At 45.9% G+C, this 230,686-nt stretch carries 187 protein-coding genes, 5 tRNA genes, 3 rRNA genes and 1 other RNA gene (2 of these 196 running past the window's edge); 73 read left to right on the top strand and 123 right to left on the bottom strand.

What is annotated here, in order from left to right; genetic code table 11:
• Positions 1–114, top strand: the end of a protein-coding gene (locus FIU99_RS03940) for a citrate synthase (protein ID WP_006959582.1). Its footprint begins 1,176 nt before the window's first position; 114 of the gene's 1,290 nt are visible here — the last part of the coding sequence; its start codon lies off the left edge, out of view; it ends in the stop codon at positions 112–114.
• A 181-nt stretch (positions 115–295) separates the two neighbouring features.
• On the opposite strand, the gene FIU99_RS03935 is transcribed toward FIU99_RS03940, so the two are convergent.
• Positions 296–1,054: a Nif3-like dinuclear metal center hexameric protein gene (locus FIU99_RS03935; protein ID WP_006959584.1), complete on the bottom strand. Its 759-nt coding sequence runs from the start codon at positions 1,052–1,054 to the stop codon at positions 296–298.
• A 112-nt stretch (positions 1,055–1,166) separates the two neighbouring features.
• Between FIU99_RS03935 and FIU99_RS03930 the strand changes: the two genes are divergently transcribed.
• Positions 1,167–1,919: a DUF1853 family protein gene (locus tag FIU99_RS03930; protein ID WP_152472041.1), complete on the top strand. Its 753-nt coding sequence runs from the start codon at positions 1,167–1,169 to the stop codon at positions 1,917–1,919.
• Positions 1,920–2,020: 101 nt separating this feature from the next.
• On the opposite strand, the gene pgm is transcribed toward FIU99_RS03930, so the two are convergent.
• Together pgm and seqA are read right to left on the bottom strand one after the other, a co-directional pair.
• A complete protein-coding gene (gene pgm, locus FIU99_RS03925) occupies positions 2,021–3,667 on the bottom strand; it encodes a phosphoglucomutase (alpha-D-glucose-1,6-bisphosphate-dependent) (RefSeq protein WP_006959586.1) in 1,647 nt (548 codons plus the stop codon).
• 90 nt (positions 3,668–3,757) lie between these two features.
• The gene (seqA, locus tag FIU99_RS03920) at positions 3,758–4,300 is read right to left on the bottom strand and encodes a replication initiation negative regulator SeqA (RefSeq protein ID WP_006959587.1); all 543 of its coding nucleotides are present in this window, start codon (positions 4,298–4,300) and stop codon (positions 3,758–3,760) included.
• Positions 4,301–4,441: 141 nt separating this feature from the next.
• Here seqA and FIU99_RS03915 point away from each other — a divergent pair, with 141 nt between their 5' ends.
• From FIU99_RS03915 to fldA, 3 genes are all read left to right on the top strand, one after another.
• Positions 4,442–5,206, top strand: coding sequence for an alpha/beta fold hydrolase (locus tag FIU99_RS03915; protein ID WP_006959588.1), 765 nt, complete (start codon positions 4,442–4,444; stop codon positions 5,204–5,206).
• 94 nt (positions 5,207–5,300) lie between these two features.
• On the top strand, positions 5,301–5,522 hold the full coding sequence (locus FIU99_RS03910; protein WP_006959589.1) for a DUF2788 domain-containing protein: 222 nt from the start codon (positions 5,301–5,303) through the stop codon (positions 5,520–5,522).
• A 47-nt stretch (positions 5,523–5,569) separates the two neighbouring features.
• Positions 5,570–6,103 (top strand): flavodoxin FldA, encoded by a 534-nt coding sequence (fldA, locus tag FIU99_RS03905; RefSeq protein ID WP_006959590.1) that lies wholly within the window; start codon positions 5,570–5,572, stop codon positions 6,101–6,103.
• A gap of 39 nt (positions 6,104–6,142) precedes the next feature.
• Here the strand turns inward: fldA and FIU99_RS03900 are convergent, their stop codons facing one another.
• Positions 6,143–6,649 carry a DUF4442 domain-containing protein gene (locus FIU99_RS03900; protein WP_038156581.1) on the bottom strand — a complete coding sequence of 169 codons (507 nt, stop codon included), beginning with the start codon at positions 6,647–6,649 and terminating at the stop codon, positions 6,143–6,145.
• Between the two features lie 207 nt (positions 6,650–6,856).
• Between FIU99_RS03900 and fcrX the strand changes: the two genes are divergently transcribed.
• Positions 6,857–7,303, top strand: a complete 447-nt coding sequence (gene fcrX / locus FIU99_RS03895; RefSeq protein WP_006959592.1) for a ferric iron uptake transcriptional regulator FcrX — start codon at positions 6,857–6,859, stop codon at positions 7,301–7,303.
• Between the two features lie 188 nt (positions 7,304–7,491).
• Here the strand turns inward: fcrX and glnS are convergent, their stop codons facing one another.
• Together glnS and nagE are read right to left on the bottom strand one after the other, a co-directional pair.
• Complete coding sequence (gene glnS / locus FIU99_RS03890; RefSeq protein WP_006959593.1) at positions 7,492–9,162, bottom strand: glutamine--tRNA ligase; 1,671 nt, start codon at positions 9,160–9,162, stop codon at positions 7,492–7,494.
• 262 nt (positions 9,163–9,424) lie between these two features.
• Positions 9,425–10,999, bottom strand: a complete 1,575-nt coding sequence (nagE, locus tag FIU99_RS03885) for an N-acetylglucosamine-specific PTS transporter subunit IIBC (protein WP_038513134.1) — start codon at positions 10,997–10,999, stop codon at positions 9,425–9,427.
• 479 nt (positions 11,000–11,478) lie between these two features.
• Between nagE and nagA the strand changes: the two genes are divergently transcribed.
• The 5 genes from nagA to FIU99_RS03860 all read left to right on the top strand — a co-directional run bounded on the left by nagA (position 11,479) and on the right by FIU99_RS03860 (position 19,138).
• Positions 11,479–12,615, top strand: coding sequence for an N-acetylglucosamine-6-phosphate deacetylase (gene nagA, locus FIU99_RS03880; protein ID WP_006959595.1), 1,137 nt, complete (start codon positions 11,479–11,481; stop codon positions 12,613–12,615).
• Positions 12,616–12,617: 2 nt separating this feature from the next.
• Positions 12,618–13,832 (top strand): ROK family protein, encoded by a 1,215-nt coding sequence (locus FIU99_RS03875; protein WP_006959596.1) that lies wholly within the window; start codon positions 12,618–12,620, stop codon positions 13,830–13,832.
• 80 nt (positions 13,833–13,912) lie between these two features.
• On the top strand, positions 13,913–15,499 hold the full coding sequence (locus tag FIU99_RS03870) for a cation:proton antiporter family protein (RefSeq protein WP_006959597.1): 1,587 nt from the start codon (positions 13,913–13,915) through the stop codon (positions 15,497–15,499).
• 228 nt (positions 15,500–15,727) lie between these two features.
• A complete protein-coding gene (gene asnB, locus FIU99_RS03865; protein ID WP_006959598.1) occupies positions 15,728–17,392 on the top strand; it encodes an asparagine synthase B in 1,665 nt (554 codons plus the stop codon).
• Positions 17,393–17,746: 354 nt separating this feature from the next.
• Positions 17,747–19,138, top strand: coding sequence for a peptide MFS transporter (locus FIU99_RS03860; protein WP_152472040.1), 1,392 nt, complete (start codon positions 17,747–17,749; stop codon positions 19,136–19,138).
• Between the two features lie 73 nt (positions 19,139–19,211).
• On the opposite strand, the gene FIU99_RS03855 is transcribed toward FIU99_RS03860, so the two are convergent.
• Positions 19,212–21,863, bottom strand: coding sequence for a beta-N-acetylhexosaminidase (locus tag FIU99_RS03855; protein WP_006959600.1), 2,652 nt, complete (start codon positions 21,861–21,863; stop codon positions 19,212–19,214).
• 402 nt (positions 21,864–22,265) lie between these two features.
• Between FIU99_RS03855 and FIU99_RS03850 the strand changes: the two genes are divergently transcribed.
• Positions 22,266–23,135, top strand: coding sequence for a TraB/GumN family protein (locus FIU99_RS03850; protein ID WP_039951726.1), 870 nt, complete (start codon positions 22,266–22,268; stop codon positions 23,133–23,135).
• A 178-nt stretch (positions 23,136–23,313) separates the two neighbouring features.
• Here the strand turns inward: FIU99_RS03850 and FIU99_RS03845 are convergent.
• Positions 23,314–23,390: transfer RNA gene (locus tag FIU99_RS03845), tRNA-Pro, on the bottom strand.
• A 262-nt stretch (positions 23,391–23,652) separates the two neighbouring features.
• Here FIU99_RS03845 and FIU99_RS03840 point away from each other — a divergent pair.
• The 3 genes from FIU99_RS03840 (at position 23,653) to rluF (ending at position 25,694) form a co-directional block, all read left to right on the top strand.
• Entirely contained in the window at positions 23,653–23,793 is a 141-nt protein-coding gene (locus tag FIU99_RS03840; protein ID WP_006959603.1) for a DUF3149 domain-containing protein, read from the top strand.
• 156 nt (positions 23,794–23,949) lie between these two features.
• On the top strand, positions 23,950–24,531 hold the full coding sequence (gene smrA, locus FIU99_RS03835; RefSeq protein ID WP_006959604.1) for a DNA endonuclease SmrA: 582 nt from the start codon (positions 23,950–23,952) through the stop codon (positions 24,529–24,531).
• A gap of 128 nt (positions 24,532–24,659) precedes the next feature.
• Entirely contained in the window at positions 24,660–25,694 is a 1,035-nt protein-coding gene (gene rluF, locus FIU99_RS03830) for a 23S rRNA pseudouridine(2604) synthase RluF (RefSeq protein ID WP_006959605.1), read from the top strand.
• Between the two features lie 70 nt (positions 25,695–25,764).
• On the opposite strand, the gene upp is transcribed toward rluF, so the two are convergent.
• Positions 25,765–26,391 carry a uracil phosphoribosyltransferase gene (gene upp, locus FIU99_RS03825; RefSeq protein ID WP_019275559.1) on the bottom strand — a complete coding sequence of 209 codons (627 nt, stop codon included), beginning with the start codon at positions 26,389–26,391 and terminating at the stop codon, positions 25,765–25,767.
• 178 nt (positions 26,392–26,569) lie between these two features.
• Here upp and purM point away from each other — a divergent pair, with 178 nt between their 5' ends.
• The 5 genes from purM (at position 26,570) to FIU99_RS03800 (ending at position 29,546) form a co-directional block, all read left to right on the top strand.
• On the top strand, positions 26,570–27,610 hold the full coding sequence (purM, locus tag FIU99_RS03820; protein ID WP_006959607.1) for a phosphoribosylformylglycinamidine cyclo-ligase: 1,041 nt from the start codon (positions 26,570–26,572) through the stop codon (positions 27,608–27,610).
• A 3-nt stretch (positions 27,611–27,613) separates the two neighbouring features.
• The gene (gene purN, locus FIU99_RS03815) at positions 27,614–28,255 is read left to right on the top strand and encodes a phosphoribosylglycinamide formyltransferase (protein WP_006959608.1); all 642 of its coding nucleotides are present in this window, start codon (positions 27,614–27,616) and stop codon (positions 28,253–28,255) included.
• A 116-nt stretch (positions 28,256–28,371) separates the two neighbouring features.
• Positions 28,372–29,022 (top strand): tellurite resistance TerB family protein, encoded by a 651-nt coding sequence (locus FIU99_RS03810; protein ID WP_152472039.1) that lies wholly within the window; start codon positions 28,372–28,374, stop codon positions 29,020–29,022.
• A gap of 126 nt (positions 29,023–29,148) precedes the next feature.
• On the top strand, positions 29,149–29,355 hold the full coding sequence (locus FIU99_RS03805) for a YaeP family protein (protein ID WP_006959610.1): 207 nt from the start codon (positions 29,149–29,151) through the stop codon (positions 29,353–29,355).
• Positions 29,355–29,546 carry a DUF4250 domain-containing protein gene (locus tag FIU99_RS03800; RefSeq protein WP_006959611.1) on the top strand — a complete coding sequence of 64 codons (192 nt, stop codon included), beginning with the start codon at positions 29,355–29,357 and terminating at the stop codon, positions 29,544–29,546. Before FIU99_RS03805 ends, FIU99_RS03800 begins: the two co-directional genes overlap by 1 nt.
• Positions 29,547–29,604: 58 nt before the next feature.
• Here the strand turns inward: FIU99_RS03800 and FIU99_RS03795 are convergent, their stop codons facing one another.
• Both FIU99_RS03795 and purL read right to left on the bottom strand, forming a co-directional pair.
• A complete protein-coding gene (locus tag FIU99_RS03795; protein WP_006959612.1) occupies positions 29,605–29,955 on the bottom strand; it encodes a DUF3622 domain-containing protein in 351 nt (116 codons plus the stop codon).
• Between the two features lie 167 nt (positions 29,956–30,122).
• Positions 30,123–34,019 (bottom strand): phosphoribosylformylglycinamidine synthase, encoded by a 3,897-nt coding sequence (gene purL, locus FIU99_RS03790; RefSeq protein WP_006959613.1) that lies wholly within the window; start codon positions 34,017–34,019, stop codon positions 30,123–30,125.
• 314 nt (positions 34,020–34,333) lie between these two features.
• On the opposite strand from purL, the gene mltF reads away from it, so the two are divergent.
• Together mltF and FIU99_RS27680 are read left to right on the top strand one after the other, a co-directional pair.
• Positions 34,334–35,860: a membrane-bound lytic murein transglycosylase MltF gene (gene mltF, locus FIU99_RS03785; RefSeq protein WP_039951728.1), complete on the top strand. Its 1,527-nt coding sequence runs from the start codon at positions 34,334–34,336 to the stop codon at positions 35,858–35,860.
• A gap of 212 nt (positions 35,861–36,072) precedes the next feature.
• On the top strand, positions 36,073–36,207 hold the full coding sequence (locus FIU99_RS27680; protein ID WP_006959616.1) for a hypothetical protein: 135 nt from the start codon (positions 36,073–36,075) through the stop codon (positions 36,205–36,207).
• A gap of 42 nt (positions 36,208–36,249) precedes the next feature.
• On the opposite strand, the gene tadA is transcribed toward FIU99_RS27680, so the two are convergent.
• The 6 genes from tadA to FIU99_RS03755 form a co-directional block, all read right to left on the bottom strand.
• Positions 36,250–36,759: a tRNA adenosine(34) deaminase TadA gene (gene tadA / locus FIU99_RS03780; RefSeq protein WP_006959617.1), complete on the bottom strand. Its 510-nt coding sequence runs from the start codon at positions 36,757–36,759 to the stop codon at positions 36,250–36,252.
• Positions 36,760–36,974: 215 nt separating this feature from the next.
• Positions 36,975–38,534, bottom strand: coding sequence for an AbgT family transporter (locus FIU99_RS03775; protein ID WP_006959618.1), 1,560 nt, complete (start codon positions 38,532–38,534; stop codon positions 36,975–36,977).
• A 276-nt stretch (positions 38,535–38,810) separates the two neighbouring features.
• Positions 38,811–39,242, bottom strand: coding sequence for a typIV pilin (locus FIU99_RS03770; RefSeq protein WP_152472038.1), 432 nt, complete (start codon positions 39,240–39,242; stop codon positions 38,811–38,813).
• Complete coding sequence (locus FIU99_RS03765) at positions 39,232–40,524, bottom strand: hypothetical protein (protein ID WP_152472037.1); 1,293 nt, start codon at positions 40,522–40,524, stop codon at positions 39,232–39,234. Before FIU99_RS03765 ends, FIU99_RS03770 begins: the two co-directional genes overlap by 11 nt.
• A 1-nt stretch (position 40,525) precedes the next feature.
• Positions 40,526–41,161: a PilW family protein gene (locus FIU99_RS03760; RefSeq protein ID WP_152472036.1), complete on the bottom strand. Its 636-nt coding sequence runs from the start codon at positions 41,159–41,161 to the stop codon at positions 40,526–40,528.
• Positions 41,155–41,646 carry a GspH/FimT family pseudopilin gene (locus FIU99_RS03755; RefSeq protein WP_152472035.1) on the bottom strand — a complete coding sequence of 164 codons (492 nt, stop codon included), beginning with the start codon at positions 41,644–41,646 and terminating at the stop codon, positions 41,155–41,157. The genes FIU99_RS03760 and FIU99_RS03755 overlap by 7 nt, the downstream gene beginning before the upstream one ends.
• A 103-nt stretch (positions 41,647–41,749) precedes the next feature.
• On the opposite strand from FIU99_RS03755, the gene FIU99_RS03750 reads away from it, so the two are divergent.
• Positions 41,750–42,187, top strand: a complete 438-nt coding sequence (locus FIU99_RS03750; protein WP_152472034.1) for a type IV pilin protein — start codon at positions 41,750–41,752, stop codon at positions 42,185–42,187.
• A gap of 40 nt (positions 42,188–42,227) precedes the next feature.
• Here FIU99_RS03750 and dnaJ read toward each other — a convergent pair whose 3' ends face one another.
• The 4 genes from dnaJ to grpE all read right to left on the bottom strand — a co-directional run bounded on the left by dnaJ (position 42,228) and on the right by grpE (position 47,992).
• The gene (gene dnaJ / locus FIU99_RS03745; RefSeq protein ID WP_006959623.1) at positions 42,228–43,373 is read right to left on the bottom strand and encodes a molecular chaperone DnaJ; all 1,146 of its coding nucleotides are present in this window, start codon (positions 43,371–43,373) and stop codon (positions 42,228–42,230) included.
• 179 nt (positions 43,374–43,552) lie between these two features.
• Positions 43,553–45,466 carry a molecular chaperone DnaK gene (gene dnaK / locus FIU99_RS03740; protein WP_152472033.1) on the bottom strand — a complete coding sequence of 638 codons (1,914 nt, stop codon included), beginning with the start codon at positions 45,464–45,466 and terminating at the stop codon, positions 43,553–43,555.
• A 357-nt stretch (positions 45,467–45,823) separates the two neighbouring features.
• Positions 45,824–47,101 carry a dicarboxylate/amino acid:cation symporter gene (locus FIU99_RS03735; protein WP_099609651.1) on the bottom strand — a complete coding sequence of 426 codons (1,278 nt, stop codon included), beginning with the start codon at positions 47,099–47,101 and terminating at the stop codon, positions 45,824–45,826.
• Positions 47,102–47,386: 285 nt separating this feature from the next.
• Entirely contained in the window at positions 47,387–47,992 is a 606-nt protein-coding gene (gene grpE, locus FIU99_RS03730) for a nucleotide exchange factor GrpE (RefSeq protein ID WP_019274186.1), read from the bottom strand.
• Between the two features lie 144 nt (positions 47,993–48,136).
• Here grpE and nadK point away from each other — a divergent pair, with 144 nt between their 5' ends.
• From nadK to bamE, 3 genes are all read left to right on the top strand, one after another.
• A complete protein-coding gene (gene nadK, locus FIU99_RS03725; RefSeq protein ID WP_006959627.1) occupies positions 48,137–49,021 on the top strand; it encodes an NAD(+) kinase in 885 nt (294 codons plus the stop codon).
• Positions 49,022–49,227: 206 nt separating this feature from the next.
• Positions 49,228–50,892 (top strand): DNA repair protein RecN, encoded by a 1,665-nt coding sequence (gene recN, locus FIU99_RS03720; protein WP_152472032.1) that lies wholly within the window; start codon positions 49,228–49,230, stop codon positions 50,890–50,892.
• Between the two features lie 189 nt (positions 50,893–51,081).
• On the top strand, positions 51,082–51,441 hold the full coding sequence (bamE, locus tag FIU99_RS03715; RefSeq protein WP_006959629.1) for an outer membrane protein assembly factor BamE: 360 nt from the start codon (positions 51,082–51,084) through the stop codon (positions 51,439–51,441).
• Positions 51,442–51,588: 147 nt separating this feature from the next.
• Here bamE and FIU99_RS03710 read toward each other — a convergent pair whose 3' ends face one another.
• The gene (locus FIU99_RS03710) at positions 51,589–51,942 is read right to left on the bottom strand and encodes an RnfH family protein (protein WP_006959630.1); all 354 of its coding nucleotides are present in this window, start codon (positions 51,940–51,942) and stop codon (positions 51,589–51,591) included.
• Positions 51,932–52,375 (bottom strand): SRPBCC family protein, encoded by a 444-nt coding sequence (locus FIU99_RS03705; protein WP_095561129.1) that lies wholly within the window; start codon positions 52,373–52,375, stop codon positions 51,932–51,934. Before FIU99_RS03705 ends, FIU99_RS03710 begins: the two co-directional genes overlap by 11 nt.
• Positions 52,376–52,493: 118 nt before the next feature.
• Here FIU99_RS03705 and smpB point away from each other — a divergent pair, with 118 nt between their 5' ends.
• Positions 52,494–52,979, top strand: a complete 486-nt coding sequence (smpB, locus tag FIU99_RS03700; RefSeq protein WP_099609645.1) for an SsrA-binding protein SmpB — start codon at positions 52,494–52,496, stop codon at positions 52,977–52,979.
• Between the two features lie 67 nt (positions 52,980–53,046).
• Positions 53,047–53,413, top strand: a transfer-messenger RNA (tmRNA) gene (gene ssrA, locus FIU99_RS03695).
• Between the two features lie 62 nt (positions 53,414–53,475).
• Here ssrA and FIU99_RS03690 read toward each other — a convergent pair.
• A complete protein-coding gene (locus FIU99_RS03690) occupies positions 53,476–54,285 on the bottom strand; it encodes a M15 family metallopeptidase (protein ID WP_152472031.1) in 810 nt (269 codons plus the stop codon).
• Between the two features lie 228 nt (positions 54,286–54,513).
• Positions 54,514–55,824 carry a PAS domain-containing methyl-accepting chemotaxis protein gene (locus FIU99_RS03685; RefSeq protein WP_152472030.1) on the bottom strand — a complete coding sequence of 437 codons (1,311 nt, stop codon included), beginning with the start codon at positions 55,822–55,824 and terminating at the stop codon, positions 54,514–54,516.
• A gap of 222 nt (positions 55,825–56,046) precedes the next feature.
• On the opposite strand from FIU99_RS03685, the gene FIU99_RS03680 reads away from it, so the two are divergent.
• On the top strand, positions 56,047–57,687 hold the full coding sequence (locus FIU99_RS03680) for a mechanosensitive ion channel family protein (protein ID WP_021456546.1): 1,641 nt from the start codon (positions 56,047–56,049) through the stop codon (positions 57,685–57,687).
• Between the two features lie 63 nt (positions 57,688–57,750).
• On the opposite strand, the gene FIU99_RS03675 is transcribed toward FIU99_RS03680, so the two are convergent.
• On the bottom strand, positions 57,751–59,223 hold the full coding sequence (locus tag FIU99_RS03675) for a BCCT family transporter (protein ID WP_152472029.1): 1,473 nt from the start codon (positions 59,221–59,223) through the stop codon (positions 57,751–57,753).
• A gap of 484 nt (positions 59,224–59,707) precedes the next feature.
• Between FIU99_RS03675 and FIU99_RS03670 the strand changes: the two genes are divergently transcribed.
• Entirely contained in the window at positions 59,708–60,208 is a 501-nt protein-coding gene (locus tag FIU99_RS03670) for a hypothetical protein (protein ID WP_152472028.1), read from the top strand.
• A 27-nt stretch (positions 60,209–60,235) separates the two neighbouring features.
• On the opposite strand, the gene FIU99_RS03665 is transcribed toward FIU99_RS03670, so the two are convergent.
• Together FIU99_RS03665 and FIU99_RS03660 are read right to left on the bottom strand one after the other, a co-directional pair.
• Entirely contained in the window at positions 60,236–60,583 is a 348-nt protein-coding gene (locus FIU99_RS03665) for an ATPase AAA (RefSeq protein ID WP_006959662.1), read from the bottom strand.
• 9 nt (positions 60,584–60,592) lie between these two features.
• Positions 60,593–62,959: a S8 family serine peptidase gene (locus FIU99_RS03660; RefSeq protein ID WP_152472027.1), complete on the bottom strand. Its 2,367-nt coding sequence runs from the start codon at positions 62,957–62,959 to the stop codon at positions 60,593–60,595.
• 684 nt (positions 62,960–63,643) lie between these two features.
• On the opposite strand from FIU99_RS03660, the gene FIU99_RS03655 reads away from it, so the two are divergent.
• Positions 63,644–64,408, top strand: a complete 765-nt coding sequence (locus tag FIU99_RS03655; RefSeq protein WP_043007087.1) for a 1-acylglycerol-3-phosphate O-acyltransferase — start codon at positions 63,644–63,646, stop codon at positions 64,406–64,408.
• Here FIU99_RS03655 and FIU99_RS03650 read toward each other — a convergent pair.
• Positions 64,405–65,376: a chemotaxis protein gene (locus tag FIU99_RS03650; protein ID WP_006959667.1), complete on the bottom strand. Its 972-nt coding sequence runs from the start codon at positions 65,374–65,376 to the stop codon at positions 64,405–64,407. The two genes, FIU99_RS03655 and FIU99_RS03650, sit on opposite strands and share 4 nt — an antisense overlap.
• A 460-nt stretch (positions 65,377–65,836) precedes the next feature.
• Positions 65,837–67,105: an O-acetylhomoserine aminocarboxypropyltransferase/cysteine synthase family protein gene (locus tag FIU99_RS03645; RefSeq protein WP_152472026.1), complete on the bottom strand. Its 1,269-nt coding sequence runs from the start codon at positions 67,103–67,105 to the stop codon at positions 65,837–65,839.
• 116 nt (positions 67,106–67,221) lie between these two features.
• Between FIU99_RS03645 and FIU99_RS03640 the strand changes: the two genes are divergently transcribed.
• Positions 67,222–67,773, top strand: coding sequence for a hypothetical protein (locus tag FIU99_RS03640; RefSeq protein ID WP_039951736.1), 552 nt, complete (start codon positions 67,222–67,224; stop codon positions 67,771–67,773).
• Here FIU99_RS03640 and FIU99_RS03635 read toward each other — a convergent pair.
• Positions 67,770–68,747, bottom strand: coding sequence for an ion channel (locus tag FIU99_RS03635; RefSeq protein ID WP_006959673.1), 978 nt, complete (start codon positions 68,745–68,747; stop codon positions 67,770–67,772). The two genes, FIU99_RS03640 and FIU99_RS03635, sit on opposite strands and share 4 nt — an antisense overlap.
• Before the next feature lie 93 nt (positions 68,748–68,840).
• Entirely contained in the window at positions 68,841–69,737 is an 897-nt protein-coding gene (locus tag FIU99_RS03630; protein ID WP_152472025.1) for a LysR substrate-binding domain-containing protein, read from the bottom strand.
• A gap of 103 nt (positions 69,738–69,840) precedes the next feature.
• On the opposite strand from FIU99_RS03630, the gene FIU99_RS03625 reads away from it, so the two are divergent.
• Both FIU99_RS03625 and FIU99_RS03620 read left to right on the top strand, forming a co-directional pair.
• Complete coding sequence (locus FIU99_RS03625; protein ID WP_152472024.1) at positions 69,841–71,094, top strand: D-amino acid dehydrogenase; 1,254 nt, start codon at positions 69,841–69,843, stop codon at positions 71,092–71,094.
• A gap of 282 nt (positions 71,095–71,376) precedes the next feature.
• Positions 71,377–72,915, top strand: a complete 1,539-nt coding sequence (locus FIU99_RS03620; RefSeq protein ID WP_038156459.1) for a sodium:alanine symporter family protein — start codon at positions 71,377–71,379, stop codon at positions 72,913–72,915.
• Between the two features lie 120 nt (positions 72,916–73,035).
• Here the strand turns inward: FIU99_RS03620 and FIU99_RS03615 are convergent, their stop codons facing one another.
• The 4 genes from FIU99_RS03615 to guaB form a co-directional block, all read right to left on the bottom strand.
• Positions 73,036–73,626 carry a GPR1/FUN34/YaaH family transporter gene (locus tag FIU99_RS03615; protein ID WP_019274168.1) on the bottom strand — a complete coding sequence of 197 codons (591 nt, stop codon included), beginning with the start codon at positions 73,624–73,626 and terminating at the stop codon, positions 73,036–73,038.
• Positions 73,627–73,876: 250 nt separating this feature from the next.
• Positions 73,877–75,532 (bottom strand): chitinase, encoded by a 1,656-nt coding sequence (locus FIU99_RS03610; RefSeq protein WP_152472023.1) that lies wholly within the window; start codon positions 75,530–75,532, stop codon positions 73,877–73,879.
• Between the two features lie 312 nt (positions 75,533–75,844).
• On the bottom strand, positions 75,845–77,398 hold the full coding sequence (guaA, locus tag FIU99_RS03605; RefSeq protein WP_152472022.1) for a glutamine-hydrolyzing GMP synthase: 1,554 nt from the start codon (positions 77,396–77,398) through the stop codon (positions 75,845–75,847).
• 125 nt (positions 77,399–77,523) lie between these two features.
• Positions 77,524–78,987: an IMP dehydrogenase gene (guaB, locus tag FIU99_RS03600; RefSeq protein WP_006959688.1), complete on the bottom strand. Its 1,464-nt coding sequence runs from the start codon at positions 78,985–78,987 to the stop codon at positions 77,524–77,526.
• Between the two features lie 231 nt (positions 78,988–79,218).
• Here guaB and xseA point away from each other — a divergent pair, with 231 nt between their 5' ends.
• Complete coding sequence (xseA, locus tag FIU99_RS03595; protein WP_152472021.1) at positions 79,219–80,550, top strand: exodeoxyribonuclease VII large subunit; 1,332 nt, start codon at positions 79,219–79,221, stop codon at positions 80,548–80,550.
• Here the strand turns inward: xseA and FIU99_RS03590 are convergent.
• The 14 genes from FIU99_RS03590 to FIU99_RS03525 all read right to left on the bottom strand — a co-directional run bounded on the left by FIU99_RS03590 (position 80,547) and on the right by FIU99_RS03525 (position 94,493).
• A complete protein-coding gene (locus FIU99_RS03590) occupies positions 80,547–80,765 on the bottom strand; it encodes a zinc ribbon domain-containing protein (RefSeq protein ID WP_038156441.1) in 219 nt (72 codons plus the stop codon). The genes xseA and FIU99_RS03590 overlap by 4 nt on opposite strands.
• Positions 80,766–80,842: 77 nt before the next feature.
• Positions 80,843–81,832 (bottom strand): diguanylate cyclase, encoded by a 990-nt coding sequence (locus FIU99_RS03585; protein WP_152472020.1) that lies wholly within the window; start codon positions 81,830–81,832, stop codon positions 80,843–80,845.
• 311 nt (positions 81,833–82,143) lie between these two features.
• The gene (locus FIU99_RS03580) at positions 82,144–83,010 is read right to left on the bottom strand and encodes a hypothetical protein (protein WP_006959696.1); all 867 of its coding nucleotides are present in this window, start codon (positions 83,008–83,010) and stop codon (positions 82,144–82,146) included.
• 58 nt (positions 83,011–83,068) lie between these two features.
• Positions 83,069–84,556 carry a ribosome biogenesis GTPase Der gene (gene der, locus FIU99_RS03575; protein WP_006959698.1) on the bottom strand — a complete coding sequence of 496 codons (1,488 nt, stop codon included), beginning with the start codon at positions 84,554–84,556 and terminating at the stop codon, positions 83,069–83,071.
• A 155-nt stretch (positions 84,557–84,711) separates the two neighbouring features.
• A complete protein-coding gene (gene bamB / locus FIU99_RS03570) occupies positions 84,712–85,872 on the bottom strand; it encodes an outer membrane protein assembly factor BamB (RefSeq protein ID WP_006959700.1) in 1,161 nt (386 codons plus the stop codon).
• 11 nt (positions 85,873–85,883) lie between these two features.
• Positions 85,884–86,498, bottom strand: a complete 615-nt coding sequence (locus tag FIU99_RS03565) for a YfgM family protein (RefSeq protein ID WP_006959702.1) — start codon at positions 86,496–86,498, stop codon at positions 85,884–85,886.
• A gap of 61 nt (positions 86,499–86,559) precedes the next feature.
• Positions 86,560–87,828, bottom strand: a complete 1,269-nt coding sequence (gene hisS / locus FIU99_RS03560; RefSeq protein ID WP_006959704.1) for a histidine--tRNA ligase — start codon at positions 87,826–87,828, stop codon at positions 86,560–86,562.
• Positions 87,829–87,859: 31 nt separating this feature from the next.
• Complete coding sequence (gene ispG, locus FIU99_RS03555; protein ID WP_006959706.1) at positions 87,860–88,978, bottom strand: flavodoxin-dependent (E)-4-hydroxy-3-methylbut-2-enyl-diphosphate synthase; 1,119 nt, start codon at positions 88,976–88,978, stop codon at positions 87,860–87,862.
• Positions 88,979–88,986: 8 nt separating this feature from the next.
• Entirely contained in the window at positions 88,987–89,979 is a 993-nt protein-coding gene (gene rodZ / locus FIU99_RS03550; protein WP_065740629.1) for a cytoskeleton protein RodZ, read from the bottom strand.
• 323 nt (positions 89,980–90,302) lie between these two features.
• Positions 90,303–91,427: a bifunctional tRNA (adenosine(37)-C2)-methyltransferase TrmG/ribosomal RNA large subunit methyltransferase RlmN gene (locus tag FIU99_RS03545; protein ID WP_006959710.1), complete on the bottom strand. Its 1,125-nt coding sequence runs from the start codon at positions 91,425–91,427 to the stop codon at positions 90,303–90,305.
• Positions 91,428–91,589: 162 nt separating this feature from the next.
• Complete coding sequence (gene csdE, locus FIU99_RS03540; RefSeq protein ID WP_006959712.1) at positions 91,590–92,018, bottom strand: cysteine desulfurase sulfur acceptor subunit CsdE; 429 nt, start codon at positions 92,016–92,018, stop codon at positions 91,590–91,592.
• Positions 92,019–92,035: 17 nt separating this feature from the next.
• Positions 92,036–92,845, bottom strand: a complete 810-nt coding sequence (tcdA, locus tag FIU99_RS03535; protein ID WP_006959714.1) for a tRNA cyclic N6-threonylcarbamoyladenosine(37) synthase TcdA — start codon at positions 92,843–92,845, stop codon at positions 92,036–92,038.
• 86 nt (positions 92,846–92,931) lie between these two features.
• Positions 92,932–94,035, bottom strand: coding sequence for a murein transglycosylase A (mltA, locus tag FIU99_RS03530; protein ID WP_006959715.1), 1,104 nt, complete (start codon positions 94,033–94,035; stop codon positions 92,932–92,934).
• Positions 94,036–94,103: 68 nt separating this feature from the next.
• Positions 94,104–94,493 carry a DUF2850 domain-containing protein gene (locus tag FIU99_RS03525; protein WP_006959717.1) on the bottom strand — a complete coding sequence of 130 codons (390 nt, stop codon included), beginning with the start codon at positions 94,491–94,493 and terminating at the stop codon, positions 94,104–94,106.
• 245 nt (positions 94,494–94,738) lie between these two features.
• Here FIU99_RS03525 and argA point away from each other — a divergent pair, with 245 nt between their 5' ends.
• Positions 94,739–96,076 carry an amino-acid N-acetyltransferase gene (gene argA / locus FIU99_RS03520; RefSeq protein ID WP_006959719.1) on the top strand — a complete coding sequence of 446 codons (1,338 nt, stop codon included), beginning with the start codon at positions 94,739–94,741 and terminating at the stop codon, positions 96,074–96,076.
• Between the two features lie 254 nt (positions 96,077–96,330).
• Positions 96,331–96,510 carry a hypothetical protein gene (locus FIU99_RS03515; RefSeq protein WP_006959721.1) on the top strand — a complete coding sequence of 60 codons (180 nt, stop codon included), beginning with the start codon at positions 96,331–96,333 and terminating at the stop codon, positions 96,508–96,510.
• A gap of 29 nt (positions 96,511–96,539) precedes the next feature.
• Here FIU99_RS03515 and recD read toward each other — a convergent pair whose 3' ends face one another.
• The 4 genes from recD to FIU99_RS03495 all read right to left on the bottom strand — a co-directional run bounded on the left by recD (position 96,540) and on the right by FIU99_RS03495 (position 107,042).
• On the bottom strand, positions 96,540–98,639 hold the full coding sequence (gene recD, locus FIU99_RS03510) for an exodeoxyribonuclease V subunit alpha (protein WP_006959722.1): 2,100 nt from the start codon (positions 98,637–98,639) through the stop codon (positions 96,540–96,542).
• Positions 98,640–98,641: 2 nt separating this feature from the next.
• Positions 98,642–102,262: an exodeoxyribonuclease V subunit beta gene (gene recB, locus FIU99_RS03505; RefSeq protein ID WP_006959724.1), complete on the bottom strand. Its 3,621-nt coding sequence runs from the start codon at positions 102,260–102,262 to the stop codon at positions 98,642–98,644.
• Between the two features lie 255 nt (positions 102,263–102,517).
• Positions 102,518–105,979: an exodeoxyribonuclease V subunit gamma gene (recC, locus tag FIU99_RS03500; protein WP_006959725.1), complete on the bottom strand. Its 3,462-nt coding sequence runs from the start codon at positions 105,977–105,979 to the stop codon at positions 102,518–102,520.
• 94 nt (positions 105,980–106,073) lie between these two features.
• Positions 106,074–107,042, bottom strand: coding sequence for a TDT family transporter (locus FIU99_RS03495; protein ID WP_039951792.1), 969 nt, complete (start codon positions 107,040–107,042; stop codon positions 106,074–106,076).
• Positions 107,043–107,149: 107 nt separating this feature from the next.
• Between FIU99_RS03495 and FIU99_RS03490 the strand changes: the two genes are divergently transcribed.
• The gene (locus FIU99_RS03490; RefSeq protein WP_006959727.1) at positions 107,150–108,037 is read left to right on the top strand and encodes a LysR substrate-binding domain-containing protein; all 888 of its coding nucleotides are present in this window, start codon (positions 107,150–107,152) and stop codon (positions 108,035–108,037) included.
• A 55-nt stretch (positions 108,038–108,092) separates the two neighbouring features.
• Here FIU99_RS03490 and FIU99_RS03485 read toward each other — a convergent pair whose 3' ends face one another.
• Together FIU99_RS03485 and FIU99_RS03480 are read right to left on the bottom strand one after the other, a co-directional pair.
• Positions 108,093–111,275 (bottom strand): efflux RND transporter permease subunit, encoded by a 3,183-nt coding sequence (locus FIU99_RS03485; RefSeq protein ID WP_006959728.1) that lies wholly within the window; start codon positions 111,273–111,275, stop codon positions 108,093–108,095.
• Between the two features lie 15 nt (positions 111,276–111,290).
• Entirely contained in the window at positions 111,291–112,514 is a 1,224-nt protein-coding gene (locus tag FIU99_RS03480) for an efflux RND transporter periplasmic adaptor subunit (RefSeq protein ID WP_006959729.1), read from the bottom strand.
• Positions 112,515–112,661: 147 nt separating this feature from the next.
• Between FIU99_RS03480 and FIU99_RS03475 the strand changes: the two genes are divergently transcribed.
• From FIU99_RS03475 to ppk2, 4 genes are all read left to right on the top strand, one after another.
• Positions 112,662–113,291: a TetR/AcrR family transcriptional regulator gene (locus FIU99_RS03475; RefSeq protein WP_236612173.1), complete on the top strand. Its 630-nt coding sequence runs from the start codon at positions 112,662–112,664 to the stop codon at positions 113,289–113,291.
• 194 nt (positions 113,292–113,485) lie between these two features.
• Entirely contained in the window at positions 113,486–113,791 is a 306-nt protein-coding gene (locus FIU99_RS03470) for a YebG family protein (protein ID WP_006959731.1), read from the top strand.
• A gap of 144 nt (positions 113,792–113,935) precedes the next feature.
• Positions 113,936–114,685 (top strand): copper homeostasis protein CutC, encoded by a 750-nt coding sequence (locus FIU99_RS03465; RefSeq protein WP_006959732.1) that lies wholly within the window; start codon positions 113,936–113,938, stop codon positions 114,683–114,685.
• A 58-nt stretch (positions 114,686–114,743) separates the two neighbouring features.
• A complete protein-coding gene (gene ppk2, locus FIU99_RS03460) occupies positions 114,744–115,526 on the top strand; it encodes a polyphosphate kinase 2 (RefSeq protein ID WP_006959733.1) in 783 nt (260 codons plus the stop codon).
• 42 nt (positions 115,527–115,568) lie between these two features.
• Here the strand turns inward: ppk2 and phoU are convergent, their stop codons facing one another.
• Genes phoU through FIU99_RS03440 form a run of 4 tightly spaced genes read right to left on the bottom strand, consistent with a single transcriptional unit; the run spans position 115,569 to position 120,973 of the window.
• Complete coding sequence (gene phoU, locus FIU99_RS03455) at positions 115,569–116,267, bottom strand: phosphate signaling complex protein PhoU (RefSeq protein WP_019274141.1); 699 nt, start codon at positions 116,265–116,267, stop codon at positions 115,569–115,571.
• Positions 116,268–116,288: 21 nt separating this feature from the next.
• Complete coding sequence (gene pstB / locus FIU99_RS03450; protein ID WP_006959735.1) at positions 116,289–117,107, bottom strand: phosphate ABC transporter ATP-binding protein PstB; 819 nt, start codon at positions 117,105–117,107, stop codon at positions 116,289–116,291.
• Between the two features lie 3 nt (positions 117,108–117,110).
• The gene (gene pstA, locus FIU99_RS03445; RefSeq protein WP_006959737.1) at positions 117,111–118,757 is read right to left on the bottom strand and encodes a phosphate ABC transporter permease PstA; all 1,647 of its coding nucleotides are present in this window, start codon (positions 118,755–118,757) and stop codon (positions 117,111–117,113) included.
• A gap of 26 nt (positions 118,758–118,783) precedes the next feature.
• On the bottom strand, positions 118,784–120,973 hold the full coding sequence (locus tag FIU99_RS03440; RefSeq protein ID WP_152472019.1) for an ABC transporter permease subunit: 2,190 nt from the start codon (positions 120,971–120,973) through the stop codon (positions 118,784–118,786).
• A 195-nt stretch (positions 120,974–121,168) separates the two neighbouring features.
• Between FIU99_RS03440 and ppk1 the strand changes: the two genes are divergently transcribed.
• Together ppk1 and ppx are read left to right on the top strand one after the other, a co-directional pair.
• Positions 121,169–123,280: a polyphosphate kinase 1 gene (gene ppk1 / locus FIU99_RS03435; RefSeq protein ID WP_152472018.1), complete on the top strand. Its 2,112-nt coding sequence runs from the start codon at positions 121,169–121,171 to the stop codon at positions 123,278–123,280.
• Positions 123,255–124,754 carry an exopolyphosphatase gene (gene ppx, locus FIU99_RS03430; RefSeq protein WP_006959743.1) on the top strand — a complete coding sequence of 500 codons (1,500 nt, stop codon included), beginning with the start codon at positions 123,255–123,257 and terminating at the stop codon, positions 124,752–124,754. Before ppk1 ends, ppx begins: the two co-directional genes overlap by 26 nt.
• Before the next feature lie 100 nt (positions 124,755–124,854).
• Here the strand turns inward: ppx and FIU99_RS03425 are convergent, their stop codons facing one another.
• The 3 genes from FIU99_RS03425 to phoB are packed head-to-tail and all read right to left on the bottom strand — an operon-like array spanning position 124,855 to position 127,828.
• Positions 124,855–125,814 (bottom strand): PstS family phosphate ABC transporter substrate-binding protein, encoded by a 960-nt coding sequence (locus tag FIU99_RS03425; protein ID WP_006959745.1) that lies wholly within the window; start codon positions 125,812–125,814, stop codon positions 124,855–124,857.
• Positions 125,814–127,112 carry a phosphate regulon sensor histidine kinase PhoR gene (gene phoR / locus FIU99_RS03420; protein ID WP_006959747.1) on the bottom strand — a complete coding sequence of 433 codons (1,299 nt, stop codon included), beginning with the start codon at positions 127,110–127,112 and terminating at the stop codon, positions 125,814–125,816. The genes FIU99_RS03425 and phoR overlap by 1 nt, the downstream gene beginning before the upstream one ends.
• 26 nt (positions 127,113–127,138) lie before the next feature.
• A complete protein-coding gene (gene phoB / locus FIU99_RS03415; RefSeq protein WP_006959748.1) occupies positions 127,139–127,828 on the bottom strand; it encodes a phosphate regulon transcriptional regulator PhoB in 690 nt (229 codons plus the stop codon).
• 207 nt (positions 127,829–128,035) lie between these two features.
• Here phoB and rdgC point away from each other — a divergent pair, with 207 nt between their 5' ends.
• From rdgC to FIU99_RS03395, 3 genes are all read left to right on the top strand, one after another.
• Positions 128,036–128,950: a recombination-associated protein RdgC gene (gene rdgC / locus FIU99_RS03405; protein WP_006959750.1), complete on the top strand. Its 915-nt coding sequence runs from the start codon at positions 128,036–128,038 to the stop codon at positions 128,948–128,950.
• A 163-nt stretch (positions 128,951–129,113) separates the two neighbouring features.
• A complete protein-coding gene (yegQ, locus tag FIU99_RS03400) occupies positions 129,114–130,514 on the top strand; it encodes a tRNA 5-hydroxyuridine modification protein YegQ (RefSeq protein ID WP_006959751.1) in 1,401 nt (466 codons plus the stop codon).
• A 2-nt stretch (positions 130,515–130,516) separates the two neighbouring features.
• Entirely contained in the window at positions 130,517–130,771 is a 255-nt protein-coding gene (locus FIU99_RS03395; protein WP_006959752.1) for a YfhL family 4Fe-4S dicluster ferredoxin, read from the top strand.
• 53 nt (positions 130,772–130,824) lie between these two features.
• On the opposite strand, the gene mepA is transcribed toward FIU99_RS03395, so the two are convergent.
• Together mepA and FIU99_RS03385 are read right to left on the bottom strand one after the other, a co-directional pair.
• On the bottom strand, positions 130,825–131,679 hold the full coding sequence (gene mepA, locus FIU99_RS03390; RefSeq protein WP_006959753.1) for a penicillin-insensitive murein endopeptidase: 855 nt from the start codon (positions 131,677–131,679) through the stop codon (positions 130,825–130,827).
• A gap of 23 nt (positions 131,680–131,702) precedes the next feature.
• On the bottom strand, positions 131,703–132,035 hold the full coding sequence (locus FIU99_RS03385) for a DUF1904 domain-containing protein (RefSeq protein ID WP_006959754.1): 333 nt from the start codon (positions 132,033–132,035) through the stop codon (positions 131,703–131,705).
• Between the two features lie 160 nt (positions 132,036–132,195).
• Between FIU99_RS03385 and FIU99_RS03380 the strand changes: the two genes are divergently transcribed.
• Entirely contained in the window at positions 132,196–133,125 is a 930-nt protein-coding gene (locus FIU99_RS03380; protein WP_039951744.1) for a substrate-binding domain-containing protein, read from the top strand.
• An 81-nt stretch (positions 133,126–133,206) separates the two neighbouring features.
• Here FIU99_RS03380 and secF read toward each other — a convergent pair whose 3' ends face one another.
• The 5 genes from secF to queA all read right to left on the bottom strand — a co-directional run bounded on the left by secF (position 133,207) and on the right by queA (position 138,911).
• On the bottom strand, positions 133,207–134,154 hold the full coding sequence (gene secF, locus FIU99_RS03375; RefSeq protein WP_006959756.1) for a protein translocase subunit SecF: 948 nt from the start codon (positions 134,152–134,154) through the stop codon (positions 133,207–133,209).
• A gap of 14 nt (positions 134,155–134,168) precedes the next feature.
• On the bottom strand, positions 134,169–136,025 hold the full coding sequence (gene secD / locus FIU99_RS03370; RefSeq protein ID WP_080555930.1) for a protein translocase subunit SecD: 1,857 nt from the start codon (positions 136,023–136,025) through the stop codon (positions 134,169–134,171).
• Positions 136,026–136,046: 21 nt separating this feature from the next.
• Positions 136,047–136,373 carry a preprotein translocase subunit YajC gene (yajC, locus tag FIU99_RS03365; RefSeq protein WP_006959758.1) on the bottom strand — a complete coding sequence of 109 codons (327 nt, stop codon included), beginning with the start codon at positions 136,371–136,373 and terminating at the stop codon, positions 136,047–136,049.
• 176 nt (positions 136,374–136,549) lie between these two features.
• Complete coding sequence (gene tgt / locus FIU99_RS03360) at positions 136,550–137,686, bottom strand: tRNA guanosine(34) transglycosylase Tgt (protein ID WP_006959759.1); 1,137 nt, start codon at positions 137,684–137,686, stop codon at positions 136,550–136,552.
• A gap of 172 nt (positions 137,687–137,858) precedes the next feature.
• Positions 137,859–138,911 (bottom strand): tRNA preQ1(34) S-adenosylmethionine ribosyltransferase-isomerase QueA, encoded by a 1,053-nt coding sequence (gene queA / locus FIU99_RS03355; RefSeq protein ID WP_006959760.1) that lies wholly within the window; start codon positions 138,909–138,911, stop codon positions 137,859–137,861.
• A 326-nt stretch (positions 138,912–139,237) separates the two neighbouring features.
• Between queA and FIU99_RS03350 the strand changes: the two genes are divergently transcribed.
• Positions 139,238–139,678, top strand: coding sequence for a CBS domain-containing protein (locus FIU99_RS03350; RefSeq protein WP_006959761.1), 441 nt, complete (start codon positions 139,238–139,240; stop codon positions 139,676–139,678).
• Positions 139,679–139,728: 50 nt separating this feature from the next.
• Here the strand turns inward: FIU99_RS03350 and FIU99_RS03345 are convergent, their stop codons facing one another.
• The 6 genes from FIU99_RS03345 to FIU99_RS03320 all read right to left on the bottom strand — a co-directional run bounded on the left by FIU99_RS03345 (position 139,729) and on the right by FIU99_RS03320 (position 154,652).
• Positions 139,729–143,262 carry a hypothetical protein gene (locus tag FIU99_RS03345; protein ID WP_006959762.1) on the bottom strand — a complete coding sequence of 1,178 codons (3,534 nt, stop codon included), beginning with the start codon at positions 143,260–143,262 and terminating at the stop codon, positions 139,729–139,731.
• 38 nt (positions 143,263–143,300) lie between these two features.
• Positions 143,301–143,825, bottom strand: coding sequence for a hypothetical protein (locus tag FIU99_RS03340; RefSeq protein ID WP_152472017.1), 525 nt, complete (start codon positions 143,823–143,825; stop codon positions 143,301–143,303).
• 2 nt (positions 143,826–143,827) lie between these two features.
• Positions 143,828–149,758, bottom strand: coding sequence for a SpvB/TcaC N-terminal domain-containing protein (locus FIU99_RS03335; RefSeq protein ID WP_152472016.1), 5,931 nt, complete (start codon positions 149,756–149,758; stop codon positions 143,828–143,830).
• Positions 149,759–150,017: 259 nt separating this feature from the next.
• The gene (aceA, locus tag FIU99_RS03330; protein ID WP_006959764.1) at positions 150,018–151,331 is read right to left on the bottom strand and encodes an isocitrate lyase; all 1,314 of its coding nucleotides are present in this window, start codon (positions 151,329–151,331) and stop codon (positions 150,018–150,020) included.
• A 127-nt stretch (positions 151,332–151,458) separates the two neighbouring features.
• Positions 151,459–153,105 (bottom strand): malate synthase A, encoded by a 1,647-nt coding sequence (gene aceB / locus FIU99_RS03325; RefSeq protein ID WP_006959765.1) that lies wholly within the window; start codon positions 153,103–153,105, stop codon positions 151,459–151,461.
• 641 nt (positions 153,106–153,746) lie between these two features.
• On the bottom strand, positions 153,747–154,652 hold the full coding sequence (locus tag FIU99_RS03320; protein WP_029235947.1) for a hydrogen peroxide-inducible genes activator: 906 nt from the start codon (positions 154,650–154,652) through the stop codon (positions 153,747–153,749).
• Between the two features lie 198 nt (positions 154,653–154,850).
• On the opposite strand from FIU99_RS03320, the gene FIU99_RS03315 reads away from it, so the two are divergent.
• Positions 154,851–155,459: a peroxiredoxin gene (locus FIU99_RS03315; RefSeq protein WP_019274128.1), complete on the top strand. Its 609-nt coding sequence runs from the start codon at positions 154,851–154,853 to the stop codon at positions 155,457–155,459.
• 347 nt (positions 155,460–155,806) lie between these two features.
• On the top strand, positions 155,807–156,838 hold the full coding sequence (gene dapD / locus FIU99_RS03310; protein ID WP_006959768.1) for a 2,3,4,5-tetrahydropyridine-2,6-dicarboxylate N-succinyltransferase: 1,032 nt from the start codon (positions 155,807–155,809) through the stop codon (positions 156,836–156,838).
• A 100-nt stretch (positions 156,839–156,938) separates the two neighbouring features.
• Here the strand turns inward: dapD and FIU99_RS03305 are convergent, their stop codons facing one another.
• On the bottom strand, positions 156,939–158,123 hold the full coding sequence (locus tag FIU99_RS03305; protein ID WP_152472015.1) for an NnrS family protein: 1,185 nt from the start codon (positions 158,121–158,123) through the stop codon (positions 156,939–156,941).
• A gap of 227 nt (positions 158,124–158,350) precedes the next feature.
• Here FIU99_RS03305 and FIU99_RS03300 point away from each other — a divergent pair, with 227 nt between their 5' ends.
• Together FIU99_RS03300 and FIU99_RS03295 are read left to right on the top strand one after the other, a co-directional pair.
• Positions 158,351–158,653, top strand: a complete 303-nt coding sequence (locus FIU99_RS03300) for a PTS fructose transporter subunit IIB (RefSeq protein WP_006959770.1) — start codon at positions 158,351–158,353, stop codon at positions 158,651–158,653.
• Positions 158,650–159,426, top strand: a complete 777-nt coding sequence (locus tag FIU99_RS03295) for a PTS sugar transporter subunit IIA (protein ID WP_006959771.1) — start codon at positions 158,650–158,652, stop codon at positions 159,424–159,426. Before FIU99_RS03300 ends, FIU99_RS03295 begins: the two co-directional genes overlap by 4 nt.
• Here the strand turns inward: FIU99_RS03295 and FIU99_RS03290 are convergent.
• Positions 159,423–160,265, bottom strand: a complete 843-nt coding sequence (locus FIU99_RS03290; protein WP_019274123.1) for a helix-turn-helix transcriptional regulator — start codon at positions 160,263–160,265, stop codon at positions 159,423–159,425. The two genes, FIU99_RS03295 and FIU99_RS03290, sit on opposite strands and share 4 nt — an antisense overlap.
• A gap of 341 nt (positions 160,266–160,606) precedes the next feature.
• On the opposite strand from FIU99_RS03290, the gene FIU99_RS03285 reads away from it, so the two are divergent.
• Both FIU99_RS03285 and FIU99_RS03280 read left to right on the top strand, forming a co-directional pair.
• Positions 160,607–162,502, top strand: coding sequence for a fructose-specific PTS transporter subunit EIIC (locus FIU99_RS03285; RefSeq protein WP_152472014.1), 1,896 nt, complete (start codon positions 160,607–160,609; stop codon positions 162,500–162,502).
• 122 nt (positions 162,503–162,624) lie between these two features.
• Complete coding sequence (locus tag FIU99_RS03280; protein WP_152472013.1) at positions 162,625–163,179, top strand: gamma-glutamylcyclotransferase family protein; 555 nt, start codon at positions 162,625–162,627, stop codon at positions 163,177–163,179.
• Positions 163,180–163,224: 45 nt separating this feature from the next.
• Here the strand turns inward: FIU99_RS03280 and FIU99_RS03275 are convergent, their stop codons facing one another.
• Complete coding sequence (locus FIU99_RS03275) at positions 163,225–163,557, bottom strand: tRNA-binding protein (RefSeq protein ID WP_152472012.1); 333 nt, start codon at positions 163,555–163,557, stop codon at positions 163,225–163,227.
• Between the two features lie 164 nt (positions 163,558–163,721).
• Here FIU99_RS03275 and FIU99_RS03270 point away from each other — a divergent pair, with 164 nt between their 5' ends.
• On the top strand, positions 163,722–164,720 hold the full coding sequence (locus FIU99_RS03270; protein ID WP_152472011.1) for a substrate-binding domain-containing protein: 999 nt from the start codon (positions 163,722–163,724) through the stop codon (positions 164,718–164,720).
• Between the two features lie 55 nt (positions 164,721–164,775).
• Here the strand turns inward: FIU99_RS03270 and galM are convergent, their stop codons facing one another.
• The 4 genes from galM to galE form a co-directional block, all read right to left on the bottom strand.
• On the bottom strand, positions 164,776–165,834 hold the full coding sequence (gene galM, locus FIU99_RS03265; RefSeq protein WP_152472010.1) for a galactose-1-epimerase: 1,059 nt from the start codon (positions 165,832–165,834) through the stop codon (positions 164,776–164,778).
• 9 nt (positions 165,835–165,843) lie between these two features.
• Positions 165,844–167,004 carry a galactokinase gene (gene galK, locus FIU99_RS03260; protein WP_006959779.1) on the bottom strand — a complete coding sequence of 387 codons (1,161 nt, stop codon included), beginning with the start codon at positions 167,002–167,004 and terminating at the stop codon, positions 165,844–165,846.
• Between the two features lie 111 nt (positions 167,005–167,115).
• Entirely contained in the window at positions 167,116–168,168 is a 1,053-nt protein-coding gene (locus FIU99_RS03255; RefSeq protein ID WP_006959780.1) for a UDP-glucose--hexose-1-phosphate uridylyltransferase, read from the bottom strand.
• A 61-nt stretch (positions 168,169–168,229) separates the two neighbouring features.
• Entirely contained in the window at positions 168,230–169,249 is a 1,020-nt protein-coding gene (gene galE / locus FIU99_RS03250) for a UDP-glucose 4-epimerase GalE (RefSeq protein WP_152472009.1), read from the bottom strand.
• A gap of 340 nt (positions 169,250–169,589) precedes the next feature.
• Between galE and ebgR the strand changes: the two genes are divergently transcribed.
• From ebgR to FIU99_RS03230, 4 genes are all read left to right on the top strand, one after another.
• Positions 169,590–170,576, top strand: a complete 987-nt coding sequence (gene ebgR, locus FIU99_RS03245; protein WP_006959782.1) for a transcriptional regulator EbgR — start codon at positions 169,590–169,592, stop codon at positions 170,574–170,576.
• 363 nt (positions 170,577–170,939) lie between these two features.
• Entirely contained in the window at positions 170,940–174,029 is a 3,090-nt protein-coding gene (gene ebgA, locus FIU99_RS03240; RefSeq protein WP_152472008.1) for a beta-galactosidase subunit alpha, read from the top strand.
• Between the two features lie 2 nt (positions 174,030–174,031).
• Entirely contained in the window at positions 174,032–174,484 is a 453-nt protein-coding gene (locus FIU99_RS03235; protein WP_152472007.1) for a beta-galactosidase subunit beta, read from the top strand.
• Positions 174,485–174,585: 101 nt separating this feature from the next.
• Positions 174,586–176,013, top strand: coding sequence for an amino acid permease (locus FIU99_RS03230; RefSeq protein WP_006959785.1), 1,428 nt, complete (start codon positions 174,586–174,588; stop codon positions 176,011–176,013).
• Positions 176,014–176,081: 68 nt separating this feature from the next.
• Here the strand turns inward: FIU99_RS03230 and FIU99_RS03225 are convergent, their stop codons facing one another.
• On the bottom strand, positions 176,082–176,693 hold the full coding sequence (locus FIU99_RS03225) for a TetR/AcrR family transcriptional regulator (RefSeq protein WP_006959786.1): 612 nt from the start codon (positions 176,691–176,693) through the stop codon (positions 176,082–176,084).
• A 149-nt stretch (positions 176,694–176,842) separates the two neighbouring features.
• Between FIU99_RS03225 and FIU99_RS03220 the strand changes: the two genes are divergently transcribed.
• The 3 genes from FIU99_RS03220 (at position 176,843) to ygjK (ending at position 180,925) form a co-directional block, all read left to right on the top strand.
• Positions 176,843–177,859, top strand: a complete 1,017-nt coding sequence (locus FIU99_RS03220) for an MBL fold metallo-hydrolase (RefSeq protein WP_152472006.1) — start codon at positions 176,843–176,845, stop codon at positions 177,857–177,859.
• A gap of 12 nt (positions 177,860–177,871) precedes the next feature.
• The gene (locus tag FIU99_RS03215) at positions 177,872–178,210 is read left to right on the top strand and encodes a DUF5329 family protein (RefSeq protein WP_152472005.1); all 339 of its coding nucleotides are present in this window, start codon (positions 177,872–177,874) and stop codon (positions 178,208–178,210) included.
• A gap of 339 nt (positions 178,211–178,549) precedes the next feature.
• Positions 178,550–180,925 carry an alpha-glucosidase gene (gene ygjK, locus FIU99_RS03210; protein ID WP_152472004.1) on the top strand — a complete coding sequence of 792 codons (2,376 nt, stop codon included), beginning with the start codon at positions 178,550–178,552 and terminating at the stop codon, positions 180,923–180,925.
• A 51-nt stretch (positions 180,926–180,976) separates the two neighbouring features.
• Here ygjK and FIU99_RS03205 read toward each other — a convergent pair whose 3' ends face one another.
• From FIU99_RS03205 to FIU99_RS03195, 3 genes are all read right to left on the bottom strand, one after another.
• Complete coding sequence (locus FIU99_RS03205; protein ID WP_152472003.1) at positions 180,977–183,220, bottom strand: hypothetical protein; 2,244 nt, start codon at positions 183,218–183,220, stop codon at positions 180,977–180,979.
• Between the two features lie 75 nt (positions 183,221–183,295).
• Positions 183,296–184,726 carry a melibiose:sodium transporter MelB gene (gene melB / locus FIU99_RS03200; RefSeq protein WP_006959793.1) on the bottom strand — a complete coding sequence of 477 codons (1,431 nt, stop codon included), beginning with the start codon at positions 184,724–184,726 and terminating at the stop codon, positions 183,296–183,298.
• Between the two features lie 70 nt (positions 184,727–184,796).
• Positions 184,797–186,149: an alpha-glucosidase/alpha-galactosidase gene (locus FIU99_RS03195; protein ID WP_006959795.1), complete on the bottom strand. Its 1,353-nt coding sequence runs from the start codon at positions 186,147–186,149 to the stop codon at positions 184,797–184,799.
• Between the two features lie 332 nt (positions 186,150–186,481).
• On the opposite strand from FIU99_RS03195, the gene melR reads away from it, so the two are divergent.
• Together melR and FIU99_RS03185 are read left to right on the top strand one after the other, a co-directional pair.
• Positions 186,482–187,483, top strand: coding sequence for a transcriptional regulator MelR (melR, locus tag FIU99_RS03190; RefSeq protein WP_006959797.1), 1,002 nt, complete (start codon positions 186,482–186,484; stop codon positions 187,481–187,483).
• 78 nt (positions 187,484–187,561) lie between these two features.
• Positions 187,562–188,644, top strand: coding sequence for a phosphatase PAP2 family protein (locus FIU99_RS03185; protein WP_006959799.1), 1,083 nt, complete (start codon positions 187,562–187,564; stop codon positions 188,642–188,644).
• Here FIU99_RS03185 and FIU99_RS03180 read toward each other — a convergent pair.
• Entirely contained in the window at positions 188,641–189,549 is a 909-nt protein-coding gene (locus FIU99_RS03180; RefSeq protein ID WP_006959801.1) for a LysR family transcriptional regulator, read from the bottom strand. The genes FIU99_RS03185 and FIU99_RS03180 overlap by 4 nt on opposite strands.
• Positions 189,550–189,653: 104 nt before the next feature.
• Between FIU99_RS03180 and chrA the strand changes: the two genes are divergently transcribed.
• Positions 189,654–190,799, top strand: a complete 1,146-nt coding sequence (chrA, locus tag FIU99_RS03175) for a chromate efflux transporter (protein WP_006959803.1) — start codon at positions 189,654–189,656, stop codon at positions 190,797–190,799.
• 43 nt (positions 190,800–190,842) lie between these two features.
• Here chrA and FIU99_RS03170 read toward each other — a convergent pair whose 3' ends face one another.
• The 12 genes from FIU99_RS03170 to FIU99_RS03120 all read right to left on the bottom strand — a co-directional run bounded on the left by FIU99_RS03170 (position 190,843) and on the right by FIU99_RS03120 (position 201,550).
• A complete protein-coding gene (locus tag FIU99_RS03170; protein ID WP_006959805.1) occupies positions 190,843–191,859 on the bottom strand; it encodes a lipopolysaccharide assembly protein LapB in 1,017 nt (338 codons plus the stop codon).
• Between the two features lie 13 nt (positions 191,860–191,872).
• Positions 191,873–192,817, bottom strand: coding sequence for a type II secretion system F family protein (locus FIU99_RS03165; protein ID WP_006959808.1), 945 nt, complete (start codon positions 192,815–192,817; stop codon positions 191,873–191,875).
• 2 nt (positions 192,818–192,819) lie between these two features.
• Entirely contained in the window at positions 192,820–193,788 is a 969-nt protein-coding gene (locus FIU99_RS03160; protein WP_006959810.1) for a type II secretion system F family protein, read from the bottom strand.
• Between the two features lie 11 nt (positions 193,789–193,799).
• Positions 193,800–195,290, bottom strand: a complete 1,491-nt coding sequence (locus FIU99_RS03155; protein WP_006959811.1) for an ATPase, T2SS/T4P/T4SS family — start codon at positions 195,288–195,290, stop codon at positions 193,800–193,802.
• A gap of 26 nt (positions 195,291–195,316) precedes the next feature.
• A complete protein-coding gene (locus FIU99_RS03150; RefSeq protein ID WP_006959812.1) occupies positions 195,317–196,540 on the bottom strand; it encodes an AAA family ATPase in 1,224 nt (407 codons plus the stop codon).
• Between the two features lie 186 nt (positions 196,541–196,726).
• The gene (locus tag FIU99_RS03145) at positions 196,727–197,008 is read right to left on the bottom strand and encodes a hypothetical protein (protein ID WP_006959813.1); all 282 of its coding nucleotides are present in this window, start codon (positions 197,006–197,008) and stop codon (positions 196,727–196,729) included.
• Between the two features lie 8 nt (positions 197,009–197,016).
• Positions 197,017–198,480, bottom strand: a complete 1,464-nt coding sequence (locus FIU99_RS03140) for a type II and III secretion system protein family protein (protein ID WP_038513361.1) — start codon at positions 198,478–198,480, stop codon at positions 197,017–197,019.
• A gap of 8 nt (positions 198,481–198,488) precedes the next feature.
• The gene (cpaB, locus tag FIU99_RS03135; RefSeq protein ID WP_006959815.1) at positions 198,489–199,232 is read right to left on the bottom strand and encodes a Flp pilus assembly protein CpaB; all 744 of its coding nucleotides are present in this window, start codon (positions 199,230–199,232) and stop codon (positions 198,489–198,491) included.
• A complete protein-coding gene (locus FIU99_RS03130) occupies positions 199,229–200,575 on the bottom strand; it encodes an ATPase AAA (protein WP_006959816.1) in 1,347 nt (448 codons plus the stop codon). Before FIU99_RS03130 ends, cpaB begins: the two co-directional genes overlap by 4 nt.
• Positions 200,576–200,590: 15 nt before the next feature.
• Positions 200,591–201,112 carry a prepilin peptidase gene (locus FIU99_RS03125; RefSeq protein ID WP_039951756.1) on the bottom strand — a complete coding sequence of 174 codons (522 nt, stop codon included), beginning with the start codon at positions 201,110–201,112 and terminating at the stop codon, positions 200,591–200,593.
• 24 nt (positions 201,113–201,136) lie between these two features.
• Positions 201,137–201,286: a Flp family type IVb pilin gene (locus tag FIU99_RS27290; protein WP_006959818.1), complete on the bottom strand. Its 150-nt coding sequence runs from the start codon at positions 201,284–201,286 to the stop codon at positions 201,137–201,139.
• Positions 201,287–201,385: 99 nt separating this feature from the next.
• Positions 201,386–201,550, bottom strand: coding sequence for a Flp family type IVb pilin (locus FIU99_RS03120; RefSeq protein WP_006959819.1), 165 nt, complete (start codon positions 201,548–201,550; stop codon positions 201,386–201,388).
• A 484-nt stretch (positions 201,551–202,034) separates the two neighbouring features.
• Here FIU99_RS03120 and FIU99_RS03115 point away from each other — a divergent pair, with 484 nt between their 5' ends.
• The 3 genes from FIU99_RS03115 to FIU99_RS03105 all read left to right on the top strand — a co-directional run bounded on the left by FIU99_RS03115 (position 202,035) and on the right by FIU99_RS03105 (position 205,604).
• Positions 202,035–202,772 carry an AraC family transcriptional regulator gene (locus FIU99_RS03115; RefSeq protein WP_006959820.1) on the top strand — a complete coding sequence of 246 codons (738 nt, stop codon included), beginning with the start codon at positions 202,035–202,037 and terminating at the stop codon, positions 202,770–202,772.
• Between the two features lie 136 nt (positions 202,773–202,908).
• On the top strand, positions 202,909–204,594 hold the full coding sequence (locus FIU99_RS03110; protein ID WP_152472002.1) for an AMP-binding protein: 1,686 nt from the start codon (positions 202,909–202,911) through the stop codon (positions 204,592–204,594).
• A gap of 101 nt (positions 204,595–204,695) precedes the next feature.
• Positions 204,696–205,604, top strand: coding sequence for a LysR substrate-binding domain-containing protein (locus tag FIU99_RS03105; protein ID WP_006959821.1), 909 nt, complete (start codon positions 204,696–204,698; stop codon positions 205,602–205,604).
• Here FIU99_RS03105 and FIU99_RS03100 read toward each other — a convergent pair.
• Positions 205,601–205,807 (bottom strand): DUF1127 domain-containing protein, encoded by a 207-nt coding sequence (locus tag FIU99_RS03100; protein ID WP_019274081.1) that lies wholly within the window; start codon positions 205,805–205,807, stop codon positions 205,601–205,603. The genes FIU99_RS03105 and FIU99_RS03100 overlap by 4 nt on opposite strands.
• A gap of 98 nt (positions 205,808–205,905) precedes the next feature.
• Between FIU99_RS03100 and FIU99_RS03095 the strand changes: the two genes are divergently transcribed.
• The gene (locus tag FIU99_RS03095) at positions 205,906–206,838 is read left to right on the top strand and encodes a LysR substrate-binding domain-containing protein (RefSeq protein WP_099609574.1); all 933 of its coding nucleotides are present in this window, start codon (positions 205,906–205,908) and stop codon (positions 206,836–206,838) included.
• A gap of 85 nt (positions 206,839–206,923) precedes the next feature.
• Here the strand turns inward: FIU99_RS03095 and fusA are convergent, their stop codons facing one another.
• The 12 genes from fusA to trmJ all read right to left on the bottom strand — a co-directional run bounded on the left by fusA (position 206,924) and on the right by trmJ (position 217,621).
• Positions 206,924–209,011 carry an elongation factor G gene (gene fusA, locus FIU99_RS03090; RefSeq protein ID WP_006959822.1) on the bottom strand — a complete coding sequence of 696 codons (2,088 nt, stop codon included), beginning with the start codon at positions 209,009–209,011 and terminating at the stop codon, positions 206,924–206,926.
• 227 nt (positions 209,012–209,238) lie between these two features.
• Entirely contained in the window at positions 209,239–209,667 is a 429-nt protein-coding gene (ndk, locus tag FIU99_RS03085; protein WP_006959823.1) for a nucleoside-diphosphate kinase, read from the bottom strand.
• A 58-nt stretch (positions 209,668–209,725) separates the two neighbouring features.
• The gene (gene pepB / locus FIU99_RS03080; RefSeq protein WP_006959824.1) at positions 209,726–211,024 is read right to left on the bottom strand and encodes an aminopeptidase PepB; all 1,299 of its coding nucleotides are present in this window, start codon (positions 211,022–211,024) and stop codon (positions 209,726–209,728) included.
• Between the two features lie 162 nt (positions 211,025–211,186).
• Entirely contained in the window at positions 211,187–211,381 is a 195-nt protein-coding gene (gene iscX / locus FIU99_RS03075; RefSeq protein WP_006959825.1) for a Fe-S cluster assembly protein IscX, read from the bottom strand.
• Positions 211,382–211,404: 23 nt separating this feature from the next.
• Positions 211,405–211,743: an ISC system 2Fe-2S type ferredoxin gene (gene fdx, locus FIU99_RS03070; protein WP_006959826.1), complete on the bottom strand. Its 339-nt coding sequence runs from the start codon at positions 211,741–211,743 to the stop codon at positions 211,405–211,407.
• Positions 211,744–211,756: 13 nt separating this feature from the next.
• Positions 211,757–213,610 (bottom strand): Fe-S protein assembly chaperone HscA, encoded by a 1,854-nt coding sequence (hscA, locus tag FIU99_RS03065; protein WP_006959827.1) that lies wholly within the window; start codon positions 213,608–213,610, stop codon positions 211,757–211,759.
• Between the two features lie 19 nt (positions 213,611–213,629).
• Positions 213,630–214,145, bottom strand: a complete 516-nt coding sequence (gene hscB, locus FIU99_RS03060) for a co-chaperone HscB (RefSeq protein WP_043006939.1) — start codon at positions 214,143–214,145, stop codon at positions 213,630–213,632.
• A 55-nt stretch (positions 214,146–214,200) separates the two neighbouring features.
• Positions 214,201–214,524, bottom strand: coding sequence for an iron-sulfur cluster assembly protein IscA (gene iscA / locus FIU99_RS03055; protein ID WP_006959829.1), 324 nt, complete (start codon positions 214,522–214,524; stop codon positions 214,201–214,203).
• A 67-nt stretch (positions 214,525–214,591) separates the two neighbouring features.
• A complete protein-coding gene (gene iscU, locus FIU99_RS03050; protein ID WP_004412993.1) occupies positions 214,592–214,975 on the bottom strand; it encodes a Fe-S cluster assembly scaffold IscU in 384 nt (127 codons plus the stop codon).
• A 51-nt stretch (positions 214,976–215,026) separates the two neighbouring features.
• Positions 215,027–216,241: an IscS subfamily cysteine desulfurase gene (locus FIU99_RS03045; RefSeq protein ID WP_006959830.1), complete on the bottom strand. Its 1,215-nt coding sequence runs from the start codon at positions 216,239–216,241 to the stop codon at positions 215,027–215,029.
• 29 nt (positions 216,242–216,270) lie between these two features.
• The gene (iscR, locus tag FIU99_RS03040) at positions 216,271–216,777 is read right to left on the bottom strand and encodes a Fe-S cluster assembly transcriptional regulator IscR (RefSeq protein WP_038513385.1); all 507 of its coding nucleotides are present in this window, start codon (positions 216,775–216,777) and stop codon (positions 216,271–216,273) included.
• Positions 216,778–216,895: 118 nt separating this feature from the next.
• Complete coding sequence (trmJ, locus tag FIU99_RS03035) at positions 216,896–217,621, bottom strand: tRNA (cytosine(32)/uridine(32)-2'-O)-methyltransferase TrmJ (RefSeq protein ID WP_006959832.1); 726 nt, start codon at positions 217,619–217,621, stop codon at positions 216,896–216,898.
• Between the two features lie 178 nt (positions 217,622–217,799).
• Here trmJ and suhB point away from each other — a divergent pair, with 178 nt between their 5' ends.
• A complete protein-coding gene (gene suhB / locus FIU99_RS03030; RefSeq protein ID WP_006959833.1) occupies positions 217,800–218,603 on the top strand; it encodes an inositol-1-monophosphatase in 804 nt (267 codons plus the stop codon).
• A gap of 561 nt (positions 218,604–219,164) precedes the next feature.
• Here the strand turns inward: suhB and FIU99_RS03025 are convergent.
• From FIU99_RS03025 to rluD, 10 genes are all read right to left on the bottom strand, one after another.
• Positions 219,165–219,241: transfer RNA gene (locus tag FIU99_RS03025), tRNA-Trp, on the bottom strand.
• 35 nt (positions 219,242–219,276) lie between these two features.
• Positions 219,277–219,353 (bottom strand) — tRNA-Asp (locus FIU99_RS03020).
• A 31-nt stretch (positions 219,354–219,384) separates the two neighbouring features.
• Positions 219,385–219,500: ribosomal RNA gene (gene rrf, locus FIU99_RS03015) — 5S ribosomal RNA — on the bottom strand.
• Between the two features lie 90 nt (positions 219,501–219,590).
• Positions 219,591–222,479, bottom strand: a 23S ribosomal RNA gene (locus FIU99_RS03010).
• Positions 222,480–222,755: 276 nt separating this feature from the next.
• Positions 222,756–222,831, bottom strand: a tRNA-Glu gene (locus FIU99_RS03005).
• A gap of 26 nt (positions 222,832–222,857) precedes the next feature.
• Positions 222,858–222,933 (bottom strand) — tRNA-Ala (locus FIU99_RS03000).
• Positions 222,934–222,991: 58 nt separating this feature from the next.
• Positions 222,992–224,544 (bottom strand): 16S ribosomal RNA (locus FIU99_RS02995).
• Together the 16S, 23S and 5S rRNA genes with 4 tRNA genes alongside form the textbook arrangement of a ribosomal RNA operon.
• A 478-nt stretch (positions 224,545–225,022) precedes the next feature.
• Positions 225,023–227,596, bottom strand: a complete 2,574-nt coding sequence (gene clpB / locus FIU99_RS02985; RefSeq protein WP_152472001.1) for an ATP-dependent chaperone ClpB — start codon at positions 227,594–227,596, stop codon at positions 225,023–225,025.
• Between the two features lie 112 nt (positions 227,597–227,708).
• On the bottom strand, positions 227,709–228,437 hold the full coding sequence (gene pgeF / locus FIU99_RS02980) for a peptidoglycan editing factor PgeF (RefSeq protein WP_152472000.1): 729 nt from the start codon (positions 228,435–228,437) through the stop codon (positions 227,709–227,711).
• A 1-nt stretch (position 228,438) separates the two neighbouring features.
• Positions 228,439–229,416 carry a 23S rRNA pseudouridine(1911/1915/1917) synthase RluD gene (rluD, locus tag FIU99_RS02975; protein WP_019276844.1) on the bottom strand — a complete coding sequence of 326 codons (978 nt, stop codon included), beginning with the start codon at positions 229,414–229,416 and terminating at the stop codon, positions 228,439–228,441.
• 130 nt (positions 229,417–229,546) lie between these two features.
• Here rluD and FIU99_RS02970 point away from each other — a divergent pair, with 130 nt between their 5' ends.
• A complete protein-coding gene (locus FIU99_RS02970; RefSeq protein ID WP_006957661.1) occupies positions 229,547–230,272 on the top strand; it encodes an outer membrane protein assembly factor BamD in 726 nt (241 codons plus the stop codon).
• Between the two features lie 113 nt (positions 230,273–230,385).
• Positions 230,386–230,686, top strand: the 5' portion of a protein-coding gene (locus FIU99_RS02965) for a lytic transglycosylase F (RefSeq protein WP_099609247.1). It continues 1,142 nt past the right edge of the window; the window shows 301 of its 1,443 coding nt (coding positions 1–301); the start codon lies at positions 230,386–230,388; its stop codon lies beyond the right edge, outside the window.

Below are 230,686 nucleotides of genomic sequence, written 5' to 3'. Positions count from 1 at the left end.
ATCGCTCACTGGAACGAAATGCACAGTGATCCACTGAACCGCATTGGTCGTCCGCGTCAGCTTTACACTGGTGAAACTCAGCGTAACTTCAAGCCTATTCACGAACGCGAATAAGAAGCTAGAAGCTAGAAGCTAGAAGCTAGAAGCTAGAAAAATTAAGGGTTGATGCTTTCGCATCAACCCTTTTAATATTTTGGGAGTTATAAAGCGCGGTTTGAATCGCTTCGTCCATATTGGAGGCTCTATTCATAAGTACAGCCTCCGATTGGTTCTGCTCCTTTAGCGATTGTGAACCTTAAACTGGGTTGTCAATATCGATAAACTCAACATCCAAGTCGTGTTCTTTAGCTAACCACTCACCAAGAGCTTTGATACCATAACGCTCTGTTGCATGATGCCCTGCTGCAAAATAGTGTATATCCATTTCTCTGGCTGTGTAGGTAGTGCGCTCAGAGATTTCACCCGAAATAAACGCATCCAGACCATGTTTTACTGCTAACTCGATAAAGTCTTGCCCACCACCGGTACACCAACCTACAGTTTCAATTACTTTATCTGCATTATCAGGTGAAATATGTAAAGGAGTACGGCTCAGTACTTTTTCTATCTTGGCTGAGAAGTCTGCACCAGTCATCGGCTGTTCCAGACGACCAAACATTGCCAATGATTGCGGATGTCCTTCCAGGCCACCTTCCACGTCAATCTCTAATAATCGTGCTAGCTCTGCGTTGTTACCGAGTTCAGGATGAATATCCAAGGGCAAGTGGTAGCCGAACAAGTTGATATCATTTTTGACTAGCGTTCGGATGCGATTCCCTTTCATTCCACGAATAGGCTCAGGTTCTCCTTTCCAGAAGTATCCATGATGAACAAGCAATGCATCCGCCTTCAACTCAACCGCTTTGTTAATCAGAGCTTGAGAGGCCGTCACCCCCGTTACCACACGTTTAATGTCTGTTTTACCTTCGACCTGTAAACCGTTCGGTGCATAATCTTTGATGAGTTGAGGAGAAAGTTTTTCGTTAAGAATCTGTTCCAGCTGTATATTGTTCATTGTGACTTCCAGTAACTGCACGATTTGCAAAGTGTATTGCAACTATATAAAGGATGCTAGTTTCAATCGGTTGCGGTTACAATAGCGTCAATTTTGTTTTAAAGGATCAGAGATGAATCAGCTACAGCGTTTTTACCATTGGATTGCCTCTTCACCATCTCTGTTTACGCTGACTCCACCATTCGAGTCTCTGCAGACTTTGCCGGTACATCCCTTAAGTGACCCAAATTATCACGGTAACCCTAGACTCGGTTTTCTATACCAACATTTATGTACCCAACTTCTCGTCAATAGTGGTCGATATTCTGTAGAGCTAGAAGAAGTCCAAATCCATCGGGAAAATGGCCAGACACTTGGGGCCATCGATCTGATTTTGAAAAATGAAAGTTCGAATCAGTTAGAGCACTGGGAAGTGGCAATTAAATTCTATTTATTGCATCAAGGCATTTGGTACGGCCCTAACGCCCACGACCAACTGGATAAGAAACTTGATCGCATGCTCTCTCATCAATTAAAAATGAGCAGTTCAACGCAATTTTCATCCAAGTACCCTGAATTAGACAATTTAACTGAGCATCTCCTGCTTCAGGGGAGGCTCTATATTAATCCATTTTCCACCGAGCCCATTCCCACACACTGCCTAGGCTATAAGATCGACACAACCCAAATATCAGGGTTTTGGTGCTATGAAAGCCAGTGGGAACTCATTGATGAGCCTTTATACCAGCTAGACAAACCTTTCTGGGCAACAGGTAGGCAAGGTTTTGAGCAGCCAATTACCAAACCTGATGGCCGATTTGTTCATGCACAAACTGAACAAGGGCAATTTTGGTTTGTGGTTCCAGACCACTGGCCTAACGGATAGCCAAATGAAGCGCAGTTCTCTCCATATAATGAGAGTTCTAACCCGCAAAAAAGAAAAGGCTGACACTCGGTCAGCCTTTTTCTTCAGCTTAAGTATTTAATTTACAAGCCAGCGTCTGCAAACACTTGATTCACGATCTCTTGCGCTTCGGATTCAATGTGCTTTAAGTGCTCAGCACCTTTAAAGCTTTCACAGTAAATCTTATAGATATCTTCCGTACCTGATGGGCGCGCCGCAAACCAACCGTTATCAGTCGTGACTTTGAGGCCACCAATCGCAGCACCGTTACCAGGCGCATGCGTCAAGCGAGCAGTGATCTTATCTCCTGCTAGCGTCTCTGCTTTGACCATTTCTGCAGACAGCTTTTTCAGTACCTCTTTTTGAGGCCCGCTTGCTACGGCTTGAATACGATTATATTGAGACTCGCCATGCTTAGCTGCCAACTCTTCATAATATTCTTGTGGGTTCTTACCAGTGACTGCCGTGATTTCAGCAGCTAGCAGACAAAGGATGATGCCGTCTTTATCTGTTGACCATGGTGTACCATCTTTACGCAAGAACGAAGCGCCTGCACTTTCTTCACCACCAAAGCCGAACTTACCTTGATATAAGCCATCAACAAACCACTTGAAACCAACTGGCACTTCACACAGTTCGCGGCCTAAGTCTGCCACTACACGGTCAATCAAGGCACTGGAAACTAGTGTTTTACCCACTGCAACGTCACTTCCCCAACCTTGGCGATGGCGATATAGGTAATCAATGCACACAGCTAAGAAATGGTTCGGGTTCATCAAACCTTTAGGCGTCACGATACCGTGGCGGTCGTAATCAGGATCATTACCAAAAGCGAGATCATACTCGTCTTTCAACGCCAACAGACCAGCCATAGCATAAGGTGACGAGCAATCCATACGCACAACGCCGTCTTTATCCAGAGACATAAACTGGAAAGAAGGGTCAATCGCTTCGCTGACTAGAGTGAGATCCAAGTTATACGCCGCTGCAATTTGTCGCCAGTAGTCGATCCCACTGCCGCCAAGTGGATCAACCCCGATCTTGAGGTTTGCTTTTTGGATTGCATCCATGTCAATCACATTCACAAGATCGTCAACGTATGGCTTAACTAAGTCTTTCTCTGTGAAAAGCGCTGATGCTTTTGCTTCCGCTAATGGCATACGCTTAACACCTTGCAAGCCCTCAGCAATCAGGACATTTGCTCGATCTTGTATCGCCTGAGTCAATTCACCTTCTGCCGGACCACCGTGCGTTGGATTGTACTTGATACCACCATCTTGCGGCGGGTTGTGCGAAGGCGTGATAACAATGCCATCCGCCTTATCTTGATGTTTAAGGTTATGAGTCAAAATCGCGTGTGACACCCCTGGCGTTGGCGTGTAACCATTATCCTGCTGTACAACAACTTCAACACCGTTTGCAATCAACACTTCCACAACACTGGAGAAGGCAGGCTCCGACAGAGCATGCGTATCTTTGCCAACAAATAGAGGCCCTGTCGTTTTTTTCTCAGCACGCACCTCAGCTATCGCTTGAGCGATCGCCAAGATATGATTTTCGTTGAAGGTAGATTTGTCCGCTGTACCGCGGTGTCCAGAAGTGCCGAATTCAACTTTGTGCTCTGGATTAGCAGGGTCAGGTTGAAGTAGAAAATAGTTCGCGACAAGTGCAGGGATATTATGCAGATCCTGCTGTTGGGCTTTTTGTCCAGCGCGTGGGTGCATAGCCATTTTGACATCCTTTCTTAAAAATTATCAGAAACAAAAAAACCTCATAATACTCAGAGCTATTTGAACATTATGAGGTTTAAATCAGAATTCTTAAATTGAGTTCGTGACCTTCTCAATTAAATCAGCGGGGAAGTTCATTCTCGCCATCAACTGATCAACCATTTGGCGCTTGCGACTGGTGTTGTTGTTAGTAATCACCCAGAAAGGCGAGCCAGGAATCGCTTTTGGTTTTGTCGTGTTACCGCTCTCTAGCAGCGTTTGCTCATTGTTAGCAAAATACACACGCTTACGACCTTTGACTTGAGTTGCTTCTGAAAATCCCTGCGGGTCAATGCGGTTCAGAGTCGATAATACCAACATGAATCGATCGATGGCCTTTTTCAGACCAGCAAACTCATCAGAAATGAGCAGCGAGCGCATTGCTTTTACGCTGTCTACTTTCTCTTCTTTTGCAGCATCACGGCTTACCACAATTCCTTTAGGTTGTGCGGCTTGCACTACAGGTGTTGATGGTTGATTCTGCTCATCAACCGCGAGAAGGCGACGTAAAATGTCTGATGCACTTTCACCGATGTGTTGGGTTTGACCTGCGATGTAACGGTATAGATCCTCATCAACCTCAATTGTTTTCATTCGCTTTTCACAATCTCTATGTTTAAACTCTGTGGGATTATATACCCAAGTCCCCTCAATATGCGAGTTCCAGATTTGCTATCTGAAGCAGATCAATGGCCGAATGAGGCGCTACGTTAAACCAGTCACGAATATAGTAAAATGTCACAACTGCTCAACTACAAAATCGAAGGTGAGGGTCACACCATAGTTTTGATCCACGGCTTATTTGGCAACCTAGATAACCTTGGTCTGCTAGCCCGAGATTTACGCCAAGATTTTCAGGTGGTCAGCATTGATCTGCGCAATCATGGTTTGTCTTTTCAATCCTCTCAACACAATTATGAGTTGATGGCTCAAGACGTGTTAAACACGCTGCAACACCTTGGCCTTGAACGCTACATTCTGATTGGTCATTCGATGGGCGGCAAAGTGGCAATGAAATTAGCAGGGCTTGCCCAAGCTCAAGTTGAAAAACTATTGGTCTTAGATATGGCGCCAGTCGCGTACGGCCAACGTCGACACGATAATGTCTTTGCGGGCCTAAAAGCAGTACTTGAACAGAAACCGACTTCACGTAAGCAAGCTCTGGACATTCTTGCGCATCATATCGAGATGGAAGGCGTCAGGCAGTTTCTTGGCAAGTCGCTATACAACAATGGTGAGCATTTAGAATGGCGGTTTAACGTTGCCAGTCTTTGGGACAATTACTCTCAGATTCTAGGTTGGAATCCAATAGATAAAATCACCACTCCGACTCTGATGGTGAAAGGTGGAGACTCAGACTACCTCACAGCAGAGCATCAAGGTGAAGTGCAAAAACAGTTTGCCAATGTAAAGGCGCATGTCATCGCCAATACTGGTCACTGGTTACACGCAGAAAAGCCTCAGGAAGTTCTGCGCGCTATACGCAAATTTATCGCTTAAAAACAGAATGAGAGGTCTGTTGCGCCCTGCCCGTTAACTTTATCTTTTAACAGTGGTATAGTGCGGCGCAAGTAATCTGGCATAAAGGGATTCCATGCTTTACGACTATATGAACATGCTCGAGTCAATTGGTCTCGATTTACTTTTTGCGTCTATCTTCTTCTTTATTGGTATGGCGATAAAAGATGTCCTCAAAGCGGGGAATGTTCCACCTTTCGGTCGTCGTATAGTTTGGCTCGTTCTGTTCCTGGGCTGCGCTGGTTTTGTCGCTAAAGGCCTCATTCAGCTGAGCTGGGAAGGAACTGGGTTGGGTTGATCCCTCTTTGATTGGCCACAACAGAAAATAGTAAAGGTAACGAATCTATGGCAAGTGTAGGTATCTTCTTTGGTAGCGACACAGGTAACACTGAAGCTGTTGCAAAGATGATTCAAAAGCAACTAGGTAAACAACTAGTTCACGTACAAGATATCGCGAAAAGCAGTAAAGAAGATATCGATAACTTCGATCTTCTGTTGCTTGGTATCCCAACTTGGTATTACGGTGAAGCACAATGTGACTGGGATGATTTCTTCCCTGAGCTTGAGCAAATCGACTTCTCAACTAAGCTTGTTGCTATCTTTGGTTGCGGAGACCAAGAAGATTACGCAGAGTACTTCTGTGATGCAATGGGCACAGTACGTGATATCGTCGAAGCGAAAGGCGGTACTATTCTCGGTCACACTTCGACTGAAGGCTACGAGTTTGAAGCTTCAAAAGGCCTAGTTGAAGGTGATGACAGTCAGTTTGTCGGCCTATGTGTTGATGAAGATCGTCAGCCAGAATTAACTGACGAACGCGTGAGCAACTGGTGTAAACAGATTCACGAAGAAATGTGCCTAGCCGAACTAGAAGGCTAAGCCCGAAATTTTGAAAAAACCTCCCTTGCGGAGGTTTTTTTATGCCACTTGTTCTTCACCTTCATCGTCTTCACGATATTGGGGCTTCTTACGAACATACAGTTTACGTTGGACTTCAGAGACGACATTGCCATTTTTGTCTTTGACATAAATGATGAACTCAGGGAAACACTTATCGCCGTTGGCCGTTTGACTTAAGATGTCATCAAGTAAGTCCTGAGGAACAATAAAGTCCGCATACAGATCGCTTTGTCCCGGTTTAATAAAATTGATACTCGCTTCTTTATCCCACACAAAATAGCGCTCACCTAAAATTCCCATCAGCATCAACGAGTAGACAGGGTCAGTGAGAGAAAAGATGCTTCCGCCATATTGAGTCCGATTGGCGTTCTTGTTCCACCAGCGCAGTTTAAGTTTCATCTTTACCTGACGGAAATCTTCGCTGATGGAAATGATCCGAATCCCAGCCCCCCAAAAGGGTGGCCATATGTTAAGGGCAAATTTTACAATTCCGGGCTTGTATATTTTTGCCAGCGATTTATTCATTCTTCCATCCCTGAAAATAGAGTGTTAACAACAAGATGTTAATTAATTGTAACTGGTCTGACGTGTTTTATCAGTGACGTTGCGCGAGTTTACAAAAAAATACTAGTAACCCTTTGAAGTTCGTGGTTTATTGTTATCTTGTACTACCCTATAATGATAGGAATATTGAACTCTGTTATTTACTGCAGATCATCAACAGGAAAGTATATGTCAGACAATAACCAAGCTCTTAAGGACGCTGGTCTAAAAGTTACCCTTCCGAGACTGAAAATTTTAGAAGTATTACAACAGCCGGAATGCCAACATATCAGCGCCGAAGAACTGTACAAAAAGCTTATTGATCTTGGTGAAGAGATCGGCCTGGCAACAGTATATCGAGTTCTGAACCAATTTGATGATGCAGGTATTGTCACTCGCCACCATTTCGAAGGCGGCAAGTCAGTGTTTGAACTGTCCACTCAACACCACCATGATCACCTTGTGTGTCTGGACTGTGGTGAAGTTATTGAGTTTGCCGACGACATTATCGAAGAACGCCAAAAAGAGATCGCTTCACAATACAATGTGATTCTGACAAACCACAGTTTGTACCTTTACGGCAAGTGCGCAGATGGTAGCTGTCGAGATAACCCAGACGCTCACAAGAAGAAATAATAAAACGCTCCCAATCGGGAGCGTTTTTTTCTATGCAACGTTTTTTTACTTGTTGAGAATCTTCACTGACCTTGAGTTCACGTTCTCAGACAAGGAGAAATGCTATGTCGCCACACGACAATTTTTGGATAAAAAAATGCCCGTACTATGACGGGCATTTTCATTGTTTAGTATTTATTAAACGAAGTTTATTTCGCTTCAATCTTAGCCCAAGTATCACGTAAGCCAACCGTGCGGTTGAACACTAGTGCTTCAGGTTTAGAGTCTTTCGCATCAGTACAGAAGTACCCCATACGTTCGAACTGGTAACCTTTCTCCGCTTCAGCAGACACTAGGCTTGGCTCAACAAAACCCTTCATCGTAACTAGCGACTCTGGGTTGATTGTTTCTGCGAAGTTATCCGCCGCAGCTGGGTTAGGCACTGTAAATAGACGGTCATATAGACGAATCTCAGCAGGCAGACCTTTATCAGCCGATACCCAGTGAATTACGCCCTTCACTTTACGGCCATCTTCTGGGTTCTTGCCTAAAGTATCGGCGTCATAAGTACAGAAGATTGTAGTGATGTTGCCTTCAGCATCTTTCTCGATGCGCTCAGCTTTGATCACGTACGCACCGCGTAGACGAACTTCTTTACCTAAAACAAGACGCTTGTACTTCTTGTTAGCTTCTTCACGGAAGTCTTCACGTTCGATCCAAACCTCACGAGTGAACGGTACTTCGCGCTCGCCCATTTCTGGTTTGTTAGGGTGGTTAGCTACGGTTAGTGTTTCCACCTTATCTTCATCGTAGTTTTCGATAACAATCTTAACGGGATCAAGAACCGCCATCGCGCGTGGCGCGTTCTCGTTAAGATCATCACGAATACAAGATTCTAGCGAACCCATCTCGATCATATTGTCTTGCTTAGTGACACCAATACGCTTACAGAACTCACGGATTGAACCAGGCGTGAAGCCACGACGACGCAAACCAGAAATCGTTGGCATACGTGGGTCATCCCAACCGTCAACGAGGTTTTCAGTTACAAGTTGGTTTAGCTTACGCTTAGACATCACTGTGTATTCAAGGTTTAGACGGCTGAATTCGTACTGATGCGGCTGGCAATCAATGGTGATGTTTTCCAGCACCCAGTCATATAGACGACGGTTATCTTGGAATTCCAGCGTACACAAAGAGTGCGTAATGCCTTCCAGCGCATCAGAAATACAGTGTGTGAAGTCGTACATTGGATAAATGCACCACTTATCACCTGTCTGGTGATGTTCAGCAAAACGTACACGGTAAAGAACCGGATCGCGCAGCACAATGAAAGATGACGCTAGGTCAATCTTAGCGCGCAGACACGCCTTACCTTCTTCGAAACCACCAGCGCGCATTTTCTCAAACAACGCTAAGTTTTCTTCAGGAGTACGATCACGATATGGGCTTGGCTTACCTGGCTGGGTAAGTGTACCGCGGTACTCACGGATCTGCTCAGGACTTAGCTCTTCAACATACGCTAAGCCTTTCTCAATTAATTCAACCGCGTAGCCGTAAAGCTTATCGAAGTAGTTTGATGAGTAACATACTTCACCATCCCACTCAAAGCCTAACCAGCTCACATCATTCTTAATAGACTCAACGTATTCGACGTCTTCTTTTTCCGGGTTAGTGTCATCAAAACGCAGATTACACTGACCCTGATAGTCCTGAGCAATACCAAAGTTTAAGCAAATTGACTTAGCGTGACCAATATGCAGGTAACCGTTCGGTTCCGGCGGGAAACGAGTATGCACGCTAGTGTGTTTACCATCCGCTAAATCTTTATCGATGATTTGGCGAATGAAGTTCGATGGACGAGCCTCAGCTTCACTCATCTATAGCACCTCAATTGTTTAGTATTGTCAGATAAAAGTTCTCTGGGACGGCTCTTAGCAATACCAGATATATAACGGCTAATGATCCACAATTCTTTGCAGTTACACAACTATAACCGCAGTTTAAATGGCAATAATTAGCAAATTGATGGGATTGCTTACCGGCTTTGCTCAGGAATTCATCAGTTCGGCACTTAAGACTAAATGCAAAAAGCCTCCCATGAAGGGAGGCTTTTGTCTTATCCAGTGTAATTCAATGTGATTATGGCAGTTTTACGTCAGATAAATCTTCGTTTACACCGATGGCTTTCATCTCACCAGCCACAATTTCAGCCAAAGGACCAAGAATAACTTGAAGGTTGTTCTCACCCAGTTTCACTACACCTTTAGCACCAAGTTTCTTCAACACATCTTCATTCGCAACTGAGCGATCTTTCAGCGTCAGACGCAGACGTGTGATACAAGCGTCAATCGTTGTTAGGTTCTCGTGACCACCTAACGCTTTTAGGTATTGGCGAGCTAGATCACCTTTACCTGCGTCACCGCTTGCAGTAGCCGCCACTTCTGTATCGTCATCTTCACGGCCTGGAGATTTCAGGTCAAATGCGCGAATCGCGAACGTGAAAGTGAAGAAGTAAAGCGCACCAAAACCAAGACCAATCAGTAGTAGCGTGAATGGCTTAGTTGCTAGACCCCAGTTCAAGATGAAGTCGATTAGGCCCGCTGAGAAACCGAAACCATGCAGAGTACCGAACATGTTCGCTACAACCAGTGACAGGCCAGTAAATACAGCGTGGATTGCATACAGTGCAGGCGCTAGGAAAACAAACATGAACTCTAGAGGTTCAGTGATACCTGTAAGGAAAGAACAAAAACCAACAGAGAACAACGCACCGCCCACTTGGCTGCGCTTTTCAGCAGGAGCCGCTAGGTACATTGCAAGTGCTGCACCTGGTAGACCAAACATCATTACAGGGAAGAAACCGTTCATGAATACACCAGCGCTCTTATCGCCGCCGAAGAAACGGTTTAGATCACCAGACTTGATAGTTTCAGTTACTTCTTTCACTGTTGCTGTAATTTCTGGTGTTACAGAGTTAGCAAATTCGAAGGTGTGAGTCTGACCAGCAACTAGAGTCTTAGCAATGCTTGGGTCCACGCACAGCTGCTGTAGAGAAGGAAGAGCTTGACCTGCCGCCTGAGCACCTGTCACCAACACTTCTTGACATGTACCCATACCGAACCAGAAGTAAGAGTTAAGTACATGGTGAAGACCAACAGGGATTAGCGCACGGTTTAGCGTACCGTAGACAAACTGACCAATCGCACCAGAAGTAGAAACTGCGTGCGCCAATGTATCTAGACCGCCCTGAATCGTTGGCCAAACAACGCCAGAAATAGCACCCGCGACAACTGCGAATAGACCAGCCATGATAGGTACAAGACGTTTACCCGCAAAGAAGGCTAGCCACTCTGGAAGACGTGTTGCATGGAAAGCGTTGTATGAGTGACCTGCAATGATACCCGCAAAAATACCACCGAAGAATGACATGTTAACTGAAGCATCGATTGTCGTTGCTGTTGCAGTTAGAACAAAGTAGGCAACCGCACCTGCTAGACCCGCAGCACCAGAGCCATCTTTAGACAGACCAATCGCGATACCTAGGCCGAATAGCAACGGCAGGTTACTAAAGATTGCGTTACCAGCTTGCGCCATGAACGCAATATCAAGAAGGTCTGGTTGACCTAAGCGTAAGAGCAAAGCCGCAACTGGAAGCGTTGCGATAGGTAGCATAAGAGCTTTACCTAACTTTTGCGCATATCCAAGAATATTCACCTTAAGTTCCCCCTATAGGATTTTGTATTTTGGCTGAGCTACTTTTTTTAGTCGCTCAATTTAGTCCTGCTCAGTTTATGCCATTAATTTTGCCCCGCAAATTAAAACCTTATCAATTGTGATCATAATCACCAGAAAACGGCATAGTTCAAGGATTTTGCTAGCGAGATCATAAAACTTATTTTACAATACAAAAAAATAGCAACGCACACGCAATATTCACGGTATTCTTAAGATGTACTCATCGACATCACGCTGACAGAGCAAGGGGTTTACCAGATTTCGTATCGGTTATCTTCTCTATACTCAGTAGGCTCTTAGATGAGGATAAAACTAAATTCATATAGAATATTTTCTGCTTGCTAAAGATATTTTGCGACCTAATTGAAGCTCACAAATAAAGTATAAAGATACGTGGTAAATGTTTCAGTTGGACGAATAGAAGTATTAAAAATCAAACTTATAAGGATTAGCTAACCATGTATGCGCTAACTAACTGTAAGATCTACACCGGCAACGACGTACTTGTTGACCACGCAGTAGTCATCAAAGACCAACTGATAGATTCAGTATGCCCGGTAGCTGACCTTCCTCAAGGCCTTGAAACTCTTGATTTAAATGGCGCAAATGTCAGCCCAGGCTTCATTGACCTACAACTTAATGGTTGTGGCGGAGTCATGTTCAATGATGAAATCACGGCTGAAACAATGCAGGTTATGCATAAGGCAAACTTAAAGTCGGGTTGCACGAGTTACTTACCGACTCTTATTACATCCTCTGATGAAGACATGCGCCAAGCGATTGCAGCCGCGCGCGATTATCATGCGCAGTACCAAAACCAATCTCTGGGTTTACACCTTGAAGGCCCATATTTAAACGTAATGAAAAAAGGTATCCACAGTGTGGATTACATCCGCCCTTCTGACGACAGCATGATTAACTTCATCTGTGAAAACGCAGATGTCATCACTAAGGTTACACTGGCTCCTGAACATAACGCCCCAGAGCATATTCAACAGCTTAAGGAAGCAGGCATCATCGTTGCTATTGGTCACACCAACGCGACATATGCTGAAGCAAGAAAAGGCTTTGAGTCAGGTATTACGTTTGCCACGCATTTGTTTAACGCCATGACCCCGATGGTGGGCCGCGAACCAGGCGTAGTTGGCGCTATTTACGACACACCTGATGTCTATGCCGGCGTCATCGCGGACGGGTTCCACGTCGATTATGCAAACATTCGTATCGCTCACAAAATTAAGGGCGAAAAATTAGTATTAGTGACAGATGCCACAGCTCCTGCAGGCGCTGACATGGATTACTTTATTTTTGTTGGTAAGAAAGTATATTACCGAGATGGTAAGTGTGTTGATGAAAACGGCACACTAGGCGGCTCAGCACTGACAATGATAGAAGCAGTACAGAACACCGTTGAGCACGTCGGTATCGCTCTGGATGAAGCACTTCGTATGGCAACCTTATACCCCGCGAAAGCAATCGGGGTCGAAGAGCAGCTAGGCCGAGTTAAACAAGGCATGGTTGCAAATTTGGCCATATTTGATCGTGACTTCAAAGTTCAGGCGACGGTTGTTAATGGACAATACGAGCAAAGTTAAGAATGAATGGCGGACAAATAGGTAACGTAGACTTAGTAAAACAGCTAAACAGCGCAGCAGTTTACCGGCTGATTGATCAGCAAGGGCCAATATCGCGAATCCAAGTCGCTGACGTCAGTCAGTTGGCACCTGCGAGCGTTACAAAAATTACCCGCCAATTACTCGAGCGCGGCCTTATCAAAGAGGTCGCTCAACAGGCCTCTACCGGCGGACGCCGAGCAATCTCACTAACCACTGAAGTCGAACCCTTTCATTCTGTCGCAGTGCGTCTAGGTCGCGATTATATTCAGTTCAGTTTGTATAACCTTGGTGGCAAAGAACTTGTATCCGAATATCAAGAGTTCTTCTACACCACTCAAGAAGACTTAGTCGACGGTCTGACTTCTCACCTAAAAAGTTTTATTCAATCTAACCAAACCGTGATCAATCAGTTGATTGCGATTGGTGTTGCCTTGCCTGGCCTAGTCAACCCAGAAACTGGGGTTGTCGAATACATGCCGAATATCAGCATCGATAACCTTGCGTTAGCAGAGCTGATCGAAAACACCTTCCATGTTCAATGTTTCGTCGGTAACGATGTGCGCGGAATGGCACTGGCTGAGCATTACTTTGGTGCCAGCAAAGATTGCCAAGACTCTATCCTAGTCAGCGTTCACCGCGGTACTGGTGCTGGTATCATCGTTAATGGTCAGGTTTTCCTTGGCTTCAATCGCAACGTCGGAGAGATTGGTCATATTCAAATAGACCCACTTGGTGAACAATGTCAATGCGGCAACTTTGGATGTTTAGAAACTGTTGCAGCTAACCCGGCGATCGTTGATCGAGTGAATAAATTGATCAAGCAGGGTTATGAATCAAGTTTGACCGAACTCGAAACCATCACCATCCAAGACGTTTGTGACCATGCCAATATGGGTGATGAGTTATCTAAGCAAAGCTTAGTTCGTGTTGGCAATCAGCTTGGTAAGGCGATTGCTATCACGATCAACTTGTTCAACCCACAGAAAATTGTTATCGCAGGGGACATCACTCGCTGCGAAGAGATTATCTTTCCAGCCATTCGTCGCAACGTGGAAAACCAATCACTGACCACCTTCCACAGCGGCCTGCCTATTGTGGCTTCAGAAATTGACAAACAGCCTACCATTGGCGCGTTTGCAATGATAAAACGTGCGATGCTTAACGGCGTTTTGTTACAAAAATTGCTCGAAGATTGATCTAGTAAGCAATCAGTTGAGCTACAATAGCGGGTTACAATATGTAGCCCGTTTTTTATTAGGACAAGAATAAGAATCATATGGAACTCATCTTAATCTCTGCCGCATTTCTGGCCGGATTCATAACGCTCAAATGCAACTTGCCGCCTTTGGTTGGCTTCTTGCTAGCTGGTTTTGGTTTGCATGCTTTCGGCTTTGAGAGTAATGACACTATAGTGACATTGGCCGATCTTGGCGTCACTTTGCTGCTATTCACTATTGGTTTAAAGCTCGATATCAAAACCCTGTTGTCTAAAGAAATTTGGGCAGGTGCAACGCTACATAACCTTTTATCTACCCTACTATTTTGCGCTGCCCTATTCTGTTTTAAGTTTCTCGGTGTCAGCTCCCTAGCCAGCATGTCAATTGAGCAATTATTGTTGCTTGGTTTCGCTCTCTCTTTCTCCAGTACCGTATTTGCCGTTAAGTCACTGCAAGAAAAAGGCGAAATGAACTCAACCTACGGTACGATGGCCATTGGCATTCTGGTCATGCAGGACATCTTCGCTGTAGTCTTCCTAACAGCGTCAACTGGCAAACTACCTGAGTGGTATGCCATTGCTCTCTTTGCTTTACCTTTATTGCGCCCTGCCTTTTATAAGATGCTCGACTGGGTTGGCCACGGTGAAATGTTGGTCCTATTCGGTATTTTCTTTGCGCTTGTCGTAGGGGCTGGGTTATTCGAGCTTGTAGGCATGAAACCTGATTTGGGTGCTCTGATTCTAGGTATGCTTCTCGCTGGACACCATAAGGCCTCTGAGCTGTCCAAATCGCTATTTAACTTGAAAGAGCTGTTCCTAGTCTGTTTCTTCCTTAATATCGGACTCGCAGAACAACCAACCATGTCAGGCTTTGCCCTAGCAATCTTGTTCCTGCTATTACTGCCATTGAAAGGCATCCTGTATTTTGTGGTACTCAACGCGTTTAAGTTCCGCGTCAGGACCTCACTTTTGACCACTTTAAGCCTATTTAACTTTAGTGAATTTGGTCTGATCGTAGGGGGACTGGCCTTTAAAATGGGCTGGATGGGAGGTGATATACTGGTCGCTTTAGCACTGGCAGTGTCGATTTCCTTTGTTCTGGCATCACCACTTAATCGTAAAGGTCACGAGTTATACCGCCGCTCTGGCCGTTGGTTAAAAGAGCATGCAGCAGAAAAGCTCCACACACGAGATCAGCTTATCAATCCGGGGAATGCGCAAGTGCTTATTCTCGGCATGGGACGCATTGGCACAGGTGCCTACGATGAGCTGCGTGCACGCTACGGTAAAATTAGCTTAGGTATCGAGGTGAGAGACGATGCGGCGCTCCAGCATCAAGCGGAGGGTCGTAACGTCATTGCAGGTGATGCGACCGACCCAGACTTTTGGGAGCGCATTCTCGATACGGCCAACGTAAAATTGGTTCTTCTCGCTATGCCTCATCACCAAGGGAACCAAATTGCACTAGAGCAGCTACAGAAAAAAGAGTTTAAAGGACAAATTGCTGCTATTGCCGCCTACCCTGACCAACTCGAAAGCCTGAATGAGGGAGGCGTTGACGCTGCGTTCAACATCTACAGTGAAGCGGGCAGCGGTTTTGCTCGACATGTGTGTGAACAGCTTAAACCAACCTTCAATACCCCCTAATTTCTCTTTTATAAAGGCAGCGCTCACGCTGCCTTTTTCTTTACTGACATCTCAAATCGTTCAAAAAACGAACCAAACATGAATTTCATTCACCAAATAAAGGTTAATATTAGATAAAATTTAACAACAACCTTATTAGTTAAACTTTTTCATTAGTGACTGTTGATTTTTTTAATCAAAATGGCAAATTGAAGTCAGCAGATTAAATAAGGTTTATAAGGAAGTTGTATGTGTTCTATCTTCGGTATTCTAGACATCAAAAGTGACGCTCAAGCTCTTCGCCCTGTAGCGCTAGAAATGTCTAAGAAACTTCGTCATCGTGGCCCTGACTGGTCAGGTATCTACTCTTCAGAAAAAGCAATTCTAGCTCACGAACGTTTAGCCATTGTCGGCTTGAACAGTGGTGCACAGCCGCTGTACAGTGCCGATAAGAAACACATCCTTGCTGTAAACGGTGAAATCTACAACCACAAAGAAATCCGTGCGCGCTATGAAGGTAAGTACGATTTTCAAACCGACTCTGACTGTGAAGTCATTCTAGCGCTTTACCAAGAGATGGGCGCCGATCTTCTAGAAGAGCTCAACGGTATTTTCGCATTCGTTCTGTACGATGAGGAGAAAGACACGTATCTCGTTGGTCGCGACCACATTGGTATCATTCCTCTTTACCAAGGTTACGATGAGCACGGTAACTACTATGTGGCTTCTGAAATGAAAGCACTGGTGCCAGTTTGTAAAACCGTCAGCGAGTTCCCTCCTGGTTGTTACTTCGGCAGTGGTGATGCAGAGCCTCAACGCTACTACATCCGTGACTGGAATGAGTACGCTGCAGTCCAAGGTAACTCCACCAGCAAAGAAGAACTGACTGAAGCGCTAGAAGCGGCGGTTAAACGCCAGCTTATGACTGACGTGCCTTATGGTGTGCTACTTTCAGGCGGTCTAGATTCATCGATCACTTCTGCGGTTGCAAAGCGCTTTGCTGCAATGCGTATTGAAGACGATGAAAAATCAGAAGCATGGTGGCCGCAACTTCACTCGTTTGCGGTAGGCCTTGAAGGCGCTCCAGATCTAAAAGCAGCACGAGAAGTGGCTGACAAGATCGGCACGGTTCACCACGAGATGACCTACACGATTCAAGAAGGTCTCGATGCCATCCGTGACGTTATTTATCATATTGAAACCTATGACGTAACAACCATCCGTGCTTCAACGCCAATGTTCCTAATGGGTCGTAAGATAAAAGCGATGGGCATCAAGATGGTACTGTCTGGTGAAGGTGCCGATGAAATCTTCGGTGGTTACTTGTACTTCCACAAAGCGCCAAACGCAAAAGAGTTCCACGAAGAGACGGTTCGTAAGCTGCTTGCTCTCAACATGTTCGACTGTGCACGTGCGAACAAATCACTTGCGGCATGGGGCGTTGAAGGTCGAGTGCCTTTCCTAGATAAAGAATTTATCGATGTGGCAATGCGCCTAAACCCAGAAGATAAGATGTGTGGTAACGGTAAGATGGAGAAACACATCCTGCGTGAGTGTTTCGAACACTACCTACCAGATTCAATCGCATGGCGTCAGAAAGAGCAGTTCTCTGATGGTGTCGGATACAGCTGGATCGATACACTCAAAGAAGTGGCTGAAGCAAAAGTCTCTGACCAGCAAATGGAGACGGCGGCTTACCGCTTCCCTTACAACACGCCGACCACAAAAGAAGGCTACGTGTACCGTGAAATCTTTGAAGAGCTGTTCCCGCTTCCATCAGCGGCAGAATGTGTCCCTGGTGGCCCATCAGTAGCTTGTTCTTCAGCGAAGGCGATTGAATGGGACGAGTCATTCAAGAACATGGCTGACCCATCAGGTCGTGCTGTACAAAGTGTTCATAACGACTCATATTAATCAAGATAAATTCAAGAGAGGCTCATTGAGCCTCTTTTTTTATTGCACTACAAACTTCTTCAATTACTGAAACACAACCAGTTTGCTCACTTACCAGCCGCCCTCTCTAAGCACCACCTACTTCTGTTTGCTTTCTAATGTGACAGCGTATTGTAAAAATAATAACCTCGATTTTGGAAACTAAGTTTGTAGCACGTTATTTTTTAAACAATCCAGAAAAATATCTCTTTTATATCAGCAACTTAAACTCAAACCATAAATAAAACTTATAACTCAAGTCATTGCAGATATATCCACTAAGGAGTATACGTAACAACAAATAAAATTCTTTAATAACAATTATTAGTAATACTTATGACAAACCAACATCAACAATTTTTTGGCCACCCTCGTGGCTTGTTCCTTTTGTTCGGTACCGAGCTTTGGGAGCGTTTTTCCTACTATGCAATGCGTGCAATCCTTGTTCTTTACCTTACCGATGCAACACTTGACGGTGGTTTAGGCTGGTCGACTAAAGATGCTTTGGATCTCTACGGCATCTATACTGGACTCGTTTACATCACTCCACTTATTGGCGGATGGCTAGCCGATAACTACCTCGGACAACGCCGTTCTATTCTTATTGGTGGCGCTTTAATGGCCGTCGGCCAATTCACCTTAGCCATGCCAGCAGATATGTTGGGGCTAGGTACTGTACACACCTTTTACCTCGGCCTTGCGCTTTTAATTGCGGGTAATGGCCTATTTAAGCCAAACATCTCAACGATGGTGGGTGACCTGTATCAGGAAGGTGACAATCGTCGCGATGGTGCGTTTACCATTTTCTACATGGGCATCAACTTAGGTGCGCTGCTAGCGGGCGTCATTGCAGGTTCTGTTACCGATGAATTTGGTTGGAAATCTGGCTTTATTGTCGCGGGTATCGGTATGCTTATTAGCCTGGTTATGCAGATGAGTCTTGCGCAGTCATGGCTTGGTGACATTGGCCGCGAGCCTGCAGCTAAGAGAGATTTGGCAATCAAAAAATCCTCTAAGAAAGAGCCTCTGACGAAAGAAGAATTTGACCGCATCAAAGTTATTTTAGTGATGAGTCTGTTCACGATTGTCTTCTGGGCTGGTTTTGAACAAGCGGGTGGCCTGATGAACATCTACACTCAGCAGTACACAGATCGTATGATCGGCGGTTTCGAAGTGCCTGCTGCTTGGTTCCAGTCTCTCAACCCATTTTTCATCATTACGCTTGCTCCCTTGCTTGCAGTGCTTTGGGTTAAGCTGGGGAAACGTGAACCTAACTCACCAGTCAAATTCGCTCTCGCTATGTTCTTCCTCGCACTTGGCTTCCTATGTATGGTCGGAGCCGTGATGGAGCAAGGTGGCGACACCACTGTCAAAACCTCCATGCTATGGCTAGTTGGCGCTTTCTTCTTCCATACCCTCGGTGAGCTTTGCTTGTCTCCAATCGGTTTGTCATTAGTGACTAAGTTAGCCCCACTCCGTCTGGCCTCTCTGATGATGGGCGCGTGGTTCGGCTGTAATGCGATTGCTAACTATGTTGCTGGCTATGTTGGCTCACATGTTGGCGAACTTGGCGCATTCGCTATCTTTAGTGGCATCGCGGTAACCGCGATCATATCTGGTATCATTTTGCTCTTGTTCTCAAACACACTGGTTCGATGGATGCACGGCGCAGAATCGCCAATCAGCAATGCTGAGCAAATAGAAGAGCAGCAAACTCAAGTCGCTTAATCGCCGCTTCAGATATAAAAACGCCCGGCCAATCAGTGGTCGGGCGTTTTTTTGTTTCCTTTTCCCGCGAAAATTACTTCACACTAGTCACACGGCTGGTTTTCTCGCCTGTCGCAGATACAGAGCGGATAAACACTTCACCTTTCACACTTGGACGAGCACTGTCTGCGTAAGTTAGCCAGTTCTTGCCGTCTAGAGAGTATTGAAGCTTCACACCAGGGAACTGAACGTTCATTGAAAGCGTTCCATCTTCTACTTTCGCACCTGGTACAGGTAGGCGGTAGTCGATACCCGCTTTCTCTAGCTTAGCCAGTTCACGTTGGCCAAGTACATTGGCAAAGCGATTGTAGTCTTGGTTCAGTGCCGCTTTGTCCACTAAGTTAGAGTTTTGCGAATATTCAACACCCACTTTGTAGTCGTTTTCCCAGTCCGCACGGTGCCATGCACGCTCAGCCGCCGCTAGTACGCGAGGGAATACCATGTACTCGTACTGCTCATCGTTACGTACAGTCTCAGACCAAAGCTGTGCTGATAGACCGTAGAAAGGTTTCGCTTCGATTTCACCTTTACCAGTAAAGCCGTTGCCATCGCGGTCTACAGAAGTTTCTGCGTTCTGAGGCATGTTCTCTGGTGCAAAACCAAACATCTTACGAGTGTCTGTTGCACGCGTTGCCCAGTAGTAGCCACGCTCTTTCGGGTCAACTTCGTATGGCATGTCCATGTACACGTAGTCTGGGTTAGAAACAATCACCTCGTAACCTTTCTTAGACCACTCGTACACTGATGATGTGCCACCCCAGTATAGAACGTCCCAGAAGTTAACACGTGTGTTTTCTGTTGCGAACGCTTTCTCACCTTCGCTGTATTTAAGACCATCTTGCCAAGCTTGGAAGTTTGCAATGCCCTTCTCTGCCACAATCTTAGACACTTCTTCTGCGAAGTGGCTTGGTAGGTGGGCAAAGTCGCTTACCGTACCGTCTGCAATTAGCGTCTGACATTGTGGAGATTGTGCGAATGGCTTGTCTTGTTTAGACAGGTCAATCGTACCCTTCCAGCTTACTTTGTCTTCACCGTTCACATCTTGGAAACCAGCGCCTAGCTTGATGTTTTTCGCTTCGTCACCCCCGAAATGCCATGTTGTTAGTGGCGTGCCCGCTTCTTGGTGCATTGCTGCTACTTCTGAAATCACTTTATCAACAAAGCGAGTTGAAGATTCCATACATGGGTTGATGAAGCTTTGCTTGTTATAGAACTGAACCGTGGTTACGTTCGATGTATCTTGAGGATCCATCAGGCGGTATTCGTTTGCCTCTGCTTCTTTGCCTTCTTCCATTAGGCGGTCGTAACGTGCTTCCATTGATACCACTGCTGCACGAGCGTGTGCTGGCATATCGAATTCAGGAATCACTTCGATGTTACGCGCTTTCGCGTACTCCAAGATGTCCACGTAGTCTGCTTTGCTGAAGAAGCCAGAACCAAAGTTGTCTGATGTTGCACCTGAGCCAAGCTGAGGCAGTAAACAGCTTTTCTCTTCCAAATCGAAACAACGGTTAGCACCCACTTCAGTCAGCTCAGGCAGACCCGGGATTTCTAAACGCCAGCCTTCATCATCTGTTAGGTGAAGGTGTAGTTTGTTCATCTTGTACGCTGCCATTTGGTCAAGCGTTGCAAGGATTGCGTCTTTAGAGTGGAAGTTACGAGCCACGTCTACCATCACGCCACGGTAATCAAAACGCGGTGCATCTTTAATAGACAGTTGTGGTAGAGAATCAGCATTTTGGCTATCTACCAGGCCAAAGATAGATTGTACTGCGTAGAAAGCACCTGCTTGGTCAAACGCTTTAATCGCAATACCGTCGCCTTTGATGCTCATTTCGTAAGCACCAGATTTTGCTAATTCACCGGTGAAGTCTGCAGGAACAACAGTGATGCTTACAGGAAGGGAGCCTTGAACATCCACACCTACCACTTCTGCACGATCTTGAATTGCTGCGTATTGAGTCGCATCGAATGCGTCTTTAGGCAGCGCAATACCCGCCGCGATATCTACCGTACCTTTACCTGCTTCAACAGACATTGGCGTTGGTAGTAACGTGGTTGATACGTCTTGTTTTGCTAGGTCTTCGTTCTTCTCGAAACGAGACACCGCGTTTGCAAATACGTTGTTGTCATCTGGCGTACGTTTTAGGTTGTTACCCTCAAGGCCCGTCACGAAAGATGCAACATCTTCTGTGTTAAGAGAAGCGATCATCTTAGGCTCTGCATTTGGTGCTGCAACGAACGCGCCTGGCATGAAGTCAGTTTCAAATAGCTGCCAGTATTCAGCAACAAGAGGAAGCACAACCTCTTCACCCGCAGCAAAACCATCAAACTTATCTGTTGGTTCTAATTTGTGTAGGTCACCCGTTACGCGAGAGATTTTGAACTGATCGTTTTCAACATCCAAAATCAGACGAATGCTGTGGAAGTAAATAGCCCAATCTTTAGAGTCAACCGCTTCACCTTGGTTAACTAGCGTCATGTTTACTTTGTTACAAGACGCCCACTCAGCGCCCATGTCTTGACATGCAAGACCTTCATTTGCGCCGTGGTTAGTCAACACTTCATATTGAATATCAAGATTACTGGCGAGCGAATTAACAACACTTTGCTCATTAGATTGAAATGCAGAGCAACCTGCTAGTGATGCGACAACCGATACCGCGATCAGACTTTGTTTAAACATCTTACTTACCCCAATACGTAAATAGAGCCGAAAAAGTCAGCTCGAAAACTAAGAATAGAAACAACATATCTCGATTTATTTTTAGTCGTAAAATTAAACTCTAGTGAAAGTGATCGTGTTCAAAACTCAAGATTTATAAAAACAAAATGATATTTAAAAACAAAAACTTACAATCTACGTTAAAATCAACACAAATCATTTGACGGTATTACTGAGAATTTGATCGCACCTATTCATAACAACAACAAATGAATTAGGACTTAGATCACAAGACAGCAATCATCCGATTACGCTAAGCTAGGATGTAAAATAGAAAAGTGTGATTTTAGACGCAGTTTGCTCTCGTTAAACCACGTCAAAACCTAACCATTTCAACAAATTTTCCGTAAGGCGACAGACCCTATGTATAAATTTTGTCTACTGTTTCTGACTCTGGCCATCTCAACCTCCTCTGTAGCAGAACCTCTCTACTGGCAGGCTCAGAAGGGGAAACTCAACTATTTAATTCTGGGTTCAGTGCATGTCGGAGATGAAAGCATGTACCCACTGCCTCAAACTATCACTGAACGGCTTAAGTCCAGTGACGGGTTAATCATGGAAACAGACATACGCAAAACACAAGGGGTCAGCTACCCGCCTGTAACATTACAGACCAAAGATGTCCTGAGCCCTGCACAGCAAAGCGAGCTTAAAGGGATAGCTAATCTACTTAACATGGACCAACAACAGTTGATGCTGTCCCCGCCATGGGCAACCGCGCTCGCATTACAGATGAAACAAATCGAGTACCTCGGCTACCAGGCAGCTTATGGCATCGATACTCATTTGATGTACAAAGCTACTCTCCAAGACATTCCCGTTATTAGTTTGGAGTCGATTCAGTTTCAGATTGATTTACTTACAGGACAAAAAGAAGCGGGTAAAGAGCTATTGGTTAGCGCTATTGAAGAGTTTGACCACTCAGAAGATGCCACTCACTGCCTGATAGAAAGTTGGAAAGCGGGTGATTTGGATAAGTTGAATGAATTCGCCAGCCTGACAGAAGTGTCTCCAGAGTTTCAACAGAGTTTTATGACCCAGAGAAATATCGACTGGGCGAAACAAATGTCAGAACCAAGTTGGTCCCCCAAACGCAAGGGCTCTTACGTGATGGTTGTCGGTGCATTACATCTGATTGGTGAGCAAAGTGTTTTGAACTTGCTCAAAGACAGCGGTTTTAAGATCTCACAGCTTTCGCAGAGTAAGGCCGCGAACTGTGAATTTGAGTATTAGTCGTTGTAGCAATAAGTTTGCTGTTGAAAAGAGAAAAGCCCGCTCAAATAGCGGGCTTTCTTATATATGCTCGTGAAGAGCCAGGCTCTAACATCAGACGAACCTCACTCGGGTTCTAATCCTGTTATCCATGCTCTAAAATGACGAAAGCCTGCTTTAGAAGCAGGCTTTCTTAATGTGGTCGGTGAAGAGGGATTCGAACCCCCGACCCTCTGGTCCCAAACCAGATGCGCTACCAAGCTGCGCTATTCACCGAGATGTTTCTTCGAGCTGATTGCCCGTCAACGAAGGCGTATATTACGGATTCTGATCGTTAACGCAAGCCATTTTACTAAGTTTTTTTACATTTAGGCTTGTTTGACTAAAACACCACCAATGGGTGATAAAATGTGAGCACAAACACAGCACAAGAAACAAATACGCAACCAAAACCATACAATTGATCCAGATCAGTGCCGGTATTGTAACCGTCTATTAATTTAATCCATGTCATCACTATTTTGGATTTGGAGGAAACATGGACTTTTGGCTGAATCTCCTGTTTGGTAATGCAGTTGGACTATCTTCAATGCTAGTCATCTTTGGGGCTTTAGGTCTTATGCTTTTTTATGGCGGTTACTTCATATACAAAGTAATGAACGACAAATCTCCTCACTAGATCGCTTAGCCCTATTTTCGAATAGAGTATCGCTATGCACCGAAGTAGATTCTCTGTCTACTTCGGTTTTTTATTTCCAGTAACCTAAATCTCTGCACCATTATTGGCTGTCATAGGTATAATAAGTTTACCGATTCCCTACTCTGAGATGCAGTTATGTCTCACGATGATGATTTCGCTTTGTTCCAAGAAATGATGGGTGACGTAACACCAATCAAACAAGATACAACCGAACATAAAAAACACCATAAGGTCACTGAAGCACAGCTTGCTAAACGCGAAGCTGCTATCTGGTTAACCGAAGATGACCCAGAATATTTGTCAGTAGACCATGCTCCCATGCTGAAGCCTGAAGACCTCATCGAGTTTAAGCGAGATGGTGTTCAGGAAGGCGTCTACCGAAAGTTACGCTTGGGCAAATACCCCATCCAAGCCCGTCTTGATTTGCACCGCCGCACCTTGAAGGAAGCTCGGGATGAAGTGGTTAAATTCCTCAAACAGTGCATAAAAATGGATATCAGAACGGTCGTCATCGTTCACGGCCGTGGTGAGAAATCTAATCCACCAGCCCTAATGAAAAGCTATGTAGCACAATGGTTAGAACAAATTCGCGACGTACAATGCGTTCATAGTGCACAGCGCTTTCATGGTGGCAGCGGCGCCGTTTATGTCATGCTGCGCAAAAGTTCAGATAAGAAACTCGAAAACCGAGAACGTCATCAAAAGCGTCTTGGTTAACCAAGATATCTTCTAAGTAATATTAAACTTACTCAGATGGCATAACAGTGCTAGAATGTTCAGGCAGCCTAACGGGCTGCTTTTTCATTTTTAGATTAATGCCGTTGTGAAACGTTAGAGAGAACAACATGTCACAAGATGCCAAACGCTTAAACAAATTCATTAGTGAGACGGGCTTTTGCTCACGCCGCGAAGCCGACCGCCTGATTGAACAGGGTCGTGTCACGATTAATGGCAAAGTCCCTGAAATGGGGACTAAAGTTCTACCGGGCGACGATGTTTGCGTTGATGATAAGCCGATCAGCGCCGTAACAGACAAGCCTGTTTATATCGCTTTGAATAAGCCGACTGGCATCACCTGTACCACTGAACGTGATATTCCCGGCAACATTGTTGATTTCATTGGCCACAAGAAGCGTATCTTTCCTATCGGTCGTCTAGACAAACCATCTGATGGCTTGATCTTTCTGACCAATGACGGTGATATCGTCAACAAGATTCTCCGTGCCGGCAACAATCACGAAAAAGAGTATGTTGTCCGTGTCGATAAACCCATTACTGAACAGTTCATCAAAAAAATGAGCTCGGGTGTGGATATCCTCGATACCACAACGCTTCCGTGTAAAGTCAGTAAAGAAACAAAGTTCTCTTTCCGCATTGTCCTCACTCAGGGCCTGAACCGACAAATTCGTCGTATGTGTGAAGCTCTGGGTTACGAAGTATTCAAGCTTCGTCGCGTTCGCATTATGAATATCACCCTCGATGGAATCCCGAACGGTCAGTGGCGCTACCTAAGCGACGACGAGATCGGAGAAATTCTCGCTATGTGTGAGTCATCGAGTGGAACGGAAGACGCCTCAAAAGTGGATGCACGTGGTCGCAACATTCGCAAAGCAACTGACGCCAAACTATTCGACAGTCGTGAAGAAAATCAGGAGTCGAAAGCTCGCCGTAATCAAAAGCAGCGCACCTTCAAGGGCAAAAATGCCGAAGAATTTCGCCATGCTCCTAATTCTAAAAAAGGGCGGGGAGGAAAATCCGATTCCAAATCTAAACCGAGCACCAATAAAGGCAAAAGCGTCTACAAGCCAAAGTCAGATAAGCCCGCTCAGCGACCATCAAACAAGCCTCGTACAGGCGGTACATTAAGTTTGAAGAAATAGTCGTTTAGCGCAACATGATCATAAAAAGGGAGCCAATGGCTCCCTTTATAATTTTCTTTCAATCTTCGATTTATACTGTACCGAAGATCTTATCGCCTGCATCACCAAGACCAGGAACGATGTAGCCTTTGTCGTTTAGCTTCTCATCGATAGCCGCAGTGAACAGTTCAACATCTGGGTGTGCTTTTTCTAGCGCTTCAATACCTTCTGGAGCAGCAACAAGCACAAGAACCTTGATAGACTTACAGCCTTTCTCTTTCAGCAAATCGATCGTAGCGATCATCGAACCACCAGTAGCTAGCATTGGGTCAACAACCAGAGCAATACGCTCATCCATGTTTGAAGCAAGCTTGTTAAAGTATGGTACTGGCTCTAGTGTTTCTTCATCGCGGTAGATACCAACAACACTAATACGAGCGCTTGGCATATGCTCAAGAACACCATCCATCATACCAAGACCTGCACGCAGGATTGGCACAACCGTTACTTTCTTGCCTTTAATCTGGTCTACTTCTACTGGACCATTCCAACCTTCAATGGTTACTTTCTCAGTTTCAAAGTCTGCAGTTGCTTCGTAAGTCAGTAGGCTACCAACTTCAGTTGCTAGCTCACGAAAGCGCTTAGTGCTGATCTCACCTTCTCTCATTAGACCAAGTTTGTGTTTAACAAGAGGGTGTTTTACTTCAACAACTTTCATTTCCATCTCCGGATACATAGGTGATTTTTAAACAAACCTTCAGATTATAAACGATTTCGTTCTCAATTTCTTGCGATAGAACAAAAGAAAAAACCAGCGCAAACGTTTGCTATATTGGTTTGTCCGCTGTTAGAATAGCGCCGATTTCATATCCAACTTTCAAACTGAGGACTTCCTTGTGAGTGCTGATAACACTTCTCTTAGCTATAAAGACGCTGGCGTAGATATCGATGCAGGTAACGCACTAGTAGACCGCATCAAAGGTGCCGTTAAACGTACTCGTCGCCCAGAAGTAATGGGTGGTATTGGTGGTTTTGGTGCTTTGTGCGAGCTACCAACAAAATATAAGCAGCCGGTACTTGTCTCAGGTACTGATGGTGTTGGTACAAAACTACGCCTTGCACTGGATATGAACAAACATGACACCATCGGCGTCGATCTTGTCGCTATGTGCGTTAATGACTTGATTGTTCAAGGTGCTGAGCCGCTATTCTTCCTAGATTATTACGCAACTGGCAAGCTGGATGTAGACACTGCTGCCGACGTCGTTACTGGCATTGCAGATGGTTGTATTCAAGCTGGCTGTGCTCTAATTGGTGGTGAAACCGCTGAAATGCCTGGCATGTACGAAGGCGAAGATTATGACGTCGCGGGATTCTGTGTCGGCGTAGTTGAAAAAGAAGACGTTATCGATGGCAGCAAAGTCGCGGCAGGTGATGCGCTTATCGCGGTAGGTTCAAGTGGTCCTCACTCAAATGGCTATTCACTCATTCGTAAGATTCTCGAAATATCAGGCGCGGATAAAAACGAAGAGTTAGCGGGTCGTACTATTGGTGAGCACTTACTAGAGCCAACAAAAATTTACATTAAATCTGCGCTTAAAATGATTGAAGCGCATGATATCCATGCCATTTCTCACATCACTGGCGGTGGTTTCTGGGAAAATATTCCTCGTGTCCTGCCTGAAGGCACCAAAGCCGTTATCGATGGCAATAGCTGGGAATGGCCGGTGATCTTCAACTGGCTGCAAGAAAAAGGCAATGTGACCACTCATGAAATGTACCGCACATTCAACTGTGGTGTTGGTCTAGTGATTGCGCTGCCAAAAGAACAAGCAAACGCGGCAGTGGCGTTGCTTGAAGCAGAAGGCGAGAAAGCATGGATTATTGGTGAAATCGCCAATGCAAGTGCAGATGAAGAACAAGTAGAGATCAAATAAATTATGAAGAGTATTGTTGTTTTAGTTTCAGGAAATGGTTCGAACTTACAGGCGATTATTGATGCTTGTGAAACCAAGATCAGTACTGGCCGAGTGACCGCTGTTTTTTCAAACAAAGCAACAGCTTATGGCTTAGAGCGTGCTAAGAAAGCAGGTGCAGCCGCACACTCTTTGGATCCGAAATCATTCGATACACGCGACGCGTTTGATCATGAATTGATGAAGCAGATTGATGAATACAAGCCAGATGTCATTGTACTCGCGGGTTACATGCGCATCTTAAGTGGCGAATTCGTTCGCCACTACAGAGGTCGAATGATCAATATCCACCCTTCTCTACTACCGAAATACCCAGGCCTGAACACATACCAGCGAGCCATTCATGCCGGAGATGAAGAACACGGCACCAGTGTTCACTTTGTTACTGAACAACTGGATGGTGGGCCGGTAATCCTACAGGCTAAAGTGCCTATCTTCGATGAAGATACAGTTGAGACATTAACCGAACGTGTTCAAACGCAAGAACATAAGATTTATCCTCTGGTCGTACAGTGGCTAGTTGAAGAACGTTTGGTAATGAAAGATGAGAAGGAAGCTTATCTTGATGGCAAGCTACTGGGAACTCATGGGTACGCCCAAGAATAACATTTCGGAAAACAATATATGAAAAGGCGAGCTGAATGCTCGCCTTTTTGTTATCACGTATTAATCTTCTATTCATCTCACCTGATTTAGTCTGAACAAAACTAAGGAGGTCCGGAATGGATTTGAAAGGTTTATTAAATCAAGCGTTAAACTCAGACCTTGTTCGTCAGGGTCAACAAAAAGTGCAGCAACAGTCCGGTTCGAACACGCTAAAGTCCCTTGGAGCAGGCGCTGTGGGTGGTGGCTTAGTCAACCTACTCATGGGGTCTAAAAAAAGTAAAAAACTTGGCAAAAAGGTCGGCAAAAATGCACTCAAAATTGGTGGTGCGGCGGCTTTAGGGGCACTGGCTTATACCGTTTACAATAACTGGCAGGGCAAACAAAGTACCGCTTCATCACAAGAAGATTTTAATGCCCACGATGCTATTCATAACGAGCTCATCATCAAAGCTATGATTGCTGCTGCAAAAGCTGATGGTCATGTCGATGCAGAAGAAATGCAGCGCATAGAATCCACGCTGAAAGAAGCAGGTGCGGATGCTGGGTTACAGACCATGCTACACAATGAGCTAAACAAACCTCTCGATCCAAGCGAAATTGCTCGGCTCGCTCAATCACCACAACAAGCTTCAGAGATTTATCTCGCGTCTCTAATTGTTGTCGATGAACAGAATTTCATGGAGAAAACCTATTTGCAGGAGTTAGCCAAGCAGTTACAACTAGCACCAGAAGTGACTTTGCAGCTTGAACAACAACTGCAAAACTAAGCCAAAGCGAATAAAGATCCAGCAGCTCAGCCTAGAGTTTGAGCCAGAACAAACAGCTGCTTTGAGTTTCATTGACAGCCTGTGTATATTTGAGAGCAGTTCTCATTTAATTATTAGGTTAACAACATGAAAGTATATGATTGCTGCGACTTAGTCCGCGAGCTCTACGCGCAAATCGGCAGTGGCGACCAAGCCTATGTGCCTAAAGCGATTACTTGTTCACTACGAGCGTTAAACGATATTGCGGCGGATACTAGTCTACCGCAACATGTAAGAGACAAAGCGGCGTTTGCCGCAGCGAATCTGCTGATTTCAGATTTCGAGGATAAATAATGAACTTGGCGAACTTTGAGACGATGGATCCAATAATGCTGATGAGCATCGTCAACATGAAACTACGAGATGACTTTGGTGGTGATTTAGATAAGCTGGCGACGTATTTTGATATCGATAAGTCAGCACTGGAGACTAAACTCGCTTCCGCAGGTTTTGATTTCCTACCAGAAGCAGGACAATTTCGCTAATCAAAGCGTTATCGGATACAAAAAACCGCCTAAGCAGGCGGTTTTTTATTAGAAGTGATTACTCTTCGTCGAAAAAGTCATCTTCATCATCTAATTCAGCTTGCGCTGCGGCTGCGCGCTTCGCTTCTTCGTAACGTGCTTTCTTTTCAGCGGCTTCTTGCGCTAGGCGCTCTTCACGTTCAACACGAACTTTACGTGCTTCGCCTTTTCGTTCGTTACGTGCCGCTTGGTTTTGAATAAAACCAGCTAGCTCTTTGTCCGCCCATTCTTGCGCTAGAGCTTCTGTTTCAAAGCCTGCTTCTCGCTTAGATACAGATGTTTTACGTGAAGTCACTTGGCGAGTAATTTCTGCACACCAACCGTTACGCTTTTCAGTCACACGAATGGCAAATTTTTTGTTGTTCGACATATTCATTTCCTAAGGGATTCTAATGGAGTATTGAGGGATTTAGCCATCCCTTGGCAAGCGCGGTATTAGAGCGCAAAAAAGAGCCCTTGGCTATAGATTTTTCAACAAATAAAAAAGCGCAGACCTTACGATCTGCGCGTTTACTTTGTAGTGACGATTAAAGTCGATTAACCGATGTTCTTACGTGCGTTTTGGAACATGCGCATCCAAGCGCCATTCTCGCCCCAGCCTTCTGGAGACCAAGAGTTCGCCACTGTGCGGAATACACGCTCTGGGTGCGGCATCATGATAGTCACGCGGCCATCTTGAGTCGTTAGACCTGTGATTGCGTTTGGTGAACCGTTCGGGTTGTTCGGGTATTGTTGAGTTGCATTACCGTGGTTGTCCACGTAACGCACTGCAACCGTTCCTGATGCTTCAATCGCCGCTAGGTGGTCTGCATCGCGTACTTCTACGCGGCCTTCACCGTGAGACACTGCGATTGGCATACGAGAACCTTCCATACCGTCAAAGAAGACAGAATCAGACTTCTGCACTTCCACTAGGCTGAACCGAGCTTCAAAACGCTCAGATTCGTTACGAACGAAGCGTGGCCATAGGTCTGCACCCGGGATTAGCTCTTTCAGGTTCGATAGCATCTGACAGCCGTTACACACACCTAGAGAGAACGTATCTTCGCGCAGGAAGAAGCCTTCGAACTGGTTACGAGCTTGCTCGTTGAACAAGATAGACTTCGCCCAACCTTCACCCGCACCTAGTACGTCACCGTAAGAGAAACCGCCACAAGCCACTAGGCCTTGGTACTCTTCAAGAACAGCTTGACCCGTTAGGATATCGCTCATATGGATATCAGTCGCTTCAAAGCCTGCACGGTCGAACGCTGCTGCCATCTCAACGTGAGAGTTAACGCCCTGCTCACGTAGGATTGCCATCTTAGGCTTAGCGCCTTTCGCGATATATGGCGCTGCAATATCTTCGTTCACATCAAAGCTTAGTTTCACGTTCAGACCTGGATCTGAGTTGTCTTTCTTCGCTTCGTGCTCTTGGTCAGCACATGCTGGGTTATCACGTAGACCTTGCATCTTGTGCGTTGTCTCAGCCCAGATAGTACGTAGTTCAGTACGGTTACGCTCTAGAACCACTGTGTCACCAGAAGTGATGACTAGCTCGTCTGACGCTTCAACAGAACCGATAACGTGTGAACATGCTTCAAGGCCGTTCGCAGCTAGCGTTGAAAATACAGCGTCTAGATCATCATTCTTAACCTGAAGTACTGCTCCTAGCTCTTCGTTAAATAGCGCTGCTAGTGCGTCATCACCTAGGTCAGCGATGTCCGCTTTAACACCACAGTGACCTGCGAATGCCATCTCAGCAAGCGTAGCGAATAGACCGCCATCACCCTTATCGTGGTATGCCACTACTTGGTCGTTCGCAACAAGTGCTTGAACGCCTTCGTAGAAACCTTTTAGTTGTGCTGCGTTGTCTACGTCTGCTGGCTTGTCACCAAGCTGCTTGTAAACCTGTGCTAGTGCTGTTGCGCCTAGACGGTTTTGACCGTTACCTAGATCGATAAGAACCAGTGACGTGTCACCTTTGTCTGTGCGTAATTGCGGAGTGATTGTCTTACGAACATCTTCAACACGAGCAAACGCAGTGATGATCAGAGATAGTGGCGAAGTAACTTCTTTCTGCTCGCCATTCTCTTCCCACTTGGTCTTCATCGACATTGAGTCTTTACCCACAGGGATCGTTAGGCCAAGTGCTGGACATAGCTCTTCACCCACCGCTTTAACCGCTTCGTAAAGACCTGCATCTTCACCTGGGTGACCTGCTGGAGACATCCAGTTTGCAGACAGTTTAATGTGTTTGATATCACCGATGTTTGTCGCAGCGATGTTCGTGATTGCCTCACCAACAGCCAGACGAGCTGAAGCACCAAAGTCTAGTAGGGCAACTGGTGTACGCTCACCCATCGACATCGCTTCACCGTGATAAGTGTCGTAGCTTGCTGCGGTTACTGCGCAGTTTGCTACTGGAACCTGCCACGGGCCAACCATTTGGTCACGCGCAACAAGACCAGTCACCGTGCGGTCACCGATCGTGATTAGGAATGTTTTTTCTGCAACCGTTGGAAGACGTAGAACGCGATCTGCTGCTTCGTTGAGCTCAATGCCGTCACGGTTTACTGCTGGGTTGTTCGCTTTTAGCGTTTTTGCATCACGGTGCATCTTAGGCGTCTTGCCTAGAAGTACGTCCATTGGCATGTCGATTGGCGTGTTGTCGAAGTGTGAATCTTCTAGTTTCAGATCGCGCTCTTCTGTTGCAACACCGACTACTGCGTATGGTGCACGCTCACGCTTACAGATTGCGTCGAATACTTCCATGTTCTCTGGCGCAACTGCCATTACGTAACGCTCTTGAGATTCGTTACACCAGATCTCAAGTGGGCTCATGCCTGGTTCGTCGTTTGGTACGTCACGCAGTTGGAAGATACCACCACGTTCGCCATCGTCTACAAGCTCTGGAAGTGCGTTAGAGATACCGCCCGCGCCCACATCATGGATGAACGCAATTGGGTTAGCATCGCCAAGTTGCCAACAACGGTCGATCACTTCCTGACAGCGACGCTCCATCTCTGGGTTCTCACGCTGTACTGAAGCAAAGTCTAAATCTTCTGCGGATTGACCAGACGCCATTGAAGATGCTGCACCGCCACCAAGGCCGATGTTCATTGCAGGACCACCAAGAACGATTAGGCTTGCACCGACTGGGATCTCTTTCTTCTGCACGTGCTCGTCACGGATGTTACCCATACCACCAGCAATCATGATTGGCTTGTGGTAACCACGAACCTCTTCACCGGCGTGAGAGTTCACTTTTTCTTCGTAAGTACGGAAGTAACCCAGTAAGTTTGGACGACCAAATTCGTTGTTGAACGCCGCGCCACCAAGTGGGCCTTCGAGCATGATATCTAGTGCGTTAACGATGCGACCCGGCTTACCGAAGTCTGTTTCCCATGGCTGTTCAAAACCAGGAATACGTAGGTTAGATGTCGTGAAACCAACTAGACCGGCTTTTGGCTTACCGCCAATACCTGTTGCGCCTTCGTCGCGGATTTCACCACCAGAGCCAGTAGATGCGCCCGGCCAAGGAGAGATAGCCGTTGGGTGGTTGTGCGTTTCCACCTTCATTAGGATGTGCGCTTTCTCTTGATTGTAACCGTACTGGCGAGTTTCTGGGTTCGGGAAGAAACGACCTACATCTGAACCTACCATTACCGCTGCGTTATCTTTGTAAGCAGACAGTACATTTTCTGGTGTGGTTTCGAAGGTATTCTTGATCATCTTGAACAGAGACTTTTCTTGCTTAACACCGTCGATAGTCCAGTCTGCATTGAAGATCTTGTGACGACAGTGCTCTGAGTTCGCTTGTGCAAACATCATGAGCTCGATGTCAGTTGGGTTACGGTCTAGCTTGTTTACGAACGCATCGTAAAGGTATTCAATTTCGTCATCAGCAAGTGCAAGACCTAGGGTAACGTTTGCGTTTTCAAGCGCAGCGCGGCCGCCATTAAGTAGATCAACATCAGCAACTGGTGCTGGTTCCGCAACTTGGAAAAGTGCAGCGGCAGAGTCAAAATCTGTGAAAACTACTTCCATCATACGATCGTGAAGGATCGCCTTTAGCTCAACGAGTTGAAGCTCAGAAAGTTCTGCTGGTGTTTCGATGTAGTAAGCCGTACCACGCTCTAGACGAACGACTTTATCTAGACCACAGTTATTAGCAATGTCAGTCGATTTTGAAGACCAAGGCGAGATAGTGCCAGGGCGAGGAGTAGCAAGTAGAAGAAGACCTGCAGGCTCGTGCTCTTCAATTGTAGGACCGTAAGTTAGGAGCTTTTCCAACTTCTCAACTTCTTGAGAATCAAGATCTGCTGATAATTCAGCAAAGTGAGCAAACTCAGCGTAAATACCTGTTACAGGTAAGCTTAATTCACGACAAAGCTCTAGAAGCTTGTTAACACGAAACTCAGAAAGAGCTGGGGAGCCACGCAAAATTCTCATGTGCTTAGGTCTCTTATGCAATTGATTAAGGTGATATTGGAATAAATTCAGTGGGTTAGACTGTTTTACTTCGAAGCTATTCCCTAAGGATTAAAAACCTATGCCGATTTCACCTCTCCTTTGCGGGCGCATTATAAAGGAATTATTTTTGTGATGTAACACCAAAAGCAACCGTTTGCGTCATTTTTTTCGTCAAATTTGAATTACAGCAAAAATCCCAATTTTAAATCTTTAACCCGAAGTGACTCTGATTGTCTTGCCTTGTTATGACACTTTGATATAAATGCCCTACTGGAAGTATGAGAATGATGTGAATGAAGAAGCATTACTTGAACCGTTGGACATCAATCAGCGCCTTGCTGTTTTCTGTATTGATGTTATCCGGCTGTCAAATTGAGTCAGAGCCCAAAAGTGATTTAGACCAGATACGTGAGCGTGGTGTGTTACGTGTCGGCACTCTGAATAACCAGCTGTCTTACTATATCGGTCCTGATGGCCCAGCAGGTTTGGATTACGAACTGGCCCGCGAATTCGCCAATGAGCTTGGTGTGCAGTTGGAAATGAAACCAGCCTACCGTATCTCGTCGTTATATCCTGCGCTAGCCAAAGGTGAAATCGACATTATTGCTGCAGGTTTGACTCAGTCACCTGAACGTATGGAGCGATTCCGACCTGGCCCCGCTTACTACTACGTCAGCCAGCAAGTTGTGTATAAAAAAGGTAAGAAACGACCACGCAACCTAGAGCAACTCCTCAATATCCACCCCGTACCAACAGATGATGGTGAAGAGCTTCCTATCCTTAAAATCATCAGTGACTCTCACGTTAAACAAACTCTGAGCGCCATCAAACAAGAAGAGCACCCTGACTTTGCCTTTGAAGTTGACCCAGATGCTGAAGTGAGTGATCTACTAAAACAAGTATCTGATGGAGAGCTGATGTTCACTGTTGCCGATTCAGTCGAAGTCTCTTTATCACAACGTATCTATCCCGATATTGCGCTCGCATTCGAGCTGACAGAAGATCAGCCAATCTCTTGGTTTGTTCGTCGTTCTGAAGATGAAAGCCTTTATGCGCTTATGATCGAATTCTTCGGCTACACCAAACAATCTGGTCACCTAGCCTCTTTAGAAGAAAAGTATATCGGTCATATTGGCAGCTTCGATTACGTTGATACCCGAGCTTTTATTCGTGCGCTCGACTCTAAGCTTCCACAATGGTCACCTCTGTTTAAAGAATACTCAGATGAGTTTGACTGGCGACTCGTGGCGGCACTGGCTTATCAGGAATCGCACTGGAACCCGCTTGCTAAATCTCCGACAGGTGTACGAGGCATGATGATGTTGACACTGCCAACCGCTAAAAGTGTTGGCGTCACCAATCGTCTCGATCCTAAGCAGTCAGTTCGTGGAGGTGTTGATTACCTGCGACGAATGGTGTCTCGCATCCCCGACTCCATTGATGAGCATGAAAAAATTTGGTTTGCCCTTGCATCGTATAACGTCGGCTATGGTCACATGATGGATGCCCGAAGACTCACGAAGAAGCAAGGCGGTAACCCAGATGCGTGGGCTGATGTGAAAGATCGCCTGCCGTTGCTGCGCCAGAAAAAGTACTACAGCCAAACCCGCTATGGCTATGCACGCGGTGATGAAGCGAGAAACTACGTCGAGAATATTCGCCGCTATTACCAGAGTATCATCGGCCATGTCGAACAGCAGACCACGGACAACAGTGATGTCAACATTGATGATCTCGCCGTGATTGAAGTGCCAGACAGCCCTATCTCAGCAGCTTCAGCGGTATCTTCAGCGGCGCCAGTTGAAGAAATACAAGAATAGAAACAAACCGTTAAAGTGCCCAGCCATTGATTAATGGTTGGGCACTTGAATTTTACTTGCCTGACCCAAACATAGTATCGTGAGCCAGCCTTTTCGGTAGCATTATTTAAATGGTAACAATTGGCTGGTAAAAGACGAGTTACATAACGTAATCAATGCCTTCGATACAGAAAGCAATCATAGAGTTCTAACCCACAGTAGGAGGTTGTTTTATGCGTAGACGTAAAATGCAGTCAAAACGCCTTAATAAAACCGTTGCGGCAAACCGCCGTAAAAGAATGCTCAGCAATAACAAGAAGAAAGTCATTGCCCGTCATCGAGCTTTTATGCAGCTAATTTGTGCATAAACCAGTTGGCAAACACCTTGAATCAGGTGTTTGCTGAAAACCCTACCCTTCTGAACGCTTCATTTGTTTTTGCGCTTTTTTCTCTTTACGACGACGCTTAAAGAACGCCTGAAGCTGGCCTCGACACTCTTCTTCCATCAGTCCTTGTTCAATATCGGCATAGTGATACGCCGCTTGATGTTCAAACAGATTGAGTACTGTTCCTGCAGCCCCCGCTTTTAAGTCCGGAGCACCATAAACAATGCGTTTCACTCGGCTATGGAGTAAGGCCCCCGCGCACATAGGGCATGGCTCTAGCGTAACGTATAATGTTGTATCCAACAGTCGGTAATTTTCCAGTACTTGGCCGGCTTTACGCAGCACCTGCATTTCAGCATGAGCCGTCGCATCATGATGACCAATTGACTGATTCCATCCTTCAGCAACGATCTCACCACCTTTCACTAGTACGGCCCCAACTGGAACCTCTCCCTCAGCTTCGGCCTGAGCCGCCAACTCCATAGCACGGCGCATGAAAAACTCGTCTTGAGGGGAAAACTGTGAATCTGACAAAAGGAAGCTCCGGTTGTATAAGTAAACGGCTAGGGGTAGCAAATTCTACCCGTATGAACGCGGAAGTGAAAGCAGGACGCAGAGCACCTCACATAAACTACTTCTTAGCACTAAAAAGAAGCGCCAGTCTTTCGACCAGCGCTTTTAAAATCCTAATACCTAAATAGTTGGTGTTGCGCAGTTAATAACTGCTACAGCGCCAAATCTGACCGTATTTACATTGTGTAAGTGTATGGTGCTTGAATACCTAGCGGAATGCCTAACATCCAGTAAGCCACTAGGAAGATTGACCAACCGATTAGCATAGCAATCGAGAATGGCATCATTAATGACGCTAGCGTACCAATACCAGTCGACTTCACGTAGCGCTGGCAGTAAACAACCACTAGAGGGAAGAATACCATCAGAGGTGAGATGATGTTCGAAACAGAGTCACCCACACGGTATGCCGCTTGTGATAGTTCTGGAGAAATACCAACAGCCATTAGCATAGGCACCAGAATTGGACCAATCAGTGCCCATTTCGCTGATGCAGAACCGATTAGAAGGTTTACAGAAGCCGTTAGAAGAATCATACCAATGATTGTTGCTTCACCTGGTAGGTTCATCGCTTTCAGACCTTCTGCACCGTATAGCGCTAGCATAGTACCGATGTTTGATTGCGCGAATGCAGATAGGAATTGTGCACAGAAGAACGACATTACGATGTATGCGCCCATCGTAGACATGGTGTCCGCCATCGCTTTGATGATGTCATTACTTGTCTTGAACGTGCCAGAAACGCGACCGTAAACGTAACCCGGAATGATAAACAGGATGAAGATCAACGGAACGATAGACTTCATGATTGGCGCAGAGAACGCTGTGATCTCACCTTCCGGTGAACGCAGTGCAGAATTTTCTGGGATAAGCGCCACAACAAGAAGTGCGATGCCCGCCATCATAGCCCAACCCGCGTAACGAAACGCTTTAGACTCAAGCTCAGTGAAAGAACCTAGATCTGGTGCTTTCTCTGCGTCTTCGTCGATTGGAGTGTTCTTTAGACGTGGCTCGATGATTCTTTCAGTTACATACCAACCGATAGCCACAATGATTACTGAAGATAGACCAGTAAAAAAGATATTCGCTAGAGGGTTAACCACGTACTCAGGATCGAGAACCTGCGCGGCTGTTTGAGTAAAGCCAGCCAATAGAGGGTCAATACCTGAAGGGATGAAGTTTGCAGAGAAACCACCTGATACACCTGCGAACGCTGCCGCGATACCCGCTAGAGGGTGACGACCTGCAGCGTGGAAGATGATACCACCAAGAGGAATAACCAGAACGTAGCCCGCATCAGCAGCAGTGTGCGATACGATTGCTACAAGAATTAGCATTGGAGTAAGAAGTTTTGCTGGCGTGAAGTTCAGCATCTTCTTAAGGCCAGTGGTGATGAAGCCAGAAGAATCGGCAACACCTACACCCAACATCGCTACTAGAACGATACCAAGTGGTGCAAAGCCAGTGAACGTTGTCACCATGTTAGCAAGGAAACTTGCTAGTGCTTCACCTGTCAGAAGGTTAGTGATGGTAAGAGCTTCGCCAGTTCGAGGGTTTAGAAGGTCGAAAGAAACATTCGACAAAAGTGCAGACGCAGCCCAAGTAATGATCAGTGCCCAGAAGAACAGAATGGCCGGATCCGGGATTTTATTACCAGCTCGTTCTATAAAATTAAGAAAGCGATCCATGCCATTCGGCTTGGACGATGGTGCTTTATTTACTGCTTGGTTACTCATGGTAACTCCATATGTGATGTTGTTGCCTTAGGCCTGTAATAATTGTTGTGACGACCTATTTTTCAGCTACACATTTTATTAAATTGCCCCCTCAAAAGCACAAGATTCCAGAGGTTTTTCCATATTTGGAGACATATTTTGCAAAATTGCCATTACTACGCAACAAAGTAAAAACACTAGCCACCCATATAATGAAACAGATTTGAAACCATTTTGAAAAATATAGAGAACACTTTTAAGTAAAATATCAATAATTTATTTTGAATATAAAATAGTCTACATACTAAATTCATTGAATTTGGAAACTGATGTCATTAGCTCAATGGATTGCTGTTTTCCATGGCGATCGAACCAACACACTTCCACGGTAATGTGCTTAACTTCAATCCCATTTTGTAACGAGGAGCGAGCCTCGCATCGCGTTTGAAAGTAATCAGCCGATAACGGCTGACACTGAGTTTGCGAATAGCAGGCATCTTGTTCTATATCGTCGAATAGATAACGTCCTCCCTTCACCGTTGATCCATGCGTGGTGAATTGTTCAAGCTCAGACTCTGCCAAGTAGAGCGCTTCAATAGACCGTTGAGCCCAATCGGATTTCATTTCGATATAGGTATGTAATTTGACTAAACCGACAGCACTACCGCTGACAAGCAAGAGAGCCAATAGCACCTCAAACAAGCTGACACCTTTCTGGTTAGAAATCATGCCAACTACCATTGCTCCATTTGACCTTATGAAAATGTCGAGCAGCCGAGGCCGTGACATCTTTATTGAACTGCATGTATAGATCATTGTTGATCAAGGCATAGCTATCAGGAGCATCCAACACTAAACCACCTAACGGATAAACATTACCACTCTGAAAATAACTCACTTTTTGTTGATCTACTGTGTTCAGCAAAGCATGCTCGTTCAAAGATGCAATCAGTGCCGAAAACAATGGATTGTTGTTTGATTGTCCCCAATCAACAAACCCAGCAGACGGACTCTCAGAAACAAAGTGATAAATCATGGCCTTCAATGCTTGGTTTCCTGAAATTGAAGCGATGCCATTGTGAAGCACCAGTATCAAGCCTCCATTCAAATGCGTATCAATGGCAAGGTTTATGGATTGCAGGTCATCTGCGCTAAGTTCACAGCTACCGTATACCCAAATAAGCTCATGAGATGCTTTGATAAGATTTGTAATCTGTTGACCGCAATTTTCTATATATTTCGCACTGGATAACTCGCTCGATAAGCGTGGCATGGTACTTTTAAGCTCATTTGGCACATAACCGAACAAGCTGGTGTCTGACATAACCTCAAACCAATGGCTACGTGGCACATTAAAAACTTCCTGAAATACATCAAGCTGCTCCACATGCTCGAAGTCACTCTGAGTTAAAGCTAGCTGCCAACTGAAATCTGTGTAGTGAGTTGTGCTGCACTGATGCAAACCTGAGCCATGACTCTCAGGAAAATAGCGAGAGATATCGGTTGCTTGATATGGATGTATGGTGTCATAGCTGTGCGCATAGAAAGTATTTTGATAACGAACCGAAGTACACGCCCAGCGGAACTCGCTAACGCGTTGATTCACGTGCGGCGCTATGTTGAGTCCACCATTCACCAATAAATGAGAGGTTGTAGTGATTGGACTTTTGATTTGAAGTTCGGGCAGAAGAAACGATTTACTTAAGGTTAAGAAACCACTGGTTGCACGAACAATATGTGGTGTTCCCGTTTCTATCTTAAGCGCATCCAAACTCAGCTGGATCTGACAGTCATTCAGCTCTTCTGGTATGTCTTGTTTTCCAACAACAGAGGAAATCGCACACTCTAACCCGCCCTCTGCGCGCCAATGTGCATGGCGACTTTCCACTTCATTTTGACTGCGTTTAATTTGGTAGAATAAGGCTTTATAACTGCCCATGACAATCATGAGCACGCCAGCTAGCAAAAGGCTTGTGATTAAAAGGGTTGCAGTACCTCGCTGAAATGTCATGTCACCAGTTCCTCTGTTTAATGGAAAAGGTGAGCGTCTTCGATACCTCTGGGGCAAAGCGTAAATGGGTACTGAGTTGAACATTGAGTAATGAAGAAGTATGGGTAGCACCGGCTAAAGGCTCGGAATCCAGTTCAAACTCGGTCACAACAATACGATTACTATCGAACACTGTGTTACAGGTATTACCAAAATGTGTGGTGAAGTTTTCTGCTTCTAAAGCCGACATAGCTCTTGATAGCTTCTTCTCACACACTCTCAAAACCTCCTTTGACTCGCTCTGCCGCTGGTAAACCACATTCGTGTATGCTGTCTCAGATTCTAAGCGGCCTGACAGGTAGGCGTACGCGAGCATAGTGTGTTGCTCGCCGTGCTTAATATAGTAAGTTTGTGCTGCGCCAGATAAGCGGACACTATCACCCAGCACGCTACCATAACCCGCTCGATACAAATCTAATTTCATCATTTGAAGAACACTGTTCGTGCTTTGCAGCAACATTAGCTCTTTAGCGCGGACAGCGGAGAGGCGTTGGCTATGGAGAAGCATACTCACGGCTATGGCGATGACCATGAGAGAAATCGAAGTAGAAACAAGAAGCTCAATTAGGCTAGACCCCGATTGCCCTCGCCTTAACATGGCTGATAACCAAGAGTAATGCCCGAAGGCGCACATACTCGTACAATGGCTGAGCGAAAATGCGTTCTGAGCTCAAGAGCAGTTTCCGAAGATAACTTAGGGTAAAATGTAAACCGCCCGCTTTTGGGTCGTCCATGTGTGGCATCAAAACTGACTTGATTTGAGCTGTAAGTCGTCGCCAGTTCGATGCCAGTAAACGGCTCGCCAGATAAACGCATAAGAACTAAACCATTGTCCTCATCTTCGCTGTCCGTCAAATTCAACGTCCAAGAATCACCTGACCTTGTGAGATGTATCCATAGAGGCTGTCGGCGCAAGATCGCTTGAGATTTTGCCATTAAGACGAAGCCATTCAATTCTTTAGCGAGCCTCATCATCTTAGTGGTATCAGATACTGAGCTAAAATTAGGAACCGCCCATACCAGTAACAAACTCATCACAGACAGAGTGACAACGGACTCCAGTAACGTAAAGCCACGAGGCATTTCCCAAATCCCTATGTAAATTTAAAAGTGTCGAGAACCATACTTGGCTTGATATTAACAGCGCATAACAATAGGTCAGAGGTGGGTACTAGGAGAGCTCGAAGTGATTGGCGTAAATAACTGCAAACAGAGTAAACAAAGTTTAATTGGGATGACGTTACTCGAATTACTGATCGTGGTTACTCTGATTGGTATCTTGGCGATGTTCGCCTATCCAAGCTATTTGGATCAGGTACGGAAGTCTCACCGCATCACCGCTATTGCGGATCTCGCCCGTATCCAACTCGAATTAGAATCAAGCTATAACGGCCAATATGATTGGCATAAGGTAATATCGAGTGGGAAATGTACGGTGTGCCTTTCCGAGCAAAGTCGCTTTGTGTTTAGCGTAACCAGTAGCGCCAATGCGGCGTACATTGTCAAAGCGACAGCGCAAGCAAACAGCCAACAAAATTTAGACTCTTGCTTACAAGAATACAACGTTGATTACCTCAGCCTTGATGCTAGCAATAAAGCGTTTCCTCTTAGCTGCTGGCAATAAAAAAGCCTGCAGTTGCAGGCTTTATGTAGAATTTGTTTTTTTAGCTAGTCAGGTCATCGAAGAACTTCTTCACGCCATTGAAAAAGCCTTCCGCTTTTGGCTTGTGCTTCGTTGCCGCTTCACCACCACAAGACTCTTCAAACTCTTTCAATAGATCTTTCTGACGAGTACTTAGATTTACCGGAGTTTCTACAACCAGCTTAACGATAAGGTCGCCAACGCCACCGCCGCGAACACCCTTCACGCCTTTACCGCGCATACGGAACATGCGACCCGTTTGAGTTTCGGTTGGTACTTTCAGGTTCACACGACCATCCAGTGTTGGTACTTCGACTTCACCACCCAGTGCAGCCATTGCAAAGCTGACAGGCACTTCACAATAAAGGTTGTTGCCATCACGCTCAAAGATTTGGTGCTCTTTCACATGAACCTGTACGTATAGGTCACCCGCTGGAGCGCCCATTTCTCCTGCTTCACCTTCACCAGAAAGACGAATACGATCACCAGTATCAACACCAGCAGGAATCTTAACGTTAAGCGTTTTAGTCTTCTGCTTGCGGCCTTGACCATGACATGAGTTACAAGGATCTTTGATGATCTTGCCCTTACCATGACAGGTAGGACAGGTTTGCTGAACCGCAAAGAAGCCCTGACGCATCTGAACCTGACCATGACCGTGACAGGTTCCACACGTTTCAGGGGACGAGCCTTTCTTCGCGCCACTGCCATCACAAACGTCACAGTTAACTAGCGTTGGAACTTCAATTTCTTTTGAAACACCACGAACCGCTTCTTCTAGCGACAGTTCCATGTTGTAGCGCAGGTCTGCACCGCGTTGCGCGCGCTGCTGGCCACCACCACGTCGGCCACCACCAAAGATATCACCAAACACGTCACCAAAAATGTCACCGAAATCAGCACCAGCACCACCGCCAAAGCCACCACCGCCCATGCCGCCTTGTTCGAAGGCTGCGTGACCATATTGGTCATAGGCTGCTTTTTTCTGAGGATCCAGTAGGATTTCGTACGCTTCTTTTACTTCTTTAAACTTCTCTGCAGCAGACTCATCACCCTGGTTACGGTCTGGGTGGAATTTCATTGCAAGGCGCTTGTACGCCTTTTTAATATCACGTTCTGATGCATCTCGGCTTACGCCTAATACTTCGTAAAAATCACGTTTTGACATGTTCTTCGTCACCAATTTATTACTGCAAACGACCGATTGTCGCTTGGTGTTTGTATCGTTCTAGATAAAGGCTTTGTGCAAAAGTGCTTATCTGGAAAGACAGCGTATTTACAAACAGGCGGGCGTGTGAGTTCCCTCAAACGCCCGCATATTACTTTAAGTTAAGTCAGAATCGAGAATTATTTTTTCTCGTCTTTAACTTCTTCAAACTCAGCGTCAACAACGTCTTCTTCTTGCTTAGGCTGTTCACCAGCTTCTGCACCTGCTTGTTGAGCCTGAGCTTGCTGCTGAGCGATTTCCATCAGCTTCTGAGCTGCCGTCATAAGCGCTTGAACTTTCGCATCGATAGCTTCTTTATCGTCGCCACCTTTTGCTTCTTCAAGTTCAGTAATTGCAGCTTCGATCTTCTCTTTTTCTTCAGCTGGAAGTGCGTCACCCGCTTCTTCAACTTGCTTGCGAGTACCGTGGATCATTTGGTCAGCTTGGTTACGTGCAGCTGCTAGCTCTTCGAACTTCTTGTCCGCTTCTTTGTTAGCTTCTGCTTCTTGAACCATTTTCTCGATTTCGTCGTCGCTTAGACCGCCTGAAGCTTGGATAGTGATCTTCTGCTCTTTACCTGTCTGTTTGTCTTTCGCAGATACGTGCAGGATACCATCCGCATCAAGGTCGAAAGTTACTTCGATTTGAGGCATACCACGAGGTGCTGGCTGAATGCCTTCTAGGTTAAATTGACCTAGAGACTTGTTGTACATCGCTTGCTTACGCTCACCTTGAAGAACGTGAATAGTTACCGCGTTCTGGTTGTCTTCTGCTGTAGAGAAAACTTGGTTCGCTTTCGTTGGGATAGTTGTGTTCTTCTCAACTAGCTTAGTCATTACGCCGCCCATAGTCTCGATACCTAGAGACAGAGGAGTAACGTCTAGTAGAAGTACGTCTTTCACATCACCAGCAAGTACACCACCTTGAACTGCAGCACCCATTGCTACTGCTTCGTCAGGGTTCACGTCTTTACGAGCTTCTTTACCGAAGAACTCAGCCACTTTCTCTTGAACCATAGGCATACGAGTCTGACCACCTACTAGGATTACGTCAGTGATGTCGCCTACAGAAAGGTCTGCGTCAGCTAGAGCAACTTTTAGTGGCTCAAGAGAGCGTTGTACTAGGTCTTCAACTAGAGATTCTAGTTTCGCACGCGTTACTTTAACGTTCATGTGCTTAGGACCAGTCGCATCTGCAGTTACGTAAGGTAGGTTTACGTCAGTTTGAGAAGTAGAAGAAAGCTCGATCTTCGCTTTTTCTGCTGCTTCTTTAACACGCTGCATTGCTAGAGGATCATTCTTAAGATCGATACCTTGCTCTTTCTTGAACTCTTCAACTAGGTAGTTGATCATGCGGTTATCGAAGTCTTCACCACCAAGGTGTGTGTCACCGTTAGTTGCTAGTACTTCAAACGTTTTCTCACCTTCAACTTCGTCAATCTCGATGATAGAGATATCGAATGTACCACCACCAAGGTCATATACTGCGATAGTGCGGTCACCGCCTTGCTTGTCTAGACCGTAAGCTAGAGCTGCTGCAGTAGGTTCGTTGATGATACGCTTAACTTCTAGACCTGCGATACGGCCAGCATCTTTAGTTGCTTGACGCTGAGCATCGTTAAAGTAAGCAGGTACTGTGATAACTGCGCCAGTTACTTCCTCACCTAGGAAGTCTTCTGCAGTTTTCTTCATTTTCTTCAGTACTTCAGCAGAAACCTGAGGAGCCGCCATTTTCTGGCCTTGTGCCTCAACCCAAGCATCACCGTTGTCAGCCTTAACAATGTTGAAAGGCATGATTTCGATGTCACGCTGAACTTCTTCGTCTTCGAAACGACGACCGATTAGACGCTTAATTGCAAATAGCGTGTTAGTTGGGTTTGTAACCGCTTGACGTTTAGCTGGCTGACCTACTAGCGTCTCACCATCTGTGTATGCAATAACTGATGCTGTTGTACGCTCGCCTTCCGCGTTTTCGATTACGCGTGGCTTGTCACCGTCTAGAACAGCAACACAAGAGTTAGTAGTACCTAAGTCAATACCAATGATTTTACCCATCAGGCTATCTCCGAATAAATTCTATTTTCGTTTTGCTATATCCCCTATGTGGGGATGGAGAATAGGGTTTCAACCCTTACTCACAAACTAAAATAATTTTGTTTGCTTCACTTATGCCCAATAGATAAGGGCTGTAAATAGCTTTTCAAGGGAAGAAGTGAAAAAAAGTGAAAAAAGATTTGAGGATAAGCGAATAGACCGGATTCCGAAGTCATAATTTCAATAAGTGGTGCTCCAACACTTACATCTTCGTTCTCTCAAGTGGTAATGCTCAAAGCCCAATTAATGTCATTACTACATGCTAAAAACAAAAAGCGAGGCACTTGGCCTCGCTTTCAAATTCCGACACTTTAAAGATTAAGCATTCGCTTGTGCAGGTTGTGCTTCAACTTCAGCTTCGTCTTTACCGATTTCACCCTCTGTTTTAGCAACAATAGTGTTTACAGCTGTGTCGCCCACTACGTTAGAAGATGTACAGAACATATCGTTGATACGGTCAACTGCGGCGATGATTGCAAGACCTTCAGGTGGTAAACCTAGTTGGTGAAGAAGAACACCAACCATAACTACACCACCACCAGGAACACCACCAGCACCAATAGATAGAAGCAGGATAGTTAGACCTAGAGTGAAGACGTCAGCAGTGTTGATTGGCTGACCAAATGCGTTCGCAACAAAGATAGTTGCCAGTGCGATGTAGATCGATACACCAGACATGTTCATTGTTGCACCAAGTGGGACACCGAAACCTGCTACCGATTTAGAAACTTGAAGTTTCTCAGTCAGAGTACGCATAGTTACAGGAATAGTCGCGTTCGAGCTCGCTGTAGATAGGGAGAACAGGATCTGTTCACGAGTTGCACGCAGGAACGTCTTTGGTGAAGTACCTGTCGCGATACCTACTGCCATTGGGTAGAAGATGAAGATCCAGAACACTAGCATTGCGACAACAAGTGCTACGTAGCCGGCTACAGACATTAGCGTGTTCGCGTCTAGCGTTGCACCTAATTGAATCATTAGAGCGAATACACCGTATGGCGCTAGGCTCATAACCAGACCAACTAGCTTCATCATGATTTCGTTAGCCATCTTGAACGTGCGGATCGCAGGGCCACCGCGTGAATCAAGTGCTTGGATAGCAAGACCAGTCAGGATTGCCATAAAGATGATTTGCAGCATGTCACCGTTAGCGAATGCCTGAACAGGGTTGCTCGGTACGATGTTAACGACCAGTGAGAAAATGTCAGGTGTTTCAGTCGTCGTCAGCTTAACAGTTTCTGAAATCGTACCCGCTAGATTCGCGTCAGCACCCGGCTGGAAAATAAGGCCAACAGTCAACGCCGCAGTAATCGCGATGATGGTGTTAAAGATGTAAAGGGCAAAAGTTTTACCACCAAGACGACCAAACGCAGTGATGTCTTTCAGGTCCACAATACCGCACACGATAGAAACGTATACTAGTGGAACAACAAGAAGTTTGATCAGGGATACGAACATACCACCAGCGCCTTCTGCGGCACCCAGTAGGTATGTGTCAAAGATAGCAATTCCGCTAAACAGGTACTGAATCGCAGTACCAATCAGTAGGCCAGCGAACAAGCCTACAAATATCTTGCTTGAAAGCGATTTATCCATCATTCGTCTCCAGAATGTTGTGTTTATATTTTATGATTTTATAGTTTATTCCGCCGAGTTTTACGGCAGAGTTCGCACATAATACACACAAAAGTTACAAAATAAAGTGTTTGTTTACGATAATGTTACATATTTCTAATCGGAAATTAATTTTCGTATAAACTTTAACCCAAGAATAATTCACTATATCAATGTGTTAATTTGGTCGTTCTGAGAGCTCTGACGAGATCAAAAAAGAGAGGCCGAAGCCTCTCTTTTTAAGTTTAATCAGTTTGGATTAAGCAGTTATTTCGCTACCATCACCATGGCAGGACGAATAACACGACCATTCAGCTCGTAGCCTTTCTGCATAACAAACATCACAGTGTTTGACTCATGATCTGGGCTCTCTTGAATAGACATCGCCTGATGCATTTCAGGGTTGAACGCTTCACCTTCTGGGTTAATTTCCTTCAGGCCAAATTTCGCAACAGCATCAACAAACGTTTTATGTGTCAGCTCTACACCTTCAACAATTGGCTTCACCGCTTCGTTGTCTGTATCCGCTGCCTGGATCGCTCGCTCTAGGTTGTCGATAACAGGTAGTAGCTCTTCCGCAAACTTGTTCAATGCGTATTTACGAGCCTTGTCAATTTCCGTCTCGGTACGACGGCGCATGTTTTCAACTTCCGCCTTAGCACGCAGAACAGAATCTTGCTGCTCTTTAACTTTCGCTTCACTTGAAAGAAGTGCTGCTTCAAGCTGAGCAATTTTAGACTCTTGTTCGTCTTGTTCAGTTGCTTCGTTCCATTCGATATCAGCGTCAGTACCTACAACTTCTGCTTCAACTTCTTGCGCAGTGTCTTGCTGCTGTAGCTCTTCTTCTTTGATCTTGTTTTCTTCGTTGCTCATGATATCTCCAGAATTCAATTCCATCTGTATCTAAACCGTCACGTTTATCGCGTTTAGATACATAAAAATTCGCATAAATAGCTAACTTGCCATTATTATGGGGATGAAGATTGTCGAATCAAGCCTATTTAGTGCGGAAAACCTATGAAAAAGCCTTTTGAAGTGATCGCCATCATTGGTAAACCCCGAGATCAGCAAGCCATTCAGACTCATAGAGAGCTTTATACCTGGCTTCAATCGGAAGGGTATCAGGTTTTTATTGACGACAGACTGGCTGAAATTCTAGACGACGTACCAAGTGAACATTTTGCGAGCCTGATTCAGTTAGGCAAAGCCGCCGATCTCGCCATTGTGGTTGGCGGGGATGGCAATATGCTTGGTGCCGCAAGAGTCCTGTCTCGATTTAATATTTCGGTTATCGGTGTCAACCGAGGCAACCTTGGCTTTCTCACTGATCTCAATCCAGAAGATTTTCAGTCGGCGCTGAAGAAAGTCCTCGCAGGTGAGTTCATCGAAGAAGAGCGCTTTTTACTGGAAGCGGAAGTCCATCGCCACGGTCAGATAAAAAGCCACAACGCCGCATTGAATGAAGCGGTGCTACACCCAGGCCAAGTTGCCCATATGATCGAATTTGAGGTGTATATAGATGAGAGTTTTGCCTTTTCGCTACGGGCGGATGGGCTGATCGTCTCTACCCCAACAGGCTCAACGGCCTATTCATTGTCTGGTGGCGGCCCGATTCTGTCACCGAGCCTTAATGCAATTTCGCTAGTTCCTATGTTCCCCCATACGTTATCAAGCCGCCCGTTGGTTGTTGACAGTAAGCGTCGTATCAAATTGGTTGTTTCACCGGATAACCGTGGCACCCAAGAAGTGGGGTGTGATGGACAAGTTTCTTTACCTGTTTCACCGGGTGACGAAATCCACATCTACCAGAGCCCTAATGTTCTTAAGCTCATCCATCCTAAAGACTACAGCTACTACCATGTGTTGCGGAACAAACTAGGATGGTCGAGCAAATTGTTCTAATTGAGAAAAGTTTTAAGGGTTGACGAAAAGCGTCAGCCCTTTTTGTTGAAAGCCTTCGTAACTCAACGGCTCCCACTCAACAATCACATCAGCAAAACACACTCCTGATCCCGCTCACAAAAATTTTCATCACCACCTTTACTGTATAAAGAAACAGTATATACTGTTTTCCTATACAGTATTGTTCATTTAAACAGGTACAAAAAATGCTGGCTCATCTAAGTGTTAATAATTTCGCTATTGTTAAATCTCTACAGCTGGAGCTATCTCACGGCATGACCACCATCACTGGAGAAACTGGTGCGGGTAAATCTATTGCAATTGACGCTTTAGGTCTTTGCTTAGGTGGTCGGGCGGAAGCCGGCATGGTACGTCAGGGGGAAGAGAAAACCGAAGTCAGTGCGGCCTTTTCCCTTGAGAACAACATTCACGCAACGCGTTGGCTAGAAGATAACGATCTGCTGGAAGGTAGTGACTGTATCTTGCGTCGCATCATCAATAAAGAAGGCCGTTCAAGAGCCTTTATTAATGGCAGCCCGGTACCACTTTCACAACTAAAAACTCTTGGGCAATTACTGATCAATATCCATGGTCAGCATGCGCACCATCAACTAATGAAAAGTGACTACCAGATGGCTATGCTGGACCAATATGCAGGCCATACAAACCTTTTAAAAGGTACTCGTAACGCCTACCAAAATTGGCGCCAGGCCGATAACAACCTTAAGCAGTTAAAAGAAAATAGTGCAGCTAACCTTGCACAAAAACAACTGCTTGAATACCAAATCAAAGAGCTTAACGAGCTCTCTCTTGGCGAGGATGAATATGAAGAACTCGAACAGGAACACAAAAGATTGTCTAACAGCGGAGAACTCGCCGCCACCTGCCAACAAGCCATCGAGCTTATTTACGAAGGTGAAGAAGTTAATGCGCTTAGTATTCTCCAATCAGCCAGTAGCTCCCTGATCCAGCTTGCTGAATTGGATGAAGCGCTTGCAGAACTGCCAAACATGCTCTCAGAAGCCATCATCCAAATCGAAGAAGCCAACAGTGAATTGCGTGGCTATCTCGATAACATAGATGTTGATCCTGCTCGTATGGCCTTTGTTGAAGAACGATTCTCAAAAGTCATGTCGATGGCACGTAAACATCATGTACTTCCTGATGAGCTGTATCAGCATCACCAAGATTTGTTGTCACAAATTGAGGCTTTAGATTGCTCCGATGAAAAGCTGGAAGAACTAGAACAAGCAGTCGAAGCCAAATATCAGGCTTTCCTGACCTCAGCGGAGAAGCTTCACAAATCTCGCTGTCGCTACGCTAAAGAGCTCAACAAGCTTATCACTGCTAGCATGCACGAGCTCAGCATGGAAAAAGCGCAATTCTGTATTGAAGTGGATAAGCAGTGTACTCACCCTTCTCCACTCGGAATGGATAATGTCTGTTTTGTGGTCTCAACCAACCCAGGTCAGCCTATGCAGCCTATCGCAAAAGTAGCGTCTGGTGGTGAGCTGTCTCGAATCTCTCTAGCGATTCAAGTCATTACAGCACAGAAAGTCGATACCCCAAGTTTGATCTTCGATGAAGTCGACGTGGGCATCAGTGGGCCAACTGCCGCTGTCGTCGGGAAAATGCTGCGTAAGCTTGGTGAATCGACTCAAGTTCTGTGTGTCACTCACCTGCCTCAGGTTGCGGGGTGCGGCCATCAACAGCTCTTTGTTGCTAAGCAAACCAAAGCCGGAAAAACAGAAACTCAGATGCATTCATTAGACAACGAACAGCGTGTATCCGAGTTGGCCAGATTACTTGGCGGCAGTGAAATTACCGAGTCAACCTTGGCGAATGCAAAAGAGTTACTAATTGCGGCTTGATAGACTCTACGGCTGATTCTCAACTTAGAGCCAAAGTTCCGACTTAGGGAAATTTTGGTACGAGTTTGCAACTAAATTCAAAAATCGTGGTCTGAAACAGTTCAAAACAAGATGAGCTTTTTACATTAGCGCTCAGCTTGTTTATTATCAGCCCAATTTGAGAAATATCCGTTACAAGAATTTATCCGTATGCAATTGAAAAAGTGGCTAATCGCTGTACCACTCTCTATGACACTGTTGACTGGCTGCTCTCTGGTAGAAAAGCTGGTATACCGAATTGACATCAACCAAGGTAACTACGTTGAGCAACAAGCTGTTGATCAACTGAAGTTTGGTATGACCAAAGAGCAGGTACGCTTTGTGATGGGCTCACCAATGCTAATTGAAAACGGTTACCCAGATACTTGGTACTACATTTACCACCATACCGAAGGGCACAAAGATTCGGTGCAGAAGGACTTGATTGTCAATTTCAACGATAAAGGCCAATTGGTCGATGTGACTGGTGACTTCCCACCTAGCTCTGATTTCTTTGAAGGAATCAATTAAGGAAGCGAGAAGCGAGAAGCGAGAAGCGAGAAGCGAGAAGCGAGAAGCGAGAAGTTTTTAAGGGTTGGCGCATAGCGTCAACCCTTTTATTTTGGCATAAAGCAATTCAACCAGAAGAAAGGTGGTTATCTTACAAGCTAAATACGCTCAATCTTCCTTCCTAAGTGGATTCTTTTTACCGCCAGTGACTGGATCTGCTGCCCCTGATTCTTTGGCTTGTTCAGCGCGTTTACGGCGAATTTCCTTCGGGTCTGCAAGCAGTGGGCGATAAATTTCAATACGGTCTTTATCACGAATCGTAGCGTTGAGCTTAACGTTGCGGCTGAACACTCCCACTTTGTTCTTGGTCAGATCAATTTCTGGGTATTGTTCTAAAACACCAGATTCTTTAATGATTTCCTCAACCGTCATCGATTTATTGACCACTAAGGTATATACCCGTTGCTCTAAAGGGAGAGCGTAAACCACTTCAACGTGGATCATGTCAGACTCAATACTCATAGCACGGATAAACCTGTTTAGCGCGTTGAGTAAACGCATTCACCATATTGCTGGTCAGCTCGTTAAAAATCTTACCAAAAGCCATTTCGATCATTTTGCTGGAAAATTCAAACTCCAACTTAAGCTCAACCTTGCAGGCTTTATCGTCTAAGGCAGTAAAAAACCACCCCCCTTTCAATGTCTTAAAAGGGCCATCAACCAAATTCATTAAGATCGCTTCACCACTGATCAGCTCATTTGAAGTGGTAAACGTTTTACTGATCCCTGCTTTCGAAACGTCAACGGAAGCAACCATGGCAGAACCACTGGATTCAATCACTCGGGAGCCTGAACAACCGGGTAAAAATTCAGGATAACTGGCCACATCATTTACCAGCTTAAACATCTGTTCAGCACTGAACGACACCAGCGCAGAACGGCTGACTTGCTTCATATAGACTCCTCATAGCGCACACCTAGACAGCAGGCATGCACCAATTTTACTTTTATTTGCACTCAGCGCAAATAAAGGGATTTCCTAACTAAGTTCCTAACCGTATAATGCAGCCATTATGGCAAAGAAAAAATCGAAACAAAAAGCGGGTAGCAATACCATCGCTGTCAATAAGAAAGCTCGCCACGAATATTTCATTGATGATGAAATCGAAGCTGGCATGGAGCTTCAAGGCTGGGAAGTTAAAGCACTTCGTGAAGGCAAAGCAAACATCGCAGAAAGTTACGTATTTATGCGAGATGGTGAAGCCTTTGTGAGTGGTATGACTATTACTCCTCTTAACCAAGCATCGACACACGTTGTGGCGAACCCTACACGTGTTCGTAAACTACTGATGAGCCGTCGTGAGCTTGATAACCTTTTTGGTCGAATTAACCGTGAAGGTATGACGCTTGCTGCACTCTCGCTCTACTGGTCTCGCTCTTGGGTGAAGATGAAAATCGGTGTGGCAAAAGGTAAGAAGCTGCACGATAAACGTACTGATATGAAAGAAAAAGATTGGGCGAGAGAAAAAGCTCGCGTAATGAAGAGTTCGCTGCGCTAATATTGAGCACTTAAACGCACAAGTCTAGACAGGTTACACTTTTCTGGTACTATGCGAAGAACACTTTGGGGCTGATTTAGGATTCGACAGGAATTTTGCAGTCTGAGGTGCATGCCGTGGGGCGGTTGGCCACGTAAAAAGCCGCAAAAAAATAGTCGCAAACGACGAAAACTACGCACTAGCAGCTTAATAACCTGCTCAGAGCTCTCTCGCCCTAGCTTCCGCACGTAAGACGGGGACCAACGAGAGATCAAACCCAAACGCGCTAGCCCGGATTCTCCCGCCTGAGAGATGAACGGCGAAATTTAATTCAGGATAGTCACTTACTGGCGTGTCGGTTCGCAGGTACTTGGTGAATTTAAAGATCGACTAAGCATGTAGTACCAATGATGAATGGTTTTTGGACGCGGGTTCAACTCCCGCCAGCTCCACCAAACGTTTGGAAAGGCCCAACTCTTACGAGTTGGGCCTTTTTGTATTCAGCGCATCAGCGAGATTAAAACGCTTGTACTATTTCATACGCACACATTGCTCGCGCTTTCTCACTTCCCTCAGTTTTATTTTGCTCGAAACAATGGCGATATGACGCAATGTATTGGTTGAATGTTTCCATTGCATCGGGTTTAGGTTGGTTTAACAACTGCTCAATGAATTGACGCGATCCGATTTCAAAGTGCTGAGTGTCTATCGGCGTATTCCAATCACCGCCCCAGATAAGAAACCCATGATGTGCGAAAAGCTCTGTGACGTCTTCGGCCATGCCCTGACGTTCGATCTCATTTCGAGCTCGAAAACGAGTTCGGTTGATGTAGTTATCTACTGATTGAATCGGTTTTACCGTAATTTTTCCATCTGGTCCAAACTCTAGAAATGGGTTTTGTACCGGGTTGATATCAATGGCGACGCCGTAAGCATGTTTCGACCAACTAGACCCTCCAGTGATGGGGCGCGCATTGAAAGCGCTGCTATTGTTCGCGGCCATCGAAGCATTATCATCACCTTTGAATTCACGCATCAAACGAGCCGAATGAAGAGGAAATTGACGTTTATGCAGTTCTGCAAAAATCCGCTCAACGGAAGGCGCAACAACATCGAACACGATCATGCTGCCTTGCTTCGTTTGACCATCAAAAGTGACGAAGTCGAAATCCACTTTAGAAAGCCTATCACAGCCTACCGGAGCACCTTCACTCAATACTCCCTGCTTCTTCATCATGTCACATTGCCATTCCGAAACAGGTGCGACGTTAGCGTACCCCGTCGAACTCAATAAGGCAGCGAGCAAGCCCAACCAATGTTTTTTCATTTCACTTATCTCAACGTATTCCTTGAAGGTGGACTTATTCTAGCGAATTGACTGATTAGGCGAGATATTTAAAGCACTGAATTTACGTCAAATTGTGATTCTGACTCCGAGAAGCTTTCAAGTGCGTGTTAGGAATGAAAGTAACGCTGGGAATCAGTTGAAAAACGGATAGAAAAACTCAATAGAAAGCCAACCACTTCCTACTGAGTTATTGCGATGTGGTTTTCATTAACTTTCTTTGCCTTTGAAACTGTTCACTGCAGAGGCGACACTTTCGGCACCTGTATATATCTCGTCCATCGTCTCTGAGACGGTTTGAATCTTGCCGCTAGCTTCCTGAGCAACATAATTGACATCATTCATCGCCTGCGTGACTTCTTTGGTCAGTGACATATTTTTGTTGACCACCTGCGTGATTTCCTCAGTAGACTCTGATGTCCTTGAAGCCAACTTACGCACTTCATCGGCCACCACAGCAAACCCTCGGCCTTGGTCACCTGCGCGTGCCGCCTCAATAGCAGCATTCAGCGCTAATAAGTTGGTTTGCTCTGCAATGCTGCCTATGGTTTTTACAATTTCAGAGACATCATCCGAAAGCGATGCTAGCTCCTCAACCTGACTGATCGATACCGTAAGGTTATCCATCATTCTTTGCGAAATCCCCACCGTATCATGCAAGACCTGATTGCCTTCCTGAGCCACTTGCGAAGTTTGTAGTGCGGTTGAATAAGCGATGTTTGCCGCTTCCGAGATCGCCATTTCGCGATTCACATCATCGGTGATGTCTGAAGCAAATTTCACCACTTTATACACTTCTCCTTTCTCGTTGCGCACTGGGCTGTAAGATGCCTGAATCCACAACTCCTCCCCGTAGCTGGTCTTACGTAAGAATCGGCCCGAGAAAGCACGACCTTGAGCCAGTTCGCGCCAGAAGTTTGGGTTTTCCTGATAAAAATCATCAAAACAAAACATGCGGTGATGCTGCCCCTGAACCTGCTCAATTGCGTAACCCAAACCAGAGAGGAAGTTCTTATTCGCATCAAGAATGGTACCGTCGGGCTGAAACTCAATCACGGCAAAGTTTTGATGAAGCGCCGTAATAAGATCTTTATCCGCCTGAGCTTTCTTAACTTTCTCAGTGACGTCACTGGCAATTTTCATCACACTTTTCACACTACCAGTGTCATCAAAAATGGGAAAGTAAGTCGCTTCAATAATGACCAAATCCCCCGTTTTACTGTAGCGTTCAAAAGTACCTGATTTCACTTCACCTCTCGCCAAAGATTGCCAGAACTGAGTGTAATCAGCGCTCTGGGTATAACTCTTATCACAGAATATTCGATGATGCTTACCCATTAGCTCTTCCAGTTGGTAACCCATCGCTTGTAAGAACAATGGACTGGCATTTTGGATGTGCCCCTGAGTATCGAATTCAATGGTCACTAACGACTTGCTCATGGAGGCAACAATCAGATGATTGTGATGCTGAAGGCTAAGCTTTTGTTCAGGTTCTTCATTATTTTTGTCAAATGGCCACATAACTTACACACTCTTCATGCTCAATGAATTGCTTTAAGTATGGTTGCTGGTTCAAATTATGCACACACCTCTAAAGGGGTAGCAATATCTGTCGCTCTCAAAGATTTAGAACGCACTTTTTCATGAAAGTGGAGTGAGAACATTGGTTTAGCTATGCAACAAACCACACATTAAATAGATTAATGAGAACCAATAGACCAATAACTAAGGTGCGCCTCAGTGATGACTTTTGTATTCAGAGTTTTATGTGTTTTTAGCCTATGTTTTTCCTCTTTTTATACATTTGCTGCAGAGCGATTTCCATTGGCGCCACCTGACACCAGTAGCCCACAAGCAACCTATCTCAGCTTCACACATTTAGTCGAGCAGGCGAATCAAACGCTGCTTGAACTACCCTCTTTACCAGCAACAGAGAAAGAGGCGGCCAGACAATCGGTGTACGCCCTGTTCAACAAAGCAATGCAATGCTTTGACTTGTCTGAAGTACCCAAGTCGAGCCAGCAACGAGTCGCACTCGAGTCCGTCATGTTGATGAAAGAAATCCTCGACCGTCTACCTGAATTTGAAGCTGCATCGATTCCGGATCAAAGCAAGCTGAGCTACTGGCGATTGCCTCATACTCAGTTGATCATTGAAAAGCAAGCCGATGGCAAATACCTTTTTTCCGCTCAAACCGTCGATAAACTCTACTCTAGCTATCAGCTCGTCAAACACTTACCTAATCGTAACGGTACGGTAGAAGACTTTTACCAGTACTACTCTTTGAGTGCCGGGAAGCTGATTCCTCCCGCTTGGTTTGGTTACATTGAAGCCCTCCCCGATGTATTCATGGAAGAATTTTCCGATCAAGCAATATGGCAATGGCTCGCACTAGCGATAGTGAGTGTAGTGTTATTCGCTTACGGTTATGCGGTTTATCGCTATATTGGCAACACCATAATGACGCCTATTTTTATGGCTTTGGGGATTGGTGGTTTTCTGTACCTGATCAGCCACGAAATCAATATGACAGGTAAGCTGATGTCGACATTAAACGTCTCTGGTGAATTGTTGATCTGGCTTTTAGTGACTCAGTCAGCCTACCTGATTGGCTATAAAGCCTGCACGGTTTTGCCTAACCGAGGTGAACATGCCTCTAATCTGCGTCAAAGCGTGACACAAATTGTCGGCACTTTAGTCGGCTCCGCTCTGGCAGTGTCAATCTTTGGCTATGGCTTAAGTCGTATCGGCGTTCCGGTTTACGGTATCGTCACCGGGCTGAGCCTTGGCGGTATGGCCATCGCTCTAGCGATTCGTCCGACAATGGAAAACCTGATCGGTGGCGTAATTCTATTTATGGACAAATCATTATCCGTTGGTGATTACTGCCAAATTGGCCAAGTCTCTGGTGTTGTTGAACGTATCGGTGTTCGGTCGACACGAATCCGAGCGAAAGATCGTACCCAAATAACTATTGCCAATGGCGATCTGGTTAAGATGGAAATCGTCAACTTCACTCGCCGTGATCGCTACCCATTTTCCACTCAGATCGGTCTGCGTTATGAGACAACTATGCCTCAGGTTGAGCAAATTGCGTATGAAATAAAAACAGCACTTCTCGCCCACCCCGATGTTCTCGAGTCCCCGCTACGTGTCCACTTTTCTTCCTTTGGTGAATACAGCCTAAACATTGATGTACTGGCTCATATTGATACCAAAGACAGAAATGAGTTCTTGCAGTTGCAACAAGATCTATTGATGCGTATCGAGCAAATTGTTAAAGCGAATCATGCAGAATTTGCTCTGCCTGCCCAAACAACCTACCTGCACATGTCAGCAAACACAGCAGAACAAGGCCGCTCCAAGTCAGAAGCGCTCACTTAAAATGATTGAAATGGAGCAATGGCTAAACCCGTGATTGCTCCATTTCACTTTACGGCAATCGGCTCATATTTGTGGCTGGGAGCCTGAACCACTTCGTGTAGCAAACTTGTCCGGTAACCACTTTTCAATCAACACGGCAATGGCTTGACACACCATGACTAAGGTAAATGGGATTGCTCCAGCAATCGCGACCTGTTTATTCAGGTCAACATCGTTAATGGTGACCAGCGCTAGGCCCATCACAACAACAATGACAGACCAACTAACTTTACTGCTGATACGCTCATCTCCCGTCAGCATGCCTGCGGCATAAATAGCTGAATCCGAGCTGGAAATAACAAACGTCAGCAACAGCACTAACGCCGTAATAGAAAGAACACCACTTAATGGTAAGTGTTCAAAGAAACTAAATAGACCTTTCGTATAATCCTGCTGCACCGCTGAAACCACCTCATTGAGGTAACTGCTTTCAAACACCGCTCCGGCAAAACTTGAGAACCACACAATCGACGCCAAAGTAGGCACCATGATTGTACAAAACAAAAACTGTCGAACGGTTCGACCACGGCTGATACGCGCAATAAAAGGCCCTACGAATGGTGCCCAGGCAATCCACCAAATTAAGTAGATCACCGTCCATCCTTGACTCCACTTCTCCCCACCTTCAATGGCTGACAACGAAACCTGTGGCAGTATCGCGATGTACGCTTTCAGCGAACTGGCAAGACGACCAATCACACCCGCCATATCAACATTCGCAAGTACGAAACCTAGCAACGCGACCATCAGCCAAATATTGAAGCTACTCAGCCGCTTAATCCCACGTTCAAGCCCAAGCACACTAGAAAAAGTAAACAGCACGCCAATGACTATGGTTAGCCCAATACGCAGGTTAGTCAGGTCAGCTGTCGTACCCGTCAAACTTCTCACACCCTGCTCGACCAGCGCCATGGTGTTGGCCAGCACGCCAGCGATACCAAACAAAATCGCCAGCACAGCGATCAGGTCAACAATACCTAGCCAACCCGTTCGGCGACGAGAAAACGAGGCACTCACACGCATTGGCCGCTGTTTAACGTAAGCTAACCATCCCATCAATAATCCTGCCAGCGCATAGAGGCTCCATGCATGTACCCCCCAATGAAAATACGTCAGGGCCAGCGCCGTATCTTGCACATCATTGACCAGCTCTACAGGCGGCATGTTGGCAAAGTGGAAAATAGGCTCGGCGACACCCCAGAAAATCAGCCCTGAGCCCATGCCTGTCGTAAAGAGCATAACGAGCCAAGAGATGAAGCTAAATTCTGGTTGTTGGTCTCCCAATTTCACCTTTCCTAAAGGCGACAGACACAACACCGCGCAAGTAACAAATGCCAGCGTAGAGAGTAAGATCACTTCATCATCAAGTTGAGCAATAACTAGGTTAGTCAGCTCTGCTATTTTATACACACTAAACTGAGGGAACAGGGTTACGATAGCAGCCATAGCAATAGCAAATCCCATGATCACACGTGACTGAAGGTGATTTGAATTCATAATTTGAGAAGCCTTTAGAGGCGAAGATAGGTATAGAACTACTGTGCCGCCACGCTTGTTTACTGTCTATTAACAATCACTTCTCCTCATCAGGAATGCGCAACCAATCACAGACAGAAAAATTTATTCATTCCCCGTAATCTAACTGAGATAAATGCCGATTAGACGATCTGTTATCTTCATGATATTCAACACACTCGTTAACACTTTTCTCGACGTCACCCCGCATAGCGCTGTTTATAATCGCTAGTCATTTTCATTAGTAGAAGTCATCACCTTGATACCGGGAAAATCATATTTCAAATCGCTCAAGAAACGCTGGAAGTAACAGGCCAAAGATAAAGTCAAAGCCATGCTGTTGGGATGCGTACCGGGACAAAAAAATCCAAAACAACGGTTAGGATCATCCCGCCCGGCTGGTAGCTTCCAATTGAAACACACCCTCTGCCACAACCTTGAACAATATGAAGGTAAGGTGCCTCACATGTACCTCGACACCCGAGGCCACGTGACAACCGGTATTGGGCACTTGATTGCCAATACTCATCAGGCCGCAGAATTGGAGTTTCTCCATCTATCTTCGGGAAAACGAGCTACAAAATCAGAGATCATTAGAGAGTTCACACGGATACGGAAGCTTCCCTACGGGCAAAAATACGGTGCGGGGTTTTACAAAAAACACACAGGCTTGATTCTGAGTGACCAAGCTATGTTTACCATGATGGAGCAGCACATCGAGAGCTTTGAGAACGAACTGTGGGCTATTTATGGCAAGACAAACTTTGAGCGTTTACCAGACAACGTTAAGCTGGCGCTGTTTGATATGATCTTTAACTTAGGCATGCCCAAACTTAAAAATACGTTTGTGAAATTTAATCAGCATATTCACGCAGGCAACTTCCGTAAAGCGGCGCAGGAGTGTCGCCGTCGAGGCATTTCAGACCACCGTAATCAGTATGTGAGATCACTACTGGAAAGGGCATAAAAAAGCGCCCCATTAGGGGCGCTCTGGTTATTGTGAGTAAAGACGTCGAATAGGCTCAGGCTCAACATAATCAATCAGCTCCTCATTGCTCAGCTTATCGATTTGATCCTGAGTGGCCGACACCACCAGCACATGCTGATTATCCAGTGCGTCGACGACTTCAATGTCATTAGAATGAAGAAGCTCTCTAGCTTGCTGCTCTTTGCCTTCGTGATACTTCACAAAGAACCGCGGTTGCTCTGCCGCTGCCTGAGCAGGTCTCTTATCCACTGGGGGAAACGCCGGATTTCCTGCCATTGCATTGGCGGAGAAAGTCGCGGCCAGTAGGCTGAGAGCGCCAACACATGGCAATGACGTTAGTATTTGCTTCTTCATACTCACTCCTTATTGAAATGATAGTGTCCAGCTATTGATGCTGCCCGTATCTTGGTTAGCGCTGTCTACCGCATTCAACTTCCAAGTTCCTTTAGACTCAAAGCCACTAAAGTCAGCTTGGTAAGTCTCCTGGATGTTGTTTGCCGAACTGCCAGTATTGTCATGCAGTGTCACTTGACCACCTGTCGGTGACGTTAACGTAACACGTAAGTCACCGATGTATGTGTGACTAATGTCCAGTTCAACAGATACCGTACCCGCATCACCAGAGCGTGATACATCCAATGAACTAGTCGCACCTGCGCTGTTGTTATCTGGAATCGCGATGGTATCTGAGTTAGTAAAGCTTGATGGCGTTTGGTTCCCAGAATCTGCACCGTTATGCGTTGCAACCAGAGAGGCACCGCTGTACGCCGAGTAGCCGTACACCAATACTTCATAAGTACCCGCAGAGCTTACGTTCAGTGAACAGCTTTCACCGTTACCTTGTTCCCATGAACGGCAGTCATAAGTACTGGTACTAGGCGTACCATTAAAACGCACGTACATATCCGCATCACCCGTACCTCCACTCAGGTTAAAGGTCGCTTGAGTCGCATCAGAAGGAACGTCGAACGTGTAAATTGTGCTTGATTTGCTTCCTGCAGATAGCGAAGTTTTCGCAACACCATTCTCAAGTACTTTACTTAGATCGAGTGGGCCATTACAGCCAGAATCCAAGTAAGTCTTCGCGGCATCCGCATTCACCAAACCATAACCTGTACGGTTGTCACGACCTTCAGAATCGATGTCCGTTGCCGATGCTGTCAGTGCTTTACGTACTTGTTGCGCTGTACACGTTGGGTGATAGCTCCATACTAGACCGGCAACACCTGCTACGTGTGGCGTCGCCATAGATGTACCATTGTAGTACTCGTAGTCTTCGCCCATAGTGGTTTTAACTGTGACCGTTTGACCAAGCTGATTCGCCAGCTCTAGACCGAATTCGCGGTCAACTGTGACAGATACCATACGATAGTCGTCGTTGTCATCCAGTACGAATGGGTTCTGTAAACCTGACAATTCTTGGTTACTGTATACGATCGCAGCTTTAGCACCTGCGTTGTAACATGCCTTCACCGGATTGATTTCTGGACGAACGCCCGTCGCCTGATTATCAATACGCTCAGTCAGACAGATCTTGTCTGACATGTCGCCACAGTTGTAGCTGCCTGACGAGATATCACAAGCCGCAAGAGGCGCGGTAAAAGTGCCTGCAATTGGAGCTGACTTGTATGGGTTATCAAAGTCAGCTGGGACTTTTAGGATCTTACGGTTATGTGGAACGACGCCACGGTCGAAGTTGCTCACTCCGTTAATCGTAATATCTGAAAGCACACCTTCACCGACAGTTACGGTTGACAGTACCGCCACACCTGGTGCTGCAATCTCTACCTGATCGGTTGCTTGAGAGAAGGCCGCATGCTGGTTTTTGTTGTCCACTGCCGCCACTGACATCACAGAATCATAAGAAGCTGGGTAGCTGTGCGCTGTGTTACCTGAGTTACCTGCCGCAGCAATCAGCAGTACGCCATCATCGTATATCGACTGAAGTGCGTTGCGTTCTGTTCGGCTCGATTGGCTACCACCGAGGCTCATGTTGACTACATCGGCGCCATTATCCGCACAGGTCTGGATCGCCTTCACTAAGCTTGAAGAGTAGCCCCAACCCGCTTCATTAAACACCTTCACGATATGCAGATTGACGTTCTGGTTTGGCATCACGCCTTTAACGCCTTCGTTGTTAGCAATCGCAGCGATGGTACCTGCAACGTGAGTACCGTGAGCGTTATTATTACCCGGAGAACTCCATGAGCCTGTACCACTGTCGTTGGTACCTTGGACACGGTTACCGCTCAGGTCGTTATGACTGATGTCGTAACCTGAATCAATAATACACACAGTACGGTTGCCCGCATTGGAGTCACTTAACAATTGAGCGTTAACGGCACTGAAGCCCCAAGGCGTGGTTTCGCTCAGTAGGTAGCGTGGAGGATCGACCTCAACATATTCAACCTGGCTATTCTCACGCAGTGCCGACAGCTCGCTGTCATCCACTTCCACACTGTAAAGTGCTTGGTTACCCAATTTCTCTACTTTGCGAGCTTTCACTTCATCTAACACCGCTTCGCGCGCTTTCGATGGAGCGACTGCTGAACTAGCCATTGAGAATGGTGCAGGTGCATCTTCTTTGAACTTGACTATATATTTAGTCGGGAGATCCGCTTCATTAAAGCCCATTGGTGACGCTGCGAAAGCAGACGTTGCACCAGCTATAGCCACTGTCATTGATGATAGGACGAATATCCCTTTGGTTTTATTTATCATGTTGTGCATTTGCTCTGATCCTTTTTGAGCTATTATTATTCACTTTATCCTCATGAACAGTCATTCTTCATAACTACTCAAGAGAGCATTAGCTATAAAGTATGCTTATAAAACATCCAATAATTTATAAAATAAAACATTCACAAACAGGCAAGAAATCAACTAAACAACAGGACTAGTTAACATTAAATGGTTAATAAAAAACCTTAAAAAGCAATTAGTTAATAACAAAACATGCATTTATAGCTATTTTATTTGAGTTTTTATTCCAATGATATATAAGGTGACACTATTAACAATTAGAGCTTATGGAAGCTCTGACTTTACAGGAAATGACAAAATGACAATTTAGTCATTAAAATGAATAATGGGATATTACTATTACAGCAAGAAGTCGATCTTTTCCGGCTTTGCAAACACAATGATTGTAAAACAATGGGCACAACCGTCCCCCACTCTCGTCAGCTTGATAGCGGCTCTTTGCTGATATCCTCTTATATTGGATCAGAGACGTGCTACCATACCTACCTCAATATAAAGTTAATTGCATATTAATATTGAAATCTCGATGAAGTTTCCCCCAACTGAACTCAATTTCTGTTGCAATTTAGTTAAATAGATTGAAAACTCTAGCTTAAACCGAATGGTTTCCATCGGTCTCATGACGTACTCGTATTAAAGAGGGAAAGTGTTTTGCTTGGTATTATTCGCCTGATTTTGGCTGCGATTTTTGTTGTCTTCACTACTCTGTTTGCTTTGATTTATTGCTTGTTCAGCCCAAGAAATCCAAAGCATGTCTACTTTTTCTGTCGTTGGTTTAATCAGCTACACAAGCTCATCGGCCTCAAATTGATACAACGTGGATTAGATAGAGCCCCAACGCCAGCCAATAGCGTTTATATCTCTAATCATCAAAGTGTGTACGACTTTGTCACAGCGCCGGGGATGCTGCGCCCTAGAACCGTCTCCTTGGGGAAAAAAGATCTACTCTGGATTCCTTTCTTCGGTCAACTTTACTGGATTACTGGCAATATACTGATTAACAGAGAAAACAAGTCACAGGCACGCGATACCATCAAACAAGTAGCAGAAGCCATTCATCAACGAGATCTGTCCGTTTGGGTTTACCCCGAGGGAACACGCAGCAAAGGTCGAGGGTTGTTACCTTTTAAAACTGGCGCATTTCGCATGGCGATTGAAGCTGGGGTTCCGATTACCCCCATGTGTGTCAGCACTACCCATAACAAGATTGACTTAAATCGTCGTGACAATGGTGTGGTGATTTCCGAAATGCTCGAACCCATTGATGTCTCTGGGTATAAAATCGAAGACGCACGAAAGCTGGCGGAGCATTGCCACACATTAATGGCATCGAAAATAAAAGAGCTGGACAACGAAGTTGCCCAGCTCGAAAGACAAAACAGTAAATCGCTCTCAGGAGAGCAACACAGTCTTTAGAAAATATATTGGTCCATCATTGCGACCATACGACCAATCTCTGGTTTGGTGATAGTATCATTTGCACCTAATGCCAGAGCTTTGGCCCGGTTGTCATCGCTCATCAGTGACGAGAACATCACAATCGGTAGCTCTTTGTAAGCTTCAGAGTCACGTAAGCGTTTGACTAAGTGCATGCCATCCATACGAGGCATTTCAACGTCCGTCACCACAGCGTCAACCAACTCAGTAACAGGTATCTCTTCTTTCTTAGCGACTTCCGCAATTTCCATTAACTTCTCATGCGCCTCACCACCATCTTTACATGCAATGATGTTATAACCCGCCGAGCTTAATGTGTCCTGAATCAAGCTGCGAATGAAGGCAGAGTCATCGACCACCATAACAGTCTTCGCATTACGCTTCGCCACCATTTTCTGATTAAGATCGACACTTTTATCCACCTTAACATCGTATTTTTCCATACTCAGTTCTGGGTTGATGTCTGCGATGATCTTCTCGAAATCAAGGATCATAATCAGGTTGCCATCTTTACGCACAACTGCGACCACACAATCCTGTTCACCAGCTTCAAGGAATTGGCTTGGTGACTCAACATCATTCCAGGAAATACGATGAATGCGGCTAATGCTGTCAATCAGAAAGCCGTTAGTCATGCGGTTGAAATCCGTCACAATGACAAACTTCTTCTCTAAATCTTTGCTCGTTGGAACACCTAACCAGCCAGCAAGGTCGACCAGAGGAGTAAGAATATCTCGGGAAGAGAATACACCAACCATATGTGGCTGAGCATTCGGGTAATCGGTCGTTTCCGGTACCTGTATGACTTCACGCACTTTGGCAACGTTAATGCCGTAATAACAGGTCTTTTTAGAGCCATCGGGCATCTGTTTAACTAAATGAAACTCAATAATCTCAAGTTCATTGGTGCCGCTTTCTGTAAGAATTGTACTGCTTGAAACGCTCATAGTTGATTTTACTCATTCCCGGTATCATTCACACTTACGCAGAGTGTTTCTCGCCTGCGTAACTACCTTTAATCTGCCGCCTCGGGATTTGTATTTTTAGTTAATGCTTGAGGCGCAAGTAAAACTATCTCATTTATCAATATAAATGCCAGAAGAATTCATCAATCTCATTGCAAGCTCTTGTGTCGCTCACACTATGATGAAGCATTGGTTACCTCTCCTAGTATAAGCCCCGAGTGGTGAACTTTCCTTAAACCAGAAAGAAATGCTCTCTTAAAGCTGCAGTTGTAGAATCAAAGACACTGGTAAGTATCTGTATAGAAAGGTGAACTCAATGTCTACTTTACTATAACGGCAATGTTGCGAAATAGTTGAACTAAATATCACGAAACCAATATCAAAGAGTGGAAGGAAAATAAGGTTTGATTGAAAGCACTGGGATTTCCCAGTGCTTTAGCCGTTATGCACTCAACGCTTGTTCCAAGTCGGCAAGAATATCGTCGATATGCTCAATGCCCACAGAAAGTCGAATCATTTCCGGCGAAACACCAGCTTGCTGTTGCTCTGCTTCACTTAGCTGGCGGTGGGTAGTGGAAGCGGGATGGCAAGCCAGGGATTTGGCATCACCGATGTTGACCAGTCGCTTAAAGATTTTCAGTGCATCATAGAAACGTACCCCAGCGTCGTAGCCATCTTTAAGACCAAAAGACAGAATCGCCGAAGGTTTACCTTTCATGTACTTCTCAGCCAGCGGGTAATGATCTGAAGTTGGCAAGCCCGCATAACTAACCCAACTGACTTTATCGTGCTGGTTGAGGAACTCTGCAACCTTGAGCGCATTTTCTGTATGGCGCTCCATACGTAGCGACAGTGTTTCCAACCCTTGGATCAGCATAAATGCATTCATTGGTGATAACGCAGCCCCAGTGTTACGTAGTGGTACTGTCCTAGCCCTACCAATAAAGGCTGCCTCACCAAACGCTTCGGTGTACACCACGCCGTGGTAAGACGGTTCTGGCTGATTAAAAACAGGGAAACGGGCTTTATGCTGCGCCCAAGGGAATTTACCGGAATCGATGATGATCCCACCTAATGTCGTTCCATGCCCGCCGACGTATTTCGTTAAGGAGTGAACGACGATATCAGCACCAAATTCAATCGGCTTACACAGGGCAGGAGTCGCAACCGTATTATCGACAATCACAGGAACACCTTTGGCATGTGCCAGCTCCGCAACCCGCTCTAAATCAATAATATTACCTGCCGGGTTACCGATACTTTCACAGTAAATCGCCTTAGTGTTGTCATCGATCAGTTCAGCAAGACTTTCTGGTTTATCGTCTTTCGCAAATTTCACCTCAATACCTTGGTTTGGCAACATATGGGCGAACAGCGTGTAGGTACCACCATAAAGCTGAGGTGTCGAAATAATGTTATCTCCTGCCTGAGCCAGTGTCAGAATCGCGTAGTTGATTGCCGCACTCCCCGCACTAACAACCAGGCCTGCAATCCCCCCTTCCAGCGCTGCCATACGTTTTTCCAGCACATCATTGGTCGGGTTCATAATCCGAGTGTAGATGTTCCCCGGCACTTCAAGGTTAAACAAATCAGCACCATGCTGAGCATTGTCAAACTCGTAGGCAACCGTCTGATAGATAGGCGTAGCAACCGATTTAGTGGTTGGGTCAGTTTCATAACCAAAGTGAATTGATAAGGTTTCGTCTTTCATATACCTTCCTTGGGCAAGCGAATAAATGTGGAATTAATGTCTTATCAATAAATACCCACATTGTGTTCAAAACCTAATCATACTGTGAATGCATTCACACTAAACCCTTGAAAACCATGACTGAGAAGATTCTGCTAAATACGCCTCTTTATACCTTTTGTCGTCAACTGGATACAGCCAACATAACGGACCTCTCGTTGTTTACGCCATATACGAAACAAGTGTGGCAAGACAAAATTACCCTGCTGCGAAAGAAACTAACTGCGCTGCCACATTTAGCCGGACAAGTGATATTACGCTTACCAATGGGTCTAGAGAGAGAAGAGATTGACGCTGTGGTGCTTTATCGTGGGATCGTATTTGTTATTCAACTTGAGCTTGAGAGCAGTGACTATAAGGCAGGGTCTATAGCCCGAGTTTATCAGACAACCCGACAGTTGAAAGATCTCACGCCTCTCAATAAAGAGCTGTATATGGTTCCTGTGCTACTGGCAGCAAAAGCAAAGCCTCAAGCTGGAGCATTGGCCGCTTCCCAAGATTTATTGTTTGATACCATGTGTGACTCTGGCGAGTATTTATCTGCGCTGATAGAGCACTTTTCCAACCAGTTTAAAGCGGATGAGATCGATGCTGAAAACTGGTTGGCACAACATTATCGCAGTCTCTAACGCGTCATTTTCTTCACGAACACCACCACAAACAACGCCATGGTAAAGCTGCCGAGAAACGCTTCAAAGGCAGCGATAAACCTCGCGAACCCCACGGGGGAGATATCCCCGTAACCCAGAGTGGTAAACGTAACGACACTAAAGTAAAGCGAGTTAAGGAATTCAAACAGGTAGAACTGCCATCCGCTAAGGTCTTCGTATATTGGGTGTGCACCTGTGGTATCCAAAAAGAAATACGCCATCGCACAAACTAATATCAGAAAAATGGAAAAACCCACAACTCGCATTGGATCCTCGCCATAACCACAAAACAGATCAACGACCTTAGAAACGATCCGTTTTATGCTGAACTTAGGCATCTGATAGCGACGAAAACGCATCTCCCGCTTAAAGAAATCGCCAGCCATCTCAAACAGCCCCTGCTTTTCGCACTGTTTACGTATATTGCGACATACTTCTTCCGCTTCTTGATAAAGAGAGGCAGCTTCTTTGTACTTTCGCTTTTTACGTGCCTGCCTGGCTTGCTGCTCTTGCTTGAGGAATCTCCCCCACTCAACATTTTCCAGCTTCGCCCGGCCGAGATCGGCTCCCAATAAGTTGCAGTTATCTAACTTTGCACAATGAAGATTTGCTCCCAACATCTTTGATTTCATTAAGGAGGAGCCACGCAAATCCAGACCGAAAAAGTGTGCATCGGTCAGATCCGCGCGGTAAAAATCCACGTTGCGACATGAATAGCCTTCTTTACAACCTCGATTGACCAAATTGATATCAACCAAGTTCGTTTTTGCCAACTGAAATCCGTCTAAAGGTTTACCCGCTGCGGCCCATTGTTCAACCTTGTCTTTTATATCATCTTTGCTTTTATCGACTTTGGGATCATGCCAGTAACATAGTCCTGACTCTCCACACGGTTGATCGCAGCACCAGCCATCAGGATTTTGATAGCTGCATTGGCCTTGTGTAGATTTCATATGCGCTACCCCGTAAGCACGTCAGCAAACTGACGCTCACTGACTCTTTTAAGTGTAGTGGGTGCATATGCACTCGCAAACGCAATTTACAACTTAATCAATAAGACTTTGTTGTTTCAGCCAACTTTTAAACAATCGGGTATGAGGATTATCAAGGTGGGTAATAATGAAATAGCCCGCATTGGCACGAATAGCAGGAAACGGTGCGACTAGCCTTTCTTGATTGAGCTCATCTCCCAAAAGAGCCATTCGAGCTAACGCAATTCCCAACCCCGCTTCCGCCGCAGACATTGCCATGTCGGTGCGATTAAAGAAGTGGCCCTGATGAGTGTCGAAGTCAAGACTGTGCTGTGCGGCCCAGTATTTCCACTCCTGATCTTTCGCGGAATCGCTCCAAGGCATGGCATCATGAAGCAAAGTCACTTGCTGCCAGTCTTCGGCCGTGCCCGACGCACAGAGGTGTGAAAAGTGATGAAAATACCCCGGGCTCATCACAGGTAAAAGAGATTCTTCCATCAATAGTTCTGCTTGAGGCAACTTGTAAGGCAAAGGCCCATAATCAATGGCTATGTCAAAGTCTCGACTCTCACTGTCCACCAACGCTCCTTCGGCAAAAGTGTGGATCTGGATCTCTGGATGACGCTTCTGAAAATCGTCTAAACGCGGCACCAACCATTTGAAGGCCAGAGAAGGAGTGAGCTTAAGCCGTATCTGTTTACTGTCGGTAACATGCGTCAATTTGTAGACATTGTCCTCAATTGCCGCCAAATGTGGCGTCACTGACTGAACCAGCTTATCCCCTTTTTCGGTCAGGCGGATACCTCTTGCGTGACGCTCAAACACACTAAAGCCTAAGCGCTCTTCCACCGCCTGCAGTTGCTGACTGACCGCTCCCGTAGTGAGATTGAGCTCACGGGCAGCGCTGGTCAGACTGCTGTGTTTAGCGACGATGCACACCAGATTGATGCCATTAAGCAGAACAGATTTCATAAAAGCTTTTAGTTTTTCTAAACAGTACTGTTAATTCTTATCGATTGTTAATCAGATGTAAATCCACCACGCTTAGCAAAATCGTTAATTTGTGGAGTCGAGTGTGAAAGTCGTTATCTTAGGCAGTGGTGTGGTAGGATTAACCAGCGCTTGGTATTTATCTCAAGCTGGTTGCCAGGTCACTGTCGTTGATCGTCAGCCCCGCGCCGCGGAAGAAACCAGTTTTGCTAACGCCGGGCAGATCTCTTATGGCTATTCATCCCCTTGGGCTGCACCTGGTGTGCCACTCAAGGCAATGAAATGGCTATTAGAAGAACACGCTCCGCTAAAAATCAAACCTAGTCTCAACCCCGAACTCCTCCATTGGGCCAGCCAAATGCTGAAAAATTGCCAGCTGGACAGGTACCGGATTAACAAAGCCCGTATGTTGGCGATTGCCAATCGTAGCCGAGAGTGTTTAGCGCAGTTAAACCAGCAATACGACCTCAATTATCAAGGGCGCACTCAAGGGACACTGCAAATTTTCCGCAACCATAAACAATTGGAAGCCGTAGAGAAGGACATTGCTTTACTGGAAGAGAGTGGTACTCGCTATCAATTGCTGGATGCCAAGGAGTGCCTGCTTCAGGAGCCGGGGCTAGCCAATATTCAAGGTACTTTGACTGGCGGGCTTTATCTGCCAGATGACGAAACAGGAGATTGCTATCTGTTTTGCCAGCAACTTCAGGCAATGGCAGAAAACGCTGGCGTCGAGTTTCTGTTTAACACTGAAATTCAACGTTTGAACGTTCAGGGCAATCAGGTCACCTCTGTCGCGACATCACAGGGGGAAATCGAAGCCGACAAGTTTGTGGTCGCAATGGGCAGTTACTCAAAAAGCCTTCTTGAACAAGTCGGGATAGACATCCCACTCTACCCAGTAAAAGGTTACTCGTTGACTTTACCTGTGATCAATCGAGACTTTGCTCCGCAATCAACCATTATGGATGAAACGTACAAAGTAGCGGTCACACGATTTGAAAACCGGATACGCGTCGCGGGTACAGCCGAGTTAGCCGGATTTGACCCAGCTCTACCAGACAAACGACTGGCGACCTTAAATCATGTCGTTGCTAACCTATTTCCTCAGGGCACGGACTTAACTCAAGCAGAATACTGGACAGGCTTTCGCCCAATGACACCTGATGGGACACCCATTATTGGGGAGACAAAGATCGAGAATCTGTTCACGAATACGGGTCATGGCACCTTAGGTTGGACGATGGCCTGTGGGTCAGCCGACATTCTAACTGAGGTCATCACAAGGTCGAATAACCTTCAATATAAAGAGCTAAGTTCATATCGGTACGGTAAATAGTATAAATATCTGCAAGAACCAACACTAACAGTACAAAAAACGAGCTACCAAACACGGCGCATATTCCTAAGTGCGCTGTGGATTTAGTCATATCAATTCAATTCTCAAGCAAATTGAAATTCCACACTACAATAACACCACTCGTTAACATTTATTTAGCATTTTGTGCCTGAGCTCACGCAAACAAACTTTAAAGTATAAATTGGTTAACATCGGAGTTACAAAAAGGTTAATATCCTGTTCAGAAAACCACCACTATAAAACTAAACAGGGAAAATACTTATGCAGTCATTAGTTGATTTTCTGAATGGAATCATCTGGAGTCCGGCACTGATTTATTTGTGTCTTGGCGCTGGTTTGTTCTACTCAATCATGACGCGATTCGTGCAAGTTCGTCACTTCGGTGAAATGTGGCGTCTGCTTCTTTCAGGTAAAAGCTCGTCCAAGGGCATTTCTTCTTTCCAGGCACTCGCCGTCTCACTTTCTGGACGTGTAGGTACAGGTAACATTGCAGGTGTTGCAGCGGCTATCGGTTTCGGTGGTCCTGGTGCAGTCTTCTGGATGTGGGTTGTTGCATTCTTTGGTGCAGCAACAGCATACGCAGAATCAACACTAGCGCAGATTTATAAAGAAGAAGACAACGGCGAATTCCGTGGTGGTCCTGCTTACTACATTGAGAAAGCAATGGGTCAGACGTGGTACGCGTGGATCTTCGCTATCGCGACCATTTTCGCTTGTGGTTTCCTACTACCAGGTGTTCAGTCAAATAGTATTGGTAATGCTGTTGAGGCAGCGTTTGGCTCAGGTGCAATGATCGAGACAGCGATCGGCACATTCAGCTTTGCGAAAATCTTAACAGGTACTGTTATCTCCGTAATCCTAGCCTTCATCATCTTCGGTGGTGTTAAGCGTATCGCGAACTTCACACAAATCGTGGTTCCTTTCATGGCACTGGCTTACATCGTAACGGCCTTCATCATCATCCTTCTAAACATCGGCGAAGTACCACGCGTATTCTCAATGATCATTGGTGATGCGTTCACACCTATGGCAGGTGTTGGTGCGGCTATCGGTTGGGGTGTTAAACGTGGTGTTTACTCAAACGAAGCGGGTCAAGGTACAGGTCCTCACGCGGCTGCAGCAGCAAGTGTTGACCACCCAGCTCAGCAAGGTCTAGTCCAGTCGTTCTCTATCTACATCGATACGCTACTAGTATGTTCGGCGACAGCATTTATGATTATCATCACTGGTGCTTACAACGTACACGGTGCAGAAGGCTTCCTAGTTCAGAACGTAGCAGCGGACATTGCGGCGAATGGCCCTGTCTTCACTCAGATGGCAATTGAAAGTGCATTACCGGGTATTGGTAAGCCGTTCATTGCGATTGCATTGTTCTTCTTTGCTTTCACAACCATCCTTGCGTACTACTACATTGCGGAAACAAATGTGGCCTATATCCGTCGCCACATCAAAGTTAACGGCTTGATGTTCGTACTGAAATTGGCACTTATTGCCGTTGTGTTCTACGGTACAGTTAAGACTGCAAACCTTGCGTGGGCAATGGGTGACGTGGGTGTTGGCCTGATGGCATGGCTAAACATCGTCGGTATTCTGATTATCTTCTTCATGGCGAAGCCTGCACTTAAGGCTCTAAATGATTATGAAGAGCAGCAGAAACAAGGTGTGAAAGAGTACACGTTCAACCCTGTAAAACTAGGCATCAAAGGTGCAGATTACTGGGAAGATAAATACCGTCGTAAGACAGGCAAAGAGCCTACAGCAGAAGAAGAGTCCAAACCTGTTGAGCAACCTTCAACCTAATTTGGATATCTAAGATAAAAAGCAGTGGTAAAAAAAGGGGTTAGCCTATGGCTAACCCCTTTCATCTTATGTTCCCAAATATATTTCTAACACGGCCATTAGCCATGCAAGCAATATTCTTTACGCTGCAACAGCTTCTGTTGCAACCGATGCATTTTTCTCACCAATAGGCAGAATAGTACGGCCATATTCGTTGTTCAGTACTTGAGCCATCGCGAAATAGATTGCACTTGCGCCACAGAAAATACCTTCAAAACCTGCAATTGTGCCAATCAGCTCACTCCCCGTGAAATCACGTGCGGCAAGTAGGAAAAACAGAATAGTTAGCGAGCCGAAAACCACTTGCTTCGCTGTTGGGTAGCAAAGAGAGCCGATAAACATGAAACCCGTGAAGATGCCCCACAGAGCTAGGTACCAGCCCATAAAGTGTGCAGGGCTTGCTGGTAAACCCATGTAAGGCATAACAATCAAGCCAACCAATGTTAGCCAGAACAAGCCATAAGAAGTAAACGCGGTAGTACCAAACGTATCACCACGTTTAAAGCACATCATGCCGACAATCACTTGGCTCAGACCACCATAGAAAATACCCATTGCCAAAATCATTGAGTCAATTGGGAAGAAGCCTGCGTTATGAATGTTTAGCAGGATGGTTGTCATACCGAAACCCATCAGACCAAGTGGAGCTGGGTTAGCCAGTTTTGTTGACATTTTGCACACCTTTCAAAAAAATTAATAAAATTTACGCGCGAAGTTTAATTCCGTTCGATAAAAAAGATAGATCTGGAATGTGCAATCTAAGATTCCGAAAACCATCCCATAAAGCTAGAAGCAATGGCAGGCTACGCCATCAATAGAATGAACAGTTGCTTGAAACCACTGTTCATTGTTCTTAGTAGTCGCAAATAAAAAGCTCCTGCTTATTGCAGGAGCTTAGTTAATGAGTCACGAACCTTTTACATTACTGGCAAGAGATTTCATCCCAGAACCAGTTCGACTGAGTTGGCGTGTCCCAAACGCCCGGTCCGTTTTTAGCGACAAAACATTTACCTTCATGGGTAACTTTATCACCGTTAGCAACCTGAGTTACACCTGCTTGCCACTGAATAAAGGTATCAGGCACTGGCGTAGGGTCAGGATTCGGAGTTGGATCTGGCGTAGGCTCCGGTGTTGGTTCCTTTGGCGTTCCGGAAACTAATTCCCATGGCCCACCAGCACTCGGATTATCTCCCTGTGTCCACCATTTCGCTTTATACGTCGCCCCTTCATGGGTGACTTCATCGCCTGTGTTGTACACCTTAGTAGCACTCCAAGCCTTTCCTGTGCCAGGATCAGGGTCAACCGGGTCTAACTGGTCAACAACACGCACTTCAGGCCAACTCGCGTGAGAGCCGTACAAATTAGTCACACATTTTTCGTAGTCACCCGGTACCAGCGCAGAGTAAGCGGTCTGGAATCCAACTAATTCACACTCAAATGAATAACCACCCGGACGATCAGCATAGTACTTCCAGTTGCCATCCCAGTTGGTGTACAACACATCAGTCGCACCATTTAGATTAAGGCTGCCGTATGGAGTCTGTTGCCAACAGGTATTCTTTTCATCGGCTTCGATTGGAATCTGATAATAAGACGACAGTCCTTCCCAATATCTTATGCGGTTAACGGGTTGCCCTTTATTCTTATTCTGTTCTCCACACTCAATGCCCCCATTTATGATGTTAATGGTGGTGCCAAAGCCATAACCAATCCCCGCTTCAATTTCACGTTGAGAAGGCGACCACGTTTTATCAATCACATGCAACATCGCTGGTTTCGGTGCTTGTGGCGTTAAAAAGAACCAGATCGCAGATGCTAAGTTCAACCAAGAGTCGGCAACTAAGCCTGGGTTGTTGAGCAAAACAGACGCATCACCATCAAACATTGCTTCGGAAAACGCGCCGTAATTAAAGTGGTAAGAAAGCTGCTTAGCACCACGTCCAAAATAACCCTGTCCAGCAGCACACGGCCATTTTTTGTTTTGCCAATCGTTCTGGCCACAACCAGTGGTATAGCCTTCCTGACCTTCTGACCAGCCCATTTCACGCACGTGTACAAGTGCCTGTTGCCACTCTTCAAGACCTAATGGGTTATCCGACAGATTATCTTTGGCAATATGCCCCCCTGTTTCCTGCGCGAAGTGGGCAAATGCCGTCACGATCGAACGTTTACAGATCGCATCGGAATCTCGCCCATCCGTATACTCAGCACAAAACGCAGGGAACTTACCAATCGCACGTAGGAAGCGGGTATAAGTATATTCAGGCGCAGCCATATTAGTCAGAAAATCCCACTCAGCCTGAGGAAACACACGTTCAGCGCGCTTAACGTTATCCGGATTAGTGGCAAGGTTGGGCTCAATCGCCTCAACAACGCTATTCGGTGCTGTAGTAAGTGCCTGAGACCATATCTGGTACATAGGATCGGAAGTTTGTGCTTGTTCTGCCGCCTGAATGTCAGCGCGGGCAACCACATAACCATTCGGATTCTGCGGGTCAGGTTGAATATTGGTCATCGCCCAACTGGACGATATGGCAGCCAAAGATACGGCGGCGGCCAAGTAACTTACTTTCTTCATCTCACTTTTCCTTGTTTTATAAAACTGAAAAGAGATTAGAAAAAGTCAGATCAAGAATCACGGTGAATGAACTCGCCTGATGTTAAGTTGCGAGTCACTTTGTAGTTACAACGAAATAAGAAACGGTCTAGGCCAATAAAAATGTCTTTTGGATTCAAAAACACCAAATAATTCACCGATATAGAATCCAATGACACTGTCATCATCAGTCAGCAATGTGAATTTATCAGAACATTACACTATATAATTATTAAACCATTAAAAAAGCCAGCCCGAGGGCTGGCTTTTAGCGTTTTGCATCAACGAACAGGATTATTCCCACTCAATCGTCGCTGGTGGTTTACCCGAAATGTCGTAAACCACACGCGAAATACCGTCAACTTCGTTGATAATACGGTTAGATACTTTACCAAGGAAATCGTATGGTAGGTGCGCCCAATGTGCCGTCATGAAGTCGATCGTTTCAACTGCACGTAGAGAAACCACCCAATCGTATTTACGGCCATCGCCCATTACACCAACAGAGCGTACTGGTAGGAACACCGTGAAGGCTTGCGATACTTTGTTGTAAAGATCCGCTGCATGTAGCTCTTCAATGAAGATAGCATCTGCGCGACGTAGCAAGTCACAGTACTCTTTCTTTATTTCGCCAAGAACACGAACACCTAGACCAGGACCTGGGAACGGGTGGCGGTAAAGCATGTTGTAAGGCAAACCTAGCTCTAGGCCAATCTTACGAACTTCATCTTTGAACAGCTCACGCAGAGGCTCAACGAGACCCATTTCCATATCGTCTGGCAGACCGCCAACGTTATGGTGAGACTTGATTACGTGTGCTTTACCTGTCTTAGATGCCGCTGACTCGATGACGTCTGGGTAGATAGTACCCTGAGCAAGCCACTTCGCATTTTTCAGCTTCTTAGATTCTTCATCGAATACGTCGACAAATACGTGACCGATAGTCTTACGCTTCTCTTCTGGATCCGACTTACCTTCAAGAGCTGCAAGGAAACGCTCTTCCGCATCAACTTTGATGATGTTCAGACCGAATTGATCGCCAAACATATCCATCACTTGCTGACCTTCATTTAGACGAAGCAGACCGTTATCGACGAATACACAGGTTAGCTTGTCACCAATAGCGCGGTGAACCAACATTGCAACGACAGATGAATCCACACCGCCCGATAAGCCTAGGATGACTTCGTCGTCACCTACCTGCTCTTTGATACGCGCAACGGCATCTTCAATGATCGATTCTGAAGTCCAAAGCCCTTCACAACCACATACGCCAAGAACAAAGTTCTCAAGCATTTGCTTGCCTTGCTTAGTGTGCGTTACTTCAGGGTGGAACTGAACACCGTAGTATTTCTTCTCTTCATTGGCCATTGCCGCATAAGGACAAGTGTCTGTCTCACCGACTTTTACGAAGTCCGTTGGAATTTCTACAACTTTGTCACCGTGGCTCATCCACACGTCTTGAGTTGCTTCAAGATCTTTAAACAGTGCCGATTCACCAGAAACTTTGACTTGTGCGTAGCCGAATTCACGCTCGGTTGAACCAGCAACTTTACCACCTAGCTGCTCAGCCATAGTCTGCATGCCGTAACATACACCTAGTACTGGCACACCAGAGTCAAATACATATTGAGGCGCGCGTGGAGAGTTATCTTCCGTTACGCTTTCTGGACCACCAGATAGGATGATACCGTCTGGATTGAATTCACGAATATCCGCTTCTTCAACGTCCCAGCTCCACAGTTCACAGTAAACACCGATTTCACGTACACGGCGTGCTACTAGCTGAGTGTACTGAGAACCGAAGTCCAAGATCAGAATACGTTGGTCATGAATATTTTTAGTCATTTTGAGCAGTCTTATAAGCTAAGTTATTAAAACGGAGGCGAGTGTACTCGCCTCTTATTAATGCTTCAAGGAAAAAGCAAACGTTTACGTCAGGTGTGTAGGTTTTATTTTTACAACAGTAAAAATTAACCTAGACGGTAGTTTGGTGCTTCCTTGGTAATTTGAACGTCGTGTACATGAGATTCTTTCATGCCAGCGCCCGAAATACGTACAAATTCAGCCTTAGTACGCATATCTTCAACGGTTGCACTGCCAGTAAGACCCATGCTTGAACGTAGACCACCCATTTGTTGGTGAACGATCTCTTTTAGACGACCTTTGTATGCGATACGGCCTTCGATACCTTCAGGAACAAGTTTGTCGGCAGCATTATCAGACTGGAAGTAACGGTCAGATGAGCCTTGAGACATCGCGCCTAAAGAACCCATACCACGGTAAGCTTTGTAAGAACGGCCGTTGTATAGAATGACTTCACCTGGTGCTTCTTCGGTACCAGCGAACATTGAACCAACCATCACACATGATGCGCCAGCAACGATAGCTTTACAGATATCACCGGAGAAACGGATACCACCATCTGCAATAACTGGAATGCCGTATTCGTTCGCAACTTCTGCCGCATCTGCAATAGCAGTAACCTGAGGAACACCTACGCCAGTTACGATACGAGTGGTACAGATAGAGCCTGGGCCGATACCAACCTTCACAGCACTGACACCCGCTTCAATCAGCGCTTTAGCGCCTGCACTCGTTGCAACGTTACCGCCAATGATGTCGAGATCTGGGTAAGCCGCACGAGTTTCACGAATACGGTTTAGGACGCCTTCTGAATGGCCATGAGAAGAGTCGATAAGTAGAACGTCAACACCCGCTTCAACCAAGGCTGCAACACGCTCTTCGTTACCTGCACCAGCACCAACTGCTGCACCAACGCGTAGACGACCTTGCGCATCTTTACATGCGTTTGGTTTACGTTCTGCTTTATGGAAATCTTTTGCTGTAATCATACCGGTTAGTTGGAACTCATCGTTCACAACCAGTACTTTCTCAACACGTGCTTCATGCATTTTCTCTTGCACTTCTTCACGAGTTGCACCTTCTTTTACTGCCGCCAGACGCTCCTTAGGTGTCATAACGACTTCAACTTTCTTAGAAAGGTCAGTTACGAAACGAACGTCACGGCCAGTGATGATACCAACTAACTCATTGTTGTCAGTTACGACAGGGAAACCTGCAAAACCATGCTTTTCTGTTAGAGCCACAACGTCTGCAATTGTTGCATCAGGGTTTACAGTAACCGGATGTGAAACCACGCCAGCTTCGTAAATCTTAACCTGATGAACCATTTCAGCTTGCTGCTCAATCGACATGTTTTTGTGGATAAAGCCAATGCCACCTTCCTGCGCTAGAGCGATAGCCAGACGAGCTTCCGTCACGGTATCCATAGAGGCAGAAATCATCGGAATGTTAAGGGTGATGTTTTTCGTCAGCTGAGTGCGAAGATCAGCTGTGTTTGGGAGAACGGTGGAGTGTGCTGGCACTAGTAGAACATCGTCGAATGTCAGCGCTTCTTTGGCAATTCTTAGCATTTGCAATATCTCACAATTAGAGGAGTAAAAGAACAATCCGGTCTCATCGTTTCGCATAATGAGGGCAGTTAGCGGAGAAGCTAGGCTGCATTTGGATTAGATATTGCGGACGGATTATACGGCTAACGCAATCGCTTGACCACAAGTTTTTTTAATTTTTTTCTTGCAATTACCCCCTTGCTATGTATTATATTGCCGCTAATTTCCATACTCACGCCTATGAGATTAGCTGTGTCATCTCTGACCAATCAAAACATCTTCACTGTATCTCGTCTTAATTCTGAAGTTCGCCTGTTACTAGAAAATGAAATGGGTATTGTGTGGTTGGTAGGCGAAATCTCAAACTTCTCTGCGCCCGTTTCAGGCCACTGGTATTTTACTCTCAAAGACTCCCGTGCTCAGGTTAAGTGCGCCATGTTCCGTGGCAACAATCGCCGAGTGACTTTTAAACCTCAGAATGGCAATCAGGTTTTAGTCAAAGCTCGTCTGTCATTGTATGAGCCTCGTGGTGACTACCAACTTATTATCGAGAGTATGCAGCCTGAGGGTGATGGCCGACTTCAGCAGCAGTTTGAAGAACTGAAAATGAAGCTGGCCGGTGAAGGTTTGTTTGCCCAAACCAGCAAACAAACATTGCCGGAGCATCCAAAACGCGTTGGCGTAGTGACCTCCAAAACCGGCGCTGCCCTCTTCGATATTCTTGATGTCCTTAAGAGGCGTGATCCTTCGTTACCTGTCGTGGTTTACCCTACATTGGTTCAAGGAGAGGATGCGGCCATTCAGATCGCACAGGCGATAGGTTGTGCGAATAGTCGCAACGAATGTGACGTGTTGATTGTTGGTCGAGGCGGCGGTTCTTTGGAAGATCTTTGGTGTTTCAACAACGAAATTGTTGCACGTACAATTGCAGCCAGTCAGATACCTATTATCAGTGCTGTTGGACATGAAATTGATGTGACTATCGCCGACTTTGTTGCCGATATGCGTGCACCTACGCCGTCAGCCGCAGCGGAATTAGTCAGCCGAGATAACAGCCATAAAGCGCAAGCCATCAATACTCGTCAGCACAAACTTCATAGTGCTATTCGTCATTATCTGACCAAGCATAAACAAAACACGTCGGCGCTACAGCACCGACTGGAACGTCAACACCCGTCTCATCAACTTCAGAGACAAAGCCAACAGCTCGACGAGTTGTATGTTCGTCTGCAACGCTCAATGGAACGCTATCTGACTACCCGCAGCCAGAATGTAGAACGCCAGCAATATAAGCTACAACTCCATTCTCCAGTGGTGCGGCTCAATGAACAGAAGCTGTCGTTACAAAGACTTGAGCAAACTCTGATAGATGCGATGGACAGAAAGCTACTTAACTCTAGCCACCAACTCGCACTGGCTGCTGAGAAACTGGATACTGTCAGCCCGCTCGCGACGTTAAAACGTGGCTACTCCATTACTCAAGATGCTTCAGGTAAAGTGCTGACTAAAGCGGCCGAGACAAAAACGGGTGATACTCTGGTCACCCGTTTATCTGACGGAGAGATACACTCTACCGTCGTTTAAGCCTGTTTAATGAACTGAAAGCCAACTCTGGACTTCGACTTAAGTTCGTTACAAGTGTGGCAAAAATAGCTGGCGGAACCACAAGCCTGTAGTTTTTCTAGCTTGTCTTTACACTCAGGGCAGTAGCCAACCTTGATGTAATCACTCGCACAGTCATTGCAGTGGTAGTGACCTTGCCACTCTAGCTCTTTCTGACATACTGGACACGGATTCATATTGAATTCTCTTAATCGATGCTTCTACTGAGAGCTTATATTCTGAGGCACTCCAGATACTATGATCTAAGTCACTCTCAGTGGTGATGCTTAATCTGATACATCTGCTTATCCGCTTGTTTAATCAAGCACTCGATAGAGTCTAGGCGTTCAATATTCACAATAGACAACCCGACACTCACATTGACTTCAATCGTATGCAGTGGAGTAATCTCTGCCAAACTTTCTCTGAGCTCGGTATGCAGGATCCGGAGAGCTTCTTCATCATCTGAAAACGCAAACGCGACAAACTCATCGCCACCATAGCGTCCACTAATGCCTGACTCTGAAAAACAGTGTTTGAAAACGTGGCCAACTGCTGTTAGCACAACATCCCCTGCTTCATGTCCATTCTTGTCATTGATCTGCTTGAACTTATCAATATCGGCAAAGAAGCATGCGACGTAAGTTAAATTGGTGTTGAGACAATCAGAGGCTCGCTGAAGCAACGCTCGTCGATTCAGACAACCTGTTAAGCAATCATAACTAGCGTGATAGTGAAGCTGCTGTTCAAGCTGATATTTTTCCCACGCGACAGCGTAAAGAGAAGCCAACATTTCTAGAACTTCCAGCTCTTCTTCGCTTGGCTTAGAAGGTTGCGAGCTGTATATCGCAAATGTCCCCATCACAGTCTGATCATTCGCTAATATAGGTACCGACCAGCAAGCGCGAAGGTTAGCTTTTTCAGTAATAGAGAGAAAAGGCGCCCAGTTAGGGTGGTGATTGATGTCTTCCACCACAACCGTTCGCTTGAGAAAAGCCGCTGCACCACAAGAGCCGACGTTTTCCCCAATCTCAACCCCTTCTATCGCCTGATTGTAGAAATCAGGCAAACTAGGCGCATATTCCAAATGCAATTGTTGTGTCGGCTCATCAAGACGCAAAATGGACGCACGGCGTTCACCAAACCAATGCTCGGACAGATCAACCACTCTGCGATTGAGTTCTGCTTTCCCCATTCCTAATGCAAGCTTGGTGAGCAACTTATTGACCTCTCTGTGGGCATGCAGAAGTCGGTTATAACTCATAAGGCTGACTCGTTTTTATTATTAACAGAACAAAGTAACATATAAGGTCATTTTATAATCAGACCTTAGCCACACTAGCATACTGAATAATTGATTATCGAGTTGACATCTATATTATGGGGTAAAGATCTTCATGAGATCATCGGCTAAATCCATTTTGATCAGCGATCACCCCTCAAAAGAATATTTATATAACCACACACCGAAAGCATAAGTTACATGTGCTGTTTTTGAATTTAAAACAATATTAAAACCCAAATAAAGCGCAAAAACCCAGGCATTTAGAATTTAATAAAATGATCGCATTATAATTATGCCGCGATTACATTAGTGTGCATTTCAATATTTTGCGCATCAATTTGAATCAAATTAACCACAATGTCTTTGTATTCATTGAGGTTTTTAGCATGTGTACCACCGCAAGGGATTTCAGCAAGGTTCTGTTCTCCAAGATCACATCGCCAATAACGTGAATCTGTTAACGCATTGCCACAGCATTTTATCTCGATATCAGAATCGACAGTTAACCATTGTGCTATCTGCTGGTTAACCCAGGATTGTATCTTTTCTAAATCAGCCAGCATGTCTGCACTGTTTAGCCCTCGCTTGCGCAGTGTTTTGCCAAGACGGTATGTATCGATACACTTATCTTCACTCACAAAGCTTGCCTCTTGGGCATAGCTGTTAAAGTCGTAGTAGCCGTGTGGGTCTTTACGATCTGCCTCTTTGCGCCAGTAACCATTTTCCACTAACACTTTGTTAAGCGCCAAATAGGCGATATGCCCAGCGCTGTGTCCCCGACTCAGTGCTTGCTGATACGGTTTGTCTACAACGAGTGTGACCTCCTGCTGAGCCACAAGGCCTGTGACCGATTTATCTAGGCAATGCACAACAACAAATGCCCATCCTTCTTCATCGCGTTTGACTGGGATTGCACTGCCAACGTAGAGCTCATCACTGCTGAGTTCAACAGCGCCAACCAAACAATCAATCACCACGTGACCGTCAATGGTTCCTTTATCCGCTGGATGATCAGGCCAGATATGACTTACGGGGTGGAATGGGGTCATTTCGGTGATGAGGTAAAGGTAATCTTGTCCCAATTCAACGCGTTGAACCTGAGAAGCAAGCTGCCACGTATCGTGACAAAAGCGTGTAATTGTAGGTGTAACAGACATCTAGCTATCCTGTATAAAAAAAGCGCCCTTATTTAAAGGCGCTTTTTGTTGTTCTATATTATTTCTTGCGGTTTTTCATCATGCTCATCAAGCGCTTACGTTTACGCTCTTGAGACAAGGTCATCTTATTTGACTTGCCTTCAAATGGGTTATCGCTGTTTTGGAATTGAATTCGAATTGGCGTGCCCATGATCTCTAATGACTTACGGTAATAGTTCATCAGATAGCGCTTGTAAGAATCCGGCAGTTCATTAACCTGATTACCGTGAATCACCACGATTGGTGGGTTATAACCGCCTGCGTGTGCATATTTCAGCTTCACGCGACGACCACGAACCAATGGTGGCTGGTGATCTTCGGTCGCCATTTTCATGATACGAGTCAGAACCGAAGTGCCCACACGAGTGGTCGCTGACTTATACGCTTCTTGAACAGACTCGAATAAATGGCCAACACCAGTGCCGTGAAGAGCAGAAATAAAGTGAATACGAGCGAAGTCAACAAAACCAAGACGACGATCGAGCTCTTTTTTAACGTGCTCTTTAACGTCCATATCCAAGCCGTCCCACTTGTTAACGGCAATGACAATCGAACGACCTGCGTTCAATGCAAAGCCAAGCAGGCTAAGATCTTGGTCTGAGATGTTTTCGCGTGCATCGATAACAAGCAGTACAACGTTAGCATCTTCTACCGCTTTCAAAGTCTTAACAACGGAGAACTTCTCTACTGTTTCGTTGATACGCTTACGACGACGGACACCCGCAGTATCGATAAGAACATACTCTCGACCGTCTCGCTCCATCGGAATGTAGATAGAGTCACGAGTCGTGCCCGGCATGTCATACACAACTACACGCTCTTCACCAAGGATGCGGTTAGTGAGCGTCGATTTACCAACATTTGGACGACCGATAATCGCCAATTTGATTGGTTGATCTTGAAGACGCTTAAATTCCGCTTCTGCTTCTTCTTCAGTGTAATCAAGCTTCTCTTCATCTTCGTCAATGAAGTCTGTAAGATCTTCGATTTCACCTCGTGCTTCTTCCGCCATTTTCTCAGCAAATGGGTTTAGTGCGCGGTCAATCAATGCACCCACACCACGGCCATGTGCCGCAGCAATCTGGTACATGCTTTCAACGCCTAGCTGCCAGAAGTCAGCCGAGGCTGCATCCGCATCAATGCCATCAACTTTGTTAACGACAAGCATTGAAGGCTTTTCAATCTTACGCAGGTGATTAGAAATCGCGATGTCCGATGGAGTTAGACCGGCACGGCCATCCACCATAAACAGTACAACATCAGCTTCATCAATCGCCGCAAGCGACTGTTCAGCCATTTTAGTTTCAACACCTTCTTCAGTACCGTCGATACCACCAGTGTCAATAACAATAAATTCGTGTTCACCAAGCTTAGCTTGGCCATATTTACGGTCACGAGTTAAGCCAGGGAAGTCCGCGACTAATGCGTCACGCGTGCGAGTCAGTCGATTAAACAACGTTGATTTACCAACGTTTGGACGCCCTACCAGAGCAACAACAGGTACCATAACAACCTCTACAATATACTTTCTATGTAGTTATAGGTAATGACTAATCCCAATACCAGTGTTTACCTATAACTACAGATTTTATTTTGTTCTATCCAATAAAACGGCTCCCAACTGTTACCAGCCAGGAGCCGAATGTGAATTATATCACACGATTACTTGGTAATGCTCAGTTTCTTTACATCGCCATTACGTGTTACTGCAATGTAGCCATCTGGCACATTAATTGGCGCAACTGCGAAACCGCTGCTGTTGATTTGCTGCTGTGCAACAAATTCGCCAGTATCTCGGTCAAGCCAATGCAGATAACCTTCGCTATCGCCCACAACCACATAGCCATTAATGAGTGCCGGTGCGGTCAATAGACGGTGTTCAAGTTGCTCGTTACTCCAAAGCTCTGTGCCACTGCGTGCATCAACGGCAACCAGATAATCTTTATCTGTCACAACAAACAGACGACCACCATCGCTGGCAAGATCAGTAGATGACGAGTATTTACGCTTCCAGACTGACTTACCCGAGCGCAGATCAATAGCGGTCAACTGACCGTTATAACCAACAATATACAGTGTGCTACCAAGAACCAGTGGAGAAGCATCAACGTCGACTAGACGATCGATTTCTGTTGCTCCTTGTGGCGTACCGATAGGCTGTTGCCAAATCAGCTGACCACGCTCTGCAATCGCAGCCGCTAGACGACCATTCGCTGTTCCCCAGAATACACCGCCAGATACCGTCACAGGAGCGCTGTTACCGCGCAGAGTCAGACTTGGCACTTCTGTGCTGATGGTCCACTTGATATCACCGGTTGCCTGATCCAGAGCAATCAACATACCCGTTGCAGTGTGAACAATAACTAAGTTGCTTTCCGTCGCAGGTGCCGCTAGCACTTCACCTTCAACATCTACACGCCAGTTCACTTCACCGGTTTCTTCGTTCAGGGCAATCACCTGACCGTTTTCACTACCAATAAAAATTTGGCTGTAACCTGCAGTGATGCCACCAGATAAGCGAGCGGGAACATTCTGTTCAAGATCTTGTTGCCACAAGGTACTGCCATTTTCAGGGCTCAGTGCCTTCACAATACCTTCACGGCTTGCAACAAAGACTTTGTCATAAGCATATTCAGGAGACAATTTAGAGAAGTAGTTTGATACGCCATCACCAACACTGGCACTCCATTCACTCTTCGGAGTGAATTCACTGTCAACCTGAGGCACTGGCGCCATGATAATGGTATCTTCTTCACTGGCACAGCCAGCAAGAACACCCAAAATGGCCGCCGCAGTGAGGGCTTTTTTCAGCATTTTATTCATGCACAGCACCATTACTTCGCCAGGTCGTCCAGTTTCATTTGTATAGTCTGACTTGCATCATCCGCTTGCTGTGCTTCGGTATAAGCTGCGTACGCACCTTCCGCATCACCTTTACGAAGAAGGATATCCCCCTTCAGCTCAGCAACACGTCCAGCCCAGCTTTCATCATTAATTGCAGCTAGTTCAGAAACAGCCGCATCAAATTCACCCTGTTCTGCTTTCAAGCGAGCAAGACGGAAAGAAATAACAGAAATTAGTGCTTGGTCTTCAGTCGCTGTTTTTGCCCATTCAAGCTGCGCAAGTGCTTCATCTAAGCTGCCCGCTTCAACCTGCACTTTCGCTAGTTGAAGAGCTGCAAGGACTGCATACTGAGTCTCTTTGTTAGCATCAATAAAGCTCTGAACCGCACCTTCGCCTTCAGCACCTTTGGCCGCCAGTTCCTGAACAGCCTTGGTATAACTTTCAGACGCAGCTTCCTGAGCTGCTGTCACTGAATCTTGGTAGTAGCGCCAACCAAATAGGCCACCCAGACCGATAACCGCGCCGAAAATGACCGCTTTACCGTTTTCTTTCCACCAATCTTTGATCGCTTCTACTTGTTGTTCTTCAGTATCGTAGAGTTCCACTTCCTGTCCTCTTGAATCTAAAAAGTGGTGACTAGAATCACCACTTCAAATTTGAATGCGTTTAAACCAACTCTGCCAGCTTAGCTGCAACGTCTGCTTGGCCGTAAGTTTCTTGAGTGCCGCCAATCAGGTCTTTCAGTACCACAGTGTTATCTGCTACTTCGTTTTCACCAAGAACCAGCGCCACTGCTGCACCTACCTTGTCGGCACGCTTAAATTGTTTCTTAAAGTTACCACCACCGAAATGGTTCATCACACGAATGCCTGGAACTTGCTCACGTAGTAACTCAGCCAGCTTCATGCCCGCCATCATAGTGCCTTCGCCCGCAGTAACCATGTAGACATCAACAGAGCGGCGAACGTCTGTCAGTTCTAGTGTTTCTAGCATGAGAACCAGACGCTCAAGACCCATTGCAAAACCGACAGCTGGCGTTGCTTTACCGCCCAACTGTTCGACTAGACCATCATAACGGCCACCGCCACATACCGTGCCTTGAGCCCCTAAGCTTTCCGTGATCCACTCAAATACCGTGCGGTTGTAGTAATCAAGACCACGAACCAGACGCTCATTTACTGTGTATTCGATACCTGCAGCGTCAAGAAGTTCACAAAGACCAGCAAAATGTTGTTTGGACTCTTCACCAAGATAATCTGAAAGACGTGGCGCATCACCAAGAATCGCCTGAACGTCAGGGTTCTTAGTATCCAAAACGCGCAGCGGGTTTGTGTGCATACGACGTTTGCAGTCATCATCCAGAACATCGATGTGTTGCTCAAGGAAGGCAATCAAAGCTGTGCGGTAGTTAGCACGGTCTTCTAGAGAACCGATAGAGTTCAGCTCAAGACGAACGTGTTTATCAATACCCAACTCACGCCACAAACGTGCTGTCATCATGATAAGTTCAGCATCGACATCTGGACCATCCAGACCAAATACTTCTACACCACACTGGTGGAATTGACGGTAGCGGCCTTTCTGTGGACGTTCATGACGGAACATTGGCCCCATGTACCATAGACGCTGCTCAGAGCGGTCAATCAGACTGTTCTCAATACAAGAGCGCACACAACCAGCAGTCCCTTCCGGACGAAGAGTCAGGCTGTCACCATTGCGATCGTCAAAGGTGTACATCTCCTTTTCAACCACATCCGTGACTTCACCGATAGCACGGCTAAATAGATGAGTCATCTCAACGATTGGCATGCGCACTTCGCTGTAACCGTATGCGCTGATTACATTCTTCACTGCGTTTTCAAGTTTTTGCCACAGTGGTGATTGAGTTGGAAGGCAGTCGTTCATGCCTCGAATTGCTTGGATTTTCTTTGCCACAATATTTACCGTAATTTTGGTTACGTTGAGATTAATCTTTTACTTTTACGTCGATGCGGTTTGCTTCGTCTAATGTTGAAGCTTTTGCACGAATTTTAGCTTCTAGCTGGTCAACAAGGTCATTATTGTCGAAACGCTCTTTCTGACGTTTACCGTCTTCGTAGAATGCGCTCTTCTTGTTGCTGCCAGCAAGACCAAGGTGAGAGACTTCTGCTTCACCCGGGCCATTGACGACACAACCAATGATAGACACGTCCATCGGAGTAATGATGTCTTCAAGACGCTCTTCTAACGCGTTAACCGTGCTAATCACATCAAACTCCTGACGTGAACAGCTTGGGCAAGCAATGAAGTTGATACCACGGGAGCGAATACGCAGAGATTTAAGAATATCAAAGCCAACTTTGATCTCTTCAACCGGGTTAGCTGCCAGAGAAATACGCAGCGTATCACCGATACCTTCTGCCAATAGCATACCCAGACCAACTGCAGACTTCACAGAACCCGCACGAGCACCGCCCGCTTCTGTAATACCTAAGTGAAGTGGCTGATCGATTTTCTTCGCCAACAAGCGATACGAATCCACAGCAAGGAAAACATCTGACGCCTTTACACTGACCTTAAACTGGTCAAAGTTTAGACGATCCAGAATATCAACATGACGCATTGCAGACTCTACCAGCGCCTCAGGCGTTGGTTCGCCGTACTTCATCTGGATATCTTTTTCCAGAGAGCCGCCATTCACACCAATACGGATAGGAATATTCTTATCGCGCGCGCAATCAACGACTGAACGGATACGATCTTCGTTACCGATATTACCCGGGTTGATACGTAGACAGTCAACACCGTACTCAGCAACTTTCAGCGCTATACGGTAGTCAAAGTGAATATCAGCCACCAGCGGAATGTTGACCTGCTGCTTAATTAGCTTAAAGGCTTCAGCCGCATCCATAGTAGGAACTGACACTCGAACGATATCAGCACCGACATTTTCCAGTGATTTTATTTGTGCAACAGTCGCTTCGACGTCTGTTGTTCTGGTGTTAGTCATTGACTGCACTGCAATCGGAGCACCGTCACCAATAGGCACATCGCCCACGTAAATACGAGTCGATGGGCGACGTTTGATAGGAGATTCGTGTTGCATATTTATTTCTAAGGTAAGGTGAATCTTGCTACTTTGCCTGAAGTATACCCAGAAAGGTCGACAGGTTCACTTGATAATGTCATTGAAACGTTTTCTGGGGCACCCAAAATCACGTTATAAGGCCTTTCACCGCTCACTTGTAAATCCTGACCGGCTTTCTTAATACCTGTCGCCAGTGTTTTACCTGTCGCATCTTTCACCTGAATCCAACAGTCATCGCTGAAAGACATTTCTAAGAGGTTGGCGACAACGGGTTCAGAAGAATTTTCGGTTTCTTTCTCTGGTTGGTTCGGCTCAGCGGCAACAACCGGTTCAGTGACTGGCTCCGTGACGACTTCAGGTTCAGCAGGCTCAGTAATTGCTTGGACAACTTCAGTTGGCTGCTCAACGATTTCAGGCTCAGCCGTTGCTGTTTCAACCGGAGTAGTGACCTCTTCAAGTGGCTGTTCAACCACTTGCTGGCCCTCTGGTGATTCATTAATCAGGCTTGGCTCAACCGCAGCAAAATCTAGCTCATTGTTTTCAGCCAGCTCTTGCTCGATTTTCATTTCTTGTTCCGTTGCAGTGGTCAGCTCAACTGCGCTGTTTTCTTGATTTTGCCACCACCAAACGGAAGAGATACCGACAATAATGGCAAAAATGCCCCATGTCAGAGTCATAATGCGGCTATCGTGTTTTTCTTTATTGGTCTTCTGCGAAAAGCTTTGCATCTCATGCTCTTCGTGCTGCGCTTCACCACAATCATCTAATGCGCACAACACCACAGATTCTTTAATGCCCACGACACGTGCATAAGAACGGAGGTAACCACGAGTAAAGGTCGCCACCTGTTCACTTTCAAATTGATTCAATTCGATGTTTTCAATGATGGAGCGACGCAAACGTAGTCGATCCGCCACTTGTTGCTGCGTCAGGCCGAGCTCTTCACGTTTTTGTTTTAAAATCGTACCCGCTTCGACTTTATTCTCTTCTTGTACTGGTGTTTGCTGTTCAACACTCATAATGTTTTAACGTCTCTTTTCAGGGGATTCTGAGCCAATCGCACGTTTATCGTTTTTCGTTAGTTGTGCTGGTTTTGTTCAAAATCCAAAATTTTTGAGGATATTGCCTCACCAAATTGCATAAAAGTACTTCACTCAATCGCAGAGGTATTACCTCTAAAGCACTAAAGTTTAATTCTAATAGATATCAGAGATGAAACAACATAGAAAAGGCGCATAAATTACAAGCAGCTCAAGGTTTTTCCTGATTTTGACATTATTTAGCAACACCAATTTACAAAAAAGCCAGAGCTGAGCCCTGGCTTTGTCGTCAAAACACTCAATTAAACTGCTTTTACTGCGATGGTGTCACCTTTAGCGGCACGAATCATTGCGGTGCGTTTAGTACGGTCAATCACATCACCAACCAACTGACCACATGCGGCATCAATATCATCACCACGCGTTTTACGAACCGTCACTGTATGCTCATATTGCATTAATGTTTTCTGGAAACGGTCAATGCGTGAGTTGCTTGGTTTTTTGTAAGGAGAACCCGGATAAGGGTTAAACGGAATCAGGTTAATCTTACACGGCGTATCTTTCATCAGCTCAGCCAATTCACGCGCATGGTCCATATCATCGTTTACATGGTCCAGTAGCACGTATTCCACAGTCACTTTACCGCGGTTCGCATTGGAAGAAGCGATGTAACGACGCACAGATGCTAGGAAGTCTTGAATATCCCAACGGTCGTTGATTGGCATGATTTCACTGCGCAACTTATCGTTTGGTGCATGAAGTGAAATCGCTAGCGCGACATCAATTTGACCTGTCATTTGATCCAGACCCGATACCACACCAGAAGTCGATACCGTAACGCGACGTTTAGATAGACCAAAACCTAGATCATCCAACATCAATTCCAATGCTGGGATCAGGTTTTTCATGTTTAGCAGTGGCTCACCCATCCCCATCATCACAACGTTAGTGATAGGACGACGGCCTGTCTCTTTTTCCAAACCAATTTCACGTGCTGCACGCCATACCTGACCAATAATCTCAGAGACTTTCAGATTACGGTTAAAGCCTTGCTGAGCGGTTGAACAGAACTTACATTCCAATGCACAACCAACCTGAGACGACACACACAAAGTCGCACGATCATCTTCAGGAATATAAACCGTTTCTACGTCCTGGTCGCCAACCTTCATCGCCCACTTAATTGTCCCGTCTGAAGAGTGTTGAGCTTCCGCCACCACAGGGGCTTTAATCTCACACCGATGGATCAATTTCTCACGCAGCTTCTTGTTAATGTTGGTCATCTTCTCGAAGTCATCGACACCAAAATGGTAGATCCACTTCATCACCTGCTCGGCACGAAATGCTTTTTCACCTAGCTCTTCAGCAAAAAACTTGCGCATTCCTTGGCGATCAAAGTCGAGTAGATTGATTTTTTCAGTGGTCATGTGGCCTCACGAAACGACGTAACATTAATTAAGGGCGCGAATTGTACAGCCTTTATTCAGCGACAACAAGAGGTCTAACACCCTGTATTTTTTAAGGCATTAATATCTCAGTGATTAAATTTCATACAGAAACAATCAACCCGCCAAATCGGCGGGTTGCGGTTAGCGGGAGACTTGTTTTATCTGTTCAACAATCGCTTTTAAACCATTGCCTCGCGATGGGCTGAGATGGGCAATGAGACCCAATTTTTCAAAGTACTCATCAATATTGAATGCCTGAATTTCTGCGCTGGTTTTGCCATTATAAGCCGCCATAACGAGCGCAATAAGGCCTCGCACAATACGTGCGTCGGAGTCAGCGCAAAAATGCCACACACCATCAAGATTTTCACTCACCAGCCAAACCTGGCTTTCACAGCCTGAAACCGTGACTTGCTCAGATTTCAGCTCATCAGGCATCGCAGGAAGTTTCTTCCCCCACTGAATGACCTGACGGTAACGATCCTCCCAGCCTTTAAAGCCTTGCATAGTCGTAACGATGTCTTCTGCTTGAATATCAGTGCCAAAAGGTGACTGTGGGAATGAGGACATAAGAATCTCCAAACGAACTATTTACGGTATTTCTGAATCAGCTTCTCGACAATGCGCGAAACCGCCACAAAGCCGAATGTTGCGGTAACGACCGTCGCCGCCCCAAATCCACTGGCGCAGTCCATACGCTTTGGCCCTTCCGCTGTAGATTTAACACCGCACACACTGCCGTCTGGCTGAGGGTACTTCAGTTGTTCCGTTGAAAATACGCACTCAATGCCAAATTTACGCTGCGGATTCTTGGGGAAATTATGGTGACGACGCAAAGTATCTTTAATTTTTTTCGCCAATGGGTCTTGGATGGTTTTGGTCAGGTCAGCAACTTGAATCTGGGTTGGATCGACTTGCCCACCTGCACCGCCGGTAGTGATCACTTTAATCTTGTTGCTACGACAATACGCCAGCAGTGAAGCTTTCGCTTTCACGCTGTCGATCGCATCAAGCACGTAATCAAACTCTTTTGACAGATATTCATGCTGGTTGTCTGGCGTAATAAAGTCATCAATCAGATTAACTTTGCACTCTGGATTGATAAGATTGACGCGTTCGGCCATCACTTCAATTTTACTCTGTCCCACCGTACCGCTCATGGCATGGATCTGACGGTTGATGTTAGTAACACAGACATCATCCATATCAATCAAGGTCAACTCACCGATGCCTGTACGAGCCAATGCTTCAACCGCCCAAGAGCCTACGCCGCCAATGCCGATCACACAAACGTGCGCGGCACGAAGGATCTCCACTTCGCTATTGCCATAAAGACGACGAGTGCCGCCGAAGCGTTGGTTGTAGTTGTCTGAAGCCGGAGTATCAAGTTCGCGCATGGTGCTGTTCTTCCGCCGAGTGATGGTACAAAAATAAAGAGTGCGATTTATACGCACTCTTTATTAAAAAGTCTAGATGAGAAAAGCTATTGTAACTTCTCGGGAGGCAATGCCCAAGGCGCTTGAGTTGACGAGTTTTCCAGCCCCAGCTTCCACACTCGCCCAAAGTGCTTATAGTGACCCGCCTCAGTTCCTGCTCTCGGCCCCATACCATGGTATAAATCGAGGTGATTCTGCTTCACCGCACCACCAGTATCGAGAACAATTAGTAGGCGTAACTGATGGGCACCACTCCAAGTGCCATCGGCATTGAGCAATGGCACTTCAGCAAGAATAGGTGTTCCCATAGGGAAAATCGAACGGTCACCCGCCACAGATGCCATTGGCAGTAATGGGATCCCAGCTGTACCTGTCACCGGAGCGTCCGCTCGGGGCTCAAAGAACACATAAGATGGATTTTGTTCAAGTAACTCACGAACGGTCGCTTCATCATTTGCCATCACCCACTCTTTGATAGCTTTCAGCGACATTTTTTCGCGCGGGACTTGGTCTCGCTCTATCAACACCTTACCAATGCTGACGTAAGCTTTGTTGTTTTTCCCACCGTAGGCAAAATACTCCAGCGTATCGTCATCTTCAAAATGAACAAAGCCGCTGCCCTGCACTTCCATCAGGAATGGGTCGATCATATTCGCTGCATAACCTAATTCCAGTCCTTGTCCTTCTAATGCACCGTCATAAATTTGAGCGCGCGTCGGGCAATCAGCGTCACACTCTGGTTTGCCATAGACTGGGTATTTGTAGGTTTCATTCGGTTCGTGGCGCAATTCCATTACTGGTGAGAAATAGCCGGTGAACAAGACGTTACCTTGCTTATCACCGCCGCCTAGCTGGGCAGTTTGAATGCCAAAGTCAGCTAACTGCGCAGGATCACCACTCTGTAATACCCATTCATTGAGCTTTTCATACAAAGGCTGATAAACCCGAGCCATAGAAGGTGAGTTTTCAACGACTTGTTGAGACTGTTTGGTAAATTCAGTGAAATCCCGTGGTTTGTCCGATTCTACAACTGCGGTTTTATTCAGAATCGAATTAAATTCACCATCAAGATATTGTTGAGCACGATCGTGCGGTTGTGCACAGCCAAAGAGAACACTGGCTGCCACAATTGGAAGATATTTTTTGAACACAGGTTTATTCCTTTCAAGCCTGTAACAAAGGATGACAAACTCAAACGGTTAGCGCAATCAGATAGACGTTAACGAATGTTATTTTTGGACTTTTCTGACAATTGATAAATAGGCTGATAATGCGGTTCAGAAATCAGTCTCATCTGGCTGAAGCTCTGATTAAGGATTTGGTAACGACGCTTTTCTTCGCCCACCTGAAATTCAACATAGCTCCCGTTAAAGCGGTAACGCGTGTTAACCACACCACCGTCAATCACCACACCGGTTTCATTGAGCACGAAGCGGTCTGCAGAGTAAGGCGCCACACCCTGTTCGACCCATGTTCCATAAACCATTGAATTAGGATGTGTAATATCCTGATATCGGTCGTAGAGCACTTTGGATACAAAGATGGCAGCTACGGCCAGCACAACAGCAGCAATCAATACTCCACGCTCTAACAATTTCTTTTTCTTCAAATTTGACGCCTACTTTGAACTTCATTAACCAGCTAATGACAAGTTTATTTATTACGTTAAGTGTTAGCCTAATTACTTAACTTTGCTAGAAATAAGTATGGTTCTCACCACACCTATAACATTCAAAAATATCTCCAGCTATTGAGTTGATACGTTTTTTGGCGCTCTCTCCCAAAAAGCCCTTGCCGCCAAGGGAATAAAATTGCAATATAATCACATATAAATTCATCTTTATTGGATAAATAGTGAAGATTCGTAATACCGCTTTAGTCAAAGGCTTCCGCCAATCGGCCCCTTACGTGAATGCCCACCGTGGCAAAACCATGGTCATCATGCTAGGTGGCGAAGCGGTTGCTGATAACAATTTTGCTAATATTATCAGCGATCTGGCTCTGCTTCATAGCTTGGGGGTCAAGATCGTCCTCGTCCATGGCGCGCGCCCGCAAATCAATCGAATTCTAGACCGATTCCAACATGATACGCCCTATCACAAAGGCGTTCGTATTACTGATGAAACTAGCCTAGATATCGTCATGCAAGCCGCAGGACAACTTCAGTTAGCCATTACCGCCCAGCTGTCGATGAGTTTGGGCAATACGCCTATGGCCGGTACTCAGCTTAACGTCGTGAGCGGTAACTTTGTCATTGCACAACCACTTGGTATTGATGATGGGGTTGATTACTGTCACAGTGGTCGAATTCGTCGAATTGATGTCGAAGGCATCAACCGTACACTCGATCAAGGCTCTATAGTGCTACTTGGCCCAATTGCCAGCTCAGTAACCGGTGAATCCTTCAACCTTTTATCCGAAGAAGTTGCAACTCAAGTTGCACTCAAATTACATGCTGACAAGTTAATTGGCTTTTGTTCGGAACAAGGGGTCATTGATGAGAATGGAAATGCTGTTGCTGAGCTCTTCCCGCGTGAAGCAGAGCAGTTTCTCGAAAAACTTGAACAAGACAGCGGCAATAGCGAAGACAGTGCCTCAGGTACTATCCGCTTTCTGCGTGCAGCCACTACCGCCTGTCGAGCTGGCGTCCCACGCAGCCATTTGGTGAGCTACAAAGTTGATGGTGCCTTAATTCAGGAGTTGTTCTCCTTAGATGGTATCGGTACTCAAATCGTAAGAGCGAGTGCCGAGCAAGTTCGCCAGGCTGACATCGACGATATTGGCGGGATACTAGATTTAATTCGTCCTCTCGAAGAACAGCGCGTACTGGTGAGGCGATCTCGCGAGCAGCTTGAACAAGAGATTCATCAGTTCACCATCATCGAAAAAGATGGCCTGATCATCGGCTGTGCAGCGCTTTACCCATACACTCAGGAAAAAATGGCTGAGATGGCGTGCGTCGCCATTCATCCAGAATACCGTGATGGTAATCGTGGCGTCTTGCTGCTCAACCATATCAAATTACAATCGAAGGCTCAGGGGATTAAGCATATTTTCGTTCTGACGACACGCAGCCTACATTGGTTCCGCGAACAAGGCTTCTATGAAATGTCTGTTGATTTTCTTCCTTCGCAAAAGCAAAACCTCTACAACTACCAAAGAAAATCGAAGATTCTAGCGATTGAACTGTAATGCATAGTGATAAGACAAAGAGTTAGGCAGTTTCTTTGTCTTGTCTCATCACTGAAACGCTGTTGTCACTATTTAGATCAATTTTTCCGCTTTATTTTGTCGCATTAACTGGTTAAAATTCGAGCTCCCTAATAACCCGCTACGGGAAAAAGGGGAGCCCGATTGGACTCGTCTTCAACTTACAGGCACCTAAGCCTGATAAGTCGCACGGATTGCTTGAGGTAGATAACAACGTCACTAAGAGCAAATGACCGATGAAAACCATCATCTGTAACTCGATCCAGAGTTTCTGGGATATGGCTGATAACGAACTTCTGGAAGGGCTGGACGTCCACTGCGTCTTTCCTGTCAGTAAGGGTTTAAAAGCATTTATATTGAACTACCAGCAGAAGTACGGCATCCGCAGTATCTCTTTCAGCCAGGCAATTCAATAACTCCTCTCAATAGCCATGGATGGTAATTGTTATAAACGGTTTACCAAGCCACTTGCTCTCTCAGTCCTGATCTTCACCCCTCGCGCCAAAACTCTGTCATCCACATATAAACTCAATTTTTGTTTTGCACGCGTAATGCCCGTGTAGATAAGCTCACGAGTCAGAATTGGTGTAAATTCCGGTGGTAATATCATCAAGGTGTGCTCAAATTCGCTGCCCTGTGATTTATGAATCGTCATCGCGTAGGCCGTTTCATGCTCAGGTACTCGGCTTGGAAGCACAGCTTTAACCGAGCCATCAGGGAGTTCGAAAAACACCTTCAGTCGCTCAACTCCGTCCGAGTTATCACGTAAACAAAGGCCAATATCACCATTGTACAAACCCAATGCGTGATCGTTACGTACCACCATAACGGGCCTTCCGTGATACCAAATCTCGTCCTGAACCTGAATCATTTTACGTGCGTTTAATGCTCGCTCTATGCGTTGATTAAGTCCTGAGATGCCAAAATCTCCTTCCCGAACGGCACACAGCAAACGACATTTTGCGAACAGCTGCAGCGCATCTTTTGCGCGCTGATGAGTGGTTTCTGGTTGTTCAGTGTTGGGATCCACCACCACTTGTCCGATTCTCTTTAAGTAATGGCTGTATTCCTGTGCCAATGTTTGAATCATCTGACTGTAGTGCTGACCATCGATAGGAAATCTCGCTATGTCTTCGAAATCTCGCTGCCAGACCCAATCGACTTTTTGCATTGAGCCGGAATTGATCGCTTTCGCTAATTGTCCGATACCTGAACGGGCATCAAATCGGTAGCTCTTTTGCAGCATGCACAAACTATCAGCAATAGTCGCCGTAGTATTGGAGGATTGGGCTAGTGTCTGGTAGCCAGTAAGCTGAGCAATCACACCAGCGTGAGGGGCACTGTAGCCTTGTTGGTAAAAGGAACAAATATCTCCCAACACCGCCCCAGCTTCCACCGACGCAAGCTGATCTTTATCACCGAGCAGTATCAAACGAGCATGTTTAGGCAGTGCATCCACCAGCTTGTACATCATAGGCAGATCCACCATAGAGGCTTCATCCACCACTAAGATATCGAGGTGAAGTGGATTGTGCTGGTTGTGACGAAATTCAACACTGTTTGGCACAGCTCCTAGCAAGCGATGCAAAGTGCTGGCGTCGGTTGGGATTTGCTCTTTAAGCGCAGGTTCAACAGGCAATTCTGCTACCGCCTTACCGATAGATTCCGTCAATCGCGCAGCCGCTTTACCTGTCGGAGCGACGAGCTTAATCACCGGAGCATCGCCAGCTTGCTGAGCCTGAGTGATCAAAGCGGCAAGCAATTTCGTCACGGTGGTGGTTTTTCCGGTACCCGGACCACCAGAAATCACCGCAAAGCGTCGCGTCAATGCCACAGCTGCCGCTACCTTTTGCCAGTTAACACAGACCGACACGGGTACCAACTGATCCAGCACGTTCAAATGCTCTATTTTGGTCGCACTAAGGAGCTTTTGGTCTATGGTAGGCCAATCGAGCTGTTCGCTGCTCACTACATCAAGATGATCGCAGACTAACTGCTGTCTCAGTACCTGTGTAGAACTCCCATCAGATTGCGCGGAGGCCAGATCAGTAAAGAGGTAACGATAGTTTCTGGCAAACAGGTGATTCAACAACTCTGCCAGTTTTTGAGCATCAGTAGGCTTTAGGATCATAGGTGACCCAAAGCTGTTCAAGCGATTTGCCAGTACAACTTCGTAATGCCAATAACGATGCAGGTAAAGTCGTTCACCGTCAAAAATCATTGGCGATGTCTGCCCTTGATCTCCGACCAAAGATGAAGCTTGAAGTAGTGATGGCCAATCTACCTTTTGTAGCATTTGATTAAGCTCAACAGCCGCATCACCAAACAGCCCCAATTTGGCTGCCAAATCCACAGGCTGTCCGTAACAGTCAAACAGTGGCAAGCAAATATGCCCCTTACCTAGCTCGCAGCTGAGGATTGCCGCAACAAAAGCAACGTATTCATCTTTACTTTGAGCAAGAATAAATCGAGCAAACTGATAATCAATCTGTCGGATTGAACCTTTGCTCGCCAGAGGCTGAAGACGCGAAAAGAGATCTTGCATGATTAGAGTAACTCCATCTGACCAGAGCTGGACTGTTTCGGTTCGATAGGACGGCCATCAATCAGACTGTCCATGTCTTCGAGAAACTCAAGTGTCGGCCGTGCAGAGAAAATGCCGTGTTCACTTGCTCCGTCCATACCGCGCAAAAACAGGTAATAGACTCCGCCGAAGTGAGTCTGGTAATCGTAATTTGGTACGCGAGTTCGCAGGAATCGGTGTAAAGCCAGCGCATAGATTTGATATTGGAGATCATAGCGGTGATCCACCATGGCCGTTTTCAGGGCCTCGCCATGATAGTCAGCGACATTATCTCCAAGGTAATTGGATTTCCAGTCAAGTACGTAATACTTGCCCTGATGTTCAAACACCAAGTCAATAAAACCTTTCAGCATACCCTGTGTGGAATGAAAGCCCAGATCGCCTGCTTTGGCAGACAGAGGGTCGTGACGCTGAATGACGCGATTCAATGCGGGTGCAGTCAGTATTTCAATCGGCAACAAGAACTCCATTTCAACTAAACGTTGGGCAGGCTGTTTTTGATTGAGTTTCAGTTGCTTACCATCTAACGGCGTTGCCAATACAGTATCGACGAGTTGTTGAAGTATCGGCAACCAAGCAGGGTCAAGCTGCTCACTTTCCATCAAATTAACAATGATTTCGCTATTGCTGTCTGAGGTTGCAGATTCGGTAAACTCAACCTCTTCAAATAAGGTGTGAAGGAAGGTTCCTGGTCTGGCGCCTTTCGGGAAAGTAAAAATATTTTTCTCAGGCTCAAGCTGCTCTTCCTCCTGCTGTTCATCAGAAGAGTCGACATCCAATAACAATATGTCCGTCACAGCATCGTCAAAATGGTGGCTGGCTCCCTGCTTAACCAGACCGGAATAACTGGTGATGCGCCAGTTACGATCGATTTCATTTTGCAATTCATTGGCATGCAGCGCTTGCTTCTCTGCTTCGCGAGTAACGAGCTTTTCATTCACACTCTCTGGTAAATCCGCCAACTGGACACAACTCAGCTCCTGAGCGTGCTGTTGCAACGCAGCGGTTAAATCGGCGATGCCACCTGGCTCACCATTTTGTAATAAGTACCCCATCGCACTGTGGTGCACGCCAGTAGGCTCTTTCGTCGAGCGACCATTACGTAGCGGCGCCGCACCGACAAAGCAGCCATAAACCGCGCGAGTGAGCGCCACGTAGATCAAGCGCAGATCTTCCGCCAGCCTCTCCTTGTCAGCTTGCTGTAATGAGGCGTCCTGTTTGGTGATATCCAGAATGGTTTTGTCTGAAGCACTATCGTAATACTTGGCTTCACTCGCCTCTCGATAGCTGAACACAAACGGCAAAAACACCAGATCGTATTCCAACCCTTTTGATTTGTGGATGGTGACGATCTGCACCAAATTGCGCTCCGATTCCAAACGCTGGATCTGCTCCTCACTTCCCCCGAGACCATTGCGGGCATCACTAATGGCCTGAGCTAACCAGCGCAGCAAACCGTGGTCACTGTCGAGCTCTTGGCTGGCTTGCTGAAGCAGCTCTCCTATGTGCATAAAGTCCGTCAGAGATCGCTCGCCATTATCTTCTTCAAGCAATCGTTCTGCGATGTGTCTTTTACTCATCACGCTACGCAGCATCGGCAATACGCCACGTTGACTCCATAAGCGGCGATACTCCTTAAACTCATTGATGGCATTTTCCCATTCATTTTCATCATTATTGAGTTTGTCGAGGGTTCCGGCATCAAGAGCAAACAGCTCAGAAGCAAGGCTGGCTCTTAAAGCACGATCATTTTCCGGAGTGAGCACCGCTTGGAGTAATCGTTGTAAGTCTTCTGCCACCTGTGAGACAAATACACTATCTCGGTTAGACAGATACACGCTGGCAATCCCCTGCTCTGCCAAGGCCTGTTTGATCATTCGACCTTCACTGCCGGTTCGAACCAACACAGCAATGTCTCCGGCCTGAATTGCGTGTTGAGACTTTCCATCATCAAAAAACGCACGCTCGCTCTGAGCCGCCGACAAAATACGATGGATTTCATCGGCACAGGCCTGCGCCATGGCTTGATGATATTCACCTTTCGCCAATGGCTTCTCTTCAGCTTCTTGTAACCAGTAAGTCATTGCCGGTTGGCGCTGTCCATCTATCATCCACTGGCGTTTGTCTGCATTCGGGCTCGATTTAACCGGAATAAACGGAATGTCATCGTCATAAACAAACGGGCTGCTCGGCGTTTCGAACACCTGGTTCACCGCCGCGACCATGTCTGAGCTCGACCGCCAGTTGGTGCCAAGAGTGAAGTGAGAGGAGACCTGATTACGTGCCTTGATGTAGGTAAATATATCCGCACCACGAAAACCGTAAATCGCCTGTTTGGGATCACCAATCATGAACAAACCGCACTGAGGGTGCTCAAGATAGATACGGCTGAATATGCTGTATTGAAGCGGGTCGGTATCCTGAAATTCATCGATCATGGCGACCGGATAGAGAGAGCGGATTCGCTGCGTAAGCAGCTCACTATCATCTTCATCAATCGCTGCGGACAACTGAGTCAGCAGATCATCAAACGACAGCCACTGTTTCTGCTGCTTGGCCTTCGCCAACATCTCGCGGCACTGTTCTATGGCGTGTGCCAGCAGTGGTGCTTCAAGACTAATAGGTTTGGCGAGAAACTGCTCGATAGCAACAAAAGCGGGATGGCTTGGCGCTTGCCCTTTAGGGGTCTTCTCTTGCAGGATATTCTGCGCAAACTTTTCTAGTTTATCCGGGTACTCATAGCCCGTGGTTTCACTCGCTGCCCACATGTCCACCGCTTCAAGCCAAGCAGGCAATGATTTCTTGGTGTAGCTACGCTTGTTGACATCCGAGTCGCTGATTAGAGCAAGGTAGTCTTGTTGCCCTTCGCGCCAAATTGTTTTGAGTTCATCAATCTGTTTGAGGTTTTGGCTATACAGGTCAGCCATACTGCCTTGCATTGCTGGCACTGAGAGCTGCAAAGGTGCCCCGGTTAAATAAGGGCTGATCTTTTTCAACAGTTCGGCAGGCGCCCCCCAAATTCGGCGCACTTCACCGGCGAGATTAAGCGGTAGTGGGTAGAAATTACGTCGCCAGTAGTCTGCCACAACCTGAGCTTTAAGGTGACTCTCATCAGTAATGAATTCGTTATTAAAGCGACTACCGGATTCAAACGCATTTTGAGTCAACATGCGCTGACAAAAACCGTGAATCGTATAGACCGCCGCTTCGTCCATCTGCCTTTCCGCTTGAAGGAGAATTTCAGCCGCTTGAGAATGATCGTCAATGGCTTCAAGCAAAGGTTGAATCACGGGATCACCGCTTTGACCACGAGAAAAGGCCAGCCGCGCATCATGAATTCGGGCTCGAATCCGGTCTCTCAGTTCGGCGGTCGCAGCCTCAGTAAAGGTCACCACCAGAATTTGGTCCACCGTTAGCGGCTGCTGGTGTTTACTTTCCGCACAGCCATGACCAAGCAACAACCTGAGGTACAGGCCAGCAATAGTGAAGGTTTTTCCGGTTCCGGCTGACGCCTCAATTAAACGCGCGCCATGAAGCGGAAAAGTCATGGTATCCAGTGACGTTACCATTGACGTGGATGTCATAAAATTCGTGCCCTTGATGCATTTATTCCAGATCCAAATGTGATCCAGACTTTAAAATGATATTTATCAATAAAAATCCCATTCAAGATAGGATTTTATGAGACCTCTCTCACGGCAAGCGGCGAGTCTTACCGATAGTATTCGCTGCACGACTTACGCAGGCAATACCTGACGCTAAGCAACCGAATCATGGTCCCTCTGACCTGTGGCCGTACAGAAAACGCCCTACACCAATAATGATTTCCTGGCGGCCACCTACTTCTCTATCTCTTGATTATCTTTCACTGCCAGTCTCGGCGCTTGTAACACTAATGCCGTCAACGTCCTGACTTGCATCGCCAACTCATCGCTCCATTCAGGCCAGATACGAGCAATGTAAGCGTTCGCGCCTTCCCCATGACTAAGGTAACCATCGTTAAATGTGTCTGCCATTTTCTTGAGTGACTTTTCTTCATCATCAGCCCAATTACCACGGCTAAAGCCCGCTTCTACACAAGCTAAAGCGGTATTCGGGAAGTACGTTAAAGGCGTTGTCATTCCCTGATAGAACAAGCGAACCAACTCTCCCAGCGTCGAGTGAGCAGCAGCCGCACTCTCGAGAGGCGGAAACGTGAGGTGCACGGCTCCTTCTTTGCGGTCATAACCCACCATATGCGAGCATTGCTGATGCCCCATCGCGTTCATAGCCAAATGATCGATCCAGACAGCAAGATAATCCTGAGCACGTATTCGCCCACTGCGAAAACGAACTAAGCCCGATTGATAGCTTTGAGTTAGCCAACCTGTCAGCTGAACAGGCTTTCCTTCTCCCAGCACATCAAAGGTCAGTTTCACTTCAAGATCGTCGCTCGGTGAGCCACATAACCAAGTGAGCTTTTCTACCAGCTCTTCAGCCTGTACTCGATTGGTTTCAAATTCGATATCACCAAATGCGCCTACTGGTAGCTTACCTTGAGCACGTTGATGTGCGATGAAATCGTTAATGATAGCTTGCTGATCTCCTGCACCACTGAGCTGATGTTCAAGCAATAATTCCAACAGGCTATCGCGCATTTGGTAGCTTTCTAAGCCATTGAGAACGAATGGCTCATCATCTTCCATTACAGGTAACGGAGGCTCAAACACCACCTTGAGACGGCGATTGAAGAAATACTGCACAGGTAAACGCCAGAAGCGTTGTAACTCAACCAAATCCAGCTCAAGCGGATAGACTGCATCCAATAGGTAATCACTTAACTGGCGATTGAACTGGCCACCAACCTGTCCTTGTCGATTCGCCGCAGGCAACCACTCTTTAGCGTAACTGGCATTATGTTCAACAAAAGCACTCGGGCTAAACGGCACCATAGAGTGACTGGCACTAATACAGTTCAACAGGCGTTGACCCGATTCGTCCACTGCTAACGCTTCATCTCCTGCCAGACAGTAGTTTTGTTGGCAATATTCCATCAACTCAGACACCAATACTGACGGTACGCGCTCCGTATTGTCCTGAATCGAGCGACCCACATAGCTGATATAGAGCGTGTGTTGCGCTGACAACAAGGCTTCCAAAAATAGATATCGGTCATCATCCCGACGAGAGCGGTCGCCGGGCTTCGCCCGGCCATTCATCAAATCAAACCCTTCAGGCGGAACCGTTCGCGGATAAATCCCATCGTTCATTCCAAGCAGGCAGACAGTGCGGAATGGGATCGAGCGCATTGGCATCAGAGTACAGAAATTCACTTGGCCTGCTAAGAAGCGCTGACTGACTCGGGTTCCGGAGAGTTTGTTGTGCAAGTATTGAGAGACAATATTTGGCGTCAGATCCTGCTCATACGCCGCTTCTTGAAGTTGATCTTTCAATGACGTCAACGTATCCCGAATAGACTTAAGCGCCGCTTCTCCTTCCAGATCGACGCTAAAGAAGTCATCCAGCGCAACCGTCAAGGTTTCACGCCAGTGTTCAATGGACTGAGTCTGAGCCAATTGGCTACGGTAATGGCTGACGGTTTCGATGAAATGAGCCAGTTTCCCCGCTAACTCTGCTCCCATCCCCTGGACCTGATTATAGGGGGACAACAGCCCGCTTTCGGTTTCCAGCAACCCAGCAGATTCAGGCATAGCGTAACCGAGCAACATGCGCTGAATGCCAAATTGCCAAGTGTTTTGCGAGGTTTCGGGCAAATCAAATTCTTCTCCAGTATGGTGATTGAGCCCCCAGCGAATGCCCGACTCTTCGACCCATTGTTTCGCTTGAATGAATTCATCTTCATTCAAACCAAATCGCGCCAAAATAGCAGGCGTTTCGAGCAATTCGAGTAACTCAGAAGCAAGGCAGCGAGTATTTGGCAAGTTCACAACCTGCATAAACGCATGCAAGATCGGGCTTTCCTGATCAGCCGTTCGGTCGGAGATGGAATAAGGGATAAATCGTTCACCCGGCGCATTACCAAACACCGCCTGAATGGCCGGACTGTAGGCATTAATATCCGCCACCATAACAATGATATCGCGTGGTTTTAGGCTTGGATCGGCATCAAACATCGCCAGCAACTGATCATGCAGTACTTCCACTTCACGCATTGGACTGTGGCAAGCATGCAATGAGACCGAGCGATCCCACTCATCAATCACTTGCTTGTGATGGCTGTCATCGAGGGTATTGTCATCCTGATGCTCTTCAAGATTAAGGATATCGGCCTGTAAATGGTGTAACAGAGAGTCACGCTCAATATCAACGAAAGCTTCAATTTCATGAGACTCCAGTTGAGACAGTAAATACATGTTGTCCCTGCCCAACTTGCCCATTGACGCGAGTAAGCTGTTGCCCACCACATTGGTGTGCAGTTCGTCATCAAGGTTTTGCTCAATATCGCCTTTCAGCTGCTGTGTTTCACCTTCGAGCTCGGAATGGTCTTGCTTCCATACCAGATGTTGTCGATGCCGAGCAGCCAAGCGCGCGAGGTATTTACGATCGCGTACCTCGCCCCAGTAGTAACGACAGGGGTTAGTAAACATCAGATGGACATCAATATGCTCACCGATGGCTTTCAGCGCATCCATGTAGCGAGGAGGTAGCGAAGTGATGCCAAACACAAACAATCGCTTCGGCAGATGATCAAACTTACCGCTGTAGTTTTCCAGCGTATCGATGAAGTGTTCGTAAAGGTTGGCACGATGATAGGGCGACTGCCCTAGCTCAATAGTGTGATCGTACAGTGCCTGCCACAGAATAGGCTGCCAGCTATGTTCTTCTTCCAACTCAGCTACAACTTGGCCTGCTTCCCAACTGGCAATCCACTCAGGGCGATAAACCAGATAGCCGTCGAAAATATCAGCGATTTTTTCGGCAAGTTGATAGAGCTTACTCTGATCATCGTCATCCACTAGGTAGCGCTTAAGTGCCTCAAACTCCACCTGTTCAAGAAGGCTGGGAAGAATAAACATTAACTTCCAGGTCATGGCTTCTTTGTTGAAGGCGCTTCGCTGTGGCACATCAGGCAACACCTGAGTGAACATATTCCAGATGAAGGTGGCAGGCAGCGGGAATTCAATGTTTGCGGCAACACCAAACTCTTTAGCGAGCTCCATTTTCAGCCATTGCGACATACCCGGACTCTGAACCAGAATTTGCTCTTGTTCGAATGGGTTTTCTAATGGATTGAGCCGAACCAACTCGACGAGTAAGGATTTTAAAACGTCAACTTGGTTGGAATGGTAGACAGTAAACAAAATGCACTCACACTATTCTTGCCGCAATTGGGTTGAGATTAGCATAAGTGCATAGCTTTCTTGATAATTATACGCTTGTCAGTGCATCAAAAGGTTACGCATTACGCACTATGACCTTATGAGGCTGATAGAAGCTGAAGTAACGCCATGCTACATACCCTACAACTCCAGTCGCCACTAACAGCTCCAGACTCGCTAGAGTATGCACCTGCTCAACATACCGAGCGTCAATACCTGTCTGCTGCATCCACCCTGCTAGCTTAAATAACGCAGTTGAGCCTATAACCATCGGGAAAGTAAACGCGGCATAACCAGGGCTAAATGGTAACCTCAGCAATCTGAAAAATGCGAGGTAGATAATCGCTGTCATCAATACACCAATGCCAAACAACAAACCAACAATCACAGGCGATGGCTGTGCTGAAACTGTCAGGTATCCTGCCAGCGATAAGCTCGCGGGTGCAGCCATAATGGCTAAGGTTGGCTTGGCTGCATCAGGCACCTGATGGGTAAACATAAAGCGATAAATCATCATTGGTAGCATCACAGAATACGCCAACATGCCGAATATCAATGCACCATGCGCAATCACAGCCAAGTCAGGGTTCCCCGAAAACGAAACATCCGCGACAATAATGCCCACAGGTGGTACAAACCAGCTTGGCACCATGTGATGCAGTTCAAACTCCTGAATTCGGTGGTAGATAAAGCTGACAAGGAAAACAATATGCAGGCCAACCGCTCCTAGCCAAAGCACATCACCCATCACTGGGGAAAAATGGCCGAGTGAATTCGACACCACCATAGTGCCCATAGCGAATGTAGGGACGACACTACCAACAACAGGATGCGCCAAGTCCTGATTCAGCAGATGTCTATGAAACAGAAATTTGACCGCCAGAACCACGAGTAACACACTTGCTATCGCTGCCCCGCCCAACTGGCCATAACCATTTAAAGGCGCAAAGTTCTCCCAGCACCAACCTAAACTGGCAATCCCTAGCGCTAATCCTGCCATAGGTGTCGGTGCACCCATCACTTTTGCTTTTGTCGCTTGAATCATCATTGCCTCACATTCTTTCTTCTACAGAGACAATAATACGCTTGCTAAATGTTCGAATATATCTAATTATTTAAAACACTCGTTCAGAATAGTTTAACGTTATTATTATGGCTGCCAATATCTCCCTTAAACAGTTGAAAGTGTTCATTGCCATTACTCAGCACGACACATTGACTGCCGCCTCGGAAGCGCTGTTTTTATCCAAAGCCGCCGTCAGTATGGCGTTATCAGAACTGGAGAAACAGCTCGGTCACTCATTATTTGATCGGGTCAATAATCGCCTTGTTCTCAATCAGGAGGGGCAAAAACTACTGCCACTGGCAGACGAGCTATTGCATCGCGCTCAGGATATCGACCAGCTGTTTGACGGTGACCAAACCCTAAGCGGGCTGCTCAGAATTGGCGCCAGTGATACGATTGGTAATCAAGTCGCCCCTTATATGCTCAACCAATTTCGCCAGCAGACAGGCCACAAATCGCAGAGCTTATTTATTTCAAACTCTGCTTTGATCTGCGAAAAACTGGTCGACTATGAGCTGGATCTGGCATTAATAGAAGGCAAAACCTTACATCCTCAACTAATTTCCACTCAGTTTGGTCAAGATGAAATGTGTGTCATTTGTGCGCCAGATTCTCCCTTTGCTAAATCTCCTCAACACCCAATCGGAGAGCTGGAAAACAGCGAATGGATTCTGCGCGAGCCCGGTTCGGGTTCACGGGAGTTTTTCTTACGCGTGATTGCACCACGCCTTGAACACTGGCAAGAAGCGTTTCAGCTCAACACCACTGAAGCACTGATCAACAGCGTTTCTGCTGGCCTCGGCCTGGGCTGTTTATCGCGCTTGTCGGCGGAACCCGCGATTCGTAGTGGTCGAGTGGTCGAACTGACGTTACCGCTGGATATGAAAAGGCGCTTCTGGTTGCTGGTACACAAAGAAAAGTATCAAAGCCCGCTACTCAAATCCTTCATCGACTTCTGTCATAACTGGCAATAAAAAAAGGCAGCCCCAATCACCAGGGCTGCCCTTCTAATCACTCAAATCAGAGAGATCAGACAGTGGATTCATTTGCAGGCTCAAGCGCCAATTTTTGTTCCTCTTGCTTCTGCTTAGCTGGGCTACGTTTTGCCAGCACGTAATAGAACAGTGGCGTGAGTAACAGACCAAATACCGTGACACCAATCATGCCAGAGAACACTGCGATCCCCATGGCTTGTCGCATTTCAGCACCCGCACCGGTAGAGAACACCATAGGTACGACCCCCATAATGAAAGCGATCGATGTCATCAGAATCGGGCGTAAACGCAGACGCGATGCCTCTAGAACCGCCTCCATGACAGTACGACCTTTGTCCTGCAACTCCTTAGCAAATTCAACGATCAGGATAGCGTTCTTCGTCGCCAGACCAACCAGTACAATCAGACCAATCTGGGTAAAGATGTTGTTATCGCTACCCCACATGATCACACCACTGATCGCCGACAATAATGTCATCGGGATAATCAATATGATCGCCATAGGTAAACGAACACTTTCATATTGAGCCGCCAGCACAAGAAACACCAACAAGATTACCAGAGGGTAAATCAGCGTAGCAGTATCACCAGCCAACTTCTGCTGGTAGGTCAGCTCTGTCCACTCATACGTCATGCCAATAGGTAAAGTCTCAGCAAGGATCTGCTCAATCGCTGCCTGCGCCTCACCTGAGCTAAAGCCTGGCATTGGGCTACCGTTCACTTCAGCCGTCGTATACGCGTTGTAATGCATCACACGATCTGGGCCTGCGCTGTAGTTAACATCAACAAAAGCCCCCAGAGGAATCATATCGCCATCGGCATTGCGAACCTTAAGCTGACGGATTTGCTCTGGTGTCTGACGGAACTCTTCATCAGCCTGAACATTGACCTGATAAGTTCGGCCAAAACGGTTGATGTCGTTGACATAGGTACTACCCATGTAGGATTGAAGTGTAGAGAACACATCGTCAAGAGACAGATCCTGCTTGAGTGCTTTGGTACGATCGACGTCCAGATCAAGCTGAGGCACATTAACCTGATAGCTTGAGAATACGCCAGTCAATGCTGGATGCGCCCAAGCTTTCATGATCACTTGTTGAGTGACACCATACAAAGCTTCATAGCCATGGTTTGCTCTGTCCTGAATTTGGAGACGGAAGCCACCAATAGTACCCAGCCCCTGTACAGGCGGTGGTGGGAAAATAGCGATAAAGGCATCTGGAATCGAAGCGAACTTCTGGTTAAGCTGCATCGCAATCGCGTTGGCACTCAAGCTTGGATCTTGACGCTCATCAAAGTCGGCCAATGGTGTAAACACAATGCCGCTATTCGGGCTATTGGTGAAGCCATTGATGCTCAGTCCTGGGAAAGCTACAGAGTGTTCGACCCCCGGCTGCGCCAGTGCGATTTCCGACATTTCACGAATCACCGCTTCAGTTCGATCCAGTGATGCTGCATCTGGTAATTGTGCAAACGCCACCAGATATTGCTTATCCTGCCCCGGTACGTAGCCCGTAGGAGTCTGATCAAACTGATAAGCTGTCAAGCCAAGCAAGCCAACATACATCAAGCCAATCAAGGCCCCTAAACGGATGGTCTTGGTCACCGCGTAGCCGTATACCATAGCACCACGATTAAATAGCTTATTGAACGGTGCAAAGATAAAGCGGCCAAACAATCTGTCCATAGCGCGGGTTAACCAGTCTTTCGGCTGATCGTGACCACGTAGCAATAGCGCTGATAACGCAGGACTTAAGGTCAGCGAGTTAATCGCTGAAATAAAGGTTGAGATAGTAATCGTCAAAGCGAACTGTTTATAGAATTGCCCGGTTAGACCAGACATAAACGCCGTCGGGATAAATACCGCCGCCAAGACTAAGGTCGTTGCAACGATTGGCCCCGTTACTTCTCGCATCGCTTTTTCAGTCGCGGCAATCGGTGCTAAACCTTCTTCAATATTCCGCTCAACGTTTTCGACGACAACAATGGCGTCATCGACGACAATACCAATCGCCAATACCAGACCAAACAGGGACAAGGCATTGAGCGAGAACCCCATCAGATACATAAAGGCAAACGTACCAACCAGTGATACAGGTACTGCTACCAATGGAATGATCGAAGCGCGCCAAGTCTGCAAGAATAGAACGACAACCAGTACCACCAGCAAGACAGCTTCGAGCAATGTCTGAACGACTGCTTCAATTGAGCCACGCACGAACACTGTTGGGTCATAAACGATCTCGTAACTCACACCTTGTGGGAAGGTTTGCGACAACTCCTCCATCTTCGCTCGTACATCATCAGAAATCTGAATCGCGTTAGAGCCAGAAGCTTGGAAAATAGGAATAGCAACCGCATCCTGATTATCCAACATTGAGCGAAGAGAATATGTCTCTGCGCCTAACTCAATACGCGCTACGTCTCTGAGTCGGTTAACCTGACCATCTTCACCCACTTTGATGATGATGTTTTCAAACTCTTCAACTTCGCTTAGACGACCTTTCACATTGATCAATAGCTGGAAGTCAGAGTCGCCACTTGGTTGCGCACCCAAACTACCTGCCGCAGCTTGTTGGTTTTGTTCCTGAATCGCGGCAATCACTTCGCTTGGATTCATGTCGAGAGCGGCTACTTTGTTTGGGTCCAGCCAGATACGCATACTGTACTCACCGCCACCAAACAATCGAACCGCACCAACACCTTCGATACGAGCCAACTCATCTTTGACATTCAGTGCCGCATAGTTCGCTAGGTATAGCAGGTCATAACGCTCATCAGGTGAAATTAGGTGAACCACCATCGTCAGATCCGGTGAGGACTTTTCTGTCACCACACCCAAGCGCTGCACAGTTTCTGGCAAGCGAGGTAAAGCGCGATCCACTCGGCTTTGAACCAGTGTTTGTGCCTTGTCCACATCGGTACCGATGGCAAAAGTCACGGTTAAGGTCATTACACCATCTGATGTCGCCTGCGAAGACATGTACAACATGTCTTCCACACCATTAATCTCTTCTTCGAGTGGAGAGGCAACGGTATCGGCAATAACTTTAGGGTTTGCTCCCGGGTAGGTCGCCGTCACGACAACGGTCGGCGGCACCACTTCCGGATACTCAGTGATAGGCAACTGCCACACTGAGATCGCACCGCCGATAAAAATCAATATCGACAATACGGAAGCGAAAATCGGCCGACGTATAAAAAACTGAGAAAACATTGCAATGATTCCTTCTTAGTTCACTTGCAAAGTCAGAAGCTCATTGCGCTGCTGATCAAGTAGCGCCTGTTGCTGGCGAATGCTCGCGAGAGTGTTTTCATCCACCATAGAGACTTCATTTGGCGTCACTGGCATATTGGCACGTACACGCTGCAGGCCATTGACGACAATCTTATCGCCCGCGTTCAAACCAGAAGCGATAATACGCAAGCCGTTAACACCTTCACCAAGTGAGATAGCGCGATACTGAACTACGTTGTCGTCGCCAAGCACCAATACATACTTGTTATTCAAATCAGTACCAATCGCTTTGTTATCGATCAGAACGCCCTGGTAGCTCGCTGAGCCTGCAATACGTAACTTGGCAAACATACCCGGAAGTAAGTTTTGCTTTTCGTTATCAAACACAGCGCGGACTCGAATCGTACCCGTAGTTTCGTCAATCGCGTTATCAACGAAGTCGATGTAACCCACATGCGGATAACCGGTGTCATTCGCTAGCGCCATCTGCACTACATTTTCCGCTTCACCATTTTCAGGTAGAAGGTTATTAAGCTGTTGATATTTCAGGTAGCTACGCTCATCAACATCAAAATAGGCGTACATATGAGAAGTCGAAACTAACGAGGTCAGCACAGTTTGGCCAGTCGTCACATAGTTACCTTTGGTGATTTCAGCGTTAGAAACTTTACCGTCGATAGGGGCGCGAACCAGAGTGAATTCCAGATCCAACTCAGCTTGAGCTAACGCGGCTTTTAATGCAGATACACTGGCAATACTGCGCTGCTTATCCGCAAATCGGGCATCCACAGTTTCCTGAGAAATCGCTTTGGTTTTGCTCAGACGCTGAGCACGTTCATAGTCTTTGATCGCCTGATTAAGGCTAGTTTGAGCGCTGCTGAGCTCCGCTTTAAGGCGTGTCACTTCAGCCGCGAACAGACGATTGTCGATGGAAAACAGTACATCTCCCGCTTCAACCACACTGCCTTCTTGGAAGTGAACTTTATCGACATAACCCGAAACGCGAGGCATCACAGTAACTGTCTGAGGTGACTCCAGACGACCTGAGTACTCATCTAACTCAGTGACTTTTTCAATTAATACCTGAGCCACTTCAACCCCAGGCGGTGGTGGCGCTGTCGCAGCTGATTCTGCGTGTGAATCCTGACATCCCGACAACACCAAAGGTGCTGCAATTGAGATTAGTAGAAGAGGATTTCTAAGGTGTTTACCTACCATCTCGCTATCCTTACCGTTATTTTTGTACCGATCGGTATAATAATCTCAAGTTTTGAGTTAGATCAAGATAAATTTATAAAATGAATGATTACTGCATATAGACAACGTATGACAGCCGCATTACCATTTAAGGGAGTTCAGGAATAAGTGACAGATAGATTTATGACAGGCGGAACTTCTGGCCGACCACGCTGTTTTGACCAAGAGACAGCGTTAGAAGAGGCATTAAAAGTTTTTTGGAATCAAGGGTATGAGGGTGCATCACTCACAGACCTAACGAAAGCTATGGGGATTAATAAACCCAGCATGTATGCGACTTTCGGCAACAAAGAACAGCTCTTCCTGCAGGCCGTTGATATGTACAAGCGACGTGAAAGCGAGTTCTTCTATCAGGCGCTTGAACAGAAAAACATCCGCGACGTCATTACTGGTATTCTGTCTGGCTCTGCTCAAGCACACTGCTGCGATGAAAAACCAAAAGGCTGCCTAATGATACAGGGCGCACTGGCTTGCAGCTCAGAAGCCAGCACCATCAAGCAAACCCTGATGGCTAGCCGCAATGAGATGGGAGAGACTCTCCACCAAAGGTTTGAAAAAGCGCAACAAGAAGGTCAATTGATCGAAGGCGCCAACCCGAGAGTAATGAGCCACTACCTTGCGACTGTTCTTAACGGTTTATCCGTCCACTCGGTGGATGATATTTCAGAAGAAATGATCCATGCCGTGGCTAACATGGCGATGAGCAATTTGCTTTCATGCTGCATTCAGCCAGACTGAACACTCTCCCAATCGCACAAGAGTTCACGCTTTTTCTGCCCTAAGTTTGTTTAGATAATCAACCAATTGCTCATACTATCAGCAAACACATTGCTCAGCTCTCAGAGTTGAGCTCGCTATCTGGACTTAATTGGTTAAAAACTGTATAAACAGACAGTAATGAATTCCATTAATTTTGAGTTAGAGGACCAACCATGGCTGTAATCGTCAAGTACGTGGTAGAACGCAACGGAGAAGAGAAAATGACTTTTACCTCTAAAGCGGAAGCTGACGCCTATGACAAAATGCTTGATATGGCTGATGAGCTTTTTGAGCTACTAGGTAAAAGTGAGTTGCTGGAAGATGAAGGCAAGCAAGAAGACTTGGCTATGTTCCTGGCACAAAACAAAGAAGAAGTACTTTTCGCACTTGGAGCTAAACGTAAACCTGCGCCAAAGAAAAAGAAAATTGAAGCGGTTGAAGACGCTGAAGAAGATTCAGCTCAAGAAGACGCAGCATAACATCACGCTAAACAAATGTATAAAACCTCAGCAATTGCTGAGGTTTTTTGTTTTAGGGGAAACTAATCGCCTCACGTTTACCCTAATTCCCTACTCATCTCTGAGTTACTATTTCTACCGTCTAGTCGTCATGAGAAAATTGAGATGAGTTATATTGTCGAAGTCTGTATCGATAACATTGAATCCCTTCACCGTGCAATTGAAGGTGGTGCAGGCCGTATTGAACTTTGTTCATCACTGGCACTAGGTGGCCTCACACCAAGCTTTGGTTTGATGAAACAAGCGGGCAAACTCTCATCCGTGCCTGTGTATGCCATGATTCGTCCTCGTCAGGGCGACTTTCTCTACACCGAGGAAGAGATTAAAAGCATGTTGATTGATATCGAAGCGGCTGCCGATGCTGGTTTACATGGTGTGGTTCTTGGCACTTTGAGTGCGGATGGTCATATTGATATGAACGCCGCTAAACGTCTGATCAACCAAGCCAAATCCCTCAATCTAGGCGTCACTTTCCATCGCGCGATTGACCAATGCGCCGATTATCAGAGATCTATTGAAGATATTGCCGAACTTGGTTGCGAACGTGTTCTTACATCGGGACTTGCTACTAACGTCGAACAAGGCCTTGATGTTCTTCGTCATATGGTAGAGCTTGCTGACAATCGCTTCTCAATTATGGCAGGCGCAGGCCTAAACGCAGAAAATGTCTGCAAGATCGTTTCTGAATCTGCTGTTCAGGAAGTGCATTTATCGGGTAAATCCACACGGCCAAGCAAAATGAAGCTCATCGCGGATCAAGCCAAAATGGGCAATCAGAATATTGATGACCTTGTTGTCCCGGTCACGGATCCACAAGCGATTGAAAAGGTAGTAAAAGCTCTCACTTCTTCGTAATTCTTCTCTCCCGCCTGACTTTGAAATGCTAACCTTTTGATAGCAAAAGGAGAGTCTTATGAGTAAAGGCAAACTGGATAAAAAGTTTTACGAAAAGGAACTGGCTCGGCTTCAAGTTGAATTGGTTAAGCTGCAAGAATGGGTCAAGCAAGAGGGTCTCAAAGTCGTTGTGATTTTTGAAGGCCGAGACGCGGCAGGCAAAGGCGGCGTCATCAAACGTATCACTGAAAAGCTCAACCCTCGTATCTGTCGCATTGCAGCCCTACCTGCTCCAACCGAGAAAGAAAAGACCCAATGGTATTTCCAGCGCTATGTGGCGCACCTTCCTGCTGCTGGTGAAATGGTTTTATTTGACCGTAGCTGGTACAACCGCGCAGGCGTCGAAAAAGTCATGAACTTCTGTACCCAAGAACAATATGACGAATTTCTGCGATCATGCCCCGAATTTGAACGTATGTTGCAGCGTTCTGGGATTATTTTACTCAAATATTGGTTTTCAGTTTCAGATGAAGAGCAGGAGAAGCGCTTCCTTGAACGGATTAATACACCGGTAAAACGCTGGAAATTTAGCCCAATGGATTTGGAGTCACGCAATCGCTGGGCGGAGTATTCTGCAGCCAAAGACAAAATGTTTGCCTACACAGACACCAAACAGTGCCCATGGTGGGTTGTGCCCTCTGATGACAAAAAGCGCGCTCGCTTAAACTGTATCAGTCACTTACTGGAGCAAATTGATTATCAGGAACTTACCTATCCAGAAATCTCACTGCCTGAGCTCAGTAAAGAGGGTTACATCCGCGCTCCCATTGAAGAACAAACTTTTGTTCCTGAAAAATACTGAAGCTCGCTAAGCCATTAGAAGAAACAGTATTTCGCTGCGTGTTTAGCGCAGCGCATCATCAATGCTTTGTTCACCCAGGTGGCGCACATCTTTGCCTTTAACAAAGTAGATGATGTATTCGCAGATGTTTTGGCAGCGGTCCCCTACTCGCTCAATCGCGCGTGCAGACCACATAACCTGTAGAATATGGGGAATGTTCTTCGGATCTTCCATCATATAGGTCATCAACTGGCGGATAACGGCTTCATACTCCGCATCAATTTTATCATCCAGCTTATACACTTCCGCAGCCGAATCGACATCCATACGAGCAAATGCATCTAAAACCTGATGCAGCATGCCTATCGCTTGACGACAAAGTGGTTCAAGGGACACCTGAAACATCTGCTCTTGAGATGACGGACTTTCAATCGCCACATACGCCATTTTGGTTGCCACGTCCCCAATACGTTCAAGATCGGTGATGGTTTTGATGATAGCCATGATCAAGCGTAGGTCTTTGGCCGTTGGCTGACGTTTGGCAATAATTCGTGTGCAGGCTTCATCGATAGAGACTTCCATCGCATTCACTTTGTGATCGTCACGCACGACTTTACGCGCTAGCTCAATGTCCTCTTTGTGCAGTGCCTGCATAGCAAAAGATAACTGCTGCTCAACCAGCCCTCCCATCGTCAGAACGTGGGTTCGGATGGATTCTAATTCGACATTAAACTGTCCTGATATGTGACGTCCAAAGTTCATGAAATATCTGTATCTCCCTTATTAACCGTATCTACCTGTGATGTAGTCTTCCGTTTGCTTTTTCAATGGTGACGTGAAAATTGAATCTGTATCTGAGTACTCGATCAACTTACCCATATGGATAAACGCCGTGTGATCGCTGACCCGTGCAGCCTGCTGCATGTTATGAGTAACAATAACTACAGTATATTTGGTTTTAAGATCATTGATCAGTTCTTCTATCGTCAGAGTGGAAATTGGGTCCAGCGCAGAGGTCGGTTCATCAAGAAGTAATACTTCAGGTTCAATCGCAATTGCACGGGCAATCACCAAACGCTGCTGCTGACCACCAGACAAACCAAACGCATTTTCATGCAGCCTGTCTTTCACCTCTTCCCATAACGCCGCAGCACGCAGAGAGCGCTCAACAGCGTCATCGAGAACTCGACTGTTGCGAATACCCTGCAAGCGTAAGCCATACACCACATTTTCATATATCGATTTTGGAAATGGGTTCGGGCGCTGAAACACCATTCCAACACGGCGGCGTAGTGTCGCCACATCAACCTGTGGGTGATAAATATTTTTGCTATGCAGTTTCACTTTCCCTTCCACGCGGCACCCTTCAACCAGATCATTCATTCGGTTGATGCAACGTAGGAGCGTCGACTTACCACACCCTGAAGGCCCGATAAACGCCGTCACCTGACCTTTAGGAATGCGCATGGAGATATCGCTCAGTGCCTGAGTGTTCTGATAGAACAGGTTTAGGTCTTCGATTGCAATCGCCGTCTGTTCATCACTCAGGTTGTTCACGTCTAATGGTGCCTGATAGCCCAATGTCTGATTGACTGAAAACATCTCTTAATCTTGCCCCAGAGTTCGATATTTCTCGCGTAGGTTATTGCGAATACTGATCGCCGTCAGGTTCAGTCCGACGATGACACTCACCAGCAAGAACGACGTCGCGTAAACCAACGGCCTTGCACTTTCAATATTAGTGGTTTGGAAACCAACATCATAGATGTGGAAACCTAAATGCATGAATTTTCTATCCAGATGCAAAAATGGGAATTGGCTATCAACTGGCAAGCTAGACGCCAATTTTACCGCCCCCACCAGCATCAAGGGCGCTACCTCGCCTGCAGCACGGGCAACGGCCAGAATCAGTCCAGTAATGATCGCAGGACTTGCCATTGGTAATACAATTCGCCACATCGTCTCAAACTGAGTTGCACCGAGCGCCAAAGAACCATGACGGACGGAGCTCGGGATGCGGGTCAAACCTTCTTCGGTAGCCACGATCACAACAGGGAGCGTCAGTACCGCCAATGTTAACGCTGACCAAAGGAGACCCGGCGTACCAAATGTCGGCGTTGGCAATTTCTCAGCATAAAACAGGGAATCGATTGAGCCGCCTAAGGTATAGACAAAAAAGCCGAGTCCAAATACCCCATAAACAATTGATGGGACACCAGCGAGGTTTATAACCGCGACACGAATCAAACGAGTAAAAGCATTATTTTTCGCGTATTCGTGGAGATAAATAGCAGCAATCACGCCCAATGGCATAACGATAATCGACATGATCAATACCAGCAGAACCGTACCGAACATGGCCGGAAATACGCCACCTTCAGAGTTCGACTCTCTAGGATCATCGGATAAGAATTTCCATGCCTGATGTGCCCACTGAGCCACTTTTTCAACTATCGTCATTTGGTTTGGATACCAAACATCCAAAATCCGACTAAGTGGGATTCGGTACTGATTGCCCTTCATATCTTCGACAATCAGGCCTTGCTGCTCTAATTCTAATCTCAGTGCATCCAGCTGAGATTCCATTTCCGCGAGCTGCAGGCTAAACATGCTCGATTGAGCGTCGTAACGTTTGATGAATTCAGCATCTAAGCGACCATTCAGTTCACGTCTTTTCTTCTCTAAGCGCAACCTGTCAGCCTGAGCACTGATCACTTTGATCTGCTTCTCTACCAAGCGATCAATTTTAGTACGTTGCTTATCGGCAAATACCAGCGCGCTTTCAACATCGGTTTTAGCCTGCTCGCTTACCTTGCCATCAGCAGTAAAATATCCTTTCGGTTGACCGTAAAAGTCCCCACCTCGGGTCCGTTCAATCACCGCCCAACCTTCAGGCTTTGAACGTTCAAGTAAGTCGACTTCCAGAATAGAAACAAAGTCAGCAGGGTAAATATCCCGATTGGCAATCTTAATACTCAGTCTTTGAACTAAGCCTTTCTCCTCGACTTCAGGAGTGAGCGCAATGTCCATTTCGCGTAAGTGGCTAATCGGCACATATTCTTCAGCGTAAAGCTGACCAATCAAGACGTCACCCTGTTCAGTTTTCCACTGATAAAGGGGAGCAGGCCAGAAATAGGACAAACCTTTCCAACCGATAAGCAGCAGCAAACCAAGCACTGACAGCAAACTAATGCTGACTGCTCCGCCTGTTAGCCAGACCCAAGGTGAACCGGACTTTAGCCACTTAAACACGATCAATGCCCCTCGGATAACTTCGATTACAGCGCACGATATTTATCCCTTAACCTTTGACGAACCCATTCCGCGAGCGAGTTAACCGCGAAAGTAAACACCAGCAAAATCAGCGCCGCCAAAAACAGAATACGATAGTGAGAGCTGCCCACTTCAGACTCAGGCATTTCAACTGCGATAGTGGCTGACAGGGTGCGCATACCTTCTAGAATATTCCAATCCATGATTGGCGTATTACCTGTAGCCATGAGCACAATCATGGTCTCGCCGACGGCACGCCCCAGCCCCATCATGATGGCAGAAAAGATACCTGGGCTTGCGGTGAGTAGCACGACATGAATCAGGGTTTGCCAAGGCGTAGCACCTAACGCCAGAGAGCCGTCTGATAGATGTTTTGGCACCGAGAAAATCGCATCTTCTGCAATGGTGAAAATGGTAGGAATGACGGCAAAGCCCATTGCAAAACCGACCACCAGCGCGTTACGCTGATCAAAGCCAATTCCCTGCTCGGCAAGATACGCACGGACATCACCATTAAACAACCACTGTTCAATATTGCCACTCTGACCCAAAATCACGACAGTAAACAACATCATCGCAGGCATCAGAATCAGCGCATGCAAACCATTGGGGAACCGACTGCTCCAGGTGCGTGGCAGCTTGTGCCAAATCGCCCCGATGGCAACGGTTGAAATGGGTAAGAACAACATCAGCGACACCACAGCCGCCAGATGGCTCTCTACAATCGGTGCGAACCATAGCCCGGCTAAAAAGCCAATGATCACGGTCGGTAGCGCTTCCATCAGTTCAATCGAAGGCTTCACCACTCGGCGCATGGATGGCGTCATAAAATAAGCTGTGTAAATTGCGCCTAATACAGCAATCGGCACAGCAAACATCATGGCAAATGCTGCTGCTTTTAACGTACCAAATGCGATGGGCACTAGGCTGAATTTGGCTTCGAACTCATCGTTCGCCGATGTGGTTTGCCAAACAAATTCCGGCTTTGGATAACTTTCATACCAGACTTTCTGCCACAGCGAAGATAAAGAGATTTCCGGGAATGGATTATCAACGTAAGCCACATTGAGCTGTGAGTCGGACAGGGTTAGCAGGTGCTTTTCATTGTTAGACATTGCCGCCAATTGCGGCGCTTTATCGTAAGCTCGTTTAAAAATCACCAGTTTTTCGCTGGTGGTGTAATGGCTCTGCACCGTGCCATTGATATAAAAGCTGTAAAAACCCTTGCGGTACGTATCAGGCAGCAAGAATTGCAGCTGCGACGCCAGTTTAAAATCACGAATCTGAGTGAGGTGTCTTTGCCCGTCACTCAACACATCAAACCATTGAGAGACTAACCCATCCTGATGACTGACCAACAAAGAATATGCGCCTGACAGCAGTTTAATATCCGTCACCGCGTGTTTGCCCTCGCCCTGACTCAAATCGACCACTTCGCGCACTACGAAGCTTTCAATACCTTTTTTGGCAATCACGACTTCAGAGCCGGTTCTCAGGTAAAGCGTGTTGCCATCAGGCGTAAGAAGCAACTGGTCGAGAGCAACAAATGGCTTAGGAAACTCGAAATTCTGAATCTGCTGATTAGCATCACGCCAACGAATTCGAACACGGTTATCTTGGTAATAACCAGCTAGGGTGACATTGTTATCCACAGCAAAAGCAAACGACCTTAGAGCTGAGCCTGACTCTGTCTGCAAATCAAAATCTAAAGAAAAGTTATCAACTTCGGGAGAAAATATACGCTGCTCACCCTGCAGAAGACTGGTCATCTCAGGTCGATATAATAACACTTGGCCGTTAGCCATTGCCGCACCCAACCAACCCTGTGCTGGGTTGCCCGAGCTGTACAGTGAATACTGAGCGCCTAGTTCAACCGATAAACTGGGCTGTTGTGACCAGCTCGTCAGCGACCAGAAATCAACATAACCGGCCTCAGATACCACATAGGCATGCTCGCCATAATCATCAATTCCAGCAGCCACTGGCGCTTTAGTGGTAATAGACTGGATAGCAACATTTGGAGTGAATTTTGCGTCAGAGAAAAGAGGCAGGACCATCATTGCCAGATAAACGAAGATCAAAACCAGCGCAGCCAAAACACCGACACCACCTGTCGATACCGCTAACCGAACTAAACGATCTTTGATTAGTCGCTTTCGATCACGTTCTCGCAATGAAAATTCGGCTTTGGCCATTTCTCTCACTTACCTGCATTTGCCCATGGGTATAATATTTCGATTAGGTGACAATTATATTACAGATCGCAATAAACAACTGAAAATAATGCAATAAGATCATGCAATAAAAGTGTCATACAAACCCCTTAATTTCTAAGCCAGTTCCATTTTTACCACCTAAATTTGGTTAGGCTCGTCAGTAAAGGTCAGGTTATGAGTGCAGAAAAGCTTTACATTGAAAAAGAATTGAGTTGGTTGTCTTTCAATGAACGTGTGCTCCAAGAAGCCGCAGATAAAACGGTGCCTCTCATCGAAAGAATTCGTTTTTTAGGTATATTTTCCAATAATTTAGATGAATTCTATAAAGTCCGATTTGCCGATGTGAAACGTCGAATCCTAATTAATCAGGAACGTGGTGGTAACGACAATTCCAAACACTTGCTGACTAAAATGCAGACCAAGGCTCTCAAACTTAACGAACGCTTCGATGAGTTATACGCTGAGCTGATCCGCGACATGGCGCGCCGACGTATCTTTCTCGTCAATGAAACTCAGCTCAACGAGTCGCAAGAAAAGTGGGTCAAAAAGTATTTCCGCAATCAGGTTCTCCCACATATCACCCCTCTTCTGATGCGAGACGATATTGATGTCCTGCAGTTTCTTAAAGATGAGTACGCTTACATCGCGGTTGAACTGCGTAAAGAAGAGCAGAAGCAATATGCGTTGATCGAGATCCCGACCGATCACCTGCCCCGCTTTGTGATGGTTCCCGAGCAGAAAGGCAAACGACGCAAAACCATTATCTTACTCGACAATATAATTCGTTACTGCCTTGATGAGTTGTTTAGCGGCTTTTTTGATTATGACGAGCTAAACGGTTACGCGATGAAAATGACTCGCGACGCGGAATATGACCTTAGCCATGAGGTGGAACATAGCCTACTTGAGCAGATGTCAGAAGGGGTCAGTCAGCGTCTGACGGCAATGCCGGTCCGCTTCGTTTACGAACGTGACATGCCGGAAGAAATGCTGGAGTTTCTGTGCCACAAACTGCAAATATCCAACTACGATAGCTTGATTCCCGGTGGGCGTTACCACAATTTCAAAGACTTCATCGGCTTTCCCAATGTCGGACGCGAGTATTTGGAAAACAAGCCATTGCCACCGATGAAGTGCGCCGATTTCGACGGCTATGCCAACAAATTTGATGCGATCAAAAATCAGGACATCCTGCTTTACTACCCATACCACAGCTTTGAGCACATTTCTGAGTTAGTCCGCCAAGCTTCATTCGACCCTAAAGTGCTCAGCGTTAAGATCAATATTTACCGTGTCGCCAAAGACTCTCGTCTGATGAACTCGTTGATCGATGCAGTACACAATGGCAAGCAGGTAACGGTCGTTGTAGAACTGCAAGCTCGATTCGACGAAGAAGCCAATATTGAATGGTCAAAAGTCCTCACTGAAGCTGGCGTGCAAGTCATTTTTGGTGCTCCGGGTCTGAAAATCCACTCCAAACTCCTACTCATTAGCCGACGAGAAAACGATGAAATCATCCGCTATGCCCATATCGGAACTGGTAACTTTCATGAAAAAACGGCCCGTATTTATACCGATTTCTCATTACTGACTGCTGACCCAGAAATCACTAATGAAGTACGCAATGTCTTCGGTTATATCGAAAATCCATACCGTCCAGTAAGGTTTGAACACCTGATAGTTTCACCACGTAACTCACGCAAACAACTCTATCGTCTAATCGATGGTGAAATCGCCAATGCTAAAGCTGGAAAAAAGGCCGCCATTACACTGAAAGTGAATAATCTGGTCGACAAAGGTCTGGTCAATAAGCTCTACGGTGCCAGTGCTTCTGGGGTAGAAATCAAGATGATTATCCGCGGGATGTGTTCATTGGTACCTGGGGTCGAAGGAGTCAGTGAAAACATTAAGATCATCAGCATCGTTGATCGTTTTCTTGAGCATCCGCGGGTCATCATCACGCACAATGATGGAGATCCACAGGTTTACATTTCCTCCGCTGACTGGATGACACGCAATATCGACTACCGCATCGAAGTTGCTGCTCCAGTGCGTGACCAACGTCTTAAACAGCGAATTATTGATATCATTAACATCCACTTTACCGATACAGTAAAGGCCCGCTGGATAGACAAAGAAATGAGCAATACCTATGTTCCGAGAGGTAACCGTAAGAAAGTTCGCTCGCAGATTGCTATTTATGACTATCTTAAAAATGTAGAAAAACAAACAAAGAAACGTAAAGAACAGTCCCTTACTCATGACTCAATCTCCGGAAATTCGTGATGTTGCCGCAATTGACCTTGGCTCTAACAGCTTCCACATGGTGGTGGCTCGTGTCGTAGACCAAGATCTGCAACTGGTCAGCCGACATAAGCAGCGAGTTCGCCTCGCTGCTGGCTTAGATGCTCAAAAAAATCTAGATAATGCTTCGATTGAGCGAGGCCTTGAATGCCTTGCTATGTTTGCGGAACGCCTACAAGGCTTCGAGGAATGCAATGTACGTATTGCGGCTACACATACTCTTCGTCAAGCCAACAATGCCCACATTTTCCTCCAACGTGCGAGAGAAGTGCTGCCATTCCCTATTGAAATTATCCCCGGCGTCGAAGAAGCACGTTTAATCTACCTTGGGGTAGCACACACCCAGCCAGAGTCAGACTCAAAACTCGTGGTTGATATTGGTGGCGGCAGTACTGAGATGATCATTGGCAGGGGGTTTGACCCGGAGCTGATCAACAGTAAACAAATGGGTTGCGTCAGCTATACCAAGCTTTACTTCGCTAACGGCAAGCTCTCGCGCAAAAATTTTGCTAAAGCAATACTCGCAGCCGAACAAAGATTAGAATCCATTGCTCATCGTTACTGTAAGAAAGGTTGGGAGATTGCGTTTGGCTCGTCGGGTACGATTAAAGCGATTCGAGAAGTCTTGATTGGCATGGGCTACGATGATGGCATCATCACCGCTAAGCGTCTCGACAAGTTAGTCGAAAAGCTGTGTGAATGGCCCACGATTGAGGATATTGATCTCAGTGGGTTAACACCAGACAGAAAGCCTGTTTTTGCCGCCGGCGTGGCCATTCTGATGGCGATCTTTAAAGACCTCAAAATAGACGAAATACACTTTTCAGAAGGTGCGTTACGTGAAGGTTTGCTGTTCGAAATGGAAGATGGTTTTAAACGATCAGATATTCGGATGAGAACCACGGAAAACCTAGCCAGCAAGCATTTGGTTGACCTTGACCATGCGGCAAGAATTAAACATCAGGCGCAATCTTTCCTGCAACAGGTGCATCAGGATCTCGGTATCAAAAAGAGCTCAGAGCTATTTGATTTGCTCGACTGGAGCGCCCTGCTTCATGAAGTCGGCCTCAGCATCAGTTTACAAGCCTTCCATCGTCATTCCGCTTATATTCTTCGTCACACCTACATGCCAGGGTTTAACCGCGAACAACAAACGGTGCTGGCCATGCTAGTCCGCTTTCAGCGTAAGGCGCTTAAGCTACATGAAATGGAAGAGTTCACGTTATTCAAGAAAAAACACATCATTGGTGTGATTCGTATCTTACGCCTCGCGATCTTACTCAACGGTCAACGTAACGAAGACGCTTTGCCAAAACTGATGTTGAGCATAGACGGTGATACATGGACATTGATTTCAGACGATGACGAGTGGCTAGAGCACAACAAACTGCTGCATGCTGATTTGATGACTGAACAAGAATACTGGCACAACGCGGGTTGGGCGCTGAATTTCTAACTGTATAGCCTGAGATGCTCGATAACCATTGGTAGTGTTATCGGGTTGCTTAACAAAGTAAGTTAGATACGCTTACAGCGGTGAGCATCAAATCAGACGCTTAATCGACAATACCTACTTTTGCCAGCTCACTGCGTGCAATCTCTTCGGAGATCGGCACATAGCCATCTTTTTCGACCAGTTTTTGCCCTTGCTGTGAGTACATAAAGCGAATGAATTCTCGCTCAATCGGCGGTAGCGGTTTAAACGGGTTCTTGTTTACGTAGACATAGAGATAGCGTGATAGTGGGTACTTACCTGTCAGGATGTTTTCCTGACTCGCCTCAATGTAATCCTCACCCTGCTTAGCAATGGGAAGCAGTTTCACTCCAGAGACTTGGTAACCTACCCCAGAGTACCCAATAGTATTGATCGCAGAGGCAACGGATTGAACAACGGACGCTGAGCCTGGCTGTTCATTGACATTACTTTTAAAGTCTCCGCCACACAGCGCATTATTCTTAAAGTATCCGTAAGTACCAGAGACCGAGTTACGACCGAACAACTGCATACTGCGTTTAGCCCAATGATAATCGAGCCCTAACTCAGCCCAAGTAGAAATAGATTGAGTCCCGCCACAACGCAGCGTTGCAGAAAAAATATTGTCTAGCTGTGTAAAGTTGAGCCCTTTCAGCGGGTTGTCTCGGTGAACGAAGATTCCAATCGCATCAATGGCAATTCTGAGTTCTGTTGGCTTGTAGCCGTGTTCACGCTCAAAGGCTTCAATTTCCCGATTTCGCATCGGTCGGCTCATTGGCCCGAATTGAGCAGTCCCTTCGGTTAACGCTGGCGGAGCCGTTGAAGAACCAGAGGCTTGCACCTGACCATTCACGCTCGGGTAAAGTTGCTTAAACTCTTCTACCCACAAGGTTGTCATGCCTGCTAATGTGTCAGAACCAACACTGGTTAAACTCCCGGTAATACCGGGCACTTTTTGATATTCAGATAGGCTCGTTGAAGCCGCTTGAACACCAAAGGAAAAGCAGGCAGAAACAATAAGAGTAGTGAGCGCTAACTTCATTAATTCACCACCAAGCGCGGCGGTAGAACGAATGAGAATTTACTGCCGACACCCACTTCGGACTGTATTTCTAGATGCGAGTCGTGATGCGTCAAAGCGTGTTTCACGATCGCCAGACCAAGGCCGCTTCCTCCGGTATCTCTAGATCGTGCTTTGTCCACTCGATAGAAGCGCTCAGTGAGTCGGTGTAGGTGTTGAGGTTCAATGCCTTCGCCTCCATCTTCCACCTCTAAACATGCACCCTGCGCAGTCTGATACCAACGCACTCGAACATCCGCTCCTGCTGGCGTGTATTTCACCGCGTTATAAACCAAGTTTGAAATGGCACTACGTAATTGGTCTTCATCACCAAGTACACGCAGGCTGTTATCAATATCAAAGTTCAGCTTATGCTGCTGATCGCCACTCAGGCTCGCCGCTTCTTTCTCCAACACATCTAGCATTGCTGGGACGTTCACTACATCTTCCAGTTCATGCATTGGTGCCGCTTCAATCTTAGATAATGTGAGTAATTGATTAACCAAGCTGTTCATACGATTGAGCTGCTCGGTCATTACGCCATGGGCTTTGGTCCACATCGGGCCGACAACCATATCCGGGTCTTCAGTCATTTCAAGATAGCCTTGCAACACCGTCATTGGCGTACGCAGCTCATGAGAGACATTGGCAAAGAAGTTACGACGCATGCCTTCTAACTGCTTAAGCTGAGACACATCACGTACCACCATCAGGTGCTCACCTTCGGTGTACGGTACAATACGCAGCTCAAGCATACGCTCGACATTAAGTGGCGAACGCATTTCAAGCGGCTCAGAGAAATCTTGTTTATTAAGATACTTAATGAAATCTGGCGTGCGGATAAGGTTGGAAATCGGCTGACCTGAATCGTCCGGCCAACGGAAGCCGAGTAAGTGTTGGGCGAGCTTGTTGCACCAAACAATGTTGCCTTCACTACGGAACACAACAACCGCATCCGGTAAGGATTCAGCACCATTGCGGAATCGGCGAATCAGATTGGTCAGCTCTTTGCGCTTTTTACGCTGGCGCTGCTGCAAGCGGTAGATACCGTTAAATAACGACTCCCAGTTGCCGCTTCCCGATGGTGGTGTCAGGCGCTTTTCATCCCACAACCACGCCGACAGGCGCATCTGATTATGCAGATGCCATACAAGCTGCAAAACCGTGGCAGCTAGAAGCAACCACGGCATATGACCGAAAATCCATCCGACAATCACCCAAGGGGTGTAAAAAAAAGCCAGCTCCCAGGCTAGCTTTTTCCAAGTTAACCGCTCTACCACTTACCTCTCCAGATGGTAAATTTAAATTATGCCTTGGTTGAGAAACGGTAGCCTGCACCACGTACCGTCTGAATCAACTTGTCATGGCCTGCCGCTTCTAACGCCTTGCGCAGACGACGAATGTGTACATCAACAGTACGGTCTTCAACATACACGTTGGTTCCCCATACGTTGTTCAACAGTTGCTCGCGGCTGTAAACACGCTCTTGGTGCGTCATAAAAAAGTGCAGCATCTTGAACTCAGTTGGGCCCATATCCAGTGGCTGATCGTTCGCGGTTACACGGTGCGAGACTGGATCCAGTTTCAAGCCCTGCACATCAATCACATCTTCAAGTGCCGTTGGCGTCACACGGCGAATCACCGCTTTAAGACGCGCCACCAGCTCTTTTGGCGAGAATGGCTTAGTGATGTAGTCATCTGCGCCGACTTCCAGACCACGAACCTTGTCTTCTTCTTCACCACGTGCTGTTAACATCACAACTGGAATGTTGCGCGTCAGCTCTTCACGTTTCATATGTTTGATGAAGTTGATGCCGCTGCCACCAGGTAGCATCCAGTCTAGCAATACTAGATCTGGGAAGGGTTCAGCTAGCTTAGTCACCGCACTATCGTAGTCTTCAGCTTCGACCGCTTGGTAACCTTTTTGCTCAAGAACAAAGCAAAGCATTTCACGAATTGGTGCTTCGTCTTCAACAACCAGAATCCTTCTAGACATAATTGAATAACCTTTGAGTTAGTTGAATTTAATCGGGTATTTACCCTTTGCAACGATAGGCATTATTACCATCAATTATGACACTTTTGTGACCTTTGAAAACAAATTTTCATATAACTTTCATCCCACTATTGCGCGCTTGCATTAGGACAAGCGCAGCAAAAGTCTTTATGATGAGCGACCAAACTTCAGGTATAGAGAAAGTGTATGTGGTTTAAAAACTGTCTGGTTTACCGTTTTAACCGAGATATTGAATTCAAAGCAGACGAGCTGGAAAAGCAGCTTGAAGAGTTTCGTTTTACACCGTGTGGTAGTCAGGACAAGCAAAAGTTTGGCTGGGTCACTGCTATGGGTAAACATGGCGACATGATGACTCACGTATCTGAAAACCGCATTCTGATCTGCGCGAAGAAAGAAGAGAAAATGCTGCCAGCGTCTGTGATCAAAGAATCACTCAATGCAAAAGTTGAGGCGATGGAAGCACAAGAAGGCCGACCTCTGAAGAAAAAAGAGAAAGATAATCTCAAAGATGACATTGTCATGGATTTGCTACCGCGCGCATTCAGCCGCAGCAACCATACCTTTGTTCTTATTCTGCCTAAAGAAGGCTTTATTTTGGTAGATGCCAGCAGCTATAAGAAAGCGGAAGATGTGCTCGCCCTTCTGCGTAAGACCATGGGTAGCCTACCTGTCGTGCCAGCCATTCCAGAGAAAGCCGTTGAAACCACATTAACTGAATGGGTGAAAACGGGCGAAACTCCAGTTGGAATGCAAATGTTGGACGAAGCTGAACTTAAGTCGGTTCTCGAAGAAGGCGGTGTGATCCGCTGTAAGAAACAAGAACTGACGGCAGACGAAATTCGCAGTCACATCGATGCCGATAAGGTAGTCACTAAACTGGCTCTTTGGTGGCAAGAGCGTATTGAGTTCATTCTGGCAGAAGATGGCAGTATCAAGCGCCTTAAATTCTCTGATGAACTGAAAGATCAGAATGATGATATTCCTCGTGAAGATCAGGCTGCACGATTTGACGCTGACTTCTCACTCATGTGCGGCGAGTTAAGCGCCTTCCTGCCGAACTTATACGAGTGTTTAGGCGGATTACCTCACCCTAACGCTTAACCTCCTCTCTAGGTGCTCGACGTGTTCGAGCGCCTATCTGTAATCTCCTCACCTAAGTTATGGACTTTTTTCTAGTCACAGGTCACGTTTTGGCGTAAAATTTGCGCCCCAATTCCATAAGGTGGAATGGACCTGACTTGAGATCAGACTAAGAGAATTACACATGACTACTGAGAAAGCATTCGTACCTGAGCTACTGTCACCAGCGGGTAGCCTGAAAAATATGCGTTACGCCTTTGCCTATGGTGCAGACGCGGTATACGCAGGCCAGCCTCGTTACAGCCTTCGCGTACGTAACAACGAGTTCAACCACGAAAACCTAAAAATTGGTATCGACGAAGCGCACGCTCAAGGCAAAAAGCTTTACGTGGTATGTAACATCCAGCCACACAACTCCAAGCTAAAGACCTTCATCCGTGACCTTAAGCCTGTGGTTGAAATGGGTCCTGATGCGCTCATCATGTCGGATCCGGGGCTGATTATGATGGTTCGTGAAGCATTCCCAGAGATGCCAATTCACCTGTCAGTTCAAGCCAACGCCGTCAACTGGGCAACGGTTAAATTCTGGGCAGCCAATGGCGTTGAACGTGTGATTGTTTCTCGTGAGCTTTCTCTGGAAGAGATCGAAGAAATTCGCGAGCACTGTCCTGAAACCGAACTTGAAGTGTTCGTTCACGGTGCGCTTTGTATGGCTTACTCTGGTCGTTGTCTCCTATCTGGTTACATCAACAAGCGTGACCCTAACCAAGGTACATGCACCAATGCATGTCGTTGGGAATACAACGTCGAAAAAGGCAAAGAGAACGACTCTGGCGATATCGTTGAAGCCTTCGACCCTAACGAAGCGCAAGCCGTTGAAGTGCAAGATGAACGCCCTGAGGCAACACTTGGTCTAGGTAAACCAACCGACGAAGTGGTACTGCTTTCTGAAAGCCACCGCCCAGAAGAAAAGATGGCGGCGTTTGAAGATGAGCACGGCACTTACATCATGAACTCGAAAGACCTGCGTGCCATTCAGCATGTTGAGCGTCTGACTAAAATGGGTGTCCACTCACTAAAGATTGAAGGTCGTACTAAATCATTCTACTACTGTGCACGTACCGCTCAGGTTTATCGTAAAGCGATCGACGATGCTGTCGCGGGCAAGCCATTCGATGAAAGCCTGATGACCACACTTGAGAGCCTAGCTCACCGTGGCTATACAGAGGGTTTCCTACGTCGTCATACGCACGACACTTACCAAAATTACGACTACGGTTATTCCGTATCTGATGCTCAGCAATTTGTCGGTGAGTTCACGGGTAAACGTCGTGGTGATCTAGCTGAAGTTGAAGTAAAGAACAAATTCGTTATTGGTGACAGCCTTGAGCTTATGACACCGAAAGGCAACGTTGTCTTTACCCTCGAAGCGATGGAAAACCGTAAATCACAACCCGTTGATGACGCAAAAGGAAACGGCCACTTTGTTTTTATTCCTGTACCTCAGGACATGGACTTAGAATACGGTCTGTTAATGCGCAATCTTAATAATGGTCAGGATACCCGTAACCCAACAGGTAAATAACCATGGCGTTGTTGATCACGGATAAGTGCATTAACTGTGATATGTGTGACCCAGAGTGCCCAAACGGCGCGATTACCATGGGTGATACTATCTTTGAGATCGACCCCGATCTTTGCACTGAGTGTAAAGGCCACTATGAGAAGCCGACCTGTCAGTCGGTGTGCCCGATCACTAAGTGCATCATCACTGACCCAAATCATGTCGAGACTGAAGAAGAGTTGTTAGAAAAGTTCGTCATCATCCAAGGGTTAGCCTAAACAGAAAATGCCGCTCCATTGAGCGGCATTTTTATTCTATTGAGTAACCCTGATCAAATACTTTCCAGCAGTTGCTGGCATTCCATCGGCATCACTTTCATTTTTTTCTTCTTCGGTTTACTTACTGCGACTTTTGGAGCGGCAGGTTTAGGCTGTGGTTTCCAACTGGCCAACTCAGCGCCACATCCATCGCCTTTCGGAGGCGCAGCCTGTGGTTTGCAGGTGATGTTCCCTTCAGGGCATTTTAGCCTGACGTGCATATGATAATGATGCCCCCACCACGGCCGTACTTTTCTCAACCAGCTCCGTTCAGCCGATACTTCTTGTGTGCACAGTTTTTCTTTGATGACAGGGTGAACAAAGATGCGTGCAACTTCCTCATCACTCGCCGCCATTTTTATCAGCTCAAAATGGCGTTGGTCCCAGTTTCGTTTGACTAACTGATACTGCTGGAGGTTGACCACGCTCATTGGTTCGGGCTTGCTAAGCTGCTGCGAAGAAAGCTTATCATCAGCCAGCTTGAGCCAAATATCGATATCCAACCCCGTCTGATGGCTTGAATGCCCAGAGGAGAAGCGCCCTCCCTGAGGTAAGGAGATATCACCAATCAGAATACGAGTGTTAAGGCGCTTCGCAGCCAGAGCGGCTAAACGCTGAACAAAACTAACAGCCTGCGGGTGAGCATAGTAACGTTGTCGCTGGCTGCGTAATACTTGATAGCCTTCCCCTTGAAGAGGCAGTGCCGCCGCGCCTGTGAGACAACCGTTGGCATAGCTACCAATCGCTTGAGGAGATTGCGTCGAAGGTGATTGAATCCTCTCCCAAGGGCTGGCTTGAAGCGAAGATGTAAAAAGGAGAAGTACAATGAATCCAGCTTGCTTCAACCATCCTTTGATTGCCAATCCCATGTACTATCTCCTAACGTTTCTGTTTAGTAATGCTCACCGTTGTCGTAGTAAGCTTTAGCATCCAGAGCGGTAAAAATCACCGCGACATCCACATCTTCACCAATCATCCCACGCACTTGCTGAGTAATGATCTCTGCAACGGCATCCTGAGTTTGCTGTCCACGATAAAACCACAATACCTCAACAAACGGATACGCCTGACTCACCTCACCTTCATGATAAAACGTAGTGTAGATGTACTCGAATGTGAAATCTTCACGAGGGCAATCCATGTGCGGCTGCAACTCATCAATCAGAGATTTCGATAAGGTTTGAACCGTTTGCGGCTCGACAGCACGAAAACGTAAATGTGGCATAACTTACTTCCCTTTTTAGTCTTTTCTCCATCATATCAACTCCAACAATAATGTCTTGTCGATTGGACTCCTTGATGATCTTAACGCACATCAACTAGGGTTAATGTTAACCCCTATCGCATCAACTCTTGAGTGCCAGATGGGTAGAAGGAGAAACACTATGACACGAAGATTGATGTACTTGCTTGTCCTCACATACAGCTCTTTTTCGTTTGCTCAGGATTGCATTGGCGTGGTCCCAGCAGGCTCAGTGCATGATTTCTGGAAGTCGGTCAAAGCAGGTAGTGAAAAAGCAGGCCAGGAACTAGGCATTAAAATTTACTTTCGTGGTCCCCACGATGAATCTGATGTCAGTGCTCAGCGCTTCATCATCGATCAAGTCATGGAGAATGCCTGTATTGGCTTAGTCTTAGCACCGAATACCAGAGATAGAGCCTATGATGTCGCCCGCTTGAAAGAAGCGGGTGTACCCACAGTCTACTTTGATCGAGATACTGGCTCTCCTGATGTGGTCAGCGTGATTGCCACTAACAATTATCAAGCAGGCGTCCTCGCGGGAAAAGAAATGGCTAAAAAGCTAGGTAACAAAGGAAGGGTCGCGTTACTCAGAATGAAGAAAGGCGTGATTTCTACCGATGCTCGTGAAAAGGGCTTTGTCGATGGCGCAACTTCATCTGGGCTCGTCGTGGCTGTCGATGGTTATCTTGATACTAAAATTGGAGAAGCTCGTAAAAATGCGGAGCGAATTCTTCAAAGTCAGATTGCTGAATTGGACGGCATATTTACACCTAATGAATCCACTACGTTAGGTGTACTTATGGCTCTGGACACCGTCTCTGCCCCAGAGGGACTGATCCACATCGGCTTTGACTCCAATGACTCTCTGGTGAATGCACTCGAAGACGGTTCTATTTATGGGCTTATCATCCAGCAACCTTTCGAAATGGGCTACAAAAGTGTCTATACCGTATACCAAGCCTTTCTGGGCCAAGAGTATTCCAAAAACATCGCTACCGAGACCATTTTCGTCACTAAAGAAAACATGCTTTTGCCTAGCGTCAATCAGGCACTGTTAATGAAATACGATTAACTCAGACTGTGGTTAATTACGCCGATAAAAACAAAAGGCCGCTGACAAGTCAGCGGCCTTTTTCATACAACACATTTTGCCTTATGGCATTTCGTCAAACTCTGCGCCTTCTTTCTCAACTTGAGGCGGCATCAGATGCTCTTTAGTAATACCCAGTTTCAATGCCAGTGCCGAAGCCACATAGATTGAGGAGTATGTACCTACAGTGATACCCAGTAGAAGTGCAGTGGCGAAGCCATGAATCATAGCGCCGCCTTGCGTGAACAGAGCAATGACTACGAATAAGGTGGTACCGGATGTAATCAAGGTACGGCTCAATGTTTGTGTGATTGAGCTGTTCATGATTTCAGCTGGTTCGCCTTTACGCATCTTGCGGAAGTTTTCTCGAATACGGTCAAATACAACAATGGTATCGTTGAGCGAGTACCCCACTACCGTCAGCAAGGCTGCAACGATTGTCAGGTCAACCTCGATTTGCATCAAGGAGAACACGCCAAGCGTAATGATAACGTCGTGTGCCAGAGCAAGTACCGCACCAGCCGCTAAACGCCATTCGAATCGCACCGAAACGTAAATCAGGATACAGATAAGAGAAACGATGATCGCCAGACCACCTGCTTCTGTTAGCTCATCACCTACGTTTGGCCCTACAAACTCGATACGGCGCATTTCAACGCTTTCACCAGTGCCTTCCTTGATGGCAGAAAGAATTTGGTTACCCAAAGTCTCACCTGCGACACCATCACGAGGGCGCAAACGAACCATCACATCACGAGCACTACCAAAGTTTTGAACCGTTGCGTCACCAAAACCTTTTGCTTCCAGCGCAGTACGAATCTCTTCCAAATCAGCAGGCTGCTCAAAGCCAACTTCAATCAGCGTACCGCCAGTGAAGTCTAGGCCCCAGTTCAACCACTTAGTAGAAAGAGTAAAAATCGACGCGCCAATCATCAGGATCGACAGCACGAAGGCGAATTTCGACCAACGCATAAAGTCGATCAATTTGTCTGCTTTTAGAATCTGAAACATAATAATTCCTAGCCTTAGATCGACAGTTTGTTGATGCGCTTACCACCGTACATCAGGTTCACGATACAACGTGTACCAATGATGGCAGTAAACATAGACGTTAAGATACCGATAGACAGTGTCACCGCGAAGCCTTTGATTGCGCCTGTACCTACAGCAAACAGGATTATTGCGGTAATCAAAGTGGTGATGTTGGCATCGGCAATGGTACTGAATGCGTTCGCATAGCCTTGATGGATCGCCTGCTGAGGGTTTCTTCCGTCACGTAACTCTTCACGTATCCGTTCGAAAATCAAGACGTTAGCATCAACCGCCATACCGACTGTAAGAACAATACCGGCAATACCAGGCAACGTCATCGTTGCTCCAGGAATCATCGACATCACACCAATAATCAGTACGAGGTTTACCATAAGAGCAGTATTGGCAATCAGACCAAACTTACGGTAGTAAAGCAGCGTGAATAGCATAACTGCCGCCATACCCCAGATACACGCCATGATACCCATGTCGATGTTCTGCTGACCCATCGATGGACCAATCGTACGTTCTTCAACAATAGAAATTGGTGCAATCAGAGCACCTGCACGAAGCAGTAGCGCTAGGTTGTGCGCTTCAGCCGCCGAGTCGATACCTGTGATGCGGAAGTTACGGCCAAGCGCTGATTGAATCGTTGCTTGGTTGATCACTTCTTCATGCTTAGTCAGGATAACGCGACCATCTGCCGTCTTACGTCCACTGTCTTTGTATTCTGCAAACACGGTTGCCATCAGCTTGCCAATGTTCTTCTTAGAGAACGCTGACATCTTGTTACCACCTTCGCTATCTAGCGAGATGTTAACTTGCGGGCGGCCATACTCATCCACGCTTGAGCTCGCGTCAGTGATGCTAGAACCACCTAGGATAACGCGTTTCTTAAGCACAACCGGACGACCATCACGGTCTTGTTTGATTTCACTGCCCGCTGGCGCTCGGCCACTGGCTGCAGCAGCGAGGTCTGCTTTGTCGTCGACTTCGCGGAATTCAAGCGTTGCCGTCGCACCCAGAATTTCCTTCGCACGAGCGGTATCCTGAACACCTGGTAGTTCAACAACAATGCGGCTTGCGCCCTGACGCTGTACAAGTGGTTCAGCAACACCCAGTTCGTTAACACGGTTACGCAGAATAGTAATGTTCTGCTCAACAGCGTAGTTACGAATTTCGGTCAGACGTTGCTCAGTAAAAGTGGCAGTCAGAGTGAAACGACCATCAGAGTCTGAGTCAACAAAGGTCATATCAGGATGATTTTGCTGCAGTAAGCGTTTGGCATCCGCAAGCTGCTCTTCATTGCGCAGCAAGACTTCAACCGCCTCTTTGCCTGAAGGGCGAATCGCACGGTAGCGAATCTTTTCTTCACGCAGTTCACTACGGAAAGCTTCTTCCTGCTGGCTGACCAGTTTCTCCATCGCAGCGTCCATATCTACTTCCATCAGGAAGTGAACACCACCTCGAAGGTCAAGACCGAGCTTCATTGGCGCTGCGCCAATTGCTTCTAACCAGTCTGGAGTTGCAGGAGCTAGGTTAAGAGCAACAATATTGTCTTTACCCAGAGCTTCATTGATGACATCGCGCGCACTGATCTGAGTGTCGGTATCGTTGAAGCGTACAAGAATGGATCCATTTTCGAGAGCAATGGATTTATGAGATAAGCCCTTTTCATCAAGAGCTTCAGTGACAGAATCCAGCGTTGACATATCTACAGAGGCGCCACGCGCCCCTGTAACTTGAATTGCCGGATCTTCACCGTAGATATTTGGAAGTGCATACAATGCGGCGATAGCGATGGTAAACACCACCATCAAGTACTTCCATAACGGATAGCGGTTAAGCACAGCGAGGATCCTTTAGCTGTTTTATAGAGACTTCAGCGTACCTTTTGGTAGCACTGCAGTAACGAAATCTTTCTTGATCACAACTTCGTTATTCGTGTTTAGCTCGATTGAGATGTAGTCGTTGTCTTCTGCAATCTTAGTGATTTTACCCACTAGGCCACCGCTAGTCAGAACTTCATCACCTTTGCCCATAGAAGACATCAGGCTCTTGTGCTCTTTCACGCGTTTAGCTTGTGGACGGTAAATCATGAAGTAGAAAATTACCGCGAACATACCAAGCATGATTAGCATTTCGAAACCGCCGCCTGCTGGTGCACTTTCTGCTGCGTAAGCTGGAGAAATAATCATTAAAACAATCCTCTATTATTTTTTATTAATATTCCAAGTTGGGCCTACGCTTTTGAGTTTCAAGAGAAAGAGTGACTATTAGAGATCACTCTCTCAAAAATTCACTGCGTCTGCCTACTTTATTAGCAAAAGCCTCTGGCGAAATGCCAAAGGCTTTAATTCTTTTATCTAGTCAATTACTGCTCTTTCGCCAGTGGTGGCACTTCGCGACCACGACGCTCATAGAACTCTTTGACGAACTCATCAAAGCAATCTTCATCAATCGCCTTACGGATACTTTCCATCACACGTTGGTAGTAACGCAAGTTGTGAATGGTATTCAGGCGAGCACCTAGAATTTCATTACAGCGATCTAAGTGGTGTAGGTACGACTTAGAGTAATTCTGGCAAGTGTAACAGTCACACTCTGGATCCAATGGTGTTGTATCCGTTTTATGTTTCGCATTACGGATCTTGATCACACCACCAGTCACAAATAGGTGACCATTACGGGCATTACGCGTTGGCATTACGCAGTCAAACATATCAATACCGCGACGTACACCTTCTACTAAATCTTCTGGTTTGCCAACACCCATTAAGTAACGAGGTTTGTCTTCCGGAAGCTGTGGACAAGTGTGCTCAAGAATACGGTGCATGTCTTCTTTTGGTTCGCCAACAGCCAAACCACCGACTGCGTAGCCGTCGAAACCGATTTCCGTCAGGCCTTTCACCGATACATCACGTAGGTCTTCGTAAACACCACCTTGAACGATACCAAATAGGTTGTTCTGGTTTTCTAGCTTATCGAAATGATCACGTGAGCGCTGAGCCCAACGCAGCGACATTTCCATCGACTTCTTCGCCTCTGCGTGCGTCGCTGGGTATGGCGTGCACTCATCGAAGATCATCACGATGTCAGACCCAAGGTCTTTTTGGATTTCCATCGACTTTTCTGCGTCCATGAAAATCTTGTCACCGTTTACAGGGTTACGGAAGTGTACACCCTCTTCAGTGATCTTACGGATGTCACCTAGGCTGAATACCTGAAAACCGCCTGAGTCTGTCAGGATAGGACCGTGCCAGTTCATGAAATCGTGCAAGTCGCCATGCATTTTCATGATTTCCTGCCCCGGACGTAACCAAAGGTGGAAAGTGTTACCAAGAAGAATCTCAGCACCTGTGCCTTTAACTTCTTCAGGCGTCATACCTTTAACAGTACCGTAGGTACCAACAGGCATAAACGCAGGTGTCTGAACAGTGCCACGTTCAAAGGTCAGTTGACCACGACGTGCCACACCATCTTTCTTCTTAAGATCAAATTTTAACTTCACGAAGCCTCCAATTGTCAGAGAAACAGTCTGACGATATTTTCGGGGTTATCCCCATTAGGGAGCGGTCGCCTTCCATGCGAGATACAAATCAACCTATTGATTTGCGTCCTAGCTTACTGCTAGCACTCGTAAATAACTAAATTTCAAAAAAGCTGACTAGCGTAAGAGGCAGCTAGTCCGTTTTTTTCTTGATGAACATCGAATCACCATACGAGAAGAAACGATACTTGTTTTCTACCGCATGTTTGTACGCGTTCATCGTATTTTCATAACCTGCAAATGCACTGACCAACATGATCAGTGTCGACTCTGGCAGATGGAAGTTAGTGATTAAACAATCCACTAACTGATATTCGTAACCTGGGTAGATAAAGATTTCAGTATCACCAAAGAAGGGCGCAAGCGCAGTGCCTTTCTTCAATGCATCCTGAGCAGCACTTTCTAGGGAACGTACCGATGTTGTACCCACTGCAATGACTCGACTATTGCGCGCTTTCGCAGCGTTAATCGCATCCACCACTTCTTGGGGTACTTCCACATACTCTGCGTGCATGTGGTGATCGTTGATATTTTCGACCTTAACCGGTTGGAATGTACCGGCACCTACGTGAAGAGTCACATAAGCAAACTCAGCACCTTTCGCCTTGATTTTCTCAAGCAGCGCCTCATCAAAGTGCAGACCAGCTGTCGGCGCAGCCACTGCCCCCGGTTTTTCGTTATAAACCGTTTGGTAGCGCTCTTTATCTGAATCTTCATCTGGGCGATCAATATAAGGTGGAAGCGGCATGTGGCCGATCTCTTCCAAAACCGCCAACACGTTCTTCTCAGCATTGAATTTCAATTCAAACAAGGCGTCATGGCGGGCAACCATTTGTGCAGAATACTCGTCGTTCTCACCAATTAAGATGGTTGAACCCGGTTTAGGCGATTTAGAACAGCGCACATGAGCCAGAATGCTTTTTTCATCCAGCACACGTTCAACCAACACTTCCAGCTTACCGCCAGACTCTTTACGGCCAAACATACGCGCTGGAATCACACGAGTATTATTGAAAACCACAAGATCGCCCGGCTGCACTTGCTCAAGTACATCCGTAAACGTGCCATCGCTTAGCTCACCACTGTTGCCATCAAGTTGAAGCAAACGGCTCGCGGTGCGCTCAGGCTGAGGATAACGAGCTATCAGCTCATCGGGTAAATCAAAGTGGAAATCTGATACTTGCATGTTACTAATCTTTTGTCGTGGATTCTTACGTCGTGATGGAAGTCGAACTGATTCTGTCACAAACAGACGACGAGTTTTTCGCAGCCGACTAGTATATGCCGCACAAGCGCAATAGCAAGGATTGAGATGTGAATTATTGTAATCAATATTGAATTAACAGGTGTATCGAGGAAGGCTGTAAAATTTGCTGGATATTCTGTACATAATTCGCCACATTTTTTTCAAGGTTATCGGAATAAAAATCTATCCAGCTCTCATACTCCCGAGTGGAAAATTACTATATTAAAAGAGAACAAAACAATAACTCTATCACTCAGGAGGCAGCCATGATAAAAGTCGAAGACATGATGACGCGCACCCCCCATACCCTGCTGCGTTCACACCTACTTGCCGACGCAAAACATACCATGGAAGCACTAGATATTCGCCACGTTCCAATTGTCGACGCTAATAAGCAGCTACTTGGCGTGGTTTCTCAACGTGACGTGTTGGCCGCACAAGAATCGAGCTTACAGCAAATCCCAGAAAACCAGTCCTTCACTCTCAATACACCACTTTATGAAGTGATGAAAACAGGTGTCATGACGGTTTCTCCTCAAGCAGGATTGAAAGAAAGCGCCATCTACATGCAGAAGCACAAGGTTGGCTGTCTACCTGTGGTCGAAAAGGGTCAGTTAGTCGGTATTATCACTGACAGTGACTTTGTTGCCATCGCTATCAATTTGCTAGAACTGCAAGAAGAAGCCGAGCCTGAAGAAGTTGAGTGATAATAAAAAAGAGCCTCATAAGTTATTATGAGGCTCTGTGCTTTACCAAATTATTTAAGTAATAGGAGTGGCCCTAGGTCACCACCGCCACAAGTTTCAGCATTGCGTGACTGGAAGCGGTGCTTAACGCGCATTTCAATATCATCAATACTTTCTAGGTCAACAATATCACCATATCTATCACTTAGCTTTACGGAAAGCCTCCACCCTGAAGCTGCTACACTTCTTTCTTTAAACGAATATGTAGGGTTTAGCAATTCTGAATTCTTGTCATAGCTAAGCATGATATTTGCTTTCATCTGCTGGCGGTAACTATCTTTTGCGAAAAAGCCACCATTGGATACATCCCAGAAACGAGCAGAATAAGCAATTAGCTCGTCCTTAACACCATCTTCGTTGTCTGTAAGAGCACCTGGTATACGACTACGCATATAGTTATTCCCGCCGTAGGTTAAATAGGCAGGTGTCGATACTTCTCCAGAAACATCATGGCTTACAACTAGGTTAAGGGAGACTGCATCAATCTTATCCAAATATGTACCAGCATCTAACAAGCAAGTCAGATCTCCTTCATCTGCAACAACTGGCCCTTGGAAGAAATTGGTCCTAGGTAGCTCTTTAACTGTACTAAACTCAGCTGTGAACCAATAATCGGTCCCGACTCGTCTAGAAAGCTGCTGTAGTTTAGCTTTAAAAGCTTCGTCAGCAGTAAGCATTTCTCCTGTTCCGTCAGGCGATGGGTACCACATTGTTTTTCCTCTCAGAGTATCAACGTACCCAAAGATATGCTTTTTCAACGATACGGTATCAGTCGCTTCTTGAGTTGCTCTAAAGTTCCTCACATCATCGAAGCGCTTGAGAGAAGCAAAGTAATCGACAAGTTGCTGAATATCCTGAATCTCAAACACCGAGTTTTTATCGAACCCCCTAGTTCGATCGTAAAAAGGTTCTTGCCATTTATATTCCAATGCCTGAACGGCATAGAAAAGCCACTCCTGTAGCTCTACAAAGTACAACTCAGCTCGCAGTGTCTCAGCAGTCAACTCACTATAGTGAAGTGGATCTGCATAATACCTCTCAGCTTGGCGTACCTCATTCTGATTCAACTGAGCAATTAAGCGACGAGCTTCAGAGCTAAAACCTATCAATCTTTCTACTTCTTGTTCCAGATAAACAAGAGATTTAGCAATATCGACTTTTGTCGTTTCTAACTCCAAGGTGAGTGCTTTGATTCTAGCTTCAGAGTTTATATCTAAAAGCCCACGTTCTAAGCCCCTAATCGCAGCACGCTCAAGAACAGCTAAAGTCTGAGTATAATGATCTGATTGATCAGCTGGCATGTTTTTTAGGTTTGATTTTAAATCTTCTAGCGCCGCCAGCAAAACAGGCATGTCAATTTGACCTGAGCTATTCACGAATCCTTTTAGAGTCTCTAAAGATTGCTTTGTACTCTCAGAATTAATAACCGCATGCATATTGGTTGCAGAAGTTTGACTGTCTTTAATTAATTTACTAAGAAGAAGTTCATTCCTACCAAACAAAACTGCAATTTTTTCTACTGCATTACTAACCTGCTTTTCTTTTTCAATTCTTTCTAATTCAATTGAAATATTCTCAGAGATGGATTGATGCGCCGTTTCGGCTCTCTGCACAGCTAGCTTTGCTGCCTCTATGCTCACCTGTTGCTGAACAATCAAGCTACCTTTTCGGCTCGACTGAGATTGAGAGTCACACGAACGAGAATCACCTTTTTCTAGAGTACATCCGAGAAGCGCAAACAATCTATCATTCAATACACGTTGTTCTTTAGAAAATGTTTGTCTGAATATATCTCTCTGATATTTGTAATTAGCACGTGCTTCCTGTGCTTTAATGAGTGCTTGCTGAGCTGTTGTGACTAGTCCATATTGTCCCTCAAGCATAATTTCTATCGCGTCAAATGAATCATGAACAACGCTACCTTGTGGCTTGTACCCCTGTAACAGTAAGACAAAATCATCAGGAAGCCCCAAATAGTTGCCATTACCTCTTAACCATTGAATTATTGCTTTAAGCTGCTGAGAATAACTTTCAAGCTTAGCCTTTTCTGACGACAGCATGAAATGTGTTTCACTATGACTCTCCAATAGTGCACTTAACTGAGACTCCTTATTTAAAACCAGTTCGAGTACAGTTTGCGCTTCGTTCGCTAATTGGACTTTTTGCTCACTAGAATCCGCATATATAGCTTTAACCTTACTCAAATAAGATTGTTGCTCTACCAGCTTATTCATCACTTGATACACAAGAACTACATCTTTATAGCCAACAACTAAGGGCTCTCCCTCATAAACTGGCGAGTGTTGACCTTCCCCATTTAAATAAATCGCACTTTGCAAATCGCGCTTGGGAACTGCGGTGATAAATGCTTGTGTATGATTCTCAACCAGATTCCAGTATTCGACTAATGTTCGCTGAAGAATATCGACCGCTTCTTGGCGGCTCAACTCAATATCAGAAAGACTTGATTGCTCAATCCAACGTATTCTAGATTCATCGATTGAGCGATTCGCGAGAATATAATCAGCCGCTGCTCTATCATAGTAAACATCTATTAGCGCTGATTCTAGGTAAGCGAGATCTGGCCTAAGTGATAAGAAGCCTTCTAGAACTTCAATAGCATTATCAGCTTTGTCTTTCTCTACAGCGCCCCACAAATCACTATAACTTGATACCTTTTCATTATTTGATATAGCAGAAATAATATCCCCAGTTTCAGGGTCTAAAGTGTACATTCGTTCTAAATAACGAAAAGCTGCCGTATCTTTAACCTCTGGGTTACTAGAATACCTAGAGTACAATGATGACATAACATCTTGTATGGGTGAGTGCTTTTGAGCTATTTGAGACAGATTTATCGTACACTGACCATCAACGTTCACACCTTTTTTACAAAAATGAATAGATGGTTCAAGCAGCACTTTTGAACATAAGCTCCCGTTTTGAGTATAACCATTAGAACAGTGCTCTAGACGAGGTCTATCCACAACTTTTTTCCGTATAACCTCACTATCAGAATACCAGCTACCACTTTTGACAACTCGACTAATCCCATATACCCACCCATCTGCATGTCTATAGGATGAAAGATAACCTCCTTCATAAACCTTACTCCCTTTCCAATAAATTACTTGCTTACCAGAGCTATTCCTATATACCAAAGAGGAATTAGGGTAATACCTACTACCATTTGGAGCAATTTTAGCTGGTGAGTAATACCTTTCCGTCAAAGTTTTACGGCAAGAATTTCCGTTCATTTGGTAGCCAGAAGGGCAAGAATAACTTAGAGTTTGTGTCACTGTTTTGGTACATTTTTGCTTATCAGCACTCAATGAAAAACCATCTTCACACTTTAGTGATATAGGTTCAAATACCTCTTTCTCACAGTTATTTCCTTTTTTATTAAACCCATCAGGGCACGTATAATAAATAAACTCGTCACCATATGGATACGACTCCTCGATAGTATCAGAAGCATATGTCCTAGCAGATAACATTATTAAGAGCATAAAAAGCCCTACCAAACTTTGTTTAGTATAATTCATTTTTTATCTTTTACTTTTGAGTTATAGACAAATTGGCATTATAGCCAATCATTCATTCTGTTATATTTCTTATATTCATATTCATCTTTTAGAGACTTAATAATCCCGATACCAAAAACCAAATTCAATGCACAAGACGAAATTAGCAAGTCAAAGTAATCAGCATCCTCGCTATTTTTAGAATGCCAAATACTGTTGACCTCTCTTAGGTAAATAAATGAGTCATAAAATGATAATAAAATAAGACTAAGAGATAAAAACACCAAAGCAGATATGAAAACCATTATTATTTTTGACTTGCTGATATCCTTGGGTAAAAAGCAATTGTCATACCAGCCTATGACTAGACAAAGTGGGAATATAATAAAACTAGAAATAAAAACTGTCACATGTATTTTTTCTATCGATTGACATAAATAATTTTCAACACTAGCACTAAAATACATCTCATATTTTATTGCCTGACAGTATCCATCTACGTCAAAATAAAATAGGTGCCACAATAAAAACAATAAAAACATTAGCGCACCAAGCCATAGAATTCTCTGTACAATCAATCTCATCACTACTCTTCCGACTTATTTACTGACGACTCTGTCGCATCACTTTGCACATTTTCAACACCATTAGAATTTGAGGTACTATGTCCTCTGGCTCTATTATCATTTTTGTCTCCACCAGAGCCTGTGCCATTGTTGTCACTAGTTTCATTATTACCACTGGCTACCACTGCAGATAATGTTGTAGAAAGTGTCGTGCTCATTGCTACTTCTTTTGCAACAGTATGAGGGTCCTGTTTAGGTACCATTCCTGTCGCTACACGTCCTTGTAGGTTATTAGGCACAGAGCCTTGTAAAAATTGCCCATAAGGCTTAGCGTCATTCCACATCTTTTTTACCGCTGTATTACTAGAAGGGCCAACGGTCGCCCCGATTAAACAAGCTGTTGCTGCCGAGTCTGGCTCAAAACCTTTATTTATCACTGAATCTGCCGCGATCCCAGATACACAACCTGAAAGTGCTTTAGCCGCAGCACCACTCCCAAAACCTATCGCTCCAACACCACCCGCTATGGCTCCTGTTGCAAAACTATTCCAGCTAAATTCCTTACCCGCGAGCATATCCATAGCCACGTTAACGGTTCCCCCAATAGCGGCCCCCAGAGCGACAGCTCCAAGGTGAACAATAAACTCACCTTCAGGGTCATGGTACATGATAGGGTTGCCGCGAGCGTAAGCATATGGTGACCATTGCTGAGGATCGGTGAACCGGTCTGAGTGATAAAAAACAGGATCGGGAGTAATAAATTGCCCGTGAGACGTATTCAAATACCTTTGCTCAAAATAGCCGAGGCCAGTCTCAGAATCCCTTTCTTTGTCTGAGTACCGATAATGAACCTCACTACCACGTCCCAATTCAGCACTGACTTTACCGAAAGGCTGATAACTTAAGGCGCTTAGCACGCCACCATTTTGGTCCAATGTCAGTTCAGTCGAATGTTGATGTTGCTTAATAAAATATTTATCCGCCGAAAATGTTCCTGAAGCCTGAGTTGACACAGCAATTCTTTGATTCTCAATACGAGCGTACTTATATATACGTCCATCTCGAATTTCGACATTGGGAAATAGATAAAACACAATGTGTTCTTTTCCCGACGAATCGGTAAACTTTTTGGCAGTACGCTGATTATGGTGATCATAGGCATACTTGGCGCTCATACTCGAGCTAGTCGCAGAGATCATACGGCTAGAATGATCCCATTCCAGAGTATGATCTCCGGAACTGATTCGGTTCCCGATCGCATCATAGCTATACTTTTGGTTACCTGCTTGAGTCAGAGCGTTGGGGCCTGACCTCTTATTAGAATCTGAGTGAACACCCGGAATCTCTGATGCCTCTCCTCCATAAAGCATATTGCGAACAACATTTGAACCTGTAGCCTGTTTGGATTCAGATAACTGGATTAAGTTTCCAATAGGGTCAAAGCGATACTGTCTGCTAGAAGTTACATTTCGGTTGCTATAAATTCGATACCAATCGTCATACTCAATCGACTGTGTCTGATCCAGCATCTTCCAGCGAGATGCTTCCCCTAACTCTTTTGCAATAATCGACTTTTCGGACTGAGTTCTTTGGTCCTCAATAAACGTGATGTTAGACGCTTCATCGTATTCATAATGTAATGATTGAAGATAAACGGAGTCTTCATCTCTCCACGTTTCAGTTTCAATCAACCGATCTAAATTGTCATAAGCAAAGCTTCTTGTTGTCCCATTATCTAACTTCATCGACGTTATTTTTCCGGAAGCTGAATACGTCAATTGAGAAGCAACACCGCCTAACTTTATGAGCTCCCCCCCTTTACCAAAGACGTAGCTAAGAAAAGTATCATCAGGGAAAATTTCTTTAACTATTTGACCTGCACTATTGAACTCTTTTTGCATTACATGAATATTAGAAGTTGTCCCAAAAGCTTTTACCTCCTTAGCGATATAATTCCTATTACCATTGGTGTCGTAACCGTAAGCAACTGAGCCTGACTCATTGCTTACCGAAGATAAACGTCCAAGTAAGTTGGCCTTTCGGCCACCATCACTATCATAACGATACTGAGCAATTTCTTTAGCTCCCATTAAATCAAAAGACAGCTCTTCGTAAGGGCTACTTGGTACAACCTCACTCGCACGGTAATATTTAGCACTTATTCTGTTTGCACCATCATATTGATAAAGCCTTTTAACTCCTCTCGAATCGACTTCAGTAATCAACTTGCTAGCGGAATTATAACGACGCCAAATCTCTCCTCGGTTAGGGTCACTAGCGTACACCTCTCGGTTTAACCCGTCATACACCATGTGTCGTTCATTGCCATAAGCATCAATCAAACGAGTAAAGTTGCCTAGCCCATCAAAATCATATTGAGTGTTCCACTCTTGAAGACCTCCTCTCTCCCCCGACTCATCGACACCAACTATTTCAGAAATCAAGCGCAGCTTCCCTAACCCATCAAAATACATATGCTTTCCAGCCCCTGAGTGTTTTCCTCCAGATAATGTTTGCGCTGTGTCTTGCACCCAAAGTGCCAAGGGGTAGTATGTCCTAGACGTATAAGTAGAACTTTGTGTCGCTGTTGCCGGGAAGCTTTGCGTTAGTAAACGGTTAAGCCCATCAAAGCTGCTTTCGATAGGATCTTGATGCTCCCAAGTATGAAAGCTAAGGCTTGATGAGAAATAAGGGAGGTATTCTTGAACAACATTTCCTCTCGCATCGTAAACATTACGCTTGTTTACCCTAAATCCGTCTTCTGACTCTTCGACCTTCATCAGCAGTTCACCAGAGCCTCCGAAGTATGATCGACTTCTCTTCGCAACTCCTCCAGCTTCAATTCGCTGCTCTGTTTCAATCCAGTTGACATGTGAGTCTTCAAACTCTGATTGGTATCCGTATTTAAAGGATCGCGTTGGCATGGAGGTGCTATCATTCGGTTTAACAACAGAAATAAGCCGCCCTAAACCATCATACTCGTAAAACGTTGTATTCTGATTAAAATCTGTATAACGACTCACTACTCCGTGCGTCATATCGAAACCAGCGGAAACAGACAGTCCAATACCCCCTAACTGAATAACCTCAGACACTGGATAGAGGCCATCTTTAAAACGAATGCTCCTATAGTGGCCCGGCTCAATTCCATATAACGGGTCTAATATCTGAATGGTATTTCCATACTGGTCGTGCTTATAACGCGAGGTATAAATCCGTTCACTAGAATAAGCGGGATTAACCCATTGAACATGGGATGTCAGGTTACCATTTGTAACTCGTCCTAAATTGCTTAAAGCATGCGTTTCATCGTCAAATAGCCATTGTTGTTTAGAAAGCACCTTTTTAGAGCCATCTTGCACAATTTCTTCAGTTAGGCGATTTAGTTGCCAATTGTCTACTGATTCTGAATTGCTGGAGCTGAATGTACGTAAGGTTTCTTTTTCATCAACAAACTTGTTATCTAATCTTCCCCAAAACATCTCCCTAGTCTGATTTCCATAATTGTCATATTCGTAATCCCATACGAGAGTAACGGGCTCTTTCGTGCCTTTCTCAATAACTTGCTTTTCTAACTTAGATAAATGTGAGTAAGTAACCTGACGTCCATCAAATGTATCACTGAATAGAGTTTTCGTATCCCAGTCAAATTTCTCTTGTGAATAGACTTTGTTATCTGGTGAAGAAACAGTTATTGAAACAGCTTTTCCTCTCAAGGATTTTTTCTCTTTACCTGAAAGAAATTCGTATTTAGTAATTAAACCTTGAGTATTTGGAGTAGATGGCTCTATCACTTTAGTTTTGAGAAACCCCGTAAAACGCCTTTCACCTGGGGAATAAAAACTATCGTAATATCTATAAAGTGTATTAGCTTGATGTTTTTTCGGGCGGCTTTTATCAATAGTTATAGTGCTATTAACAACAGGAATGGAAATTGGAGATACCACCTTCCATGGGCTTCCCCTCATTTCTTCTTTTTTCATTTGACTCGAGCTAGGCTCATAAGAAATATTCGTTATTAAACCTATACCATTATCTATACTAGCTAATAAGTTGGCTTGAACTCCATTTGCAAGTGAAATATAAGAAAATGACCTGTCACGTTTTCCCGGACGATACCAAACAATATCGGAAACAGAATCACCATCAATATCAGCAAATTTAACGACAGTTGGAGCAAATCCTCCGTCATGCTCGATAGTTTGACCTTTTCCATATGTCCACTCGGACGAATCATCCGAATATCCAGTGTTAGGCCACAATGTCACTGTCTTTCCATTTAGGTAAATGAGATCTACCATACCATCATGGTTAACATCGGAGAGTCGTAAGCTCCGGGTATCAAACAATTGCTTTCCTATGGCACTAAAGTCAGCGACATTAATAGCTTCTCCAAAACCATTCACTCCTTTGCCAGGGAAGTAAGTCATTTTGGTTCTACCTATATGAATAAGATCAGAAAGATTGTCCCCATTGATATCTGCGAGAAAAGTATCTGGGCTACCTAATTTGACGCCTTCACTTCCGAAAGGCATCTGCATCATAGTTGCTATATCCCAACCATTACCATTGTTAACCGAAATGGTATGGGAATGAACGGTGCCCGATGAACTAGAGTTGGTCGAAAAAATGTCCGGGAGTCGATCATTATTTAAATCAACAATTTTTGCTGAATCTGAGTCTGCATTAATCCCAGTTCTGCCGTAGCGCGCAGATACCTCCCAGCTATGAGATGTGTTAAGTGAATAGGACTGTCCGCTAACTGAAGTTAGCGTTAGGATATCGACTCGACCATTACCATCAACATCAGCCCACTTAACACGTTTATCTGACAGCTTTAAACGTGTGTAGGTTCCCATTCTCTCCATCGGAGAAAAAGAAACGTCTTGATTGTCGCCGAGACCTTGATTTAACCAATATGTATGTTTCGATGCGCCAGTATTTATTACATCAGGTAAACCATCAGCATTAATATCAATAAAGTCAGTATCAGGGCTAGATAATGGGATTGTTTTTGCTGATGGTACATACTTTGTTACAGGATTATCTATAGAAAAGCTGGTATAAGTATAACTAGTAGGAGGGCCATAAATAGAGCCATCACCTGCGTTTTTTCTAACTTTTACTAAACGTGAAAGAGAGTTCCAATCAGTTATGCTATCGTATTTAAACTCATAACTAAAAACCTTCTCCCCGTAATTAAAAGTTGATATGTTTTCAATTCTAAACCTTGTTTCTACAGAGAATGTTGATCTATAAGAAAGTAAAATATCAGGCCTAATTTCATACTCAAAAAGCACTTTGCTGATTCCATCGTTATAGCTAATGCTCTCTAAGTAAACGGCCGTCGTTTCGTCAAGCTTTGTATATTTAAACTCTACGAGATTTCCATTTGCATCACGCATGCTTTCAATATACCAACGAAAAGTTTTTTCCCCACTAGAGATAGTGGAGTCTAGCTCTTTACCAAACTTCCACAAAGAACCATCTGGTAGATATACATTCCATTCATTCCCGAACTTTACATAGCGAAGAAATTTCCCTTCGATCTCTGCTCTATACTCGTCCTTAGAAATCGCGACTAAGTCTTCACCATCATTATTTACAAAATAATCATTACCATCAATATAAGAAGGTAAGCCGTCTGTTGTTTTTCTTTGAATAAATGGAAGAGATAATTTCCTTCCAACACCTAAAATACCATTCCCATATCCACTATCGTACTGTATAGATAGCTTTGGCGAGTAATCATTCCTACCTTTAGGTAGTTGAATAGATAATGTATCCGTTGATGAACCTGTATTTAGTCTAGTTTTAAACCCTTCACCTAACCCTTGTATTGTCCCCGGACCACTCGGTAAGGAAATAACATTTGATGACACTCCGGACTCAGAAGAAAAAACGGTGATGGAGTAGAACAGAGTACAAATAAAAACAGCAAAACGGCGCATAATATAAGGTTATTAGTCATCATCAAGGCCGTGAATTATCAATAATAACAATAACCAGACAACAAAATATTTACAGAACGAATGCCCATTTTGAAGCTTGTAAGGAATTTATATAAATTATAATGATACAAATAATAATATCTGAATAAAAAAAGAGCGACTTAATGTCGCTCAAAGCATGTCAAAGTTTATGCCTAAACAGAATATCGATGACCGAAGGCTAGCAAGTGAGAGCCTTGGTCATCATGACAGGGATACTTTAGAACTGGTCCTCTTCTGTTGAGCCAGTCAGAGCCGTGACTGACGAGTTGCCACCTTGGATGGTGTTGGTCATCTTGTCGAAGTAGCCTGTACCCACCTCTTGCTGGTGTGCAACGAAGGTGTAACCTTTCTCTGCTGCTTGGAATTCAGGGCGCTGTACTTTTTCAACGTAGTGGCGCATACCCTCACCTTGTGCGTAGTCATGCGCAAGTTCGAACATGTTGAACCACATATTGTGAATGCCCGCTAGTGTGATGAACTGGTACTTGTAGCCCATGTCAGAGAGCTCTTGCTGGAATTTAGCAATGGTTTCTGCATCCAAGTTTTTCTCCCAGTTGAATGAAGGAGAACAGTTGTACGCAAGCAGCTGATCTGGGTATTCAGCGTGAATCGCTTCTGCAAACTTACGCGCTTCTTCCAGACACGGTGTTGCCGTTTCACACCAGATAAGGTCAGCGTATGGTGCGTAAGCTAGGCCGCGAGCAATCGCTTGGTCAATACCTGCACGTACACGGTAGAAACCTTCTTGAGTACGGTCGCCTTGAATGAAGTCTTTATCGTATGGGTCGCAATCGGAAGTCAGTAGGTCTGCTGCGTTTGCATCCGTACGAGCGATAACCAACGTAGTAGTGCCAGCTACGTCAGCTGCCAGACGAGCTGCAACCAGCTTCTGAACCGCTTCTTGAGTCGGAACAAGAACTTTACCGCCCATGTGACCACACTTCTTCACGGATGCTAGCTGATCTTCAAAGTGAACACCTGCCGCGCCAGCGTCAATCATCGATTTCATTAGCTCGTATGCATTGAGTACGCCACCAAAGCCGGCTTCTGCATCTGCAACGATTGGTAGGAAATAGTCGATACCACCTTCATCAGCAGGAGACTTACCGCCAGACCATTGGATTTGGTCCGCACGACGGAATGAGTTGTTAATGCGTTTAACCACTGAAGGCACTGAGTCAACCGGGTAAAGTGATTGGTCAGGGTACATAGTCGATGCAGTATTGTTATCTGCCGCTACTTGCCAACCTGATAGGTAAATCGCTTCAATACCCGCTTTCGCTTGCTGCACCGCTTGACCACCTGTCAGTGCACCCAAACAGTTTACGTAGCCTTTCTTAGCATCACCGTTGACCAAAGACCACAGTTTGTCTGCACCGCGCTGCGCAATTGTGTTGGCTGGCACCATCGAACCGCGCAGTTCTACGACTTCTTCTGCTGTATATGGACGCTTTACATTTTTCCAGCGTGGGTTAGTTGCCCAGTCTTTTTCAAGAGCTTCGATTTGTTGGCGGCGAGTTAAATTAGTCATCGGTCTATCCCTCTATTGATGTGCGCTGCTATTTATTGACAATACGGGCGCTGTTTTTATTTTTTCTCTGGCGGTACATCCATCTCCGCCTCGGAATGTTCACGTTACTGATGTTGTTATTGATTCATTAGTCCAAGTAGTCATAACCTGGAATGGTTAAAAAGTTCGTTAGTTCGTCGCTGGTGGTCAATCTGGCCATCAGTTCAGCCGCTTCTTCAAAACGACCCGCCTGATAACGTTCATCTCCAACTTCAGTTTTCACGACGTCAATTTCTTCACTGAGGTACTGCTCAAACAAGGCTTTGGTTACCACCTGGCCATTGTCGAGCGCTTTTCCATGCTGAATCCATTGCCAGATCGACGCTCGGGAAATTTCTGCCGTTGCGGCGTCTTCCATCAAGCCGTAGATAGGGACACAGCCATTGCCAGAGATCCAAGCTTCAATGTATTGGAGTGCCACTCGAATGTTGTGGCGCATGCCCTGCTCTGTTCGTTCACCCTGACAAGGCGCGAGCAGATCATCGGCAGTAATCGGCGCGTCATCCGAACGAGAAACATCAAGTTGATTGGTTCTCTCGCCTAGCACGCTGCCAAACACTTCCATTGCAGTATTGGCCAATCCAGGGTGAGCTACCCAAGTACCGTCATGGCCGTTATTTGCTTCCAGTGATTTATCGTTTTGAATTTTGTCGAGAACCTTTTGATTCTCCTGTGGATCTTTTGCTGGAATGAATGCTGCCATTCCTCCCATTGCAAATGCACCACGACGATGACAGGTACGGATAAGTAAACGCGAATAGGCATTTAGGAACGGCTTATCCATGGTCACAACCTGACGGTCCGGAAGGACACGATCTGGGTGCTTTTTCAGTGTTTTGATGTAGCTAAAGATGTAATCCCAGCGACCGCAGTTAAGACCAACAATATGTTCTTTAAGCGAAAATAGGATTTCATCCATTTCAAACACGGCTGGCAGTGTCTCAATCAGCACGGTGGCTTTGATAGTACCTGTGTCTAGACCAAAGTAATCCTCAGTAAAATGGAACACTTTGCTCCACCACTGAGCTTCTTTATGCGATTGCAGTTTTGGTAGGTAGAAATAAGGGCCACTGCCCTTTTTCATTAGCGCTTTGTAGTTATTGTAAAAATAAAGCGCAAAGTCGAATAAAGCTCCCGGAATGATCTCACCATTAAACGTCACATGTTTTTCTTTTAGGTGTAAACCACGTACTCGGCATATCAAAACCGCTGGATCATCCTTCAACTCATATTGCTTACCATTAACCGGATTGGTGTAGCTGATCTCACCATCTACTGCGTCACGCAGGTTGATTTGACCATCTAACACCTTACCCCAAGCGGGGGACATCGAGTCTTCAAAGTCCGCCATGAACACTTTCACGTTTGCATTCAGCGCATTAATCACCATTTTACGGTCAGTAGGACCAGTGATTTCTACGCGGCGGTCTTGCAGATCTTGAGGGATCCCGAGAATTTTCCAGCTACCTTCTCTGATATCTTGTGTATCTTCGAGAAAGTCTGGCAGTTCCCCAGCATCGATACGTGCTTGCTTTTCTTCACGTTGAGCAAGCAGTGTATCGGTCTGGCTGGCAAACTGAGCACACAGAAGAGATAAAAAGGTTTGGGCTTCAACAGGGAAAATCGCCTGATGTTCTGGTGAAAGGGTACCAGTCACTTCAAGCATGCCTTCTTGGTGTAAGGTTTCTTGGGCTTCGGCTGTTGTTTTTTCTCTATCTGGTGTGTTGGCAAGCATATTCTCTTCCTTTAACGCTCCGATACAACGATGACTGTTATGGGTTGTATCAGTGGTTGCTCTAATTTTCGAAGAGTTACATTTGTAACTATAAAACAACAATCAAACATCCTAATTGATCACTGCTTTCTTCGTTTATTTTGTCTTGTGAGCTCTACCTTGGCTAACTTGGTTTGCCTTTTCAATCTAGACATAAGTCTTACAGAGCCTTCATTTAAACTACACCAACATGCAGTAGAGCAAAAGTCCTAAAGTAGCCTATCGACTAAATTCAAAGTTTTATTCCGCTGCCCATAAGTTGTTGATTTTGATCACCAAAATGTAACTAGTTACGTAATTTAATTACAGTGAAATTAGAGCTGTAAAACCGTTTCAAACACGCGTTTAACTTACGAGTAAATCAGGCATCGCTTTATCAGACAGGGGATTTCGTGGCTATTACGGAGGCGGGTCAAACAGAGTGTTTTTAGTGAGCTGTAAAATTGACACTGTGAAATTTCACAATTTAATGAAAGCTTCATCAAGATTTCTTTGTAAAATTTTACAAGTTAAAGTTCACCAACAGAATAAAATGCTAAAAAGCACACTAAAACTAGTGTGCTTTTGGAAGGTATCATCGAGATTTGGTCTAATACTTATCGCTAAAGCAGCTCTGACACGACTTGTGCCAGTTGATTAAAAGTATTCACTCTTGAAGAACTAGGGCGCCAAACTAGCCCAATATGGCGATGTGCTTGCTGCCCAGGAGCATCAACAACCACTAAGTTCTGGTTATCAATCAACCCGTGATCGATTGCCATCTGGGGGATAAAGGTGGTTCCTAACCCATTGGCAACCATCTGAACCAAGGTATGTAAACTGGTTGCCGAGAATGGGTTAATCTTCTCTTTCTTAGTCAGCTGGCAGGCAGAAACGGCATGTTCTGTTAGGCAGTGTTCTTTTTCCAGTAAGAACACAAACTCATCAGGTAAGTCATCGTACTTAATCGGGGTCTGAATCGCGTCGGCCTGATTACGGCTGATGATCATCCGAAATGGATCATTACCGACGATTTTGCTTTCCATGCCGTCTATATCAACTGGCAAAGCTAAGATAAGTACATCTAATTCACCGTGGCGCAGCGCCGCCAGTAAATTGGTTGTGGTGTCTTCTCTTAGCAGTAAATTCAGTAAAGGGAAGCGCTGGTTCACTTCCTGCACCAAATCACAGAGTAAAAAAGGCGCAATGGTTGGAATACAGCCAACACGCAATTGCCCTTCCATTTCATCTCCCTGACAAAGACGACCAAGTTCCACCAGATCTTGCCCTTTTGCCAGAAGTTCACGCCCTTGTTGGACAACTTGTTCCCCCGCCAGTGTAAACACTAACGGGCTTTTCTTATCTTTCTTCTCATAAAGAGGACAACCAATCAGCTCCTCGAGGTTTTGAATACCTTTACTGAGCGTTGACTGACTCACGAAGCACCGTTCCGCCGCCTCACTAAAGTGGCGTGTTTCGTGAAGGGTTATCAAATAATGTAATTGCTTGAGGCTAGGCCACTTATTCATAATTCTATATGTAACTACTGCTCATCCAGTGATCAAGATAATGGTTTAGCATTATCGCTTTTTTCGATTAACTCAATCTATTTATTTCGCTTTTTTCCATACTACAATCTGTACTATAGTTTGTCGCGTACAAACACGGACCAAACCAAAAACGAATCAATTGGTTTGGAACTAACCATATATTTTAGGAGCAAAAAAATGGTACTAGTAGGTCGTCAAGCCCCAGATTTTACTGCTGCAGCTGTTCTAGGTAACGGTGAGATCGTTGATAACTTCAACTTTGCAGAGTTCACTAAAGGTAAGAAAGCGGTTGTTTTCTTCTACCCACTAGATTTCACTTTCGTTTGCCCATCTGAGCTAATCGCTTTCGACAACCGTCTAGCTGATTTCCAAGCTAAAGGTGTTGAAGTAATCGGTGTTTCTATCGATTCTCAGTTCTCTCACAACGCATGGCGTAACACTGCTATCGAAGATGGCGGTATCGGTCAAGTTAAGTACCCACTAGTTGCTGACGTTAAGCACGAAATCTGTAAAGCATACGACGTTGAGCACCCAGAAGCAGGCGTTGCTTTCCGTGGTTCTTTCCTAATCGACGAAGAAGGCGTTGTACGTCACCAAGTTGTCAACGACCTACCACTAGGCCGTAACATCGACGAAATGCTACGCATGGTTGACGCTCTAAACTTCCACCAGAAGAACGGTGAAGTATGTCCTGCACAGTGGGAAGAAGGTAAAGCAGGTATGGACGCATCTCCAAAAGGTGTTGCAGCGTTCCTATCTGAGCACGCAGAAGACCTAAGCAAGTAATTTTGCTTTCGCACCCAAGCTCAACGGGTGTCTTGGTTGGACAATATAAAGCTAAAAAGCAAACGCCAATCAGTTAAAAGTAAAGTCTTATTTAAAGAGCCCGAAACTCAGTTTCGGGCTCTTTTTATTTTGCTTTCACACTCAATAACCATTATCGCTCTCACAACTTACCTATATAGATAAAAAGACAAGATATCGCTAAAGAGACAAAACGTATCGACCTACAGACTTTATCTGTTTCTGCTCTTTAAAGTCGAAAAAGCTCTCTTTATGATGAACTCAACTGATTTGGAGGAAGAGTTCAAGTTCACTCTTCCTGACTGACGATTACTACACGGAGATTCAACATGGCTTACTTTTCTCTAGCCTTCGGTACGGCAACCAAAAACCGCGATGGAAAAATCATTGAAGCATTTTTCCCGAACCCAGTTCTTAACCCGTCTGACACACTGGTAGACTCAGTCGCAAAAGTAGCAGGTTACGAGCAAGGCAACCAAGCAATCGAAATCTCTGCGGCACAAAGTGCAGAACTTGCTAGCGCATTCGAAGCAAACGGTGATGCTGTAAACGCCTCATTCGCAGCTAAAGCAGCGGAGTCTTCACAACCGCTAGTACTTGTTGTTCTTGCAGCAGATGAGAAGCCAGCTTCTGTTGCTGAAGGCTTCCTGAAGCTTCAGCTTATCTCTAACCGCCTAGTTCAACCTCATGGTACTGTGCTTGACGGTATCTTTGGTCTACTGCACAACATTGCGTGGACCAACGAAGGCCCTATCGATCTGCCAGAACTGGCTGATCGCCAAATTGAAGCACGCCTAGCAGGCCGCAACCTATCTGTCGATTGTGTCGACAAATTCCCTAAAATGGTTGATTACGTGGTACCTGCTGGTGTGCGTATCGCTGATACTTCACGCGTTCGCCTTGGCGCTCACGTTGGTGAAGGCACAACCGTTATGCATGAAGGTTTCATCAACTTTAACGCGGGTACAACGGGTGTGAGCATGGTTGAAGGCCGTATCTCTGCTGGCGTTGTGGTTGGTAACGGCTCTGATATCGGTGGCGGTGCTTCAATCATGGGTACACTGTCTGGTGGTGGTTCAGTTGTCGTTTCTATCGGTGAAAGTTCACTGCTAGGCGCAAACGCAGGCCTTGGTTTCCCACTGGGCGATCGTTGTACTGTTGAGTCTGGTCTGTATGTCACTGCGGGTGCTAAAGTTCGTATGCTGGATTCAGAAGGCAACGAAGTGGAAGTGGTGAAAGCACGCGACCTAGCTGGCGTGTCTGACTTGCTGTTCCGTCGCAATTCAGTGACTGGTCAGATTGAATGTCTGGCGAACAAAACTGCAGTAGAGCTGAACTCTGAGCTACACAGCAATAACTAAGCTGGTAGCCGAATAGAAAAAGGGTTGATGTGTATGCATCAACCCTTTTTCTTTTTCTGCTAAGTGAATCGATCTGCGCGCGAAGGCAGCCGTTACCTACTTAACCTGGATGACCGTCAACTCTCGCTTTTAGCAACATAGGGCCGAACTTAATCACATACAGAGTAAACGCCAGCACCCACAACAACCCGCTGATATCGATCATCAACATCATTTGGGCTGGCCACAGAACCACACCAACACTACGAACTAACGCAGCAGCCGTCAGCATAGCGAACGCTAACGCCATATTTGGGCCCTGATAAATTGCTCGCCCAGTATGCCCCATGGTTACACGAGCGATCATCGCCAGAATCAAGCCGCCGAGCGCTCCAATCGCAAACAAATGTAACATATTGTGGCCCGCAAATGGGTTATCGAGTAACCCTCTTAATAATAGGCTGACCGGAATACACAAGTAAGCTAAGTGCAGCGCCCACACTAACGGCTCTTTGACGGTGCGCCACGGCTGCCACCTCATCACACGAACTAAATGTGCTATACCGGAAATGACCATAAGAGAAGGCCCGAGCTGAGCAAAAGTGACAGGGAAAAAGCTCAGAATAAATAAACTGATCAGCGGGAGGTTTGCCGTCCATTCTAGCCAAGTCATCGGCTGTGGTTTCTCAAAATTAAATCGCCGTGCAGTGAAGAATGGAATCACTCGCCCACCCATTACCGACAGTAAAATCGTAAACCACCACAACATTGCCTGCCAGACCGCTGAAGAAGGAAACGGCGGCATCCCCTTAATGGTCGCGTAGCTAGCAAAGTTCGCCGCAATCGCCAAAACAAATAAAGGTACAAAGAACAGATTTTTCCACCCTTTGGCTTTGATCACTCGACGGCCAACTTCATACGCGGCAAAAGCGATAAACAGAGCCTCAATCGATGAAATCAACCACAAAGGTGCAGGTGTCCAAAACAGCACACGCGGAAGTAGCCACAAGCCAACCAGTAGCGCCAATCTATAATGCTTGGTGCCATTGATTCCCGTCCAGTTTTGAACTGCGGTCAAAACGAACCCCACCACAATCGCCATCGAGAAACCAAACAACATCTCATGCACATGCCACCACAAAGCAGGTACCCTTAACGCCGCAGGCTGGCCGTTTTGAAACATCCATACCCACAAGGCGACAGCAATAACAGCATAAACGGCGCCAAGTAAAAAGAAGGGCCGGAACCCCAGACGTAAAATCGGCGGAATGGCTTCTTCGACTTTTTTGTCAGTAATATTGAGCACAATGGTCACTCCAAATATTGAATCTAACTATCTAAAAGCAATATTCATTCCAGTGTTAAATCAACCGTAATTCAATATGTTAAGAAAAATTTGTGTCTTTATGACCCCATAAAATCAGGTCATAAAGACACGAGAGAGTAATAAAAATACAAGTTTTGAAGATCTGAATCATTGACCCAAGTCGTCAGAAGTTGACAATAACCCACCTGGACATTGTGAGGTTTTAGATGAAAATTGTTGCTGTAACCGCCTGCCCTACCGGTATTGCTCATACCTACATGGCTGCCGATGCATTGAGTAAAGCTGCACCTAAAAAAGGCTTGCAGATCAAGGTCGAAACTCAGGGTGCAATGGGGATTGAAAACCCTCTCTCCGCTCAAGATATCATGCGCGCAGATTTGGTTCTGATTGCTTCAGATATAGAAATAGAACAGCGGGCGCGCTTCACGGGTTGTAAAATCCATGTTGTTACCATTGAAGAAGTGCTGACCAATGTTGATGCCGTGCTCGACAGGTGCAAATCACTGTGATTGAGCGTCGCATTACGTTCGTTCTCCCTGAGGATGGATTTGCCAGTTGGAAAATCAATCGCCTCAAGGCCTTGAGCGGGATGTTTCGCTCGGTGGTCGTGTTACTTAACGTCACCAAGTGGGAAAGAGCCAATATCGAGCACCCTTTGCAGATCATGTCGTTGGGCAGTCAGGAGTTCGATTTATGTCAGATACACATTGAAGGCTCCGATGCAGAGTTGGCCTGCATGGTGTTTACCAATTTCATCAGCGATCAGTTCACCTTGGTCAATACTGCGCATAAGAGTAACCAATTAACCAATATTGCGCTGCTCAGCAATCTGCCCACTTTTCATCTCGATTTTCCACTTAGCTACTTACACCACCACAGTGATGTTGACACTAAGTCAGCGGCATTCAGCATCGCAACAAAATGTATTACCAGCTCAAACCCTGCTTTGATATGCGAACAGTTTGCTCAGCGAGAGCAAACCTCTTCAACCGCTATTGGGCATGGTATCGCCCTTCCTCACATCATGAGTGAAGCGATTGATATCCCAAGTGTCAGCATTGTGTCGCTGACAGAAGAATTAGACTGGAACTCTCCAGCTCAGGGTGGCGTCAGTATGATCATTGCTATCGCTTTACCACATAACGCTTCACGTGATGTCTTGCTAGCCTTTACGCGCCTGACTCGCTCATTGCTGGATCCAGACTATTGCCAATTGCTGCGTACCAGCCACGAACCACAAGCGTTAAAAGCTCTTTTTACCCATAAGCTGGCACAAGCCTAACTCGCCCGATATTCGCTCGGCGTCATACCCACTTTGTTCTTAAACACTCGAAAAAAATAGTTGGCATCTGCGTAGCCACAACGGTTCGCCACTTCCTGTAGGCGGAAGTCATAGCGCTTGAGCATAAACTTAGCACGGTCAATTCGAACCCAGGTGATGTAGTCGGCCAGTGTCATATGCCCTTGTTGGCGAAACAAGCGCGACAAGTGATTGGGGGAAATGTTAAACCGCGAAGCAATCGACGTCCGGGTAATCGCCCGATGAAAATTCTCTTGAATATAGATACAAATCCCTTGGTAAAGATCTTCACTGTGGCTTTTCGAACTGCCATCAGGCTTTTGTAGCATTGACTGGCAGTAGCTGAGCAGAGCCACCAGCAAATGTTCATCCATCGGAGCTTTTTGAGGTTCCTGAGCTAGTGCGTTCAATGCCTGCAAAATATGATCAACCGCGTGCCCAGTTCGGGTCGGTACAGAATATTTCTGGATGTCATAGAAACCGCTTTCCCCCGCACGCTTGCTCACCAAGCTAAAACCTAACTGGCGCCGGCCAAACAGCAAACTCAGTACCGAGCATTCGTTTTCCCAGTTCGGTTTATTCCAACAGTTAGGAGGTATATAGAGTGCATCTCCACTCAATACGCTAATGTCCGCAATCCCTTGTTCAGGATCTTCAAGTTGATTGAGGTACTCGCCACTTAAAACGAGCTCAAGCCGCGGAAAGTTCACCTGATAGCTAAAAGCCGGGGGCGTGAGTTTGTCTGCAGCAAACCAGATACGACTAAAATGCTCCCGTTCATGAATAACATTATCGAGTAACTCATGGAATATATGACTCATAGTCCCTCTCAAACAATCACTTTTCGTGACTTCCATCAACAAAAAAGCAGTAAAGATTGAGGTTACTATACTCTAGTTTTTACGATTTGTATTTTTCCTTTCAAAGATAGAAACACTCAATAAAAACAATTAAATTCATGATATTTAAAGATTAATACCAAACAAAATAAACTAATTACACTTAAATCAATAATTGAGTTCGATCACACTCCAAATCCATAGTTACAATAATCCAGTAAATGCATTTCTGGTACACTAAAAATCCTTGACTTAATCCCCCACAATTACCCTCAGATAAAAAACAAGTTCCGCATAGATCGGAACCAATCGGGGTAAACGAGATGATCACAGACTTAATCAATCAAGAGTTGATTTGCTTAGATCTCCAAGCAACAACCAAGCAAGAAGTATTCGAAGAACTGATCGAACTGCTGAGCAACAACCACCGCATCAGCGACAAAACACAATTCCTCAATGACATTCAGGCTCGAGAAGAGATTGGCAACACAGGCTTTGAAGATGGCGTCGCGCTGCCTCATGCCAAAAGTGCCGCGGTTTCCCAACCTGCTGTCGCGATTGGTATTAGCCGCCAAGGGATAGAATACGGCGCAGAAGACGGTCAGCCGAGTAAACTATTTTTTATGATTGCCTCGCCTGATGGTGGTGCCGATCATCATATCGAGGTGCTGGCCGAACTCTCTTCCAAACTGATCGAAGAAGGTTTTATTGAACATTTTATGCAGGCTAGTTCTGCTGAAGAAGCGTTAGAATTACTGCTCGCCAAACCACAAGTTCTGCAAGATAACCCAGAAGCCGATCAAGGCTTTTTAATCGGTGTTACCGGCTGCCCAGCAGGCGTTGCGCACACTTACCTAGCCGCCGAAGCCTTAGAAAAAGGCGCCGCTGAACTTGGCTATCAAATCAAGGTCGAAACCAATGGCTCTATCGGGGTCAAAAACACGCCGAGTTCAGAAGAGATAGCTATGGCTGATGCTATCATTGTCGCCTGTGACAAACAGGTTGATATGAATCGCTTCGCGGGAAAAAAGGTCATCACGGCAGGCGTCAAAGCCCCTATCAGCGATGCTAAGGGTTTGATAGAAAAAGCGCTACAAGCACCACTCTATACAGCGAGTGAAGAAAGCCAAACGACTGAAACAGCCTCTTCGAATGCACGTAGCGATTTATACCGCTACCTGATGAACGGCGTTTCACACATGATTCCATTTGTGGTTACAGGTGGCCTACTGATCGCTCTCGCGCTGGCCATTGGTGGCGAGCCGACGTCAGCGGGAATGGCAATTCCTGAAGGCAGCATGTGGCAAAAAGTACTGGATGTCGGCGTGGTGTCGTTTACCTTGATGATCCCTATCTTGGCGGGATACATCGCCTATGCGATTGCAGACCGTCCAGGGCTCGCACCAGGATTAATCGGTGGCTGGATTGCCAACAATGGTTCTTTCTATGGTGCAGAAGCTGGCACAGGCTTTATCGGCGCCATCGTTGCAGGCTTACTGGTTGGCTATTTTGTCAAATGGCTGACGAGCATCAACTACCATAAATTTATTCAGCCATTGGTGCCTATTATGATTGCACCAATCCTAGGCTCTTTGTTTATCTCCAGCCTGTTCATCTTCGTCATTGGTGCACCCATTGCAAGCTTGATGGACGGCCTGAATGCGATGTTAGTCAGCATGAGTACTGGCAGTGTGATTCTGCTGGGTATTGTCTTAGGTGGTATGGCTGGTTTTGATATGGGTGGGCCGTTCAACAAAGTCGCGTTCTTGTTCTCCGTGGGTATGATCGCCAGTGGTCAGACACAATTTATGGGTGCCATGGCATGTGCGATTCCTGTAGCGCCTCTTGGTATGGGCCTAGCCACTTTCCTTGGTCGTAAATTCAATCTCTTTGAAGAATCAGAAATCGAAGCCGGTAAAGCGGCTGGTGCCATGGGCTTAGTCGGTATCTCAGAGGGCGCAATTCCATTTGCCGCGCAAGACCCAATGTCTGTGATTCCTGCTAACGTGCTTGGCTCTATGGTCGCGGCCGTAATGGCATTCTCATTTGGTATCACCAACAGCGTCGCGCACGGTGGCCCAGTCGTCGCATTACTTGGCGCAATGAACCTACCACTGATGGCACTCGTTTGTATGGCGGCAGGTACAGTCGTGACCGCCCTAACCTGTATTTCACTTAAGAAGATGCGTAAAGCGAAAGCACAGCTAGCAACCGCTTAATCATTTAAGCACCTTAAGCGCCATCCCCCTATTTTGCGCGCTATTCAGACCCCGTTTTTACGGGGTCTTTTCTTTTGTGGTAAAAACCTTTAGGTTGTTTGTTGAACACAGAGGGAAAATACATGGCAATTTACATCTTTGGCTACGGCAGTTTAATGAACTCCGCATCGAGACAACTGACAGGAAAAACAGCGCAAGCTCTGCCTGCCATTGCTCATGGCTTCAAACGCTACTGGGGTAAAGTGGATGACAGTTATATCCTTTCGCCACTAGTCGTAAATAAAGGCGAAGGCTTAGTCAATGGAGTACTACTTGAAATCAGCGAAGATGAGCTGAGTGAATTTGATGTTCGCGAGCGAGGCTACCATCGAGTGGAAGTGCCCCATTCACAGCTTGAGTGCGATAACCCGTTTCGTGCCAATGATCAGGTCTGGGTGTATATCAAAGACAACCCAGAACCACCATGTAACCTGAGTCCTATCATGCAAACCTATGTCGATACCGTATTGGCAGGCTGTCTGGAAATTTCCGAGCAGTTTGCCAAACAATTTATTGAGCACACCATCGGCTGGCACTTCCCAAGAGAAGATGACCGACATGCGCCTAAGTATGGCAACCTTGCTGGTGTAGAAGAACACCATTATCCGGTGATTGATAAACTAATAAAGGGAGCGTAATGCTCCCTTCAGTATGAAGTTTTGAACAAGATATAGAGCCCACTTCTAAACAACACGCGTCCCCACCGGCATTGTTCGTTCGGGAGTCAGCAAAACACTTTCTGACTCATCATCGGTTTCAGCACATAGCAACATACACTCAGAGGTTTCGCCACGCATCTTAGCTTTGGCTAGGTTACATAGCACCACCACTTCTTTGCCCATCAACTCTTGTTCCGTGTAATAAGGCACTAAGCTTGTGACGGTCTGTAGTCGCCTTTCCCCAACATCAATTTGAACAATGTACAGTTTGTCGGCGTTTTGATGACGGGCAACTTCAATGATCTTGCCTGTTCGCATCTCCAGTTTTGAAAAGTCAGTGTAAGCGATCGTATCCATGATAAAACTCCAAGTAAATTTTACTAAAAGATAACGTTTACATTAACACTTAACTCTTACATAACAAGTGGTAAAGATCGCATTTATCGCAGTAAAAAGTGTCTCAAATTGCTTCATTTTCACAAACAGTGTTTAATGTTCAGGTTCAACTTATGAGGTAAAGCATGGCAACGATAAAGGATGTGGCAAAAGAAGCGGGAGTCTCTATCGCAACGGTTTCACGCGTTATTAATAAATCCCCTAAAGCCAGCCAGTCATCCGTTGACTCAGTCACCAAAGCGATGGATAAGCTTGGTTATCGCCCCAACGCAGCAGCGCGTTCACTGGTCAGTCAAAGTACCAATACCATGGGTGTGCTGGTTAGTGATGTTTCCGATCCGTTTTTCGGAACTTTAGTCAAAGCTGTTGACACGGTTGCTCATGAGCACGGTAAACATATCTTGATTGGCAACGGTTATCACGATGCTGAGCAAGAGCGAAAAGCGATCGAACTTCTGATCAACAACCGCTGTGATGCCCTCGTCATCCATGCTAAAGGTCTCTCCGATGAAGAGCTGATTAGCTACGCCAAAGAAGTCAAAGGTATGGTCATCATCAATCGTCATATTCCTCAATTGGCGGAACGTTGTATCTCGCTCGATAACCATAAAGGAGCTTACCTAGCAACGGAGTACCTGATTCGTCACGGTCATACCAAGATTGCCTGTGTCGCTTCTAACCACGGGATTGAAGATTCACAACAACGGGTTGAGGGCTATCTTGCAGCACTGCGAGATCATAATATTGAGTTGCCGAGTAGCTATATTGAATACGGTGAGCCGAATAACGATGGTGGTGAGATTGCAATGACCAATCTGCTAACCAAATCGTTAGAGATCACTGGCGTTGTCGCTTACAACGACTACATGGCCGCTGGCGCTTTGTCCGTTCTGGATGAAAATGGGATTCAGGTACCACAGCAGGTATCGATGATGGGTTTTGATGATGGGCTGATCGCTCGCTACGTCCACCCTCGCCTGAGTACCGTACGCTACCCAATTCAAATGATGGCAGATAAGGCCGCACGCCTTGCGTTGTCGTATGCTCGTCAAGAGCCTGTCGAAAATGACACCATTATCTTCTCGCCAACGGTGGTACGACGAAATTCCGTTGAGCGGCTATAGCAATTAACAAAGAAGGCGCTGTCTCAGCGCCTTCTTGATATTTAGCCTTCTATTTTTAACACTCAAAAGCGTAAACCGTGGAGTAACAGTACTCTTGATTCGGTTTGAGAATGCAGCTAGGTTGAGGCCACTCTGAGTGATTGGGTGAGTCAGGCAAAAATTGAGTTTCTAGCGCCACCCCAGCGTAGTCTGAATACGCACTCCCACTGCGGCTAGGTGTGCCTTCTAACCAGTTTCCCGTATACAGTTGAAGCGCGGGTTTATCGGTGATTACACTCATCTTCACTTTGCCATCCTGACTCGATAAACGGGCGATAGGCTGACGTTTATTGCGTTTAGGATCGAAGTAGAAGCTGTGATCATACCCCTTGGCGATTCGCTGCTGCCCATCAAGCAAAAAGTCCTGACGAATGACTTTCTGCCATCTAAAGTCAAACCCAGTACCATCCACTAAAGACAATGAACCATGTGGAATGCCAACTTCGGATGTCGGCAAGTAATAGTCGGCGTCGACTTGCAGAAGATGCTCACGTCCGTCAATACCGGATTCAGCACCATGAAGGTTAAAGTAGGCATGATTGGTTAAGTTGACCGGCGTTGCTTTATCTGTCGTTGCCAGATAACGAATTTCGACCTGATTGTCTTCGCTCAGCGAATAGCAAACGGACGCATCTAAGTTGCCAGGAAAGCCCTGCTCGCCATCCTTAGACTGATAGCTGAACACCACCTTACTTTGACTTTGCTCGACAATTTTCCAGCGCACTTTATCCATTCCGACTGTACCACCATGTAAGCAGTTACCAGCCTGATTGGTTGTGACCTGATGTGTCTTCCCTTCCAACTCAAAACAACCTTTGGCAATGCGGTTTGCGTAGCGCCCTACTGTTACCCCCAAGTAACTTTGTTGAGCTTGAAAGTCAGACATGGCCCCTACACCAAGTAAGACTTCACGTTGCTCGCCGCACGCCAAAGGTAGCTGACAACTGAGCCAGGTGGCTCCGATGTCCATCAACACAATGCTACCCCCTGCAGCATTGGTCAATTCCACAAGCTGAGCAGGCTGACCGTCAAAAGCTGGCTGCTCAGTCATTGTCACAAATAAGGATGATTTCATGGTTGGTCCTTATAAGACTTCGACTAAGCCAGCACCACTTTTAGCCTGACAAACATAGATAGATTCTTTTAGCCCTGTCGCCGCGTGGTACTGGCTCTCAACCGCTTCCGTCACTTTATCTACTAGTGCGGGCGGTACTAAAGCCACAATACAACCGCCGAAGCCACCACCTGTCATACGTACACCGCCTTGCTCACCAATCACGGACTTAACAATCTCAACTAAAGTGTCGACCTCAAACACAGTAATCTCAAAATCATCGCGCATCGAAGCATGAGACTGAGCCATCAACTCTCCCATACGTGTAAGGTCATTGGCTCTTAATGCATCAGCGGCTTCAAGCGTACGGTCATTTTCAGTAATGACATGGCGAGCGCGTTTGGCAACAACGTCATCAAGTATGTCAGACTGTGCATTAAATTGCTCAATGGTGACATCACGTAACGCTTTAACACCGAAACGCTGTGCAGCAGTCTCACACTGCTCACGTCGGGTGTTGTATTCACTCCCCACTAAACCGCGCTGTTTATTACTGTTAATGATCATCACGGCCACGTCTTCTGGCATAGAAACGGGCTGTGTTTCCAGAGAACGGCAATCCAGCAGCATAGCGTGGTTTTCCATTGCCTCAGCCGAAATCATCTGATCCATAATCCCGCAGTTGCAGCCGACGAATTCGTTTTCTGCCTGTTGGCCATTAAGTGCAACTTCTGCCTGAGTCATTTCAAGGTTGTAGAGTACCTTAAACGTCTGACCAATCACGACTTCAAGTGCAGCCGAGGAACTCAGCCCAGCCCCCTGAGGGACATTACCACTAACGGCAAGATCAGCACCTTGGATGTCATAACCGCGCTGCAGTAAAAACTTCACCACACCCCGGATGTAATTCGCCCACATCTTGTCTTGTTGGAAAGTGATTTCTTCAGTGATGTCAAACTCATCCACCTGATCATCATAATCAACCGCAATGACACGGACTCGACTGTCATCTCGTTTTGCAGCCGCCACTACCGTCTGATAGTTAATGGCACATGGTAGGACAAAACCATCATTGTAATCGGTGTGCTCTCCAATCAGGTTGACTCGCCCCGGCGCCTGAATAATGTGGCTGGGTTGGTAATTCAGCACCTGTGTAAACGATGCTTTTACTGCTTGAGTGAGTTCTGACATATTAGATTCCTAGCCTTAAGTTGTTAGTTTTCAGTGATCAATAGTCACCACCGAAAATTTGATTCGTCACATCTCTATTGGGTAAAGGTTACCGCTCAAAATAGAGCGGAATTATCCTTCTTTGTAGTGCACATCACTGACGTCACGCAGGCGCTGCGCCGCTTGTTCAGCAGTCAAGTCACGTTGACTCTCCGCGAGCATCTCGTACCCGACCATAAACTTACGCACTGAGGCACTGCGCAGTAGTGGCGGGTAGAACAACGCATGCAATTGCCAATGTTCAATATCCGTTCCTTGTTCAAAGAAAGGCGCGTAATGCCAGCCCATGGAATATGGAAAAGAGCACTGGAACAGGTTGTCATAACGGCTCGTGAGCTTTTTGATTGCTACGGCAAGATCATCACGCTGCGCTTCGCTCAGCTCATTCATGCGGCGGATATGAGTTTTCGGTAATAACATGGTCTCAAACGGCCAAGCCGCCCAGTACGGCACCAATGCCACCCAATGCTCGGTTTCGACCACAATACGTGAACCATCTTTTAGCTCAGCGTCTACGTAATCGACCAAAAGATTGGAGCCATGTTCGTCGTGATACGCTTTTAAGTGATGCTCTTTACGTTCAATTTCGTTGGGTAAAAAGCTATTGGCCCAGATTTGTCCGTGCGGGTGAGGCTGTGAACAACCCATGGTTTCGCCCTTGTTCTCAAACGCTTGTACCCACACGTACTCTTGACCCAGCTCTTCAATTTGCTCATTCCAGGTATCAATAACACCGCGGATCTTTTCCACTGGCAGCTCTGGCAATGTTTTGCTGTGGTCTGGAGAAAAACAGATCACTCGACTTAATCCGCGAGCACCCTGAGTTTTAAACAATGGGCTGTTAGATTGCGGTGCCTCAGGCGAATCCGTCATCAAAGCGGCAAAATCATTGGTAAACACATACGTCCCCTGATAATCCGGGTTTACATCACCAGAGATTCTCTCGTTTGTCGGACACAGAAAACATTTCTCGTCATAGCGCGGAAGCTCATCAACCGCTGGACTTTCATCAGCACCACTCCAAGGGCGTTTCGCTCTGTGTGGTGAGACCAATATCCACTGACCTGTCAGTGGGTTGTAGCGGCGATGTGGGTGATCCACAGGGTTAAACTCAATCTTCGACATCTCAATTACTCAACTTAAAAAATTCAATCTTGTGCTGCATTTCAATCAGGATCAGTCGCACCTAAACATCGGGATACCCGGACGGGTTGTCCGATTGCCAGCGCCAAGTATCCGCGCTCATCTCCGCCACACTGCGCGTCGCTTTCCAGCCCAGTTCCTGCTCGGCCTTTTCAGTACTTGCCCAACACTCCGCAATGTCACCCGGTCGACGCGGACACAACTCGTAAGGCACTGGCTTTCCACAAGCAGCGCCAAACGCATCCACCATCTCAAGTACGCTGGAACCTCGGCCCGTACCTAGGTTATAGATGTGTAGCCCAGCTTGTTCACCGACTGACTTTAAGGCCGCAATATGACCATCGGCTAAATCCATAACATGAATATAATCACGTACTCCAGTGCCATCTGGGGTTGGATAATCATCACCAAACACCGATAACTTTTCTCGGCGCCCAACGGCCACTTGAGCAATGAATGGCATCAAATTGTTTGGGATGCCTTGCGGGTCTTCGCCCATAGTGCCGGACGGATGAGCCCCGACCGGGTTGAAGTAACGCAATAAGGTAATACTCCAGCTATCATCGGCTGCGAAAAGATCACTTAAGCATTGCTCCACCATGTATTTGCTACGGCCATAAGGGTTGGTCGTGGCGCCGGTTGGCGAGTCTTCCGTAATCGGAACTACCTCAGGGTCGCCATAAACGGTCGCGGAAGAACTGAAGACTATGCTCTTTACACCAGCTTTGCGCATCGCACGCGCCAGCACCAAAGAGCCATTCACATTGTTGTCGTAGTACTCAAGTGGTTTTTGGACTGACTCCCCCACCGCTTTCAGACCAGCGAAGTGAATGACCGCGCCAATCTGATGCTGCTCAAAAACGCTATCCAGAAAAGCTTCGTCACGAATGTCGCCCTGATGAAAGCACGGTCGCAGGCCTGTAAGCGCTTCGATTCGATCTAACACCGCCTGTTTCGCATTACATAAGTTATCAATGATGATCGGTTCCATGCCCGCATCAATCATCTGCACGCAGGTATGACTGCCGATGTAACCCATTCCACCTGTGACTAGTACTTTCACTCTTGCCTCTCTGTCTAAACGCCTAGTGTGTGATCTTCGGTTCGCTGAAAAGTCTAGCAATCAACAAGGATCACTTTCCGTGATCAAACTCTCATTGTGTAAACGTTTCCACAAATTATCATTTAGACTCAAGTATAGCCAATCAAGTAAAAGCGAATAGGTAAATGCAATATTGTTAAGTTTAATTAGTGGAATACTTGCTCACAGTGACACTCTGTTGCCTTACACATTCCTGGTCAGAAATTTTTACTAAAAATTATTACAAGCGTATGAGGATTGTTTACAATGGCGGAAACAGTGACTTGCCCAAAGGAGTTGGGCTCGCCAACGGAAAAAACACATGGCTACATTAAAAGATATTGCAACAGAAGCGGGCGTTTCATTAGCGACCGTCTCCAGAGTTCTCAATGACGATCCGACATTGAGCGTCAAAGAAGAAACCAAACACCGGATTCTGGAAATTGCCGAAAAGCTGGAATACAAAACCAGCAGCTCAAAAAAGTCGATTCTGGCCAGAAAACAGCAGCACCACTTTCTGGCGGTATACAATTACAAGCAGGAAGCGGAAGTTAACGACCCTTACTACCTCTCGATTCGCCATGGTATAGAAACCCAATGTGACAAACTGGGCATCGAATTGACCAATTGTTACGACAGCGAAGTATCAGTAGAGAGCAATAAGATCACAGGTGTTCTCCTAGTCGGCCGTAGTAGCGCCGAAGTGCTAAAGGACGTTGAAAAACTCACCGACAATATTTGCTATGTGGATTTCAGTGATAGCGAGTCACCCTTCGATTCCGTCGATATTGACCTAGTGCGCATCAGCAAAGAGATTACCGATTTCTTTATCGACCAAGGCTATCAGCGTATCGGCTTTATCGGCGGTCAAGATACCACTGACACACCAGACATTCGTGAGGTAGCCTTTGCCGAATACGGTCAGCTGAAGGGTGTAGTCTCTCTAGACGATATCTATCGTGGTGATTTCACCAGCTCTTCTGGTTACGATTTAGCGAAACAAATACTGGCAAAGAATGACCACCCGAGCGCTCTATTTATTGCCTCTGACTCGATTGCCATCGGCGTATTGCGTGCTATTCATGAGCAAGGCCTAAGCATTCCTCAGGACATAGCTCTAATCAGTGTGAATGACATTCCGACGGCTAAGTTTACCTTCCCGTCTTTGTCTACCGTGCGGATTCATTCTGAGATGATGGGGATTCAGGGCGTTAACCTGCTGGTAGAAAAAGTTCGCGATGGTCGAGCATTACCACTTCAGGTCTATGTTCCAAGTAAACTCAAGCTTCGCGACACGACCAAATCTTGATCGCCACTCCCCTTTTCCGTTATATAAAGCGCTGATTTTCAGCGCTTTTTTATTATCAGCAACAAATAGCCATCCACACTACGTCACTGTTTTACTGATTTTTACCCTCTCGGTAATCACTCCTTTACCCAGATCACAGCTTTCAGATAGATCGCTCAATAATTAGTGATCAAGTTAAAGTAAAACGTTTTCACACATTTGTTTTAGTAAAATTTTTACTAACATATTTTCCAGATAGTCAAAAAAAGACTTTTACTCACTATTACGTCGGCATAGCCAATTCACTTTGAATCAGTGTGAGTGTATTCACCACCAGACTTTTTCAAAGCGTAAACAAGCTGCCTTAGCCGAGGGAGAACGAACGTGAACAACTGGGAAAACTTCCTACATTTGCATGAGAACCGTATGGCACCACGTGCTTACTTCTTCTCGTACGACTCAGTAAAAACCGCTCAAACATTCCAGCGTGAACTAAGCCGCCACTTTATGCTGCTAAGTGGTCAATGGAACTTTAACTTCTTTACTAACCCACTGTTGGTACCCGAAGAGTTCTACTCACAAAAGATGGAACAGTGGGGCCAGATTACGGTTCCTAATATGTGGCAAATGGAAGGCCACGGCGACCTTCAGTACACAGACGAAGGTTTCCCATTCCCAATTGATGTGCCTTTTGTTCCAAGTGACAACCCAACTGGCGCTTACCAACGCACATTCACACTCGGTGAGAACTGGAAAAACAAGCAAACCATCATCAAATTTGATGGGGTTGAAACTTACTTTGAAGTGTATGTAAACGGCGAATACGTAGGCTTTAGTAAAGGCAGCCGCTTAACCGCTGAATTCGATATTTCTAACTATGTTCAACAAGGTGAAAACCTGCTTTCAGTACGAGTGATGCAGTGGGCTGACTCCACCTATATTGAAGACCAAGACATGTGGTGGACAGCAGGTATCTTTCGCGACGTCTATTTGCTCGGAAAAGAGCAAGTTCACGTCCAAGACATAACGGTTCGCACTGATTTCGACGACGATTACGTCGCGGCGACACTTTCTTGCCAAGTCGAAATAGAAAACCTATCAGCCCTGCAAGCCTCAGGCTACGCCCTTGACTATGCACTGATGGATAAAGGCCAGCTCGTTGCGCAAGATTCATGCAGCAACCTGACCATCGACAACAAAACGCAGGCGAGTTTTACGCTTGAGATCGACGCTCCCATCCATTGGACAGTAGAAAACCCATACCTTTACCAACTGGTTTTAACCTTAAAAGATCAGCTAGGTAAAACCCTTGAAGTCATCCCTCAACGTGTTGGTTTCCGCGACATCAAAGTACGCGATGGGCTGTTCTACATCAACAACCAATATGTGATGCTGCATGGTGTTAACCGCCACGACAACGATCACCTAAAAGGTCGTGCTGTCGGAATGGATCGCGTAGAGAAAGATTTGGTGTTGATGAAGCAGCACAACATCAACTCCGTCCGCACCGCGCACTACCCGAACGACCCTCGCTTCTACGAGCTATGTGACATTTATGGTCTGTTTGTGATGGCCGAAACCGATGTTGAGACTCATGGTTTTGCCAACGTCGGGGATTTAAGCCGCATCACTAACGATGCTGCGTGGGAAGCTGTATTCGTAGACCGCGCAGAACGCCACGTCCACGCTCAGAAAAACCATCCTTCTATCATCATGTGGTCGCTGGGTAATGAATCAGGCTACGGCTGCAATATTCGTGCGATGTACGAGGCGACCAAAGCCATTGATGACACTCGCCTAGTCCATTACGAAGAAGACCGTGATGCGGAAGTGGTCGATGTCATTTCCACCATGTACTCCCGTGCGCAGCTGATGAATTACTTTGGTGAGTTCCCACACGAGAAACCGCGCATCATCTGTGAATACGCACATGCAATGGGCAATGGTCCAGGCGGTTTAACCGAATACCAGAATGTGTTCTACCAACACGACCACATTCAAGGTCACTATGTTTGGGAATGGTGTGACCACGGCATTCTCGCTCGTGATGAAGCCGGGACGGAATTCTACAAGTATGGTGGAGACTACGGCGATTACCCGAACAACTACAACTTCTGTATGGACGGGCTTGTTTACCCAGATCAGACTCCTGGCCCGGGCCTGAAAGAGTACAAGCAAGTTATTGCACCAGTGAAAATCCGTGCGGTTGATGAACGAGCTGGCAAGTTCAAGGTTGAAAACAAATTGTGGTTTAGCGATCTCAATGACTACACCATCACCGCAGATATCCGTGCTGAAGGTGAAACGCTGCGCAGCGTTCAGTTCAAGGTAGACGATCTTGCCGCTAATTCTGAGCGTGAAATCGACATTGCCATTCCACAGTTGGATGAGCGTGAAGCCTTCATCAACTTCACAGTACGCAAAGATTCTCGCACGCTTTACAGCGAAGCCAATCATGAGATTGCCGTTTACCAGTACCCGCTCAAGCAAAGCACTGCTGTTGAAGAAATTTTTACCAATCACAACGCGACACCACTTCACGTAGAAGAGAGCCGACTTAGCTATCTGATTTCGGGCCACAACTTCGCTCTCAACTTCTCGAAAGTGAACGGTAAACTGACCTCTTGGCTGGTTAATGGTGAAGAACTGGTCAAGTCAGAGCCTAAGCTCAACTTCTTTAAGCCAATGATCGATAACCATAAACAAGAGCATGACGGTCTATGGGAACCAGCGCACCTGCAAATCATGCAAGAGCACTTCCGCACATTAAATGTTGAGCAAGTGAACGGCAAAATAGAAATCTCGACCACCAGCATTATTGCGCCGCCCGTGTTTGATTTTGGCATGCGCTGCGAGTACCGCTACCAAATCAATGCCGAAGGTCAGCTGAATCTTGAACTAAGCGGCGAACGTTACGGTGATTACCCGCATGTGATACCTGTCATTGGCTTGGACCTTGGCATCAACGGTCACTTCGACCAAGTGAAATACTACGGTCGCGGCCCTGAAGAGAACTACCAAGACAGCAAACAAGCCAACCTGATCGATGTTTACCAAAGCACAGTCGCTGACATGTTCGAAAACTATCCGTACCCACAAAACAATGGCAATCGCCAACATGTTCGCTGGGCAGCACTAACCAACCGTGACGGCATGGGATTACTGGTAAAACCGCAACAAGAGATCAACTTCAGCGCTTGGTTCTACACCAACCAAAACTTGCATCAGGCGCAACACACGACGGAGCTAGAAAAAAGCGGTTACATCACCCTCAACCTCGACCATAAATTGATGGGACTTGGTTCTAACTCTTGGGGCAGCGAAGTCCTCGATTCATACCGAGTGTATATGGATACCTTCCGCTATGGCCTCACCCTGATGCCATTGCAGGCCGGAGATTGCAGTGCGCAAGACCTAGCCGCCCATAACTTTGGTCACGATTTCTTTACTCCCACTCAGCGAAACGAGGCATAACCATGATCGTGTTAGAAAACTTAGCGCAATTCAAAGTCGTTTACCGCGATGGTCGTAAATGGAACCGCTGCATTGAAGCGATTGAAAACATCGCCAACATCAAAGATGGCGTGATGCATTCAATTGGCGACTCTCTGGTTTACATGATTGAAGATGGAGTGGCTCGTCACACTGAAACTTTTGAAGGTAACCGTCGCTACTTCGATATTCATTACTACCTAGCAGGAAAAGAGACGGTTGAGTTTGCTGAAAAATCTCAGCTTGAGCTTGTCGACAACTATCGCGACGAGACAGACAGAGAATACTTTTCCGGCCAAGGTGATACTCGCGAGCTGGTGGAAGGCCAAGTCGCCATCTTCGATAACCACAACGCTTACCGCTTTCACGGCGATCACGCCGTAAGGAAAGTGGTACTTAAAGTCACCGTTGAAGACGGCTACTTCCTCAACAAATAACCCTGAATAATAATCGGGCCAGACACTGAATCTGGCCCACAGCAACTATCACGCTCACGAGCAATTGGGCGTATAATTGACGTGATTCATTGGAGGACATTATGTCTGAATCTCTACGCGGCACAATTGGAAAATTTGCCTTGCTGTCGATGACCTTTGCGGCGGTATTTAACGTCCGTAACATCGTAAACAACAACATTGAACTGGGGTTAAGTTCTGCCCCAGTATTCTTGCTGGCGACCATCATTTACTTTATCCCTTTCGTGTTCATCATCGCGGAATTTGTCTCGGCGAACAAAAACTCTGAGTCGGGGATGTACGACTGGCTCAAGCAACCTTTGGGCACCAAAAATGCCTATTTGGGTTCGTTCCTCTACTGGTTCGTAAACCTGTTCTGGTTCGTCTCATTACTGCCCAACGTGATTGCCTACGCATCGTATGCGATGCTCGGCTATGAATACACCTTCTCACCTATGGTGACATCACTGATTTCTATCGTCCTGTTTGCAGCGGCGACACATATCTCAACCAAAGGCGCGAGCTGGCTGGGCAAGATTTCAGAAATCGTCGCTTACGGGGTATTTGCCTTGTTTGGTATTTACGTGCTGGGTGCATTAATGGCGCTTGGCGGCGGCGATTACACACCTGCAGAGCCAATAACGCTGGAAGCCATGACACCGACCATCAACTGGGCAACCATAGGTATCATGTGTTGGATCTTCCAAGCGGCGGGCGGTGCAGAAACAGCAGCAGCGTACCTGAAAGATGTCAAAGGCGGTCAAAAAGCCTTTATCAGAGTCATCATTATCGCCGGTGTACTGATTGGTGCCATGTACGCTGTTGGCTCTCTATTGGTTAACGTGTTTGTTCCTCGTGAAGACCTCACTTATGCGGGCGGTATGGTCGAAATCTTTACCGGTATGGCGAACTACTTCAACGTCTCCGAAACCATGGTTGGCCGCTTCGTGGGTATCGTACTGTTCATTGCCATGTTTGGTTCAATGATGATGTGGACAGCGGCACCAGTAAAAATTCACTTCTCTGAAATTCCGCAGGGCGTATACGGTGAGAAAACAACCGAGCTGAATGAACATGGGGTTCCTGTTCGTGCCGCTTGGTGGCAGTTTGCTTTCGTTGTCGTAATGCTAGTGGTGAACGGCTTTGGCTCTGAGTCCGTGCAGGACATGATGAATCAAGCCATCAACCTGACAGCGGGCACCGCCATGTTACCGCCTATCTTTATCATGGTGGCTTACTTCATCTTCCGCTGGAAACACGACGATACGCCGCGTGATTTCCGCATGGGTTCCCGCAAGTTTGGTATGGGTGTGGTTTCCATTCTGATTGCCATCTTTGTAATCAGTATGACGGCTTCCGCCTTCCCAACTGGCGTTGACTTGGTTCGCGCTTTCTTCATCAACGTATTTATGACAGCGGTATTCTCAGGTATTGCTTGGTGGTGGATTTCTCGCTTTGAAAAAAAGCAAGCGAGTAAAGAGGTCAAGTTAGAAGCCGCTAAACAGCCTTAATACTTAGGCTTAAACGTGACTCATAAAAAAGCCCTTACCTAAAATGGTAAGGGCTTTTCTAATTTTGTTTAAACGCGATACTGACTCATAAACAATCTTGCGGTTTGCTCAGCCAGCACCCTCGACTCTTGCTTACTCAGAGACGCTTTCATACCGAGAACCTGAGGCCAAAACGCACTGCCTTTGACCAAACTATGCAATTGGGTACTCGCGACAACGATATCGTCCATCGCAAGGGTTTGCTTCTCTGCTTGCTCATTCAGCCAACGAAACAACGCTGTCTCTTGCTTCGACATCTTCTCTTCTTGTTCTTTAAGCTCATCAGGCTTATAGAAAAAATACCCCAGAGCGACTTTCGCCAAATCAACATAGTGAGGGTCAGTCACCACGTTGATTTCACTTTCAAGCAGAGCAACAAGCTGCTGCTCTAAATCCAATTCAACAAGACCTGCAACTTCATGATCTGCCATCGAAGTTCGCCACAGCTCTGACAGCAATTCCATGACAATCGCTTCTTTCGATTCAAAATGATTGTAAACCGTTCTCTTAGAGACCTCTGCCATAGCAGACAGCTTATCCATGCTGGTATTTTGCACACCAAATTCCTGAAAAGCCTGTTTTGCCGCAACCAATATCGCTTCACGTTTAATTTCGCTACGACCTTTTTTTCTCACTTTCATAGAGTTAACGATCCTACTTCATTCCGCTGCGATCTATTTTACACCAAGCAGTTTACTTTAAAAGCAAAGCATGTAAACTACACCGTATAGTTTACTTTAGGATAAACCATATGAAACGCGTATTGTTAGCCACTGTAGGAGCGATAATTATGACTACCTCAATCATTTCTTGTACCAGTTCTGACAAGGCTTCTGGTAAGCAATATCCCAAGAAATTTGCTAATACGGAGCTAGAGTACAAAAGCGGATTTGGTGACATTCTTAAGATCACGAAAGCTTATTTCACCACTGAACGCCTTAACCCAACGCCAACCTTTGAGCTGCCAGTCCACGCGATCAGCACTGATCAGTTAGCCAATGAACAGCAAGACGTGTTATATCGTTTGGGCCATTCGAGTATTGCAATGAAGATCGATCAGCAGCTGATCCTGACCGATCCTGTATTTAGTGAACGCGCATCACCCGTGCAGTGGGCAGGACCAAAGCGTTTTCACCAACCGCCGATTTCATTACAAGAGCTACCAAACATTGATGCCGTTCTGATCAGCCATGACCATTACGATCACTTGGATAAAGCATCGATCAAAACGCTGACAGACAAAGTCGACGTATTTCTTGTCCCACTTAAAATTGGTCAAACATTGAGAGAGTGGAATGTCCCAGAAGAGAAGATCATTGAGCTTAACTGGTGGGAATCACATGTTCACAATGGCGTCGAATATGTGCTGACACCAACACAACACTTCTCTGGCCGCGGCTTAACCGATCGCGACGGCACCCTGTGGGGCAGTTGGGTCATTAATGGACAGCAACATAAAGTGTTCTTTAGTGGTGATTCTGGCTACTTCTCTGGCTTTAAAGAGATTGGCGATAAATATGGCCCGTTTGATTTCACCATGATAGAGACAGGGGCATACAACACCCTGTGGGCAGACATCCATATGTTCCCAGAACAAAGCGTTCAGGCACACATCGACTTAAAAGGTAAGGTCATGATGCCAATTCACAACGGTACCTTTGACCTCGCCATGCACGATTGGAATGAGCCAATGCAGCAAGCGATGGAGATCAGTGAAGAACGCGGTGTAACCATGGTGAGCCCTGAGTTTGGTCAACGGGTCGAGCTTTCCCAGCCATTGCCAATCAAACCTTGGTGGAATTTGTAAAAAGAGGCTGCAATGAAGCTTAAATACCTTCTCTTACTCGTGAGCATATTGGCTCTTCCCGCAACGGCGAATGTCGAGCAAGATGTCGACGTTTTGATAGAGCAAATCGCGCAATCACCTTGCACCTTTATCCGTAACGGCGAGTCATATGATCAGCAGCAGGCTGCGGAACATATTCGTAAAAAATGGCACTACGCTAAAGATGATGTTACGGATATTCAGGTGTTTATTAGCGAAGTGGCGTCTAAAAGTTGGTTTAGCGGCAAGCCATATATGGTCAAATGCAGAGACACGCAGATCACCAGCGAAGCCTGGCTCAATCAATTATGGCAGCAAGCCGAGCAGCCCTAACAATCTCTAAAAAGCACCGCGAGGTGCTTTTTGTTTTGGATTCATTGGTGCTTATAGCGCTAGGCTTCACAATAACGACCCGTTACCTTTCTTGAAACATCCCCCATATAAGCACTCGCACATGCTTGCCCATTCTTTATCTTGCAGACGAATCAATCAATTGCACCTAGCTCGATAATGCTCTCTCTGCCCATCATTAACAGGTTCGATGTAATCACCCATCAAGTAAAACTTTACTAAATTAAGATCACACATTAACTAAAGTTCGGTTAAACCTTGTGTTCATGGCGGATAAAATCTTCTCAAACAACGTTCAGACCTTTGACCAAGGAAAATGACATGACCCTTAGTAAAACTTTTATCGCCCTTGCTGTAAGTTCCGCTGTGGCCATTTCTGGCTGCGCTTCAGTCACCAATGAGCCAACACCACAGGCACTGGAATTCAAGAACGTCATTGATCGCACTGGTTCTCCAGAATATATGCGTGACTATGATTTTGATGACCACCAGCGTTTTAACCCTTTCTTCGATTTGGGCGCGTGGCATGGGCACCTGTTACCAGACAATAAAGACGGTATGGGTGGTTTTCCGGGGACCGCATTACTGACTGAAGAATACATCAACTTTATGGCCAACAACTTCGACCGCTTAACCGTGTACAAAAATGGCCAGAAAGTAGATTTTGAGATGGAAGCGTACAGCCTGCCCGGCGCCTTGGTTCAAAAGCTGCATTCTGACGATGTACAAATCGAGATGACGCTTCGTTTTGCTAGCAACCGCACTTCGCTGCTTGAAACTAAGATCACTTCAGAGCAGCCACTTGATCTAGTGTGGGATGGTGAACTGCTGGAAAAATACCACGCCAAAGAAGGCAAGCCTCAATCCGATAAAACCATCGATCAGGCTTATCCAAATTATGACCGCCAGATTGTCGCAACCGATGATGGCCTCAAAGTGACGTTTGGTAAAGTCCGTGAAACATGGACATTGCTGACTTCAGGTGAATCTGAATATCAGATTCACAAGTCCATCCCGATGAAGACCGAAATCGAGGGTCATCAGTTTGTTTCCAAAGCGCATGTTTCTGGTTCTACAACCCTCTACACCACATACACGCATGTGCTGACAGCAAAAGAAAACCGAGCTGAGCAGAGCAAAATACAAGACATACTCACCCACCCAGACAAATATCAAAAAGCCTCCGTTCAACGCTGGGAACACTACCTTGAGAAAGGGCTAACCAACCCGAATGCTACTCCAGAACAAGAGCGAGTGGCAGTCAAAGCGATGGAGACGCTGAATGGTAACTGGCGTGGCGTAGCTGGTGCGATGAAATTTGATTCTGTCACTCCATCGGTGACCGCACGTTGGTTCTCTGGTAATCAAACTTGGCCGTGGGACACATGGAAACAAGCCTACGCAATGGCGCATTTCAACCCAGAAGTGGCGAAAGACAATATTCGCGCCATGTTCGCCTACCAGATTCAGGCCGATGATCCTGTTCGCCCGTGGGATGAAGGTTATGTACCTGACTTACTGGCTTACAACTTAAGCCCTGAGCGTGGCGGCGATGGTGGTAACTGGAATGAACGCAACACTAAGCCGAGCTTAGCCACATGGGCAGTCATGGAAGTGTATAAAACAACCGGTGATAAAGCGTGGTTAGAAGAGATGTACCCTAAATTGGTCGCTTACCACAACTGGTGGTTACGTAATCGCGACAACAATGGTAATGGTGTACCTGAGTATGGCGCCGCTCGTGACAAAGCCCATAACACCCCTGACGGTCAGATGCTGTTTACCGTCACTCGTGGCGACAAAGAACAAACCTTTAGCGGGCTCGATCAATATCAAGCAATCATTGCCAATGGCCAGTACGACCATATTGAAATCCCGGCCCAAACCGCGGCGTCATGGGAATCTGGCCGCGACGATGCGGCGGTATTTGGCTTTATCGACAAGGAGCAGCTGGACAAGTACGTCGAGAAGGGTGGAAAACGTAGTGATTGGGATGTGCAATTCGCTCAGAACCGAGCACAAGATGGCACCCTACTAGGTTACTCGTTACTGCAGGAGTCGGTCGATCAAGCCAGCTATATGTACAGCGATAATCAGTTCCTTGCTGAAATGGCGGACATCATAGGCAAGCAAGACGAAGGAAAAGTTTTCCGCGAGAAAGCCGAACACTTGGCTGATTACATCAATACCTGCATGTTCGATGAAGAAAGTGGCTATTTCTACGACATTCGCATCGAAGATAAGCCACTTGCCAATGGTTGTGCAGGCAAACCGATCGTTGAACGTGGCAAAGGGCCAGAGGGCTGGTCACCACTGTTTAATGGCGCAGCAACTCAAGCACACGCCGATGCGGTGGTGAAAGTGATGAAAGATACCGAAGAGTTCAACACTTACGTGCCTCTGGGTACCGCAGCGCTGTCTAACCCTGCCTTTGGAGCTGATATCTACTGGCGTGGACGTGTGTGGGTCGACCAATTCTACTTTGGCCTTAAAGGAATGGAGAAATACGGTTACCGTGATGATGCAGTCGAGATGGCCACGGCTTTCTTCGACAATGCCGATGGCTTGATTCAAGACGGCCCAATCAGAGAGAACTACAATCCGCTTACCGGCGCTCAACAAGGTGCTCCGAACTTCTCTTGGAGTGCTGCTCACCTGTATATGCTTTACAACGATTTCTTTACCTCGGAAAAGTAACAAACAACAAAGGGCGCTTAATCGCGCCCTTTCAATTAGAATTTAAGTAAATTAGCGGCTTTTCGACACCGAATGTGACTCTTTCCCTAGCACATTAACCAGTACGTAGCTCACCTTCTGACCATTAACCACTTTGTGTTTCGCCTCAACGGTCTTTCCATTGACCACCAACGTTGGATAGTCTCCATAGAACCACGCTTCCCACGTGAGCGGCTTATTGTTGTTATTGGTTAGTGTCGACTTTTCAGTACCCTCATGGCGCAGCGCGACTTCATGCTCGCCCATTGGTAAGTAGTCAACCGCAAGCCAGTCAATATCCGCCGTCAGATGCGATGCCGTAATCAGATGACTGTCTGCCGCGTTTGGTTTCACCCCCATCAGCCCTTCAATGGTATTGGCGATAAAAGTAAACGAGATCTCTGGATAATCGCCATTGGTGCCTTGTGTCGGACGCTCATGAGGTAAATCTTTCATATCCATGATGTACTGCATCCACTTCCAAGCTTCCTCATTGCGGTTGTACGGAAAATAGGTCTCTGGGATATAGCTGTACGCCTCGATATTATTCGGAGCATCCGGCGTCGAGCCAATGCCATCACCGAGACTTTGCGAAATAAAGTCTAGATATCGGTCATTACGCTCACCAGGCTCGGTGATCAGCTTCATCGGCATAAACCAGCTGTTTTCTTTACCAAAGTCGTTCAGCCTCAAGCCATCCTTCTGCACTATGTTGACGTAGTTATCCAAAGGCTTTTCTGGGTCAGCGATACTCCACTCCTGATTAAAGTAGTCTTTCAGTTGCTGGGCTTTTTGTTGCCATTGTCGAGATTCACTATACTCTTCTCTGGCGTTAAGCATGGCCGCATAAGCCACCGTTGCTTGATACTGAGAGCCAATCCCGTCACCCGCTTCAATCGGGAATTCACCCCGTTCGTTATAGGTCGCCGAGCCTTCAAAAATACCACCATAACCTTCAGCGATGCCGTTTGGATCCTGATCGTCATGCAGTGCGATATAATCGGTCATCACTTTGGTGTAAAAACGCCATAGGTCTTTGTCTTCAATGTAGCGCTTATCGCCCGTCCATTGGTATTGCTCCCAAGCCTTCTCAAGAAATTCAAACTGCGCCGGGACCTCACGCACAAACCAGTCATCGTCTTCGTAGTCGATCAGGTGTGGGCTGCCATCAAAGTTGATCGCCCATAGGGTGTACCACTTTCTCGACTCAGTAGAATGCTTAGCGAAGGTTTTGAACATAGAGAAGTTTTCACGATCTAAGCCCGCTAACTTAGCGCCAGCCGACTGGTGAAGAAAGTCCCGAGAGTAGAAAGCCGTACGATCAAAGTAACCCGCCCAATAGGAAGGTAAGTAATCCGCGCTGCCCGTACCATCATTGTTGTTTTCATCACGGTTGATCAAGTCGTGCTGCCCCGTCATCACAAACTGACGTGTCTTCTCTTTCGCCCAGTCAAACGAGTCCTGCAATTTATCATTGGAAGACGAAACGGTGACTTGCTTCGCTTTAATCCGAGCACGCACTTCCCACTTCTCAACCCGCCCTTTTTCATCCTTAAGTTTGATGTGAACTGGCTGACTGAAATCGAGGACTTCCCCCTGCTCGACAGACGCTCGAGAGCCTTTAGACACAAGCAGTTTAGCAATCGCTACTTCAGAGACGTCGCTCGCATACGGCAGTTCAAACTCGATGGTTCTGCGTTCTTTATCGATGATGCTCTCGCCGGATTGCCCTTTAGCCTTAAACCCTATGATTTGATTAAAACGTGGCGACTTGGATTTAGTGCTTTTTACCAGTTCAACCTGATCGATACTGACACTGCCCACATCTGACCCTGTGAAACGTAGCTTTATCTGCTCACCCCTCTCCAACGGAATCTGTTTAATTTTATTGTGCTTGTAGTCGTGACTCTTTTTGAGTTTTTTACTCAGGAAAGCCTCATCGCCAAGGTTAGTCAATTCAACGCGGGCATCTTTGCCTGGACTGATCGCCTGAACCGACAGCTGATAAAAGCCCGTTTCAGGTATAGTGACTACCTGGCTGATGCTGTGTCCCGCACCAATGGCAATTCTGCCGCGATATTGGCCTTCAAACGCTTTATCGTCTTTGATATTGGCAAACCAGTAATGCCAACCTAGGCCACTGTCTTCAAACCCTGGGTTAGCCAGAACGCTGTGGTTTTCTCCAGCTGCAAGTACTGTCTCAGGTAAAGTGTTAGCAGACACCGCTCCACTCAGCAGAGCTCCTAGGATCATGCTGGCAATCAATGAGTGTTTCATCTTGTTTAGCTCCCTATTCCATGGGGATGTTCAGAAATTAGAAAAGCAGCCCTTTGGATAAAAGGGCTGAACAGATTACGCCTGAGCAGGCTGAGGTTTGTCGGAAGAAACGATGTCTTCATTATGCTCATCGTTGTCGACTAGCTCATATTTTTCCATCAACTGTTGCTGGATCTGTTGATGATACGCGCCATTCAATTTGTAGTAACGGAAGTACATAAACAGCGCGATAGCAAAGAACAAACTTGGTAAGCCAATCATGATACACTGCATGCCAAAGATGGTTTCCGGCGTTTGCTCTACATTAGGCACGTAGTGCACAGCGGTTAAGGCAATACCTATAAAGAAAGCCGCAAACGCTGAGCCCGCTTTTACTACCAGAGTCTGTACTGAGTAGGCAATGCTTTCACAACGCACACCAAGCTTCACTTCACCGTAATCAACCGTATCGGCAACCATAATTACGTTAAGCACCCAGAACAGTGCGGTACCTATTTGCAGGAACACACCTGCAGTAGAGATAAGCAGCACACTTTGGGTATCGTTCATGCCAATGTAGATCAACACTGCACTACCGATAATCGGGAAGCCAGACGCACAGGCCCAAAGAACTCGGCGAGAGAACCACTGAGCCAGTTTAGGGAATAGGACCAGCGTAATGAGGTTAGCGATGCTAGCGTACGCCATGTAGTAAGGGAACAGGCTCTCGTCCCCTACAACATAGGTGAAGTAGTACACGGCAAAGGCGGTAATAATGTTGGTCGCTAGGTTGTAAGATAGAGCCATACACAGCAGGCTGCTAAGCTGATCGTTCTTGTAGATCAACGACAGCATTTTCTTCAGAGATACCTTCTCTTCAGGCTGAGCTTTATTGAGTTTGGTGGTTGAGTAACGCTCTTTTACGTTGCGTAGAGTGACAAAAGTGGAGATCAGGAAGCAAACGATCAGTAACAGGGTGAACATCTGAAAACCAAAGCCTTTGTTGTCTTCACCACCAACATAGTTAATGAATGGCATCGCAATCGCAGCGGTTACCGTCCACGCTAAGCTAGCAAAGAACCTCGGGAAAGGGACCAGCTCTTCACGCTCTCGCTTATCAATCGTCAGCGTTGGTACCAAAGACCAGAAAGGGATGTCCATCAGGGTGTAAGTCATACCCCATAGAATGTAGGTAATGGCTGCGTAGGCGATAAGCCATGGGCCTTCAATCAGGTGGGCACTGAACACCATGTACAAGACGACAGAATTCGTTAGGGTACCAATCAGAATCCAGGGTTTGAATTTCCCCCAACGGGTTCGGGTATTGTTTACCACCCAGCCCATGAGTGGGTCATTGACTGCATCCCAGATTCTCGCCACCAAAAAGATGGTGCCAACAATGCCCGCTGAAATACCGACTACATCCGTATAGTAAAACATCAGATACATGTAGACGATTGTGATGGCGAAATCCTTGCCGTAGGCACCAAACCCATAGCTGAGTTTGGTGCTCATCGAAATACTCATGTTTGCTCCTTAACGCTCCCATCACTGGAAGCGTATATGATTCACGTTATTGAAAGGGATATTATTATTTTTATTGATAAACCCATTCAGGAAGCCATCCCTGATGTGCTTCGATTAAGTCATCCACCAACGCATAGATTTCATCGATACCGAGAACAGCCGCGGTATGTGGATCCAACATCGCAGCGTGATAAATACGCTCACGGTTTTCTGTCAAGATGGCCTCGGTTAGCAGCGTTTGAACATTAACGTTAGTCTGCATCAATGCCGCTAAATGGCTCGGCAAGCGTCCTGCTTTGGTCGGCTGAATGCCATTGGCGTCAACCAGACAAGCGACTTCAACGCAGCAGCCTTGCGGTAAGTTGTCGATTAAACCCTCATTCTTGACGTTGCCGTAGATAACACTTGGCGTACCTGTCCAGATCGAGTTCATGATCGTACTGGCGTACTCCTGAGACTCTTTCACTGTGATTTGGTCAGCTTGCTTGTAGTCTTCTAAATCTTGTTTCCATGCAGCAATCTGTTCAACACAACGTTTTGGATACTCATCAATTGGCACTTTATAGCGCTCAATCAGATCCGGTCGATTTGGCTTGATAAAGTAAGGCGTGTATTCAGCAAAATGCTCGGAAGATTCCGTGACAAAGTAGCCCAGCTTCTTGAACATCTCGTAGCGAACTAAATTGGTACAACGGCCATCGTGATGCAAACCTGGTTTAGGAGCCTCGCCACGCTCAAACGCATCGAGCAAATCTGGATAGATATCAACGTAATTGCCCTGCTCGTCCTTCTTCTCAAACGTCAGGTAGTAAGCCATGTGGTTGATGCCCGCACAGGTATAACGCAAGTCGGCGTAATCCAAATCCAGATCGCGTGCTAACTCTTCTGCCGTCCCCTGCACGGAGTGACACAAGCCAACCTGTTTAATCTCTGGATACTTTTCGTACATGGCCCAGGTATTCATCGCCATTGGGTTCACGTAGTTCAGCATGGTGGCATCCGGGCAGACTTGTTTCATGTCTTCACACACACTCCACAGGTGCGGAATGGTGCGTAACGAACGCATAATACCGCCCGGGCCTAAGGTATCAGCAATGGTTTGCTCTAACCCGTGGCGCTTACACACTTCGAAGTCGGTCACGGTGCAAGGCTCATAGCCCCCAATCTGAAATGCGATGACAACAAAGTCCGCGTCCTGCAACGCTTCTTTCTGATCAAGGTGGCAAGAAATGGTGCCTGTGGCGCCTGCAGAATTCATCAACTTACTGACGACAAGATGCGACTCTTCAAGACGAATCTCGTCGATATCCATTAGCGCTACATGCGCACTTTTTAACGCTGGCTTATGAAATACATCACCAAGAATGTTTTTAACAAAGATGGTCGAGCCGGCACCGATAAACGTAATTTTTGGACTGTTCATGCTCATGTGATCCTTTATTGATAGGTCTAGGTCATGCATCCACATTACTGACTTGATTATGATTAAGTCGTCTCGGTTCAACTCATCACTCTCTCATTTACTAAGATTTAATGCCTCATGTAACAGAAAAAGTGTTTTTAGGAGTCTTTAAGAGATATTCGGGATTGATTGAGCATTTAAATCGAAAAACCACCGTCAATAACGGCAAAATGTTAGCCGTGCTACGTTCTCAGCCACAAAATGGGCGACTTATTCAGCTTTTGAACTATCTCTCTTTTTACCAAACAAAGGTCTGTTACAACCCTGTAACTACCATTTCGTAAGGAGCCGACATGCCCTCGCCTAACGATCTACTCTCTGTGACTGCTCAAGAGCAGTACTCCTCAGAATGTGTCTCGGTCAGTCCATTGTCACTCTATTCCTCTTACGAAAAAATTGATGTGGAGATGCGTGCGCCACACGCGATGCCCGGTTATCACTGGCATGGGCAAATCGAAGTTAATATTCCGTTTGGTGACGACGTAGAGTACATGATGAATGGCAGCCCAATTCACCTCAAAAATGGCAGTATTGGACTCTTTTGGGCTTCGGTGCCGCACCGTCTCACTGACCCTGGCGCAAGCCACAACATGGGCATCATCAATATTCCAATTCATCATTTTATGTCTTGGCCGCTTAACCGCGATCTGGTGAGCCAACTTACCCATGGCGCTGTGCTGCAATCTAAGTCCTGTAATTTAATCAGCGAATTTGAAATTGCTCGCTGGACAAAAGAGAGTCAACACCCGTCGGAAAGTCGCCAGCAGTTAGTCACCGATGAAATTGGATTGATGCTCAAACGCGTCTGTCTCGATGGTTGGCAGCAGCTTTCAACAGGTCGCACAGATAAGGCCGCGAAAAGCAATACTTCAAAGCACTCGCAGTTTTATGTCAGCCAGATGCTGGAGTACATTGCGACCCACCACAACACTCCGCTCACAGCACAAAAGGTCGCTGACTATGCAGGGTTGCACGTCAATTACGCCATGACTATTTTTCAGCGCACCATGCAAATGACCATCAAGCAATACATCACTGCGATGCGAATTAATCACGCCCGTGCGCTGCTGAGTGATACGGAACGAACCATACTCGACATTTCCCTTACGGTAGGATTTAACTCCATCAGCCGCTTTTACGACACCTTCCGTCGTTGTATGGAAGTCACACCTACCCAGTATCGTAAGCTAAGTCGAGAAGATCATCGCTGGGGCTGGAAAGACGCCAACCCACTTAATCAATTAGAGAAGGGCGCCTGTGATGGTAAACGGCCACTGGTGGTGAGTCATAAGTAGCTGCGCTACCGCCTCGAAGCCCCACAAGTTGCTCTACACTTAAAGTCAGGCTCATTCGTATCATAGATATAGGCAGCAGTGGACAAAGCACAGGTAATCACTCAGTGGCAACAGATACAATCAGACCTGTACCGGGATCGGGTGCTTTATGGGTATGTGTTTGCGACCACTCTTTGTTTGTATGTTTTATCACTACTTTATCTGGATGACCCAAGATTTGAATTTGATCCTATCATCTACTTGGCGACGCTAGTCCAAGTCTGTTATGTCACCTTTCTAGTGTGGAGCTGCGTCTACTATGTGTATTTGCTTTACCATCGAAAACCTCACCCAACACTCTACTTTTTCAGAGCGATGCGTTCATTTTTTCAACCTTTGTCGAAAGCCATTAGCTTTGCGTTACTTGTATTGGCACTGAACCTGACCTTTTCCAGCTACACGTTTCTAAAACCCTTGATCCCTGAACTCAATCCATTTCAGTTTGATGAGCTTTTTTACCAACTGGACAAATGGCTACATTTCGGCATTTCACCGTGGCAAATCACGCATCAAGTGTTTGGCAATGCGTTAGCGAGTAGCGTGATTAATTTTTTATACCACTTATGGTTTCTTCTAATGTGGGGGAGCGTGCTGTTTTTCATCATTCGCCGTGACCTCGAAAAATTGAGAGACCAGTTTCTTATTACGTTTCTTACTAGTTGGTTGTTAATAGGCGGTGTTGCAGCAGTACTGATGTCCTCCGCGGGCCCATGTTACATGCACTTACTCAACCCAGAGCATCAATACTATTTACCTTTAATCGAGCGGCTGGAAACACAGAGCCAATTATTGGTCGACAACCACTGGTTTCCTCTTTGGGCCTTGGATGTTCAGGAAATGCTATGGCAAATGTATTCAAACCAGAATTCTGGTATTGGCGGTGGTATATCAGCCATGCCGAGCATGCATGTTTCAGTCGCAGTAACAATGGCACTCGCATTCCAAAAATTGCACAAGAAGTTAGGTTATTTGATGTGGGGTTATGTTTTGGTCATACAGATTGGTTCGGTCCATCTCGCTTGGCACTATGCCATTGACGGTTATCTGAGTGCTATTCTTACACTAGTGATTTGGAAATCAGTCGGCTCACTCCACACACTCAAATCCTCCCACCTTTCCTAACAAATGGTTTCGGCAACAACATGTCGAACCCAGGTATTCTTTTCGTCACTATTGAGCGCTTTTAGAAACAACATTTTAATTTCAAAATCCGGCACTTCAATGGGAGGTTCGACCGCTTGTAGACTGTGACTATACATCTCCATCTCAGCAAAACGCTTCGGGACAATACATATCAGCTTCCGACCAATCAGCAACCGCCTGATGGTTAAGAAGTTGCGAGAGGCGACCCCAACACGGCGCTGAAGTCCTAGCTTTGCCAATCGCTCATCAACTTGGGTTTGCAAGTTGCCATCGGGACTGACTAAGGCATGCTCGACTGACACAAATTGCTCCAGCGTCATCGGCAGCTCTACTTCGAAACATTGAGGATCGTATAAACAGAGGTGCTGCTCCGTATATAGGCGTTGTGACAAATACCGACTGCCATGATTGGTAATACTGCCAATAACCATATCGAGATGTTCACTGTCAGCGATGTCTTGGTAATTACTGCGATTAACGTTGTAAAAACTAATTTGAGAGAGAGGGGAATGACGTTTAATCGCATCATAAAGCGGTGCAGCAAACAACTGTTCGGCATAATCCGTCAGACCAATTTTCCACGCACCACTGTACTCTTGTGGAACAAAATGCTGCTTTGTCAGCAGATCATTTTTAATGCTTGCCAACAAATTATGAACTACCGGAGCCATATCATGAGAGCGCTGTGTCGGTTCCATGCGTGTGCCAATACGTTCAAACAAAGGGTCATCAAACAATGCTCGAAGACGCTGCAAGGTATGACTCATAGCAGACTGACTCACATAACACTGCTGCGCTGCAAGGCTAACGCTTTGGGTATTGTACAAAGCCTGAAACGCCACAAGTAAATTGAGGTCGATCCCTTTCCAGTTGAACTCTTTCACAGCAATCCCATATTATTCATACATTGTATTAAAACTATTAATTGGAATCATTTTAGTACATTTCTTAAAGTATGCGCAGTATTTGTTCTAAGAGTTACCAGACCATGTTGTCTATTTTTAAAACCTTTTTTTGGCTTGGTTGGATAAGCTTCGGCGGCCCAGCTGCCCATATCGGCTATTTTCGTAACAATTTTGTCGAAAAACTAAACTGGTTAGACGATAAAGAGTACGCGCAAATCGTCGCACTCAGTCAATTCCTTCCGGGCCCTGGTTCAAGTCAGGTAGGTTTTGCTCTCGGTTACAAACGTGGCGGTTTACCGGGTGCCTGTATGGCATTTTTGGGCTTTACCCTGCCTTCCGTTCTTATCATGCTGGCGCTGGCGGTACTTAGTAGCCAACTGACAGAAACTTCTCTGTTTCAGAATATTGTGCATGGTTTGAAACTGTTGGCCGTTGTTGTGGTTGCAGACGCCACTTGGGGAATGTACAAAAACTTCTGCAAGGAAAAACTTTCAGTATCGCTTTGTTTATTAACCGCAATTTCACTGTTAGTTCTTCCCGGTATCGCGACCCAAATGCTGGTTTTAGTGATCGCAGCACTTATCGGCATGAAGTATTTGGGTAATCAGGAAGAGTCTGTCCAGACACGCTTTGAGCCTTCAATTCTCCCCTTGACTCTCTTCGTTGTTCTTATTGTGGGCTTGCCTTTTGTCGCTTCCAATGTGCCCGCTCTGGGACTATTCAATGACTTTTTCCAAGCAGGTAGCCTAGTATTCGGTGGCGGCCATGTGGTGCTGCCATTACTGCAAAATATTGTCGGTGACCAACTTAGCCAAGACGCTTTCCTAACAGGATATGCCGCCGCTCAGGCCGTGCCTGGGCCGATGTTTACCTTTGCCACTTACATTGGTTATGAGTTACTACCTCAAGCACCAATCGCCGGCGCACTGATTGCTACTATGGGTGTCTTTTTGCCGGGGTTCTTACTACTTTTAGGGGTACTGAAAAATTGGCAGTCGCTGGCTAAAATGCCCAAAGTGTCTGGCGCCGTAAACGGCGTGAATGCAGCCGTTGTTGGCCTCTTGGTAGCTGCACTTTATCAGCCCGTATTTGCCAGCGCGGTCATGAGCCCAATTGATATCTCTTTTGTTTTGGTGGGCTTCTATCTGCTTAAACAGCTCAAACTGCCTATTGTCTGGATGGTGATATTCTTTATGGCCGCAGGTATCGCAGGTGGCTATCTCAACTGAAATCACTGAGAGACAAAAAGGGAGAGCATTGGCTCTCCCTTTTCTATTCCGCTACCGCAGCAGTTTTGTTTTTTTCTTCCCGCACCATAGCTAACGCGCGTTCAAGATTTTCGTTGGCGACTTTATAGTAAGACGTTTTTGTGTCGATAGCTTGCTGCAAGTATGGGATCGCCTTGTCTGGCTTGCCTTGTAGGATTAAAAAATACCCGACATTGTTCAACGCTTCCGGCTTACCCATATGCTGTGAAAAAACGTTGATCGCTCGGGTAATTTCGCCTTTGCCTAAGTAAATCAGAGCAAGGTTATTCAATGCTTTATCATTGGTCGGATCTTTATCCAGAGCCTCTAAAGTAAACCTCTGTGCTTTGCGGTAATCTCCTTCCATATAAAATGAGTAACCTACGTTGGTTAAGGTTTTTACCGAATTTGGTTTGATACTTAGCGCTTTTTTATAGAACGCCTGAGCTCGCTTATGATCAGTATCAATATCGGCAATGACTCCTAGCCCCATGTAGGCAAACTCTGGAGAATAGTTATCTGTTTTCAACATAGCTATCTCTTTCGAAGTCGCTAAATCTTCCTCGCTGAGTGTTTTTTTGCTCCCCAATCGAATTTGGTCGGCATTAATCGCTTTGAGGAAATAACTACCACCAGATTCCACATCGCCCGAGCGGCTGTAAATGGTACCGAGCTGTTCAAGCACCTTCACATTATTCGGATTTTCTTTCAGCGCCAGCTGATACGCTTTTTGCGCCATCGGTATATTGTTGCGAGATTGGTGAATTCGACCAATGTTGTACAGCGAACGGTCGTGAAATTGGCCATTTTCAAATGCCAACGAGCGAATGTATTCATACAAAGCCAAATCAACATTGCCAGCATTCAGAGCATCATCGCCCCGAGTAATGGCTTCTTTTTCTGTTTTCGGTGGCTCGTCTGAAGTCAAAGAGTCAATGGGTTTACCTTCATAAAGCGACGTATCAATACTCGGCTCATTCGATGCGCAAGCCGTTAGCAGCGCTCCAGATAGGGTGAGCACTATCAGATGAAATCCTTTCATTGCTCCACTCCTTTTAGTTTCCTAGGGTCGATGTGAATAGCAGCATAGAAGGGCCGATCGCTACAATGAAAAAGCACGGCCAGATAAAGAGCAGCAGAGGAAATATCATTTTAGTCGGTATCTTCGCTGCTATTTCTTCGACTTCTTGATTTCTCTTGTCCCGATAATCATCGGTATATTCACGTAATGTTTGTGCCAAACTACCACCAATGCGCGAGGCATGTGCCAGCATGGTGACCAGACCCGCAATCTCAATAAGCCCAGTACGCTCAATCAAATCATTAAATGCATCTGACATTTCCACACCTGCATTAATTTTGACACATACGGTATCCAGCTCATCAGCAAAATCTGGATGAGAGATTGCAACCTCGTCAGCGACGCGGCGAAGTGCTGAATTAAATCCCAAACCCGACTCCGTACACACCACCATTAAATCTAATGCATCCGGGATACCACCACGAATTCTTGATTGACGCTTTTTGACCAAATGTCCGAGAAGTATATTGGGCACATAAAGCCCGCCCCCAACACTCGCTACCATGACTAAATTCAGCATCGCCATGTCTGGGGTAAGAAAGTAAAAGCCTGCCGCTAACCCTAAACCGACCGCGACTGTCATGCCTTTAAACGCATAGAAAACCGTCAATGCATTCGCATCATGATAGCCAGCATGCATGAGTTTTTGCCGTATACTCTCGCTCTCTTTTGAGTTAGAAGGCTTCATCACAGGAGCCAGTGACTCTAAGGTATGATCCAGCCTGCGACTTTTTTTCAGTTTGTCTGAACGAGTAGACTGCCTGAGTTGTTCAAGCTTTAATTTTAGAGGCGATTTAGGCCCGACCAGCAACAGCGACAGGGTGAACACCACCAACACCGTCGCCAAGAGGATTAGGCTCAAAAAGACTGTCTGCTCGTCTAAGTTGTAAACTGCAAACTGTTCCAGAATCGTTTCCATGTCTACACCTCGAAATTAATGATTTTCCGTATCCACAGAGAACCGATAAATAAGCTAACGACACCACCACTGATCAGCTTCATGCCTCTGGGGTCGGTATACAGGGGTTCAACATAACCAGGGTTAACAAAACTGAGGAAAAGAAACAGCACAAATGGTGACAACACCAAAATCCATGCAGATAAACGGCTTTCTGCTGATAATGTCTTAATTTTTCGCTGCAACTTAAAACGAGCTCTCAATACCCTAGACACTTTTTCCAGATTCTCAGATAAATTACCCCCGGTCTCCTTTTGCAGCAGCACTGCACTGGAAAACGCCAGCATGGAAACGGTCGGCGTTCGTTCTGCCATCTGCATGATCGCCATACGCATGTCATAGCCATAATTCAAAAGATTAAAGGTATTTTTGAACTCAACACCAATTGGAGCTGGCATCTCTTCCCCAACCTCACTGAAGGCTTGAGTAACGGGCTGTCCCGCTTGCAGCATACGGCGCATAATATCTAATGCCTCCGGTAGCTGTCCTTCAAACGCGGAAAGGCGGTCCGATATTTTCTTGCTGAGCCAGAAATAAAGAAATGCCCAGATGGCAACTACTACTGCTAGAGCCACATAGACAGGTTGGCTTATCAATAGAACAATAAAGAAGCCACACACTGATAGAATCGATGTCACTGTCAAAGTCTGTGTCAAACTCCAATCATAACCGGAAAGCTCAATCATTTTTTTGAGTGAAGAGAACACCTCAAACCGAACCAGCTTTCTGTCTAACGGCGTTAAACTTTTAAGATAGTGCTCTTGGAGCAAAGACAAGGCTTCTTCATCGAGCTTCGATTGGGATTCTTTAAGACGTTCGGACAACTCTTTGTGCTTAGCTTTGCTCCCCGCTGCAGGCAAAATCAACGCTTGTGAAATAAACACCACAGCAAAAAACAAGAGTATGAAAAAGAATGTTGCGTCCTGATGCATAATTCTTCTCCTTATGAGTATGACTCATTGAAGATATCGAAAGACAGATGGAGCCCTTTTTTCGACAACTGATCATGGCACTGAGGTACCACACCAGTCGCCGTGAAGTACCCTAGCACATTGCCATCTTCATCTAAGCCTTTACGGTGAAATTTAAAAATCTCCGACATGGTAATAATCTCACCTTCCATACCGTTGATTTCACAAATGCTGACCATACGACGCTTACCGTCCTCCTGACGCTCCATCTGCACAACCAAATGAATTGCAGAAGCGATCTGAGCCCGTAAGTTTTTAGCCGACATGTTCCAACCTGCCATCGCAAACATATTCTCGACACGAGACAAAGCATCGCGCGGCGTATTGGCGTGAATCGTAGCTAAAGAACCGTCATGCCCGGTATTCATGGCCGCTAGCATATCAACAGCTTCAGCGCCACGGACCTCCCCCAGCACAATGCGATCAGGTCGCATCCGAAGGGAGTTTTTAACCAAGTCACGCTGAGTGATTTCCCCTTTGCCTTCAAGATTGGCAGGGCGAGTCTCAAGGCGAACAACATGAGGTTGCTGCAACTGCAGTTCAGCGGAGTCTTCGATGGTCACAATTCGATCATCAGAGGGAATGAAGCCAGAGAAAATGTTTAATGTGGTGGTTTTACCCGAACCTGTACCACCCGAAATCAGTACATTGAGAGCACCATTAACCGCGGCTTCAACAAACTTGGCCATTTCTGGTGACAAAGAATTGAAGCTTAATAGGTTTTCCATATTAAGTTTTTCGACTGCGAAACGACGGATTGACACCGAGGCACCATCGAGGGCTAAAGGGGGAATGATGGCGTTAACACGTGAACCATCCACCAATCGTGCATCCACCATAGGCGAAGCTTCATCAATACGACGCCCAACTTGACTCACAATTCGATCGATAATGTTACGTAAGTGACGCTCGTCGAGAAACGTATAAGGAGTCAGTTCTAACTTACCACGACGTTCAACAAACACTTTTTTCGGGCCATTGACCAGAATATCAGAGACAGTTGCATCGTTAAGCAAAGGCTCTAGGGGCCCTAAGCCGAAGACTTCATCTTCAATTTGTTGAATCACACGCTTACGACCTTCCGCACTTAATGCATGGGTCTGATCGTCCGCCATCAGTTGAACAATCGCGTCGTGCAGTTCTTTTCGCGCTCTGTCATTTTCCAGACTCGCCAAAAGTCCTAAGTCCAATGTTTCTAACAGTCGCTGGTGGTAATAATGCTTAACCGCTAACTCTTGCTCTAACTGCTTACGCGCTTCCTCAACAGCGTGCTCTTTTGCTTCCGCTTCGAGCTTTTTTCTTTCTCGATAAGAATCGACAGGTTCATGAGACTGATGCAGCTCTAGCGAGACGCTTTCTTTTGGCTTGTCATCGACCATAGCTTGCTGTTGATTTTCTTCGGCCTCTGCTTCAGCGACCCTCTGCTGCAATTCTGGATTGATGTTTTTTCTTTTAAAGAACATAAAAGTTCCCTCTTAAAATATGCTCGCTAAGAAAACAACTTTTTGAACCAACCTTTTTTCACTTCATTATCTGGCATCAAGGTAGCCGCTAACTTCCTAACAGACTTAGCAATCGCACTCCCCTTTCTAGCTTGAATATAAGGGCGCCCTAAGTTGGCACTTTCAATCGCGACTTTGAATTCATTGGGTATGGTATGAATAGGGATATTACCTACCGTGTCCTGGATATCCTTTAACTTGATCGATTGACGCTTTTCGAAGCGATTCACGACCACTTCCATTTGCTCTTTGGATACGCCTAGTTCAAAGGTGAGTAACTTGAGAAGTTGAGTTGTATTTTTAATCGCTACTAAGTTTTGCTGTGTGATCATGAACACCTTGGTGGCAGGTGAAATCACGGAAGTAAATGTTCGGTCGAGCCCACGTGATAAATCAACAATCACATACGGGTACTGTTCTCTTAACACCGGAATCAGCTTATTCAGTTGGTTCGCTTTTTCAAAATTTTCATGGCTACTTTCACGTTTAAAACCGATAACATGCAGGCCCGATTCATGTTTAGTAACCAAGCTGCCCAGTGAGACGTCATCAAGGTCGGCTACATTGGCGATTGCATCAGCCAAACCATAGGTACTGTGGATATTTAGATAGTCTTCGATGACGCCAAATTGCATGTCCAGATCGAGCAATAAGACATGCTCAGGGTTCTGTTTGGCAATGGTTATTGCAGTGTTCAAAGCAATCATAGAGGCACCTGCGCCACCTTTAGTGTTCATAAACACCATCAGCTCGCCAAGATGACGGTTAGCAACTTTATCTTCAGCAACATTTTTCAGCAGAGGTACCAGTTCGTCGAGCATCGCTTTATCGGAAATGAAATCAGCCGCTCCAATTCTCAGCGCTATTTTCAATGCACCGTTATCATTTTCATTACCAAAGACAATTAAGGAAGCTTCATGACCACTTTCGGCAGAATCAGGGGCTTCATATTGCTGCAGTTCGACAATTTTCTGTGCCCAATTCGGCCCAGTTTCAACGAAAATCAAATCAGGAGGAGAGAAGTGAGATAGATTACTCACAACTAAGCCATGGAATGAGATCATTTCAAAACTCACGCTCTGGCATTTAGACAATTCATGGCTAATGTGCAGGTGAAAAGCATCAGACGAGTAAAATACCCAAATTGTTAAATTGGTTTTCAATCTGATAGGACAATCTCCATTTGGTGTAAGCTTAACCGCTTCTCCCATACCCTTTCTCCTAGCAGCCCGCTAGATGAAGTATTAACATACTTCAAAGCATTCCAGTCTCTATAACCCTTCATATCTACTGGATTAACTTTGACTGCATTCTCTTTTATTAGTCTAATTGTAGAAAACAGCGTGACTTATGTCATAGTTTCGACCATAAGTTATCGAAGCTATTTCTCTAGGACACTATTTTTTCCCTGAGCCTTGGCCAAAATTCTCAATAACTTGGCTATCTGTGCCTGACAACTCAGAGTCCTGCTTACCAGTATAAATTTGATAAGCCCCTTCCATCCGCTCACCACTACCTGTCGGGATCACCTCAAGATTATCTCTGCTCGCATTCGGGTTATAAGTCTGCTCAGATGCTATTTTTGCAACATGCTCGCCGAGGCGGTCTGCATTGTTAACGCAACCTAGTAGCGTGAAAGGCAGGCATAAAATACAAATCTGTAAATATCGATAAATCATATTGCCTCCTATAAACTGTGTCCGAAGGTACCTTCAGTGCCACCTTTGGAATAATCCACCATGGGCGCACTACGCTCTGCTTTTGGTTTCGATGCATCAGCAGGTTCAAGATAGGCACCTCGACCAAGCAAATAGTATTCAAAATCATTTGGCTCAACGAACGAGTCTGTCGGCAACGTCACCCGGTTGCGATCAATAGGTTTAGCCAAGCGTGGAGTCACCAGAATCACCAACTCAGTCTCACCTGAGATATATTCCTGACTATTAAACATCTGTCCAAGAATTGGGATATCGCTGAAACCCGGCATTTCAGCAACAGAGTCCCTTACATTCTCACTCAACAAACCAGCTATCCCAATAGTCTGCCCATCCGCTAACTCCAGTGTCGACGATGCGCTACGACGTGTAATCGGGGGGATGACATAGGTGGCGTTCGTACCACCAGGGGCAAGGGTTAATGTGGCAGAATTGGCGATTTCACTCACGTCCACCGCAAGATTAAGGTTGATTTTCTGATCTGTGAGTATCGTAGGAATGAATTTTAAACCTACTCCGTACTCTTTGTATTCGATTGTAATACCGTCCTCATCAGGTACAGGGATAGGAAATTCCCCACCAGCTAAAAATTCAGCTTTCGCACCACTCAGCGCTGTAAGATTAGGTTCAGCAAGGACTTTGGCCGTACCGTTCTGCTTGGCAATATCCAAGGCGAATGTAAAGAAGGTATTGCTGTCTATCAGTGTTCCTAGCAACCCCGTATTTTCAATAGTCGGTGCATTAAAAATCGGCGCGACAACATTGTTCACATCGTCAATGGATCCCCCTGCCGATGTGCCCCCCCAATTGAAGTCACCACTCGACTGAAAGAAATGAAAATTAGAGTCAAATTTTCTGACTAACGTACGCTGCACTTCCGCAACCGTAACTTCCAACATCACCTGTTGTGCTCCGCCAATAGTAAGCAGATTGATGACCCCTGTTTTTGAAACTTGCTCACTCAGAGATTCCGTTTCTTTGTCGACTTCTTGGCCAGCGGCATAAGTTTCTGCCACTCTTAAAGCAATGTTCATCGCCGATTGAGAGCTGACTAGGCCACTGAGTATCAGTCTATTTTGCGCGCTGTGCACACCAATTTCTTCATCGGGAAGGAATTCGAATAGCTTGGCTTTTAAACTGTTGAGGTCATGCGTCACTTCGATATTGATGGACTCAATTAATCGGCCTCGACTATCCCAAGCCATCAGGTTAGTCGAACCCAATTTTTTACCGATCAAGAAGACTTCATTGGATTTAAGCATCACAATATCCAACACTTCTGGATCACCAAGTGATACCCGTTTTGCTTTTCCAACTAAAGTGACATGGGTCGATTTATGATGAGGGACTTTAACCACTTTGCTCGACTGAGTTGCAGCGTGTGATTGGAACGAACTCAGCACTAATATAATCATTAGAGTAATTATGTTTTTCATAGCTCACCTCAATCCTTGACTCGGATATTGCTAGACTGTGTGCCTTTAATGATGGTGACACTTGGCGCTACATAGCGTTTGACCGCTTTTTCTTCTTCATGAGGATTTCTCAGCGTCAGCTGAATTTCCCCTTTACTGCGTGCCGTGAGTAATTTTTCCGCTTGTCTTGGTGTAACTTCCAGCGTCACAGCTCGCACGATGATGGGTTTGTTGTCTTTGGTTCGAGCAGTTTGATCTACCGCAAGTACCTTAATGTCTTTCAAAACGGTCGACGTTGACGCTGATGTTTCGCTGTATTTTACAGTACTTAAAATATCGACCTTATTTCCCGGAAGAAGAAACCCTGCCACACCAATGACGTCATTCACCCTGATCGTCACAGCTCGTTTATTTTCAGGAATTAATGCAGCCAGAGTAGAGCCTTCACCAGGCACGGTAAGACGATTTTGGTTAATGATTTCGCCGGGAAAAATACTGGTTGCAACGACTTGACCAATTAACTCTTCTGAGCTGGTGAACTGAAACTCGTCACGCCAATCTTTCTCCAACAGCTTGCTCGTCAGATGCTGCTCACCAATAACACTCCCTGCTGGGATTTCCTGAGCAGCGACGACAACCGGTTCTCTCTCTACCACTTCTACTTCGGTTTGTGGCTGAAGTTGTCTGTCCATCCACTGCTTAGCAAAAAATACTGCCCCTAAGCCAAATGCGATAGACAGCAAAAAAAGCAAAATAACTTGATTTCGACTCATCGAGCGCCTCCTCCTTTACCATCAGCAGTAAAATAGACTTCCCAGGCGCGATTTATGATTTCAGGGGAGATAACGGGGTCAATTTCTTCAAATACAATGATATCTCGGCTGATCCCTACGATGTCTTTGGGTAGACAGGGATAAAAGCCCACGTCGTGCTGACGGTGTAATTCAAACAAAGTGTCAAAACATCCCTCTGCGAGAGACAAATCTTTCGAACTGGAAATGATGTCCCAGAGCTCTCGGTATTCATGCTCTAGAAGTGGTCCAAATTGAATTTTGTAGCCTAACCGACGCAAAAACGCAGGATCACTGATCTTTTCTGGATCGAGATTCGTAGAAAAGGCGAGCGTCAGAATAAATGGAATGGAAATTTGCTGACCATTAGGTAAATTGAGGTAATCGTAAAAATACTCCATCGGCACAATCCAACGATTGAGTAGAGTATCGACGGGCATGGGTTGTCGGCCCAAATCGTCAATGATGAAAATACCGTTATTGGCCATCATTTGCAGCGGAGCTAACCACACTTTGTTGTGTTCACTGTGATTGACTTCAAGCATGTCCATGGTGAGCTCACCACCAACCTGAATACTAGGACGTTCACACAGCGCCCACCTGCGATCGAAGTGCTCTTTAAACGAAATGGAATGTATTTCTTCACTCCGCACTCGCTTATGATGCTGGGGTGAAAAAACTTTGATGATGTTGCCCGCCGCGAAAACAGAATATGGCACGTAAATCGATGTATTAAGTGAGTTAAGGATCTTGGTTGCAACAAACGTCTTCCCTGAACCTGCGCTGCCATACAAAAGTAATGCCCTGCCTGAGTTGATAGCAGGCCCAAGCACACCCACCATGCGTTGAGCACCAAGAACATCTGACAATGCGTATTCTACGTCGGCCCGATTTACCATTTGTGCTCGAACGTCTTGCGCTTCGACCATTTGGCTGTATTGACGGAGTGAGACAGGTACAGGCCCTAAGTAGGCATCTTTTACAAATGCAATGTCTGCTTCTTGAATCCCAGATTCTGATAAACCATAACGAACATGACCGCTCGATTGAGCTGTGAAGCTCGCTGGCGTCGCCTGAAAAACTTCGACTAACGACTTAGCTCTGAGTCCGGCAATAATGTCTTCGATTAAATGGCTGTTGATACACAGTAATTTGGTGAGTTGTAAGATGTCTGATTTAGGGTAGGCAGCCAAGTGTTTTACGACTAGATTTTCCACCACAGCTTGGGGCACACCCAGATCGTCAAAGGTGGTTGGAACAGGAGGCTCTTTAGCTTGTGGAGTGAGCTCGGTCCTGTGTCGAACTTGAGTCGTCGCCTGAACCATAATGACTCCTTGTCATCAATTCAGAAAATAAAAATAAATCGCAATTCCAATTACAACTACGGGGGCAAATGGCATTTGATAGTGGTCACTCATTTTCTGTTTAGGTGGCCCAAGCATTTTGGTTCCCGAAGCACCATACAAAGCAAATAGCGAATATTTTGAAAAAAGTACTTTGGCTTTCTCAGGGGATTCAGCTAAACGCAATAGTGCGAAAAATATACCAACAACAACACTGGAAATTGCAATCCAAAACACCGCTTGTGTTATATGTTCTGGACCTAGCCAAAACCCGACAACACCCAAAAGTTTTACATCACCTGGTGCCATCACCTTCAAAAAGTAAAGAATCAGTGCACAAATAAAGCAAGTAATACCAGTACCAACCGACCATAATAAAAGTGGATAATCTTGAATAATAAAAAGTTTATTTATTAAATCTAAAAACAAAATTATTAATAATAAGGTATTAGGAATTCGATGCTCTTTTGCGTCTGAGACGGCTACAGCAAACAAGACTATCCAAATAAATAAGTTCATTTAACCGTCCCTTGCGTATAAGTTTTAGCTAAATATAGTCGCAAACTCCGCAGATAAAATACCTCTGATGGCAATAAACAATCCTGCAAACCCAGCGACAATCAAGCCAGCTCCCACTACATACTCTACGACTGTAAGCCCCTCTTCATCACGACAAAATTCAACAACACTCATCACCACACCCTCCTCACAAACGTACAAAGGACCCATAATATACATCATGGGCCTGTACATTTGTTCCTCAGTCGTGGTTAAGTCATACACGACTGTGATTTAGCCAAATACGCCTGTTAGCTGAGTTTCTAACGTACTACTAAAGGTTGTAAATATCCCAGTAAGACCTGCAACTATTAGCCCTGCACCAACAACATACTCAACAACAGTCAACCCTTCTTCATCCTTAAGAAATGCTTTGATATTAACTAGTACTTTATTCATGACCTGTCTCCTTTCTAAAAGTACACCAAGCTGTCACGCTTAAAGTTAATTTAGGTTTTACAGGAAATAAGAGTTAGGATTTTTTTAACTATCTTTTGCACTTTTTTGCCATATTTAATTCATCACTCAGCGAATTATTAAAAGAAAAACATCGATGATGTTTTAATTTAGAATAAATACTCATGATATTTTAATTAACCATATTCAGCACAATATATTGTTTTTATTTACTTATTTTATATTGAATATCTAATGGTTTATTAGATGGTGCCTTTGTTTAACCCAGTCTCACTTCTGAAACTTGACAAAACCGCCAGAGCACAAAAGTAAGACCTTCATCATATTTATGAGTAGCCATAATTATAATTAAATCAATATGAGCATTACTAACACTAGTGAATTGTATCGTTCTGGTTGAGTTCGACTACCACTCACCTACCATTACTAGTGATAGTGAGGATAGTAAGACAGGAAACAGCGCATAGTGGATGTTTTACATAAAGGATACTGGCTAGGCCAATCAATAAGTTACGTCACCAAGGACGTCGTTCGAGATTTAGAAAGACGTTTCCTCCTTCTCGATTACGGCTATGATGTTTCGGTCCTAAGCGAAAATGATATCCACTTCTGCTTCTTCTTTTATGAAGAAAATTTCCATTCGCTATTTCTTACCGCAGCTAAGCTATGTCAAAACCTCAACAAACACTTAGTTGTCATCTATAAAGACCAACTCAATCATGATGTGGAAGAGCTCGATGTCGTTTTCTCCACATTCAACCTCAATCAAGGCGAGATGAAGTCTTGGGCTGAAAAACTCAGCAACCAAGTGTATCACCAATTCAATCAACATCAGGAAATTCTTGAGATACACAAAGTATCAGCGATTGTTGAACAAAAACACATCAGCAAAGATCTGGTCGAAATCCTAAGATACATAGATAAAAATTTATCTAGAACCATCAGAGAGGAAGATATTGCAGAGTATTGCCATTACTCTGTTACATACTTCTCAAAATTCTTCCATAAATCGATTGGAGTCAGTTTCAGAGACTACCTCACCCTTAAAAGAATTAGTCTTGCTAAACAATTACTTAGTGACAAGAGAAAAGAGAAGATTTCATTTATAGCTTTTCAATGTGGCTACAACGATGTGTCTTACTTCTCACGCATCTTTAAGAAAAAAACGGGCTTCAGTCCGGCCATCTACCGCCAGCTACATTAGTTTTCACATCACGGTCACAAGTTCCTGTTGAACTACCCTCTAATACTTCCCTCTTTTTCACCCCGCGTGCTAAAGTTAACAAGCTGTTAACAATATAAAAAATACCATAACTTTGCCAATAACATGGAGTTAGAAAATGATTCAGCCTAACGAGTTAAGCAAAACGACTTGTGCTCTCCCACCACCAAATGAAATGATCCTTCGCTGGGCAGAGGAACGCCCAAATGAAGTGTATCTAAAACAAATTATTAACCGTCAATTCGTCGAGTTCACCTATGCAGAAGTTGCTGACAAAGCACTAAAGCTGGTGTCTGCCTTAGAAGAGTTAGGTATACAGCCTCGCGATAAAGTGGCTCTGGTCTCGAAAAACTGTGCTGAATGGTTCATTTGCGACTTGGCAATGATGCTGGGCGATTTTGTCAGCGTCCCCATCTTCCCAACAGCGGGGGCCGACACCATTGAGTACTGCGTCACTCATAGTGAAAGTAAAGCGCTAATTGGCGGTAAGCTTGACGATGCTGCTGCAACTCAGCAAGTACTGGATGCAATGCCAAATCTAATCAGCATTTCGCTTCCATACGATACAGCACCGAAATGTCAGCACAGCTTTAACGACTTAATTGCTAAATCTCAGCCAAGCAATGCTCGTCCTGAACACTACGATGATAAGTTAATGTCGCTGGTGTACACATCAGGTACATCCGGCTTACCAAAAGGCGCGATGCTCACCTATGGCGCATTTAGCTGGTCAGTACAGCAACTGATCGATCATATCGGCATTCAGGAAAATGACCGTTTGTTCTCTTATTTGCCGCTGGCGCATATCACTGAGCGCGTGTACATCTTTGGTTCTTCCATCATGGGTGGAGTCCCGACTGCATTCCCTGAATCCCTTGATACTTTCATCGAAGACGTCAAAATGCACCGCCCTACACTATTTATCTCGGTGCCGCGCCTTTGGACCTTATTCCAGCAACGCATTCAAGACAAACTACCGCAGAAGAAACTCAATATCCTGCTCAAGATTCCTTTTGTTAACTCCTTGATTAAGAAGAAACTCGCTGACGGTCTTGGACTGGATCAGGCTCGTGTTTTGGGCTGTGGTTCTGCTCCCGTCTCTCCAGCCTTGCTTAACTGGTACCATAGCGTTGGCCTCAACATCACCGAAGCTTGGGGAATGACCGAGTCATTCGCATACAGTACCCTCAACTACCCATTCAGAGCAGATAAAATTGGCTCAGTCGGTAATGCAGGCCCAGGGATCGAGCTTAAGATCGCAGAAGATGAAGAGATCATGGTTCGTGGCAAAGGTCTGTTTTCTGGATACTACAAAAACGATATTGCTACTCAAGAGTCATTTGATTCCGAGGGCTGGTTACACACTGGGGATATCGGCTTTATCGACGCAGATGGCTACTTAACCATTCAGGGCCGTAAAAAGGACACCTTCAAAACAGCCAAAGGTAAATTCGTTGCACCTGTACCAATTGAGAAAAAACTATTTGAATACAGCCGTGTGGAGATGATGTGTTTGATCGGACTAGGTCTCCCGGCTCCTATCCTATTGGTAGTCCCTCACGATTTCCCTAACTTCGATCGTGCGCGATATGAAAGAACCACAAAGAAGGTAGTGGAAAGAATGAATGCAGAGTTAGAGTCTCATGAACAGATTAAAGGGGTTCTGATGATCAAAGACCCTTGGAGTATTGAAAATGGCATCCTCACTCCAACTTTGAAAATCAAACGTCATGTCCTTGAGCAAAAATACCACGACGTGGGTCATAACTGGCCGAAGGGTCAACTCGTCGTCTGGGAAGACTAAAAATCTATAGGTAAAAGGAGAGCGAGAGCTCTCCTTTTTGCTTTTTTATCAATTGAGATTATGATGCTTAGCCATAAGGGAGCTCAACGCAAGGAATTATTATGGATGCAAGGTTGCATCATCTACCAGGTCTACGTTATTTCGAAGTGGCCGCTAGACTTAATAGCTATAGCCGCGCAGCAGAAGAGCTGTTCATCAGTCAAGCTGCGGTTAGCCAAAAAATACGTCAATTGGAAGATGGACTAGGCTGCAAACTCTTTGTCCGTGACGGACGAGAAATGCGCTTGACTGAACAGGGCAAAATACTCTTCAAGCACGTATCTCATGGTTTCGAACATATCATCACAGGGTTAAATCAGATCCAAAGTGAACCCATAGAAGGCCTACTGTGCGTTAATTCAACGCCTTCGTTTGCTTCCCGATGGTTACTACCTAGGCTGTGGAAGTTTTCCACTCAGCACCCGAACATTCCGATTCGCATCCTTACTAGCTGTGATGCACCAAATTTAAAGCAAGGTGATGCGGATCTCGCTATCTGGCAAGGCGAACAACTCGACATAGAAAGCAACAAATCCTTCCACAAAGAGTTTTTATTCGAAGAAACGATTTATCCGTTTTGCTCTCCTCACCTTGCTAAGTCTATTAATTTAAAAAAGCCATCTCAACTACAAGCATGCTGGCTAATTCACTATGAATCAGGAGGCTATCCATGGGAGTCATGGTTCGCTCAAGCAGGTGTCAGCATGAGCAAAAACTCCGTTCGTTGGATGGAAGTTAGTACCTTTGACCATGCGATGAAAGCCGTGATGTCTGGCCATGGAGCCTGTCTTGCTTCTGACTCTCTCGCCAGTGATTACGTTGAACGAGGCCTGTTAGTCAAACCTTTTGATATAGGCATGACACCGGGTATCCAGTTCAACCTTTTCTATAGTGAAGATTCTCCGCGTAAAAAACGTATCCAAGCGTTTGTTAACTGGCTCCAGGGTGAAATCAGTGATCAACAGAGCTAGTCATCCCAAAATGGCCGGCGAGATTCACGTGCCGCCTCTTCATGCTCAACACCAATGTCACGTAGCATGTGCCCAGACAAGTGATTGAGCTGGCGTCGAGTACGGTAATTTCGTCGCCATCTTTTGATTTTAGTTAAGAATTTCTGTCTTAAGGAAAGACGTTCATCAATTGAGCACGTTGGAGATTTAGCAGTAGTTTCCATAACTTCACCTTGCCTTTATTAAGATTCGACTTAATAATCGGACAATATCGCATCACTCTCAAACGATGGAATTTGACCTTTAGTTAAGGAAAACTTAAGTGAAAGATCGCCTCCCTCCTTTACAAGGACTGTATTACTTTTACACAGCAGCACAATTAGGTAGCTTTAAGAAAGCCGCTGAACATTTGTTTGTCACTGCCGCTGCAATCAGCCAACAAATACGTCAGCTAGAAGAGTTTCTGGGCGTAGAACTCTTTGTGCGCCAGCACCGAAAAGTTCAGCTTACTGCGGAAGGCGAAATTCTTTATCAGCAAGCTCGAAAAGGCTTTGAGCACATTCAGGATGGAGTTCGTCAAATCAATTCGGATCCTAACCCAAACTTATTGTCTATTTCGACACTGCCTTCTTTTGCTCAACACTGGCTTGTACCGAGAATCGGTCATTTCAGAGCTCTACACCCAGAACAAGAACTCATGATTGAACCCACCAGCGAACTAGTGGACTTTCAACGATCTAACCTTGATCTATGCATTCGTTATGGGCCGGGAAACTACCCGAATCTAACATCCAAGCTCATGCTTGAAGAGCTGCTCTATCCTGTATGCCACCCAATCTACCAAGAAAGGCATGGTATTTATGATCTTAGTGACTTAACGGGCGCGGATCTGATCGAAGATTATTGGCGAGATCTCGATTGGGGAATATGGCTACAAAACGTTGGTCATAAGACCTCGAAACCGACGTTAAAATACAACGGTTCGCATTTTGTTCTGGAAGGAGCACTGGCCGTACAAGGAGTGGCTTTAGCCAAGCATACCCTGGCTCAGAGATACATTGAAGAAGGCAAATTAGTCCGCATAGGGAACCTCGCTCAGAGAACGGACTACAACTATTTCCTTTGTGCCCCTAGCGCCTATTTTAAGCGTGAGAAAATCCGTCAGTTCTGTGACTGGATTTTCAGCCAAGTCGAAGAATGTCAGAAAGAGCACCCTAGTGACTTGGAGATCATTGATTCTCGCAGCCCTAGGTGAGAAAACAGAAAAAGGAGCCCCAATAAAGAAAGCCCCTGAAGCTTTCACTTCAGGGGCTTTTAAGCTATCTAGCTAACGTAAAGAATTACTTCTTCTCGTTACGCTCTTTAACTTCTGCGATTACTTGCTCAGCAACGTTTGCCGGACAAGCTGCGTAGTGTGCGAACTCCATAGAGAACTGACCACGACCAGAAGTGATAGTACGTAGGTGACCGATGTAGCCAAACATTTCTGATAGAGGAACGTCAGCTTTAATACGAACGCCTGTAGTACCAGCTTGTTGGTCTTTGATCATACCACGACGACGGTTAAGGTCACCGATTACGTCACCAACGTTGTCTTCTGGAGTGAATACGTCAACGTTCATGATTGGCTCTAGAAGCTGTGCACCAGCTTTTGGCATAGACTGACGGAATGCACCTTTAGCAGCGATTTCGTAAGCAATAGCTGAAGAGTCAACTGCGTGGAAACCACCGTCGAATAGTTCAACTTCTACGTCTAGAGTTGGGAAGCCAGCTAGAACACCAGTTTCCATCATGCCTTCAAAGCCTTTCTCTACTGCAGGCCAGAATTCTTTAGGTACGTTACCACCAACAACTGTTGAAGAGAACGTGAAGCCAGAGTTTGGCTCACCTGGTTTGATGCGGTAGTCGATTTTCGCGAACTGACCAGAACCACCAGACTGCTTCTTGTGCGTGTAGCTATCTTCAACTGGTTGAGTGATAGTTTCACGGTAAGCTACCTGTGGAGCACCTACTTCTAGCTCAACGCCGTAAGTACGCTTAAGGATATCTACCTTGATGTCTAGGTGAAGTTCACCCATACCTTTCAGGATAGTTTCGCCTGAGTCTTCGTCAGTCTCAACTTGGAATGATGGATCTTCTGCAACCATCTTACCGATCGCGATACCCATCTTCTCAGTTGAACCTTTGTCCTTCGGAGAAACAGCGATAGAGATTACTGGTTCTGGGAAGATCATCGCTTCTAGAGTACATTCGTGCTTAGGATCACATAGAGTGTGACCAGTTTGAACGTTCTTCATACCTACTACAGCGATGATATCACCAGCTTGTGCTTCAGTAAGTTCGTTACGCTCGTCTGCCTGCATCTCACACATACGACCGATACGCTCAGTCTTACCAGTTGCAGAGTTAAGGATAGTATCACCCTTCTTCATGCGACCAGAGTAGATACGAATGAACGTTAGTGCACCGAAACGGTCGTCCATGATCTTAAATGCTAGTGCTTTTAGTGGCTCGTCTGCATCAACAGTTGCAACTTCACCAGTAGGCTCACCAGTTTCTGGATCTGTTAGAGGCTGAGGATCAACTTCAGTTGGCGCTGGTAGGTAATCTACAACAGCGTCTAGTACTAGCTGAACACCCTTGTTCTTGAACGCAGAACCACAGAATGTTGGGAAGAATGCTAGGTCACGAGTACCTTTACGGATACAACGCTTAATGTCTTCGATAGAAGGCTCTTCACCTTCCATGTAAGCTTCCATTAGGTCGTCGTCTTGCTCTACAGCAGTTTCAACTAGCTCTTCGCGGTACTGTTCTACATCATCAACCATATCAGCTGGAACGTCTTGAACTTCGTAGTTTTCTGGAAGACCAGAGTCATCCCATACGTACGCTTTACGAGTTAGTACGTCTACAACACCAACGAAATCGTCTTCACGACCGATAGGCAGAGTCATTACTAGTGGGTTGGCACCTAGAACGTTCTTTACTTGGTCAACAACATTGAAGAAGTCTGCACCCATACGGTCTAGTTTGTTAACGAAAATCAGACGAGATACTTCTGAATCGTTCGCGTAACGCCAGTTTGTTTCTGACTGAGGCTCAACACCACCAGAACCACAGAATACACCGATACCACCGTCAAGAACTTTAAGTGAACGGTATACTTCTACTGTAAAGTCAACGTGTCCCGGAGTATCGATAACGTTTAGGCGGTGGCCATTCCACTCACAAGTTACAGCTGCTGACTGGATAGTAATACCGCGCTCAGCTTCCTGATCCATGAAGTCAGTTGTAGACTCACCGTCGTGTACTTCACCAGTTTTGTGGATTTTACCAGTAAGCTTTAGAATACGCTCAGTGGTGGTAGTTTTACCCGCATCAACGTGCGCGAAAATACCAATGTTTCTGTACTTTGATAAATCTGCCATTGTCTTACTCTGTTTATAAGGTATAAATTGCGCGCAGAGTATATCACAATCTGTCAAGACTGATAGCTTTGCGTGCATATGTGAATAAAAAAAACTTTTCTCACCAATACTAGCAGTAAATGGTGAGCTTTCTTGGTCAATTCAACCCGCGTACCTAGCCTTCTTTAGAACAAAAAGTGCTGCGTATATAACCTTACGCAGCACCTCAGGTTAGGGCTAGATTTCAATTAGGTACGTGGGCAAATCTCTGCCTGTGGGAAAAAGAACTCAATCTCACGAGCCGCTGATTCAGGACTGTCTGAACCATGTACTGAGTTGTGGCGCATGCTCAATGCGTAATCTGCGCGAATCGTACCACATGCCGCTTCTTCAGGGTTGGTTTTACCCATTAACTCACGGTAACGCGAGATAGCATCCTCACCTTCAAGTACCTGAACCATGATAGGTCCGGAAGTCATGAATTCTTTCAGAGCTGGGAAGAAAGGCTTGCCTTCATGCTCTGCGTAGAAACCACTCGCCTGCTCTTCAGTTAACTGCACCATTTTCGCAGCGATAATCTGAAGGCCCGCTTTTTCAATACGGTGATAGATTTCACCAATCAGATTACGTTCTACTGCATCGGGCTTGATGATAGAAAAAGTTCTTTCTAGAGCCATAAGGTATCCTTTTATTTTCTTTGTTTTGTTTCGAGAGGTCATTCAAGACCTCTTAGAATTATTTGTTTGCTTGCTGAATCAATAAACCAGCTAGGGTACGCACACCAACGCCAGTTGCGCCTGCAGCCCATTTATCCGTTGCTGATTTACGGTACGTGGCAGCACAGTCGAAATGCAACCAACCTTTTTTGTAGTCTTCAACAAAGTAAGACAAGAAAGCAGCTGCCGTGCTGGCACCTGGAGAATAGTCACCACTGCTGATGTTAGATAGGTCAGCAAAATTCGATGGCAACATACCACGGTGGAAGTCTGCCAACGGCAGAGGCCATAGGCCTTCTTTCTCTTCTTTTGCTACGGATAGCGCCTGCTGAGAAAGCTCTTCGTCAAAACTCATCAATGCGTGGTAGTCATTGCCCAGTGCGTTTTTCGCAGCGCCAGTCAGTGTTGCACAATCAATGATCAACTCAGGGTTTTGCTCACTGGCATAAAGTAAACCATCAGCTAGAACTAGGCGACCTTCTGCGTCAGTATTCAAGATCTCGACCGTTTTACCGTTCTTATAGGTAATAACATCCCCCAGCTTCAGCGCTCGGCCTGAAATCATGTTTTCAGCACAGCAAAGAATCAGTTTCACACGTTTGTTCAAGCCACGCATAATTGCCAGACCTAAACCACCAGTGATCGTACCTGAACCGCCCATATCGGCTTTCATTGCTGCCATAAAACCTGAAGGTTTGATGCTATAACCACCAGAATCAAATGTGATACCCTTACCTACAAGACACGCCCAAACCGGTGCGTTCTCATCACCTGTTGGGTTGTAATCAAGTTGCAGCATCGCTGAAGTGCGCTCAGAACCACGTCCTACCGCAAAAATGCCTTCCCAGCCTTCGGCTAGCAGGTCTTTATCTTTCACAATGCGTGCTTTTACTGTGCCTTCTGGAGCAACCGACTTGATAAACTCAGCGGCCATTGTCGCCAGTTGTCGAGGCGCTACTTCTTCGGCAGGTTTATTAATAATATCGCGGGTAAATTCAGTCGCTTTAATGCGTGCTTCTAGCTCAGCCTGAGCAGCTTCAACTAATTCTGGTAACGCTAAAGTGTTTTTCTTTTTAGGTCCACGGTAACCTTGGTGGAATGCCCAAACACTTTCTAAATCCCAGCCTGCACCTTCAAGAGAAACAGACGCGACACCTTGAGAATCCAGCTTACGAGCCGCACGCTGAACGGCGCCAAGATCATGACCTTCTCCAAGGTGGATCGTTGCGCTGCTTTCAGAAAATGAAAGAATGGCTTTTTCACCCCAATGCGGAGCGGCGGCTTCTTGGCTCAAAAATACTGACATCTGTGTAGACATGGTTTCTCCTTGTCTTTTAATTAGCGCTGTCTACGCCATTTAGCTTAACGTTCGGATGTTAGCATTTTGTAGGGTTAAAATGTCAATTTGATAAAAAAACGGGCACTAAGGCCCGTTATTTTTAGTAAAATTTGTTAACTAGAAAGACTTTTCCGGTCAGTTCTAATCCATTTCATCCATCCAGCACAGAATCACGGCCTCAAGAATTTTTTCATTCGAACGGTTAGGTTCATCTTCAAAATCTTCCAGCTCTAGAATCCATTGATGAAGATCGGTGAAACGTACTGTCTTTGGATCCACTTCTGGGAATTTGTCACAAAGCTCAATCGCAATGTCTCGTGAGTCTGTCCATTTCATGATTACACTTCCTATATGAGAGATTAGTGATCTTCTGATGCGTGATTCAATGTATACTTAGGAATCTCAACCACCAAGTCTTCGTCGGTAACTTTAGCCTGACAACCCAATCGTGATTCAGGCTCTAAGCCCCATGCTTTATCCAGCATGTCGTCTTCCAACTCGTCACTCTCTTCCAAAGAGTCAAAGCCTTCACGAACCACAATGTGACAGGTAGTACACGCACATGATTTTTCACACGCATGCTCGATACCGATACCATTTTTCAGCGCCACGTCCAGTACAGTTTCACCAGTATCTGCTTCTAGTACCGCACCTTCTGGGCATAAATCTTCGTGTGGTAATACTATAATCTTAGGCATAACTTCTTATCTCTTAAATATCATCTACCGATTGACCTGACAGTGCAGCTCGAATCGATTTATCCATACGGCGCGAAGCAAAATCCTGGCTCGCTTTATCAGTGTCTTTGATTCCCTGTTCAATGGCATCCGCACTGTCGCCATTGCGCAGTTCAATCAATGATTCAATCGATTTAATCAGGGCTTCTCTTTCCGCTTCAGACAGTAAGTCATCACCGTCTGCTTGCATTGCAGCAAGTAACCCTTCAATGACACGATCAGCTTCCACTCGCTGCTCAGCCAGTGCACGAGCCATCATGTCGTCTTTCGCATACGTCATTGAGTCACGCAGCATATTTGCCACTTCGTCGTCACTCAAACCATAAGACGGTTTAACTTGTATTTCGGACTGAACCCCTGTGCTCTTTTCCATTGCGGTGACCGAAAGAAGGCCATCAGCGTCAACTTGGTAAGTCACTCGAATATGAGCAGCACCAGCGGCCATTGGAGGAATGCCTTTCAATGAGAAACGCGCCAACGAACGGCAGTCATCGACCATTTCACGCTCGCCTTGAACAACGTGAACACTCATTGCAGTCTGACCATCTTTAAATGTCGTAAATTCTTGCGCTCGGGCAACCGGAATCGTGGTATTGCGTGGAACAATTTTCTCGACCAGTCCACCCATGGTTTCAATACCTAGAGACAGTGGAATCACATCAAGAAGCAACATTTCAGAGTCTGGCTTGTTACCAGCGAGAATATCAGCCTGAATGCCCGCACCGATCGCAACAACCTCATCAGGGTTAATGCTTGTTAGTGGCGTACGACCAAAAAATTCACCGACCATTTCACGTACCAGCAGTGTACGAGTCGAGCCTCCAACCATCACTACTTCTAGTACATCATCTGTGTCTACTTCAGCATCTTTTAGTGCGCGGCGACAAGACATCAGCGTCTTTTTCACTAGTGGACGAATCAAAGATTCAAATTCATCACGGGATACAGAACCAGTCCAACCAAGCACCTCAACATCTACATTCTCTTGCTGTGAAAATGCAATTTTGGTCTCTGTAGCAACATTTAAAACAATGCGGTTCTGCTCCGCAGTTAGCTCCGTTTGGAGCCCTGCTTTTTCAATCAAGAACTCAGCAAGAAGGTGGTCAAAGTCATCTCCGCCTAATGCGGAATCACCACCAGTCGCCAGAACTTCGAAGACACCTTTGGATAATCGCAGAATAGAGATGTCGAATGTACCACCACCCAGATCGTAAACCGCGATAGTGCCTTCTTGGCCTGAGTCTAGGCCGTAAGCAATCGCTGCTGCAGTTGGCTCATTTAATAAGCGCAGAACATGAAGACCTGCCAGTTTAGCCGCATCTTTTGTACCAGCTCGCTGAGCATCATCAAAGTAAGCAGGCACGGTAATCACAACACCAGCTAACTCTCCGCCAAGCGTTTGTTCAGCACGCTTACCTAATGATTTGAGAATCTCTGCTGATACTTCAATCGGGTTTTTGTCACCAGCTGCTGTTTGAAGTACCGGCAAACCATTATCGCTCGCTTTAAATTGATAAGGTAGATTTGGGTAACGAGTCTGAATGTCACTCAATGAACGGCCAATTAGTCGTTTCACTGAAATAATGGTGTTTTGCGGATCAGTTTCCGCCAGTGCTTTAGCTTCATAACCTACTTCAGGTTGTTCACCGGCATAATTGACTATCGATGGCAAGATACTGCGTCCTTGATCGTCTTTCAATGTCGCTGCATCTCCGCTGCGAACAGAAGCTACCAATGAGTTCGTCGTACCGAGATCGATACCAGCTGCCAGTTTATGCTCATGGGGTGCAGAGCTTTGACCCGGTTCTGCAATTTGAAGTAGTGCCATGGTTGGTCCTTATCTTTAACTAGCCGAGGAGTTTCTCTTCCACTAGCTCGATTTCATTTTTTAATTTGGCGATAAATTTGAGTTTACGTACACGCTCAGCGGCTTGTTGCCAAAGGCCATCATTCAGTTCCTGCTCTACCGATTTCAGGTGCTGCTTGTACATTTTGCTCACCTTGTTGTCAAAATCGAATAGTGCGTCTTCTGGTTCTGAACTAAATGGAATATCCTCAAGCTCTTCACGTAATTCCATCTGTTCCATTAGGAACATAGGATCACTCATGGTTTGTTGCTCACCACGAATATCAACACCGTTTTCTGCCAGAAGATACTCTGCACGAGACAGAGGGCTCTTTAATACTTGATAGGCATCGTTGATTTCCGATGCTTTCTGAACCGCCATAAGACGGTCTCGCTCTGAAGCACTGGCAAAGTTATCTGGATGGAAGCGTTTTTGAAGTTCACGGAATTGTGAAGAAAGAAGGCTACCATCCAGCTGAAACTGACTTGGTAGCCCAAATAATTCAAAGTAATTCATGGAGAATTCGGTCCTTGGTAATCTACCTGCAAGCAATACCTGCAGGCGCTATCAATTATACGTTGAAGCTTTCACCACAACCACATTCACTTTTAGCATTCGGGTTGTTGAATTCGAAGCCTTCATTCAACCCTTCTTTAACGTAGTCAAGCTCAGTACCATCTAAATACGCTAGGCTCTTTTGGTCAATAATGACCTTAACGCCTGAATGCTCGAATACTGAATCTTCTTCGTTAAGCTCGTCAACAAACTCAAGAACATAAGCCATACCAGAACAGCCTGTCGTTTTCACACCCAAACGTAAACCGATCCCTTTACCTCGGTTTTCTAGGAATGTTCTAACGCGACTTGCCGCGGTTTCTGTCATTGTGATGGCCATACTGCACCTTAGTTTATTGATTGGCGAACGGAATGGGAGCTTTAGGCTCCCATTATATACAGATTACTTATTCTTGGTGTTTTTTCTTGTAGTCAGCAACCGCTGCTTTGATTGCATCTTCAGCAAGAATTGAGCAGTGTACTTTAACTGGAGGCAGCTCAAGTTCTTCAGCAATCTCAGCATTCTTGATTGCTGCTGCTTCATCAATGCTCTTGCCTTTTACCCACTCAGTAACCAGTGAGCTAGATGCGATTGCACTACCACAACCGTATGTTTTGAACTTCGCATCTTCAATAATACCTTCAGGTGTTACTTTAATTTGAAGCTTCATTACGTCACCACAAGCTGGTGCGCCAACCATGCCGCTACCTACCGCTGGGTCTTCTTTATCAAATGAACCAACATTACGTGGGTTCTCGTAGTGATCAATTACTTTTTCGCTATATGCCATGATATTTACCTCGAATCCTCTATTAACTGACTTGGAATAACCTGATTGAAATTAGTGGTGAGCCCACTCAACTGTATCTAGGTCAATTCCTTCCTTGTACATATCCCATAGAGGAGACATGTCACGCAGTTTAGTTACTGCGGTACGAATTTGTTCAATTGCGTAATCAATTTCTTCTTCAGTCGTAAAGCGACCGAAAGAGAAACGAACAGAGCTATGTGCCAATTCATCGTTTAGACCAAGAGCACGCAGCACGTATGAAGGCTCTAGACTTGCCGATGTACATGCACTACCTGAAGATACCGCTAGATCTTTAAGCGACATCAGTAGAGATTCACCTTCAACAAAGGCAAAGCTAACGTTCAAGTTGTGAGGAACACGTTGCTCAAAGTCACCGTTAACTGTTACAGCTTCTAAATCTTTAACACCATCAAATAGTCGGTTGCGAAGTGCAAGAGCATGGTCGAAATCTTTTTGCATATCTTCTTTAGCAATACGGAACGCTTCACCCATACCAACAATTTGGTGAGTAGCTAGTGTTCCTGAACGGAAACCACGCTCGTGACCACCACCGTGCATTTGTGCTTCTAGGCGAATACGTGGCTTACGACGAACGTATAGTGCACCGATACCTTTAGGGCCATACGCTTTATGAGCAGACAGTGAGATAAGGTCTACTTTCATTTCCTTCACATCGATTGGTAACTTACCCGCAGACTGCGCGGCATCAACGTGGAAAACAACTTTACGTTCGCGGCAAAGTTCACCAATAGAAGAGATATCCTGAATCACACCAATTTCGTTGTTCACGTGCATGATAGAAACCAATACAGTATCTTCACGCATTGCGGCTTCAAGCTTCTTAAGATCAATCAAACCGTTAGACTCAGGCTCAAGGTAAGTTACCTCAAAACCTTCGCGCTCTAGTTGGCGACATGGATCCAGAACCGCTTTGTGCTCAGTTTTACACGTAATTACGTGTTTACCTTTCTTAGAATAGAAATGAGCTGCGCCTTTAATAGCTAGGTTATCTGATTCTGTCGCGCCAGAGGTGAAGACGATTTCGCGAGGGTCTGCGTTCAGTAGATCAGCAATTTGTTCACGAGCAGTGTCTACTGCTTCTTCTGCCTGCCAGCCATATCGATGTGAACGCGATGCTGGGTTGCCAAACGTACCGTCCATTGTCATGTACTGAACCATTTTTTCAGCCACACGAGGGTCAACAGGACAAGTCGCTGAGTAATCTAGATAAATAGGCAGTTTCATTCTCTACTCCAATGTAACAGGCAAACCGCTTAAGAGCGGACATTTACACCGATGGGCGCGGTGTTAGAATTCTTGTTAGAAAACCCATGATTTACCGCAAGACCAAGATCTTGTCGGTCTGAAATTTCTAGGACTTCGTTATCCGTCATCAACTCACCGAGAGTGATGTTGTTTAAGAAGTCACTGATGCGTGAACTTAAATCACGCCAAAGAGTGTGAGTAAGGCAACGAGTTCCACCTTGACAGTCTGCTCTACCGTTGCATTTGGTCGCATCAACCGACTCGTCTACTGCAGCAATCACTGTACCAATAGCAATAGAGTGAGCGTCTTCACCTAAACGGTAACCACCGCCTGGGCCACGAACACTAGCCACAAGGCCCGCTTTGCGTAGCTTTGAAAATAGCTGCTCTAAGTAAGACAACGAGATCCCTTGTCGCTCTGAAATGTCAGCCAAAGGCACTGGGTTTTGTTGCGAATGCAGAGCCACATCTAACATGGCTGTAACTGCGTATCTTCCTTTAGATGTAAGTCTCATATAACACCATATCCACACTGTTTATGTGATGGCGATTTTTACATACCTGACTAAAATGGTCAAGTATATAATTGACTATTTTAGTCAGGTATTTAACCGTACAGATATTATGGCCAATTTACTGATTGATTTTTTTCTCAATTGAGGTCAGTACACCACGCAGAATATTCAGTTCTTGCGCTTCAGGTCGAGCTCTATTAAATAGCCGACGCAGCTTGTTCATTACTTTCCCCGGTTGCTCATCGCTAATAAATTGGGTCTTGGTGGCCACTTTTTCAAGGTGCGAAAAGAACATTTCCAACTCTTTATGTCTTGGGTATTCCGCCACTTCATTAGGCTGATACTGACTCTGCTGCTTTTCTAAATAAGCCATGCGAACTTCGTAGCTGAGTGTCTGAACAGCCATCGCCAGATTGAGAGAGCTGTACTCTGGATTAGCAGGAATACAAACATGATAGTGACACGTCTGAAGCTCTTCGTTTGTTAATCCGGTACGCTCACGGCCAAACACTAATGCAACCTGAGACATTGCTCCTTGCTCAACAAATTTCTTACCGCATTCACGGGGCTCTAACATTGGCCACTCTAAAGTACGTGAACGCGCACTTGAACCTACAACAAGGCTACAATCAGCCACAGCGTCATTTAATGTATTGACGATCAGTGCCGCTTGGACGATATCTGCTGCGCCAGCAGCAAGTGCTATTGCCTGTTCATCTATCTCACACTGTGGGTCAACAAGTACTAAGTTAGTCAGCCCCATAACTTTCATTGCTCGTGCGGCCGAGCCAATGTTTCCAGAGTGAGAGGTTCCGACAAGTACAACTTTGACATTGTTTAGCATTGGTGTTTTCCAAGACGTAATTTCGAACTGCGCGATATTACCATACACCTGAGTAAAATGGTCAGACCCTTTGCGGTAATAAAACCAAAAGTTCAAAAAATAACCACTTCCATTTCGGTGTTTATCTGATATACTGCCGCCCGTTTTTCTGTTCTTTAACATCCGTTGGGAAATTAGTATGCATCCAATGCTTAATATTGCTATTCGTGCTGCACGAAAAGCAGGCAACCATATTGCTAAATCTTTAGAAAATGCTGAGAAGATTGAATCGACTCAAAAAGGCGTCAATGACTTCGTTACTAACGTAGACAAAGAAGCAGAAGCTATCATCATCGATACGATCAAAGCCTCTTACCCTGATCACACTGTAATTGGTGAAGAGTCAGGCCTTCTTCAAGGTAAAGATGATGAAGTACAATGGATCATCGACCCACTGGATGGCACTACAAACTTTGTAAAAGGTTTACCTCACTTCTCTGTTTCTATCGCTGTACGCATCAAAGGCAAAACAGAAGTTGCTTGTGTTTACGACCCAATGCTGAATGAGCTTTTCACCGCTCAACGAGGTTCTGGCGCGCAACTTAATAATGCTCGTATCCGCGTCAAGCAAGTAAAAGACCTACAAGGAACTGTTTTAGCAACGGGCTTCCCCTTCAAACAGAAACAGCATTCAGAGTCCTACTTTAAGATTATGTCAGCACTATTCGTTGATTGTTCTGATTTCCGTCGTACTGGCTCTGCTGCTCTAGACCTATGTTACCTTGCAGCAAGCCGTGTAGATGGTTTCTTTGAGCTTGGCCTTAAACCGTGGGATATTGCCGCTGGTGAGCTTATTGCTCGTGAAGCCGGGGCTATTGTTACTGATTTTGCTGGCGGCACTGACTACGTAAAATCAGGTAATGTTGTAGCTTCAAGCGCTCGTGGTGTAAAAGGTATCCTTAAGCACATTCGCGAAAATGGCAATGAAGCATTGCTAAAATAATATTAAGCTCCGTCACAGCTGAATCATCAAGCCCGCTCTGTTGAGCGGGCTTTTTTATTTCTTCGTTATGAGAATAATCAATATGAACAGTTTTCAGTGCATTACCCCGTCTTCGATATCGTGATATAGCATCTTTTTAGACATCGCTTGTTTTAAGCAAGACTTAGAAAACAAGGAGCTTGAGGTCAGATTAACGGTGTGATTTTCGAATCAAGAAGCCTACCTTAACTGAAATGAATGCTGGCATATCAGTAATGGCTTAGTCCCGACTATGAAGTCAGTCTTAATAAGCATGTTGGACTAAAGAGCTGTACTAAGAGCACCCCATAAGCGAGGAGAGCTCAATTCTCTTGAACTTGGAAGACTGCTACTCCCACCAATGTGGTCTTTTCGTCGGAGGAACCTAGTTTGAGCTTTGAAGATGGTTGGACTTACGCTGCAAAAATTCTTACAACTGGCCCACGCTATTGATAATTATGGGAACTTCGCAATCTACCAGTTGAAGTAATGATGCTTTGAGAAATGAAAAAGGCTCCAGTCTTTCGACTAGAGCCTTGAAAATGGCAGGGGTGGAGAGATTCGAACTCCCAACACGCGGATTTGGAATCCGCTGCTCTGCCAATTGGAGCTACACCCCTAAAATTCGTGTTTAAAGAGACGACTCTCGAATAAGTGGCGGAGCGGACGGGACTCGAACCCGCGACCCCCGGCGTGACAGGCCGGTATTCTAACCAACTGAACTACCGCTCCGCACTGGTTAGACTCTAAGTCTAAATTTAAAGCCTGGCGATGTCCTACTCTCACATGGGGAAGCCCCACACTACCATCGGCGCTATTGCGTTTCACTTCTGAGTTCGGCATGGGATCAGGTGGGTCCACAACGCTATGGTCGCCAAGCAAATTCTTTAATCTGGAAAGCTGTTATTGTGTTCTCTACACATTCAATCTGTTCTTACTTTGAGTCCATCAAAACCCTTTGGGTGTTGTATGGTTAAGCCTCACGGGCAATTAGTACAGGTTAGCTCAACGCCTCACAACGCTTACACACCCTGCCTATCAACGTTCTAGTCTCGAACAACCCTTTAGGACCCTCAAGGGGTCAGGGAAGACTCATCTCAGGGCTCGCTTCCCGCTTAGATGCTTTCAGCGGTTATCGATTCCGAACTTAGCTACCGGGCAATGCCATTGGCATGACAACCCGAACACCAGAGGTTCGTCCACTCCGGTCCTCTCGTACTAGGAGCAGCCCCCTTCAATCTTCCAACGCCCACGGCAGATAGGGACCGAACTGTCTCACGACGTTCTAAACCCAGCTCGCGTACCACTTTAAATGGCGAACAGCCATACCCTTGGGACCGACTTCAGCCCCAGGATGTGATGAGCCGACATCGAGGTGCCAAACACCGCCGTCGATATGAACTCTTGGGCGGTATCAGCCTGTTATCCCCGGAGTACCTTTTATCCGTTGAGCGATGGCCCTTCCATACAGAACCACCGGATCACTATGACCTGCTTTCGCACCTGCTCGAATTGTCATTCTCGCAGTCAAGCGGGCTTATGCCATTGCACTAACCTCACGATGTCCAACCGTGATTAGCCCACCTTCGTGCTCCTCCGTTACTCTTTGGGAGGAGACCGCCCCAGTCAAACTACCCACCAGGCACTGTCCTCAACCCGGATGACGGGTCTAAGTTAGAACATCAACACTACAAGGGTGGTATTTCAAGGACGGCTCCACCGATACTGGCGTACCGGTTTCAAAGCCTCCCACCTATCCTACACATGTAGGGTCAATGTTCAGTGCCAAGCTGTAGTAAAGGTTCACGGGGTCTTTCCGTCTAGCCGCGGGTACACTGCATCTTCACAGCGATTTCAATTTCACTGAGTCTCGGGTGGAGACAGCGTGGCCATCATTACGCCATTCGTGCAGGTCGGAACTTACCCGACAAGGAATTTCGCTACCTTAGGACCGTTATAGTTACGGCCGCCGTTTACCGGGGCTTCGATCAAGAGCTTCGACTTACGTCTAACCCCATCAATTAACCTTCCGGCACCGGGCAGGCGTCACACCGTATACGTCATCTTACGATTTTGCACAGTGCTGTGTTTTTAATAAACAGTTGCAGCCACCTGGTATCTGCGACTCCCGTTAGCTCCATCCGCAAGGGACTTCACCGACAGGAGCGTACCTTCTCCCGAAGTTACGGTACCATTTTGCCTAGTTCCTTCACCCGAGTTCTCTCAAGCGCCTTGGTATTCTCTACCCGACCACCTGTGTCGGTTTGGGGTACGATTCCTTACAATCTGAAGCTTAGAGGCTTTTCCTGGAAGCATGGCATCAATGACTTCACACCCGTAGGTGCTCGACGTCGTGTCTCAGCCTTAGAGAGAGCCGGATTTACCTAACTCTCAAGCCTACGCACTTGAACCTGGACAACCGTCGCCAGGCCCACCTAGCCTTCTCCGTCCCCCCATCGCAATTGTAAGAAGTACGGGAATATTAACCCGTTTCCCATCGACTACGCCTTTCGGCCTCGCCTTAGGGGTCGACTTACCCTGCCCCGATTAACGTTGGACAGGAACCCTTGGTCTTCCGGCGAGGAGGTTTTTCACCCCCTTTATCGTTACTCATGTCAGCATTCGCACTTCTGATACCTCCAGCAAGCTTTACAGCTCACCTTCAACGGCTTACAGAACGCTCCCCTACCCAATACATAAAATGCATTGCCGCAGCTTCGGTTTACAGCTTAGCCCCGTTACATCTTCCGCGCAGGCCGACTCGACTAGTGAGCTATTACGCTTTCTTTAAATGATGGCTGCTTCTAAGCCAACATCCTAGCTGTCTAAGCCTTCCCACATCGTTTCCCACTTAGCTGTAATTTGGGACCTTAGCTGGCGGTCTGGGTTGTTTCCCTCTCCACGACGGACGTTAGCACCCGCCGTGTGTCTCCCGGATAGTACTTACTGGTATTCGGAGTTTGCAAAGGGTTGGTAAGTCGGGATGACCCCCTAGCCTTAACAGTGCTCTACCCCCAGTAGTATTCGTCCGAGGCTCTACCTAAATAGATTTCGGGGAGAACCAGCTATCTCCAGGTTTGATTGGCCTTTCACCCCTAGCCACAAGTCATCCGCTAATTTTTCAACATTAGTCGGTTCGGTCCTCCAGTTGATGTTACTCAACCTTCAACCTGCCCATGGCTAGATCACCTGGTTTCGGGTCTATATCCAGCAACTCGACGCCCAGTTAAGACTCGATTTCTCTACGGCTCCCCTAGATGGTTAACCTTGCTACTGAATATAAGTCGCTGACCCATTATACAAAAGGTACGCAGTCACACCACGAGGGTGCTCCTACTGCTTGTACGTACACGGTTTCAGGTTCTATTTCACTCCCCTCACAGGGGTTCTTTTCGCCTTTCCCTCACGGTACTGGTTCACTATCGGTCAGTCAGTAGTATTTAGCCTTGGAGGATGGTCCCCCCATATTCAGACAGGATATCACGTGTCCCGCCCTACTCGATTTCACCTAAAATGCGCTGTCGGTTACGGGGCTATCACCCTGTATCGCAGAACTTTCCAGAACTTTCACCTGACGCATTAAAGGCTTAAGGGCTAATCCAATTTCGCTCGCCGCTACTTTCGGAATCTCGGTTGATTTCTTTTCCTCGGGGTACTTAGATGTTTCAGTTCCCCCGGTTCGCCTCATTACCCTATGTATTCAGATAATGATAACTGCTTATGCAGTTGGGTTTCCCCATTCGGAAATCCCAGACTCAAATGACTTTTACTGTCTAATCTGGGCTTATCGCAAGTTAATACGTCCTTCATCGCCTCTGACTGCCAAGGCATCCACCGTGTACGCTTAGTCACTTAACCATACAACCCCAAAGGGTCTTCTAGTCAAACAACCAAAGTTGTCTGCCATTATTTAAACATGATGCAGACTCGATTTTGCCGGACTCAAATTTCCAAGAACACTTGAACGTGTGTTGGTACCTAATTCAAAGAATTAGGATTTGAGAACTTTTATTGAATAACAACGCATCTCAAAGAGATGGGGATTGTTGTTATTCGTCAGCTTTCCAAATTGTTAAAGAGCTAGATTCATAAATGAACCATTTTTAAAAGCACTATTACTAATGCGTTTAAAGATGGTATCCCGTAGGGGAGTCGAACCCCTGTTACCGCCGTGAAAGGGCGGTGTCCTAGGCCTCTAGACGAACGGGACACTAAGAATTTCTTAATAGAAATCATTGGTGGAGCTAATCGGGATCGAACCGATGACCTCTTCGCTGCCAGCGAAGCGCTCTCCCAGCTGAGCTATAGCCCCTCTTTAATTTATATAAACCGTCAATCTGTGTGGACACTCATCGTGAGTAATCATCGTATAAGGAGGTGATCCAGCGCCAGGTTCCCCTAGCGCTACCTTGTTACGACTTCACCCCAGTCATGAACCACAAAGTGGTGAGCGTCCCCCCGAAGGTTAAACTACCCACTTCTTTTGCAGCCCACTCCCATGGTGTGACGGGCGGTGTGTACAAGGCCCGGGAACGTATTCACCGTAGCATTCTGATCTACGATTACTAGCGATTCCGACTTCATGGAGTCGAGTTGCAGACTCCAATCCGGACTACGACGCACTTTTTGGGATTCGCTCACTTTCGCAAGTTGGCCGCCCTCTGTATGCGCCATTGTAGCACGTGTGTAGCCCTACTCGTAAGGGCCATGATGACTTGACGTCGTCCCCACCTTCCTCCGGTTTATCACCGGCAGTCTCCCTGGAGTTCCCGACATGACTCGCTGGCAAACAAGGATAAGGGTTGCGCTCGTTGCGGGACTTAACCCAACATTTCACAACACGAGCTGACGACAGCCATGCAGCACCTGTCTCTCAGTTCCCGAAGGCACAAGACTGTCTCCAGTCTCTTCTGAGGATGTCAAGAGTAGGTAAGGTTCTTCGCGTTGCATCGAATTAAACCACATGCTCCACCGCTTGTGCGGGCCCCCGTCAATTCATTTGAGTTTTAATCTTGCGACCGTACTCCCCAGGCGGTCTACTTAACGCGTTAGCTCCGAAAGCCACGGCTCAAGGCCACAACCTCCAAGTAGACATCGTTTACGGCGTGGACTACCAGGGTATCTAATCCTGTTTGCTCCCCACGCTTTCGCATCTGAGTGTCAGTATCTGTCCAGGGGGCCGCCTTCGCCACCGGTATTCCTTCAGATCTCTACGCATTTCACCGCTACACCTGAAATTCTACCCCCCTCTACAGTACTCTAGTCTGCCAGTTTCAAATGCAATTCCGAGGTTGAGCCCCGGGCTTTCACATCTGACTTAACAAACCACCTGCATGCGCTTTACGCCCAGTAATTCCGATTAACGCTCGCACCCTCCGTATTACCGCGGCTGCTGGCACGGAGTTAGCCGGTGCTTCTTCTGCAGCTAACGTCAAATGAATGCGCTATTAACACATCCACCTTCCTCACTGCTGAAAGTACTTTACAACCCGAAGGCCTTCTTCATACACGCGGCATGGCTGCATCAGGCTTGCGCCCATTGTGCAATATTCCCCACTGCTGCCTCCCGTAGGAGTCTGGACCGTGTCTCAGTTCCAGTGTGGCTGATCATCCTCTCAGACCAGCTAGGGATCGTCGCCTTGGTGAGCCATTACCTCACCAACTAGCTAATCCCACCTGGGCATATCCTGACGCGAGAGGCCCGAAGGTCCCCCTCTTTGAGCCGAAGCTATTATGCGGTATTAGCCATCGTTTCCAATGGTTATCCCCCACATCAGGGCAATTTCCCAGGCATTACTCACCCGTCCGCCGCTCGACGCCGTTATCGTTCCCCGAAGGTTCAGACAACTCGTTTCCGCTCGACTTGCATGTGTTAGGCCTGCCGCCAGCGTTCAATCTGAGCCATGATCAAACTCTTCAATTTAAGATTTTGTTCGGCTCAATGAATACTGAACACTACATAAGTAATGTTTGAATTGACTGTGCTGAATCCGAAGATTCAATGGTCACTTCGTATCATTGAAACCTAATTTGAAACCGAAGTTTCTAATTGGATTATCATCAACGAGTGCCCACACAGATTGATAGGTTTATATTGTTAAAGAACTTTGTTTTAAGCTTTGCTCAAAACGGACGGCCATTTTAGCGAGATAACTCATAGTGTCAAACACTTTTTTTTGTTATTTCTCTTAAAGTTAAATGATTAACTTCAAGCCGTCTTATCATCGGCGAGATTTGTTTAGCATCCCGTGACAACAAGGGCGCATTATAGGGAGTTCACTCGACAGTACAAGAGGGAAATTGAAAAAACTTGTAGTTTTTACTTCGTTCGCTCGCAATTTAATCAAAGCGGCATAAATGAAAGCAAAAGGGCTCCCAAGCGCCCTTTCCTATACACCTCATCATTGATGGGCAATAATCTGATTTTTACTGACCAGTAGCTTAACGGGTTTATCTGGCACGACTTTTCCAGCCAGTATTGCTTTAGCCAGTGGGTTTTCAACACTTTGCTGAATTGCCCTTTTCAGAGGTCGAGCACCATATACCGGATCAAAACCAACTTGGGCAATAAGATCCAACGCTTTATCTGAAACCTCTAACGCATAACCTCTTTCTTCCATACGTTTGGACAGTCTCTGCAATTGAATAGACGCAATCGACTTAATATGCTCCTGACCAAGTGGATGGAAAACAACACTTTCATCGACACGGTTGAGAAATTCTGGACGGAAATGTTTGTTGACCACTTCCATCACCTGTTCTTTCATTCCTTGATAATCCAAAGAACCAAAGTTTTCCTGGATTCTCGCCGAACCTAAGTTGGATGTCATGATGACAACCGTATTGCGGAAATCGACGGTGCGACCTTGTCCATCAGTTAAACGGCCATCGTCAAGCACTTGCAATAAAATGTTGAACACATCTGGATGCGCTTTTTCAACTTCATCTAACAGAATCACTGAATAAGGTTTTCTACGTACGGCTTCCGTCAGGTAACCACCTTCGTCATAGCCAACATATCCAGGAGGTGCACCCACTAGGCGAGCAACCGAGTGTTTCTCCATAAACTCCGACATATCAATTCGAACCATGGCATCTTCACTGTCGAACATAAAGCTTGCCAGCGTTTTGCATAATTCTGTTTTACCAACACCTGTCGGACCTAAGAATAAGAAGGAGCCTATAGGTTTATTTGGATCCGACAACCCCGCTCTGCTGCGGCGAATAGCATTTGAAACCACTTCTACAGCTTCGCTTTGGCCAATAACACGAGCGTGCAATACCTCTTCCATACGCAGAAGCTTTTCTTTTTCCGCTTCCAACATTTTTGAGACAGGAATACCAGTCTGCTTCGACAATACATCAGCAATCTCGTTGTCTGTGACTTTGTTACGTAACAAGGTCATTTCCTGCATCTCTGCTTGAGTCGCAAGATCCAGTTGCTTCTCTAATTCAGGAATACGACCATATTGAAGCTCAGACATTCGATTGAGATCACCCGCTCGACGAGCAAATTCCATATCCATTCGAGCTTGCTCTAATTCACTCTTGATATGCTGCGTCCCTGATAACGCCGCTTTTTCTGCATTCCACACTTCTTCAAGCTCGGCAAATGCGCGTTCTTTGTCTTCCAATTCTTCATTGAGGTTACTTAAGCGCTTTTCACTTGCTTCATCATGTTCATTGGTCAACGCCTGCTGTTCAATTTTAAGCTGGATAATTTTACGCTCCAGCTTGTCGAGTGATTCTGGTTTGGAGTCGATCTGCATGCGGATGCTTGATGCAGCCTCATCAATCAAGTCAATCGCTTTATCAGGCAATTGACGATCAGACACATAACGATGAGATAAACTCGCCGCAGCAACAATCGCAGGGTCGGTAATTTCTACATGGTGATGCAGCTCGTAGCGCTCTTTCAGTCCACGTAAAATAGCCACCGTATCTTCAACCGAAGGCTCATCCACCAGCACTTTTTGGAAACGGCGCTCTAATGCCGGATCTTTTTCAATATATTGGCGATACTCATCTAATGTAGTGGCACCAACACAGTGAAGTTCTCCACGTGCTAAAGCAGGTTTGAGCATGTTGCCGGCATCCATAGAGCCTTCACCTTTACCAGCTCCAACCATGGTATGAATCTCGTCGATAAAGAGGATGACATTGCCCTCTTCTTTAGACAGCTCATTAAGAACCGACTTCAAACGCTCTTCAAATTCACCACGGTATTTCGCGCCAGCAACTAAAGCGCCCATATCAAGCGACAGGACTCGCTTGTTACGTAGCCCTTCTGGAACTTCATTATTGATGATGCGCTGTGCTAACCCTTCAACAATCGCGGTTTTACCGACACCCGGTTCACCGATAATCACTGGGTTATTTTTGGTTCGACGCTGCAGTACTTGAATCGTACGACGAATCTCGTCATCACGACCAATGACCGGGTCCAATTTACCTTGCTCAGCTCGTTCGGTTAGATCGATGGTGAACTTTTCTAAGGCTTGGCGTAGGTCTTCAGCATTCTGATCATTAACTTTTTGCCCACCGCGTACCTTATCAATGGCATCACTCAACTTAGCTTCGGTTAAACCTAACTCTTTTAAAAGCTCACCGAGTGGTCCGCGATCTTCAATGGCAGCAAGGAGGAAAACTTCTGAGGAAATGTAGGCGTCCTGACGCTTTTGCGCGACTTTGTCACACAAATTGAAAAGCGTGCCCATCGCACTGGATAACTGAACATCCCCACCGATACCACTTACTTTAGGTAAACGATCAAGGATCTCACTCAGCTTAGAGCGTAAATGGGTTACATCGACATCGAGCATAGTCAGTAATGGGCGAATAGGGCTGCCATTCTGATCCATCAGCGCGACCATTAAGTGCACTGGTTCTATGTACTGGTGATCGCGCCCCAGCGCGAGCGATTGTGCGTCAGATATCGCGATTTGAAATTTGCTTGTGAATCTGTCGAGACGCATACCTACCTTCCTAACCTTAACGGAGAATACTCTTATAGACAGTATGAAAGATGGATACGCAAGAATCGATTTTCAAGGGGAGAGAACTAAGTTTCCTTAGCAATTCTGAGAGTTACTTTTCCAGCCAGATAAATGTTGCTTGCCTTCCAGTGGAACCATCTCGGCGATAAGAAAAGAAGCGATCCTGATCGAGATAAGTGCACAGTTCGCTGTAATAAACGTCAGTCACACCCACTTTATTCAAGCGTTGAGTAACAAGCATGTTCATATCTGCCAGCCATTTCCCCGGCTTCTCGCGTGGTACAAATGCCTTTTTAGCCGCAGAGTCGAATGAGACAAATGCATCCAATACGTCCTGACCGACCTCAAACGCCGAAGCGCCGATTGCCGGGCCAATCCAGGCCATCACCTGCCCGTCAAATTTCGACACAGCATTTTCAACAATCCCATCAGCCAAACCACGCCAGCCAGCATGAACCGCAGCCACTTGCGTACCAGCGGTATTGGCCAACAAAACGGGTAAGCAATCAGCGGTCATAGCAGAACACACTACGCCTGTCTGTTGGGTAAAGAGGCCGTCAGCGTCCAGCACATTTTGTGTTGGTTTGTCAGCTTCCAATACAACCGTAGAGTGCGTCTGATTAAGCCAGATTGGTGCCGTCGGCATCTGAGATTGCTGCGCTAACCATCGGCGGTTCTTTTCAACAATCGCAAGTTCATCCCCAACATGAGCGCCAAGGTTTAACCCCTGATAAACACCAGAAGAAAAGCCTTGCTGTCGAGTCGAGGCAAAAGCTTTAACATTGCTCGGCACAGGCCAGTTAGGGATGATAATGTCCATCTTAGAATTCGTCTTCTAATCCGTGGTGCTGCGTATCTTGGCGAAGCGCTTCAGCCATTTCGACCATGTCGTCTGGTACTGGAGCGTGGAACTCCAGCTCTTCTCCAGTCACTGGATGATCAAACTTTAGCATCACAGCATGGAGCGCTTGACGATCAAACTTACGGATCATTTCCGCCAATTCCTCTGAAGCACCGGAAGGAATTCGCGCACGGCCACCGTAAGCAGAGTCACCCAGCAACGGATGCTGAAGGTAAGACATATGCACACGGATCTGGTGAGTTCGACCAGTTTCAAGGCGTAAACGAATACGAGTGTGCTCACGAAAATGTTCTGCGACTCGATAGTGCGTAACCGCTGGCTTACCCATTGGGCTAACCGCCATCAAAGTACGCTTCGTTGAGTGACGGCCAATCGGCTGCTCTACTCGTCCGCCCGCAGTCATACGGCCAATCGCGATCGCTTCATACTCACGAGTAATGTTGCGCTTTTGCAGTGCTCGAACCAGACGAGTTTGTGCTGGTACTGTTTTCGCTACCACCATCAAACCTGTAGTGTCCTTATCAAGACGGTGAACAATACCCGCTCGAGGTACTTCGGCAATATCAGGGTAATGATGCAGCAGAGCATTTAAGACCGTCCCATCCGGAGTACCGGCACCTGGGTGAACTACAAAATCTCTTGGCTTATTGATGACCATAATATCGTCATCTTCATAAACGATATCCAATGGGATATCTTGCGCTTCCCAGCGCTCTTCGTCTTCCAGTTCGGCCTGTAACGTAATAATTTCACCGCCCATCACTTTCGTGCGGGGTTTGGTAACCACCTCACCATTGACCTGAACTTTGCCGTCGACCAACCATTCTTTCAGGCGAGAGCGGGAAAAGTCGGCGAATAATTCTGCGATCGCCTGGTCAAGACGTTGACCTAATTGACTATCTTTTACTGTATGCGTTAATTCAATCTGCTGAGCCATATCGAACTTTTTTAAAAACTGTGAGACTAATTGTCACTAGTGTGGAAGAATATCGCTCCATTGTATCTGCTACCGGCAAGAAAGTAACGGAAGCGCAAGAAATATTTATCTCAAGGAATCGAATCCTGACATGAAAAAGCATACTTTATCTGGCTTATTGGCATTATCCGTTTTGGTTGGCTGTTCTAGCAGCGAAGAAATCGTCCCGGATATACCGCCATCGGAACTCTACTCAGAAGCACAGATATCGCTGCAAAGTGGCAACTGGTTAACAGCCATCGACAAACTGGAAGCGCTGGATTCTCGCTACCCGTTTGGCGCATACTCCGAGCAGGTTCAGCTGGATCTAATTTATGCCTACTACAAAAACGACGATTTAGCGCTTGGTCTTGCGACGATTGAACGTTTCTCTCGTCTCAACCCAACTCACGAAAAACTTGACTGGGTTTTGTACATGCGTGGTCTGACTCACATGGCACAGGATCGTAATTTTATGCACGATCTATTCAATGTTGACCGTAGTGATCGAGACCCTGAACCAGTGAAAAAAGCCTTTGCTGATTTCAAAAAGCTGCTAGAACGTTATCCAAATAGCCCTTATGCAGAAGACGCTCAAAAACGTATGTTTGCCCTGAAAAATCGTTTAGCGGAATACGATCTGGCAACGGCAGACTTCTACCTGCGTCGTGAAGCTTGGATCGCCGCCATTAACCGAACACAAGAGTTGCAAAAGACTTACCCGGATACAGAAGCGGCTCGTAAGTCACTTGAGATCCAACTAGAAGCCTATGAAAAACTTGGGCTAGAAGATGCCGCTAAGCGCACTAGGCAACTTATCGAGCTAAACCCTCAGTAACTACTTAGAAGTTAAAGAAAACCGCCTCCACACTGAGGCGGTTTTTTATTGCCTATTTTGCTGAGTGACTTGTTAAGAACTACCTTTAATAGATGATCTATCGAGGGTACTTCATGAGTCGAGTTGTCTTAATTCTGGTTTTATTCGCCGCCATCTCCCACCAAGCGGCAGCGCTTTCTTTGTCACCATTACAAAAAGATCCTTACTTTGGCGACCTGACTGAGCTCGAAAAGAAAGGGGCTATACGTGTATTGGTTTCTGCCGATCTCGGCTTTTATTATATTGAAGGGGGCAAACCTAAAGGCATTCTTGCTGAGCTGCTGTATCACTTTGAGAAAGAACTCAGACAACGTTCCTCTTACTTCAATCTGCAGATTATTCCGGTACAAAGAGACGAGTTACTACCTTCATTAG

It is taken from the genome of Vibrio sp. THAF64, from assembly GCF_009363455.1.
GTDB lineage: Bacteria > Pseudomonadota > Gammaproteobacteria > Enterobacterales > Vibrionaceae > Vibrio > Vibrio coralliilyticus.
Note: the sequence above shows the minus strand (reverse complement) of the source record. Positions and strands in the feature narration are given on the sequence as shown.

Excerpts from the sequence above, each read along its gene's own strand:
- FIU99_RS03935 (WP_006959584.1), bottom strand. The coding sequence starts at position 1,054 with ATGAACAATATACAGCTGGAACAGATTCTTAACGAAAAACTTTCTCCT.
- FIU99_RS03930 (WP_152472041.1), top strand. The coding sequence starts at position 1,167 with ATGAATCAGCTACAGCGTTTTTACCATTGGATTGCCTCTTCACCATCT.
- pgm (WP_006959586.1), bottom strand. The coding sequence starts at position 3,667 with ATGGCTATGCACCCACGCGCTGGACAAAAAGCCCAACAGCAGGATCTG.
- seqA (WP_006959587.1), bottom strand. The coding sequence starts at position 4,300 with ATGAAAACAATTGAGGTTGATGAGGATCTATACCGTTACATCGCAGGT.
- FIU99_RS03915 (WP_006959588.1), top strand. The coding sequence starts at position 4,442 with ATGTCACAACTGCTCAACTACAAAATCGAAGGTGAGGGTCACACCATA.
- FIU99_RS03910 (WP_006959589.1), top strand. The coding sequence starts at position 5,301 with ATGCTTTACGACTATATGAACATGCTCGAGTCAATTGGTCTCGATTTA.
- fldA (WP_006959590.1), top strand. The coding sequence starts at position 5,570 with ATGGCAAGTGTAGGTATCTTCTTTGGTAGCGACACAGGTAACACTGAA.
- FIU99_RS03900 (WP_038156581.1), bottom strand. The coding sequence starts at position 6,649 with ATGAATAAATCGCTGGCAAAAATATACAAGCCCGGAATTGTAAAATTT.
- fcrX (WP_006959592.1), top strand. The coding sequence starts at position 6,857 with ATGTCAGACAATAACCAAGCTCTTAAGGACGCTGGTCTAAAAGTTACC.
- glnS (WP_006959593.1), bottom strand. The coding sequence starts at position 9,162 with ATGAGTGAAGCTGAGGCTCGTCCATCGAACTTCATTCGCCAAATCATC.
- nagA (WP_006959595.1), top strand. The coding sequence starts at position 11,479 with ATGTATGCGCTAACTAACTGTAAGATCTACACCGGCAACGACGTACTT.
- FIU99_RS03875 (WP_006959596.1), top strand. The coding sequence starts at position 12,618 with ATGAATGGCGGACAAATAGGTAACGTAGACTTAGTAAAACAGCTAAAC.
- FIU99_RS03870 (WP_006959597.1), top strand. The coding sequence starts at position 13,913 with ATGGAACTCATCTTAATCTCTGCCGCATTTCTGGCCGGATTCATAACG.
- asnB (WP_006959598.1), top strand. The coding sequence starts at position 15,728 with ATGTGTTCTATCTTCGGTATTCTAGACATCAAAAGTGACGCTCAAGCT.
- FIU99_RS03860 (WP_152472040.1), top strand. The coding sequence starts at position 17,747 with ATGACAAACCAACATCAACAATTTTTTGGCCACCCTCGTGGCTTGTTC.
- FIU99_RS03855 (WP_006959600.1), bottom strand. The coding sequence starts at position 21,863 with ATGTTTAAACAAAGTCTGATCGCGGTATCGGTTGTCGCATCACTAGCA.
- FIU99_RS03850 (WP_039951726.1), top strand. The coding sequence starts at position 22,266 with ATGTATAAATTTTGTCTACTGTTTCTGACTCTGGCCATCTCAACCTCC.
- FIU99_RS03840 (WP_006959603.1), top strand. The coding sequence starts at position 23,653 with ATGGACTTTTGGCTGAATCTCCTGTTTGGTAATGCAGTTGGACTATCT.
- smrA (WP_006959604.1), top strand. The coding sequence starts at position 23,950 with ATGTCTCACGATGATGATTTCGCTTTGTTCCAAGAAATGATGGGTGAC.
- rluF (WP_006959605.1), top strand. The coding sequence starts at position 24,660 with ATGTCACAAGATGCCAAACGCTTAAACAAATTCATTAGTGAGACGGGC.
- upp (WP_019275559.1), bottom strand. The coding sequence starts at position 26,391 with ATGAAAGTTGTTGAAGTAAAACACCCTCTTGTTAAACACAAACTTGGT.
- purN (WP_006959608.1), top strand. The coding sequence starts at position 27,614 with ATGAAGAGTATTGTTGTTTTAGTTTCAGGAAATGGTTCGAACTTACAG.
- FIU99_RS03810 (WP_152472039.1), top strand. The coding sequence starts at position 28,372 with ATGGATTTGAAAGGTTTATTAAATCAAGCGTTAAACTCAGACCTTGTT.
- FIU99_RS03805 (WP_006959610.1), top strand. The coding sequence starts at position 29,149 with ATGAAAGTATATGATTGCTGCGACTTAGTCCGCGAGCTCTACGCGCAA.
- FIU99_RS03800 (WP_006959611.1), top strand. The coding sequence starts at position 29,355 with ATGAACTTGGCGAACTTTGAGACGATGGATCCAATAATGCTGATGAGC.
- FIU99_RS03795 (WP_006959612.1), bottom strand. The coding sequence starts at position 29,955 with ATGTCGAACAACAAAAAATTTGCCATTCGTGTGACTGAAAAGCGTAAC.
- purL (WP_006959613.1), bottom strand. The coding sequence starts at position 34,019 with ATGAGAATTTTGCGTGGCTCCCCAGCTCTTTCTGAGTTTCGTGTTAAC.
- mltF (WP_039951728.1), top strand. The coding sequence starts at position 34,334 with ATGAAGAAGCATTACTTGAACCGTTGGACATCAATCAGCGCCTTGCTG.
- FIU99_RS27680 (WP_006959616.1), top strand. The coding sequence starts at position 36,073 with ATGCGTAGACGTAAAATGCAGTCAAAACGCCTTAATAAAACCGTTGCG.
- FIU99_RS03775 (WP_006959618.1), bottom strand. The coding sequence starts at position 38,534 with ATGAGTAACCAAGCAGTAAATAAAGCACCATCGTCCAAGCCGAATGGC.
- FIU99_RS03770 (WP_152472038.1), bottom strand. The coding sequence starts at position 39,242 with ATGATTTCTAACCAGAAAGGTGTCAGCTTGTTTGAGGTGCTATTGGCT.
- FIU99_RS03765 (WP_152472037.1), bottom strand. The coding sequence starts at position 40,524 with ATGACATTTCAGCGAGGTACTGCAACCCTTTTAATCACAAGCCTTTTG.
- FIU99_RS03760 (WP_152472036.1), bottom strand. The coding sequence starts at position 41,161 with ATGTTAAGGCGAGGGCAATCGGGGTCTAGCCTAATTGAGCTTCTTGTT.
- FIU99_RS03755 (WP_152472035.1), bottom strand. The coding sequence starts at position 41,646 with ATGCCTCGTGGCTTTACGTTACTGGAGTCCGTTGTCACTCTGTCTGTG.
- dnaJ (WP_006959623.1), bottom strand. The coding sequence starts at position 43,373 with ATGTCAAAACGTGATTTTTACGAAGTATTAGGCGTAAGCCGAGATGCA.
- dnaK (WP_152472033.1), bottom strand. The coding sequence starts at position 45,466 with ATGGGTAAAATCATTGGTATTGACTTAGGTACTACTAACTCTTGTGTT.
- FIU99_RS03735 (WP_099609651.1), bottom strand. The coding sequence starts at position 47,101 with ATGGATAAATCGCTTTCAAGCAAGATATTTGTAGGCTTGTTCGCTGGC.
- grpE (WP_019274186.1), bottom strand. The coding sequence starts at position 47,992 with ATGAGCAACGAAGAAAACAAGATCAAAGAAGAAGAGCTACAGCAGCAA.
- nadK (WP_006959627.1), top strand. The coding sequence starts at position 48,137 with ATGAAAAAGCCTTTTGAAGTGATCGCCATCATTGGTAAACCCCGAGAT.
- recN (WP_152472032.1), top strand. The coding sequence starts at position 49,228 with ATGCTGGCTCATCTAAGTGTTAATAATTTCGCTATTGTTAAATCTCTA.
- bamE (WP_006959629.1), top strand. The coding sequence starts at position 51,082 with ATGCAATTGAAAAAGTGGCTAATCGCTGTACCACTCTCTATGACACTG.
- FIU99_RS03710 (WP_006959630.1), bottom strand. The coding sequence starts at position 51,942 with ATGAGTATTGAGTCTGACATGATCCACGTTGAAGTGGTTTACGCTCTC.
- FIU99_RS03705 (WP_095561129.1), bottom strand. The coding sequence starts at position 52,375 with ATGAAGCAAGTCAGCCGTTCTGCGCTGGTGTCGTTCAGTGCTGAACAG.
- smpB (WP_099609645.1), top strand. The coding sequence starts at position 52,494 with ATGGCAAAGAAAAAATCGAAACAAAAAGCGGGTAGCAATACCATCGCT.
- FIU99_RS03690 (WP_152472031.1), bottom strand. The coding sequence starts at position 54,285 with ATGAAAAAACATTGGTTGGGCTTGCTCGCTGCCTTATTGAGTTCGACG.
- FIU99_RS03685 (WP_152472030.1), bottom strand. The coding sequence starts at position 55,824 with ATGTGGCCATTTGACAAAAATAATGAAGAACCTGAACAAAAGCTTAGC.
- FIU99_RS03680 (WP_021456546.1), top strand. The coding sequence starts at position 56,047 with ATGACTTTTGTATTCAGAGTTTTATGTGTTTTTAGCCTATGTTTTTCC.
- FIU99_RS03675 (WP_152472029.1), bottom strand. The coding sequence starts at position 59,223 with ATGAATTCAAATCACCTTCAGTCACGTGTGATCATGGGATTTGCTATT.
- FIU99_RS03670 (WP_152472028.1), top strand. The coding sequence starts at position 59,708 with ATGTACCTCGACACCCGAGGCCACGTGACAACCGGTATTGGGCACTTG.
- FIU99_RS03665 (WP_006959662.1), bottom strand. The coding sequence starts at position 60,583 with ATGAAGAAGCAAATACTAACGTCATTGCCATGTGTTGGCGCTCTCAGC.
- FIU99_RS03660 (WP_152472027.1), bottom strand. The coding sequence starts at position 62,959 with ATGCACAACATGATAAATAAAACCAAAGGGATATTCGTCCTATCATCA.
- FIU99_RS03650 (WP_006959667.1), bottom strand. The coding sequence starts at position 65,376 with ATGAGCGTTTCAAGCAGTACAATTCTTACAGAAAGCGGCACCAATGAA.
- FIU99_RS03645 (WP_152472026.1), bottom strand. The coding sequence starts at position 67,105 with ATGAAAGACGAAACCTTATCAATTCACTTTGGTTATGAAACTGACCCA.
- FIU99_RS03640 (WP_039951736.1), top strand. The coding sequence starts at position 67,222 with ATGACTGAGAAGATTCTGCTAAATACGCCTCTTTATACCTTTTGTCGT.
- FIU99_RS03635 (WP_006959673.1), bottom strand. The coding sequence starts at position 68,747 with ATGAAATCTACACAAGGCCAATGCAGCTATCAAAATCCTGATGGCTGG.
- FIU99_RS03630 (WP_152472025.1), bottom strand. The coding sequence starts at position 69,737 with ATGAAATCTGTTCTGCTTAATGGCATCAATCTGGTGTGCATCGTCGCT.
- FIU99_RS03620 (WP_038156459.1), top strand. The coding sequence starts at position 71,377 with ATGCAGTCATTAGTTGATTTTCTGAATGGAATCATCTGGAGTCCGGCA.
- FIU99_RS03615 (WP_019274168.1), bottom strand. The coding sequence starts at position 73,626 with ATGTCAACAAAACTGGCTAACCCAGCTCCACTTGGTCTGATGGGTTTC.
- FIU99_RS03610 (WP_152472023.1), bottom strand. The coding sequence starts at position 75,532 with ATGAAGAAAGTAAGTTACTTGGCCGCCGCCGTATCTTTGGCTGCCATA.
- guaA (WP_152472022.1), bottom strand. The coding sequence starts at position 77,398 with ATGACTAAAAATATTCATGACCAACGTATTCTGATCTTGGACTTCGGT.
- guaB (WP_006959688.1), bottom strand. The coding sequence starts at position 78,987 with ATGCTAAGAATTGCCAAAGAAGCGCTGACATTCGACGATGTTCTACTA.
- FIU99_RS03590 (WP_038156441.1), bottom strand. The coding sequence starts at position 80,765 with ATGAATCCGTGTCCAGTATGTCAGAAAGAGCTAGAGTGGCAAGGTCAC.
- FIU99_RS03585 (WP_152472020.1), bottom strand. The coding sequence starts at position 81,832 with ATGAGTTATAACCGACTTCTGCATGCCCACAGAGAGGTCAATAAGTTG.
- FIU99_RS03580 (WP_006959696.1), bottom strand. The coding sequence starts at position 83,010 with ATGTCTGTTACACCTACAATTACACGCTTTTGTCACGATACGTGGCAG.
- der (WP_006959698.1), bottom strand. The coding sequence starts at position 84,556 with ATGGTACCTGTTGTTGCTCTGGTAGGGCGTCCAAACGTTGGTAAATCA.
- bamB (WP_006959700.1), bottom strand. The coding sequence starts at position 85,872 with ATGAATAAAATGCTGAAAAAAGCCCTCACTGCGGCGGCCATTTTGGGT.
- ispG (WP_006959706.1), bottom strand. The coding sequence starts at position 88,978 with ATGCAACACGAATCTCCTATCAAACGTCGCCCATCGACTCGTATTTAC.
- rodZ (WP_065740629.1), bottom strand. The coding sequence starts at position 89,979 with ATGAGTGTTGAACAGCAAACACCAGTACAAGAAGAGAATAAAGTCGAA.
- FIU99_RS03545 (WP_006959710.1), bottom strand. The coding sequence starts at position 91,427 with ATGACCACTGAAAAAATCAATCTACTCGACTTTGATCGCCAAGGAATG.
- csdE (WP_006959712.1), bottom strand. The coding sequence starts at position 92,018 with ATGTCCTCATTCCCACAGTCACCTTTTGGCACTGATATTCAAGCAGAA.
- tcdA (WP_006959714.1), bottom strand. The coding sequence starts at position 92,845 with ATGCGCGAACTTGATACTCCGGCTTCAGACAACTACAACCAACGCTTC.
- FIU99_RS03515 (WP_006959721.1), top strand. The coding sequence starts at position 96,331 with ATGAAAACCATCATCTGTAACTCGATCCAGAGTTTCTGGGATATGGCT.
- recD (WP_006959722.1), bottom strand. The coding sequence starts at position 98,639 with ATGCAAGATCTCTTTTCGCGTCTTCAGCCTCTGGCGAGCAAAGGTTCA.
- recB (WP_006959724.1), bottom strand. The coding sequence starts at position 102,262 with ATGACATCCACGTCAATGGTAACGTCACTGGATACCATGACTTTTCCG.
- FIU99_RS03495 (WP_039951792.1), bottom strand. The coding sequence starts at position 107,042 with ATGATTCAAGCGACAAAAGCAAAAGTGATGGGTGCACCGACACCTATG.
- FIU99_RS03490 (WP_006959727.1), top strand. The coding sequence starts at position 107,150 with ATGGCTGCCAATATCTCCCTTAAACAGTTGAAAGTGTTCATTGCCATT.
- FIU99_RS03485 (WP_006959728.1), bottom strand. The coding sequence starts at position 111,275 with ATGTTTTCTCAGTTTTTTATACGTCGGCCGATTTTCGCTTCCGTATTG.
- FIU99_RS03480 (WP_006959729.1), bottom strand. The coding sequence starts at position 112,514 with ATGGTAGGTAAACACCTTAGAAATCCTCTTCTACTAATCTCAATTGCA.
- FIU99_RS03470 (WP_006959731.1), top strand. The coding sequence starts at position 113,486 with ATGGCTGTAATCGTCAAGTACGTGGTAGAACGCAACGGAGAAGAGAAA.
- FIU99_RS03465 (WP_006959732.1), top strand. The coding sequence starts at position 113,936 with ATGAGTTATATTGTCGAAGTCTGTATCGATAACATTGAATCCCTTCAC.
- ppk2 (WP_006959733.1), top strand. The coding sequence starts at position 114,744 with ATGAGTAAAGGCAAACTGGATAAAAAGTTTTACGAAAAGGAACTGGCT.
- phoU (WP_019274141.1), bottom strand. The coding sequence starts at position 116,267 with ATGAACTTTGGACGTCACATATCAGGACAGTTTAATGTCGAATTAGAA.
- pstB (WP_006959735.1), bottom strand. The coding sequence starts at position 117,107 with ATGTTTTCAGTCAATCAGACATTGGGCTATCAGGCACCATTAGACGTG.
- FIU99_RS03440 (WP_152472019.1), bottom strand. The coding sequence starts at position 120,973 with ATGGCCAAAGCCGAATTTTCATTGCGAGAACGTGATCGAAAGCGACTA.
- ppk1 (WP_152472018.1), top strand. The coding sequence starts at position 121,169 with ATGAGTGCAGAAAAGCTTTACATTGAAAAAGAATTGAGTTGGTTGTCT.
- ppx (WP_006959743.1), top strand. The coding sequence starts at position 123,255 with ATGACTCAATCTCCGGAAATTCGTGATGTTGCCGCAATTGACCTTGGC.
- FIU99_RS03425 (WP_006959745.1), bottom strand. The coding sequence starts at position 125,814 with ATGAAGTTAGCGCTCACTACTCTTATTGTTTCTGCCTGCTTTTCCTTT.
- phoB (WP_006959748.1), bottom strand. The coding sequence starts at position 127,828 with ATGTCTAGAAGGATTCTGGTTGTTGAAGACGAAGCACCAATTCGTGAA.
- rdgC (WP_006959750.1), top strand. The coding sequence starts at position 128,036 with ATGTGGTTTAAAAACTGTCTGGTTTACCGTTTTAACCGAGATATTGAA.
- yegQ (WP_006959751.1), top strand. The coding sequence starts at position 129,114 with ATGACTACTGAGAAAGCATTCGTACCTGAGCTACTGTCACCAGCGGGT.
- FIU99_RS03395 (WP_006959752.1), top strand. The coding sequence starts at position 130,517 with ATGGCGTTGTTGATCACGGATAAGTGCATTAACTGTGATATGTGTGAC.
- mepA (WP_006959753.1), bottom strand. The coding sequence starts at position 131,679 with ATGGGATTGGCAATCAAAGGATGGTTGAAGCAAGCTGGATTCATTGTA.
- FIU99_RS03385 (WP_006959754.1), bottom strand. The coding sequence starts at position 132,035 with ATGCCACATTTACGTTTTCGTGCTGTCGAGCCGCAAACGGTTCAAACC.
- FIU99_RS03380 (WP_039951744.1), top strand. The coding sequence starts at position 132,196 with ATGACACGAAGATTGATGTACTTGCTTGTCCTCACATACAGCTCTTTT.
- secF (WP_006959756.1), bottom strand. The coding sequence starts at position 134,154 with ATGTTTCAGATTCTAAAAGCAGACAAATTGATCGACTTTATGCGTTGG.
- yajC (WP_006959758.1), bottom strand. The coding sequence starts at position 136,373 with ATGATTATTTCTCCAGCTTACGCAGCAGAAAGTGCACCAGCAGGCGGC.
- queA (WP_006959760.1), bottom strand. The coding sequence starts at position 138,911 with ATGCAAGTATCAGATTTCCACTTTGATTTACCCGATGAGCTGATAGCT.
- FIU99_RS03350 (WP_006959761.1), top strand. The coding sequence starts at position 139,238 with ATGATAAAAGTCGAAGACATGATGACGCGCACCCCCCATACCCTGCTG.
- FIU99_RS03345 (WP_006959762.1), bottom strand. The coding sequence starts at position 143,262 with ATGAATTATACTAAACAAAGTTTGGTAGGGCTTTTTATGCTCTTAATA.
- FIU99_RS03340 (WP_152472017.1), bottom strand. The coding sequence starts at position 143,825 with ATGAGATTGATTGTACAGAGAATTCTATGGCTTGGTGCGCTAATGTTT.
- FIU99_RS03335 (WP_152472016.1), bottom strand. The coding sequence starts at position 149,758 with ATGCGCCGTTTTGCTGTTTTTATTTGTACTCTGTTCTACTCCATCACC.
- aceA (WP_006959764.1), bottom strand. The coding sequence starts at position 151,331 with ATGACTAATTTAACTCGCCGCCAACAAATCGAAGCTCTTGAAAAAGAC.
- aceB (WP_006959765.1), bottom strand. The coding sequence starts at position 153,105 with ATGCTTGCCAACACACCAGATAGAGAAAAAACAACAGCCGAAGCCCAA.
- FIU99_RS03320 (WP_029235947.1), bottom strand. The coding sequence starts at position 154,652 with ATGAATAAGTGGCCTAGCCTCAAGCAATTACATTATTTGATAACCCTT.
- FIU99_RS03315 (WP_019274128.1), top strand. The coding sequence starts at position 154,851 with ATGGTACTAGTAGGTCGTCAAGCCCCAGATTTTACTGCTGCAGCTGTT.
- dapD (WP_006959768.1), top strand. The coding sequence starts at position 155,807 with ATGGCTTACTTTTCTCTAGCCTTCGGTACGGCAACCAAAAACCGCGAT.
- FIU99_RS03300 (WP_006959770.1), top strand. The coding sequence starts at position 158,351 with ATGAAAATTGTTGCTGTAACCGCCTGCCCTACCGGTATTGCTCATACC.
- FIU99_RS03290 (WP_019274123.1), bottom strand. The coding sequence starts at position 160,265 with ATGAGTCATATATTCCATGAGTTACTCGATAATGTTATTCATGAACGG.
- FIU99_RS03285 (WP_152472014.1), top strand. The coding sequence starts at position 160,607 with ATGATCACAGACTTAATCAATCAAGAGTTGATTTGCTTAGATCTCCAA.
- FIU99_RS03280 (WP_152472013.1), top strand. The coding sequence starts at position 162,625 with ATGGCAATTTACATCTTTGGCTACGGCAGTTTAATGAACTCCGCATCG.
- FIU99_RS03275 (WP_152472012.1), bottom strand. The coding sequence starts at position 163,557 with ATGGATACGATCGCTTACACTGACTTTTCAAAACTGGAGATGCGAACA.
- FIU99_RS03270 (WP_152472011.1), top strand. The coding sequence starts at position 163,722 with ATGGCAACGATAAAGGATGTGGCAAAAGAAGCGGGAGTCTCTATCGCA.
- galM (WP_152472010.1), bottom strand. The coding sequence starts at position 165,834 with ATGAAATCATCCTTATTTGTGACAATGACTGAGCAGCCAGCTTTTGAC.
- galK (WP_006959779.1), bottom strand. The coding sequence starts at position 167,004 with ATGTCAGAACTCACTCAAGCAGTAAAAGCATCGTTTACACAGGTGCTG.
- FIU99_RS03255 (WP_006959780.1), bottom strand. The coding sequence starts at position 168,168 with ATGTCGAAGATTGAGTTTAACCCTGTGGATCACCCACATCGCCGCTAC.
- ebgR (WP_006959782.1), top strand. The coding sequence starts at position 169,590 with ATGGCTACATTAAAAGATATTGCAACAGAAGCGGGCGTTTCATTAGCG.
- FIU99_RS03235 (WP_152472007.1), top strand. The coding sequence starts at position 174,032 with ATGATCGTGTTAGAAAACTTAGCGCAATTCAAAGTCGTTTACCGCGAT.
- FIU99_RS03230 (WP_006959785.1), top strand. The coding sequence starts at position 174,586 with ATGTCTGAATCTCTACGCGGCACAATTGGAAAATTTGCCTTGCTGTCG.
- FIU99_RS03225 (WP_006959786.1), bottom strand. The coding sequence starts at position 176,693 with ATGAAAGTGAGAAAAAAAGGTCGTAGCGAAATTAAACGTGAAGCGATA.
- FIU99_RS03220 (WP_152472006.1), top strand. The coding sequence starts at position 176,843 with ATGACTACCTCAATCATTTCTTGTACCAGTTCTGACAAGGCTTCTGGT.
- FIU99_RS03215 (WP_152472005.1), top strand. The coding sequence starts at position 177,872 with ATGAAGCTTAAATACCTTCTCTTACTCGTGAGCATATTGGCTCTTCCC.
- ygjK (WP_152472004.1), top strand. The coding sequence starts at position 178,550 with ATGACCCTTAGTAAAACTTTTATCGCCCTTGCTGTAAGTTCCGCTGTG.
- FIU99_RS03205 (WP_152472003.1), bottom strand. The coding sequence starts at position 183,220 with ATGAAACACTCATTGATTGCCAGCATGATCCTAGGAGCTCTGCTGAGT.
- melB (WP_006959793.1), bottom strand. The coding sequence starts at position 184,726 with ATGAGTATTTCGATGAGCACCAAACTCAGCTATGGGTTTGGTGCCTAC.
- FIU99_RS03195 (WP_006959795.1), bottom strand. The coding sequence starts at position 186,149 with ATGAACAGTCCAAAAATTACGTTTATCGGTGCCGGCTCGACCATCTTT.
- melR (WP_006959797.1), top strand. The coding sequence starts at position 186,482 with ATGCCCTCGCCTAACGATCTACTCTCTGTGACTGCTCAAGAGCAGTAC.
- chrA (WP_006959803.1), top strand. The coding sequence starts at position 189,654 with ATGTTGTCTATTTTTAAAACCTTTTTTTGGCTTGGTTGGATAAGCTTC.
- FIU99_RS03170 (WP_006959805.1), bottom strand. The coding sequence starts at position 191,859 with ATGAAAGGATTTCATCTGATAGTGCTCACCCTATCTGGAGCGCTGCTA.
- FIU99_RS03165 (WP_006959808.1), bottom strand. The coding sequence starts at position 192,817 with ATGGAAACGATTCTGGAACAGTTTGCAGTTTACAACTTAGACGAGCAG.
- FIU99_RS03160 (WP_006959810.1), bottom strand. The coding sequence starts at position 193,788 with ATGCATCAGGACGCAACATTCTTTTTCATACTCTTGTTTTTTGCTGTG.
- FIU99_RS03155 (WP_006959811.1), bottom strand. The coding sequence starts at position 195,290 with ATGTTCTTTAAAAGAAAAAACATCAATCCAGAATTGCAGCAGAGGGTC.
- FIU99_RS03150 (WP_006959812.1), bottom strand. The coding sequence starts at position 196,540 with ATGGGAGAAGCGGTTAAGCTTACACCAAATGGAGATTGTCCTATCAGA.
- FIU99_RS03145 (WP_006959813.1), bottom strand. The coding sequence starts at position 197,008 with ATGATTTATCGATATTTACAGATTTGTATTTTATGCCTGCCTTTCACG.
- FIU99_RS03140 (WP_038513361.1), bottom strand. The coding sequence starts at position 198,480 with ATGAAAAACATAATTACTCTAATGATTATATTAGTGCTGAGTTCGTTC.
- cpaB (WP_006959815.1), bottom strand. The coding sequence starts at position 199,232 with ATGAGTCGAAATCAAGTTATTTTGCTTTTTTTGCTGTCTATCGCATTT.
- FIU99_RS03130 (WP_006959816.1), bottom strand. The coding sequence starts at position 200,575 with ATGGTTCAGGCGACGACTCAAGTTCGACACAGGACCGAGCTCACTCCA.
- FIU99_RS03125 (WP_039951756.1), bottom strand. The coding sequence starts at position 201,112 with ATGAACTTATTTATTTGGATAGTCTTGTTTGCTGTAGCCGTCTCAGAC.
- FIU99_RS27290 (WP_006959818.1), bottom strand. The coding sequence starts at position 201,286 with ATGAGTGTTGTTGAATTTTGTCGTGATGAAGAGGGGCTTACAGTCGTA.
- FIU99_RS03120 (WP_006959819.1), bottom strand. The coding sequence starts at position 201,550 with ATGAATAAAGTACTAGTTAATATCAAAGCATTTCTTAAGGATGAAGAA.
- FIU99_RS03110 (WP_152472002.1), top strand. The coding sequence starts at position 202,909 with ATGATTCAGCCTAACGAGTTAAGCAAAACGACTTGTGCTCTCCCACCA.
- FIU99_RS03105 (WP_006959821.1), top strand. The coding sequence starts at position 204,696 with ATGGATGCAAGGTTGCATCATCTACCAGGTCTACGTTATTTCGAAGTG.
- FIU99_RS03100 (WP_019274081.1), bottom strand. The coding sequence starts at position 205,807 with ATGGAAACTACTGCTAAATCTCCAACGTGCTCAATTGATGAACGTCTT.
- fusA (WP_006959822.1), bottom strand. The coding sequence starts at position 209,011 with ATGGCAGATTTATCAAAGTACAGAAACATTGGTATTTTCGCGCACGTT.
- ndk (WP_006959823.1), bottom strand. The coding sequence starts at position 209,667 with ATGGCTCTAGAAAGAACTTTTTCTATCATCAAGCCCGATGCAGTAGAA.
- pepB (WP_006959824.1), bottom strand. The coding sequence starts at position 211,024 with ATGTCTACACAGATGTCAGTATTTTTGAGCCAAGAAGCCGCCGCTCCG.
- iscX (WP_006959825.1), bottom strand. The coding sequence starts at position 211,381 with ATGAAATGGACAGACTCACGAGACATTGCGATTGAGCTTTGTGACAAA.
- fdx (WP_006959826.1), bottom strand. The coding sequence starts at position 211,743 with ATGCCTAAGATTATAGTATTACCACACGAAGATTTATGCCCAGAAGGT.
- hscA (WP_006959827.1), bottom strand. The coding sequence starts at position 213,610 with ATGGCACTACTTCAAATTGCAGAACCGGGTCAAAGCTCTGCACCCCAT.
- hscB (WP_043006939.1), bottom strand. The coding sequence starts at position 214,145 with ATGAATTACTTTGAATTATTTGGGCTACCAAGTCAGTTTCAGCTGGAT.
- iscA (WP_006959829.1), bottom strand. The coding sequence starts at position 214,524 with ATGGCCATCACAATGACAGAAACCGCGGCAAGTCGCGTTAGAACATTC.
- iscU (WP_004412993.1), bottom strand. The coding sequence starts at position 214,975 with ATGGCATATAGCGAAAAAGTAATTGATCACTACGAGAACCCACGTAAT.
- FIU99_RS03045 (WP_006959830.1), bottom strand. The coding sequence starts at position 216,241 with ATGAAACTGCCTATTTATCTAGATTACTCAGCGACTTGTCCTGTTGAC.
- iscR (WP_038513385.1), bottom strand. The coding sequence starts at position 216,777 with ATGAGACTTACATCTAAAGGAAGATACGCAGTTACAGCCATGTTAGAT.
- trmJ (WP_006959832.1), bottom strand. The coding sequence starts at position 217,621 with ATGCTAAACAATGTCAAAGTTGTACTTGTCGGAACCTCTCACTCTGGA.
- suhB (WP_006959833.1), top strand. The coding sequence starts at position 217,800 with ATGCATCCAATGCTTAATATTGCTATTCGTGCTGCACGAAAAGCAGGC.
- clpB (WP_152472001.1), bottom strand. The coding sequence starts at position 227,596 with ATGCGTCTCGACAGATTCACAAGCAAATTTCAAATCGCGATATCTGAC.
- pgeF (WP_152472000.1), bottom strand. The coding sequence starts at position 228,437 with ATGGACATTATCATCCCTAACTGGCCTGTGCCGAGCAATGTTAAAGCT.
- rluD (WP_019276844.1), bottom strand. The coding sequence starts at position 229,416 with ATGGCTCAGCAGATTGAATTAACGCATACAGTAAAAGATAGTCAATTA.
- FIU99_RS02970 (WP_006957661.1), top strand. The coding sequence starts at position 229,547 with ATGAAAAAGCATACTTTATCTGGCTTATTGGCATTATCCGTTTTGGTT.